Here is a 224,763-nt window from a genome sequence, read left to right on the forward strand (position 1 = left end):
TGCCCCAGGGTGTCCACGGCCATGTGAACCTTGCTGCCTCGCTTGCGCTTGTAGCCGTCGTAACCCGCACGCGGTCCGCTCTCGCAGCTCGACTGCAATGTCCGCCCATCCATCACCATGGCACTGGGTTGTCCCTGGCGCCCTTGCGCCACGCGGATGATCGAACGCAGATCCGACACCATCGCCTCGAAGCAGCCCGCTTCCAGCCAGCGTCGGGTTTGCTGGTAGACAGCCTCCCAAGGAGGTAGATCGTTGGGCAGCATCCGCCAAGGCGCGCCCGCGCGCACCAGCCAGCGCAGCGCGTTGAAGACTTCGCGCAGATCGTGCTCGCGCTGGGGCGCGCGCTGGTCCATCAGGCTCAAGTAGGGCGCAGCGAAGCTCCATTCTTCATCGCTGACATCCGTCAGGTACGGCTTGCGGGGCATCCGCAGACTCTACCTTTGACTTCCACTCCGAGGAGCAAAGTTCATAACACGCTCTAGTCATTCGACCACGGATCAGGTCATCCAGTACTGCTACGACGCGCTGGCCGGCGTATCGAAAAGCGGGATGCGTTCGGGCGCACGGCGGTTCTCCATGACGGGGATCTGTTGGTGGGCGGGTTGCGCGGCGGCAAGTTGTCGGAATATCTGTACGAGCCGGACAGCTTCGTGTCGCTGGCGAAGCTGGAGTCGCAGTGGAAAGTCGAGGCCGCAGAGAAGGAGGGGGTACGACCCAAGGACTTCGCGGCCTGCTGCGGATAAAATATGAAAACCCTTTAACGTGAAGGAGATTTTGGGATGCCGGCAAAAGAACTTCCGCCAGAGATAGGCCAGAAAGAGATAGAGTACGGGAGACTGTACCAGCAAGCAATAAAGTCAAATAATTACCAAGAGGCGGAGAAAATGTTGCTCTTGGTCTGGGGCCTATATCCAGAGCCTAAATATCTCTGGAGTTCTTCCATGAGCTTGATTAAAGGTATTTTCAAATTTTATCTTGCTCAGAATAATTATTTGCAAGCCGAATTCTGGGCAAGGGAGCTGTTTAAGTATAAACTACTTGAGAACGATCCTGAGCCTTATATTATGCTTGGAAAGGTTTATCTGGAATCTGGGCGAGAGCCGTTGGCTGCCGAAGAACTCATAAAAGCCTATGAAATGGGCGGCCGGAGGGGATACGTCGGCGAAGATCCAAAGTACCTGAAGTTCGCATTGGATCAAATGAGGAAGGCGAGTAAATAATGGAAGAAGACGATTTCGAGGACGACGACGGCCCACAGTTGCCCGACGACATCCATCAAAGAATCACGGTGCTTTCTGAAAAGGCCAATGAAGCGCTGGAGAGCGGCCGGCCTTCGGCAGCGATCGAGCCCTTGCACCAGGCGCTGGACATGCTGCCTGAGCCCCAGCCAGATTGGGAGGCCTGGACCTGGCTCAACGGTACGTTGGGTGAAGCCTATTTCGACCTCGGCGACTTCAAGATGGCAAGGATTTCCTTCCTCGACGCCATGAGCGGACCGGACGGCATCGGCAATCCCTATCTCCTGCTGCGAGCGGGGCAGTCGCTGTTTGAACTGGGGGAGTTGGCGCAAGCCAGGCACATGCTGGCCCAGGCCCACATGCAGGAAGGCGATCAGTTGTTTTCCGATGAAGACCCGAAGTACCTGACGTTCCTGCAATCGGATCGCTCGTCGGCATGACCTTGCCGGGAGTTTGCGGCATGCCTTCCCGATTCGACCCTCTGCCTGCATGCTATTGCTCAACCTGGGCCGCTACAGCCGTCAGGAGCCGCTGCATCGTGCCTTGCTGTCGCTTCAGTCCGCAGGCTCCAAGCTGCGCCAGAACCATGGTACGGATGCTATGACCTGCTTCCTCGTACCAGGTTCTGGTGTTTCTTCGCCTGCGACCTTCAGGGCCGAAGTGGTAGGTGCTGTGGGTCATGAGGCCGTGCTACAAGCCAGCCGGGATGGTCCCAGCAGACCATCCGATGTTTCACCAAGTTTTTTCCAGTGAGGGGCCACCATGCATCAATTTCGTCTGACCTTCGCGCATCTCGCCACCGTAGCGGTGCGCACCGGTACCTTTGCCGCTGCCATCGCAGCCCTGAGCACCGCCGCGCACTCGGCCGATACCGGCGCCAGCGCTGCCAAGGGTGCCGGTGCATCGCCGGCTCCCTCCATCCAGCCCATCGATCCCGACCGTGCCGCAAAATCGTTCAAGCGCGGCAAGTTCCTCTCCGAATCGACGGAAACGGGCCCGGACGGCAAGACCAGCCGTGAGACTGAGGCGATGTGCATGGACGAGGGCAACGCGTCCTTTCTGCCCATGGCAGCGTTGATGGGCGTGGCGGGCTGCGATCCGCAGGCCACGCGCGAAGACAAGCTGTCTTTCAGCGTGCAGGCGAGTTGCCCGCGCGATACGAAGTTCGGTCCCAACGCCTACGACGCCACGTTGCGCTGGTCGGCCGATGGCAAGCAGATCACGCTGCAGTCCACGCGCCGCGCGCTGGTGGACGGCAAGGCGTCGGACAAGGTGGTGCAGTCGCTGCGCTACCAGCTCACGTGGCAGGCGGCACGCTGCGATTGACGGAGGATGAGCTGTGGCTGGGGCCGCCGGGGTTGAAGCCAGGGCCTCACCCCCGCCTCGACGACACCACGATCCCCGCCACGATCAGCGCGAACGCCGCGCCGTGGTAGAGATGCGGCGTCTCGCCCAGCACGAGGGCGGAGAGCAGGGCGGCGAAGAGCGGCGTGAGGTTGATGAAGAACCCCGCCACGGCCGGGCCGGCGCGCTGCACGCCCACGCCCCAGCAGCGGTAGGCGAGCAGGGCGGGGCCGAGCGCGATGAAGGCGAGGGCGGCCACGAGCGGCCAGCCCCAGGTGGCGTGGGCATGGCCGAGGGTCCATTCGCCGGCCGCGAAGGCGCCGGACCAGGCGAGGCCGAACACCATCTGGGCCATGAGGAACGCGGCCCAGTCGGCCCGCAGGCCGGCGGGCTCGGTGGTGCGCGAGAGCAGCCAGCTGTAGAAGGCCCAGGAGATGGTGGCCAGCACCATGTAGAGATCGCCCGGCACGAGCCGCAGCGCCAGCAGCTGCGCCCATTCGCCGCGGCTGAGCACGACCAGCACCCCGGCCATGGACAGGATGGCGCCCGCCGCCTGTGCGCGTGCCACGCGCACGCCGAAGCAGAGCGAGCCGATGGCGAGCATCCAGACCGGCAGGCTCGAGCCGACGAGAGTGACGTTGAGCGGCGTGGAGGTCTGCAGCGCCATGTACTGCAGCGCGTTGTAGCAGCCGATGCCCAGCAGGCCGAGCATCGCGTAGCGGCGCCAGTGCGTCCACAGCGGGCTGCCGCGGCGCAGCACGCCATGGGCCAGGGGCAGCAGCACGAGGAAGGCCAGGGCCCAGCGGATGAAGTTGAGGGCGACGGGCGAGATGAGATCGTGCACGAGGCGGCCGGTGACCGCGTTGCCGGCCCAGAGCAGCGGCGCGGCCACCAGCAGGGCCGTGGTGCCGGGCGAGAGTCGTTGTGTCATGTCCGGGAAATGTACCGGCCTGCGGGCGTCGCCGATCCGTGGCAGGATGCACGGCGGCCGCCGCGTGGGGCCATTCCGCCTTCCGGGACCGCCCGGTCCGGTCGTCCCGTTTTTTTCGCTTTCCCGCCTTTTCTTCCATCGCAGGAGACACCGCATGAGCCTTGCCGTCCAGATCCGCCAGCACGGCGGTCCCGAAGAACTGCATTTGACCGACGTGACCGTGGGCGAGCCCGGCACCGGCGAGATCCGCATCCGCCACCATGCCGTGGGCCTGAATTTCATCGACGTGTACCACCGCACGGGGCTGTACCCGCTGCCGATGCCGGCCACCATCGGGATGGAAGGCGCTGGCATCGTCGAGGCCGTGGGTGCGGGGGTGACGCACCTGTCGGTGGGCGACCGCGCCGCGTATGCGAGCCAGCCGCCCGGCAGCTATGCCGAGGTGCGCGTGCTGCCGGCCAAGTGCGTGTGCCGGCTGCCCGACGCGATCGATTTCGAGACCGGCGCGGCCATGATGCTCAAGGGCCTGACGGCGCAGTACCTGCTGAAGAAAACGCTGCCGGCCGAGGGCCTGCAGCCGGGCGACCATGTGCTGTTCCACGCGGCCGCGGGCGGCGTGGGGCTGATCGCCTGCCAGTGGGCGAAGGCGCTGGGCCTGCAGCTCATCGGCACGGCCGGCAGCGACGAGAAATGCCAGCTGGCGCTCGCCAACGGCGCGGCGCATGCCATCAACTACCGCACGGAGGATTTCGCGGCGCGCGTGAAGGAAATCACCGGCGGCAAGGGCGTGAAGGTGGTGTACGACTCGGTGGGCAAGGACACATGGGAGAAGTCGCTGGAGTGCCTGCGCCCCTTCGGGCTGATGGCCACCTTCGGCAATGCCTCGGGCCCGGCGCCGGCGTTCGCGCCCGGCATGCTGGGGGCCAAGGGTTCGCTCTATGTGACGCGGCAGACGCTGTTCACGCACATCGCCACGCGCGAATCCACCCAGGCCATGGCGGACGACCTGTTCGCGGTGGTGCAGAGCGGCGACGTGACCATCCACATCGCGCAGCGCTACCCCCTGCGCGACGTACAGCAGGCGCACCGCGACCTGGAAGCGCGCAAGACCACCGGCTCCACCATCCTGACGCTGGAATGAGCGGGCATCGCGAGCCGCCGGTACCCGGCTGGGTGGCACCCGCGCGCGCTTGGGCGCAGCGCCCTCCGGCGGTGCCCCGGCTGCCGTTCGCCGTGGCCGGGCAGGCCGTGGGCTCGGTGGCGCCGGGCGTTCTGGAGGGCATCGTGCTGGACGCGGCCGCTGCCGGCACCACGCTCCTGAAGGAAACGCACGCGGGCTCTGCGCGCTGGCACCTGGCCTGCGCCCCCGCCGATGCCACGCAGGCACTGGCCGCGCTGGCGGATGCGCTGCGCCGCGCGGGGCGCTGCGGGGCCTGGCGCGACGAGCAGCTGGCGGTGTGCAACACGGCCGGCGAGCGCATCGGCACGCTGGAGCGCGGCGCCGTGCGTGCGCTGGGCATCGCCACGCGTGCGGTGCATCTGGTGGCCTGCGCGCCGGATGGCCGGCAATGGGTGCAGCAGCGTGCGTTCGACAAGCCCAGCCACCCGGGCCGCTGGGACACGCTGATGGGCGGCATGGTGAGCGCGCAGGACACGCTGGAATCCGCTCTGGCACGCGAGACCTGGGAAGAAGCCGGGCTGCGCATCGAAGCCCTGCAGTCCGTGGCCCATGGCGGCCATGTCGATTTCTCGCGCCCGAGCGACGAAGGCGAGGGGGCGGGCTACATGGTGGAGCGCATCGACTGGTTCCGCGCCACCGTTCCGGAGGGCCTCCTGCCCGTCAACCAGGACGGCGAGGTCGAGCGCTTCGAGTTGCTGGAAACCGACGAAGTGCAGTCGCGCCTGGCGCAGGACGCCTTCACGCCCGAGGCGGCGTTGGTGCTGGCCGGTTTCTACGGCTGGTGATGCTCCGGCAGGGCGGGCACTGCGCCGCCCGTCCTCCCTGCCCCTGTTCTTTCTTTTTCCCCAGGAGCGCGATACCCGCACGCGCCGGATAGCGGCTGCGCGCGCCGGATAGGGCGCGCGCGGGGCCTGCCCGCACCATGGAGCCCAAGCAGCGCACCGCTGCGAAACAGGCTGAAAGCGCACGCGAGACCGCGTGGTGCATCGGCCGGCTCCATGTGCAAGGGGATTGCTCCATGAAAGATCTGCAAGGCAAGGTCGCCATCGTCACCGGCGGCGCCACGATCATCGGTGCGGCCGTGGTCCGCGCGCTGCGCGGCCAGGGCGCGCGCGTCGCCCTGTTCGACATCGACGCCCAGGGCGGCGCCCGCGTCGCCGCCGAAGACGCCGACCACATCCACTTCCTGCCGGTGGACATCGCCGACGATGCGCAACTGGCGCGCGGCGTGGCGGATGTGGCCGCGCGTTTCGGGCGCATCGACGGGCTGGTGAACCTGGCCGCCACCTACCTGGACGACGGCGCGGCTTCGGAGCGCTCCGACTGGCTGCGCGCGCTGGACGTGAACCTGGTCAGCGCCGTGATGGCCGCGCGGGCCGTGCGCCCGCACATGGCGGCGGCGGGCGGCGGCGCGATCGTGAATTTCACCAGCATCTCGTCCCGTGTCGCGCAGACCGGGCGCTGGCTCTACCCCGTTTCCAAGGCGGCGCTGGTGCAGCTCACGCGCAGCCTGGCCATGGATTTCGCGTCGGATGGCATCCGCGTCAATTCCGTCTCGCCGGGCTGGACCTGGTCGCGCGTGATGGACGAACTCACCCACGGCGACCGCGCCAAGACCGACCGCGTGGCGGCCGACTACCACCTGCTGGGGCGCGTGGGCGATCCGGAGGAAGTGGCCGAAGTCGTGGCCTTCCTGCTGTCGGGCCGGGCCTCTTTCGTGACCGGCGCCGACTACGCGGTGGACGGCGGCTATTCGGCCATGGGGCCGGAGCAGGCGCGTCCGGCGATCCCGCGTCTGGCGGAGTGAGCGCCTTTTCTTTCCCGACACCTTCTTTCTTTCCCCCTCTTCTTTTTCCGATTCTTCCAAGGAGACTGCCATGCGTCGAGTTGCAATCGTGGGCGGAGGCCAGGCCGGCCTGCCGCTGGCTTTCGGTCTGCTGGACAAGGGTTACGAGGTCACCGTGGTGACCAACCGCACGCCCGACCAGATCCGCGCCGGCAAGGTCATGTCCAGCCAGTGCATGTTCGACCCCGCGCTGCAGGTGGAGCGCGACCTGGGCATCGACCACTGGGAGGCCGAAGGCCCCCCGGTGGAAGGCATCGGCTTCGCCGTGCCCAACCCCGAGCAGGCCGGCGCCAGGCTGATCGACTGGAGCGCCAGGCTGGACAAGTCCGCGCAGTCGGTGGACCAGCGCCTGAAGATGCCCGTGTGGCTGGAGAACGTGGAAAAGCGCGGCGGCAAGGTGCTGATCCAGGACGCCGGCATCGCCGAGCTGGAAGCGCTGTCGGACACGCACGACCTGGTGATCCTGGCCGCCGGCAAGGGCGAGGTGGTGCGCCTCTTCGAGCGCGATGCCGCCCGCTCGCCGTTCGACAAGCCGCAGCGCTCGCTGGCCCTGACCTACGTGCATGGCCTGAAGCCCACGCCGGACTACTCCCGCGTGTCGTTCAACCTGATCCCGGGCGTGGGTGAATACTTCGTGTTCCCCTCGCTCACGCTCAGCGGCCCCTGCGACATCATGGTGTTCGAAGGCGTGCCCGGCGGCCCGCTGGACTGCTGGCGCGACGTGAAGACGCCCGAAGACCACCTGGCGACCAGCAAGCGCTTCCTGCAGCAGTTCCTGCCCTGGGAGGCCGAGCGTGCCCGCGACGTGGAGCTGACCGACGCCAACGGCATCCTGGCCGGCGCCTTCGCGCCCACCGTGCGCAAGCCCGTGCTCACGCTGCCTTCGGGCCGGCTGGTGTTCGGCCTGGGCGATGCCGTGGCCACCAATGACCCGATCACCGGGCAGGGCTCGAACAACGCCACCAAGGCCGCCAAGGTGTACCTGGACGCCATCCTGGCGCACGGCGGGCAGCCCTACACGCGCGCCTGGATGGAGCAGACCTTCGAGCGCTTCTGGGACTACGCCCAGTGGGTGGTGCAGTGGACCAACTCCCTGCTCACGCCCCCGCCGCCGCACATCCTGAAGCTGCTGGGCACCGCCGCCGCCATGCCCACCCTGGCCCACACCATCGCCGACGGCTTCAACCATCCGCCCAGCTACTTCCCGTGGTGGGCCGATGCCGACGAGGCCGACCAGCTCATCGCCCGCCACCAGGCGCCCGAGGCCGTCGCGGCCTGAGCGCGGCAAGCGTGATGCATCCAACGAAGGAGACCGCCATGTCCGCCTGCCTCGCCCCCGAAGCCCTGGCCGTGCAAGCCGCCAGCCCCGCCGCCACCGACTGCGAAAGCGCCCCCTGGGGCTGCGTGGACCTGCAGCCGCGCACCCTGCGCAACCTGCTGGGCAGCTACCCCACCGGGGTGGCCATCGTGACCACGCGTGCGCCGGACGGCCGGCCCGTGGGCCTGACCATCAATTCGTTCGCTTCGCTGTCGCTGGACCCGCCGCTGGTGCTCTGGAGCCTGGTGAACCACTCGCCCAGCCTGGCGGCGTTCCGCGACTGCGCGCACTTCGCCATCCATATCCTGCCGCGCGAACACGAGGAACTGGCCAGGCGCTTCGCCAGCCCCGCGGTGCCCGACAAGTTCGCGGGCGTGGACCTGATCGATGCGCCCGAGGGCGTGCCCGTGCTGCAGGGCGCCGTCACCACCCTGGTGTGCGCGAGCGAAGCCGGCCACAGCCGCCATGCGGGCGACCACTTGCTGATGGTGGGGCGCGTGGTGCGCACGCACAGCGCGCCGGGCGCGCCGCTGGTGTTCCATGCGGGGCGCTTCACCGCGCTGGACGTGCCGCCACAGAGGCCGCCTGAGACGCCGCCGGCCGTGCGGGCATGCCCGTCCGCAGGCCGCATTCCGCCCCCTTCCTCTCCGATGGAGCCCGCCATGAGCACCCCTGCATCCGTTGCCACCGTCGCTACCGCAGCAGCGCCCGCCGCCACCGCCCCATCGTCCACCCTTGCCGTGCTGGCCGCGCAACTGGCTACCAAGGCCGTGCGCATCGTCGATCTCACGCAGACGCTCTCGCCCTCCTTCCCCACGCTGCAGCTGCCGCCGCAGTTCGGGCAGGTCAAGCCCTTCACCATCGAGCGCATCTCGCACTACGACGAAAGCGGCCCGGGCTGGTACTGGAACAACTTCTCGTGCGGCGAGCACACCGGCACCCACTTCGACGCGCCGGCCCACTGGATCACCGGGCGCGAGCACCCGTCCAACAGCGTGGACACCATCGCGCCGGAGAACTTCGTCGCCCCGGCCGTGGTGGTCGATGCCAGCGCCGAGGCGGCGGCCGATGCCGACTGGCTGCTCACGGTGCCCTTCCTCGAAGCCTGGGAGGCGCGCCACGGCCGCATCCCGGCCGGCGCCTGGGTGCTGCTGCGCACCGACTGGTCGCGCAAGGCCGACGATGCCGGCGCCTTCCTGAACCTGAAGGACGACGGCGCCCACACGCCCGGCCCCACGCAGGAGGCGGTGGAATGGCTGATCCACCAGCGCCAGGTGCATGGCTTCGGGGTGGAGACCATCAACACCGACGCCGGCCAGTCCTACGCCTGGCCAGTGCCGTATCCGTGCCACACGCTGATGCACGGCGCCAACCGCTACGGCCTGCAGTGCCTGAAGAACCTGGACCAGCTGCCACCGCAGGGCGCGTTGATCCTGTCGGCGCCTTTGAAAATCGAAGGCGGCTCGGGCAGCCCGCTGCGCGTGCTGGCGCTGGTGGAGTGACGGCCATGGCCGGCAACGCCCCCAACCCTCCCATTCCCCAGGTGATCTTCGTCGGCAGCGGCATCAACTCCCTGGTGGGGGCGGCGCTGCTGGCCGTGCGCGGCAAGCGCGTGCTGGTGCTGGAGCGCAACGACCGCTTCGGCGGCTGCATCCGCACCGAAGAACTGTTTCCCGGCTACCGGCACGAGGTGATGGCCTCGTGGTATCCGCTCTTTTGCGGCAGCCCGGGCTATGCCGAGCTGAAGCCCGCTCTGGAGCGGGCCGGGCTGCGCTTCGTGCAACCCGGGTACACCACCGGCTGGGTCGGGCCCGACGGCCGGGGCATCGCCCTGCGGCAGGACCTGGACGACGCCGCCCGCCGCATCGACGCCGTGGCGCCGGGCGACGGCGCGGCGCTGAAGGCCATGGCCGCCGACCTCTTCGGGCGCGATGCCGCGCTCACCTTCGGCCTGCTGGGCGGCGACCCGTACGGCTGGCCGCTCATCAAGCTGCTGTGGTCCGAATGGCGCAAGCGTGGCACCGACGGCCTGCTGGCCTATGCCGGCGGCGCCATGGAGAACTTCCGCCGCTGGTCGCAGCGCACGCTGCGCTCCGACATGGCGCGCGTGCTGATGGCGCCGTGGACCCTGCATTCGGGCCTGGGCCCGGACGACGCCACCTCGGCGCTGATCGGCAAGCTCACCTTCGCCGCCGTGGTCAGCGGTGGCATGCCGGTGGTCGAGGGCGGCGGCAGCCGGCTGGTGGAGGCGCTGGCCACCGTCATTCGCCAGCACGGCGGCGAGCTGGTCTGCAACGCCCAGGTGGACCGCATCGATACGCAAGGCACGGGCCGCGCGCGCCGCGCCACCGGCGTGCGCCTGGCCGACGGGCGCAGCCATGCGGCCAGCGAATCGGTGGTCTGCAGCGTCACGCCCGGCCAGCTCTACGGCCGGCTGCTGCCCGACGCGCCGCCCACCGTGCGCGAACGCGCAGAGGCCTTCCAGCACGGGCGCGGCGACATGCAGATCCACTTCGCGCTGAACGCGCCGCCCGCGTGGACGGAGCCGGAACTGCTCAAGGTGCCGCTGGTGCACCTGACGGAAAGCATGGAGCAGGTCTGCAGCTCGGTCACCGAGGCCAACAACGGCCTGCTGCCCGCGCGGCCCACGCTGGGCATCGGCCAGCCCACGGCGGCCGACCCGTCGCGCGCGCCCGAAGGCGGCTGGATCCTGTGGATCCAGATGCAGGAGCTGCCTTCGCGGCTGCGCGGCGATGCGGCCGGCGAGATCGCCGTGCCCGAGGACGGCCGCTGGACCGAGGCCGTGCGCGAGGCCTTCGCCGACCGCGTGCAGGCGCGGCTGGAGCAGGTGATGCCAGGCCTCGCCCAGCGCATCGTGGGCCGCCGCGCCTATTCGCCGGCCGACCTGGAAGGGCTCAACTGCAACCTGGTGGGCGGCGACCCCTACGGCGGCCTGTGCTCGCCCGACCAGTTCTTCTGGCTGCGGCCCTTCGCCGGCGCCGACGGCGCGCGCGGCCACCGCACGCCACTGGCCAACGTCTTCCACATCGGCGCCAGCACCCACCCCGGGCCGGGGCTGGGCGCGGGCTCGGGCTACCAGATCGCCCAGCGGCTGGCATCCGGCTGACGGCGCTGCGTGCCCGGGCGCCTTCTTTTCTCTCCCGCTTTCTGCATCGGGCTTTTTCATCCACCCAACGACGACGAAGGACGACACCATGCGCAAGACCGCATTCAAGAAGAGGGGCCTGGCAGGCCTGATGGGCGTGGCCGCCGGCCTGGCTGCCACGGGCGTGGCGCACGCCACGGAAAACGGCGGCCTGGGCGTCTATCCCGACGGCCTGGAGAATTACTTCGTCGGTGCTCTGCCACCCCCCGGCGTCCACGTGATGATGTACGGCGGCGGCTACCGCTACGACACGCTGCGCGGCAACGATGGCCAGTCGCTGGTGCCGGATTTCAAGGTGGACGTGAACCTGCTGGCCCCGCGCATCGTGTGGGTCACGCCCCAGACCGTCGCTGGCGGCCAGCTGGCCTTCCACACCGTGGTGCCGCTGCTGGACGTGAAGTTCCGCGCGGGCGGCGCCACGTTCAAGAGCTCGGGCCTGGGCGACATCACGGTCGGCGCGGCGCTGGGCTACCACCTCTCGCCGCAGCTGCACCAGGTGGTGGGGCTGGACATCGTTGCGCCCACAGGCAAGTACCGCGCCAACGATCCCTCCAGCCTGGGGCGCAACTACTGGACCTTCCAGCCCGTCTATGCCGTCACCTACATGCAGCCCTCCGGCTTCAACGCCGACGTGAAGCTCATGTACGACATCAACCGCCGCAACAGCGACACCGACACCCGCTCCGGCCAGGCCCTGCATGCCGACTACGCTGCCGGCTGGGGCCTGGGCAACGGCTGGGTGGTGGGCGTGGGCGGGCACGTGTTCCAGCAGGTCACCGACGACAGGGGGCCCGGCAGCGCCCAGGGCAAGGCGCGCGGCATCGGCTTCGGCCCCTCGATCCGCTATGCCAACGACAAGGGTTTCCTGGTCACGGTGAAGTGGCAGAAGGACTTCAGCGTGCGCAACCGGCCCGAAGGCGCCGGCCTGCTGGTGAAGGCGACGATTCCGTTCTGACGTGGGGCAGGGCGCCGAGGGGACGCGGCGGCGCCCCTCCCGGCGCCTGCAGGCGATCGGCGGCGCCGGTTCTTCACTGCCGGCGCAGGGTCTGGCTCGGCGATTCCCCGTAGCGCTGCTTGTACTCGTTGCTGAACCGGCCCAGGTGGGCGAAGCCCCAGCGCAGCGCGATGCCCGCGACGTTGCTCGCCTCGCCGCCGAGCAGCTCGGTCCGCACGTGCTCCATGCGCAGGTCGCGGAGGTACTGCATGGGGCTCACGCCCAGGAACTCCTTGAATCCCGCGTACAGGCTGCGCACGCTCACGCCCGCCACCTCGGCGAGCTGCTCCACGCAGACCGGCTCGTGGGCGTGGGCCTGCAGGTAATCCTGCGCGCGCCGCACATGGCGCGGCAGGATGGTGCTGCGCCGTGCGGGCGCCGTCTCGCTGTGGCTGTGCTGGTGCGAGGTGAGCAGGATGAGGCAGGCCAACTGCTCGATCTGCGCCACCACGAGCTTGTTCTGCGAGAGGTCGGGGTACTGCGTGGCGCAGTCCAGCAGGTAGGACAGCAGGCAGCGCCAGGGGGCGCAGTCTTGCCAGTGGAAGCCCAGCTCGAAGCGCAGGGGCTCGTCCAGCGGGCGGCCCAGGTGCCCGACCAGGGTGCGCTCCACCTGGGCGCGGGCGATGCGCAGCATGAGCTGGTCGGTGCCCGACGCCCACTGCATGCGGGTGTCGTCGTTCGGGCTGAGCACGGAGGCGGTGCCGGGTCCGGACTCCACCTGCCGGCCGCCGCTTTCGATGCGGGCATGGCCCGACAGCGGCATCTGCACCAGGAAGAAGCTCTCCAGCGGGCCGGGCTGGATCTCCACGGCCGCGCCGTAGCGCAGCCGGCTGACCGATACGTCGCCCAGGCTGACGTAGTGCATGCGCGCGTCCAGCCGTTCGCCCGGCGCTGCCTGCGCCAGCCGGTGCGGCTTCATCACGCGCCCCACCATGGAGCGCGTCTCGTCGATGTCCGCGGAGGCGAACAGCAGGTGCTCCGGCGCACCGGAAAAGCGTTCGATCGCCAGGGGCATGGCGGGCTGGCGCAGGGCCGAAGTGGCATTCATCGTGGAGAGCATGGGGCCTCCTTGGGTGATATCGGCGGTTGCTGGCGTTGTCGTGGGCCATCGCGGTGCACCGGGGGCGCCGCGATGGCTGCATTTCGCAAATTGCGTGCCCATGTGCATGAAATTTCATGTAACCGTTTGCGGGCCGGGTGCCGGCCGGGAGAGCCGTCGCGCGGGCGGGTAGGGCGGCTGCCGGCGCTTTTTCCGCTGTCCATTTGCCTTGGATCAAGATCGTAGGCCGCAGTGCTGGTGGACAAATCCAGGAAAACCCTCGTTTCCCGGCCGGCAGCGCACGGTTCCCGCTCAACGGCTTGCCCAGGCTGCTTCCCTATGTATGAAAAATCATGCAAATGCGTGGGCTGAAGCTGACCAGCACCCTGCCGGGCGGGCTTGTGGTGCGGCGCGCGCACCAGTCCGGGGCAGGGCGGGCATCCGCCGGCGCGGCGCCGGGGAGGGCGATGCACCGCCGGCCTATCCCGTTTCTGGCGCTCCCTGTCCTCCTGCTGCACAAACTGCAATCGCATGATTAATCATGGATTGACGGGCGCGCCATCGCGGCGGACATTCGCTTCCAGGGCCCGGTGCCCGAGTGAAACCGACCGCAGACCAGGGGATGCACGATGGCAGAACGTTCGTTTGTCGAAGAAGTGAAGAAGCTGCGCATGGGCGCGGGCGAGGTGTTCAGCGGCGAGGGCATCCTCGCCGTCACCAAGGCCCTGCTCGAATCCGGCGTGGCCTACGTGGCGGGCTACCAGGGCTCGCCGATCTCGCACCTGATGGATGTGCTCTCGGACGCGCAGGACATCCTGGCCGAATACGGCATCCGCTTCGAGAACAGCGCGAGCGAGGCCACGGCCGGCGCCACGCTGGCCGCATCGGTCAACTACCCGCTGCGCGGCGCCATCACCTTCAAGGCCACGGTGGGCACCAACGTGGCGTCCGACGCGCTGGCCAACCTGGCCTCGGGCGGCGTGACGGGCGGCGCGCTCATCATCGTGGGCGAGGACTACGGCGAGGGCTCTTCCATCATGCAGGAGCGCAGCCACGCCTTCGCGATGAAGTCGCAGATGTGGCTGCTGGACCCGCGCCCCAACCTGCCCTGCATCGTGCAGGCGGTGAAGGACGGGTTCGATCTCTCGGAAGCCAGCAACACGCCCGTGATGCTGCAGATGCGCATCCGCTCCTGCCACCTGCACGGCCAGTTCACCGCCGCCGACAACGTGCCGCCGGCCTTCACCGTGAAGGACGCGATGGAGAACCCGGTGCGCGACCTCGACCGCATCGTGCTGCCGCCCGCGAGCTTCCTGCACGAGCGCGAGAAGGTGCAGCAGCGCTGGCCCGCCGCCATCCGCTTCATCCAGGAACGCCAGCTCAACGAGTTCTTCGCCGAAGGTGCGTCCGACGTGGGCATCGCGCTGCAGGGCGGCAACTACAACACCGTGATCCGCGCGCTGCAGAAGCTCGGCCTGGCCGACGCCTACGGCGACACGCAGGTGCCGCTCTACGTGATGAACGTCACCTACCCGCTGGTGGACGACGAGTTCGAGCGCTTCTGCGAGGACAAGCGCGCCGTGCTGGTGGTGGAGGAGGGCCAGCCCAACTTCGTGGAGCAGAACGTGGCCGCCATCCTGCGCCAGCGCGGGCTGGACACCGCCCTGCACGGCAAGGACGTGCTGCCCCTGGCGGGCGACTACAACACCGCCGTGGTGCTGGCGGGCGTGCGCGCCTTCCTGGAGCGCTACGGCATCGTGCAGCCCGAGGTGAAGAAGCCGGTGCAGCGCCGCGTGATCCCGCTGGTGGCCGCCAAGGCCGCCGTGGCGGCTGCTGCGGCGCCCGCTCCCGCGCTGGCCCTGGCTGGAGGGGACGACGAGGAAGGTGGCGACACCGCGACCCTGGCGGACGATGGCGAAGGCAATGCCATACCTGCCGGCAGCCTCGCCCGCCAGAACGACTGGAGCGCAGGCGGTGACACCGCCGTGCCCGCCACGCAGCTCCAGCCCCTCGAAGAGATCGTGCATGCCCGTCCGCCGGGCCTGTGCACCGGCTGCCCGGAGCGGCCCATCTTCACCGCCGTCAAGCTCATCGAGCGCGAGCTGGGCCCCCACCACTACAGCGCCGACATCGGCTGCCACCTGTTCTCCATCCTGCCGCCCTTCAACCTGGGCAACACCACCATGGGCTACGGCCTGGGCGGCGCGGCGGCGGCGGCCTTCACCGTGGCGCCGGGCAGCGCCCCTGCGGGCAAGCGCGCCATCGCGGTGATGGGCGACGGCGGCTTCTGGCACAACGGGCTGACCAGCGGCGTCGCCAACGCGGTGTTCAACCGCAGCGACAACCTGACCATCATCGTGGACAACAACTACAGCTCGGCCACGGGCGGGCAGGACATTCCCTCCTCGCGCGCCGTGAACCCCACGCGCAGCACGGGCCACGAGATCGAGCGGGCCGTGCGCGGCGTGGGCGTGGAATGGGTGCGCACCATCCGCCGCACCTACGACCTGAAGGCCATGACCCAGGCGCTGCGCGAGGCGCTGACCACGCAGACCCCCGGCCCCAAGGTGCTGATCGCGCAGAGCGAATGCATGCTGAACAAGCAGCGCCGCGAGAAGAAGGAAGTGCGCCGCGCCCTGCAGGCCGGCGAGCGCGTGGTGCGCGAGCGCTTCGGCGTGGACCCGGACACCTGCACGGGCGACCACTCCTGCATCCGCCTCTCGGGCTGCCCGTCGCTGTCGGTACGCACCAACCCCGACCCGCTGCGGCAGGACCCGGTGGCCACCGTGATCGACAGCTGCGTGGGCTGCGGCAACTGCGGCGAGGTCTCGCATGCCGCCGTGCTCTGCCCCTCGTTCTACCGCGCGCAGATCGTGAGCCACCCCACGCGCCGCGATCGCCTGCTGCAGCGCGTGCGCTCCGCCGTCATCGGCTGGCTGCAGCGCGGCGAGGCCAAGCGCCGCGCACGCTACGCGTTCTGAGCCCGCCGCACAACCGCAGGAGCACCACGTCCATGGCCGCATCCGTCCCTGCCTCTGCATTCCTCACTGCTTTCTTCGGAGCCTTCCATGACCACTGAACCGATCAAGATCGCCATCCTCGCCATGGGCGGCGAGGGCGGCGGCGTGCTGGCCGACTGGATCGTCGATCTGGGCGAATCCAACGGGTATTTCGCGCAGACCACCTCGGTGCCCGGCGTGGCCCAGCGCACCGGCGCCACCATCTACTACGTGGAGCTGTTCCCCGGCGCCGACCAGCCCGGCGCCCGCGTGCCGGTGCTGGCCCAGGCCCCGATGCCGGGCGATGTGGACATCGTGCTCGCCTCCGAGCTGATGGAGGCCGGCCGCGCCGTGCAGCGCGGCCTGGTCACGCCCGACCGCACGGCCTTCGTCACCTCCACCCACCGCGTCTATTCCATCGCAGAGAAGTCCGCCATGGGCGACGGCCGGGTGGACGGCGACGCGCTGCTGGCCCAGGCCCGCCGCGCCGCGCAGCGCCTCGTCGCCTTCGACATGGCCGCAGCCGCCGAGCGCACCGGCAGCGTCATCAGCGCCGTGCTGTTCGGCGCGCTCTGCGGCGCGGGCGTGCTGCCCTTCAACCGCCAGCAGTTCGAGGCCACCATCGAGCGCGGCGGCGTGGGCGTCAAGCCCAGCCTGAAAGCCTTCGCCGTGGGCTACGAGCAGTCGCGCCAGGAAGCGCCCGAGCGCATCGCCTCCGACAAGCCCCAGCCGCGCCCCGCCGCCAGCGTGCAGCCCGCCCACCCCGAGGTGGCCCGGCTGGTGGCCCGCGCCCAGGCCTATCCGGCCGAGGCGGCGGACATCGCCGTGGAAGGCGTGCGCCGCCTGATCGACTACCAGGACATCGCCTACGCAGCGCTCTACCTGCAGCGCCTCGACGCGCTGGCCGCCGCGCGCGGCACCGACGCCGTGCTGCTGGCCGAGACGGCGCGCCACCTGGCGCTCTGGATGTCCTACGAAGACGTGATCCGCGTGGCCGACCTCAAGACCCGCGCCAGCCGCTTCGAGCGCGTGACCGACGAAGTGCATGCCAAGGCCGACCAGGTGCTGCACATCCAGGAATTCATGCACCCGCGCCTGGAAGAGATCTGCGAAACCCTGCCCGCCGGCCTGGGCCGCTGGCTGGCCCGCCCGCATGCCGTGCACCGCCTGGTGGGCCGCTTCACCCGCGAAGGGCGCATCGTGCGTACCAGCAGCCTGGGCGGCTTCCTCACGCTCTACCTGCTCGCGCGCTGGCGGCGCGGCCGGCGCAGCACGCTGCGCTACCAGCTGGAGACCGGGCGCATCGAAACCTGGCTGGCCCGCATCCAGCGCCTGGCCGCCATCGACCCGGCCCTGGCGCTGGAGGCCGCGCGCTGCCAGCGCCTCGTCAAGGGCTACAGCGACACGCATGCCCGGGGCCTGAAGAACTACGAAACCCTGATGGCCGTGGTGGACCGCCATGCCGCCACGCTGGCCCCCGCCACGCTGCGCAGCCTGCGCGACGCGGCCCTGGCCGACGAACACGGCGTGAAGCTCGACGAGAGCCTGCGCTGCCATGCCCTCATCCCTCAAGGAATTCCCGCATGAACCCGCGCCATTTCAGCCGCCCGCACCGCATCCGCTTCTCGGAGTGCGACCCCGCCGGCATCGTCTTCTACCCGCAGTACTTCGTGCTGTTCAACGACCTGCTGGAAGCCTGGGTGGACCAGCTGCTGCCGGGCACGGGCTTCGCCGGCTACATCGGCCGCCTGCGCTTCGGCATGCCCACCGTGCGGCTGGAGGCCGACTTCCGCGCCATCAGCCGCATGGGCGACGACGTGACGCTGACGCTGGACGTGGCGCAGTTGGGCGGCAAGTCCATCACGCTGGAGCTGGCCTGCGTGGGTGCCGACGGCGAACCCCGCATGCGCGTGCGGCAGGTGGTGGTGACCACGTCGCTGGAGACGCACCAGGCCATCGCCATTCCCGCGGTGCTGCGCGAGGCGCTCGCCCCCGAAACCCCCGACCCATCCCACTGAGACAAGGAGCCCTCCATGAAAATCGCCTGCATCGGCGGCGGCCCCGCCGGCCTGTACTTCGGCCTGCTGATGAAGCTGCAGGACCCGTCCAACGAGGTCGTGGTCATCGAGCGCAACCGGCCCTACGACACCTTCGGCTGGGGCGTGGTGTTCTCCGACGCCACGCTGGAGAACCTGCGCGAGGCTGACCCCGTCTCGGCCCGCACCATCGCGGCCGAATTCAGCCGCTGGGACGACATCGACGTCCACTTCCGCGACCGCATGATCCGCAGCGGCGGCCACGGCTTCATCGGCATCGGCCGCAAGAAGCTGCTCAACATCCTGCAGTCGCGCTGCGAGGAGCTGGGCGTGCAGCTCGTCTTCGAAACCCAGGTGCAGGACGACCAGGAAGTGGCGCGGCAATACGGCGCCGACCTGGTCATCGCCAGCGACGGCATCAACAGCCCCGTGCGCACGCGCTATGCCGATACCTTCCAGCCCGACATCGACCAGCGCAACTGCCGCTTCGTGTGGCTGGGTACGCGCAAGGTGTTCGAGGCCTTCACCTTCATCTTCGTGCCCACCGAGCACGGCTGGTTCCAGGCCCATGCCTACCAGTTCGAGAACGGCCTCTCCACCTTCATCGTGGAAACCACCGACGCCGCCTGGCAGGCCGCCGGCATCGACAAGATGTCGCAGGAAGAGGGCATCGCCTACTGCGAAAAGCTCTTCGCCCCCTGGCTGGACGGCGAGCCGCTGATCTGCAACGCCACCCACCTGCGCGGCTCGGCCGTGTGGATCCGCTTCCCGCGCGTGATCTGCCAGCACTGGGTGCAGTGGACGCAGCCCGATGGCGCCAACGGCCGCGAGGTGCCCGTGGTGCTGATGGGCGACGCCGCGCATTCGGCGCACTTCTCGATCGGCTCGGGCACCAAGCTGGCGCTGGAAGACGCCATCGAGCTGGCCGACACCCTGAGGGCCGGCGGCGACCTGCGCGAGCGGCTGCAGCACTACGAGGCAGTGCGCGGCGTGGAAGTGCTCAAGATCCAGAACGCCGCGCGCAACTCCACCGAATGGTTCGAGAACGTGGCGCGCTACGCGGGCCTGGAGCCCGAACAGTTCGCCTACTCGCTGCTCACGCGCAGCCAGCGCATCAGCCACGAGAACCTGCGCCTGCGCGACCCGGCCTGGCTCGAAGGCTACGAACGCTGGCTGGCCGAACGCTCCGGCGTCGAGACGCCTGCCAGCCAGCCGCCGCGCCCGCCGCTGCTCACGCCCTTCACCGTGCGCGGCGTCACGCTCGCCAACCGCATCGTGGTCTCGCCCACCATGCTCTATTCGAGCCAGGACGGCGTGCCCGGCAACTTCCACCTGGTGCACCTGGGCAGCCGCGCCCTGGGCGGCGCCGGCCTGCTGATCGCCGAGGCCACGGCCGTGGCGCCCGAGGCGCGCATCACCCCCGGTGACCCGGGCCTCTGGAACGACGAGCAAGTCGCCGGCTGGAAGAAGGTCACCGACTTCGTGCATGCCCAGAGCGGCGCGCGCATCGGCGTGCAGCTCAACCACGCGGGCCGGCGCGGCTCCACCCAGCTGGGCTGGGAAAAGCCCGACCACCCGCTCGCCGAAGGCAACTGGCCGCTGGTGTCGGCTAGCGCGCTGGCCTACCTGCCCGGCGTCTCCGCTGTGCCGCGCGAGGCCACGCAGCACGACCTGGAACGCATCCTGGGCGACTTCGTGGCGGCAGCGCGCCGTGCGGCCGAGGCCGGCTTCGACTGGCTGGAGCTGCAGGCCGGCCATGGCTTCCTGCTCTCGTCCTTCATCTCGCCGCTGACCAACCGCCGCACCGACGCCTACGGCGGCTCGCTGGAGAACCGCCTGCGCTTCCCGCTCGACGTGGTGGCGGCCGTGCGCGCCGTGTGGCCGCAGCACCTACCCCTGTCGGTGCGCATCTCGGCCACCGACTGGGCCGAAGGCGGCACCACCGTCGATGAGGCCGTGGAGATCGCCCGCCGCCTGAAGGAAGCCGGCGCCGATCTGGTCGATGCCTCGTCCGGCGAGGTCACGCCCGAGCAGAAGCCCGTCTATGGCCGCATGTTCCAGGCGCCCTTCGCCGACCGCATCCGCAACGAGGCGCAGGTGCCGACCATCGCCGTGGGCGCCATCACCGAGGCCGACCAGGTCAACGGCATCGTGGCCTCGGGCCGTGCCGACCTGTGCGCCCTCTCGCGCCCGCACCTGGCCCACCCCGCCTGGCTGCTGGACCAGAGCGCCCGCCACGGCTGGCGCGACGTGCAGTGGCCCGCCGCCTACGAGTGGGGGCGCGACCAGCTCGAACGCGGCTACGCCCGCGCCGGCCAGGCCTGAGAAGGTGTGAAAGAACCCGCCAGTTCATCGCACAGCTAAGCAAAGGAGCATCGTCATGGCACAAACGCAAGACGCTACGAAAGACGCAGGCAACTACGACCAGTACCGCGAAAGCATCGCGGGCCGCGCGGACGTGGAGGACACGCCCGAACTCGTCGCCTACTACCGCCAGCTCGAACAACTGAAGGCCGGCGCCCTCTGGACGGTGGCCAACAAGATCGAGCCCTGGCAGCCCAGGTCGGCCTCGGTGCCCGTGCTGTGGCGCTACCGCGAGCTGCGCGAGCACGTGCTGCGCTCGGTCGAACTCGTCACGCCCGAGAAGGCCGGCCGCCGCGTCATCTACCTGAACAACCCGGGCCGGCAGGACGTCTCCGCCGCCGTGGGCTGGCTCTACTCCGGCCTGCAGGTCATGCACCCGGGCGAGGCGGCTTCGGCCCACGCGCATTCCGCCTCGGCGCTGCGATTCATCATGGAAGGGCGGGGCGCCTACACCGTGGTGGACGGCCACAAGATGACGCTGGGCGCCAACGACTTCGTGCTCACGCCCAACGGCACCTGGCACGAGCACGGCGTGGAAGCGGGCGGCCTGCCCTGCATCTGGCAGGACGGGCTGGACATTCCCCTGGTCAACGCCATGGAGGCCGGCTTCTACGTGGTCCACCCCGACCTGCGCCAGGCCGTGGGCCATCCGGTGGACGATTCCACCGCGCTCTGGGGCGCGCCGGCACTGCGCCCGCACGGCCTGGGCTGGAACAAGCCCTATTCGCCGCTCTTCAAGTACGAATGGGCACCCACCTACGAGGCCCTGCTGCGCCATGCATCGGTATCGGACGGCAATCCGTTCGACGACACGCTGATGCACTACACCAACCCGGTCACGGGCGGCCACGTCATGCCCACCATCGGCGCCAGCATGCAGCGGCTGCGCCCGGGCTTCGCTGGCAAGGCGCACCGCCATACCGGCAGCTACATCTACCAGGTGGCCAAGGGCCGCGGCCATTCCATCATCGACGGCCAGCGCTTCGACTGGCAGGAGCGCGACATCTTCTGCGTGCCCTCCTGGGCCTGGCACGAGCATGCCAACGCCTCGCAGACCGAAGACGCGTGCCTCTTCTGCTTCAGCGACCTGCCGGTGATGGAAAAGCTGGACCTCTACCGCGAAGAGGCGCTGGCCGACAACGGCGGCCACCAGCCGGTGTCCACGCCTGCCTGATCACCACCGAAACCCTCGTTCATCCCCTTTCAACCGATTCACCCCACTGGAGACCCGCACCATGAAACTCGTCACCTACCGCGCCCACGTCGCCGCCGCCGCCCGCCTGGGCGCCCTCGTCGATGGCCTCGTCGTCGATCTGCAGCGCCTGGGCGAGCACACCGGCCACGACCTGCCGGATAACATGCTGGACTTCATCGACCTCGGCCCCGCCGCCGTGGCCGCCACCGCCGAACTGCTGGCCGCGCAGAACGGCCGCTGGCCGCTGGGCGTGGCCGTGCCGCTGGCCAACGTGAAGCTGCTCGCGCCCATTCCCCGTCCGCGCAAGAACATCTTCGGCATCGGCCTGAACTACGTGGAGCACGTGGCCGAATCCAGCCGCGCGCTGGACACGTCGAAAGACCTGCCCAAGCAGCCCGTGATCTTCTCCAAGCCGCCCACCACCGTCATCGGCCCCGGCGACGCCATCGAGCACGACGCCGCCATCACCCGCCAGCTGGACTGGGAAGTGGAGCTGGCCGTGATCATCGGCACCCGCGCCAAGCGCGTGGATGAAGCCTCGGCGCTCAACTACGTCTTCGGCTACAGCCTGATGATCGACATGAGCGCGCGCGACAACCGCCGCGCCGGCCAGTGGATCTATTCCAAGGGCCAGGACACCTACGCGCCCTTCGGCCCGGTGATCGTCACCGCCGACGAGATCCCCGACCCGCAGGTGCTTGACCTGAGCCTGCAGGTCAACGGCGTGACCAAGCAGAGTTCCAACACCCGCCACATGCTGTTCAAGGTGAACACGCTGATCGCCGACATCAGCGCCGGCATCACGCTGGAGCCCGGCGACATCATCGCCACCGGCACGCCCGAAGGCGTGGGCGCCGGCCGCAGCCCGCAGGAATGGGTCTGGCCCGGCGACGTGATCGACGCCACGGTCGAGAAGATCGGCAGCCTCCGCCACCCCGTGGTGGCCGTGGGCAACGACCCGCGCGCCGGCCGCGATTGAGGCTCCGCCACCGGCACCCGCGAGCCCTGGGACGCGAGCACCATGCGCACCGCACCGCCGGAACGCCTCGGGTTAACAGGCCAGGCCCTAGGCGTACATGCCTGCCGTCTGCGAGATCTCGCTGGCGCTGCGCTGCAGCAGGCCGAGCACTTCGGCCTCTGCATCGCCCTCCAGCAGGCGGCTGGGGCCCATGACCGTCAGGGCGGCGATGATCCCGCCCGACAGGTCGAAGATCGGCGCCGACAGCGAGGTGAAGTTGGGCAGCAGCGTGTCCTGGCAGCGGCTGAAGCCGCGGGAACGGATCTCCTCGCGCAGCCGCATCGCCTGCTCCCGGGTGCGGCAGGCGTCGCTGCGGGCGAGGCCCGAGGCCGACACGGGCACGCGCAGTTCGTCCTCGAGCAGGCCTGCCGTCATCTCCACCGGCAGGTGGGCGAAGAAGTTCAGCCCCAGCGCGGAGGAGAGCAGGGGCAGCACGCTGCCCAGCCGCAGCTCCAGCAGCGGCAGGCTCTTGCCGCCCTCGGCCCGGTACACGATGGCCGGGCCCTTGTTGCCCCAGACGCCCAGGAACACGGTCAGCCCCGTCTGCTCGCTGATGGCGGCCATGGCCGGGCGCGCCAGCTTGTACACGTCGAACTGCTCCAGCGCCGCCACGCCCAGCTTGAGCGCATAGGCACCCAGGCCGTAGTGGCCGGTGTCTCCGTCCTGCTGCACCAGGCCGATGTTCTGGAAGCTCACCAGGTAGTAGTGCGTGTTGGCGACCGTGAGCTGCGCTCCTTCGGCGATGCGGCTCAGCGCGATCGGGCCGCCGGCGCGCCGCATCACTTCCAGGATCGCGAAGCCGGTCTCGATGGACTGGATGCCCCGGCGCCCCGCCGCCTTGCTCCCCTCCTCGGCCCGCGGCCTGCGGGGCGCGCGCGGGGCCGCGGCGTCGTGGGGGTCTGCCGTTGCGGCGGCGGTCTGGGGCGGGGTAGGGCGATTGCGCTGCGGGGTAGTCATCGGCGTTCGTCGGCGAGCGGCAACCGCTCGGTGCAAGGGGATGGCCGCATTGTCGTCGGCCGCGCGGCCGGCGGTGGTGCGGGCAGGCAACCTCCGGAAAGTTCTTTGACAATGTATTTTGATTTTGAGATCATCAAAACAAATCAACCCGACAAGGAACTTCCATGAACACGGCAGTGGGCAAGGGCATCGCGGCATCCGGGCATCGGCCCATGAGCCGGAGCGAAGAACGGCAGGTGGTCATCGCCTCGACGATGGGCACGCTGTTCGAGTGGTACGACTTCTTCATCTACGGGACGCTGGCCGTGTTCATGAGCCAGGTGCTGTTTCCCCAGGGCAACCCCACCGTGTCCCTGCTCGCCGCCCTGGGCGCGCTGGCGGTGGGCTTCATCATTCGCCCGCTGGGGGCGGTGCTGTTCGGCTACCTGGGCGACAAGCTCGGCCGCAAGGTCACCTTCCTGGCCACCGTGGTCATGATGGGCGGGGCCACGGTGCTCATCGGCTGCCTGCCCACCTATGAGTCGGCAGGTCACCTCTCGTGGATCCTGCTGCTCACGCTGCGCGTGATCCAGGGCCTGGCGGTGGGGGGCGAGTACGGCGGCGCCGTGATCTATGTCGCAGAGCACTGCGAGCCCCGGCGCCGCGGCCTGCTCACCGGCTGGATCCAGATCACCTCGTCGGCCGGCCTCATCCTCTCGCTGCTGGTCATCCTGGCGACCCAGGCCAGCATGTCGCCGGAGGACTTCCGCCAGTGGGGCTGGCGCCTGCCGTTCATCCTGTCCATCGTGATGCTGGCCCTCTCGGTATACGTGCGCTCCAGGCTGCACGAGTCGCCGGTGTTCCTGCGCATGAAGCAGGAGAAGCGCCTGGCCGGCAACCCGGTCAAGGAGACCTTCGGGCGCTGGAGCAGCCTGCGCCTGGTGCTCATCGCCCTGGTGGGCGTCACGGCGGGCCAGGGCGCGACCTACTTCACCGGCCAGTTCTACGTGATGATCTTCCTGCAGCAGGCGGTGCAGCTCGGCCAGACCCTGGTGTACGAGCTGGTCGTCATCGGTTTCCTGATCGGCGCGCCCACCTTCGTGCTGTTCGGCTGGCTCTCCGACCGCATCGGCCGCAAGTGGATCATGGTGGCCGGCCTGTTCACGGCCGCCCTGAGCTACCACGCGCTGTTCGGCGCGCTGCTCGCCGCCGGCAATCCCGCGCTCGCGGAGGTCATGCGGACCACGCCGGTGCAGATCCATGCGGACCCGCAGGATGGCCGCTGCGACTTCGGCCTGCAGGCCGCCTTGGTGGGCGCCCACCCCGACCACAAGAAGCCCTGCGTGCAGGCGAAGAAGTTCTTCGTGTCCCAGGGCGTGACCTTCGAATACGCCCCGCCGCTGCCGGGCCGGGCACTGGCGATGGCCGTGGGCGGGCAGACCGTCGAGGGCTTCGATCCCAAGGCCTATGCCGAGGCCCTGGCGCAGGCCGGCTACCCCAGGGCCGCCGACCCGGCGCGCGTGGACCGCGTCCGCATCATCGCCCTGCTGGTGCTGATGACGGCCGTGGTGGCCATGGTCTACGGCCCGGTGGCCGCCTACCTGGTGGAGCTGTTCCCCCCGCGCATCCGCTACACGGCACTGTCCTTCCCGTACCACATCGGCGCCGGCATCGTCGGTGGCATCGTGCCCTTCACCGCCACCTACCTGGCCCAGGCCAGCGGAAACATCTTCGGCGGACTGATGTACCCGGTCGCGGTGACCGCGGTGGTCGGCGTGCTGGGCTGCCTGCTGCTGCCCAACGCGCCGGCACGCGCCATCGACGCGGAGACGGCGCCGTGACGTTCCCCTTCCACCACGCAAGAAAGGTCCCCTATGCTTGAACTTCCCTGCTTCAAGGCGGCGGCCGTGCAGGCCGCCCCGGTCTTCCTCGACACCGACGCCACGGTGGACAAGGTCTGCCGCCTGATCGCCGAAGCCGCCGGCAACGGCGCGCAGCTGGTCGCCTTCCCCGAGGTGTTCGTGGCCGGCTACCCGTACTGGAGCTGGATCGCCAACCCCATCGACGGCAGCCCCTGGTTCGAGCGCCTGGCGCGCTCGGCCATCGAGATCCCCGGCCCCGAGATCGGAAAAATAGCCCAGGCCGCCGCGCGCCACAGGACGCACGTCGTCATCGGCGTGAACGAGCGCAGCCGCCACGGCATCGGCACCATCTACAACACGCTCGTCACCATCGGCGACGACGGCCGCATCCTGGGCCGCCACCGCAAGCTGGTGCCCACCTGGGCCGAAAAGCTCACCTGGGCGCCCGGCGATGCGTCGGCGCTGCGCGTGCACCGCACCTCCATCGGCCCGCTGGGGTCGCTGGCCTGCGGCGAGAACACCAACACGCTGGCGCGCTTCGCGCTGCTGTCGCAGGGCGAGCTGGTGCACGTGGCCAGCTACATCTCGCTGCCCGTGGCGCCGCCCGACTACGACATGGCCGAGGCCATCAAGGTGCGCGCGGCGGCCCACTGCTTCGAGGGCAAGCTGTTCACCATCGTCTCGTGCTCCACCGTGTCGGAAGAGATCATCACCGCCATGGAGCCGCTCAACCCCAAGGCGCGCGAGCTGCTCACGCGCAAGAACAGCGCGTTCTCCGGCTTCCTCGGGCCCGACGGCCGCGTGATCGGCCAGCCGCTGATCGACGACGAGGGCATCGCGTATGCCGACATCGACCTCGCCCGCTGCATCCAGCCGCGCCAGATGCACGACATCACCGGCCACTACAACCGCTTCGACGTCTTCGACCTGCGCGTGAACCGCAAGCCGCTGCAGGCCGCGCGCTTCGACGACGAGCCGGCCGACACCGACGCCCTGCAGCCGCGCGACAGCTGCGGCGCCGACGCATTCCAGGAGACACCCCAATGACCACCACCACCGCCACCCCCCGCGCCTTCCGCATCGGGCAGATCGTGCCCAGCTCCAACACCACGATGGAGACCGAGATCCCCGCCATCCTGCGTGCCCGCGAGGCGCAGCACCCGGAGCGCTTCACCTTCCATTCCAGCCGCATGCGCATGAAGCACGTCACCAGGGAAGAGCTGGCCGCCATGGACGGCGACAGCGACCGCTGCGCGCTGGAGCTGTCGGACGCGCGCGTCGATGTGCTGGGCTATGCGTGCCTCGTCGCCATCATGAGCATGGGCCGCGGCTACCACCGCGTCTCCGAAGCGCGCCTGCACCAGCGCACGGTGGACAACGGCGGCGCCGCGCCCGTGGTCACCAGCGCCGGCGCCCTGGTCGATGGCCTGCACGCCATCGGCGCGAAGAAGGTGTCCATCCTCACGCCCTACATGAAGCCGCTCACGCAGCTGGTGATCGACTACATCGAGAGCGAAGGCATCGAGGTGGTGGACAGCATTTCGCTGGAGATCCCGGACAACCTCGACGTGGGCCGCCAGGACCCGCACGCGCCCATCGAGATCACGAAGAAGCTCAAGACCGCCGGCGTGGATGCGGTGGTGGCTTCGGCCTGCGTGCAGATGCCCTCGCTCGCCTCGGTGCAGCCCATCGAGGACCGCGTGGGCCTGCCGGTGCTGTCGTCGTCGGTGGCCACCACCTGGCAGATGCTCAGGAAGCTGGGCCTGCCGACGGCGGTACCGGGCTTCGGCGCGCTGCTGTCGGGCCGGTATTGATGCCCCTGCCGCAGGCTGCCTCCGCGCCGGGAGACGCGCATCCCGCGGGGGCGCCGACCCCCGCGGCGCCGGCCCCTGGCGAGGTAGCATGCGGAATGGCGAAAACCAAGGACTTTGTCGACAACTACCTGCCGGCCCTGCTGGGCCAGGCCTGGCACCTCGTCTCCACCGAATTCCATGCCACCGTCGAGCAGAGCGGCCTGTCCGTGCTCGAGTGGCGCGTGCTCTCCACCCTGGCCAGCCAGGGGGCGATGACGATCTCCGCGCTCGCGCAGACCACCGTGAGCAAGCAGCCCACCGTCACGCGGCTGCTGCTGCGCATGGAGGCCCAGGGGCACGTGGACCGCGCCACCAGCCTCGACGACCGGCGCTATACGCTGGTGCGCGTGACGCGCAGCGGCCGGCGCCTGGTGGCCGGCCTGATCGAGCAGGCCGAGCGGCACGAGCGCGCCATCCTGGCACCGCTCGATCCGCGCAAGGTCGAGGTGCTCAAGGAGTTGCTGCATGAGCTGATCGCCCGGCACCGGCCGGCGGTCTGATCGCGGCGCGCCCGCCGGGTCAATAATGCAGGGTTCTCCCGTACGCAGCACACCGCGCATCCGCCATGGCCCGTTCCCGTTTCCTGCCCGACAACTTCACCCTCGCGCTGATCGCCACCGTGGCGCTGGCCAGCGTGCTGCCCGCCGCCGGCCAGGCGGCGCGCGGCTTCGAGTACGCCACCACGGCGGCCGTGGCGCTGCTGTTCTTCCTGCACGGCGCCAAGCTGTCGCGGCAGGCCATCGTCGCGGGCCTGTCGCACTGGCGGCTGCACCTGCTGGTGATCGCCAGCACCTTCGTGCTGTTCCCGCTGATCGGCTGGGCGCTGCGGCCTGTGCTGGAGCCGCTGGTCACGCCCGAGCTCTACATGGGCGTGATCTTCCTGTGCGTGCTGCCCGCCACGGTGCAGTCCGCCATCGCCTTCACCGCCATGGCGCGGGGCAACATGCCGGCGGCGATCTGCTCGGCCTCCGGCTCCACGCTGCTGGGCATCGTGATCACGCCGCTGCTGGTCGGCCTGCTGCTCAAGGACGTTCCGGGCGCCCAGGGCGCTTCGGGCGCGGCCGGCGGCCACGACACCCTCGCGAGCATCGGCCGCATCACCGTGCAGCTGTTCGTGCCCTTCCTGGCCGGCCACCTGCTGCGGCCCTGGATCGGCGGCTTCGTGCAGCGGCGCGCGGCGGTGCTCAAATTCGTGGACCAGGGCTCGATCCTGCTCGTGGTCTATACCGCGTTCAGCGCCGCGGTGATCGAAGGCCTGTGGCGCGAGATCCCCCTGCACGCGCTCGCGGGCCTGGTGGCCGTGTGCGCCATCATCCTGGCCGTCGCGCTGGTCGCCACCACGTGGATCAGCCGGCGCATGGGCTTCTCGACGGAGGACGAGATCACCGTGGTGTTCTGCGGCTCCAAGAAGAGCCTCGCGAGCGGCGTGCCGATGGCCAAGGTGCTGTTCGCATCGCATGCCGTGGGCGCGCTGGTGCTGCCGCTGATGGTGTTCCACCAGATGCAGCTCATGGTGTGCGCGGTGATCGCGCAACGCTATGCGCGCCGGCCTGTGGAGGGCAGTCCGGGGGAGGGTGGGGCGGGCGCTTCCGGGGGCACGCCGCCCGCGGCGCGGCCCTGAAGGCGCGCAGCGGGGCCGGCCGGGGCCCGCTCAGGCGGCTTCGCGCAGCGTGTCCATGTCGATCACGAAGCGGTAGCGCACGTCGCTTTCGAGCATGCGCTCGTAAGCACCCTCGATCTCGTCCATGCGGATGGTCTCGATGTCCGCCACGATGCCGTGCTGCGCGCAGAAATCGAGCATCTCCTGCGTCTCGCGGATGCCGCCGATCAGCGAGCCCGCGAGGCGCCGGCGCTTCATGATGAGGCTGAACACGTTGGGCGAGGGATGGGGGCTGGCCGGCGCGCCCACCAGGGTCATGGTGCCATCGAGCTTCAGCAACGCGAGGAAGGCATCCAGGCCGTGCGGCGCGGCGACCGTGTTCACGATCAGGTCGAAGCTGTTCGCATGCGCAGCCATCTCCTCGGCGTTCTTCGACACCACGACCTCGTGCGCGCCGAGCCGCTTCGCATCCTCGCGCTTGGAGTCCGAGGTGGTGAACAGCACCACGTGCGCGCCCATGGCGGCCGCGATCTTCACGCCCATGTGGCCCAGGCCGCCCAGGCCGACGATGCCGACCTTCCTGCCCGGGCCCGCGTTCCACTGGCGCAGCGGAGAGTAGGTGGTGATGCCGGCGCACAGCAGCGGCGCCACCGCGGCGAGGGAATCCTCGCCGTGCGTGATGCGCAGCACGAAATTCTCGCGCACCACGATCTGCGCGGAATAGCCGCCGAAGGTGTTGGCGCCCGTGCCCTGCTCGGGGCCGTTGTAGGTACCGGTGAAACCGTTGTCGCAGTACTGCTCCAGGCCCTCGGCGCAGGGGGCGCAGTGCTGGCAGCTGTCCACCATGCAGCCCACGCCGACCAGGTCGCCCGCGCGGAACTTCGTCACCAGCGCGCCCACGGAGGTGACGCGGCCGACGATCTCGTGGCCGGGCACGCTGGGGAACCGGGTGCCCGCCCACTCGCCCCGCACGGTGTGCAGGTCGGAGTGGCAGACGCCGCAGTAGAGGATGTCGATGGCGACGTCGAGGTCGCCGGGCGTGCGCCGCTCGATGGTGAGCGGCGCGAGCGGGGTGGTGGCGGACTGTGCGCCGTAGGCGAGGACGGAGATGCTCATGGCGGGGCCGTTGTGCGGAAGTGGATAGGGCCGGCCACGATAGCGCAAGGGCGCGGCGCCTGCAGGCGCACCGGCATCGACCCCGTGCCGCGCGCGGGATGGCAGAATGGAACCGGCGGCCGCGTCCTGCTCTGCCCTACACGCCGCCTTACACGCCTGCCTGCTGGTGGCGCCATTCCTGCGTGCGCCCGCCATACCCGTAGGCCGCGGCGCGCGCGTCGATCAGGTGCACATAGCTCACCGGATGCAGGTTCGGCAACAGCGCCTCGAAGGCGGCATGCACCTCGCGCAGGTAGAGCGCCTTCTCGGCCTTGGTATTGGTCTCGTCGGTGATGCTGATGTCCAGGTGGAAGGCGCTCTGGCCCAGCTCCGCCAGCGATGCGCCGCCCACGAACCACTGGTCGGCCGGGATGAACTGCACGGTGGTGGCGATGACCGGCAACTGCTTGCTCAGAACGCGCTGCGTGATGCGGGCGACGGCATCGGCGGCGCTGCGGGCGAGCCGTGCGTCGGGTTCGCCGCTGAGGTGGATCACGGTGTGGGGCATGCGGGGCTCCTGGGGGTTGGAATGGCCCCGATTCTTCGGCTTTCCATGCCATCAGAAAAGCAGGATGATCTGCAGTCATCCATCGATAATTCCGCAGGATAGACATGCGCCCCTTCAACCTGGAGCAACTCAGGACGTTCGTCGCGGTGGCCGATGCCGGCAGTCTGGCCGCCGGTGCGCCGCAGGTCTTCCTGTCGCAGTCGGCCGTGAGCGAGCAACTGCGCAAGCTCGAGCAGCATGCCGGCCAGTCGCTGCTGGTGCGCTCCAGGGCCGGCGTGGTGCCCACCGCGGCCGGGCTGCGGCTGCTGGCGCACGCCCGGCAGCTGCTGGTGCTGAGCGAGTCGGCCTGGAACGACCTGCGCGGCGTGCAGTTGGAGGGAACGCTGCGGCTGGGTGTCACGGACTATTTCCGTCCCGCGGAGCTGGCGGGGCTGCTGGCGCGCGTGCAGGGCCGTCACCCTGGCGTGCGGCTGCAGGTCACGGTGCAAAAGAGCGGCGACGTCGAGGCCGGCTATGCCCAGGGCGCGTTCGATGTCGGCATCGCCATGCGCCTGCCGGCCCCTGCTGCAGGCCGTCCCGCCGGTGCGCCGGCGCCTGCCCGCGGCGGGCAGGTGCTGCGGCGCGAGCCCCTGCACTGGATGGGCGCCGAGCAGATTGCCGCCGCACCCCCCGGCCGGGAGGAGCCCCTGCGCCTGCTGGCACTGCCGGACACCTGTGCCCTCCACCAGTTCACGGCCGCCTTGCTGCGCCGGCGGCGCATTCCCTTCACGGTCGCGCTCATGGCCTCCGGGGTCGCCGGCCTGCAGTCCGCGCTGGCGGCCGGGCTCGGCATCGCCTGCCTGAACGCCGCCGCGCTGTGCGAGGGCGTGAAGGTCCTGCCCGCGGCCTGGGGGCTTCCGGCGCTGCCCCAGGCCCGGTTCATCGTGCTGCCGCCGCGCGCGGGCGAATCCGCCTTCGTCCGCAACGCCCGCGAGCAGCTGGCGGCCGACTTCGGCCAGGTGCTGGCGCGGGCTGCAAGCTAGCAGCGTTGCTCCGCAGCTCCGGTGGTTTCATTCACCGGCCAACACGGGGTCAGGCCAGCGGATCGGCACCCGCATCGCCGGGCGTGCTGCGCAGCCTGCTCGGTGCCAGTGCCCCCGCGGAGTCGAGTATCGGGTAGGCCAGCGAGCAGATGTGCGAATTGATGCGCTTGAGGTCGCTGATGAGGTCGATGTGCAGCGAGCTGGTTTCCATGCTCTGCACGGTCTTCTCGGACAGGCGTCCCAGGTGGGTCGCCGCATAGGCGCGTTCCAGTTCGCGGAAACGCGTCTTTTCCTCCAGCAGCCGTTGCGCATCGCGCACGTTGCCGTTGAGGAACACGCTCATCGCCAGGCGCAGGTTGCTCACCAGCCGGCCGTGCAGTTCGGTGATCTCGGCCATGCCGGCGTCGGAGAAGCGCCGGCCCTTGCTGATCTTCTTGTCCTCGATGTCCGTGATGACGCGCTCGATGATGTCGGCCACCTGCTCCATGTTGATGGTGAAGCTGATGATGTCCGTCCAGCGCCGGCTCTCCTCCTCGCCCAGCGCCCCGCGGGAGATCTGGGTGAGGTAGTACTTGATGGACGAGTACAGCCCGTCCACCTCGTCGTCCATCTTGCGCAGCTGCTGCGCCAGTTGCAGGTCGTCCCTGCGGATCACGTCGAGCACGCCCAGCAGCATGGTCTCCACCACGTCCGCCTGGTAGAGCGCCTCGCGCGCCGCGCAGGACATCGCCAGCGAAGGGGTGGAGAGCGCCGAAGGGTCCAGGTGCTGCGGCCGGCGATTGGGCGGCCCCTCGGGCGGGGGCAGCAGCTGCGTGACGGCCCGCGCCACCCACTGCGTGAACGCGATGAAGCCTACGCTGACCACCACGTTGAAAGCCAGGTGGAAGAGCACCACGCCCTGGGCCGCGCCCGGCATGTGCGGCTGCACGTGCCGCAGCCACAGCCCCGCGAACGGGGCGACCAGCAGCACGCCCATGAGCTTGAACATCAGGTTGCCCACGGTCACCTGCCGCACCTCCACGGCCGACTTGGCGGTGGTGATGACCGCCAGCAGGCCGCTGCCGAGATTGGCACCCAGCACCAGTCCCAGGGCCACGTCCAGCGGCACCACGCTGGAAGCCGCCATGGCCGAGATCAGCAGCACGATGGCGAGGCTCGAATAGGCGATCACGGCCAGTACCGCGCCCATCACCACCTCCAGCACCAAGTCGCTGTCGAGCGAGCCGAGCAGGGTCCGGATGATCGGCGAGGCCAGCATCGGGCCGCTGGCCTGCACCACCATCTCCAGTGCCTGCAGCATCAGGCCCAGCCCGATCAGCACGCGCCCCACGCGCCCGGCGGTGCTCGCCTGCCGGGTGATGAACAGCACCACGCCCACGAAGATGAACAGCGGCGACAGCCAGGACAGGTCGGTGGAGAACAGCACCGACATGAGCGCCGTGCCGATGTCCGCCCCGCGCATCACCGCCAGCGCGGCCGGCAGCGTGATGAGCCCCTGGCCGACGAAGGACGAGGTCATGAGCGAGGTGGCGGTGCTCGACTGCACCAGCGCCGTGACCCCGATGCCCGACAGCGCCGCCGAGAAGCGGTTGCCCATGCTGCGCGCCAGCAGCGTGCGCAGGTTGGCGCCGAACACGCGCAGCACCCCGGTGCGCACGAGGTGCGTACCCCAGACCAGCAGGGCCACGGCGGCCAGCAGATTCAACAGGTGCTTCATGGATCGGTGCTGTTTTCCAGAGGCCACAGCATACTCCTGAATCCATAGCAATCGGCCAGCAGCCACGGCCGCGCCGGGGGCATGGCATGGGCGGGCCGGAGCCGCGGCCGGCGACTTCGCGCGGGTCTGCCGGACTTCGCGGTCGAGGCCCCGCGGCGCCGCGGGCGGCCCTAGCCTCGCCGCATTCCTGATTCGAACGGATCACCACACCATGCATTTCAGCTTCAAGTCACTCTGCGGGGCCGCTGCCTCGCAACGCCGCTCCCACCCCGGGCAGCCGGCCGCAACCTCTCCGGCCCGCGAGTCCCGCCATGGCCGCAGGCTCGACGCCGCAGGCGGCCCGGGCCCGCGGGGCCACGCCTTCCAGACCGACCCGGCCCGTTCCGGGCCGCCGCCCCGGCGGCCGGCCCCTGCGCTGCCGCAGGCGCACCGCATGCAGTCGCAACCTGCCGCTGTGCAGACCCTGACGTTCGCGGCGCGCTTCCTGTCGAACGGGCCGGTGGAGGCCGTCGTTCGCACTCCTGAACAGGACGCGCAACTCCTGCGCGCCGACAGCGCCGCCACCCGGCTGGAGCGGCTGGTATCGCTCTCTCTGGGGCCTGCCGCCAGTGGCCGGCCTTCCGCCGCGGATCCGGAGCAGGTCGGCGCGCTGCAGCGCAAGCTGGGCGAACTCCGGGAGCTCCAGGCGCAGAAAGCACAGCTGGCCGAGGACGTGGCACAGCTCCGTGAAGCCTTCGACGCGGGGCCATCGCTGGGCATCGACTGGAACCGCCACAAGTCATGGGAAGGCATCCTGAAGGCCCGGCCGGAGCAGCGGATCGCCCAGGTCGATGCGGGCATCGCCAACCTGCAGTACCGCCTGGACGAGGCGCAGCACGCCATCGGCGAGCACCGCGAAGCGGCGCTGGGCAAGTACGTTTTCTGAGCGAAGGCCGGCACGGGCGCGGTGCCCGCGCCGGCCGTCAGTCGATGAGCCGCCCGCCGTCGTGGAACGGGTAGGGGCCCGGGTACTGTCCGCTGGCCGCCAGGTGGCTCACCAGGCGCCCGCCCGCGGGCAGCGCATGCACGGCGAAGCCCGGGGGCTCCAGCGTCCAGGCCGAAGCGGCGTCGGGCGCGAGGTCCAGGCACACCTGGTGCGCCGGCGAGGGTACCGTGGCCGCGATCGTGCCGCCGAAGCGCACCTGGATGCTGCGGTGCAGGTGGCCGCAGATCACGCGCTCGACGTTGGGATGGCGGGCCACCAGGGCCTCCAGCGCCTGCGCGCCTTCAAGCAGCCCGATCTCGTCCATGTGGCCGATCAGCGTACGGAAGGGCGGGTGGTGCATGGCGATGACCACCGGCCGGTCCCTGCTGGCATCGAGCTGCGCGGCCAGCCATTCCAGGCGTTCGGCGCACAGGCTGCCCTCGCTCGCGCCGGGCACCACGGTGTCCAGCGCGATGAGCTGCAGGCCGCCCACGGGCACGCTGAATTGCACGAAGCCGTGCGTGCCCAGGTAGGCGTGGCCCGGAAAGCTGGCGCGCAACTGCGCGCGGTCGTCGTGGTTGCCCGGCAGCAGGTAGAGCGGGATCGGGTCCAGCGGCGCGAGCAGTTCGCGCAGGTGGGCGTATTCCTCCGGCCGCCCGAAATCCGTGAGGTCGCCCGTGGCGACGATGGCCTCGGGGCGCTGCGGCATGCGCAGCACCGTCTCCACCGCCTGGCGCAGGTAGGGAGCGGTATCCAGCCGGCCGTAGGCCAGGCGGCCGGGCTCGCGGATGTGCAGGTCGGAGAGCTGCAGCAACAGGGTGGTGGGTGCGGTGAATGCGGTCATGGAGCGTGTCATGGAGGGGGCGCGTTTCAGGCGGCAATGTCTTCGGCCAGCGGCATGAGCCGCTGCGGCGCGATGCGCACGGCCACCGCGTCGCCCGCGCGGGCGGCGTGGTCGCGGGCCACGTCGGCGCGCAGCGGGGCCTGCCCGGGCACGTTCAGCGTGAGCTGCACGCGGTCGCCCAGGAAGCTGCGGTGCGTCACGTCGGCGTGGCCCCAGCCGGACTGGCCCAGCACGGTGGGCTCGACCTCCACGTCTTCCGGGCGCACCAGCCAGGCGCTGCAGGCCAGGCCTTGCGGCACGGGCAGTTCCAGCCCGCCCAGGTCGATGAAGCCCTGCCGCCCGCCGGCCGGCCGTTCCAGCCGGTTCACCCGGCCCAGGAAGGATGCCACGAAGGGATGGGCGGGCGTGCGGTAGAGCGTCTCGCCGTCGCCCACCTGCACGATGCGGCCGGCCTGCATCACGGCCAGGCGGTCGGCGATGGCCAGCGCTTCCTGCTGGTCGTGGGTGACGTGGATGGCGGTGATGTGCAGGCGGCGCAGCAGCTCGGCCAGCTCGTCCCGCAGCGATTCCTTGAGCTTGGCGTCCAGCGCCGTGAGGGGCTCGTCCAGCAGCAGCACGCGCGGGCGCACGGCCACGGCGCGGGCCAGGGCCACGCGCTGGCGCTGGCCGCCCGAGAGTTCCGCCGGGCGGCGCTCTTCCAGGCCGGAGAGGCGCACCAGGTCGATCAGCTCGCCCACCATGCGGCGGCGCTGGTCCTCGGGCGTGCCGCGGATCTTCAGGCCATAGCCGATGTTGCCCTCCACCGTCATCTGCGGAAACAGCGCGTAGTGCTGGAACACCATGCCCACGCCGCGCTGCTCGATGGGCAGCTGGGTGACGTCGGTGCCGCCGAAGGCGATGCGGCTGCCGGCGTCGGGCGCCTCCAGCCCGGCGATCAGGCGCAGCAGCGTGGTCTTGCCGCAGCCCGAGGGGCCCAGCAGGGCCAGCACCTCGCCGGGCTCCACGGTGAGGTCGGTGGGCTGCAGGCCGCGCGCGCCGCCGGCATAGGTCTTGGCGCACTGGACGATGTCCACGCGCGTGCGTTCGAGTTCAAGTGCCATGGTGTTTCTCGATGAAGGTGCCGACGGCCTGCAGGCCCCAGAGCACCGGCAGGATGACGATCAGGAAGACGAGGGTGTAGGCCGAGCCGACCTCGATGCGCATGGAGGCGTAGCTGTCGGCCAGGCCCACGGGCAGGGTGCGGGTGAGCGGGGTGTGCAGCATCCAGGTGAGGTTGAATTCGCCCACCGAGAGCGTGAACACCATCAGGCTGCCCGCCACGATGGCCGGCAGCACGGCCGGCACCAGCACGCCCAGGAAGCGCTGCGCGAAGCTCGCGCCCAGCGAGCGCGCGGCCTCCTCCAGCGAGCGCAGCTCGTCCTTCTGGAAGGCCGAGCCCACGGTGCGCACCATGAAGGGCAGGGTGAACACCATGTGTCCGACCAGGATGAAGGCGAAGCTCTGGCGGAAGCCTTGCAGCGTTCCGTAGGCCAGGATCAGCGCCAGCGCGCTGGCCAGGCCCGGCACCGCGACGGGCAGGGTCAGCAGTTCCTCGAAGAGCCGCGCCCAGCGCGAGCGGCTGCGGGCCAGCGCATAGGCGCAGGGCACACCGATCAGCAGGTTGCCTGCCACGCACATCAGCGCGAGGCCCAGCGACCAGCCCACGGTGCTGCCGTAGTTCTCCCACACCTCGCCCAGCCAGCGCAGCGTGAGGCCGCTTTGCAGGCCCGTGCCGTAGTTGTTGACCAGCCCGGCCATCACCGACAGGGCGATGGGAGCGGCCATGAAGAGCGCCACCAGCGCGGTGAGGGCCACCAGCGCCCAGGGCGCCTGTCTTGCGTTTCTCATCGTGGCTCTTTCTCAGAAGGCGGACGCGCCGGCCCAGCGGCGCGAGACCCAGAGCACCAGCCAGGTGATGAGCCCCAGCGCGATCGACAGGCTGGCCGCCAGCGCGAAGTTGGCGTAGTTGGTGAATTCGTCGTAGATGGTGATGGGCAGCACCTCGAACTTGGCCGACAGCGTGAAGGCCGTGCCGAAGGCGCCCATGGCGGTGGCGAACACGATGGCGCCGCAGGCCAGCGTGGTGGGCGCCAGCGCCGGCATCCACACGTCGCGCGCCACGCGCCAGCGCGATGCGCCGAGCGACCGGGCGGCTTCTTCCAGCTGCGCGTCCATGGCGCCGGCCGCCGCCGTGTAGGTGGCGATGGCGCGCGGCAGCGAGAAGTAGAGGTAGGCCAGGAACAGGCCCGGCAGGCCGTAGGCGAAGGTGATGCGGCCCCAACCCAGCGCGTCCGTGATGCCCGCCAGCGTGCCCTGGCGCCCGCCCAGCAGGATCATGAAGAAGCCCACGATCACGCCGGGAAAGGAGAGCGGCAGCGTCAGCAGCGACAGCAGCAGCTGCCGGCCGGGAAAGCGCTGGCGCGCCAGCGTGATACCCACCAGGGCGCCCAGCACCAGCGTGGCCAGCGTGACGGCCAGCGACAGGCCCAGCGTCTGCAGCAGGCTCTGCAGGTAGCGGCCGTTCGTCACCACCGCGAAGTAGGTCGCCCAGCCCTGGCGGGCCGGCAGGGCCAGCAGCAGGGCCGTGGGCAGCAGCCAGAAGGCCGCGAAGAACGCCACGGCCGGTGCGGCGCACGCGGCCAGCAGGGCGCGCGAGGGGGCGAAACCGCCGTGGCGCGAACTCATTTCACTTCCTGCAGGTAGCGGTCGGAGAACTCCTTCTGCACGGCGGCCATGCGGCCGTAGTCCACCGTTTTGGCGCGGGCGTATTCGCTGGCGGGCAGGAAGCGGGCCTGCACGTCGGCGGGCATGGCGGCGGCGCGCACCGGGCGCAGGTAGGCCTTGGCCCAGATGGCCTGGCCCTCGTCGGAGAGCACGAAGTCCAGCACCTTCTTGGCGTCGGCTGCGTGGGGCGCCTTTGCCACCATGCCCATCACGTAGGGCACGACCACCGTGCCTTCGGCGGGGATCACGAACTGCACGTTGGCGCCGTCCTTGTACCTGGCGCGGTAGGCGTTGAAGTCGTAGTCCAGCAGGATGGCGATCTCGCCCGACAGCACGCGGGCGTAGGCGGTCTGCTTGGGAACGATGGGTTCGTTCTTCTGCAGCGCCTTGAAGTAGTCGATGCCGGGGCCGAAGTTCTCCAGCGTGCCGCCCCGCGCCTGGTTGGCGGCCACGGCGCCCACGTAGCCCACGAAGGCCGAGGCCGGGTCCAGGTAGCCCACCAGGCCCTTGTATTCGGGCTTGAGCAGGTCCGCCCAGGATTTGGGCACCGGCTTGCCCTTGAGCGCATCGACATTGACCATGAAGCCCAGCGTGCCCGAGTGGATGGTGAACCAGTGGCCGGCCGGGTCCTTCAGGCCGTCGGGAATGTCCTTCCAGCCGGCGGGCTGGTAGGTGCCCAGCAGGCCGTCCTTTTGCGCCTGGATGGCGAAGGTCACGCCCAGGTAGGTCACGTCGGCGACGGGGCTGGCGCGCTCGGCGGACATCTGCGCCAGCGACTGGCCGGAGTTCTTGTTGTCGGGAGGCACGGTGACGCCGGTCCTGGCCTTGATGGCCTTGAGCTGCGTGCCCCAGTCGGCCCATTCGGGCGGGCAGTTGTAGCAGATGGCGGTCTGCGCGAAGGCGCCGCCGGTGGCGGCCAGGCCGAGGGCCAGCGCGGCGGCACGGGCGAATTGCTGGAGGGGGGATCGCATCGGAGAACTCCTGTGGGGCGAGGAACAAAGAAGGGAACGAAGGGAAACGGTTGTGGCAGGCCTGGGGTCAGTCGCCGCCTGGCGCCGCGGCGCAGGAGCCTCCGGCGCGGAAGTGGTGCGGCAGCGTCAGGCTGGCCTCCGGCGTGGGCGGCACGTGCGATGCCATGGCCTGGACCAGCAGCTCCACGCTGCAGCGGCCGATATCGGCGTTGGGCTGGGCCACCGTGCCCAGCACGGGCGTCAGGTCCCGGCCCAGCGCGATGCCGTCGAATCCCACCACGCTGAGATCGCGCGGCACCTCCAGGCCCGCCATGTGCGCCGCACGCAGGCAGCGGATCGCGATGAGGTCGTTGGAGCAGACCAGGGCGGTGGGGCGCTGCGGCCCGCGCAGCAGCTCGGCCACTTCCTGCACGGCGGTCTCGACGAAGGGCACTTCCACGACCCGCACCGGGGCCAGGCCTGCCTGCGCCATGCCGCGCACGAAGCCGCGGCAGCGTTGCTGCGCCCGGTCGGACGCGGCGAGCTGCCCGCTCACCATGGCGATGCGGCGGTGCCCCAGCGCGGCCAGTTGCGCGATCAGTTCCGCCACGGCGCCTTCGCCGTCCACCGAAACACAGGGATGGTCCGGATGCCGGTTGTAGGCCAGCACATACGGCAGCTGCACCGCGGCGAGCCGCTCCAGCGCCGCGGAGGACTGGGGCTGCGACACCACCAGGACCATGCCGTCCACATTGCCCGCCAGCAGCAGGTGCACCGCGCGTTCTTCCTGTGCCACCGCGTAGCTGGTGGTGAACGGCAGGATGGCGTAGCCCCCCCGTGCCGCAGCCTGCGCGATGCCGTCCAGGCATTCCGCGAACACCGGGTTGAGCAGCGTGGGCAGCACCACGCCGATGACATGGCTGCGCTGGGTGCGCAGCGTGCGCGCCGTGGCGTTGGGCACGTAGCCCAGCCGCTCGGCGGCACCGAGCACCGCGGCGCGCGTGGCGGGCATCACCTTGTCGGGCGTATTGAAAACCCGGGAGACGGTGGCGACCGATACCCCGGCTTCATGGGCGACGTGCTGGATGGTCATGGGAAAAGAAACGGCTGCAGACGGGTCATGTAATCGATTACATGCATTGGAGCCCGGCCGCATGACGGGGCGATGACAGCGGGGCCGCCCACCGGGACCGAGCCTTCGTTTGCCTGGCCGCCTGCTTCGCCCGGCAGGCCGCCGGATGGCATGGGAGCGTCCAGCATCTCGCCCATGGTTTCCCGCCTCACCTCGGCCAGCGCTCTGCCATCGCCCCGGGCCCGTTCCGCGCCTGCCGCATCCTCGTCGCATCTGCCCGGCGGATCCTCCACCGTCGTGGCCGGAGCCGGCGGGGAGCTGCGGTCCCGTGGAGTGCCCACAGGGCTGCCTGCGCCACGCCGCGATATGGCTGGCGATGCGCTTTTACGGCCCTATGTCATGGCGCGGGCGATCGACGGACGGCACGTGGAAGGTCCGGACCTGGCCCGATTGCGGCAGGCCCACGGCACGGTCGAGGCAACGCGCAGGCTCCTGTCCATCGGGCGGGGCAATGTGGCGCAGGACATCGAGCGCACCGGAGGCGAGAGCCTGCGCGGGATGATCGCCGCCAAGGCCGTGGCGGGACATCTGGTGGATGCCGGCTGGCCCCAGGTGGCCGCAAACGCCGCCGGGGCGATAGCCGCCAGGGCCGGCAACTGCGACGAGCATGCGGCGCTCGCAGCCCTGCTGCATGTGCCCCGGTTGCGACCGCAAGAGGCGCTCTGCCAGGTGATTTCCCACGAGATCCCGCACGTATGGACCGAAGTGCGCGGTGATGGCGGGCCGGAGGACGACCTCGTCATGGATGCCTGGCTGGAAGGGCCCGCCGTGTTCGCTCCCGATGGGCAGTGGTCCGACACGCCAGCGACCAAGGAGGAATACTTCGTGCAGGGCGGCCCGGAAAAAGCCTGCCTCGACGGGTTGCTCGCACACTCCGGCGCCGCCCTGCATGCATGGGTCGAGTACGAACGGAGCCAGGTTCCGGAAGGCTCCCTGCCTCCCCCCGGCTATGCCTATCCAGCCATGCCCGCCGTCAGCAGGGCCTTCGAGCGCAGGATCCAGCGGAAACTCTCCGGTGCCGGAGAGGCGGAGCGGGCCGCCAGTGCCGGGGTGCCCCGCGAGGCACTGGAGGCGCTACCCGCGATGCAGGATGCGCGGCGCGCGCTGCGCTATGGTGTGCTGGCCGTGGGCGTGGCCCGGCAGATGACCGCCGGGCTGGGCGTGCGCCAGGCCGTGGCGGAAGTGCCCGCCTTGCTGTACGGCGCCGCCTGCCGGCTCCGCCAGAGAACGTCCTGACGGCCCGGCGCGCCCCGGGCCGGTGGCATCCGGCATGCGGTCAGCTGCCCCGCCGCACCCGCATCAGCTCGTCGATGATCAGGCAGGCCGCGCCGACCGTGATCGCGGAGTCGGCCAGGTTGAAGGCGGGGAAGTGCCAGCCGCGTGCGTGGAAGTCCAGGAAGTCCACCACGTAGCCGTGCATCATGCGGTCCACCACGTTGCCGATGGCGCCGCCCAGGATGCTGGAGAGCGCGAAGCAGAACAGCTTCTGTCCCGGATGGGCGCGCAACTGCCAGACGATGAAGAGGGCCGCCGCCACGCCGATGCCGGTGAACACCCAGCGCTGCCAGCCACCCGCATTCGCCAGGAACGAGAACGCCGCGCCGGTGTTGTGCGCCCGCACGATGTTGAAGAAGCTGGTGACGTAGGTGGCGTCGCCCAGGCGGTAATAGCCCAGGATCAGCGTCTTGGTGAACTGGTCGGCCACCAGCAACAGCACGGCCCAGGCCAGCCAGGGCCACAGCGAGCCCTTGCCGGACGCGGAGGAGGAAGAAGCGTTGCCGCGGGCCATTTATGCGTGCTCCCGCGCTTCGCCGCTGCCGTGCAGGTTGCTCACGCACCGGCCGCAGATGGTCGGATGGGCCGGGTCCCGGCCCACGTCGGCGCGGTAGTGCCAGCAGCGCTCGCACTTGGCGTCCGGGCTGGCCGCCACGCGGATGGCGAGCGCATCGCCCGCCACCAGCTCGACGGCGGAGGTGATGAACACGAACTTCAGGTCTTCGCCCAGGCTGGACAGCAGCGCATGGTCCTCCGGGCCGGCCACCAGGGTGACGTTGGCCTGCAGCGACGATCCCACCTGGCCGGCGGCGCGCACCGCCTCGATCTCCTTGTTCACCGCGTCGCGGATGGCGCGGATGCGCGTCCACTTGGCGGCCAGGCCCTCGTCGGCACTGGCGATGGGCTGGTAGGTCTCCAGGAAGATGGAGTCGGAGTGGCCGAAGGTCTTCCAGGCCTCCTCGGCGGTGAAGGACAGGAAGGGCGCCATCCAGCGCAGCATGGCGTGCGTGATCTGGTGCAGCGCGGTCTGGGCGCTGCGGCGCGCCAGGCTCTTCGGCGCGGTGGTGTAGAGCCGGTCCTTGAGCACGTCGAGGTAGAAGCCGCCCAGGTCTTCCGAGCAGTAGAGCTGCAGCTTCGCCACCACCGGGTGGAACTCGTACACCTGGTAGTGCGCCAGCACCTCGGCCTGGAACTCCGCCGCGCGCGTGAGCGCATAGCGGTCGATCTCCAGCATCTGCGGGAAGGGCACGGCATCCGTGGCGGGATCGAAGTCGCTCACGTTGGCCAGCAGGAAGCGCAGCGTGTTGCGGATGCGGCGGTAGGCATCCACCACGCGCGCCAGGATCTTGTCGTCGCCCGCGATGTCGCCCGAATAGTCGCTCGCCGCCACCCACAGGCGGATGATCTCCGCGCCCAGCTTCTTGTTGATCTCCTGCGGGTCGATGCCGTTGCCCAGCGACTTGCTCATCTTGCGGCCCTGGCTGTCCACCGTAAAGCCGTGCGTGAGCAGGCCGCGGTAGGGCGCCCGGCCGTAGAGCGCGCTGGCCAGCAGCAGCGAGGAGTGGAACCAGCCGCGGTGCTGGTCGTGGCCCTCCAGGTACAGGTCGGCCTCAGGGCCGCTGTCGTGGTGCACTTCCGGATGGGTGCCGCGCAGCACGTGGAAGAAGGTGGAGCCGGAATCGAACCACACCTCCAGGATGTCCGTGCTCTTGGTGTAGTGCGGTGCGTCCTCCGCGCCCAGGATCTCTTCCACCGTCACGCGGCTCCAGGCCTCGATGCCGCCCGCCTCGACGATGGCGGCGGCCTGGTCCATGATCTCCATGGTGCGCGGATGCAGCTCGCCCGAATCCTTGTGCAGGAAGAACGGGATGGGCACGCCCCAGCTGCGCTGGCGCGAGATGCACCAGTCCGGCCGCCCGGCGATCATGTCGTGCAGGCGCGCCTTGCCGTTCTGGGGATAGAAGCTCGTGTGCTCGATGGCCTCGAGCGCGATCTGGCGCAGCGTCTTCGCGGGCTTTTCGCCGGGCTTGGTGAACACGCCCTCGCCCTCGTCCATGCGGACGAACCATTGCGCCGCGGCGCGGTAGATCACCGGCGTCTTGTGGCGCCAGCAGTGCGGATAGCTGTGGACGATGTCCTTGGTGGCCATCAGGCGGCCGGCGTTCCGCAATGCCTCGATGACGACCGGCACGGCCTTCCAGATGTGCAGGCCGCCGAAGAGGGGGAAGTCCGCCGCGTAGGTACCGTTGCCCTGCACGGGATTGAGGATGTCGTCCAGCGCCAGGCCGTGCGCCACGCAGGAGTTGAAATCCTCCAGGCCATAGGCGGGCGACGAATGCACGATACCCGTGCCGTCGTCGGCCGTGGCGTAGTCGGCCAGGTACACCGGCGAGAGGCGCCGGTAGCCGTAACTGCCGTCATCGCTCGCCACGTCGTAGAGCGGATGCTCGAATTCCAACCCGCCCAGCTGCCTGCCGAGGGTGGTGGCGATCACGCTGCCTGCGAGGCCGTAGCGTTCCAGGCACGATGCCACCAGCGGCTCGGCCACCAGCAGGATGCGCTCGCCCGTGTCCACCAGCGCGTAGCGGATCTCGGGGTTCAGGTTCAGCGCCTGGTTGGCGGGGATGGTCCAGGCCGTGGTGGTCCAGATGACGACGAAGGCGTCCTTGGGCAGGGCCGGCAGGCCGAAGGCGGCGGCCAGCGCGGCCGGGTCGTGCGCCTTGAAGGCCACGTCCAGCGTGGTGCTCTTCTTGTCCTGGTATTCGATCTCGAACTCGGCCAGCGACGAGCCGCAATCGAAGCACCAATAGACGGGCTTGAGGCCCCGGTACACGAAGCCGCGCTCCATCACGCGCTTGAACGCGCGGATTTCGCCGGCCTCGTTGGCGAAGTTCATCGTCTTGTAGGGGTTATCCCATTCGCCCAGCACCCCCAGGCGCTGGAAGTCGGCCATCTGCTGCGCGATCTGCTCGGTGGCGTAGGCGCGGCCCTTGGCCTGCATCTCGTCGCGCGGCAGGTTGCGGCCGTGTTTCTTCTCGATGGCGTTCTCGATCGGCAGGCCGTGGCAGTCCCAGCCCGGCACGTAGAGCGCATCGAAGCCTTCGAGCTGCCGCGCCTTGGTGATCATGTCCTTGAGGATCTTGTTCACCGCGTGGCCCATGTGGATCTGGCCGTTGGCGTAGGGCGGGCCGTCGTGCAGGATGAATTTCGGAGCCCCGCGCCGCGCATCGCGCAGGCGCTTGTAGATGCCTTTTTCGTCCCATTCCTTCACCCAGCCCGGCTCGCGCCTGGGCAGGTCGCCGCGCATGGGGAAGGGCGTGTCGGGCAGGTTCAGCGTCGCACGGTAGTCGGTTCCGGGCGTGGATTCGGAGGCGGTAGGCGTGGTGTCGGACATGGCTGGGCAGGATGTGCCTGGCTGCCGGCAGGTGCCGGGGCCGCCAGGGCGGAAGCAGGAAAGGGGGCGGGAGGGGAGCCGCACACCGGGGTGCGGCTCGGGGAGGAGCGGGCGCGGCCGCCGGGGCGGACCGCGCAGGCGTCAAATTCGGTCGCGCGTGGTCTGGCGACGGGTTTCCGTGTAGCTGGCCGCCGGGGTGGACGCGAAATACGCCCGCGCGTCCTCGCAGTCCCGGGCGATGCCGGCGGTGAGGGCGTCGAGGCTGTCGTACTTCAGCTCGTCGTGCAGTTTGTGCAGGAGTTCCACGCGCACGATTTTACCGTAGGCTCCTTCGGCCCCCAGGTGGGCGGGCCACTGCAGGCAGTGCGTCTCCAGCAGCACGCGCCCGCCGTTGACGTCCGCGGGGTCGAGCGAGGGGCGCACGCCCAGGTTGGCGACACCGGGCAGGGGGGCCTCCGAGAGGCCGTGCACCAGGACGGCGAAGATGCCGCCGGCCGCGGGCTTCCAGTGCGCGAAGCGCAGGTTCAGGGTGCGGAAGCCATCCCCGGCGCCCTCGGCGCTCGCGCCCAGCGCACGGCCGAGCTTGCGCCCATGCACCACGTGGCCGCTGATCGCATAGGGCCGGCCCAGCAGCGCCGCGGCGGCCTCCATGTCGCCGCGCGCCAGCGCATCGCGCACGGCCGAGCTGGACACGCGCAATCCATGCACTTCATAACTGTTCATGCGCGCCACGTCGAAGCCGCGCTCGCGTCCCGCGGCGTCCAGCATCGCGTAGTCGCCCGCGCGCTGCGCGCCGAACCGGAAGTCATCGCCCACCAGCACGTAGCGCGCACCCAGCCCGCGCACCAGTACGTCGTCGATGAAGGCCTGGGGCGCCTGGCGCGCCAGCCGCTCGTTGAAGGGCAGCACCACCGCCTGCTGCACGCCGCAGCGCGCCAGTTCCTCCAGCTTGTCGCGCAGCGTGCCGATGCGCGCGGGCGCCAGTTCGGGCCGTTGCAGGGCGCTGGCGAAATAGTCGCGGGGATGCGGCTCGAAGGTCAGCACGCAGCTCTCCACGCCGCGGTGCGCCGCTTCGCTGGCGAGCAGCGCGAGCATGGCCTGGTGCCCGCGGTGGACACCGTCGAAATTCCCGATGGTGACCGCGCAGGCAGGAGCGATGCCGGGGTGGTGGAGGCCGCGGAAGATCTTCATCGGAATGCTAGTTTTTTGATAGCGTGCCAGGCAGGTGCGCCAAGCGCTGGCCGCCAATCCGTCATGATTTGGGAGTATATTGTGCGGCACGGGCCCCTGCGGGCGGCCCGCGAGACATCAGCGTTCCGAATCTTGTCGTGTTGCAAGGAGGGTGTTGTGAAGGTCTTGAAGCTGTCGGCCCAGGGGCTGCCGCAATCGTGGATTTCGCTGGAACAGGCGGTCACGCACTATGCCGCGGGCGAGGTGCGCTGGGAATCGGGCGGGCCCATCGCGGTGTTCCGCGGCGGGCACAACGCACTCACGGGCGAGCAGTCCGTGATCGAGGTCAACAGCATCATCGGCACCAAGGGCGTGCCCGGCATCAACCCCTTCGGCCTCAGGCCCTCCCTCACCAACAGCAAGCTCTTCGCGCGCGACCGAAACATCTGCGCCTACTGCGGCGGCCACTTCCACGAGGAAGACCTCACGCGCGAGCACATCGTGCCCTTCGCGCGCAACGGCGCCGACCACTGGATGAACGTGGTCACCGCCTGCCGCGCCTGCAACCACCGCAAGGGCCCGCGCACGCCCGAGCAGGCCCACATGCCGCTGCTGTACGCTCCCTACGTGCCCAGCCTCTGGGAAGACTTCATCCTGCGCAACCGGCGCATCCTCGCCGACCAGATGGAGTTCCTCATGGCGCACGTGCCCAAGTCCTCGCGGCTGCTCAGCTGACGGGACAAGGCTGGCGCGAGGCGCCTGCCAGGGGGCTTTGCGGCCCCGGGTGGACATATTGCCGCAGGGGCAGGGCGGGCGCACCGCCCGCGGGACCGCGCACCCATAATGCGTCGCCATGCACGTCCTGCGCACATCGCCACGGCTGGTCCGCCTCGTCATGGCGTGGTTCGTCCTGGCGCTGGGCGTCGCCATCGCTTCACCGATGCTCCGGCCCGTGCCGTCGGAGATGGTCTGCAGCACCGGCGGCGCCATGAGGTGGGTGGAGCCCGGCGACGACGGTGCCGGGGAGGCGGCGCACGGCGCGCTGGATTGCCCGGCGTGTCTCGGCATCTCCCTGCCTCCGCCCCCCGCGCGCAGTGCGGGCATCGTGCCCCAGCCGCTCGCGCATGCCCTGCTGCCCGCCGTCCAGGCGCACATCGCGGGCATCGCCGGTGCGCCGCTGCCGCCACGCGGCCCTCCCGTTTTTTCCTGACACCCTCCCCGGGCCCGTGCGGGGCCGACGCTGTGCCAGCCGCGTCGGCCGTGCCGCGCGCGCCGCTCCACCCCATCGCCACCGCGACCACCCTGCAACAGCCGCGCTGCCACTGCACGCCGGCCGGGGCTCGCGCGTTCGCACGCACCAGGAAAGAACCCATCCACCATGCATCCCAGAGGTCTTCGCCGCCGCCTGCGCCTCGCATTCCACGCCACACCCGCCCTCTATGCCTGCCTGCTCCCCGGCGTCGCCGGCGCCGCGGAGGACGAAGCGCGGGAGCCCACGCTCGGCACCGTCACCGTCCAGGCCGCGGAATCCGCGGCGCCGGCTTCCGGCCTGGCCACGGGCAGCCCCGCCGCGCCGCTGGACACGCCCGCGTCCGTGACCTCCGTGCCCGCCGAGCTCATCCATGCCCAGGGGGCCACCACCCTGCAGGAGGCATTGCGCAACGTGCCCGGCGCGCAGGCCGACTCGGGCTTCAACGGCAGCCGCAGCCAGTTCTTCGTGCTCCGGGGCGCCATCGCCGACAGTGGCACCGGTGCCTCCCGCGTGATGCGCGACGGCGTGCGGCTGTCCAACTATCCCTTCACGCCCGCCTTCGTGGAGCGTGTCGATGTCCTGCGCGGCCCCGGTGCCGCCATCGGAGTGCGCAGCGAGCCGGGGGGCACCGTCGATATCGTGACGAAGCAGCCCGAACTGGGCGACTTCGGCTCGGCCGGCCTGGGCGGCGGATCGCATGGCGCGCTCGACACCCACCTGGACATCAACCGCGTGCTGTCCGCCGAGCAGGAACTGACGGCCCGCGTCATCGCCGTGCACTCGTCCGCGAGCGAGTGGCGCCACGTTCCGGACCGGCTGGACGGGCTCAAGGCGGGCATCGCCAAGAGCGACGCCGACCGCTACCACCTCCGCCTCGGCGTGGAGTACACCGACCAGACCTACCGCCCCGACTTCGGGCTGCCGGGCATCGGCGGCCGGCCTGCGGCGGTCCCGCCCGACCTGCAGCTCAGCGAGCCCTGGAGCGACTCGACGGCCCGCAACACCATCGTGGACCTGCATGGGGATGCGGCCCTTTCGGCAACGGCACGGCTGTTTTTCGACTACACCCGTCTCCGGGCGCACGGCACATCGGTGCGGCAATCCCTGGGCCCCGCCGTCGCGGGCGCGCCACCGGGAACCTTCAGCCGGCGGCTCGCCTACGAGCCGGGCACGGAGCGCAGCATCGACGCACTCGCCACCGGCATCACCAGCGTGCACGAATGGGCAGGCATGCGGCACCACCTCTTCGCCGGCGTGGACCGCTATACCGAAACCCTGGACCAGCGCAGCGCCGGCCTGGCCAGTCCGGCCATCAATGTCTACGCGCCGGTCCGCGGCCCGGCGGTCCCGCCGGCGTCCTTCAGCTTCACGACCACCACGCAGGATCTCCGCAGCACGGTGCTGTCGCTGCAGGACCGGGTGGAGTGGGGGGACTGGAGCGCCGTCGCGGGCCTGCGGACCACGCGGCAGGATTTTCTCTATGGTGCCGCCGGCACGGCAGGCATCCGGGAGTCCGATACCTCGCCCCGCCTCGCCCTGCTGCGCAAGCTCTCGGCCTCGGATTCCGTCTATGTCGCGTACAGCACCGGCATCGCGCCGAACCAGGCATCCTCGGCCTCCGGCCAGTCGCTGCCGTCACGCGCCTCCAGGCAGTACGAGGCGGGCTGGAAGTCCCTGTGGAACGGTGGGCGCCTGCAGTCCGACATCGCCGTTTACCGGCTGCAGCAGACCCACCTGCTGGCCGACGATCCCTCCACGCCGAACATCTACGACAAGACGATTGCCGGAACGGGACGGTCCCAAGGCATCGAAGCGAGTTTGAGCGGCGACCTGTCGCGCCGCGTCGGCGTGGCCGTCGCGTATGCCTACACCGATGCCCGGTACGGGGCGAACTCGGACTACCCGGGCCGCCGCATCCCCAACGTGGCCCGGCATGCCCTCAGCCTGTGGGGCCAGTTCCGCTGGAGCGCAGAGCACGCCACCGGCGTCGGCATCCAGGCGCAGGGCAGCCGCCCGGCCGACATCGCCAACACGACCACACTGCCGGGGTATGCCCGCATGGACCTGTCGCACACCTGGAAGCACCGGATGGACGGGGGCCTGCTCGAACTGCAGGTCGCGCTGCGCAACGTGTTCGACAAGGCCTACTTCGTCTCCAGCCACCTGCACGTCAGCAACTACCTCACGCCGGGCCCGCAGCGCAACATCTACGCGTCCGCGGGCTACCGCTTCTGACGGGTGCGTTCCGGCATGCGGTATGCGCCTCCGGCAGACTCCGCGCTCAGGGCATTCCCGCTTCCGGAGGCGGTGCCGGCATCGCGATAATCGCCGGCCGCCCCGTGCGGCACGCTTTCTTCGCCGCTGCCGGCCCTGCCAGGCTCTCCATGTTCACCGGACCCGTACCCATGCGCCACGCCGCCGATTCCGCTTTCGCCGTTTCCTCGTCCTCCGTCCTGCTGCCTGCCCGCCGTGTCCTGCGCCGCCAGGGCCTCGCCGCCGCGGTGGCTGCCATCGCCTGCCTGGCTGCGGGCACGGTCCACGCCCAGCAGGCCAAGGAGGTCAAGCTCGGCTATGCGCTGGCTGTCAATTCGCACTACGGCGCCGCGGCCCAGGCGTGGTCCGACACGGTCGAGAAGGCCACCAACGGCGCGATCAAGTTCAAGCAGTTCCCCTCCAGCGCCCTGGGCGGCGAGCGCGAGCTGATCGAAGGCCTGCAGCTGGGCACGGTCGAAGCCGTCATCGTCTCCACCGGCGCGCTCAGCAACTTCGTGCCCGACGTGGGCGTGGTGGACATCCCCTTCCTGTTCCGCGACACGGCCCATGCCCGCGCGGTGCTCGACGGCCCCTTCGGCCAGGAACTGCTGGGCAAGTTCCAGAAGCGCGGCCTCATCGCGCTGGCCTGGGGCGAGCAGGGATTCCGCCACCTGACCAACAACAAGCATCCGGTGAAGACGCCCGCCGACCTCAAGGGCCTGAAGATCCGCGTGACCGAGAACCCGGTCCACATCACCGCCTTCCGCACCCTGGGTGCCTCGCCCACGCCCATGTCCTGGCCCGAGGTGATCGGCGCGCTGCAGCAGGGCACGATCGACGGGCAGGAGAACCCCATGTCGGTGATCGTCTCGGCCAAGCTGCCGCAGGTGCAGAAGTACCTCACGCTCACCGGCCACGTCTATGCGCCCATGGCCCTGATCGTGTCGCCCGGCTTCTGGGGCGGCCTCTCCGATGCGCAGAAGGCCGCATTCACGCAGGGCGCCAAGGCCGGCGCGCTGGCCTCGCGCAAGTTCGTCGACGACGTGGAGCAGAAGGGCCTGGCCGAGGTCAAGGCCGCCGGCATGCAGGTGGTGGAGTCGGTGGACAAGGGCGCCTTCCAGAAGGCGCTGGAGCCCGCCTACAAGCAATACGCCACCAAGTTCGGCCAGAAGACGCTGGACCAGATCGCCAGCGTGAAGTGAACCGGGGCGGGCGGCACGGGCCGCCTGCCTTGCATGCCACTCGGCCTGTGCCCGGCACGTCCGGGCCTTGTCTTTTCCAGCCCCCACCCATTCCACCATGCTCCCTCGCTTCGAGCGCGCCCTGGTCGCCGGCAACCGCTGGCTGCTCATCTTCCTGCTGCTGGCCATGGCCTGCATCGTCTTCGCCAACGTGGTGCTGCGCTACACCACCGGCGACTCCATCGTCTGGGCCGAAGAGGTGGCGCGCCACCTGATGATCTGGTGCACTTTCCTGGGAGCCGGGTTGGTGCTGCGCTTCGGCGGCCACGTGGCCATCGACAACCTGCACCACGTGCTGGGCGAGCGCGGCGCGCGAGTGCTGCGCGGCTGCATCGTGGTGGCGCTGGGCGCGTTCTTCCTGGTGATGGCCTGGTTCTCGGTGCAGTACGTCTGGGCTACGCGCTTCCAGACCACGCCGGCCACCGACATCCCCTTCGCCTGGATCTACGCGGCCATGCCGGCAGGCTTCGTGCTGCTCTTCGTGCACCTGCTCTTCATGGCGCGCGGCTACATCCGGGATGGCCGCTATGTCGAATCCGACGAGATGGACGCCGAATCGGCGGCCTCGCTCTGATGCCCGCGAGGAACTGACGCCATGGCCATCACCCTTTTCGTTTCCGCCGTCCTGCTGATGGCGCTGGGCTTTCCCGTCGCGTTCGCGCTCGCCATGTCGGCCGCCATCGCGGTCTTCGTGGGCGGGCGCTATCCGCAACTGATCGTGTTCAAGGAGATGTTCACGGGCATCGACAGCTTCCCGCTGATGGCCGTGCCCTTCTTCATCCTCGCGGCCGAGATCATGTCCGGCGGCGCGCTCACCGTGGTGCTGCTGCGCTTCGCCGCACAGTTCGTGGGTCACCTGCGCGGCGGCCTGGGGCACGCCAACATCCTGTCGCTCACGCTGTTCTCGGGCATCTCCGGCTCGGCCCTGGCCGATGCCGCGGGCCCGGGCTCGATGATGGTCAAGATGATGGACAAGGCGGGCTACTCGCGCGCCTACGCCGCCGCGCTCACGGCCAGCACGGCCATCGTGGGGCCCATCATCCCGCCCTCGATCATCATGATCATCTACGCGCTGCAGGACGAGCAGGTCTCCGTCGGCGCGCTCTTCATCGCCGGCTTCGCGCCAGGCATCCTCATCGCGCTGGCGATGGCGGTGGTCAACTGGCGCGTCTGCGTCAGGCGCGACTACCGCTCGCGCGAGCCGCGCCCCACGGGCCGCGAAATGCTCGCCAACAGCATCCGCGCCATTCCGGCCCTGATGCTGGTGGTGCTGATCCTGGTGGGCATCCGTTTCGGCATCTTCACGCCGACCGAGGCCTCGGTGGTGGCCGTGTTCTACGCGCTCGTCTGCGGCAAGTGGATCTACCGCACGCTGGAGTGGAAGGCCCTGCCGCACATCGCCGCGCGCTCGGCGCTGCTCACCGCCTCGGTGCTGCTCGTGGTGGCGGCTTCGGCCGCCTTCGCCTGGGTGCTGACGGTGGAGGGCGTGCCCCAGCAACTGGCCGAGACGATCGTGGGCTGGAACCTCTCGCCCGTCACCTTCCTCATCGCGGTCAACATCCTGCTGCTGCTCTTCGGCATCTTCATGGAGCCGCTGCCCGGCGTGATGATCCTCGTGCCCATCCTCGCGCCCATCTCGGCGGCGCTGGGCATCGACCCGATCCACTTCGCGATGGTGGTGATCGTCAACCTCACCCTGGGCATGATCACGCCGCCGGTGGGCGGACTGCTGTTCGTCACCTCGGTGGCCACCAAGGTGCCGCTGGCAGCGCTCACGCGCGAGCTGCCGCCGTTCCTCGTGGCCCACCTGATCGTGCTGGGCCTGCTCACCTTCGTGCCCGCCATCTCCACCTGGCTGCCGCACGCACTGGGCTTCTGAGAGGGCGGTACCCGGCACGTTGTAGAAATACCGTCATCTTCGATGAACGTGTATTAATTCCTTACGTTTCTGGCACCATGGGACGGCCTGCACGGATGAGTTGCAGTTCGAGGGGTTCCCGTTCCATGCCGCTTTTCAAAAACATGACATTGGCGCAGAAGCTGGTCGCGCTGGTGGCGTTTTTCCTGGCCGTCCTCCTGCTCGTCGGGGCCACGGGCCTGGCCCAGCTGCGTGCGGTGAGCGCCGCCCAGCGCGAGATGTACACCGACACCGTCGTCCCGCTGCGCAAGGTGGTGGACGGGGGACGGCAGGCGGCGGTGCATTTCCGGCGCATGTACCCGTTCATCCTCAAGACCGACGCGAAATCCCGCGAGGAAACGCTGTCGCTCAACCAGCAGTCGGAGCAGTCCGTGCTCGACGCCATAGCCCTGCTGCGCCAGGAAGGGGCCAGCGCGGAACTGCGCGCCACGGGCCAGAAGCTCGCGGACACCTGGGCCCGCTACAAGGCGTCGGTGGCCAAACTGCAGGCGGCGGCGCAGGCGGGCGATGCGGAAGCGGCCATGGGCGAGCTCAACGCCTCCACCGACCGGCTGCACGTCGAAGTCCGCAACCTGCTGCTGGAAGCCGGCAAGCTGCAGGAGCAGCAGGCACGGAACGAGACCGAGCGCGTGGCCGCCTCCGTGGACCGCACCTTCCGCATCGTGTCCGCGCTCATCGCGGCGGGCGCGGTGCTCGGGGGGCTGCTGGGCTGGCGGATCATCCGCTCCGTCCTGCGCCAGCTGGGCGGCGACCCGGCCCAGGCGACTGCGATCGCCCGCCAGATCGCGGACGGTGACCTGCGCGAGAGCTTCGCGGCAGGCGCGGGCGACACCTCCAGCCTGGTCCACCATCTCTCGGCCATGCGCCTGCAACTGGCCCAGGTGATCGGGCAGGTCCGCCAGTCCGCGGACGCGGTTTCCCAGGCCTCCGTGGAGATCTCCTCCGGCACGAACGACCTCTCGGCCCGTACCGAGCAGCAGGCCGCCGCCCTGGAGCAGACGGCCGCATCGATGGAGCACCTGGGCTCCACCTCGCGCCAGAACGCCGACAGCGCCCGCCAGGCCAATGAACTCGCCGTGAACGCGAGCACCGTGGCCGTGCGGGGCGGGGAGGTCGTGGCCGAGGTCGTTCAGACCATGCGCGGCATCAACGATTCCAGCCGCAAGATCGCGGACATCATCGGCGTGATCGATTCCATCGCTTTCCAGACCAACATCCTGGCGCTCAATGCGGCGGTGGAGGCGGCCCGTGCCGGCGAACAGGGCCGCGGCTTCGCCGTCGTGGCCGGCGAGGTGCGGCTGCTGGCCCAGCGCAGCGCCCAGGCCGCGCGGGAGATCAAGGACCTGATCGGCGCCAGCGTCGAGCGCGTGGGCCAGGGCTCGCAGCTGGTGGACCGGGCAGGCACCACCATGGCCGAAGTGGTGTCCGCCATCCAGCGCGTCACCGGCCTGGTGAGCGAGATCAGCGCCGCCAGCGGGGCCCAGAGCGACGGCGTGGCCCAGGTCAGCGAAGCCATCACCGTCATGGACCAGGGCACCCAGCAGAACGCCGCGCTGGTGGAGCAGAGCGCCGCCGCAGCCCAGTCCATGCAGCAACAGGCCGCCCACCTCGTCCGCGCCGTGGACGCGTTCCGCATCTGACCCGGCCCGGGGTCGCCGCCCGGCGCTCCCGGGTTGCGGGGGGCCGAAATGCCTTCACGCCGCGCCTTTCCGAACAAGGCGCATCCCCGGGGCAAGCCAGGGACACTGCGTTGGGACAGGCGGTGCGCCACCCATCCGAAGGCCGCGGAGCAGGCCATGCCAGCAGACGCCGCAGAACCGGCTCCGCCGGGCTGCCAGCGTCGTCCCCCCGGGGGGAAGGCGCCGCAGGCGCCTCAGGGGGGGCCGTTACTTCCTTGCGGTCACCAGGAAGCCCTGCACGGGCTCATTGCCCTCGTAGCGCAGTACGAGGTCCTCGATCTCCACCGTCGTGAAGCCCGCCGCCCGGCACACGGCCTCGGCATGGCTGCGCTTGTGGGCATAGCGGCCGCTCGCCTGCAGCACCAGGTCCGGGCCGTCCTCGGGAGCGGCTTCGCACGAGAAGAGGAAATGGCCGTTCGGCACGATCAGGCGGAAGGCGTCGGGCACGGTGTCCGACAGGTCTCCCGTGTAGATGAAGACATCCAGCGCCGTCACCACGTCGTAGATGGACGAGGGTGTGTCGCGCAGCGCGTCCAGGAGGTTGACGGTGTGGAAGCGGTCGTACACGTTGTGCCGGGCGGCCTGCTCGATCATCTTGATGGAGATGTCCACGCCGATGAGGAAGCCGTCGAGGCGACCCAGGCACACGCCCAGCAGTCCCGTGCCGCAGCCCAGGTCCAGCACGTTGAGGCGCTTGTCGGGATAGCGTTCGAGGATCTTCCCGGCCGCGATCTTCGGCAGCTTGTACTTCAGGCCGGCGACCATGTGCTGGTCGTAGAGGCCCGCGAGCTCGTCGAACAGCGCGCGGTGCAGCTCCGGCGGCTGGTGCTGCGGCGTTACGCCGTGCGCGATGGCGGTGTAGTAGGCCACCACGGAGTCGCCGGGCGCGATTTCCATCAGCGCCGTGGTGTCGGCCACTGCCTGCGCCGGCGTGCCGGCCGCGATGCAGGTCTTCACACGGCCCAGGCGGGCTTCGGTGTCCTGCGGGTTTTCGTCGATGAGAGCGCCCCAGACCTGCAGCGCCTCGGCATGCTGGCCCTGGTCGCTCAGGTCGCGGGCGAGCAGGCGGCGCAGCTGCACGTCGCCGGGCACCATCTCCAGGCCGCGGCGCAGGTGGCGCACGGCCATGTCCAGGTGGCCTGCGCGGTGCGCGATGTCCACCACGCCGGCGAGCACCAGCAGGTTGCGCGGCTCGCGCGCAGCCAGCTTCTCGGCCAGCTCCACGGCTTCGCGCAGCTGGTTCTGGCGCGCGTGCAGCAGCGCCAGTTCCAGCTGGCCCGGACCCCAGTCGGGCGCCAGCGTCACGGCGCGGCGCAGCCCGTCGAAGGCCTTCGGGATATTGCCCGCCTTCTCGGCCATGAGGCCTGCCAGCATGAACACGCGCGGGTCGTTGGGCTGGGTGCGCTGGGCCTTGTTCAGCGTGAGCGCGGCCTGCTGCAGGTCGCCGCGGGCGATCTGTTCGCGCGCCGTTTCGAGGTGTTGGCGGTTCGGGTCGGTGGGGGTTGCAGTGGCGCTCATGTCTCGTGCTGAAAATAGAGAGCCGGGCGCTCGGCCCGGCTGCAGGGAATCACGGGATTATCCCGGATTCGCCTTCCACGGCGCGTCCCCCGGGTTTCAGCGGCCCGTGGACAGCTCCTCTCCGGCCGCGCGCACCAGCTCGCCGCCATCGCCCGACAGCTCCCAGAACATCATGCCGCGCAAGCCCGTGGCCCGCACGATGCGCGCCTTCTCGCGCACGACCTGCTCGTCGTCGAAGGTCCAGAACGTGCTGCCGTCGAAGAGCCAGGCCGCGCGGGACCACGCGTCCCGGTGCCGGGTGAAGCCGGGCTTGGCGCGCACGGTCTTGAAATCGTCCACGCCGGCCTCGTAGGTGCCCTGCGCGGGGCCCGTGGCCGGCTGGTAGAGGCCGTTGCCGGCCGGGTCCACGCCGCGCCAGCCTTGGGAGTACAGCGGCGCGCCGACCACGAGCTTGCTGCGCGGCACCCCGGCCTGCAGGTACCGGCCGGCGGCTTCCACCACCGAGAGATCCCGTGCCCGGTCCGGGTCGCGCGGGCTGGGTGCAAGTGCGGCCTGGTGGTTGGTGCGCCGCTCCGAGGAAACGTGCAGGTCGTAGGCCATCAGATTGATGAAATCCACTGTCTTCGCCACGGCCGCGAGCTCGATCTTCGCGCTGTTCTGCGGGCCCGCGGGTGCCGCGATGGTCAGGCGCAGCGCCGGGTCGATGGCATCGAGCTGCCGGCGGAATTCCTGCAGCAGCAGCGTGAAGTTCACCGTATCTTCCGGCCGCACGATGTTGCCGGGGGCGGCTTCTGCGGCGACATGCTCCCAGTCGATGTCGATGCCGTCGAACACGCCCGCCGCCGGGCCGTTTCCTTCGGTTTCCCCGCCGGTGCGGCCGCGGATGAAGAGATCGACGCACGACGTCACGAACGCGCTGCGCGATGCGGGCGTGAGGGCTGCGTCGGAGAACCATTTCGATCCGTTCCAGCCGCCCAGCGAAACCAGCACCTTCAGCCCGGGCTGCAGGCGCTTGAGCGCGCGCAGCTGCTGGAAGTTGCCGCGCAGCGGCTCGCTGCCGTCCACCGCCGTGCCGTCCACGCTTTCCTCGGCCGTCCACGGGCGCTCCACGTCGGCCCACGCATCGCCGAGCCCGCAGCCCACCGGGCCGCTGCCATCCGCGCTGGCGGGCGCCACGCTGCCGAACGCATAGTTCAGGGTGGTGATGCGGGGCAGGGCGCCCTGGGTGGCCAGGCTCTTCGCGGTGTAGCCGCGGGCATAGATGCCCCAGGAGGTGAAGTAGCCCACCACTTCGCGTGCGGGCGTTGCGGCGCTGCCCGGCGCGTGGGCGGACACGGCCGTGCCGCTCCAGGCAGGGGCGGCCAGGATGGCCAGGCAGGCGATGCCCAGGGTGCGGGTCCAGGGTGTCCTCATGTGCGGTGCTCCTCGTATGCAGGGCTCCGCACTCTCGGCCCGGGGAGGCGGCGCGTCAATGCAGCGCCATGCATGCAATGCTGAGGGTACCGCTTTGGGATGCCGCCGTGCCCGGGCACGGCGCCGGTCCGCGCCGCGTGGCACGTGCAGCCCGGCATCGCGCCGCGGCTGCACTTCCCGTCAGGAGGCCGGCGTGTTCAGCTCTTCGGTGCTGCAGGGCCGGAATCCGCCTGCTTCAGTCCGCCGGACACAGACGCCGCCGCCATAGATCTGGCGCGGGGATTTGTAGAAAACGATGTGCCCACCGGCATCGACTTCGAACTGGTAGTTGCTGTAGGTGCCCGTTTCCCCGGAGCCGTCGCACACGTAAGTTCCGGAAGGGCTGACGAGGCTCCGGCCGGCGAACCGGTAGCTGCCGGTGTAGGTGCAGCCCTGGGTACCGTCCCCGCCGTTTTGGACCATTTGGAACTGCCCGTCGCGGGTCTGGAACTTGAGCTGCAGGCGTGCCGCGAATCCCAACGTAGAGCCTGCGGCGAAACGGATGCGGTAGGTCTGGTTGAACCGCGCCGTGAGATCCTCGTACTGGAACCGCACGATGCGCCGGGGCGTGTCGCCGGGAAGGGTGACGGTGCCGGTGGTGGCCGAGTCGAAGGTGATGCGCATCGGGCCCAGGTCGGCGGCCTGCTCGCCGCTGCGGGTGCCGCCGCCCAGCACGGGCCCATTGCGGTATTCCTGCAGGTTGCCGGTGAAGGCCGTGTCGCCCTCGGCCCGGACGCCCCCGGCCTGCAGGAAGAGTGAGGAGCCGTCGGGCCGGTAACCCACATAGGTCACCACCATGGCACGTCCCTGCTGCGTGTCGATCTGCAGGCTGCGCCCGGGCCGGCCGCTCACCTCGCCCTCGAAACCCCAGATACCGGGTTCCGGCTGCGTCTGGAACCCTCGTGCCGTAGGGCAAAGCCCCGGCCAGTCCATGAAGACGGCACCCCCCATGCAGTAGCCAAACAGGTCGGTGGAAGCGCCGTCCTGCCACAGGGTCCCTCGGAATATGCCATCGGCCTGCATCATGAAATGCTCTGCACGGTAAGGGCCTGTCTCCTGCGTCCCATCGCTCCTGGTGCACAAGTAAGTTCCGTCGGAAGACACGCCCGAGCCTGCGGGCTGGATGTTGCCGGTGTAGATGCAGTTCCGTCGTTCCGCGCTGGTGTCGATCTTCATGGAGAACTGGCCATTCTCCAGCTTCACGCCAATCCAGTGCGGAGTTCTCGAGCTCTGCGTCACGCCGGAGAATGTGTCGGTGGCAATCGCGTCGCGCGTGAGCCGCACGCCAGGGTCCTCGTACTGGTAGCGCGAAATACGCCGCGGCACGTCGCCCGGCAGCGTGACGGTGCCCGTGGTGGGCGTGTCGAAGACGATCTTCACGGGGCCCGCGGTGGCTGCGGTCTCGCCCTGGCCGGTGCCGCCGCCGATCACGGGGCCGTTGCGGAACTCGCTCAGCGTGCCGTCGAAGGTGGAAGAGGTGTTGGGCCGGGTGCCCGCGGCCTGAAGGAAGAACGACGAGCCGTCGGCGCGGTACCCCAGGTAGGACACGGCCATGGTGCGGCCGGCCTGGGTGTCGATGTGCAGGCTGCGGCCCGGGCGGCCGTCCAGCTCGCCGTCGAAGCTCCACATGCCGGGCTCGGGCTCTGCCGTCTGGGCCCATGCGGGGGCGGCGCAGGCGGCGATGACGCCACCCAGCAGCAGGGCGGATGCGGATGGGCGGCGGGATGGTGATGGCGTGTAGTGCATGGAACTCCCTCGTGACAAGTGACGTGTCGGATGAACCGCGCACTTGACCACAGAGTGCCTGCTGTGCCTACCCCTCCGTCGCGGGGTTTGTGTTACCGCGCGCAGACGGTCGCGTTGCCGCTCCCGTCAGGCGAACACGCCCGCCGTGTCCTGCATGCGCGCCGACACCTCGCCCAGGTGGTGCAGCGTGTCGCCCCAGGTCATCTCCAGCTGCGTGAGCTTCTTGAAGTAGTGGCTGCCGATGTATTCGTCGGTCACGCCGATGCCGCCGTGCAACTGCACGGACTGCTGGCCCACGAAGCGCATCGACTGCCCGAGCTGCACCTTGGCGCGCGACAGGGCGCGGCGGCGCTCCTCGGCCGGCGCACCCAGCTTCAGGCTGGCGTAATAGCTCATCGAGCGCGCGAGTTCCAGCTGCATCTTCATGTCGGCCACGCGGTGCCGCAGTGCCTGGAAGCTCGCGATCGGCACGCCGAACTGCTTGCGCTGGTTCATGTAGTCCACGGTGAGGGCCACGGTCTGGTCCATCACGCCCACGGCCTCGGCGCACGCCGCGGCGATGCCGATGTCCACCGCGAGCTCGAGTGCCGCCAGCCCGTCTTCCGCGACCAGCGTGGCCGGCGCGTTGTCGAACTGGACCTCCGCCGCGCGGCTGCCGTCCTGCGTCACATAGCCGCGCGTGGCCACGCCCTGCGCGCTGCGCTCGACCAGGAAGAGGGCCATGCGGCCCTGTCGCTGTGCAGGCACCAGGAACGCATCGGCCTGGTCGCCCGCGGGCACGAGACTCTTGGTACCCGTCACCGTGGCGCCGTCGCCCGAACCGGTGGCCTGGGCTTCGCACACGTCCAGCCGGTAGCGTGCCTTGCGCTCCTGGTGCGCCAGCACCACCAGCGCTTCACCGCTCGCGATGCGCGGCAGCCACGCGGCCTGCACGGCCTCGGGCGCGCACTGCGCCAGCACCCCGCTGGCCACGAACGTCTGCGCCAGCGGCTCCAGCACGATGCCGCGGCCCAGTTCCTCCATCGCCACCATCGCATCCACCGCACCCTGGCCCAGCCCGTCGTGCGCCTCCGGCACCGTCAGCGCCGTCAGGCCCAGCTCCGCCAGCTCGCCATACGCCGCACGGTCGAACCCGCCCGCCGCCACGATGCCGCGGCGCCGCTCGAACGTATAGCCCTTGTCCACCCAGCGCCGCACCGCATCGCGCAACGATTGCTGGTCTTCAGAAAAATCGAAATCCATGGTTGTCTCCAAAAGCGGTTCAGGGCAGGGCGCTTGCACGCCCCTTCAAAGATCAGCGAAGCTCATGCTGGAACCCCCTCGCGGAGGGGGCCCGGGGGAGCCGTGCGTTACCGCGCCAGCGAAACATCGTCGCCCCCCGGAAGCAAATCAGCCCAGCACCGTCTGAGCGACGATGTTTCGCTGGACTTCGTTGCTCCCGCCATAAATCGTGGTCTTGCGCAGGTTGAAATAGGTGGACGCCAGCGGCGCATTCGCCACCGTGCCGCCCGGGAATCCCCCCAGAGCGCCCATCGCCGCATCGCCCTGCCAGCCCGCCTCCATGGCCTCCTCGATGAAGGGCAGGGCGTAGGGGCCGGCGGCCAGCATCATCAGTTCGGCATAGCGCTGCTGGATTTCGCTGCCCTTGATCTTGAGCAGGCCGGCGATGTCCAGCGAGTTCTTGCCCGATTTCTCGGCAGACAGCACGCGCAGCACCAGCATCTCCAGTGCGACGATGTCCACCTCCAGCAGCGCGATCTGGTCGCGGAAGCGCATGTCGTCCCACAGTCCTTCGGTCCTGGCGATGCGCTTGAGGCGCTCCAGCTCGCGCTTGCTGCGGTTCACGTCGGCGATGTTGGTGCGTTCGTGGCTGAGCAGGTGCTTGGCGTAGGTCCAGCCCTTGTTCTCCTCGCCGATCAGGTTCTCGGCCGGCACTTCGACGTTGTCGAAGAACACTTCGTTGACCTCGCACTCGCCGTCCAGCAGCTTGATCGGCCGCACCGTGACGCCGGGCGACTTCATGTCCAGCAGCAGGAAGCTGATGCCGGTCTGCGGCTTGCCTTCGGTGCTGGTGCGCACGAGGTTGAACATCCAGTCGCCGTACTGGCCCAGGGTGGTCCAGGTCTTCTGGCCGTTGACGATGTATTTGTCGCCGCGGCGCTCGGCACGGGTCTTGAGGCTGGCCAGGTCGGAGCCCGAGCCCGGTTCGCTGTAGCCCTGGCTCCACCAGACCTCGCCGCTCGCGATGCCGGGCAGGAAGCGCTGCTGCTGTTCGGGCGAGCCGAAGGCCATGATCACCGGTGCGACCATCACCGGGCCGAACGGCACGATGCGGGGCGCACCGGCCAGCGCGCACTCTTCCTCGAACAGGTGCTTTTGCACGGCCGTCCAGCCGGGGCCGCCGAACTGCTTCGGCCAGCCGAAGCCCAGCCAGCCCTTCTTGCCGAGGATCTTGGCCCAGCCCTGCAGGTCGTCGCGCGTCAGGCGCAGGGCGTTGTGCACCTTGTGCGCGGTTTCGGCCGGCAGGTGTTCGCGGACCCATGCGCGAATCTCTTCGCGGAAGGCCTGTTCTTCGGGGGTGAATGCAAGGTCCATGCGTTGTCTCCGTGTGGACGCCGGCGTGGCCGGCGCGATATCGCAATTTGTAGCACGGTCGTGCTTTTTATGGCTGTCCGGGGAGCGACACCCCGAGCTGTTCGCAGAGGGTCGCCAGCGATCCGCGCAGCGCCGCCACCTCGGCCTCCAGCGCCGCCACACGATCGGCCAGCGCCGGATCGGCCGCCCGCGGAGAGGCGGGAGCGGCGGCCTGGGCCGCCTGTGCGGCCATGTCGGCGGCGCTCAGGGGGCCGCAGAGCAGGTGCGTCCAGCGCGACTCGCGGGCGCCCGGTGCGCGTGGCAGCAGGGCCACCAGCGGGCCGCCTTTGTCCTCGCTGCGCGACTGCAGTTCGTCCAGGAAAGCCTCGACCGATGAGATGTCGGCAAAGCGGTGCCAGCGCTCGGCGTTGATGCGCAATTCGCCCGCCGTCTGCGGACCGCGCAGCATCAGCAGGCCGAGCAGGGCCGCGGACTGGTCGGGAACGCCCACCGCGCGCGTGAAGTTGTGCTCCCAGCGGGTGGCGCGCTGGCCGCCGATCTCCACCACCATCGCGCGGCGGCGCAGGCTGTCCAGTGCCTCCTGCACTTCTGCGTCGGAAAGCGTGGTCACCGGGTCGCGGCTCGACTTCTGGTTGCAGCCGGTCACCACCGCGTTCAGGGTGAGCGGATAGCTGTCGGGCACCGTGCGGGCCTTTTCCATCAGGGTACCGAGCACGCGGGCTTCGGCGGCGGTCAGGGGCTGGAGGCGGGGATCGAAGGGCATGGCAAAAAGGCGGGTGGCGCCGCGGCAAGCAAGGAGGAGGAACGGACGCGGCGATAATCCGCGCCCCATGAAGAACATCGTGATTTTGATCTCGGGCGGGGGCTCCAACATGGCGGCCATCGTGCGGACGGCCCGGATGCAGGACTGGGCAGGCCGCCACGGCGTGCGGGTGGCAGCCGTGCTGAGCAACAAGGCCGATGCGCCCGGCCTCGCCTGGGCGCGGGAGCAGGGCATCGCCACGGACGCCGTGGACCACCGGGCCCATGCCTCGCGGGAAGCCTTCGACGCAGCACTCGCGCAGCGGATCGACGCGCACGATCCCGCGCTGGTGGTGCTGGCCGGCTTCATGCGCATCCTCACACCCGGCTTCGTCGCGCACTATGCAGGGCGGTTGGTCAACATCCACCCTTCGCTCCTGCCGGCCTTCCCCGGCCTGCATACCCACCAGCGCGCCATCGACGCGGGCTGCAAGGTGGCCGGGGCGTCCGTGCACCTCGTCACCCCCGAACTGGATGCCGGGCCCATCCTGGCCCAGGGCGTCGTGCCGGTGCTGCCGGGCGACACGGCCGAGCGCCTGGCCGAGCGCGTGTTGGCGCAGGAGCATGCGATCTACGCGCCTGCAGTGCTGCAACGGCTGCTGTCCTGACGCTTTTCGCTGATGCGGTCAGCGGATGCGCCCGCGCATCAGAGCGTCGAAACGATTTTTCCGGGGTGGCTGCCGTCCAGCAGGTCCCTGGCCAGCTGTGCCTGGTGCGTGTCCGTGGGATGGACCACCACGGCCCAATGCCCGTCGCGCAGCGCGGAACGTACTTGGGTGATCAGCCGCACATGGTCCGGCCGCAGCGAAACCAGGCCGCCGAGCAGCAGGCCGAAGGCGGTGGCGAGGCCCACGAGGGTGATGAAGGCCTGCAGCGGACTGCCCGCCACCATGGCCTGGCCGCTGCGCAGCAGCCAGGCGTAGAACAGTACACCCGCCAGTGCGCCTGCCAGTCCGGACACGAGGTGCGAACGCAGCAGCGTGCGGAAGATACCTGCCTGTTCCGGTTCCAGGGCGCGGCCGAACAGTTCAGCCCGCGAAGCGCGAGCGTCCTGCGGTCCCAGCAGCCTGACCTGCTGCGGCTGCAGGCCATGCAGCCGCAGCAGGCGGCCGGCGAGCGCCTCGGCCGGCGGTTTGTCATCGTAGATTCCAGCGATCTTGGTCAGGGATCTTTCCCCGAACATGCCTTGCAACAAATGGTCCATGGGCACAACGTTATGCAGGCATGGACTGCCGGCCTGTAGGACGCCTGCCGTTGCCCACGACGGGCGTACGCCGCGGGCGGGCGCCGGCCGGCTTCCGACGGGCCTGCGGCAGCCTTCGCGTGGTCAGCCCGCCGTATCGGATGCGACGGGCTCGAACCGGTGCCGGACCCGCCCGTCGATGAGGACCGTTTCCGCGAACATGGCCGCGGGCCGGACCCACAGCCCATGGTCGCCGTAGAGCGCCCGGTACACCGTCATCGGCTCCAGCGTCTCGCTGTGGCGCGCGGTGCCGATCACTTCGTAGAGCATGCCTTTGTAATGCCGGTAGAGGCCGGGAGGCGTGGGCTGCAGCGGAGGCAGTTCGCCATCGGGGTGGGAGGGGCTGTGCATCGCCGGATTGTGCGTCGGCCCGGCAGCCGCCCGGGTATCCCGGGGCCCGGGTCAGCGTCGCGCCGCGGAGCTTTCGAGCTTGCCCGCTCCCGCACGGGCGGTGATGCGCGCCGCCAGTTCCGAGGTGTCCTCCAGCGCGTAATCGTAGAAGTCCGACGGCTTCCATGCGGGGGCAGTCACCAGCGCCGATGACCAGCGCACGGCGGCCGTCAGGTCCGCGGGCGCGCCATTGAGCACCGTGCCGCTGTCGTGGAACGTGGAGGCGCACTCGCTGGCGGAGAACAGCGCCGCGCAGTCCTGCGTCCGCGCCGCCGAGATCCGGGCGTTCGCCACGTCGGCAGGCCGCGCGGACCGGTCCTGGCTGGTGAGCGACACCACGTTGTTCTCCGCATGCACCTTGCCGCCCTGGCCCAGCGTCATGCCGGCGAACCAGGGATAGTCGGCCGAGGCGTCCCGCGTGTTCTCGTAGTAGTTGTTGTAGAGGTGCACCATCCCGTAGCGGACCCGGGCCTGGCGCTGCCGCAGGTTCTGGAAGTAGTTGCCGTGGAACGTCACCTTCAGCATGCGCGGATTGCCGCTGTCCGCGCCGGGCGCATCGGTGCCGCCGATCAGGAACGCCTTGTCGTGGTCGTGGAAATGGTTGTTAGACAGGGTGACGTAGTTGCCGTGCCGGGTCACGTCCACGAGGCCGTCATGGTGCTGCACCCTGAAATCGCTGCCGCTGTAGTCCGTGCCGTGCACCGTCTCGTGCCACACGGAGGGGAAGGTATGGTCGTGGCGGTCGCCGTCGCTGAAGGTGTCGTGGTCGATCCACACGTGGCTGGCATGGGCCACGGAAATGAGGTCGTACTGCGAGTTCCACCGGCCGCCGGAGGAGTCCGTCGGGTCCCATCGGGGGAAGTCGTCGAATGCGTCTTCGAAGGCGATGTTGCGGATCACGATGTTGGTGGCCGGCGCGTCCGGCACGCCCAGCATGAGGTTGCCGTGCAGGATCCGCGCGTCGGTGCCGATGCCCAGCAGGGACGTGTTGCCAGGCACGCTGATCGTGACGACGCGCCTTTGCAGTTCCGCCGCGCAGGCCCGCGCGTCTTCCGGCTTGCCGCTCACCGGTCGTGCATTGCCCCAGGCGCCCGGGCGGTAGGCCGCGAGGTAGTCCGACCACAGGCTGGCCTGGGATGCATAGCCGTGCACCGACGATGCGCAGGAGCCCGCCACGTAGCGGTCCGGCGTGTAAGGGCGCAGCTGGCCGTCCACGTTCAGGTCGATGGTGCCCTGGATGCGGATGACCTTGGGCGCCTTGTCCGGCGTCCCCTTCACCGAACCGTTCGGGGCGATCACGGCGGTGTGGCCGTAGAGCGCCTGGATGAGCTCGTTGCGGTTCGCCACCGTATAGGTCCTCCCTGCCGCGGCGCCCAGCCCCCCGGTGGTCGGCGTGCCATGGGAGGCCCAGCCCGTCGCTCCCAGTGAATCGATGCCGCCTGCGGGCACCACCGCAGCCTGAGCGGCCACACTTTCGCCGCCGCAGGCGCACACCAGCGCCGTGGTCGCCGCGGCGGTGGCCGCCAGGCGCAGCGCCCGTAGTGTCGGAGTCAACGGGGTCGCGTTCGGTCGTCGCAGGGGGGCATGGGGCATAGCCCGGCCAATCTAATCCCGGCAGCGCCCGGCACGCCGGAAAAACGCATAGGGTTTTCTTTTGCAGCGCATTGCATTCCGTAACAGCGGCGCTGCCGGCACGCATGGATGGGACAATCGGAGCATGCACCCGAAAGCCCTCCTGGATGCCTGCGCGGAACTCGTCAGGCTCACCCTTCAATTCGAACACCCCGCCGATGCCGTCGTGTCCCGCTATTTCCGGGACCACCGCTCCCTCGGTCCGCGCGAACGCGCCACCCTCGCCGAGACCGCCTACACCGTGCTGCGCAAGAAGCTGCTGTTCGAGCAGCTCGCGCGCTCCGGCTCCGGCCCGCGCGAGCGGCGCCTTGCCATCCTGGGCTTCCACGGCCCGCGCGACTTCCTCAAGAGCGCGCTCTCCGATGCCGAGAAGAGCTGGCTCGACCAGTGCGATGCCGTGCCGGTGGAGGACCTGCTGGAGCCGCATCGCCACAACCTGCCCGACTGGCTCGTGCAGCCGCTCCGGCGCCAGGTGGGCGAGGGCTTCTGGGCCCTTGCGGACAGCCTGGCCCAGCCGGCACCGCTCGACCTGCGCGTCAACGACCTGAACGCCAGGCGCGCCGACGTGCAGAAGGAGCTGGCCAAGGCCGGCATTCCCGCGGTGCCGACGCCATATTCCCCCTGGGGCCTGCGCGTGGAGGGCAAGCCGGCGCTCACCAAGCTCGATGCATTCGTTCGCGGCGCCGTCGAGGTGCAGGACGAAGGCTCGCAACTCCTCGCCCTGCTGCTGCAGCCCCGCCGCGGCGAGATGGTTGTGGATTTCTGCGCCGGCGCGGGCGGCAAGACGCTTGCCATCGGCGCGGCCATGCGCAGCACCGGGCGGCTCTACGCATTCGACGTTTCCGCCCACCGGCTCGACGCGCTCAAGCCGCGGCTGGCGCGCAGTGGCCTCTCCAACGTGCATCCCGCCGCGATCGCGCACGAGCGCGACGAGCGCATCAAGCGCCTGGCTGGCAAGATCGACCGCGTGCTGGTCGATGCACCGTGCTCCGGCCTGGGCACCCTGCGCCGCAACCCGGACCTGAAATGGCGGCAGTCGCCCCAGGCCGTCCAGGAACTGGTGGCCAAGCAGACCGCCATCCTGCAGAGCGCCGCGCGCCTGCTCAAGCCGGGCGGACGCCTGGTGTATGCCACCTGCAGCATCCTGCCCGAGGAAAACGAGGGTATCGCGGAAGCCTTCAGTGCGGCACATTCCGACTTCGTGGCGGAAGACGTGGGCGTGCTGCTCGAGCAGCTCAAGGTCGAGGGTGCGGCCGGACTGTGCAGCGGCGGCGCCAGCGGCACTGGCTATCTGCGCCTGTGGCCCCATCTGCACCAGACCGATGGCTTCTTCGCCGCGGTATGGACCAGAAAAGGCTGATTTTCCCAGCTGATCCGCCCATGGAAACACCGCGCATTGCGCGGTCTTGTGCAACTTCCCGGGCACATCGGCTTCTAAAATCCCTGAAGTGCCCTTCATCGGGCAATTTTCCCCGTCCGCTTTCTCAAAAAGGCTTCCCATGCACCTTCCCGACCGGGCCGTTTTCGATGCCATCCTCACCTGGATGGCCAATGGCCTGCTGGACCTGTCCTGGTGGGAGATCGTCCTCTACACGCTGGTGACCACCCACATCACGATCGCCGCCGTGACGATCTTCCTGCATCGCGCCCAGGCGCACCGCTCGGTGGACCTCGGCGCCGTGCCTTCGCACTTCTTCCGCTTCTGGCTGTGGGTGGGCACGGGCATGGTCACGAAGGAATGGGTGGCCGTCCACCGCAAGCACCACGCCAAGTGCGAGACTGCCGACGATCCTCACAGCCCCCAGACCCGCGGCCTGGACACCGTGATGTGGCGCGGCGCCGAGCTGTACCGCTCCGAAGCGGGCAACGCCGAGACCCTGGCCAAATTCGGCCACGGCACGCCCGACGACTGGATCGAGCGCAACCTCTACAGCCGTTTCGCATGGCAGGGCGTGGGCCTGATGCTGGTGATCAACCTGGTGCTCTTCGGCGCCATCGGCGCCACCGTCTGGGCCGTGCAGATGCTCTGGATCCCGTTCTGGGCCGCGGGCGTGGTCAACGGCATCGGCCACTTCTGGGGCTACCGCAACTTCGAGGCGCAGGACGCCAGCACCAACCTCGTGCCCTGGGGGCTCCTGATCGGCGGCGAGGAGCTGCACAACAACCACCACACCTATCCCACCTCGGCCAAGTTCTCGGTCAAGCCCTACGAGTTCGACGTGGGCTGGCTCTACATCAGCCTGATGCGCCGCGTGGGCTGGGCCACCGTCAGGAAGGTGCCGCCCAAGCTGCGCCTGGGCGCCGTCAGGCCGGTGGCCGACGAGAAGACCCTGGAGGCCCTTATCGCCAACCGCTACGAGGTCATGGCCGGCTATGCGCGCGGCGTGCGCCGCGCCTGTCGCCAGGAGATTGCCGCCCTCAAGGCCCGCAATGCGGACGTGTCGGTACTGCGCGCCGCGCGACGCTGGCTGCACCGCGATGCCGAAAAGGTGCCCGCGCGCGCCCAGGAGCAGCTCGCCCGCGCCCGTGCCGCCCACCCGGTGCTCGACACCATGGTCACCATGCGCGAGGAACTGCGCCAGCTCTGGATGAACACCTCGCATTCGCGCGAACAGTTGACGGCCGACCTGCAGGCCTGGTGCCGCCGCGCCGAGGAAAGCGGTGTTGCCGCGCTGCGCGAGTTTTCCCTGAGGCTGCGGGCCGCGCAGGCCTGACGCCAGGCCCGCCACGGCAGCTGCGGCGCTGGCTGGCGGGGTTTACCGTGCCGTAGTGGCGTGCGGGCCTGCCGCCCTGCGGCGCGATCCAGCCCATGCCGCCACGGCGGCCAGCTGCGCCCGCGCCGCCGTGGCGGCCCAGGCCAGGCCCGACACGCCGGCCCCGAGCATGGCCCCCAGCGGCGAAAGGGCCGGCGCGGGCTCCAGCAGCGCCGCATGCGCCGTGGCGTGCCCCGGATTCGACACTTCCATCCACTCGGGCGCGCAGTCCGGCGAACCCTCCCGGCACTGCCCGGCTTCCAGATGGCCCAGGTCCATCTGGGAGGCCACCACCTGGCCCCATACGACAGGGCCGGACCGCAGTGCGAGCCGGCCGCTCTCCACCAACAGCGATGCGCCGGGCGGCAGGCACACCAGCAGCTTCTGGCCGGGCTGCACGGACAGCGGCGAGGCCGCGGGGGTGGAACATCCTGCCGCAGGAGCGGCGACGGTGTGGCGGGTGGTGTGCGGCATGGTTTCTCCTTGGGGCGGAATGTAACGGGACAGGGCTTCATCCTAGGGAGAACCCTGATGTGGGGACAGGCACAGGCCGTCCGCTTGCTGAGGGGAACAGCGCGGGTTTTCCTGTCTCTGTTATGGTGCGGGCCTGGCCTGTCTGTATCTGTGCGGCCGCCCAGGTCCACGGCATGATGGCCGGATCGGCCCTCCAAGGCCATGTTCCCGTTTCGCTTCCGCCGAGGCGTCTTCGCCATGCACGATTCCGCTGCCGAACTTCCCCTGCCGCCCGCCGCGAAGGCCTCGGCCCAGCCGCGCTACCGGCAGATCGCCGGCCTGTACACGCAGGCCATCACGGCTGGCAGCCTGCAGCCCGGCCAGCGCCTGCCCTCCGTCCGGGAGCTGTGCCAGCGGCACGGCGTGAGCCTCACCACCGCCCTGCAGGTGCTGCGGCATCTCGAGGCCGAAGGCTTCGCCCAGGCGCGCGAGCGGGTGGGGTACTTCGCCTCCGTTCCCGGCCGCGTGTCCTCGCTGCCCGCCGCCCGCGAGCCGGAGCTGCACGAGCCGCTCGCGCCGGACCCGCATGTGTTCGCCGGCATCAACGAGCGCATCTCCACCTTCCTGGAAAAGGCCCGCCGGGCGCCCCTGGCACTGGACCTGGGCAGCGCCATGCCGGCGCCCGCGCTGTTCGATGCGGAGGCGCTCAACCGCCTCGCGATCCGGCTGCTGCGCGAGCAGCCCGACATCCTCGTGTACAGCCCGTCCGCGCCGTCCACGCATCCGGAGTTCCAGCGGGCCATGGCGCACCACGCACTGAGCTTCGGCCTCAGCCTCGCACCCGAGGGCATCGGTGCCACGCACGGCAACTCGGAGGCCGTCAACCTCGCCCTCGATGCAGTGGCCGAGCCCGGCGACGTGATCGCGGTCGAATCGCCCACCTTCTTCGGCATCCTGCAGGCCATCGAGGTGCGCGGCCTGCGTGCGCTCGAGATTCCCTGCAGCCCGCACACCGGCATATCGATCGAGGCCCTGGAGCTCGCGGCCCGCAACGAGCCCCGGCTCAGGGCGGTGGTGGTGGTGCCGCACCTGCAGATGCCCCAGGGCAGCGTCATGCCCGATGCCCACAAGGAGCGCCTCGTCGCGCTGTGCGTGGAGCACGGCCTCGCCCTCATCGAGGACGACATCTACCGCGAGTTCGTCGAGTCCGCCCAGCCGATGCGGCCCGCCAAGGCCTGGGACCGCCCGGGCGACGCGGGACAGGTGATCTACTGCGCCTCCCTCAGCAAGAGCTTCGCGCCCGGGCTGCGCCAGGGGTGGATGAGCGCGGGGCGCTGGAACGCGCGCGTGCAGATGCTGAAGTTCGCCCGCACGCGGAACATGCAGACCTGGTCGCAGCTGCTCGCCGCCCGCACCGTGGGTTCTCCCGCCTACGACCGGCACCTGCGCCGCATGCGTGCGTCGCTGAAAGAGCAGCGCGAGCAGTCGGCCCGCGCGGTGGCCCGGTACTTCCCTGCGGGAACGCGCCTGAGCCTGCCGCCCGGCGGCATCAGCCTGTGGCTGGAACTGCCCACGGGCCTGTCCTCCACGCGGCTCTACGACGACGCCCTGGCGCGCGGCATCCGCGTGGCGCCCGGGCCCATGTTCTCCAATACCGGCCGCTACGAGCGCTTTCTGCGGCTCAGCTGCGGCATGCCCTTCACACCGGCGGTGGAAGAGGGCTACCGGGTGCTGGGCGAGTTGCTGGCCGGCCAGTGCGATGCCTTGCTACAGAAGGCCGGCCGCGCGCCGCTGCGGGAAGAGGGCCGCCGGGCCGCTGCGGCCTGAGAGCAGGTTCCGAGGCGCGCAGGAAAAGAAAAGCCGCCCTCGGTGGGGCGGCTTTTCGGGAAAGCGCTGGAAGCGGCTCGCGCCTTACTTCAGCTTCATTTCCTTGTACTCGACGTGCTTGCGAGCCTTGGGGTCGAACTTGATGATCGACATCTTCTCGGGCATCGTCTTCTTGTTCTTGGTGGTGGTGTAGAAGTGGCCGGTTCCTGCGGTGGATTCCAGCTTGATCTTGTCGCGTCCGCCTTTGGTTGCCATGGTGCTACTCCTTAAGCCTGGCCACGTGCACGCAGGTCGGCGAGCACGGAATCGATGCCGTTCTTGTCGATCAGACGCAGGGCGGCGCTGGAGACACGCAGGCGCACCCAGCGGTTTTCGCTCTCGACCCAGAAACGGCGGTATTGCAGGTTCGGCAGGAACCGGCGCTTGGTTTTGTTGTTGGCGTGGGAAACGTTGTTCCCGACCATGGGCTTCTTGCCCGTGACGTCGCAGACGCGTGCCATGAGGACACTCCGATTTTTTCAAATACAGCCGCAGGACATGCACGCTCCGCTTGGGAATTGCAGAGCCTGTCCGTGCGGCCTCACCTCGCCAGATAGGGTGGCGGTAACCCGGTTGGTATCTGCTGTCGCAGGCGCCGTGCTTTAAAAAGCAGGTGCGCAAGATGCAGCAAAGCCGCGCATTATAGCGCGGCCTTCGGAAGGATGTCCAGCCCGCACGGCTTCAACCCGTGCGGACGGGCAGGGCGTGCGTCAGATCACGCCTTCCTGCTCCAGGAAACGCTGCGCGTCGAGTGCCGCCATGCAGCCCGTGCCGGCGCTGGTGATGGCCTGGCGATAGACGTGGTCCTGCACGTCGCCGGCCGCGAACACGCCGGGCACGCTGGTCTGCGTGGCGAAGCCCTTGAGCCCGCCCTGCGTGACGATGTAGCCGTTCTCCAGCGTCAGCTGGCCTTCGAAGATGCCGGTGTTGGGCGCGTGGCCGATCGCGATGAAGCAGCCCTGCAGCGCGATGTCCTGCGTGCTGCCGTCCTGCGTGCTCTTGATGCGGATGCCGGTCACGCCGCCGTCGTCGCCCAGCACCTCGTCGAGCGTGTGGAAAACCTTCAGTTCGATCTTTCCGGCCGCGACCTTCTCGTTGAGCTTGTCCACCAGGATCGGCTCGGCCTTGAACTTGTCGCGGCGGTGCACCAGCGTCACCTTGCGGGCGATGTTGGAGAGGTAGAGCGCCTCTTCCACGGCGGTGTTGCCGCCTCCCACCACGCACACGTCCTGCTCGCGGTAGAAGAAGCCGTCGCAGGTGGCGCAGCCGGACACGCCGCGGCCCATGAATGCCTCTTCGGAGGGCAGGCCCAGGTACTTGGCCGACGCACCCGTGGCGATGATGAGCGAATCGCAGGTGTAGGTGCCGCTGTCGCCGGTCAGGGTGAAGGGGCGCCTGGACAGGTCCACCTGGTTGATGTGGTCGAACACCACCTGCGTCTTGAAGCGCTCGGCATGCTCCAGGAAGCGCTGCATCAGTTCCGGACCCTGCACGCCGTTCACGTCGGCAGGCCAGTTGTCCACTTCCGTCGTCGTCATGAGCTGGCCGCCCTGTGCGATGCCGGTGATCAGCACCGGGTTCAGGTTGGCGCGGGCGGCGTACACGGCGGCCGTGTAGCCGGCGGGGCCGGAGCCCAGGATCATGACTTTGGCGTGTTGCGTAGTGGACATGGTGAAAGGTAAGAGTTTGTGCCGGGACTTTTCCGCAAGTGCGGCCGGCTGCCCGAGTATCCACCCGGGGCCGGCCCGCGCGGGGACGGGGTTTTCAATCGTCGCGATTGTAGGAAACAGTTGGAATCCCGGACGGCGCGAGGGGCGGGCAGGCCCTTCCCGCTCCTGACCGCAGAGCGGGGCATCGGGTAAGCTTGCCGCGCTCTTCGACCTATGACGTACTCCCTCAATACCCTCAATGCTTCTGCCGGGGGCAGATCGGCGCCGCGCAGCATGGCCGCGCGCTTCGGCCACGAGATCGGCCTGGTGGTCGGACTGCTGGCCCTGGTTTTCTGGCTGCTGGCCCTTGCCAGCTATTCGGCGCAGGACGCCGCATGGTCCACTTCCGGCGCGCACGACAGCCGGCTCATGGCGAACTGGGCCGGGCGCCTGGGCGCCTGGCTGGCCGACAGCAGTTATTTCGCGCTCGGCTTTTCCGTGTGGTGGTGCGTGGCCGCGGGCGTGCGCGCCTGGATCGCCTCGCTCGCGCGCTGGATGCGCGGCGGGGAATCCGCGACGCCCGGGCAGAGCCCGCTGGCACGGCGGCTGATGTTCTGGAGCGGCCTCGCGCTGCTGCTGTGCGCGAGCACGGCCCTGGAGTGGTCACGCCTGTACCGGCTGGAGCCGCTGCTGCCCGGGCATGCCGGCGGCGTGCTCGGCTACATCACCGGCCCCGCCGGCGTGAAGTGGCTGGGCTTCACCGGCTCGGGCCTGGTGGCCGTGATCGCGGTCGTGGCGGGCGCCGCGCTGGTGTTCCGCTTCTCCTGGGGCCAACTGGCCGAACGGCTGGGCGGCCGCATCGACGGACTGGTCCAGTTCGGCCGGGCGAGCCGCGAGAAGGCCCGCGATGTCGCCGCCGGCAAGCGCGCGGCCCGCGAGCGCGAGGAAGTGGTGCAGGAAGAGCGCCATGAGATCCAGGAACACCATCCGCAGCCCGTGCAGATCATCGAGCCCGTGCTCATGGCGGACGCTCCCCCGAGCGCGCGCGTGGTGAAGGAGCGGCAGAAGCCCCTGTTCACCGAAATGCCCGACAGCCGCCTGCCCCAGGTGGACTTGCTCGATGGCGCCCAGGCCCGGCAGGAAACCGTGGCCCCGGAGACGCTGGAGATGACCAGCCGGCTCATCGAGAAGAAGCTCAAGGACTTCGGCGTCGAGGTGCGCGTCGTGGCGGCCATGCCCGGGCCGGTGATCACCCGCTACGAGATCGAGCCCGCCACCGGCGTGAAGGGTTCGCAGATCGTGAACCTCGCCAAGGACCTGGCCCGCTCGCTGTCGCTGGTTTCCATCCGCGTGATCGAGACCATTCCCGGCAAGAATTTCATGGCGCTGGAACTACCCAACGCCAAGCGCCAGTCGATCCGCCTCTCCGAGATCCTGGGCTCGCAGGTCTACCACGACGCCAAGAGCCTGCTCACCATGGGCCTGGGCAAGGACATCGTGGGCAACCCGGTGGTGGCCGACCTCGCCAAGATGCCGCACGTGCTCGTGGCCGGCACCACGGGTTCGGGCAAGTCGGTGGGGATCAACGCCATGATCCTCTCGCTGCTCTACAAGGCCGAGGCGCGCGACGTGCGCCTGCTGATGATCGACCCCAAGATGCTGGAAATGTCGGTCTACGAGGGCATCCCGCACCTGCTCGCGCCCGTGGTCACCGACATGAAGCAGGCCGCGCACGGCCTGAACTGGTGCGTGGCCGAGATGGAGCGACGCTACAAGCTCATGTCCAAGCTGGGCGTGCGCAACCTCGCGGGCTACAACACCAAGATCGACGAGGCCAAGGCGCGCGAGGAGTTCATCTACAACCCCTTCAGCCTCACCCCCGAGGAGCCCGAACCGCTGGAGCGCCTGCCGCACATCGTGGTCATCATCGACGAACTGGCCGACCTCATGATGGTGGTGGGCAAGAAGATCGAGGAGCTGATCGCCCGGCTGGCGCAGAAGGCGCGGGCGGCCGGCATCCACCTCATCCTGGCCACGCAGCGGCCCAGCGTCGATGTGATCACCGGCCTCATCAAGGCCAACATCCCGACCCGGATCGCTTTCTCGGTGGGCTCGAAGATCGACAGCCGCACCATCCTGGACCAGATGGGCGCCGAGGCGCTGCTGGGCATGGGCGACATGCTCTACATGGCCAGCGGCACCGGGCTGCCCATCCGCGTGCACGGCGCCTTCGTGTCCGACGACGAGGTGCACCGCGTCGTCAGCTACCTCAAGAGCCAGGGCGAGCCCGACTACATCGAGGGCGTGCTCGAGGGCGGTACCGTGGATGGCGACGATGGCGCATTCGGCGAAGGCGGCGGTGGGGGTGAAGGCGGAGAAAAAGACCCCATGTACGACCAGGCGGTGGAAGTGGTCCTCAAGGACCGCAAGGCCAGCATTTCGTACGTGCAGCGCAAGCTGCGCATCGGCTACAACCGCTCCGCGCGCCTGCTGGAAGACATGGAAAAGGCCGGCCTCGTGAGCGCGCTCACCGCAAGCGGGCAGCGCGAGGTGCTGGTTCCCCACCGCGAGTGACCGCCGGCATGCCGGAGCCTGGACGACAAGGATTGGATCGAAGCATGATGAAAAAGTGGTTGGCGATCGCCGCGATCGCAGTTGGTGCCCAGGGCGCCTGGGCCGACGGCCTGGCGAGCCTGGAGTCGTTCATGAAGGGCGCCCAGGCCGGGCGCGCGGATTTCACGCAGACCGTGACGTCGCCTCCGAAGGACGGCCAGGCGCCCCGCACCCGGACCTCCTCCGGCACCTTCGAGTTCCAGCGGCCGGGGCGCTTCAAGTTCACCTATACCAAGCCTTTCGCCCAGACCATCGTGGCCGACGGAAAGTCGCTCTGGCTCTATGACGCCGACCTGAACCAGGTCACCCAGCGGGCGCAGGCACAGGCGCTGGGCACCACGCCTGCCGCGCTGCTGGCCTCTGCCCCCGACCTGCAGGCCCTGCGCAAGGATTTCACCCTCGAATCCGCGCCGGACCAGGACGGCCTGCAATGGGTGCTCGCCACGCCGAAGACCAGGGACGGCCAGCTCAAGAGCGTGCGCGTGGGCTTTCAGGGCGAGCAGCTCGCGGCCCTGGACATCCTCGACAGCTTCGGCCAGCGGTCGGTGATCCGTTTCGCGAACGTCCAGTCCAGCGCCTCCCTGCCAGCCTCCACCTTCGAGTTCAAGCCCCCGCAGGGCGCGGACGTGGTGCGCCAGTGATGCCCGGCAAGGCCGGGCGCCGCCGGCCTGCCTCCTAGATCCAGAGCAGTGCCAGGCCCAGTGCCGCGGGCACCGTCTGGATGTACAGGATCTTGCGGGCCACCGTGGCGGCGCCGTAGAGCCCGGCCACCAGAACGCACAGCAGGAAGAAGGTCAGCACGGCCCGCCCGTGCGGCCCGCCGAGCCACAGGCCCCAGAGCAGTCCGGCCGCCAGGAAGCCGTTGTAGAGCCCCTGGTTGGCTGCCATCACCTTCGTGTCCGCCGCGCGCTCCGGCGTGTTCCGGAACGCCCTGAGGCCTGCCGGCCTGTCCCAGAGGAACATCTCCAGAACGAGGATGTAGATGTGCAGCAGCGCGATCAGCGCGGCGACGGCATGGGCTACGAGATGCATGGATGTGTCTCCGGATATTGGGGGGCCTGCCCTCGGGCAAGCGCGCGACGCCGGATTGTGCGCGCGGTGCGGCGCCCGGCCTGGCACCTCGCGGACTCGGGCGCCCGGCAGTGGATGGTCGCTTCGCCTATCCGGGCATGGCTTCGCCTGCCATGCCCGGCGTTGCCGAAGCGGGTGGGCGCTGTGGCGCGATCAGTCCGCGAGCAACTCCGCCACCTGCCGGCGCAGGGCGGGCAGCAATTCGCTGGCGAACCACGGATGGCGCTTCAGCCAGCCGTTGTTGCGTGGACTGGGGTGAGGCAGCACCCACAGCCCCGGAGCGTCGCGGCGCCATTCCTGCACGGCGTCGGTCAGGGACGCAGGGGGCGGGGTGCGGCGCCCGTGCCAGGCGAGAGCGTGCGCGCCGAGCACGATGGTGAGGCGGATGCCGGGCAGGGCGTCCAGCAGCGGCTTGCGCCAGGTGGCGGCGCATTCCGGGCGCGGGGGCAGGTCGCCCGAGCGGCCCGTGCCGGGGTAGCAGAAACCCATGGGGACGATCGCGATGCGCCCGGGATCGTAGAACGTCTCCCGGTCCACCCCCATCCAGGCGCGCAGCCGTTCGCCGCTCGCGTCGTCGAAGGGAATGCCGCTGGCGTGCACCTTGCGGCCCGGTGCCTGTCCCGCGACCAGGATGCGCGCGCCGGTGGATGCCTGCAGCACGGGCCGCGGCCCGAGGGGCAGGCTGTCTGCGCACAGGGTGCAACTGCGCACGCTGTGCAGCAGCGGAGCGAGATCGGGCAGGGGGCGCGGCATGTCGTGGGAAGGTGCGGGGACGCCTTGCGGCGGCGGCCTGCAGCGTGGAGTCCCCGGATTGGTGCAGGATACCGCCTGAGGGAATAATGGGCGCGGCGGTCTGTCTTTCCCGTTCGCTCCTGCCGGTTTCCCTTCCCGACCCCACGTTCTTTCGCTGCATCGCATCCCACCGCCATGGCCGATCTGTTCTCCACGCCCCCTGCCGCTCCCCTGGCCGAAGCCCTGCGCCCGGCCAGCCTGGACGAGGTGATCGGGCAGTCGCACCTGCTGGGGGAGGGCAAGCCGCTGAGGCTCGCGTTCGAATCGGGCAAGCCGCACTCCATGATCTTCTGGGGGCCGCCAGGCGTGGGCAAGACGACCCTTGCCCGGCTCACGGCCACGGCGTTCCATTGCGAATTCATCGCCCTGTCTGCCGTGTTCTCCGGTGTCAAGGACATCCGTGCGGCGATGGAGCAGGCGCAGCACAACCTGGCGATGGGCAAGCACACGATCCTGTTCGTCGATGAAATCCACCGGTTCAACAAGTCCCAGCAGGACGCGCTGCTTCCCTATGCGGAAAGCGGCCTGGTCACCTTCATCGGGGCCACCACCGAGAACCCTTCCTTCGAGGTGAACTCGGCCCTGCTGTCGCGCGCCCAGGTCTATGTACTGAAGTCGCTGACGGACGAGGAACTGCGGCTGCTCTTGAAGCGTGCGCAGGAGATGACCCTCAGTCATCTGCAGTTCGACGACTTGGCAACGGACACCATCATCGGCTATGCGGACGGCGACGCGAGACGGTTCCTGAACCTGCTGGAGCAGACCAGTACGGCAGCGGGGGCTTCCGGGATCACGAGGATCACTGCCGATTTCCTGCAGAACGCATTGACGCTGAACAGCCGGCGTTTCGACAAGGGCGGGGACAATTTCTACGACCAGATTTCCGCCTTGCACAAGTCGGTGCGCGGCTCCCATCCGGACGCGGCCCTCTACTGGCTCACGCGCATGCTGGACGGCGGTGCGGACGCACGGTATCTGTCGCGGCGCATTGTCCGCATGGCGTGGGAAGACATCGGGCTGGCCGATCCGAGGGCCATGCAGATCGCCAACGACGCAGCGCTGACCTATGAGCGGCTGGGAAGCCCGGAGGGCGAGCTGGCCCTGGGGCAGGCCGTGATCTACCTGGCGGTGGCTGCCAAGAGCAACGCCGGTTACAACGCCTACAACGCGGCCCGGGCCTTCGTGAAGAAGGACAAGAGCCGCGAAGTGCCGGTCCACCTGCGCAACGCACCCACCAAGCTCATGAAGGAACTGGGCTACGGCCATGAGTACCGGTACGCGCATGATGAGCCCAACGCCTACGCTGCCGGGGAGACCTATCTTCCTGACGGCATGGACGAGCCGGGCTGGTACCAACCGGTGCCCAGAGGCCTCGAGGTGAAGATCGCGGAGAAGCTGGCCACCCTCAGAAGCTGGGACGAAGAAGCCGGCAGGAAATGAGGTGAAGTCCGGAGGACGGGGCGACGGATGGTCGCCTCGCGTTCGCACATGCGGACGCCCGGCCCCGCGTCCGTACCTGAATGGATCAGTGCGCCTAATGGCTTATGCGGGCTCCTGATGCCCTGTCCATCCCCGGGAAAACCCCGTCCAGCCGTGGTAAGGCGGCCGCAAGGCATCTGGCTACAATCCCGCACCAAACCCGCGTGGCACCTGTCCTGGCGGGTTTTTTGCTACATGGCAATCGGGCCCAAAAGGCTGAACCGATTCCCGGCCCAATAACGGGATGGGACGTTATCAACGAAGGACTTTTTCTATGGACATTTTGCTGCAGCAGATCATCAACGGTCTGGTCCTCGGCAGCATGTACGCCTTGATAGCCTTGGGCTACACAATGGTGTACGGCATCATTCAGTTGATCAACTTCGCCCACGGGGAAGTGCTCATGATCGGGGCGCTGACCAGTTGGAGCTGCATCGGGCTGATGCAGGAAGCCATGCCGGGCGCGCCGGGCTGGGTCATCCTCCTGCTGGCCACCATCATCGCCTGCGTGGTCGCCGCCGCGCTCAACTTCACCATCGAAAAGGTCGCCTACCGTCCGCTGCGCAGCAGCCCCCGGCTCGCTCCCCTGATCACCGCCATCGGCATGTCCATCCTGCTGCAGACGCTGGCGATGATCATCTGGAAGCCGAACTACAAGCCCTATCCCACGCTGCTGCCGACCACGCCGTTCCAGATCGGCGGTGCGGTGATCACCTCCACGCAGGTGCTGATCCTGGCCGTCACGGCCATCTCGCTCGCCTCGCTGGTCTACCTGGTCAACTACACCAAGCTCGGCCGCGCCATGCGCGCCACCGCAGAGAACCCGCGCGTCGCCGCCCTGATGGGCGTCAAGCCGGACATGGTGATCTCGGCCACCTTCATCATCGGCGCCGTGCTCGCCGCGATCGCCGGCATCATGTACGCCTCCAACTACGGCACCGCCCAGCACACCATGGGCTTCCTGCCGGGCCTGAAGGCCTTCACGGCGGCCGTGTTCGGCGGCATCGGCAACCTGGCCGGCGCGGTGGTGGGCGGCATCCTGCTGGGGCTCATCGAGGCCATCGGCTCGGGCTACATCGGCACCCTCACGGGCGGCCTGCTGGGCAGCAACTACACCGACATCTTCGCCTTCATCGTGCTGATCATCATCCTCACGCTGCGCCCCTCGGGCCTGCTGGGCGAGCGTGTGGCCGACCGTGCCTGAGGAGAGCATTCCCATGAAAAACAACAAAGCCCAGTGGATCATCGGCGCCATCGCGCTGCTCGTCCTGCCGCTCATCCTGCAGTCCTTCGGCAACGCCTGGGTCCGCATCGCCGACCTCGCGCTGCTCTACGTCATGCTCGCCCTGGGCCTGAACATCGTGGTCGGCTACGCCGGCCTGCTGGACCTCGGCTACGTGGCCTTCTATGCCGTGGGGGCCTACCTCTTCGGCCTCATGGCGTCCCCCCACCTGTCGGACACCTTCGCGAGCTTCGCGGCCATGTTCCCCAACGGGCTGCACACCTCCCTGTGGCTCGTGATACCGCTGGCCGCGCTGGTGGCCGCGCTCTTCGGGGCGCTGCTGGGGGCGCCCACGCTCAAGCTGCGCGGGGACTACCTCGCCATCGTGACGCTGGGCTTCGGCGAGATCATCCGCATCTTCCTGAACAACCTGGACCACCCCATCAACCTGACCAACGGCCCCAAGGGCATCGGCCAGATCGACTCGGTCAAGATCTTCGGCCTGGATCTCGGCCGGCGCCTGGAGCTGTTCGGCTACGACATCAACTCCGTCACGCTCTACTACTACCTGTTCCTGATCCTGGTGGTGTTCAGCGTCATCATCTGCTACCGGCTGCAGGACTCGCGCATCGGCCGCGCCTGGATGGCCATCCGCGAGGACGAGATCGCCGCCAAGGCCATGGGCATCAACACCCGCAACCTCAAGCTGCTGGCCTTCGGCATGGGCGCGTCCTTCGGCGGCGTGTCCGGCGCGATGTTCGGTGCCTTCCAGGGCTTCGTGTCGCCCGAGTCCTTCAGCCTGATGGAGTCGGTGATGATCGTCGCCATGGTGGTGCTGGGCGGCATCGGCCACATCCCGGGCGTGATCCTGGGTGCCGTGCTGCTGTCCGCGCTGCCCGAGGTGCTGCGCTACGTGGCCGGCCCGCTGCAGTCCATGACGGACGGCCGCCTCGACTCCGCCATCCTGCGGCAGTTGCTGATCGCGCTGGCCATGATCATCATCATGCTGCTGCGCCCGCGCGGCCTCTGGCCGTCGCCCGAGCACGGCAAGAGCCTCGTGCAGAAGTCCTGAGAACACCCTTCGAGAGCAATGAACATGGCAGAAACAACCAACGAAGTGGTGCTGCAGGTCGCCGGTATTTCCAAGCGCTTCGGCGGGCTGCAGGCCCTGTCCGACGTGGGCATCACCATCGGCCGCGGCCAGGTCTACGGCCTCATCGGCCCCAACGGCGCAGGCAAGACCACCTTCTTCAACGTCATCACGGGCCTCTACACGCCCGACAGCGGCACCTTCCAGCTGGCCGGCAAGCCCTATGAGCCCACGGCGGTGCACGAGGTCGCCAAGGCGGGCATCGCGCGCACGTTCCAGAACATCCGCCTCTTCGCCGAGATGACGGCGCTCGAGAACGTGATGGTGGGCCGGCACATCCGCACGCAGTCCGGCCTGATCGGCGCGGTCTTCCGCACCAGGGCCTTCAAGGAGGAAGAGGCCGCGATCGCCAGGCGCGCGCAGGAACTGCTCGACTACGTGGGCATCGGCAAGTACGCCGATTTCAAGGCACGCACCCTGTCCTACGGCGACCAGCGCCGCCTGGAGATCGCGCGCGCCCTGGCCACCGATCCCCAGCTGATCGCGCTCGACGAGCCCGCGGCCGGCATGAACGCCACCGAGAAGGTGCAGCTGCGCGAGCTGATCGACCGCATCCGCCGCGACAACCGCACCATCCTGCTCATCGAGCACGACGTGAAGCTGGTGATGGGCCTGTGCGACCGCGTGACCGTGCTCGACTACGGCAAGCAGATTGCCGAAGGAACCCCTGCCGACGTGCAGAAGAATGAAAAAGTGATTGAGGCCTACCTGGGCACCGGAGGACACTGAGCATGGCCGAGAAATCCAACAACGTACTGCTGTCCGTGAAGGGTCTGAAGGTGGCCTACGGCGGCATCCAGGCCGTCAAGGGCGTGGACTTCGAGGTGCGCGAGGGCGAGCTCGTCTCCCTCATCGGCTCCAACGGCGCCGGCAAGACCACGACGATGAAGGCCATCACCGGCACGCTGGCGATGAACGACGGCGACATCCACTACCTGGGCGAGAGCATCCGCGGCAAGGGCGCCTGGGACCTCGTGAAGAAGGGGCTGGTGATGGTGCCGGAGGGCCGCGGCGTGTTCGCCCGCATGACCATCACCGAGAACCTGCTGATGGGCGCCTACACGCGCAACGACAAGGCCGGCATCCAGGCCGACATCGAGAAGATGTTCAACATCTTCCCGCGCCTGCGCGAGCGCAAGGACCAGCTCGCGGGCACCATGTCCGGCGGCGAGCAGCAGATGCTCGCCATGGGCCGCGCGCTCATGAGCCAGCCCAAGGTGCTGCTGCTGGACGAACCCTCCATGGGCCTGTCCCCCATCATGGTGGACAAGATCTTCGAGGTGGTGCGCGATGTCTATGCCCTGGGCGTGACCATCGTGCTGGTCGAGCAGAACGCCAGCCGCGCGCTGGCCCTGGCCGACCGCGGCTACGTGATGGAATCCGGCCTGATCACCATGACCGGCCCGGGCCAGGACCTGCTGAGCGATCCGCGCGTGCGCGCCGCCTACCTGGGCGAGTGACGCGCGATGGCGCCCCGCGCCACGGACGAGAAAAAGGCCCTGCGAAGGGCCTTTTGCGTTTCCTGGCGGGCGACTCAGTACCGGTACTGCACGCCGAGCGTCGTCATGTCCACATCCGACTTGCCGTCGGCGAAGTGCAGGCGGTGGCGCTCCCACTCCAGCACGGCGGCCCACTGCGGATTGAAGGCCCAGCGCACGCCTGCGCCATAGGACAGCCCGAAGCCGCTGTCGTTGCCCGTGGCCACGCCGAAGCCGGGATCGCCGGAAGTCTTCGTGCGGCCGTAGGTCGTGCCGAGCTTGCCGAAGACGTCGAACTGGTCGCCGATCGGGGCACGGCCCACCAGGCTGAAATTCAGCCCCTGCGCCTTGGTGTCTCCGCCGAGGCGGCTGGCGGTGCCGAAGTTCAGGTAGCCGAACTCCACCCCGAAGTTGGGATGGAAGAATCCGCCCGTGTAGAGCTTCCAGCCGGTGTCGCTGTCGTCGAAGTTGAAGAGGCTGGTGCCGTTGCGCAGGTCGTATTTGGACTGGCCCGCGCTCAGGCCGATGTAGCCCTGCTGCGTGGCGGGTATGAAGGAGTTGCCGGTCGCGCGGCTGGCCTGCGCGTGGGCGGCCATGGTGCCGCAGGCGAGCGCGAGGGCGCAGGACAGCAGCCGGAAGGAGCGGTTCGGTGTGTGCATGGATGTTCCTTGTAGTGGGAGGGCGGCTGGACGGTGGCAGGGTGGGCTGCTGCACCTCGGCCCGCGCACGGGCCTTGGGCCATTGGAAGGGCCGTGGCACTGCAGGTTTGTGGGCACTCACGTGCCGCGGCTGTAGGAATGCGCTCACAAGTGGTGCATGCGCCGGCACAACGCTGCGCATCGGGCGGCATCTCTGCGTATCGGAGCGGGATCGCGGTCGCGGTTAAACTCGCGCCTTTCTTGAAATCGTCACCATTTCGTCACAATGCGGCAGCCGCCGGATGTGGCGCATGCCTGCCAGTCGTCCAGGAGTCCCCATGTTGTTTGGAAAGCTGTTGCCCCGCGAGGGCAATTTTTTCGAGATGTTCAACCAGCATGCGGACCGCATCGTCGAGGCGGCGAGGGCCTTTTCCCAGCTTGTCGCCAACTACAACGACCCGCACCTGCGCGACAAGTACAACCAGGATGTGGACAACGCCGAGCGTGCGGCCGACCGCGTGACGCACGAGGTCAACCGCACGCTGCACAAGACCTTCATCACGCCCATCGACCGCGAGCAGATCCATTCGCTCATCAACACGATGGACGACGTGGCCGACCTGATCCAGGATTCGGCGGAAACCATGGCGCTCTATGACGTGCGCCACATGACCGAAGAGATCACGCGCCTGACGGACCTGAGCCTGAAGTGCTGCGAGCGGCTGCGCGATGCCGTGAAGCTGCTGGAGAAGATCGCCGATCCGGGCGTGGCCGAGGCGGCGCTCAAGACCTGCGAGGAAATCGACCGCCTGGAAAGCGACGCCGACCGCGTCATGCGCAGCGCCATGAGCAAGCTCTTCCGCGAAGAACCCGACGTGCGCGAGGTGCTCAAGCTCAAGGCCATCTACGAGCTGCTGGAAACCATCACCGACAAGTGCGAGGACGTGGCCAACCACATCGAGGGCATCATCCTCGAGAACTCCTGACCCGCGGCGGACGCAAGCGCTCTCAAAGCATGGAAACCGTACAAACCGCCCTGTGGGTCGTCGCCCTCCTGGTCGCGCTGGCCATCCTGTTCGATTTCATGAACGGGTTCCACGACGCCGCCAACTCGATCGCCACGGTCGTCTCCACCGGCGTGCTCAAGCCCACGCAGGCCGTCGTCTTCGCCGCGTTCTTCAACTTCGTCGCGATCTTCGTCTTCCACCTGAGCGTGGCCGCCACCATCGGCAAGGGGATCGTGCAGCCCGGGGTGGTGGATACGCACGTCATCTTCGGCGCGCTGGTGGGGGCCATCACCTGGAACGTCATCACCTGGTACTACGGCATCCCGAGCAGTTCGTCGCACGCGCTGATCGGGGGCATCGTGGGGGCGGTGATCGCCAAGGGCGGCGTCGGATCGCTGATTTCCGGGGGTATTTTCAAGACCGTGGCGTTCATCTTCGTGTCGCCGCTGCTCGGCTTCCTGCTGGGCTCCCTGATGATGGTGGCCGTGGCGTGGATCTTCCGCCGCTCCCGGCCCAGCAAGGTGGACAAGTGGTTCCGCCGCCTGCAACTGCTCTCCGCCGGCGCCTACAGCCTGGGCCACGGGGGCAACGATGCGCAGAAGACCATCGGCATCATCTGGCTGCTGCTGATCGCCACCGGGCATGCCTCGGCCTCGGACAGCGCGCCCCCGACCTGGACCATCATCGCGTGCTACATGGCCATCGGCCTGGGCACCATGTTCGGCGGCTGGCGCATCGTGAAGACGATGGGCCAGAAGATCACCAAGCTCAAGCCCGTCGGCGGCTTTTGCGCCGAGACGGGCGGGGCGATGACCCTGTTCCTCGCCACGGCGCTCGGCATTCCGGTGTCCACCACCCACACCATCACCGGCGCCATCGTCGGCGTGGGCTCCACGCAGCGCGCCAGCGCCGTGCGCTGGGGCGTGGCCGGCAACATCGTCTGGGCGTGGATCCTGACGATTCCCGCCAGCGCCTTCGTCGCCGCCATCGCCTACTGGATCAGCCTGCAGATGTACTGACCGGGCCGCCCGGCGTTACTGCGAGATCTTGCGCGCTTCCTCGATCTGGTATTCGAAGTAGCGCTGGAAGCTGAATGCCAGGCTCGCCATCAGCACGGCCGTTCCGACCATCAGCGCCAGCGCGATCGCGAACACCGTCGCCCAGCGCGTGCGTCCCGCGGGCGCTTCCGGATCCCCGGCGGGATTGAACCGGGCATTCCAGCGCTCCGGCGGCATCAGCCCGTAGAGGATGGCCCGCAGGGCGCAGCCGGCGAGGGTGAAGCCGAGCAGCGGAACCAGCACCCAGCTCAGGTGGTCGTCCTGCCCCCATTGCTGCACGCGCTGGATGCCGTAGATGCCCAGCGCGGTGGGGATGGGCAGCATCCAGCCCATCATGTCGCCCATGCCGTGCAGGTAGAAGCGGTGCAGGCCCAGCGGGCCCCCCAGGAAGGCGAGCCACGCAGCGGCGGTCTTGCTCTTGACGCGGGCCATGCGTGTCGTCCGGCTCATTCGGGCGCCGTGGTATCCGCGGCGCCGAGGGGTTTTTCCATGAGCACCACATCGCGCCACGCGCCGAACTTCCAGCCGACCGAGCGCATCACGCCGATCTCGGTGAAGCCCGCGGCGCGGTGCACGCCGACCGAACCGGCATTGGCGGAGTCGCCGATCACCGCCAGCAGCTTGCGTACGCCCGCGGCCTCGGCGGCATCGCAGAGCGCATCCAGCAGCAGGCGGCCGACGCCGCGTCCGCGTGCTGCGTCCGCCACGTAGATCGAGTCTTCCGCGGAAAAGCGGTAGGCCGGGCGCGGCTTGAACCAGTTGGCATAGGCGAACCCGAGAATTTCTCCCTGTTCCTCTGCCACGAGGTAGGGCAGGCCGCGCGCCAGCACGTCGGCGCGCCGGGTCGCCATGTCGGCAGCGCTCGGCGGATCGGTCTCGAAGGTGCCCGTGCCGTGCAGCACATGGTGGACATAGATGGCGGTGATGGCGGGAAGATCTTCGTCGCGGCTCGGGCGGATGTTGGGCATACGTCGGGATGTGGATATAATCGCGGGCTTTGCAGCGTGTCGCTGGCCGGGTGGCCATGTCGCGTGTCTCAAACGCCGCAAAACCTCGACAGATTCTGCTGTCACCCACCCGAAGGATTCATTATGGTCGTGATTCGACTCTCCCGCGGCGGCTCCAAGGGCCGTCCGTTCTTCAACATCGTCGTTGCCGACAAGCGCGTGCGCCGCGATGGCCGCTTCATCGAGCGCCTGGGCTTCTACAACCCCACCGCCAAGGAAGGCGAAGAAGGCCTGCGCATCGCCCAGGACCGCCTGACGTACTGGAAGGGCGTGGGCGCCCAGACGTCCGACACCGTCGAGCGCCTGATCAAGCAGGCCGCCAAGAAGGCCGTCGCCGCCTGATCCTCGGTCATTCGAGCCGGGAGGTCCATCTTCCCGGAACGAGGCGGGCTCCGTTGCCACGGCAAACGGAGCCCGCTTTTTTCTTTTCATCCTCCTCTTTTGCCATGCCCTCCCTTCCGATCCTCGATCCCGCCGACCTGCCCGCCGATGCGGTGGAAGTAGGGCGCATCGCGGACGCCTGGGGCGTCAAGGGCTGGTTCAAGGTGCTTCCCTACAGCGCCGACCCCGAAGCGCTTTTCTCTTCCAAGCGGTGGTACCTGCAGCCCAGCGAGAAGGGCGCGAAAAGTTTTTTCACCGGAACCGTGCTGCTGCCCATCCGCCAGGCGCGCGAGCATTCCGATTCCGTCGTCGCGCAGGCCCAGGGCGTGGATGACCGGGATGCCGCCGAGGCGCTGCGGGGTGCCCGCATCTTCGTGCCCCGCTCGAGCTTTCCCACGGCGGCCGAGGACGAGTACTACTGGGTCGATCTCATCGGCCTGGAAGTGGTCAACCGCGAGGGCGTCGCATTGGGAACGGTGCGCGAACTGCTCGCCACGGGGCCGCAGACGACCCTGGTGCTGTCGTTCCCGCAGGAGGGCGGCAAGGAGGGCGAGCGCATGATTCCCTTCGTCTCCGCCTTTGTCGATCAGGTGGACATGGCCGGGCGCCGCATCGTGGTGGACTGGCAGCCGGATTACTGAGCCGCCATGCGTTTCGACGTCATCACGCTGTTCCCGGAGCTGTTCGCGCCGTTTCTCGCCAGCGGCGTGACGCGGCGGGCCTATGCCACCGGTCTCGTGGACGTGCGCTTCTGGAACCCGCGCGACTACGCGGAGGGCAACTACCGCCGCGTGGACGACCGCCCCTTCGGCGGAGGACCGGGCATGGTCATGATGGCCGAGCCGCTCGAGCGCTGCCTGCAGGCCATCCGCGCGGACCGCGGCGAGGCGCCCGAGGCCGCGGCACCGCTGGTGATGTTCTCGCCGATCGGACGCAGGCTGGACCACGAAGGCGTGGCCGGCTGGGCCGCCGGCAATGGCGCGGTGCTGCTGTGCGGCCGCTACGAGGGTGTGGACCAGCGGTTCGTCGATGCCCATGTGGACGTGCAGCTCAGCCTGGGCGATTTCGTCCTCTCCGGCGGCGAGATCCCCGCCATGGCGCTGCTCGACGCGGTGGCCCGGCTGCAGCCCGGCGTGCTGAACGACGCCGGCAGCCACCAGGAAGACAGCTTCAATGCGGCGCTGGACGGCCTGCTGGACTGCCCTCACTACACCCGCCCGGAATCGTGGCAGGGGCAGGCCGTGCCCGCTGCGCTGCTGTCCGGCCACCATGCGCAGATCGAGCGCTGGCGGCGCGACCAGCGGCTTGCCGTGACGGCGCGGCACCGGCCGGACCTCGTCGAGGCCGCGCGCGCGGCGGGCCGCCTCGACCGCGTGGATGAGGCGGTCTTGGCGAAACTGAACGGCTTGCTATAATGGCAGGCTTTTCGATCCTCTGCCCGGCCGCTGGCGGATGTTCCCGCTCTGCAATTGCAGGGCTTTAAGGGGCAGCCCTTCAGCACCATGCGTCAATCCCGACGCCTGCCAATCCTGGCGCGGCCATGATCGCAAGGAAACCAACAATGAATCTGATCCAGACCCTCGAGCAGGAAGAAATCGCCCGCTTGAACAAGACCATCCCCGAATTCGCGCCCGGCGACACCGTCATCGTGAGCGTGAACGTGGTGGAAGGCACCCGAAAGCGCGTGCAGGCCTACGAAGGCGTGGTGATCGCCAAGCGCAACCGTGGCCTCAACAGCGGCTTCACCGTGCGCAAGATCTCCAGCGGCGAAGGCGTGGAGCGTACGTTCCAGACCTATAGCCCGCTGATCGCCAGCATCGAAGTGAAGCGCCGCGGCGACGTCCGCCGCGCGAAGCTCTACTACCTGCGCGACCGTTCCGGCAAGTCCGCGCGCATCAAGGAAAAGCTGCCTTCGCGCGTCAACAAGGCTGCCGCTCCCGCCGCTTGAGGACGGGCTGCCGCTCTGGCATCCGAAGCCGCTACAGGGTCCTGTAGCGGCTTTTTTCATGGCCGCCGCGCCCCCGGGGCTCGCGCCTGTCTGCCCACGCCGTAGAACTCCCGACGCATGTCCTCTTCCCCATCCACCGCGGCTGCCACCGGGCCGCTGACAGCCCTGCCAGGATTCGATCCCCGGACGGTTCCGGTGCTGGGGACGGACGGCCACCTGCCCGCGGTGCCGGCCGCTGCGTGGACGCCCGAGGCGCTGCGCCGGCGCTTCGCTGCGCCACCGTCCTGGACGCCCGACGTGCTGCGCGAGCGGGCCATGACGGCCCGTGCGCCGCGCGATGCGGCCGTGCTGCTGGCGATCATGCAGCGCGATGAGCCGACCGTGCTGCTGACGGAGCGCACCGCGCATCTGTCCAACCATTCGGGGCAGGTGGCCTTCCCGGGCGGGCGCGTCGATCCGGGCGATGCGGACGCCTCTGCCGCCGCGCTGCGCGAGGCGCGCGAAGAAGTGGGTCTCGACAGCGGCAGGGCGGAGGTGCTGGGCACGCTGCCCGTCTATGCCACCGGCACGGCCTTCCTCGTCACGCCCGTGGTCGCACTGGTCCACCCAGAAGGCAGCTTCGAGCCCAATCCTTATGAAGTGGCCGATATCTTCGAGGTGCCGCTGGCCTTCCTGCTGGATCCGTCGAACCACCGGCGCCACGCCCTCGACATCGGCGGTGCCCGGCGCGAGTGGTTTTCCATGCCCTACACCGATCCTGCGACGGGCAAGACCCACTTCATCTGGGGTGCCACGGCGGGCATGCTGCGCAATTTCTACCGGTTCCTGCTGGCCTGAGCGGGCGGTGCGCCGCAAGAGGCCGAACCACGGTGTTTCCTGTGGTTACGGCCCAGTATGATTGCCGGCATGAGCTTCTTTGCCATCCTCATGGCGTTGCTGATCGAGCAGGCCCGCCCGCTGGCCCGCAGCAACCCGATCCATGCCGGCGTGCGCGCGTGGGCGCTGTCCGTGAGCCGCAATTTCGATGCGGGCAAGCCGCACCATGGCTGGGTGGCATGGTCCCTCGCGGTGTGCGTGCCGTCGCTGGCCGTGCTGGGGGTGCACTGGCTGCTGATGGTGGCCATCGGCTGGCCGGCCGCCGTGGTGTGGAGCATCGCCGTGCTCTATCTCACGCTGGGTTTCCGGCAGTTCAGCCACCATTTCACGAACATCCGGGATGCGCTGGAAGAGCGCGACGAGGACGCCGCCCGGGCCCGCCTGGCCGCCTGGCAGCAGGTGGACGTGGGCCTGCTGCCGCGCAGCGAGATCGTGCGGCACGTGATCGAGTATTCGGTGATCGCGGCGCACCGGCACGTCTTCGGGGTGCTGGCCTGGTTCTCCATCCTGGCGGCCCTGGGCCTGGGGCCCGCGGGCGCGGTGTTCTACCGGCTCGCGGAATTCGTGTCCCGCTACTGGAAGGCTGGCGGCCGCGGGGCCAGCCTGGTGCATCCCGGCAGCGAGCCGCTGCAGCGCGCCTCCGCCCAGGCCTGGACGGTGGTGGACTGGCTGCCTGCGCGCCTCACGGCCCTCAGCTTCGCCGTGGTGGGCAGCTTCGAGGAAGCCATCGACGGCTGGCGCTTCCATGCACAGCATTTTCCCAATGATAACGATGGCGTGATCCTGGCGGCCACCGCCGGTGCGATCAATGTCCGCCTCGGCGGCGAAGTCCTGCAGGCACGGCAGGATGCGCTGGGCGAGGGCATGCTGCCGCCCGAGCCCGGGCCGGCCGGTGGCGACAGCACACCGGGCAGGGAGCCCGAAGTGGCCCACCTGCGCGGTGTGGTGGGCCTGGTGTGGCGCTCGGTCGTGGTGTGGATGCTGCTGCTCGCCCTGCTCACCCTGGCCCGCCTGCTCGGCTGAGGCCGGGGCACTGCCCCCGGCGTCGGCCCTCCGCTGCACCGCTCACCAGTGGCGGTGCGTGCTCAACTCTTCGTACAGCTGCCGGTAGATCTGGTAGCGGTTCGCGCCGATGCGGCCCGAACCTGGTACCGGCGAGGCATCGGGCTCGTCCACGTGCGCCATGACGGCGCAACCGGGTTCGTGCAGATGGGTGCAGTTGTAGAAGCGGCACTCGCCCGCGTGCTGGCCGATGTCCGGCATGAGCCGGGCCAGGTCCGCAGCACCGATGTGGTGCAGCCCGAATTCCTGGAAGCCCGGAGAGTCGATCAGTGCGGTGGTGCGGTCCTGCGGGTCCACCCAGTACCACGTGGTCGTGGTGGTGGTGTGCCGGCCCGAATTGAGCGCCTGGGATATCTCGCCCGTCACCGCCGATGCGTGGGGAACCAGCAGGTTGATGAGCGTGCTCTTGCCCGATCCGGAGGGCCCCAGGACCAGCGTAGTCTTGCCCTGCAGTTGCTCGCGCAGCGCGGCATGGTCCACCTCCGCCGAGTGGGTGAGCGACAGCGGCAGCACCTGGTAGTGGTGCCGGCCGGCGCCGTCGCCGCACATGTGCCGGTAGGGCCAGAGCCGCGCCCAGGCCCGTTCGAAGGGCTCCACCAGGTCGCTCTTGTTGAGGGCGATGACCGGAGCGATGCGCTCGGCTTCCGCCGCGATCAGTGCCCGCGCGAGCTGGCTTTCGGAAAACACCGGCTCGGCGGCGATGAGGATCAGGACCTGGTCCAGGTTGGCTGCGAACGATTTGGTGCGGATCTCGTCCTGCCGGTAGAACAGGTTGCGGCGCTCCAGCACTTTCTCGATCGTGCCTTCGTCGCCCTGGCCGGGCGGAGGAGCCTGCCAGAGCACGCGGTCGCCGACGACCGCCTGGCTCTTCTTGCCGCGCGGATGGCAGATGCGCCGCGAACCGTCGGGGCTTTCGACCAGGCAGTGGCGGCCGTGGCTGGCCACCACCAGGCCGTCGAGGGGGCCCGAGCGCTCAGCCATGGCTTGCCGGTCGGGCCGTCATTCGGAGGCCGCCAGCAGCGCGTCGAAGCGCGCGGCGCATTCGAGGTCGGTGGTGGAGATGCCCTTCACGTCATGGGTGTTCAGGCGAACCACGCAGCGGTCGTAATGCACGGACAGGTCCGGGTGGTGGTCCTGCGCATTCGCGATGAAGGCGACGGCGTTCACGAACGAGATGGTCTCGTAGTAGTTCGCGAAGCGGTAGGTCTTCTCGATCGCGACCGCGGCACCGTCGCCGCTCAGGGCCCAGCCCTGCAGGTCCGCCAGGCGTGTGACGATCTCGGTGGGGCTGAGCGCACGGCGTGCGTGGGCGGACCAGTCTTTCTTGGTGAGCATGGAAGAAGAGGTCATGTCGATGGCTGGGGAAGGGGCATGCGGGCCAGCCGTTCGCTGGCCGGTGGGTGGGAGTAGTAGAACCCCGCGTACACCGGGTCCGGGGTGAGCGTGGAGGCGTTGTCTTCGTAGAGCTTGAGCAATGCGGAGGCGAGGGCGCTGCCTTCGGCCTGCGCCATGGCATAGGCATCGGCCTCGAATTCGTCGCGGCGCGAGAGCTGGGCGAAAACCGGCGAGACGAAGAAGGTCAGCACGGGCGTGGCCAGCAGGAACAGCAGCAGCGCCAGAGCATCGTTGGAGGCCGAGCCCGCAGGCTGGCCGGGAAGCAGTGCGGCGGGCTGCACGCCCAGGCCTTCGTAGAACCAGGTCTGCCCCGAGAGCCAGCCCAGCAGCGCGAACCCGAGCAGCGCCATTGCGAACACGCCCACCATGCGCTTGGTGATGTGCCGGTGCTTGAAGTGGCCGAGTTCGTGCGCGAGCACGGCCTCGACCTCGCCCGGCTGCAACTGGCGCAGCAGGGTATCGTAGAACACCACCCGCTTCGCGGCTCCGAAACCCGTGAAATACGCGTTGGCATGGGCGCTGCGGCGGCTGCCGTCCATCACGAACAGGCCCTTGGCCGCGAAGCCGCAGCGCTGCATGAGCGCCGTGACGCGGGCCTTGAGGGATTCGTCCTCCAGGGGCTGGAAGCGGTTGTAGAGGGGGGCGATGAAGAGCGGGTACACCACCATCAGCACCAGGCTGAATACCGTCCAGGCGCCCCAGGCCCAGAGCCACCAGAGCGTGCCTGCTTCCCCCATGAGCCAGAGGATCAGCGCGGCCAGCGGCAGCCCGATCGCAGCCCCCGTCAGCGTGGACCGTGCGAGGTCCTTGAGCCAGAGGCGTGGCGTGGTCTTGTTGAAGCCGAAGCGCTCTTCGAGCACAAAGGTCTGGTAGGCCGCGAGGGGCAGGTCGATGAGCCCGCTCACCAGCGCGAACGCTGCCAGCAAGGCGATCTGCTGCACCATGCCGCCGTCCAGCACGGACAGCAGCGCCTGGTTGAGGGCGTTCAACCCGCCCAGCAGCGTCCAGCCCAGCAGCACGGCGGCGCCCAGGGCGGCTTCCAGCAGGCCGAGGCGGGCCTTGGCGATGGTGTAGTCCGCGGCTTTCTGGTGGGCGGAGAGGGGGATGCGCCCGGCGAACGGCTCCGGGACGGCGCCACGGTGGCGCGCGACGTGCCGGATCTGCCGGGACGCCAGCCAGAAGCGCACCAGCAGGCCGGCGGCCAGCAGCAGGGCGAAGGCCGCGGTGAGGAGGCCGGCGGGCGTGGTGAAGTAGGAGGCAGTGTCGGGGGCGGGAGGCATGTACCGGGAGTTTAGGGCTTCGCGGGCCGGCATCGCGGCGCCAGGGGCGTTCGGCCTTGGGAGACAATCCGGGTCATGTCCGATATTGCCCCCGCCTCCGTCCCCCCCGTCCTTCCCAAATCCGACCTGAACTTCGTCTGGCTCGACTGCGAGATGACGGGGCTCGATCCCGAGAAGGATCGCCTGCTGGAGATCGCCGTCGTGGTGACCGGCCCGGAACTGGAGCCGCGGGTGGAGGGGCCGGTGTTCGCCATCCACCAGTCCGACGCCTTGCTCGACGGCATGGATGCCTGGAACAAGGGCACGCACGGGCGCAGCGGCCTCATCGAGAAGGTGCGGGCCTCCACGGTCACGGAAGCCGAAGCCGAGCAGGCCATCCTGGAGTTTCTTGCACGCTATGTGCGAAAGGGCGTGGCACCCATGTGCGGCAACAGTATCGGCCAGGACCGGCGCTTCCTCGTGCGCTACATGCCGAAGCTGGAGGCGTTCTTCCATTACCGCAACGTGGACGTGAGCACCCTCAAGGAGCTGTCCCGTCGCTGGAAGCCCGAGGTGTACGCCAGCTTCAAGAAGGCGCAGAAGCACACCGCGCTCGCCGATGTGCACGAGTCCATCGAGGAACTGGCGCACTACCGCAAGCACCTGCTGGTGCCCTGATCGCGGCCGGTTGCGGGAAAACCCGAATCGTGCGACAATAGCCAGCTTGCGCGGAAATGCCGGATGCAATTTCCGGTACGCGCATTTTGTGCATCTCCCCTTCACACCGGGCCGCGGACGGCTGCGATTCTCTCCCCTGAGGCGCAGCACGACCTTCCGCACCAATGCTCACCTGCCCCGACATCCGGGCGCTGGTTCCGTTGAATGGTTGATGTTTTTTAACCATTGACGGAGCCCGCGCAGGCCTATTTGCCTGCGTGCGTCTTCGTGTGAGAAACATAGACATGACCGACACTTTGCAAGTGCAGGGCGCTTCCGCGCCTGCAGATACCTCTTTCGTGGCCGCAACCGAGGCCCATGCCGTGCCCGTGGCCCTGGCCGCAGACACCACCGCCGTGGCTCCCGAGGCCGTCGCGGCCGACACCGTGGCAGTGCCCAACGGTTTCGTCGAGCTGGGCCTGGCCCCCGAACTCGTGCAGGCCGTCGCCGACCTGGGCTACACCCAGCCCACCGGCGTGCAGGAGCGTGCCATTCCCCTGGCCATGGGCGCCGGCGCCGATGCGGGCAAGTTCATCGACCTGATGGTGTCCAGCCAGACCGGCAGCGGCAAGACGGCGGCATTCCTGTTGCCCGTGCTGCACACGCTGATCGGCCAGCAGGCCGCTGCGCAGGCGGCCGCCCGCGCGGAATTCGAAGCCGCTGCGGCCGAAGCCCTCGCCCGCGGCGAGACAGCTCCGAAGCGCGCCAAGCGCAAGGACCCGACCAACCCGCGCCACTTCAAGGCCGCGACCCCCGGCGCGCTCATCCTGTGCCCCACCCGCGAACTCGCCCAGCAGGTGGCCCACGACGCGATCGAACTCGTGCGCCACTGCCGCGGCCTGCGCGTGGCCAACGTGGTGGGTGGCATCCCCTACCAGCTGCAGATCGCCAAGCTGCAGAACGCCGACCTCGTGGTGGCGACGCCCGGCCGCCTGCTGGACCTGCAGCGCTCGATGCAGATCAAGCTCGACCAGGTGCAGTTCCTGGTGGTGGACGAGGCCGACCGCATGCTGGACCTCGGCTTCTCCGACGACCTCGCCGAGATCAATGAACTCACCAGCCAGCGCAAGCAGACGATGATGTTCAGCGCGACCTTCGCGCCCCGCATCCAGCAGCTGGCGATGCGCGTCATGCACGACGGCGGCGCTTCGGTGAAGAAGGTGCAGATCGATTCCCCGCAGGAAAAGCACGCCAACATCAAGCAAACCCTGTTCTGGGCCGACAACGCCCAGCACAAGCGCAAGCTGCTGGACCACTGGCTGCGTGACACCACCATCAACCAGGCCATCGTGTTCGCCAGCACCCAGGTGGAATGCGACGGCCTCGCCAACGACCTGCAGCAGGAAGGCTTCTCGGCCGTGGCGCTGCACGGTGCACTGAGCCAGGGCCTGCGCAACCGCCGCCTGATGGCGCTGCGCAACGGCCAGGTGCAGATCCTGGTGGCCACCGACGTGGCGGCCCGCGGCATCGACGTGCCCACGATCACCCACGTCTTCAACTTCGGCCTGCCGATGAAGGCCGAGGATTACACGCACCGCATCGGCCGCACGGGCCGTGCCGGACGCGACGGTTTGGCCGTCACGTTCGCCGAGTTCCGTGACCGCCGCAAGATCTTCGACATCGAAGGCTACAGCCGCCAGCAGTTCAAGACCGACGTGATCGCCGGCCTGGAGCCGCAGCAGCGTGCGCCGCAAGCCCGTCCGGAATTCGGCGGCCGTGGCCGCGAAGGCGGTGGTGGTTTCCGTGATCGCCGTCCGAACGGTGGCGGCGGCCGCGGTGGTTTCGGCGATCGCCATGGCCGTGGCCGCGATGACAGCCGGGGCTTCGCTCCCCGGGACGATCAGCGCGGTTTCGCCTCCCGCGACGACCAGCGGGGCTTCGCTCCGCGCGATGACCAGCGCGGTTTCGCGCCCCGTGACGACCAGCGTGGCTTTGGTCCGCGCCGCGACGGCGATGGCTATGGCCGCAAGCAGGGCTTCGGCGAGCCCGCGCGTGGCGGCTTCGGCGGCGGCCGTGGCGAGGGCGGTGGCCGGGGCGGTGATTTCGCTCCCCGCAAGCCGGCTTTTGCCAAGCCCGGCGCGGGTGGCGGCAAGCCGTCGTTCGCACCGCACGATGCGCGCAAGCGCCCGGCACGTCCGGCCCGCTGAGGTCCGCATGTCCGCAGAGGCCAGCCCTGGAGGCTGGCTTTTTTTCGTCCATGCCACGGCATGGGGCTTGCCGGACGCGGGTGCGTCCGATAATCCATCTCCTCCAGGACCCACTGCACGGAGTGCTCCGAAAAATGACCTTTCCTCCCTCGTCGGACAACGATTTTGAACACATGTTCGACCTGGCCCCGGTGTCGCTGTGGCTGGAGGACTTCAGCGCGCTGAAGTCGCTGCTCGACGGCTGGCGAAGCGAGGGCGTGGTGGATGCCGAGGCTTATGTACGCGAGGACCCCGCACGGATGCAGCAGTACGGCGCGAGCCTGAAGGTGCTCCAGGTGAACCGGCGCACGCTGGAACTCTTCGCGGCCCCGGACCAGGCCACGCTGCTGGCTTCGCTGGACCAGGTATTCCGCGGCGACATGTTCGAGCAGGCGATCTCCGAGTTGCGGCAGCTGTGGTCCGGCTCGCTGGAGTTCTCCAACCAGACGGTCAATTACGCGCTCGACGGCCGTCGCCTCGATGTGCATATCCGCGGCCGCATCCTGCCCGGACATGAGGACCGCTGGGACCGCGTGCTGATTTCGCTCGAGGACAACACCGACCAGATCCGCTCCGGCGCGGCACTGCTGCGCAGCGAGCAGTATGCACGGGGCCTGTTCGAGCATTCGCCGGTATCGCTGTGGGTGGAGGACTTCAGCTGCGTCAAGCGCCTGCTCGACGACGTGCGTGCACAGGGCATCCGCGATTTCAAGACGTTCCTGAAGGTGCATCCGGAGTTCGTCACGCGCTGCATGCAGGAGATCCGCGTCATCGACGTGAACCAGCAGACGCTGGAGATGTTCGGCGCCGATAGCAAGGATCAGTTGCTCCAGCAGATCGGCAAGGTGTTCCGCGGAGAGATGGCCGAGTCGTTCGCCGAGCAGTTGCTCGACCTGTGGGACGGCAAGCTGGTGCAGCAGCGCGAGGTCGTGAACTACAGCCTCTCGGGCGAGCCGGTGTACATCCACATGCAGTTCGCGGTGCTGGACGAACGCAGGCACGACTGGTCCATGGTGCTGTTGTCGCTGGTGGACATCACGGCGCGCAAGAAGGCGGAGGCCTATCTGGAGTACCTGGGCAAGCACGATGTGCTGACCCAGTTGCGCAACCGCGCCTTCTACATGGAGGAACTGAACCGGCTCGTCCGCAAGGGCCCATGGCCGGTGGCGGTGGTGGTGTTGGACCTGAACGGGCTCAAGGTCATCAACGACGAGTACGGCCATGCGGCGGGCGATGCGTTGCTGCGCCGGGTGGGCGAGGTGCTTCTCAAGGCGGTGGATTCCCCGGACTGTGCCGCGCGCATCGGGGGCGACGAATTCGCCCTGCTGCTGCCGGCTTCCGACGAGCGCGGCGCGCAGGCCGTCACCGACCGGATCGCATCGCTGCTGGAGCTCAACAACCAGTTCTATCCCGGCAAGCCGCTGAGCCTGGCGATCGGGACGGCCATCGCGGCCACGGGCGACCAGGTCGAGGCGGCCGTGCACCGTGCCGACCAGGCCATGTACGCGGAGAAGCTGCGCTACTACGAGCAGGCGGGGCTGGAGCGCCGGCGCGGCTGACGCGGGGCGGCGGGCCGCGCCTGGCTTCAGGCGGCGGTGGCCACGCGGCCGATGTCCGGCCAGCGGTGGTGCAGATAGACCCAGGCCACCAGGCCCACGCACATCATCCCCAGCGATGCGCAGGCCAGCAGCAGGGTGGAGTGCATCACCAGCGGGGCCACCACGCCCGCCACCAGGCCGTTGGCGGTGGAGCCGACGAAGGCCTGCAGCGACGAGGCCATGCCGCGGCGCTCGGGGTACAAATCCAGCACGAGCAGGGTGACGACGGGCACCATCAGCGCCCACCCGAACGCGAAGACCGCGATGGGGAACAGCGCCCACGAGACGTGCGCCGTGAACAGCGCGTTGGCCGCCAGGTTCAGCAGGGACATGACGAACATGATGAGGAAGCCGTGCCGTATCTGGCGCTTGGGCGCGATGCGGCCGGCCAGGCGGCCGCTGAGCCAGGCGCCGCCCATGATGCCCGAGATGGTCAGTATGAAGAACCAGAAGAAGTGCGTGGGCGACAGGTGCAGGTGTTCGCCGAGGAAGGCGGGGGCCGCGAGCACATAGAGGAACATGCCGTTGAACGGCACGCCGCTGGCGAGTGCCAGCAGCAGGAATCGCGGGCTGGAGCCCAGCTGCCAGTACCCCTGGAGCAGGTGGCGGGCGTTGAAGGGCTGGCGGTGGTCCGCATGCAGCGTCTCGGGCAGCAGGCGGTAGTTGGCGACCCAGAGCAGCAGCCCCACGCCGGTGAGGAACCAGAACACGCTGTGCCAGCCCGCATGGACGAACAGCCAGCCGCCCACGATGGGCGCGATGGCCGGCGCCACGCCGAAATAGATGGTGACCTGGCTCATCACCTGCTGGGCCTGGGCGGGCGGGAACATGTCCCGGATCACCGCCCGCGACACCACGATGCCTGCGCCGGCCGACAGGCCCTGCATTGCGCGGAACAGCACCAACTGGCCGATGCTTTGCGACAGGGCGCAGCCTGCGGACGCCAGCGTGAACACGGCGATGCCCCAGAGGACCACCGGCCTGCGCCCGAAACTGTCGGACAGGGCACCGTGGAACAGCGTCATGAACGCGAAGCCGAACAGGTAGGCCGACAGCGTCTGCTGCATTTCCACCGGCGTGGCGCCCAGCGCTGCCGCGATGCCCGAGAACGCCGGTATGTAGGTATCGATCGAGAACGGCCCCAGCATGCCCAGCACGGCCAGCAGGACGGCGAGGGTCCAGCGCGGGGCGCGCCAGAGATGGTGGGCGTCTGGATTCATGGCGGAAGCAGGGCGGGGCTGGGGCAGGAAGGACCCGGCCCGCGCGGCGCGGGCACCGGCGGGCAGGCGATTTTCATTATCGGGGCGAGGCTGCAGGCCGGGGGGCCGGCCTGCGTCTCCCGGGCGTCAGTGCTGGTGCGCGCCGTGGCCCGCATGGGCAGGGGCGTCCTGCGCCGGGGCGTTGGCCCCGGTCGTGCCCAGGGCGCGCACGGATGCCTGCACGTCCACCGTCTGGCGCTGGCCGTCCGCGCCTTCCAGCACGAGCTGCAGCGGCACGGTATCGCCCGCCTTCACCGGCCTGGCCAGGTCCATGAGCATGACGTGGTAGCCGCCGGGCTTGAGCTCCACGGCCTGGCCTGCGGGAAGGTCAAGCTTCTCCACGGCCCGCATTTTCATGACGTTGTCCTGCAGCTGCATTTCGTGGATTTCCGCCACGGGGGCTGCGGGGGATTTCACGCCGACGAGCTTCATCGGCTTGGCCGCGGTGATCTTCATGAAGGCGCCAGTGGCTTTTTGCTGGGGCACGGTGGCCCGGACCCAGGCGTCCTGGACGGTGGCGGTCTGGCCGTGCGCTGCCAGGCTGGCCAGGGCGGCGATGGCGACCAGGGAAGAGGAGAGGATGCGTTTCATGGGTTGATGTCCGTTGGGGGGCGCGGTGCTGCGCCCGGATGGGGAAGCCCTGCAGGGCAGGGGGCTGGAGCGCGTCAGGCTCCGGAGCGCAGGCAGCCGGGCGGCCCCCTGGCCGGCAGATGTCCGGCGGCAGGGCATGCAGGATGCGGGTTCTGCCGGCCGCAGGGGCGTGCCGCGGGCAGCGGAGCGTGCGCGAACGCACCGGCCACCACCGTGGGCGGGGCCAGTCCCGTGGGCAGGCATGCAGGGCAGTCCAGCGCATGGGCATGCGGTTGCGGTGCCGGTTCGCTTTGGTCCGCCGGGGGCACCGTGGTCCACCGCGCGGTGCCTTCCGCCGAGCAGATGCGGTCCAGGGGAGCGGCGGATAGCACCAGCGGGGACGCGCCCGACGCTGCGATCGCCCACAGGAAGCAGGCGAGCACGAATCGGCGGACGGCGAGGGCGCTGCGGAAGAACGGCATGGTGCGCCGGTGATTATGGGCCGTCCCCGCTGCCGCGGGCCCCTTGCGGCCGCCGGGGCGCCTGCCATTTCAGGGGCGTGCGGCAGCACGCTGCTCGGCGGGCGGAATGCGCAGTTGCTGCCGGTACTTGGTCACGGTGCGGCGCGCGATGCGGATGCCCTGGCGCTCGAGCTGCCGTGCGATGTCCACGTCGGAAAGCGGCCGCTGGCCGTCGTCGGCCGCCAGGATCTCCTGCACGAGCCCGCGGATGGCGGTGGGCGAGCTGTCGCGCCCGGCGGGCGTGGTCATGGCGCGGGAGAAGAAGTACTTCAGCTCGAACAGGCCGAACGGCGTCTGCAGGTACTTGTTGTTCGTCACCCGCGATACGGTGGAGACATGCACGCCCACGTCTTGCGCGATGTCCTTGAGCGCCAGCGGGCGCATGCCGATGGGGCCGTATTCCAGGAAGTGGGGCTGCCGGCGCAGGATCGCCCGGGCAACGTCCAGCACGGTGGAAAAGCGCTGCTGCACATGGCGAACGGTCCAGCGCGCCTCGGCCAGCTGCGCGGCCAGATCGCGGTGCGCGTTGCGCGCTCCGGTGTCTTCCGTGGCGGGTGTGGGGCCGTCGGGCGCATCGGCCGGCGACTGCAGCAGTTGCTGGTACTGGCGGTGGACGCGCACGCGCGGCATGACGGCATCGTTCAGCGACACGGTCCACTGGCCACGGGCCTTGTGCGCGATGACGTCGGGCACGATGTACTGCACGGGCTGGTGCCCATGGCGCCATCCCGGGTGGGGGTCCAGGTGCCGCAACCGCTCGAGTGCCTCCCGCACGGCATGCGCAGGCACGTCCAGCCGCGCCGCGAGTTGCCGCATGGCCTGCGGCCCGGACCCTTCCGCCGCCCTGGCCAGGACCGCATCGCACAGCGCACGTTGCAGGGGGCATGCGATCGCAGGCAGCTGCAGGCGCAGGCACTCCTGCAGATCGCGCGCGCCCACGCCCGCGGGCTCCAGGGCCTGCACGGTGCGCAGCGCGGCGTCCAGTTCCCCGGCCGTGGCCTCGGGCTCCACGCCGTAATCCCTGCAGAGGGAATCGAGGGGCGCCAGGAGGTAGCCGTCTTCGGACAGCTCTTCGACCACCAGGCTGGCCAGGAGGAAGGCACGGTCGGGCAGGCGCAGCAGGCGCAACTGCGCGTGCAGGTGCTCCTGCAGCGTGGTGGTCGCCGGTTCCCGGTCCAGCATGGACAGGCCGTCGCCGTTGCCGGCCTGGGGCGACCGGGAGCTCGGGGCGGCTGTCCAGGCAGGTCCGTCTTCGGGGCCCGGGGCAGCAGGCACGGCCGACTCGTCTTCCTCCAGGAACGGGTTCTCGTCCACGGCGGCCATCACGCTCTGGATGAACTCCGCAGTCGGCATCTGCAGCAGTTGCACGGCCTTCTGCAGGCGGGGCGAAAGGTGCGGGGACTGGGTCTGTCGGGCTCCAAGAGCGAGTGTCGGCATCGGACGAAGGGTTCCTCGGGCAGGCCAGCCAAACGTGGCCTTCGAACACTTCGTGCAAACACCATGCCGCCCTTGTCCGACAGTGTACGTATGGATACCTTTGCAACAATCCGACTGCCCGCCAGGAGAAGCTCTGTAACAGAGCGCAGTGAACGGGGAGTGCGGATTGCCATGCGGATCCGCAGGCGCGGCGAATGGGCCGTCCGGGCCCGGGATGCTGCTGCCGGACGGTATTAATTGCGGAAACTATTGCATGGCCCAACACACCGAATCATCGCTCCCGCCATCCGGCCCCGACGAAGACAAGGACGTCCGGGAGGCACGGGGGGACTCCGGACGAACACAGGTGCTGCCCGGATGGTCCGAGCGTGCCTGGCCTTCGGCGTCGCTGCGAACCTACCTGGTGGCCATGATCCTGGCCGCGACGCTTCCCATTGCCCTGCTGCTGACGTACAAGGTCGCTGCGGAGCTCGTGCAGGCCCGCAGCCGCCTGCAGTCCGTGCTGGGCCACAGCGCTGCCGGGCTGGCACAGACCGTGGCGCTGGACACCGCGGCCACCGTCGATGCGCTGCTGGCGCTGGGGCGCACGGATGCGCTGCAGTCCGGCCAGGCCTCTGCGCTCGAGCGCTGGCTGCGCCAGCGGCCGCCGATCAAGCCCCAGTGGCACAGCGTGTTCCTCGCGGGTGCGGACGGGCGCCTCGTGTTCGACACCGCCCGGCCTGAGGGCGATCGTGCGCAGGACGCGACCATCGAAGCGCTGGCGCGCAGGGCGTCGTCGGAACGCCGCGCGGCGCTGTCGGAGGCCGTGGACATGGGCTCCGCCGGGGCCGAAGTGGCGCTGGCCGTGCCGGTGCGCCTTGCGGGCGTGGATGGCTATGTGCTCGGCGCCCGCATGGACGCGCAGGCCTGGCAGAGGCTGCTGTCCACGGCCACGCCGCCGGAAGGGGGCTTCATCGCGCTGGTGGACTCCCGCCAGAACGTGGTCGCCGCTGCAGGCCATCTGGCGCGCGGCCGGCAGCTCCTGCCGACGGGGGTGGAGCGTGTGCAGGCCCGCATGGGCGAGCACGGCATCGCCGAGCCCGCGGTGGCGACCTGGCGGCCGGTGGCGCATTACGGCTGGCAGGTGAGCGTGGGCGTGCCGGCGGCACCCATCGAGGCGGCCGAGCGCCGCACCGTGCTGTCCGCGATCGCCACCATGGGGGCCTGCCTGGTGCTGGGCGTGGCACTGGCCTTCCTGCTGGCGTGGCGCATCGCCCAGCCGCTGCAGATGCTGGCGCGGGCGCAGCGCCTGCCGCCTTCGCTGCGCATCCCCGTGCGGGAGATCGCACTGCTGCGCGACGCGCTCTGGACGGCGCAGCGGCGCGATGCCACCACGCGGCAGCGGCTGCAGGCCAAGGCCGCGGAATTCGAGGCCCTGTTCGAGAACACACCCATCGGGCTGGCATTCGCCGATGGGGCGCATTGCGGCCATGTGGTGCTCAATCCCGTGATGCGGGGCCTGCTGGGCGTGGCGGACGAAGAGGACGGCCGGGAGACGCCGGCCCGGATCTTCCGCGGCGGAAAGGAACTCGCGCCTGAGGAGCAGCCCCTGATGCTGGCATGCCGCCTGGCGCAACCCGTCGGCCCCATGGAGCTGGAGATCCGCGTGCCGGGGCGGGCGCCCATGTCGGTCGTGGCCAGCGCCGTGCCGCTGCTCGACGAGCAGGGAAGGCCGCGGGGTGCCCTCAGCGCGGTGACGGACATCACCGAACTGCTGCAGGTGATGGCCCTCTGGCTGGCCGCGGACCGCAAGCGGCAGGAAAAGCAGAGCCTGATCGACCTGGCCTGCGAAGCGGGCTACGTGGGTTTTTTCGAATACCGCTTCCGGCCATCGGAACTGGTGTGGACGGCGGGCCAGGAGGGGCTGTTCGGGCGCGACCCGGCGGCTTTGGCGGCGGAAGGCGGGGGGCCGCCCGGGCTGAGGGCCTGGAGCGCGCTCGTGCATGCGGACGACTGTGCCCGGCTGCGCCGTTCGCTGGCGCGGTCGCTGCGCACGCGAAGCGCCCGGGCCCAGCTGGAATACCGCATCGCCGCCGCCCCCGACGACGCGCCCCGCTGGCTGTCCAGCCGGCTGCTGCTGCGCTACGGCGTCCACGGCCGCCCCGAGCAGGTCGTGGGCATCACGGTGGATGTCACCGAGCAGAAGAACGCGGAGCGGCGGCGCGCGCTGCAGTCCGAGCAGGAGCAGGCGGCGCGGCGGCAGGCCGAGGCCGCCAGCCGGGCCAAGGACGAGTTCCTGACCATGCTGAGCCATGAGTTGCGCAATCCGCTGGCGGCCATCGCGGCCGCATCCGACGTGCTCTCCACCGGTGCGGGCGGGCCGGAGACGACGAGCCAGGCCCTGGGCATCATCCAGCGCCAGACCCAGCACCTGGCGAGCATGATGCGCGACCTGCTGGATGTCAGCCGCGTGCTGCGCGGCAGCGCCGTGCTCGCGCGCCGGCCCACCGACCTGGCCGAGCGGGTGCGGAGCGTGCGCGAGTCGCTGTCCGTCGGTGGCACGATGCGACGCCACACCTGGACGTTCGACCTGCAGCCGGCCTGGATCAACGGCGATGCCACGCGCATCGAGCAGGTGATCGTGAACCTGCTGCAGAACGCCATCAAGTACACGCCCGAGGGCCGCGGCATCGATGTGAGCGTGTCGTGCTCGGAGGACGAGGCCGTGCTGCGCGTGGCGGACGGGGGCGACGGCATCGACGAGGAACTGCTGCCGCACATCTTCGACCTGTTCCGCCAGGGAGAGCGTATGCTGGACCGGCAGGACGGCGGCCTGGGCGTGGGCCTGACGCTGGTGCAGCACCTGGTGGAGCAGCACGGCGGCGTGATCGACGTCGCCACCTCGGAGGACGGGACGGTGTTCACGGTGCGCTGGCCACGGGTGGCGCCTGCCAGCGCCGCCGCGCCCGCGGATGCCATGGCGGCGCGCCCGCACGGTCCTTCGCGGCGCATCGTTCTGGTGGAGGACAATGCGGACATGCTGCGCTCCGTGAGCGCCTACCTGCGCGGCAGGGGGCACACGGTGCATGCGGCCGAGGACGGGCTCGACGGGCTGGTCCTGATCATCGCCGAACGGCCGGACGTGGCCATCGTCGATATCGGGCTGCCGGGCGTGGACGGGTACGAGATCGCGCTGCGCGCACGCGCGGCGGGGTATGCCGGGCGGATGGTGGCCGTGTCGGGCTACGGCCAGGCGCAGGACATTTCCAAGGCGCGGAAAGCTGGATTTGATGAGTACCTCATCAAACCGATCACGATGGAACAATTACAAAACGCAATGGACCGCACGCCTTGACGGGTGCAGAGTCCACATGCATCTGTATTGGCGCGGTGTGCGGACGGCTGCACCGCGGCAAGCATCCTGGAGGACTCATGGGTTTGGCTCTGATCGTGGACGATGACGCCGATGCGGCGGACATGCTGGCGGCGCTGTGCAGCGCCGAGGGCTATCACGCTGCCACGGCGCACACGCTGGAGGCCGCGCGCAAGAAGATGGTGCTGCAGCCGCCGGACGTGGTGCTGCTCGACCTGCACCTGCCGGACGGCAATGGGCTGTCATTCATGAACGAGCAATCGCTGCGCTCGAACACGCAGGTGGTGCTGGTCACGGGGCATGCGACGCTGGAGACGTCGATCCAGGCGCTGCGCCTCGGCGCGGCCGACTACCTCGTGAAGCCCGTGAGCCTGCCGCAGCTGCGCGGGGTGCTGTCGCGCGTGATGCCCCCTGCGGCGATCGCCGCGGAGATCGAATCCTGGCGCAAGACGGTGGACGATACCGGCCGGTTCGGCCATCTGGTGGGGCGCTCGGCCTGCATGCGGCGGGTGTACGAGCAGATCGCGCGCGTGGCCGGCACTTCGGTCACGGTGTTCGTGACCGGCGACAGCGGGACCGGCAAGGAACTCGTGGCGCGCACGGTGCATGACCTCAGCCGGCGGCGCTCGCAGCCCTTCCTGGCCATCAACTGCGGAGCGATCTCGCCCCAGCTGATGGAAAGCGAGATATTCGGCCACGAGAAGGGCAGCTTCACGGGCGCGGAGCGCCAGCATCAGGGCTTTTTCGAGCGCGCGCACGGCGGCACGCTGTTCCTGGATGAAGTGACCGAAATGCCCATGGAATTGCAGGTCAAGCTGCTCCGGGTGCTGGAAACCGGCACCTTCATGCGCGTGGGCTCCACCGTGGAGCGCGCCACCGACGTGCGCATCGTGGCAGCGACCAATCGCGATCCCCTGTCCGCCGTGGCGGGCGGGGCCCTGCGCGAGGACCTGTTCTACCGGCTGAACGTATTCCCGATCGAGCTGCCGCCGCTGCGCGAGCGCGCCGAGGACATCGGGCTGCTGAGCAGCCATTTCCTGGCGGCGATCGGGCAGAAGGAAGGCCGGTCCAAGCGGCTGGAGCCCCAGGCCCTGGAGCGCCTGGAACGCTACCGCTGGCCCGGCAACGTGCGCGAGCTGCGCAACGTGATGCAGCGCGCCTACGTGATGGCGGAGGGCGATGCGATCACCGCGCAATGGCTTCCGACCAATGGTGCCGAAGCCGATGCAGCGCCCGTTTCCGGGGGCCGGGCGGCGCGCGTGCCCGTGGAGGACGACGGCGCCGAATCCGCGGGCCAGCTGCGCGTGGACGTGGGCACCTCGATCGCGGACGTGGAGCAGCAACTCATCCTGCGCACGCTGCGGCATTTCGACAACCACAAGGAGCGTGCCGCAGCGGCCCTCGGCGTGAGCCTCAAGACCCTCTACAACAAGCTCAAGGCTTACGAGAGCACGGCCGCGGACTCCTCTTCCACGCGCTGAGCGCGCAGGCCGGTCGGCCTCAGGCACGCCGTTTGCCCGCCCATTCATGCCTGGCTGCCCCGCCAGGCGCGCCCCTCTTGAGCCCGCCGACCAAGGCGGGCTCTTTTTTTGCGGGGTGCATGGCCAGTACCGCCGGGCACGCCGTTTGCCCTGAGTCATTGCGTAGGCCCGGCCGCTGCGGCGCCGGACTGCAATTTCCATCCATTTCCTATTTTTGTTGAGAGGAGCGGTACATGGCCAATGACCCAACGAACGAACGCGATACGGGCAAGCAAGCACAGGCGGAAGAGGCGCTGAAGCAGGGAGCCCGCCGTGCCGGTCCGGCCCGGCGGGGGTTCGCGGGCATGGACCCGGCCCGCCAGCGCGAGATCGCGTCCCTGGGGGGGCGCGCAGCCCACGCCAGCGGCAACGCCCACCAGTTCACGTCGGAAGAAGCCCGCGAGGCTGGCCGCAAGAGCCATCGCAAGTCCGCGGCTGCCAACGGGGCTGCCGCAGGTGGCGCCAGCGCTGGTGCCGCTTCGTCCTGATCGGCGGGGCAGGTGTTGCTTCCTGCCGCACCGACACTCGCCGACGGAATGAAAGAAAGCCCGCCTCCTGGCGGGCTTTTTTTTCGTCGGTACCTCGCCAGGGGGGGCGGATTTCTTCGGGCGCAGGCGCCGGGGATTTCTTGCAGTAAAAACGCCTTTCCGGGGCCCGCGCCGCCGTGGGGGCGGGCGGGGGAGGGGGTGCCCGCCGTGCCGGCATGCGGAAAGGCGCGATTCAATTCGCGCCGGCTCATGCATTCCTGCAGCGTTCGGGCCACTGGGCCACTGCATCGCCGGAAATCAGTGTTGCCGCATCACCCCTTTCTGAGAACGGAGCACTGACTTGAGGTCTTCCATCACGGCATCGACGCCGTGACCCATCTGCGCATGGACGATGGCGCCATCGACAGCCAGGGACAACGCGCTTCCCGCAAGTCCCGCGTCGCCAATGAACAGGTTCTCCAGGACGCAGGCCATCTCCTGCTTGTGGCGTCGAACGGTGGCCAGGATCTCCGGGTCGGACGAACCCAACTCGGCCGCTGCGTTGAGGAATGCACAACCCCGGAAGTCCGGCTGGCTGAACCAGTTTCCGAGGGTCGTGACAAGTGCATCCAATGCTGACGAGCCGGTAGCCGTGGCCTCCTTCAAGCTGTTTCTGAACCAAGCCATCCATTTTGCATGGCGGTAATCCAGGTACGCCCGGACCAGATCGTCCTTGCTCGCGTACTGCCGGTAGAAAGTCACTTTGCTGACCGAGGACCGCTCGATGATTTTGTCCACTCCAGTGGCTCGGATGCCTTCGCCGTAGAAGAGCGCATGGGCCGCCACCAGGATGCGTTCGCGGGGAGGGAGCGATTCCGGAACACGTTCAGGGGTTGTCATGCCTCCATTGTAGACAGATCGTTCCACCTGCTTTACGATCGGCCATGTAGACAAGTCGTTCTACATCATCTGAAAGGTCTCATCATGGAAACTCGCCCGCCCCTTCCTCCCTTCTCGCTGACAAGCGCAGTCCAGAAAGTCCGTCTGGCCGAAGATGGCTGGAACACGCGCGACGCGGCCAAGGTTGCACTGGCATACACGCTGGACACGCAATGGCGCAACCGGGCCGAGTTCGCCAATGGCCGGGCGGAGGCCCAGGCCTTCCTCGAGAGAAAGTGGAAGAAGGAGCTCGATTACCGGCTGATCAAAGAGCTCTGGCTGTACGGAGACACTCGCATCGCAGTCCGGTACGCCTACGAGTGGCACGATGACGCCGGCCACTGGTTCCGGTCCTATGGCAACGAAAACTGGGAATTCGCTGCCGACGGACTCATGCAGCGGCGTTTTGCCTGCATCAACGACATGCCGATCCAGGAGTCGGAGCGCAAGTTTCACTGGCCGCTGGGTCGCCGGCCCGATGACCATCCCGGACTGTCGGACCTTGGCCTGTGAACGGGGCGCTGGCCTGCGGCCTGTGATGGAGGTGGCAGGCCAGCCGAGCCTGGTGCGCATGCAACCGGTGAGGCCCCTGTCGGCGCTGCCGGGCGCTCGCGAACCGAAAAAGGAAACAGGGAATGAAAAAAGCCGGGGCTACCTTTCGATAGCACCGGCTTTAGTAGCCTTGCGGCTTTGTGGTGGTGGGTCCTGAGTGACTCGAACACTCGACCTACGGATTAAGAGTCCGCTGCTCTACCAACTGAGCTAAGAACCCACAGTAACCTTTGAAACTGTGTCTGCTGCGCTGCAGAGCCTCGAATTATGCACTACTTTTTGTGCGGCCTGCAAGAAGCCGCACAAAAAAGTTTTCGGCACCTCACATCAGCAGGTGTTCGCCCGCGTTGTCGCCGCCCAGGATCACGTAGTTCACCTTGCGGATGTCCATGAGCTTGCGGCCGCCGGAGTAGCTGATGGAGCTCTGCACGTCCTGTTCCATCTCCACCAGGGTGTCCGCGAGGCGGCCCTTGATGGGCTCGAGGATGCGCTTGCCTTCCACGTGCTTGTACTCGCCCTTGTTGAAGTCGCTGGCGGAGCCGTAGTATTCCTTGAACTGCTCGCCATCCACTTCCACGGTCTTGCCGGGGGATTCCTCGTGGCCCGCGAACAGCGAGCCGATCATGACCATGGTGGCGCCGAAGCGGATGCTCTTGGCGATGTCGCCGTGGCTGCGGATGCCGCCGTCGGCGATGATCGGCTTGGTGGCCACGCGGGCGCACCACTTGAGCGCCGAGAGCTGCCAGCCGCCGGTGCCGAAGCCGGTCTTGAGCTTGGTGATGCACACCTTGCCCGGGCCCACGCCCACCTTGGTCGCGTCCGCGCCCCAGTTCTCCAGGTCGATGATCGCCTCGGGCGTGGCCACGTTGCCGGCGATGATGAAGGCCTGCGGCAGGTGCTGCTTGAGGTAGGCGATCATGGCCTTCACCGTGTCGGCATGGCCGTGGGCGATGTCGATGGTGATGTATTCGGGGCAGAGGCCTTCCGCCACGAGCCGGTCCACCGTGTCGTAGTCGGGCTGCTTCACGCCCAGCGAGATGGAGGCGAAGCAGCCGGCCGCGTGCATGTCGCGCACGAACTGCACGTTGTCGAGGTCGAAGCGGTGCATGACGTAGAAGTAGCCGTTGCTGGCGAGCCAGCGGCAGATCTTCTCGTCCACCACCGTCTTCATGTTCGCCGGCACCACCGGAAGGCGGAAGCTGCGCTGCCCGAGGGTGACGCTGGCGTCGCACTCGGATCGGCTCTCCACGCGGCATTTGCGCGGCAGCAGCAGGACGTTGTCGTAGTCGAAGATTTCCATGAGATTTCCAAGCTCCTGTGAAAGGTCGCGGAGGACCGTTTTCCCCCGCGATGGGGCGCTTGGCTTGGAGGCCGGTCGTGCGGGCGGGCCGTGAAGGCCTCTGCCGAACCCTGCTGTGCGCAGGCACAAAAAAACCGGACGTCAAGAAACTTGGGCCCGGTGACTGATTCTACCCCTGCCGCCCGCAGGCCGGGCGCACCGGGCAGGTTGGCGGACGGGGCGCAGGGTTACTGCGGTTTTCCGGCATCGCGGGCGGGGCAATGGGCCCGCGCCGCCGCGACCACGGTGCCGCCTGCATCCTGCAGCCAGCCCACGGCGCCGAGCCGGTCCGGGTCGGCACCGTCGGGGATGCGCATGGGCCGCAGCTCCGACCATCCGGCGCGCGGCGCTGCCGTGCCGGCCTCCCAGGTGCCCTGCAGCGCGTTGCGCACGATGTGGCGCTCGGCGGCATTGCCTTCCGCTCCGGCGGCCACGGTTTCGACCAGCAGCAGTGTGAAGGCATAGCGGGTGCCGGCGCGGACATGCGGGGCAGGGGCCTTGCCCCCGGGCCGCGGCAGGGCGATGGTGGCGCCGACATAGCCGTTGACGGGCGGGCCCAGGGCCACGCGCAGCCGACCCGGCAAGGGGGCCGCGGGAGCGATGTCGGTGATGGCGGTGTCGGTGGCCGCGGGCGGGTCGCGGCGCAGCGCCTGCAGGCGCTCCAGCGCATCGCGCGTGGCGGCGGCGGACAGGGGAGCATCGTCGCCCTGGCGGCCCGGCACGATCCAGTCCAGTACCAGGGCCCGGCTGCCGGGGGCCGTGGCCGGCGCATCGGCCCAGCAGGCGGCGCAATCGGCGCTGAGGAAGCGCTCGTAGAGCACGTGTGGCGCGGCCTTGCCGTCGCTGCTGCACGCGGTCCACTGGGCCGCAGCGGACGAGGGGGCCGTGGCCATCCAGGCCGGGGCGAGGCAGAGGAGCAGGGCGGGGAGAGTGGTGCGCATCGGCGGGTCCTGGGGCTGTGCGGTAGGGTGCCGCGCATGTTCCCACAAGACGCGCCGCGGCGCAGGACCGCTTCGCTGCGCTGCGCCGTGCCAGCCGCTCCTATTCCGGCTTGATGTTGGCCTTGCGCACCACCTCGCCGTAGGAGGCGAGGCGGTCGGACATCATCTTCTCGAAGGCGGCGGGCGACATCTCTTCGGGCGGAATCACGCCGCGGGTCTTGAGGTTCTCGACCATGGCGGGCTCCGTCGCCGCCTTGCGGATGGCCTTGTGCAGCGTGGCGACGACGGCGGCGGGCGTGCCGGCCGGGGCGGCGATGCCGGTCCACGAGGGCTGGTTGAGGCCGGGGAAGCCCAGTTCCTTGAAGGTCGGTACGTCGGGCAACTGGGCCACGCGCGTGTCCGATGCCACGGCCAGGGCACGCAGCTTGCCGGCCTGGATGTGCTGCAGGAACACCACCAGGTTGTCGAGTGCGAACTGCACCTCGCCTGCCAGGATGGCCGTGACGTAGGGCGAGCCGCCGCGGTAGGGGATGTGGACGCCCTTGGCGCCCACGGCCAGAAGGAAGGCCTCTGCATTGATCTGGCCCATGCTGCCGGCGCCGGCCGTGGCGAAGTTGACCTGGCCGGGATGGGCCTTGAGGTAGGCCACGAACTCGGCGGAGGTCTTGGCCGGCACGCTGGGATGCACCACCAGCACGTTGGGCTGGCGGCCCAGGATGGCGATGTTCTCGAAGTCCTTGATCGGGTCGTAGCCCAGCTTGGGCTGCACCAGCGGGTTGGCCAGGTGGCTGCTCTGCGACGAGACGACCAGGGTGTAGCCGTCGGCTGGAGCGCGGGCGACCAGCTGCGTGCCGATGGAGCCGCCCGCGCCGGGCTTGTTGTCCACCACGATCGGCACGCCCAGGATCCGGCCCAGCGATTCGGTGTACTGGCGCGCCATCACGTCGACGGAGCCACCGGGCGGGAAGGGCACGACCAGCGTGATCGGGCGGCTGGGGTACTTGTCACCGGCCGCGAAGGCGGGCAGGGCGGCAGCGCTGGCGAGGCCCAGGCCGGTGGCGAGGATCTGGCGGCGGGTGGCAGGGGGGCGTTCGAAGGACATAGGTCTCGGAAAGGTCAGGAAAACAAAAAAGGTGGACGCCGGCTCAGCCCAGCGCCAGCAGCGTGAGCGCGAGCGCCTGGGCGCGGGGCACGAAGGTGGTGAGGTCGCAGAATTCGCGCTCGCTATGGGCGTAGCCGCCCACGGGGCCCAGTGCGCACAGGGAGGGGATGCCCATGTTCGACGTGATGCCGCTGTCGGCCGCGCCGCCGGTGGCCTCGCCCTCGACGGTGAAGCCGACCTGCTCCGCGCAGCGCTGGTAGGTCTGCAGCAGCGCGTCGGGCGTGCGGGCCATGGGCAGGGTGCCGGTCTTGGCGACGATGCGGCCGCTGGTGCGGGGCAGGGATTCTTCTTCGATGACGGCCTGGATGCGCGCGAGCACGCCTTCCAGGTCGTTGCCGGCGGTGTAGCGCAGGTCCACGTGTGCCGAGGCCAGCGGAGCCACCACGTTGGAGGCCATGCCGCCCTGGATGAAGCCCACGTTCACCGTGATGCCGGGCTCGCAGCCGTTCAGCGCATGCAGCGCCAGGATCTTGCGGGCCAGCGCGTCGATGGCGCTCGCGCCCTGTGCGGGGTTGATGCCGGCGTGCGCGGCGACGCCCTGCACCTCGAAATCGATGCGGTAGGAGCCCTTGCGCTCGTTGACCACGTTGCCGCTGATGCGGCCGGGTTCGGCGTTGAGCACGGCGCGGGCGCCCTGCACGTGCTCGCGGATGACGGTGCGGCAGGCGGGCGAGCCCACCTCTTCGTCGGCGGTGAACAGCAGGTGCACCGGGGTGGCGTTGCCGCCGAAGCGTGCCAGGGCCTCGGCCACGAAGACGTTCATCACCAGGCCCGATTTCATGTCGGCAACGCCGGGGCCGAAGGCCTTGCCGCCTTCCACCCGCCAGGGGCGCTGCGCGGCCGTGCCGAGCGGGAAGACCGTGTCCATGTGTCCCATGAGCTGGTAGTGGCCCGAGGCGGCGGCGTTGCTGCCCGGCACCCTGGCCAGGATGCACTCTCCCCAGCCCGGCTCGGGCAGGGTCTGCACGGCGATGCCGGCGGCCTCCAGGCGGCCGCGCAACACCGCGGCGACCCGGCGCACGCCCTCTTCATGGCCGCTGCCGCTGTCGATGTTCACGACCTGCGCCAGCAGGTCGGCCATGGCCTGCTCCTGCGAGGCGAGCCAGTCGAGCAGGGGCTGGGCGGAGGCGGGGACGGCAGGCGCGGAGGAGATGGCGATCATGGTCGGGCAGCGTTTCGGCAGCGGGGAATGATTGAAATGGAAATTTCATAAATCATATTGTTTTGCAATGGGTGTTGCAATGGCGGTGTGCATCCTGCGTGACGCGCCGTGCACAATCGGCGCCAACCGGCACGCTGCCCGCATCTCCTTCCCACCCATGCTCCTGACCGAACGGCTCGCCGCCCAGGCCGCCTCCCTGACCGCCAGCGAGCGAGCGCTGGCCGACGACCTGCTGCGCCACTACCCTGACGGGCTGCTGGATTCCGCCAGTGCGATCGCGGCGCGCACGGGCACGAGCGCTTCCACGGTAGTGCGGATGTTTTCCAAGCTGGGCTACGGCAGCCTGGCCGAGGTGCGGCGCGAGGCGCGGTCCGAGGTCACCTCGCGCCTGCAGACCGCCGCGCAGCGCGCACCCGCCACCCTGGGCGCCGGGCGCAGCCTGGCCGAGTGCGTGGACGATGCGCTGCTGCACGACCAGCACAACCTGGCCGCCACGCGGCAGGGCCTGGACATGTCCGCCTTCGACGCCGTGGTAAGGCAACTGGCACAGGCCCGGGGCCGTGTGTACCTGCTGGCCGAGAAGAACAGCGCGCCCGTCGCCAGCCACCTGGCCACGCACCTGAACATGTGCCGCCCGGGCGTGCAGGACCTGGGCGCGGGGGCGCCGTTCGCGGTGGACCGGATGCTGTGGGTGCAGCCGCAGGATGTGCTGCTGGTGTTCACCATCCGCCGCTATTCGCGTGGCGGCCTGCTGGCGGCGCAGCATTTCCGCGCGCAGGGCGCCACCGTGGTGGCGCTCACGGACAGCCCGGTGGCACCTGTCGTGCAGCATGCGCACCACACGCTGGTGGCGCGCACGGCCAATGCGTCGCCGTTCGACTCCTACACCGCGGCCTTCTTCCTGTGCAATGCCCTGGTGTCGGCGGTGGCGCAGCTGCGCCACGGCGCGGTGCAGGAGGCGCTGGAGCGGCGCGATGCGCTGTGGAAGCAGTTCGAGTCCGACGCGCTGGACGGCCTGCTGACGTAAGCACAGGCCCGAGGGCTTGACCCCGCTGGCCGGGCGGAGGCGGCCGGGTTCCTACAATGGCGGGATGCTCCCACACGACCTGTTTTCCGGCGCGCCAGCGCCTTTCGGCGCTGCCGAGCCGGGCCCCGCGGCCGCGCCGGCCGCCGCGTCGCCCCTGCTGCAGAACCTGAACGACGAGCAGCTTGCCGCCGTCACGCTGCCTGCGGGCCACGCCCTGATCCTGGCCGGTGCGGGCTCCGGCAAGACCCGCGTGCTCACCACGCGCATCGCCTGGCTGCTGCAGAACGGCTACGCCTCGCCCGGCGGTATCCTTGCCGTCACCTTCACCAACAAGGCTGCGAAGGAAATGACGGCGCGCCTCTCGGCCATGCTGCCGGTGAACGTGCGCGGCATGTGGATCGGCACCTTCCACGGCCTGTGCAACCGGTTGCTGCGCGCCCACCACAAGTCGGCAGGGCTGCCCGCCACCTTCCAGATCCTGGACACGCAGGACCAGCTCTCGGCCGTGAAGCGGCTGTGCAAGCAGTTCAACATCGACGAAGAGCGCTTTCCCCCGAAGCAGATGGCCTACTTCATCAGCGGCTGCAAGGAAGAGGGACTGCGGCCCGGCGACGTGGATGCGCGCGATGCGGACGGGCGCAAGAAGGTGGAGCTCTACCAGCTCTACGAAGAGCAGTGCCAGCGCGAGGGCGTGGTGGATTTCGGCGAGCTGATGCTGCGCAGCTATGAACTGCTGCGCGACAACGACCCGATCCGCGCGCACTACCAGCGGCGCTTCCAGCACATCCTGGTGGACGAGTTCCAGGACACGAACAAGCTGCAGTACGCCTGGCTCAAGCAGATCGCGGGCGACGTGGTGGACGGCCGCCTCGTCACGCACGGCAGCGTGCTGGCGGTGGGCGACGACGACCAGAGCATCTACGCCTTCCGGGGCGCGCGCGTGGGCAACATGCAGGATTTCGTGCGCGAATTCGACGTGCGCCACCAGATCAAGCTGGAGCAGAACTACCGCAGCTACAGCAACATCCTGGATTCGGCCAACGCCCTCATCAGCCACAACAGCCGCCGCCTGGGCAAGAACCTGCGCACCACGCAGGGGCCCGGCGAGCCCGTGCGCGTGTATGAAGCACCCACCGATCTGGCGGAGGCGCAATGGATGGTGGACGAGATCCGCCAGCTCGCGCGCAACGACGGTTTCGAACGGCGCGAGATCGCGGTGCTCTACCGCAGCAACGCGCAGAGCCGGGTGATCGAGTCGGCGCTGTTCAATGCCGCGGTGCCCTACCGCGTGTACGGCGGCCTGCGCTTCTTCGAGCGCGCGGAAATCAAGCATGCGCTGGCCTACCTGCGCCTGCTGGAGAACCCGCACGACGACACGAGCTTCATGCGCGTGGTGAACTTCCCGCCGCGCGGCATCGGTGCGCGCACGGTCGAGGTGCTGCAGGACGCGGCGCGGCAGGCCGGCTGTTCGCTGCACGATGCCGTGAGCGCCGTGCCCGGCAAGGCGGGCGCCAACCTGGGCGCGTTCGTCGCCATGGTGGATGTGATGCGCGAGCAGACCCAGGGCCAGACGCTGCGCGGCATCATCGGCCAGATGCTCGAATCGAGCGGCCTGGTGGAGCACTACCGCGCCGAGAAGGAGGGCGCGGACCGGTTGGAGAACCTGGACGAGTTGATCAATGCGGCCGAAAGCTTCGTCACGCAGGAGGGCTTCGGCCGCGACGCCGTCGCGCTGCCGGTGGACGAGCACGGCGCCAGCCTGCGCCAGAGCCCGGCGAGCCAGGGCATCGATCCCTCCCTGCCCGTGGTGGACGAGCCGCTGCCGGGCGGCGTGAATGCCGATACCGGCGAGACGCTCTCGCCCCTGGCCGCCTTCCTCACGCACGCGGCGCTGGAAGCCGGCGACAACCAGGCCCAGGCGGGGCAGGACGCCGTGCAGCTCATGACGGTGCATGCGTCCAAGGGGCTGGAGTTCGATGCCGTGTTCATCGGCGGCATGGAGGAGGGACTTTTCCCGCACGAGAACGCCATGAGCGACCGCGAGGGCCTGGAGGAAGAGCGCCGCCTGATGTACGTGGCGATCACCCGCGCGCGCAAGCGGCTCTACCTGAGCCACTCGCAGACGCGGCTGCTGCACGGGCAGACGCGCTACAACATCAAGAGCCGGTTCTTCGACGAACTGCCCGAGGCGGCGCTGAAATGGATCACGCCCAAGCAGCAGGGCTTCGGCAGCTTCGCGCCGCAGGCAGGCGGCCGGGGCGGGAGTGGTGGGGCGCCGTGGGGCGGCTTCGGGTCGGGGGGCAGATCAGAGACCTTCGCGAGCCCGCCCGTGCCGGCGCAGAAGGCGCCGCCCGCGCATGGGCTGCGCGTGGGCCTGGCGGTGTTCCACACCAGGTTCGGCGAGGGCAAGGTGCTGTCGCTCGAAGGCTCGGGCGACGATGCGCGTGCGCAGGTGAACTTCCCGCGGCATGGCACCAAGTGGCTGGCGCTGTCGGTGGCCAAGCTGACGGTGGTGGAGTGACGCGGAGGGTGATGCCTTCCGCGCCGGCCCGGCCGGTCAGTTGCGCGACGGGAATACGCCCTGCAGGGCGATGATGAAATTGAGGCAGAGGTAGGGCTGCATGTTCTCGTGGGGCATGCTGCTTCCGGCGACGTTGGTCGAGGCGCCAGCCAGGGTACCGTCGGGGCCCTGGTCGGTGTATTGGTCATTGCGCTGGTCGGACGCGGCGAGATAGCGGCCGTTGGGGGCCGCGGAGTTCCCAGGATTGCTGCTCACGGCGACCGAGGCGGTGTGCACATGCGCCGGCATCTGGCTGTTCTGCAATGTCACTGTCTCCTGCCCGCCTACCTGTCCCTGAACATAGTTCATCGACACTCCCGGGCTCTGTCCCGGGCCCAGCGGGACCCGTCCCCGCAGGTCGGGCAGCGCGAACGTCGTCACGCCGTTGCCTCCATAGGTCGTACCCAGCAGGGAAAAAAGCGCGCTGTTCTGCGAGATGGACAGGAGCTGCCCCTGGCAGAACGCCCAGCCTTTGGGGGGGAAGTTGCCGGCGAACATGCTGATTTCGCCGATGTACGGATCCATGGCCATGTCTTTTGTCCTTGATCAAGTCACGAGATAGGGGTTGGTCCAGCCGCTGCGCACGCGCTGGCGCGCGGCTGCGGGCAGGAATGCCGGTTCCTGGAGGGCTGCATGCAGCCGGGCCACGGCCGCCAGCGCTCCGTCAGGAACCGCAGCCTGCCACCGGGCCAGGCGATTCCCTGCATCGGTGCCCAATTGCAGGGCCGCTGCCGGGGACGATGCGGACAGAGCGCTTTCGAGCGAGACCGGGCTTCCCACCAGGGGCCGCTGGCGGTCCATGCCGAGGCGCTGCCATGCTGCGCCAAATCGCTCCGCCTGTCGGCCGGAGTACAGTGCCACCACGAAATCAGCGGGCGTGCCCTTCAGTGCGGCCCGCAGCCCGTCGAACTCTGGCCGTCCGTCCGGCAGGCCCGAGACGTGCGTGGCGGCCACCGTGCCCCCGGCGGCCTCGAACGCGGCACGGAACTCGTGCGGAAAGTCGTATCCGCTTTCGAGCAGGCCCATGCAGAGCACCGCACGGGTGCCCCAGCGCCGGGGCGCCTGCTGCCCCAGGCGGGCGCAGGACTGCCACAGCGCAAGCGTGTGCGGAACGAGCCAGGGAGCGTGTGCGGCAAGGTGGCTGGGAAGCCGGTCGGCTCCCGTATCGCTCGCGAGGAAGGGCACGCCGTGCTGCAGCAGCAGGGGCGCGAGCTCCATGGCGGTTTCCATGGGCAGCCATCCTGCCAGGGCGTCCACGGTGCCGGTTTCCACGGCGGCGCGTGCCTGCCGCAGCGCCGAACGCACGCTGCGGCCGTAGGGCAGCGGCAGCCAGCGCGGAGAGGGCAGGCCGGACGCGGCGGCCCCGGCTTCCAGGCCCGCGAGGAACTCCGAGGGCAGCGTGGGGTAGCGGGACGATTCCGGCAGCAGTACGCCCACCGTGCGGTGCGCCGCGGAGGCGCATGGCCCGCCGGTTCCCGCGGAGGCGGTCGCCAGGACAGCCGCCGGGGCGCCGGCCGTGGCGGCGGCTGCGGCAGTGGAGGCCGATGCCCCGAGGAAGCCGCGGCGGCCGAGCCGCGCGAGGGTGGAGGTCGGAAGGGTCATGGGAGTGTCGTTCCTTCGGCACGCAGCCGCTCCAGGGCATCGTAGTGCGGAGCGATCCATTCCCGGGCCAGCTCGCGCAGCCGCTGCGGTGCTTCGCTGTGCTTGCGCCCGGCGTCGGGCGTGAAGGGGTGTGAGGGATTCTTCGCGTGCACGCCGAAGGTGGCCTGCATGCGTTCGATGGCTTGCGCGCCAGGCTGCATGCCGAAATGCGGCGCGACGGCGCCGGGGATCGCCGCGGGCAGTTGCCGGTAGTCGAGCAGCAGCGTGCGTCCCGGCCGGAATTCCCGGACCATCGCCGCATAAATGCTGCCCAGGCTGCGCGCGCAATACGCCTCGGGGCCCATGCGCAGCGCTGCGTCGAAGGGGATCTCCGCGGGATTGACGCCGAGCGGTCCGCCGGGGATCAGGTAGGCCGCGCGTTGCTGCATCTGCGACACCAGCACTTCCAGCGGATCGCGGTAGAGGAAAAGCCATGGCGTATCGGGCCAGGCTTCGGCGATGCGGCCGGCCAGGGCCGTGGCCCAGCAATCGCACTTGATGACGAGGTGGTGTCGCCGGGTTTCATGTCCGGGCAGCGAAGGCTGGGCCCATGCACTCGCGAAGGCCCGCGCAGCGGCGAGCGTCTGGGCCGGGTCCAGGCCCGGCAGCCGGTGTTCCGCACGCAGCAGGTCATCCAGCGGCGGCGGCTCCGACAGGGTCACGTGGTCATCGAGCGCTGCGAAGGCCTGGGTGACGAGGGTCGAGCCGCAGCGCGAGACGTGGAAGACGATGCCCGACGGCTGCAGGCCCGGCGAGGCCAGCGCCCAGCCGATCAGGTCGGCCAGGGGGGTCTGCCGCCGGAATGCCTGGTGGAACGGCCACTGCATCGCGTTCTGCACGCCATCGGCGAAGAAGGGCATGCGCGTGACCTCCGGCGGCGCGCGCATCCAGTCCACGAGCAGTTCGCCGCCCGGTTCCCGGTAGATGCGGATGGGCGACCAGCCCTCGAAATTCAGACGATCCATTGCCGCATCCACGCATCGCGTCCGCAGGCCATGGCGGACAGGACCTCCGCTGCTGAGAAGTCCCGGCCCAGGGCACGGCCCTGCTGCACGCAGGCCTGCGCGAAATCCTCGCGCGAGCGGATGCCGATCAGGCGCTCCTGCAGCGCTGGATCGCCGAAGACCTCCTGGCGGAACCGTGCGAACTGCCATTGCGGATCGTGCGCTTCGGACAGCGGTGCGCCCGCATCTCCCGCGGCGATGGCCTTGTGCAGCGCGGGCGTGGCCGCGCAATCCACCACGAGGTGCAGGCGCTCGCGGGTTCCCCGGTTGGCCACGCGGTGGGGCAGGGAAAAATCGGCGTACCACCATTCCCCCGCGCGCATGGGAACGCGCTCGCCGCCTACGTAGAAGAACACCTCGTCGTGCGTGCGCAGCGGCAGGTGCAGGCGGGCTTCACCGTCCCGCAGGCCGACACCCGGATCGGTGTGTTCGAGGATGGTGCCCCCGGGCGCCAGCCGCAGCACCCGCACCGATTTCAGAGGCGCGTCGCCCGCGATGGCGGCCACCAGCGCACGCACGGAGGGGCACTGCGCCATCGCGGCGCCGTCCTGGTAGAGGTCGGCGGAGAACTCCCCCGGCGCGGCGGCCAGGGGCGAGCGGGGCGTGCCGCGCAGTGCGGCCACGTGCCAGCCGCCGTTGTGTTTGGCGAGGTTGAAATGCGGGCCCCACTGGGCGTCAGGCAATGCATCGATCTCCGCCAGCGCGGCAGCCATGTCGATGCCGCAGGCAATGCGCCGTGCATGCGGAAACTCTGGCGTGGCGGCGTCGTGCCCGGCCCGGGGTGTGTGCGTGGTCTCGGTCATCGTGGCAACCGGAGGGCTGGGCGCTACTGCGAGCAGATGGCGTAGGCGGAGCAACTCTGCAGGTTCGCGCGGTACGAGTTCAGTATCTTCACCGACCAGCCGAGGGTACCTGGGGTGCCTCCGCAGTTATTGACCGGGCGGCTCTCGCCGAGATAGACGGCCGCATCTTCGGGCGAGGCCCTGCCGGTGTCCGCGGCATGCCCGCCACCCAGCACCTTCTCGCCGGGATTGCAGCAGGACACGACTGTACAGTTGTCGCTGCCCACGTTGGGCAGCGTGAAAGTCCGGATCGCCACGGCCGCGCTCACGGAGCCCGTCGCGCCCGTGGGCCCGGCCGGACCGGCGTTGCCCTGGGTGCCTGTCGCTCCCGTCGCACCGGTGGGCCCGGTCGGGCCTGCGGGCCCGGCAGGGCCGGCCGCACCCGTGGGGCCGATGGTTCCAGTGGCACCGGATGCCCCCGTGGGCCCCGCAGCGCCTGTCGCTCCCGTGGGGCCCGCGCTGCCCGTGGGGCCGGTCGCCCCTGCCGGGCCGGTCGCACCCGTGGCTCCGGTCGCCCCGGTGGCCCCGACGACCCCGGCGCTGCAATCGCCGAGCACGCCGCCCGGACCATGGCACACGGGCGTGCCCTGCTGCGGCACCGAGGCCAGCCCGGGCATCGTGACAGTGCCCGAGGCCTCGTCCACGCGCAGCCGGATCTGCGTCTTGTCGCTGCTGGTCACCGAGAAGCCGCCGTTGGGCGGAGGGGCCAGCAGGATGTCCGCCGCCAGCACGGCATGGCAGTGCATGGCGCCCGCCCAGCAGAGCGCGGCGAAACGGATGCGATGGGGTGGAGAAAAAGGCATTGGCGACCTCGCAGAATCGCCGGAGTGTAAGTAAAACCTTAAGCAAAAGGTCGCCGTTGTAATGCCTTGTATAACTTTCCGTATGAGTGTCTCTGGATGTAGCTCGGCCGTGATTTATGGATCAGGCGGGGTACCAGTGGTTGTCCACCCGTGCATCCGCGAGCGACGGGCCGTGGGGGTGGTGCAGCGGCGCAGTGCCCTGCGCATTCTCCAGTGTCTGTTCCACTCCGGCCGCCCAAAGCGCTGAATCCTGCACCGCCAGCGCGCAGGCCTCGGGCAGCGGGATGAGCCGTTGCCACCGACCGCGGGCGTCGAAGACGGCGATGCCCTGGGCGCGGGGGCAGCTGACGGTCCAGCCTTCCGCCAGTCCGGCGATGCTGCCTCCGTACCCTCGCAGGCCACCGGGCAGCGCCTGCGGCGCCGGCTCTGCGGCCCGCAGCACCTTGCCATCGAAGAGCGCGAGCACCGGCGCCGCCGCGCGCGCGTCCTGCCCGTCGTGCTCGGCCTGCAGCGCGATGCCCAGTACGTCCGCTCGCGGATTCCAGGCGAGGTGGCGCAGGCTCAGGCGGCGGTCCTGCAGGCGCCATTGCCCCAGGGTTTCGCCCGTGCCCCCGTGCAGTCGCACGATGGACGAATCCATGGTCTCCAGCGCCCGCTTCACGCGGCCGGTCTCGGGGGCCGTCGGCACGCCGCCATTGGCCACGACCAGGGTGGGCGTGCCGTCCACCAGCGCCCGCCGGTCCCAGATCAGTTCGTGCGCATCGATGCCCTGGGTGGGCCATTCCGCGCGCACTTCCAGGGTGGCGGCATCGCGCAGCACGACGAGGCTGCTCCCCGTGTCCGCCTCGGTTTCCGTGGACAGCAGCACGCGCGCGTCCGGTGACGCGATCACGTGGCCATTGAACGATCGCTGGCCGTCGGACCATTGCCAGACGGGTTCGCGCGCCGTACCTGGCCACCAGCGCAGCAGCCAGTCGCCCGGGCGGCGCGATGCGGCCACGATGCTGCCGTCGGGCAGCGGGCACAGACCGTGCGCGCGCGTGGGGATCTCCAGCGCGTGCAGCGCGCGCAGTGCCGTGCCGGATCCGGGTCGTGCCTCCAGCAGGCCGATGCGGTAGCTGCCATCCTCCTGCTGCCAGGCGGCCGCGAGGCGCAGTGGCCTGCCCGACGCGCTCGCACCGTTCCAGGGACCGGACAAGGGCACGGCGAGGCCGATGCCGGCCAGCGTGCGCAGGGCCGAACGCCGCGAAGGCTCGCCCCGGAAGGCGTCACTGCTCGTGCTCGATGCGCCCACTGCGTCAGTCCCCGTCCGCATCCGAAAAACCGATGCTGACCTGCAGGGCCGGCGCCACCTCGGCCTCGGCGAGCCGTTTGAGGGCACTGAGTTCTTTCGCCGCCTGCAGCACCCGCGGGCCGTCGGCCGCAGCGGCATCCGGACCGGCAGCGGCCGCCATCGCCGCGTCGATGCGCAAAGCCGCTTCGCGCAGGCGGTCGGCAAGCGGGTTCAGCCCCCGCCCGCGCAGGTAGGTTTCCAGCGGCACCACGCCCTGGCCCGGCTGCACCGGCGGCGTGCCGTCCGCCTGCACCGTCAGGGCGCGCAGTGCGGCCCACTCGGCTTTCCAGGCCGCCCCGGCCTGGCCGCTGGCGGCGCGCGGGTAATCGGGCGCACGCGTGCCCTGTGCGGCGCGCAGGGGCTTTTCCATGTGCGCCCAGCGCAGGCGCTCGATGCCGCCCACCCACTGGTTGATGAATTCGCCCATGGCCTGGGCGGAGCGCTCCTGCTGGTCCTCGGCACCCCAGTCGGTTTGAGCGGCCTCGCGGAACGCGGCCTGCTGGGCCACGGCTTCGCGCTCCACGTCGAGAGCGACTTCCACCGCATAGCTGCAGGCGGGCGAGGCGGGCTGCGCCGGCCGGGTCCACAGCAGCCATTCGAGCGCGGGCAGGCCCCTGGCCGGCGTGCCCACGCGCTCGAAGGCCGTGGCGCCCTGCGGCTGCGCCTGGATCGCGCGCTCGATGAGCTGCGGGCGCGTGGGCATGAAGTCGATCTGGCGCTGTGCGCGGCGCGACACCACCGGGCCGATGGCCACCGCGGAGAGGCCTTCCCAGGCCAGCATGGCGCGCTGCCACGCCTGGCGCGCGCCGGCCAGCGCCGCGGACGAGCCGTCGGGCGCGGCCGCGCAAAGCGCGCGCAGCGCTGGAGGCAGGGCACCCGCTGCCTGGGCGAACTCCGTGGCGCGCGGCTGGCCCCAGTGGGTGTAGAGCCCCTGCAGCGCGTGTGTGGTGTCGTAGAACGGCACGGCGTCGCGGCGCCAGTCTGCCGGTGCCTGGGCCTGCGCGCCCGCCGCCAGCAGCGCGGCACCTGCGGCCACCAGGGCCGGCGCGCCGCGGCGGCACAGGGCGGAAAGGAGATCAACGGATGCGGTCATAGGGACTCCACGAATCGGACCAGCGCGTCGCGCCCGGCCTTGTCCATCTTCAGCACGTTCTGTTTCGCTTTTTCCGCCTCGCCGCCGTGCCAGAGGATGGCCTCCAGCACGCCGCGCGCGCGGCCGTCGTGCAGCAGCCGGGTGTGGCCGTTCACGTCCTTGATGAGCCCGATGCCCCACAGCGGCGGCGTCCGCCACTGCCGGCCGCTGGCCAGGAAGTCGGGCCGGCCGTCGGCCAGGCCCTCGCCCATGTCGTGCAGCAGCAGGTCGGTGTAGGGCCAGATGCGCTGGCCCGACAGGGCCTTGCTGGTCAGCCGGGGGAACGGGCCTTCCTTCGTGACGTAGCTCGGGCGGTGGCAGGCGGCGCACTGGGCCTGGGCGAACAGCGCCTGGCCGCGCAGCACGGTGGCGTCGTTCACGTCGCGGCGCGCGGGCGGGGCCAGCGTGGCCTGGTAGAAGACCACGTCGTCGAAGGTCTTGTCGTCGATCTCCACGCCTTCCTGGCCGCGCGCGCCCGCGCTGCGGCCGCTGGGGGCTGCGCCGCAGTCCACCTGCGTGGTGGTGCAGTGCTCGCTGGGAAAGTGCCGGGAGGTGATGCCCATGTCGCCGACGAAGGCTCCGCCCGTCTGGTGCGCGAGGGTGGCCACGTTGGCCTTCCAGCCGAAGCGGCCCAGCATCTTGCGGCCCGACGGCGCGTCCCAGACGTGGTTGGGCCGTCCCTTGACCGGACCGGGCGCAGCCGCCTGGTCGGCGGCGTTGGCGAGGATGTCGGCCTCGTCGATCGCCTCCAGCAGCCCCACGCCGATGACCTGCGGTGCGATGCGCGGGCTGAGCATGGTGCCGGCATGCAGCGGGCCGTAGCCCAGGTCGCGCACGCCGTAGTGGGGTTTCAGCAGGGTGTAGGGCGTGCCGTCGGCGAAGCTGCCCTTCACGGTCTCGTAGCGCAGCGTGACCGTGCCCTCGGGTTTCACGCCCTGCACGGCCGCCGTATTGAGCTGGTCGCCGTACACCGGCTCGGGGTTGGGGCCGCCGTGCGGATCGGTTCCCGGAATCGACAGGCGGATGAGCAGCGAGACGATCGGGTCGCGCGTTTCGCCGAGGCGGTTGAAGATCTCCGGCGGCTCGCCGCGGCCGTCCTGCACGTGGCAGCCGCCGCACGAGCGCGCGATGAAATGCGGGCCCAGGCCGTCGCGCGCCTTGGTCGAGGCGCCAGCTTCCACCCAGTTGCGCTTGAAGAACGAGTTGCCGATCACGAAGCGCGTGCGCTCCGAATCTTCCAGGTTGGCGGCGGGGAACGAGAAGGCATTGCGGCCGGTGGCATAGACCGTGGTGTCGCCGCCGGTCTTCTCCCCGAGCGGGTCGGGCGGATCGACGGCCGCGGCGCCGCCGGCCAGGAGCAGGGCGCCCGCGGCGGCCAGGCCGGTGCCTGCCAGGGTGGCGGGCGGCCAGAGCGTGCGCCGCCGCCCTGGCGCAGTCTGCGAAAGGGTCATGTCGCGCATCGCCTTCACGGTTGCACGAGGGTCAGCTTGGTGATGCCGATGGCGTTGGCGGCCTCCACGAGATCCTTGCTCTGTTGCGTGAGGCTGTCGATGGTCTTCTGGATGCGCAGGCGGCCCGGGGCGTCCTTGCCGCCGATGATCTCCCGGTCGAACGGCGCCTGGATGCCCTCGGCGGCCTTCACGGAGGCGTCGATCTGCTGCGTGGTCCGGTCGGCCAGCGCGGCGTCCTTCGCGGCGACCAGGTCGCGCAGCGAGGTACCTTTCACCAGGCTGCCGTCGGCGCGCCGGTACTCGCCGAGCCAGACGTTCCGGATGCCCAGGGCATTGGCGACGGCGTCGCGGTGGGTGTTGTCGGAGAAGCAGGAGTGCTCGTCCTCCTGGTCCTGGCTGTTGAGGGCCACTTCCAGCCGCTCGCCGGCCAGTTCGCCGCGGGATAGCGAGCCCAGGCCCACCAGCATCTTGCGCACCGATTCCTGGCCGCCCTTCACGAATTTCGCGCGGTAGTTGTTCGGCGTTTTCGGGTCCCAGGCCTTGACGAGCGAGGCCAGGTCGTCGATGAGCAGGTCCGTGACCACGTTCAGGTACTGGCGGCGGCGGTCGGCATTGCGCCCCTTGCCGTCCACGAAGTCCTCGAAATTGCGGTCCCCCGGGCCCGTCTCGGAGAGGTCCTGCCCCCACAGGAAGAACTCGATGGCGTGCCAGCCGGTCGCGACGTTCTCCTCGCCGCCGCGCTCGTTCTGCGCAGCGAGGTTCTTCTTGGTGATGGCGAATTTCCGGTCGTTCACCAGGCCGGAGTCGGGCTTGCCTTCCACGCTGTCCACATAGGACTCGTCCATGGGCCATGCGTTGAGCTGGCCTTCGGGGCCCTTGTCGTCGTCGATGGGGCCGCCGTAGAAGCGGAACGCCTCCGTCTGCCCGTAGAACTCGCGCGCGGCCAGCCAGGTCTTGCGCGCCTCGGCCAGGGTTTCCGCGGACGGCCTGGCGGTGAAGGCCTTGACGGCTGCCTGCATCGTCTTCGCGGCGGCGAGCGTGTCGGCGTAGTTGGCGTGCACCAGCACCGCGTAATGCGCGGCCACCGCGGAGGAGGTGGCGGAAGCGGCCTGCTTCCCGCCAGCCTGCGCCACATCCGTACCGGCGCCACCCGGGGCCTGGGCGCTGGCGGGCGCCGTGGCGCCGAGCGCGGCGATCGCCAGCAGGCTGGCGAGGGCGGTGGTGTGGAACGGGATGGTGGTCATGGCTTCTCCTCGGGAAGATCGTTGAAGGCGGGAGCGTGGCTCCCCGGTCCGTCCCGGGATGGCGGCGTGAAAAGCCGCGGCCGGGCCGGCCTGCGTCCGGGCCTGCGCGCAGCGGCGCCGGCTCCGGTGCCGGCCGTCGTGGACGGGCGGCGCGGCGCATTATAGGAATGATATTGATTATCATTGGTAATGACCGCGCGCTTCAACGGGATGAACCGACCTCCCGCGCCCCGGAGGCAAGTCGCCGCCGCAATGAAAAAAGCGAGGCGGATGCCTCGCTTTCGCAGGGTTGCACGGCCCGGTATCACGGGCGCGGGCCGCGCCGCCCGTCAGCCTTTCAGGCTCATCTGGGTGCTGGTGGCGGTCAGGTAGCCGACCGAGGCACCGAAGCGGTCCTTGTAGTTGGCGCGCACCAGCGGATCCAGCGTGGCCTTGACGTTGTCGTGCAGCGGGGTTTCCCAGTCGCCGGGATGCTGGAAGTTGCTCATGACGTAGGTCCAGCCGTTGATCTCGTCCACGGCCTGCAGGCCGGTCGACTCCGCGCCGGCGGGCACCGACAGCACGCGGCTGAGCTGCTTCGTGTCCACGTTGTAGGCCCACAGGAAGTTGTTCACGTGCATGCCGCTGTCCTCGCCGATGAACAGGGTGCGCAGCTTTTCCGCGAACTTGATGTTGTCGGGGTTGGCGATCTTGTCGGCGTTGGCTAGGTTGCCCAGCGCGTCGGCCTTGGCCAGGTCCTCGCCGATCAGCGCGGCCGGTGCTTCCATGTGCACGGACACCCATTCGCTGTTGATGGCGTTGCCCGACGTATCCTTCTGGCCGCCCGTGAGGGTGTGCTCGTACACGGCGCCCGCCTTGGGGCCCTCGACCTGGATGTCGCCCTGGTTGGCGGCATTGCCCTTGAGCATGCTGGTCTGCACGTAGGACATGGCGGAATAGGCCTTCTTGTCCTTGATGTTGACCGTCGTGCCTTCCATCTTGGTGAAACCCATCGAGGCGCCCTTGAAGGCGGCGTAGCGGTGGGTTTCCAGGAAGGCGGCGGCCTTTTCCATGCCGGGCTTGATCTTGATCCAGTTCTTCTTGCCGCTGAAGAAGATCTGCGTGTAGCTGCTGTCGGACGGGTCGCTGGTCTTCACGTCCATGATGTCGGAGGCCTTGATGCCGCCATCGACCAGGGCCTTGATCTCGGCGCTGGTCGCATGGCCGAGGTTGATCCAGCTGATGTCGCCGGCGCCGGGGCCCTTGCCGGAGGTCTGCTTCCACTTGCCCACGTACAGCGTGCCGGCGGAGAGGTCCTTTTCCTTGTCCGCCACGAACATGAACAGGCCGCCGTTGGTGGCGTCGTCGCCCATCAGGGCGGTGCGGTTGTCGGGCATGACCTGCACCAGCTCGTGCGAGATGCGGCCCATGCAATAGTGCTTCTTGATGCTGCCGGTGCCGTCGGGGTTGACGGTCACTTCGGGCATGTGACCGTAGTCGTAGGGATTGGCCTTGGCGGCGTCGCCGAACAGCGCCTTGCTGAAGCCCTGCAGCTGGGCGTTGGTGGCCAGCGTGGCGTCGGGCTCGTACTCTTCGCTCGACAGGTGGGTGTTCCAGGGAGAGAGGCTGGCGCCGCAGGTGATCCACAGGCCCTTCACGCCGGACGTGTCCACGTTGTGGTACTTGACCAGGGTCAGCTTGCCGGTGGCCGGGTCCTGGTCCAGCGTCAGCACGGCGATGGGCGAGGGCAGCAGGCCGTACATCGATGCCTGGGCCTGGTTGCGGGTGGTGTACTCGAACTGCACCACGGCGAACACCGGGTTGCCCTTGACACCCGACACGCTGGCGTTGTCCAGCTTCAACAGCGAGGTGCCATCGGGGCAGTCGGAGAAGAAGGGGCGCTCCTTGCCGGGCACCGACGCGTCGATGATCGGCTTGTTGTTGATGTCGAAGTAGCCGCCGGCCAGGATGGTGCCGCCGGCCGTGCTGGGCACCTGGTCGCCCGTCATGAAGAAGGGCTGGTAGGCCAGTTGGTAGCTGGCTGTGCTGCCGCTGGTGAACTTCACGCTCATCGTGGAGCCCACGGTGGTGGTGGCCATGGCGGCCGGTTGCGCCAGGGTGGGCGCGGCCATGGAACTGAAGCTGGTCGAAGCGTAGGAGGAGAGGGCTCCATCGCCGCCGCCGCCACCGCAGGCAGCCAGCATGGAAGCTGTGGATGCGCTGGCGCCCAGGGGCAGCAGGGGCATGCCGGCCAGGAATTGCAGGGCCTTGCGGCGGGAGGGCATCGGGGTGTGGGACATCTTGGATTCCGGATGGGTCGGTCTGCTGTATGGGCGCCGCCGGCGCATGAACGCGCAGCGGGCCTTTCGATGGGCAGGCCGGGCGCACCCGGGCCTGTCTCCGGACCGGGATGCTAGGAATCCGGGATGACGGGAATTTGACGCTTTCGTGACGAAAGCGTGACCGCAGGGGCTCAGGCGGCGGCAGGGCTCTCGGGCAGCGCGGCCGGGCGCTCCGGCGGCTCGAAGCAGTCGCGGAACGAGAACACCACGGAGGTGAAGAACATCGCCGCCAGCAGCATGGCCGTGCCGACCATGATGCCCGCCGCGAGCGCGCTGCCCAGGCCCATGAGGGCCAGCAGCGTCACGAACACGCTGGCGGCGATGCCCGCGCCCAGGAAGACTCCCGTCCATGCCAGGCCGTACACGGTGAACGCGCCGATGTTGCGCAGGCAGGCGACGATGCTGAAGAACAGCGCCTTCACCGGCGGCACGCCGTGCCAGTGCACCAGGCCGGGTGCGTGCCAGAAGAGCAGCGACAGCGGCACGTAGAGCGCCAGCGCGAGCCACATCGCCGCCTGGAACTGCGGCAGCTCGGCCATTTCGCGCGTGAGTTCCTCGCCGCCCAGGTACACGCGGGCGAACTGTCCGCCGTCCAGCAGCGCGGAGATGGCCATGACGGCAAGGAAGCCCACGGCGTAGAGCGCGCCGAGCAGGAGCATGGAGCGCAGGCGCTGCCGGCCGGTGCGGAAGGCCACCAGCAGCAGGGCCGGGGTGGGGAAGCGCCCCTGCGTGGCGTCGCCGGCGGCCACCATCATGGCCAGCGTGGCGGAAGGCAGCAGTGCCAGGGCCACGGCGGGCCCGACGAGCGGCAGCAGCGTGGCGATGGACATCGCCGCCATGGTCAGGAAGAACAGGGCCGCCAGCGCCATCGGCTGGCGCCAGAAGATGCGGATGCCGAGGCGGACCCATTCCAGGCCGGCGCGGGCAGGGACGATGTGCAGTTTCATGGCGGTGCAGTGTGCGTGTTACGCCCGTGGGCAGTGGCTGGGCGCTTCGCGGGAGGCGCGGTCGCGCCGGCGGGCATGGCTCCAGGGCATGCTGCGGCGCGTGGTTCAGGAGGATTGTCGCGCCGAAGGGACGAATGGGCCGGGGCGGCACGGGTTTCCGGACGCGCCGGCGGGTTTCATGTGGCCGCGCCGCCACGGTGGCCGGCGGCCGGGGCGCTCACTTCTCGAATCCGCCGCCCGCGCGTGCATGCAGGGGCTGCGCGATGCGGCCGCGCAGCACCCGCTCGAAGTGCGTGGGATCGTGCGGCGTGAGCAGGCTGGCCTCGCGCGGCAGGTGGAAATCCCACAGGCGGGAGATCCAGAAGCGCAGCGCACCCGCGCGCAGCATCGCGGGCAGCAGGGCCCGCTCGTCGGCCGAGAGCGGCCGCACCGCCTGGTAGGCGTCCAGCATGGCCGTGGCGCGCCCGGACGCATGGAGGCCGGTGGGCCAGTCGATGCACCAGTCGTTCAGGCACACCGCCAGGTCGAACAGCCAGGTGTCCACGCCCGCGAAATAGAAGTCGAAGAAGCCGGTCAGGGCCTCGCCGTCGAACATGGCGTTGTCGCGGAACAGGTCGGCATGGACCGGGCCGCGCGGCAGCGCCGCGTAGCCCGGGGATGCGGCGACGTGGTTCTGGTAGGCCAGCTCGGAGCGCAGCAGGGTGCGCTGGGCCTCGTCGATGTGGGGCAGCACCACGGGCACCGTCTCGTTCCACCAGGCCAGGCCGCGCAGGTTGGGCTGCCGGCGCTCGTAGTCCCGCCCGGCCAGGTGCATGCGGGCCAGCATGCCGCCCACCGCCGCGCAGTGCACCGGCTCGGGCGCGAGCTGGCTCCTGCCGGGCAGCTTGTTCACCACGGCGGCAGGCTTGCCCGCGACGGAATGCAGGATGTTCCCGTGGCGGTCGCCGCGCGGGTCCGGCACGGGAATCCCCGCCTGCGCGAGGTGCTTCATCAGGTGCAGGTAGAACGGCAGCTGCTCGGCGGTCAGGCGCTCGAACAGCGTGAGCACGTACTCGCCCTGGTCGCTGGTGAGGAAGTAGTTCGTGTTCTCGATGCCGCCTTCGATGCCGCGCAGCGACTCCAGGGTGCCCAGCTGCAAACGGCGCAGCAGGTCGCGCGCCTCTTTCTTGGAGACTTCGGTGAAAACGGCCATTGCTTGGCGGGGGAAAAGAGCGGGAAGACGGAAAAAAGGCGGGTGGGCAGAGCCGGGGCCGGGTGGCGCGCGGCAGGCCACTGCGGGGAGGATGCCGTGCCCGCAGCGGGCGGCAGGCGGAGCCGGGGCGGATGCGCCCGGGCCGGGTTCAGAACTTCATGACGTTCCAGACCCGCGGGCTGGTGATGGTTTCCGCGCCGTTGCGGCTGCCGGGCCGCGCGCGCACGCCATCGGGCGGCTGCACCTCGTATTCGGGCATGGTGGTGCCGGCCTTGGGCTGCACCGTGATGCTCTGCGTCTGCCCGCCCACGCGCAGTTCGTCCACGCGGCTGCCTTCGTCCTCGATGCGGATGCGTTCCACGCGCTGGTTGCGCCGGCCCGGCTCGGCATCCGCCGCGGCCCCGGGCTGCGCCTCGGCCCCGGGGGCGGCCTGCGGAGCGGGCGAAGGGGCGGGAGTCTGGGCAAGGGCCGGCCCGGAGGCCAGCGCCAGGAGGATGAGGGTGGTGGCGGCGCGCATGGGCGGATTGTAGGCCCGCGCGGGCGCGTGCACCCGCCCGCGGGCACAATCCCGGACCATGAGCAAACCCAAGACCCTGGTGCTGGTGGACGGCTCCAGCTACCTCTACCGCGCCTTCCACGCCATGCCGGACCTGCGTGCCGTGCCCGGCGACCCGGCCAGCCCTGCCACGGGGGCCATCCGCGGCATGATCAACATGCTGCAGGCGCTGCGCAGGGACTATCCCGCTGACTACGCCGCCTGCGTCTTCGATGCGAGCGGACCGACTTTCCGCGACACGCTCTATCCCGAATACAAGGCGCACCGCGCCCCCATGCCCGACGACCTGCGCGCGCAGATCGAGCCCATCCACCAGGTCGTGCGCCTGATGGGCTGGCCGGTCGTCTGCGTGCCCGGCGTGGAGGCCGACGACGTGATCGGCACCCTCGCGGCCTGCGCGGCGCGCCAGGGCATCGAGGTCATCGTCTCCAGCGGCGACAAGGACCTGTCGCAACTGGTGGACGAGCACATCACCATCATCGACACCATGAGCGGCAAGCGCCGCGACGTGGCGGGCGTCACGGCCGAGTTCGGTGTTCCGCCCACGCTCATGGTCGATTACCAGACGCTGGTGGGCGACGCGGTGGACAACGTGCCCGGCGTGCCCAAGGTAGGCCCCAAGACGGCCGCCAAGTGGCTGAACGAATACGGCTCGCTCGACGGGCTGCTGGCACGTGCGGGCGAGATCAAGGGCGTGGCCGGCGAGAACCTGCGCGGCGCGCTGGAATGGCTGCCCAAGGGGCGCGAGCTGGTCACCATCCGCACCGACTGCGACCTCGCGGGCCACGTGGAGGGATTGCCCGACCTGGCCGGGGTGGCCATGGGGGCGTCCGACAACGCGGCGCTGCGCGATTTCTACCAGGCCTACGGATTCAAGGGGCTGGCGCGCGCGCTGCAGGACGACCTGCCGGCGAACGCCACGGCCACGCTGCCCGGCGCGAGCGGCGACCTGTTCGCGAGCCCCGAAACCACCTTCGTGGCCGAGGCCGCCCAGGGGCGCGAGGTGGCCTACGACACCGTGCTCACCTGGGAGGATTTCGACCGCTGGCTGGAGCGCATCCAGGGCGCGGAACTGGTGGCGCTCGACACCGAGACCACCTCGCTCGACGAACTGCGCGCCGAGATCGTGGGCCTGAGCTTCAGCGTGGAGCCCGGAGCCGCCGCGTACATCCCGCTCGCGCATTCCGGCCCCGACGCGCCCGAGCAGTTGCCGCTGGACGCGGTGCTGGAGCGCCTCAAGCCCTGGCTGGAGGACGGCTCGCGGGCGAAGCTCGGCCAGCACGTCAAGTACGACCGCCACGTGTTCGCCAACCACGGCATCGGCGTGCAGGGCTACGTGCACGACACCATGCTGCAGAGCTACGTGCTGGAAGTGCACAAGCCGCACAACCTCGCGAGCCTGGCGGAACGCCACACGGGCCGCACCGGCATCAGCTACGAGGATCTTTGCGGCAAGGGTGCCAAGCAGATCCCGTTCGCCCAGGTGCCGGTCGAGCAGGCTGCCGCCTATTCGTGCGAGGACTCCGACCAGACGCTGGACGTGCACCGCGTGCTCTGGCCGCTGATCGAGGCCGACGGGAAGCTGCGCGCCATCTACGCCCTCGAGATGGAGAGCAGCGAGGTGCTGTTCCGCATCGAGCGCAACGGCGTGCTGATCGACCCGGCCACGCTGCAGCAGCAGAGCCATGACCTCGGGCAGCGCATCCTCAAGCTCGAGCAGGAGGCCTACGACATCGCCGGCCAGCCCTTCAACCTCGGCAGCCCCAAGCAGCTCGGCGAGATCTTCTTCGACAAGCTCGGCCTGCCCGTGGTGAAGAAGACCGCCACCGGCGCGCGCAGCACCGACGAGGAGGTGCTGGAAAAGCTCGCGGAGGACTACCCGCTGCCCGCCAAGATCCTGGAGCACCGCAGCCTCTCCAAGCTCAAGGGCACCTACACCGACAAGCTGGGCCAGCTGGCCGATCCGCGCACGGGCCGCGTGCATACGCACTACGCGCAGGCCGTGGCGGTGACGGGACGCCTGTCGAGCAACGAGCCCAACCTGCAGAACATCCCCATCCGCACGGCCGAGGGCCGGCGCGTGCGCGAGGCCTTCGTGGCCCCGCCGGGCCGCGTGATCGCCAGCGCCGACTACAGCCAGATCGAGCTGCGCATCATGGCCCACCTGAGCGGCGACGACGCGCTGCTGCGCGCCTTCACCGAAGGGCTGGACGTGCACCGCGCCACCGCGGCCGAGGTGTTCGGCGTGGCGGTGGACCAGGTGAGCAGCGAGCAGCGCCGCTATGCCAAGGTGATCAACTTCGGGCTCATCTACGGCATGAGCAGCTTCGGACTCGCGCGCAACCTGGGCATCGACAACAAGGCCGCCGCGGCCTACATCGACCGCTATTTCCAGCGCTACCCCGGCGTGAAGCAGTACATGGACGAGACCAAGGCCTCGGCCAAGGCGCGCGGCTACGTCGAGACGGTGTTCGGCCGGCGCCTCTACCTGCCCGAGATCAATTCGCCCAACGGCCCGCGGCGCGGCGCGGCCGAGCGTGCGGCCATCAACGCGCCCATGCAGGGCACGGCGGCCGACCTCATCAAGAAGGCGATGGTGGCGGTGCAGGCGGTGCTGGATGCGGACAAGCCGCAGGTGCTGATGATCATGCAGGTGCACGACGAACTGGTCTTCGAGTTGCCGGAGGAGGAGGCCGGGTGGCTGCGCACGGAGATCCCGCGGCTCATGGCGGGCGTGGCCGAGCTCAAGGTGCCGCTGCTGGCCGAGGTGGGCACGGGGCCGAACTGGGAGAAAGCGCACTGACCGGGCCATGGTAGTTAAAATGTAAGGTTTTGTAATCAAGGCCCTGGCGGCGCCGGGGCATCTGCCGCCGTGTCCCGTCCCGTCTTTCTTCCCCAGGAAATCCGCCCTGTCGACCAGGAGCAGCAATGCCTGACCGAGCGCCACCTGCTGGGCCGGCTGGCCGAGGTGGAGCACTACCTGTATGCGGTGCGCCGTGAAATCGACCAGGAGCTGCCAGGTCGCGTTCCCGCGTATCGCAAGCCCTATCCCTACGGCTGCTGCCTGGAGATTTCGGAGGCGTTCGAGAAGAAGCTGCGCGCGGCGGTGGCATCGGGCATCGCGCTGCCCGGCCTGGACGCCATCCGGGCCTTCATGGGCGAGGGCGGTTACGTGGGCTCCGTCTGGGGCGCCCTGCGGGAGCGCTACTTCCAGAACGCGTTCCAGTTCGGCAGCCTGTATGTGGATGTCTCCAACGACACGGTGGACGTGCGCAAGCCATCGATCGAAATCCTGCCGATGGCGGAGTCCGGGCTGGTGAACATTTCCAGCCTGGAGCATTTCGTGCGCATCGGCCAGGCGTACTGGGGTGCGGAGTTCTACGCCAACGACGTGTGGCCGGCGCTGGCGCCGATCGCCCCGCTCGTGATGCACCTTCCGGACAGGAAGGCCCTGCTGCTCTCGAACCGCTCGGCCTACATGGTGGCCTGGCAGCGGCGGGACCGCTACCAGGCGGCGGAGGCGTATCTGTCATCCGCGCCGTCCCTGCCGGCGGCGGCGCGGGAGTCCTTCCTGGCGTGCATCTCACCGCGCCGCAGGGCGGCGGATGCACGGCAGGGACGGACCTTGTCCATGGCGGCCTGCGCCTGCCTGCGCAAGGCCACGCCCCTGCAGGAGTCCATTTGGCTCAACCGGCAGTTGACGGAGTGGGGCGTTTCCGCAGGGTGGGCCTGAAAACGCGGTTTCAGGGGGCCTCGTCCACCGGGCAGTCCGGCTGGGCCGGCACCGCGAGCGGCAGGTAGTAGTAGGCGGCAGGCTGCCATTGGCCCGGGCCCGCGCTGTCGGCGACGCGCACATGCATGGCCTCCCCGGAAACGCAATGGTCCACACGCACCGACACCTTGCGGTCCGGCCATTGCAGGAACAGCCGCTGGTCGGAAGCCCGGGTGACCGTGGCCTTGCCCAGCAGCGCCAGCCCCATGAAGGGTTCGCCCGGCGCCTGCGTGAACTGGGCCGTGTGTTCGGCCGCCAGCTGCGAATTGTCGCCATCGAAGCGCAGGATGGCGACATCCCGGGGCGGCACGGCGGCCTGCGGCCGGACGCAGCATTCGGGGGCTTTCGCAGCGGGGGCCAGGGACAGGTAGTGCAGGCCCGCGGAAGGCGCCGCCATGGTGTCCGATGCCAGCGCGAGCCGCACGGCGCCGGGGGTGCTGGCGTCCACCACGCCGACGCGCGAGGACAGGGGATCGCCCTGCGAGGCCGCGGCAGGCGCCGGGGTGCGGGGCTTGGTGACCTTGCGGGCCTTGGCGGCAGCCCGCGGCTTGCTGGCGGCTTTGGGCTTCGCGGGCGCCTCGCCGCAGGCGATCGCCAGGGAGAAAGCCAGGAAGAAGAGTGTGCCGGTACGGAAGGGGGATCGGTGTCGTCGTTCAGTGGCCATCATCGGGAGAAAGGGAAAAAGCCGGGCGGTGCCATGTGCGCGCAGCGCGCACCGGAAGGCTGAGGGGCGAAGTATGGGCGGAGTTCCGGGGCGCGCCGGTAAAGATGTGCATACCGCAGCGGCTCACCGGTCCTGCGGGCAGTCCGGCTGCACATCGGTGGCCAGGGGAAGGTAGTAGTGGGCCGCGGGCTTCCAGCGGCCAGCGCCGTTGTCCTCGAAGATCTTCAGGTGCAGGCCCTCCGCCGACAGGCAATGGTCCACGCGCAGCGATCCCTTGCGGTCCGGCCACCGCAGCAGGATCCGGCGGCCCGGCATCCGCGCCACGGCAGGACGGCCCTCCAACGCCAGTCCGATGAAGCCCTCCCGCGGGGCATGGGTGAAGCGGGCTTCGCGTTCAGCGGCCGGCTGGGGAGACTCCCCCTCATAGCGCAGGGTGGACGATTCCTGCGGATCGACGGGGGCCAGGGGTTGCACGCAGCAATCCGTGGATGATCCCGTGGCCGGAGACAGGCGCAGGAAGCGCAGTTCCGGAAGGGGCGCGCCATCGCCGGGCGGGACGGCCGGATCCGGTGCGTCCATCATGGCGAGGCGGGCGGTTGCCGGTGAGCGTGCGTCCAGCATGGCGACCCGCGCGGCGAGGGAGGTGGCCGGGCTTGCGGTGGCTTTCCCGGAGCGAGGAGGTGCCGCATGCCCCGGGCCACAGGCCAGCGCTATGCAGCACAGAAGGGCAGGGCGCACGGCGCGGCGCAGTGCAGGCGGTGATTCGCTGGCCATCGTGGGACCGGTGCTTCCGGGCAAAAAGACAAGCGCGCCACTCTATAAGCTGTGGCGTACGGGCCGCGCAGGTTTGTTTCCAATTGCCGCCACGCTGCCGCCAGACCCGCCGTCGCGATACGTTTTGATGCAATATGCGCGCCTCGATCGCTCTTCGGCTCGCTCCCGCCTGTTCCCATCCCCATCCATGCGCCTGCGCCACATCGAAGTCTTCAACGCCGTCATGCTCACGGGCAGCGTGAGCGCCGCCGCGCGCCTCATCAACGTCACGCAGCCGGCGGTCAGCCGCATCCTCTCCCATGCAGAGCTGCAACTGGGCTTCGCGCTCTTCCACCGCCACAAGGGGCGGCTGGTGCCCACGCGGGAGGCGCAGACGCTTTTCCCGCACATCGAGCGCCTGTTCACCCAGCTCGACGAAGTGCAGCGACTGGCGGGCAGCCTGCGCGGGCGGCAGCGCGAGGGCGAGTTGCACATCCTCAGCGTGCTGGCGCTGAGCCACGAGGTGATGCCGCGCGCCCTGCGCGCCTTCCATGCCCTGCACCCCGGCGTGCAGGTGACGATCGAATCCCTGCATTCGCCGCAGATCGTCTCCGCCCTGGTGCTGCAGGAGGCGGACGTGGGCTTCGTGTTCTCGGCGCTGTCGCATCCCTCGCTGGAGCAGGAGACCCTGGCCGAGGGCTGCATGGTGTGCATCGCGCCGCGCGGCCTGCTCGATGCGGCGCTCGTGGCGCGGGGCTCGGTCCACCTGGCCGATCTGGCCGACGTGCCGGTGGTACGGCTGGGGCTGAACGACCCGCTGGGCACCATGGTGAACCACGCGTGCAGGGAGGCGGAAGTGGGGCTCGCTTCGGCCATCACGGTGCAGACCTACCATGCCGCGCTGGCGCTCGCGCACCATGGGCTGGGGGTGGCGCTGGTGGATGCCTGCACCGCTGCCTCCGCCGACCCGGGGCGGGTGGACGTGCTGGAGCTGCTGCCGCGCATCGCCGTGCCGGTCAAGGCGCTGCGCATGCCCCACCGCCCGGCGTCCCTGCTGGCCGAGGCCATGGTGCGCTGCATGCGCGATGCCGCCGTCGAAACGCTGCAGGGCGGCGCAGGAGGGCCGCCGGCCCCGGCGGCCGGCGCCTGACGGCTCAAGCGGTTCGTACGGCCTGTGCGGCCTGGCGCTCGCCGGCCATGGACTGCGCCAGCTGTTCCGCCGTGCCGAAGGACAGGGTGAAGCCCAGCGCCCCGTGCCCGGTGTGCAGCCACAGGTTGCGCGGGCCGCCCGGCTTGCGGCCCACGACGGGCAGGCCGGTGGGGGTGGCGGGCCGCATGCCGGTCCAGGGGCGCAGGCCGGCGCCGGTGCCGGGATCGTGGCCCAGCACCGCGGCCACGGCGGCGCGCAGGCGCTCGATGCGGTCCGCGGGAATGCTCCGGTCGTCGCCCACGAGTTCCGCCATGCCGGCCACGCGCAGGCGGTTGTCCAGCCGCGCGAACACCACCTTGCGGGCCGCATCGGTCACGTTCACCCGCGGCGCCCAGGCGGCATCCCCGGGCGCGTCCACCGTGATGCTGTAGCCCTTGAGCGGATAGACGGGCACGTGGATGCCGAGGCGGGCCGCCCAGTCCGCGCTCGCGCTGCCCAGGGCCAGCACGAACTGGTCGGCGGCCACCAGGGTTTCCCCGTCCGGTGCGCCGGAGCGCACATGCACTGCGGTGACTGCGCCGTCCGCGCCGCGCGTGAATCCCGCCACGCGCGCGCCCAGCAGGAAGCGCACGCCGCGCGCGGCCAGCAGCGTATGCAGGCCGTTGCAGACCTTCTGGCAGTCGGCAGCGCACTCGCTGGGCGTATGAATGGCGCCGGCGATGTGGTCCGCATCGTGCGCCAGGGCGGGTTCCAGCTCCACGCAGCGGGCGGCGGACACCGACTCCTGCTCGCAGCCCCAGGCGCGCTGCAGGGCCATCTGCCTTTCACCGCCGGCCAGCGCCTCGCGCGACCGGTACACCACGAGCTTGCCCGTGCGGCTGAAATCGCATTCCAGCCCCTCGCGTTCGCGCATGTGCTCGAAGGCCCGCCGGCTGCGCGCGGCCAGTTCCAGCAGCGTGCCGGTGGTGCGGCGGGACGTCGCGTCGTTGCAGGCCGCGAGGAACGCCGCGCCCCAGCGCCACTGGCGCAGGCTCCACTGCGGCCGCAGCTTGAGCGGTGAATCGGGCGAGAAGAGCAGCTTGGGCAGCTGGCCCCAGACCGATGCGTCGGCCAGGGGCTGCACGTAGCTGTAGCTCAGCTGCGCACCGTTGCCGCCGCTGGCACCGCCGCCCACCGGGCCCTGGTCGATCACCGTCACCCGCCACCCCTGCCGCTCCAGCGCATAGGCCGTGGCCAGGCCCACGATGCCGGCACCCATCACACATGCATGCATATCGATTCCGATCCGTTCCGTTCCATCCGCGGGCACTGTAGAAGCGCGCGCGCCGCTTGGACAATGCCGATCGGATCGCCGCCCATGCCGCCAGGTTATGCACCGCAGCGGGGCGTGGTGCGTGGCGCTGCCGGGCGTGGCTCTTGCTATTGGTAGGGGTTGACCCCTATGCAGGCATAACTTTTCGACATGGCATGCGGCGTGGAATGAATTGTTCAATCCTCCACCGTGTTCCTACAGTGCGGCTGCAGGCTCACCGCACGAGTCGCCGCGCGGCGCGGACTGCGTACCGCCGTTTCCCACCCCGATCATCCGACCCGACAAGGAGCTTCCATGAAAACCACCCTCTGCTCCGCCGCGCTGCTGGCCTGCGGCCTGATGGCCGGCGCCACCGCGCAGGCAGACACCCTGAAGAAGATCGCGGACAGCGGCAAGATCACGCTGGCCTACCGCGAGTCGTCGGTGCCCTTCAGCTACCTGGCCGGCGCCGGCGCACCCATCGGGTTCTCGGTGGACATCTCCAACGCGGTGGTGGACGCGGTGAAGAAGAAACTGAACAAGCCCGACCTCAAGGTCGAGCTGCAGGCCGTGACCTCGCAGAACCGCATCCCGCTGGTGACCAACGGCACGGTGGACCTGGAGTGCGGCTCCACCACCAACAACACCGCCCGCGCCAAGGACGTGCAGTTCGCCGTCAACTACTTCTACACGGGCACGCGGCTGCTGGTGAAGAAATCCTCGGGCATCAAGAACTACGCCGACCTCGCGAAGAAGACCGTGGCCAGCACCACCGGCACCACGAACGCGCAGGTGATCCGCAAGTACAACCGGGACAACAACCTCGACATGGACATCGTGCTGGGCAAGGACCACAACGACTCCATGCTGCTGGTGGACACGGGCCGCGCGCTGGCCTTCGCCATGGACGACATCCTGCTCTTCGGGCTGAAGGCCAACGCGACCAACCCGGCCGAATGGGACGTGGTCGGCGATGCGCTGCAGGTCGAGCCCTATGCCTGCATGCTGCGCAAGGACGACCCGCAGTTCCAGGCGCTGGTCAATGGCGTGATCGGCGGCATGATGAAGTCCGGCGAATTCGAGAAGCTCTACAACAAGTGGTTCCTCTCGCCCATCGCGCCGAAGGGCCAGGCGCTGGGCCTGCCGATGTCGAAGGAGTTGCGCGACAACCTCGCGGCGCAGAGCGACAAGCCCGCCGTATGACGCAGTCGGCAACGCAGGCGGCGGGCGTGGAGCCTCCGCGCACCGTCGGCATCCTGGGCGGCATGGGGCCAGCGGCCGGCGCGGACTTCGCGCGCCTGTTCGTCGAGGCCTGCACGGCGCGCATGCAGGCGCTGGGCATCGCCGTGCGCGACCAGGCCTACCCGGAGCACTGGCTGGCCCAGGTGCCGGTACCGGACCGCACGGCGGCGCTGGACGATCCCCGGCCCGGCGCCCACCAGCCGGGAGATGCCCTGCTGCAGGCCACCGGCCGCCTGGCTGCGCTGGGCGCCCGTGCGGTGGCGATCGCCTGCAACACCGCGCACGCCTGGCACGGCCTGCTGCAGGATCGGTTCCCGCAGCTCGCCGTGCTGCACATGCCGCGCGAAGTGGCGGCGCTGCTGCACGCCCGGGGACGCCGGCGCGTGGGCCTGCTGGCCACCCAGGGCACCTACCGCAGCGGCCTGTACCGGCAGGCGCTGGAGCAGGCCGGCATCGACTGCCTGGAGCCGGACGAGGCCGGCCGCGAGCGGCTCATGCAGGGCATCTACGAGGGCGTGAAGGCTGGCGACATGGCACTGGCGCGCCAGTGCTTCCGCGAGGTGGCGCAGGCGCTGCGCGACGCCGGCGGTGCCGAGGTGATCGTGATGGGCTGCACCGAAATCCCGCTGGCCCTGGACGAGGATGGCGCGGGCACCGCGTTGCTGGACCCGGCCCGCGCGCTGGCCGATGCACTGGCCCGCGAAGCGTATCCGCAGTCGATCGATGGCAGGAGTCCTTGAACCGTTCTCAGCGCCAGAGCGCCGGTTTGGCCACCATCATGTAGTAGATCGCGAGCATGGCGACGAAGGCCGGGTAGCCCAGCGCCTCCCACCAGCGCGCATGGCGGCGGTAGTCTTCCGGCAGCGCGGTGCCGCGCTCCACCGCGTCGCGCGCCATGGCGGCCATGCGCCATTGCAGCCACAGCACCGGCAGCCAGCACAGGCCGGCGACCACGTACAGCCCCAGCGAGGCGGCGATCCATGGCGTGGAGAGCGGCCAGCCGGCCATGTGGGCCAGTGCCACGCCGCTGACCGGCTGCACGATTCCCGCGGGCGTGGTGAACCAGGTGTCCGCGCGCACCACCAGCCGTGCCACCACGGCCTGGGCCTGCACGCTGCCGCTGCGGTTGGCGAAGAACAGGTAGAAAGCCGAGCCGAATCCCGTGCCCACGAGCAGCACGCTGGAGAGGATGTGCACCCACTTGAGGACCAGGTACGAGTTCATGGACGTCTTTCTTCCGTGTGCCAGAGCACGAGCAGGATGGCCGCGATGGGAATGTTCTTGAGCAGCCGGCCCAGCGGATCGAGCCACAGCCCGGGCAGCAGGAGGGTGGCGATCACGGTCATCGCGCCCATGAGCAGCAGGGCCGCGGCATAGGCGGGGCGGCCTGGCCGCCACCACAGCCATGCGCCGACGGCCAGGTCGGCCGCGATGCCGGCGGCGATGATGGCCTGCATGAGCAGGGTGTCCTGCATCCCGGCGGCCACCAGCAGGTCGCGGCTCTGGCCGTGGAACTCCGCCACGCTGGCGACCGCTGTCCCCAGCCAGACGGCCACGAGGCTCGCGCGCAGCCAGCCCCGTTCGCGCGGGCCCGCGGGCGATGCTTGCGCGCGCCCTGTCATGGCTGCCTCCAGGCGCGGGCGACCAGGTCCCGGTAATGCACGGCCTCGCGGCCCAGGAGGCTGCGCAGCGGCGCGGGATCGGCGGTGTTGTCGCTGCCCAGCATCGCCAGGCTCTCGCTGCACCAGGGCGAGGCCGGGATGCGGTCTCCGAGCCGTGCGCTCAGGCGGCTGAGCGCGTCGGGCAGCGTTGCCACATGGGCCGGCCCGTGTCCGCACTGGGACCGCAGGCTGGCGACCAGCCCGGCCATGGGAACGCCTTCCGGGCCCGCGCATTCGATGATGCCCTGGCGGTCCTGGGCCGGGCCCAGCAGCGCGGCCACGGCGTCGGCCAGATCGTGCACGGCCACGGGCTGCACGCGGGCCTGCAGCACGGGACGCGGCAAGACCACCACGGGCAGCCGCGCCAGGTTCATGAAGAGTGCGCTGCTCGCGCCGCCGCGGCCGAACACGATGCTGGGCCGCAGCACGCAGGCGGATGGGGCAGGCGCCGTGCCCTGCGCCAGGCCCAGCAGGAACGTGTCCGCGCCGCGCTTGGTGCGGGCATAGCGGGTCTCGCTGCGGTCCACGCCCAGCGCGGAGACCTGCACCACGCGCCGCACGCCGGCCTGGGCGCAGGCCTGGAACAGCGCGATCGGCGTATCGCGGTGCAGGGCGTCGATGGGGCGGCCGGGGCTGTCGCGCAGCACGCCCACGGCGTTGACCACCGCGTCGATGTCCGCGAGCCGGGGCAGCCAGGCACCCGGGTCGGTGTCGCGCGCGAAATCCATGGGCACCTGTCCGGCATCGCGCCGGCCGTGGCGCGGGGAAACGCCTTCGTGGACGGTGTGGCCGTCCGCACGCAGCCGGGCGGCGACGTGCCGGCCGATGAAACCGGTCGCGCCGGTGATGAGGACTTGCATGGTGGATCTCCTCAGAGGTCGCAGCGGTCGCCAGGGGCGCACCGCCGCAGGGCCGCGCGCCGGCTCGCGCGTTCGAACAGGCCGCCGACCAGCCAGCGCGGCAGGCGATAGCGGTTGCGCGCCAACACCGGATAGAGCCGGTCCGCGAGCGGCCCCAGCACGGGCAGGCGCGTGGCCGCCATGACCCAGCCCAGGCCCACGGCCTCGTAAGCGCGGCGGAACACCTCCACGCCGCGCAGCACCCGGCCATCCGCGGTGCGGGCATGGATCAGCGCCAGCAATTGCTCGTGCGTGGTACCCGGCGGGCCTTCGAAGCCGGGAGCCCACACGTCCGCGAACCGCAGCAGCCCGGCCCGGTCGCGCAGGCGCAGGTTGGTCATCTCCGCCTGGCAGAGCTGGCAGCGGGAATCGAAGTAGAGGGTCAGGGGGTAGAGGGCTTGCGGATCGGTGGTCATGGCGGGCTCCTTGGAAATGGTTGGCTGCCGTTGGGTTTTCTCTGCTTTTTAAATTTCTGTATGAAATGAAATAACGGGGCGCAAAAGGGAACGGGAACCGATGGCGTGGCGCATTCAGGTGGCGGGCTTGTTCGGAGGCTGCGGGCCGGCCGGGGAGCGCTTGCTTCGGGACGCGGCGTCATCGCCGCGCACGAACTTCTGCACGCTGGCACCCAGGCGCAGCACCTTCTCGAGGGTGGAAGGGGTGAGCCGGAGCATCTCTTCCGTCCAGAGGTCCAGCGATTCCATCAGGCGCAGGGTTTCCCGCACGCGGTCCTGCGCATCGGGGGCTTCGGCCGCCATCTCGGGACGGCTCGCCAGGTCGCGCAGCATGCGCACCGTCGGCTCGAACTCGCGCTCTTTGCGCTCGCGAACGATGGTGCGGAACAGCTCCCAGACGTCGGTGGAGGTCTCGAAATAGTCGCGCCGGTCGCCCAGGACGTGGGTGGCGCGGATCAGGTGCCAGTTGAGCAGTTCCTTCAGGCTGTTGCTCGCGTTGGACCGGGCGACGCCGAGGGTTTCGCAGATGTCTTCCGCATGCAATGGCCGGCCATGGAAGAAGAGCAGGGCGTGGATCTGGGCGACGGTGCGGTTGACGCCCCAGGCGGTGCCCATTTCGCCCCAGTGGACGATGAAGCGGCGGGCGGTATCGGTCAGTTGCATGGTTGGAAGTCTATTGCTTCGGTAATTTCTGTCAATACAGAAATTACAGGCGCGAATCCATCCCGTGCAATCGTCTGCGCCCTCACATAGACTGCCCAGTCTTCCGGACCCTGCGTTCCCATTTCCTCTTTTCACAGGAGCTTCCATGCTGCATGACGACCTCAGGAAAGATTTCGATGCCCTGCTGCCCGGCAAATCCAGCGAAGCCGGTGCCAGCCGCCGCACCGCCATGCGCGTGGCGCTGGGCGCGGGCTTCGGCGTGGGCTATGCCGCCGCGGCCATGCCGGTGATGGCGCAGACGGCCATCCACACGCCGTCCGACGGGCTGGTGGCAGGCAAGGTCGAGATCGACGTCAACGGCTTCAAGGTGCCGGCCTACCGCGCCGCACCCGCCGGCAAGACGGGCCTGCCCGTGGTGCTGGTGATCCAGGAGATCTTCGGCGTGCACGAGTACATCGCCGACACCTGCCGCCGCTTCGCGAAGGCGGGTTATCTCGCCATCGCCCCGGAAATGTTCGTGCGCCAGGGCGATCCCTCGCGGTACACCGAAATCTCCAGGCTCATGAGCGAGATCGTCTCCAAGGTGCCCGACGCCCAGGTGCTGGCCGACCTCGACGCGACCGTGAAGTGGGCAGGGGACCACGGCGGCGATCTCTCGAAGGTGGGCATCACGGGCTTCTGCTGGGGCGGGCGCATCACCTGGCTCTATGCGGCCCACGGCCCGGTCAAGGCCGGCGTGGCGTGGTACGGCCGGCTGGTGGGGCAGGAGAGCGAACTCACGCCCAAGCACCCGGTGGACATCGCCCCCATCCTCAAGGCGCCGGTGCTCGGACTCTATGGCGAAAAAGATACCGGAATCCCTCTTGACACGATTGATAAGATGAAAGCGGCCCTCAAGAACGGGTCCGCCGCCGCCAAGGCGTCGGAGTTCGTGGTGTACCCTGACGCGCCGCATGCGTTCCATGCCGACTACCGGCCCAGCTACCGCAAGGAAGCCGCCGAGGACGGATGGAAGCGCGCGCTGGCGTGGTTCAAGGCGCACGGCGTGGGCTGACGCGCCGCCCCGCCGGGCGCCGCGTTCCGCAGCAAAGCCCTTCGGGGCTTTTTTCGTTTTCGAGAATCGAGCGCGTACAGCTATGACTTTGATCGCAATCATCCTGGCCACCCTGGCCGCTGGCATCGGCAGTGTGTGGGTGGCCGCCCTGCTCATGCGGGCCGGCTGGGGGGACGGCCGCTCGGGCATCGGCCCGCGGCACCTGCTGAGCTTCGCGGCCGGCGCGCTGCTGGCCACGGCCTTCATGCACCTGCTGCCGGAAGCCTTCGAGAGCCAGGCCGGCGCGCACGAGCTCTTCGCCACGCTGCTGGTGGGGCTGGTCTTCTTCTTCCTGCTGGACAAGGCGGAACTCTGGCACCACGGCCACGAGCACGGCGTGGGGCCCGCCAACGACGAGCCGGGCGCCGGGGCAGGGCACGCACATGCCCATGGACACACCCACCATGGACATGACCACGGGCACCACGCCCATTCGCATTCCCACCGCGGCTCCGGCGGCTGGGCCCTGCTCACGGGCGACAGCGTGCACTGCTTCGGCGACGGCATCCTGATCGCCTCCGCCTTCCTGGCCGACCTGCGCCTGGGCGCCATCGCCGCGCTGGCCGTCCTGGCCCACGAAGTGCCGCACCACATGGGCGACCTGGTGGTGCTGCGCCAGTCGAGCGGCGACCGGCGCGCGGCCCTGGTCAAGGTGTCCCTGGCCGGCGCGGTCACCGCGCTCGGGGGCGTGGTGGGCTACTTCCTGGTGGGCGAGCTGCAGGAGTGGCTGCCGTATTTCCTGGCCATCGCGTCCAGCAGCTTCGTCTATGTGGCCCTGGCCGACCTCATCCCCCAGCTGCAGAAGCGCCTGACGGCCAAACAGACTCTGGCGCAGATCGCCTGGCTGCTGGCGGGCATGGTGGTGGTCACGCTGGTGAGCGGGATGGCGCACGCGCACTAGAGAACCCTCCCTGAGCGGCTTCGCCGCTTCCCTCCCCTCTCTCGCCATGCTGCGCATGGCGGGTGGGGGAGGGACGCAGCCCTCGCTGCGGGGCGGCCCTTGCTTGGCTGCTGCTGGCCTGGATGCCTTTTTTGAATGGAAGGGGCAACGTCAGCTTAACTCGGTACTGATCCCTGTTGTCCTCTTTCCGTCCCGGTTTTTCTGAAGGATTGGAAAACGCTACGTACACATCGCCCCGCTGCATTGACTGATCATTAGGGGCTTCCCACTAGATGTCTATGCTTGCGCATGAAAAGCTCAGCTGTACCATCCAGTCTTAAAGAAGGGAGGATGCTATGAAGCTATCTTTGCGTGCCGCCGGTGCATTGGCATTAGTCTCGCTTGCAGGCTGCTCTACACCCCCGTCAATTTGGGAACTGAAGTACGGTCCAGACAAGCCACAGTTTTCGTACGTTCGGCAATCTACCGGGGAAAAAACGGGGGACCTCTACATCTGGAATCCAAACACGACCGCGTCGTTCACAAGCCAGAACGGGACTACCTGCATCCAGAGTGCAGGGGTCTTTCGTGTCGGTTCAGCAGCTGCGTCTGGGAAGATCGCGGCTGATGCAGCGGGCTCCAGTGTCACCGGATTAGATGTAGGGTACTCGGCCCAGTCCGCGCAAGCTGCCATCTTGTTGGCAAGCCAAGACGCTAAAGCGACGTTCCTTTCTGTGGCGCTTTTCAACCTCTGCATGATGTCAATGAATGGGCAAATCCAGGGAACGGATGCTGCGGCAGCTTTCTCAAATGCTTTGGAGAAGGCGGCTAATCTCCAAAGTCCGACATTCCCCCCGGTGACAGTTATCACTTCAGGACCATTGGTTGCACCCCCAGCAACGCCAGCATCCTCCGCCAAGTAGGCCTCGCTAGCATCTTGATGAGACTGCGATTAAGTATTTTGCTAAACAGTGAAAATATAAATTTCAACCCCGATTTGTATGAAAAAAGAGTCCCTTCATAGTAATTATCAGATTCGTTGGAAAAATTATAGACGCTTCGAGGATACTGGCTGGATTACTATAAAGCCATTGACTATACTTCTGGGTGCAAATAACGGTGGAAAAACCAGTGTTTTGTCGCCGCTATTATTGCTGTCGCAAACAAATTCGTCTAATGATGCCGAGGTTCCATTGGTGCCTTTCGGTCCTCTTATTGATCTAGGTACATATAAAGACTTCATTCACCAACATGATACTAAAAGAGATTTATTCTTGGGATTTCGATTTCATTCTCATGGGGAAAAGAAAAATGTAAAATCGGTCGGAGCCTATCCGCCAGGAGGTGTGGAGCTAACCTTTTCCGCGGGCGAGAAGCCAGAAGAAACGCTGCTCAGAGAGGTAAGTGTCACTGATATTTATGATCGTCCATATTTTTCTCGGAAATATATAAATAATAGTTTCTCGCTGGAGGGAGTAATTCCATTGGCTGAGATGAGTGAAGAAGAGAGGGGTGCCATTGAGCGGGTTAAACCAGAAAATTTCTTATTTTCTCCAAACGACATATTCTTTGAACTACAGCGGAAGGAAGAGGATAAGGAGTCAAAGGCGAAGCCATTTTCCAGGCATTTTTCACATTATTTGCGTGCAACTGGTTTTACGCATTCCATATCTCGTGCTATTTTTGGTGACTTGAGTTACATAGGCCCTCTGCGTGCAAAGCTAAAGCGCTTCTACCGAGTGTCGCCAGAATTGCCTAACACAGTCGGCGCTCAAGGTGAGCATGCCGCTGTCCTATTTCGCCGAAGAGCAGGGGAACTAAAGCCCACTGTTGATAAATGGGTCCAGCGTTTTGAATTCGGAACAGAGCTTGGTTACAGTCAGCTAACAGATGATCTGTTTCAGCTCCAGTTTAAGAATGGAACTGAAGAAACTAATGTTGCCGATGCCGGTTTCGGTGCTTCTCAAGTTTTGCCTCTTATCGTGCAAGCTGCTGCAGCGCCTCACGATAGTCTCACCCTTGCCGAACAACCTGAAATCCATTTAAATCCTCGACTTCAGTGTGTCTTGGCTGACCTTTTCGCAGAGATGGCTACCTCTGGTCACAGAGTTCTGGTTGAGACACATAGTGAGCATCTAATTGTAAGGCTGCGTAGACTAATTGCTGAGGGTAAGATTAGTACCAAAGATGTGGCGCTTTACTTCGTAGAAAAAAAGCAAGGCATCTCCGAAATTCGAAAAATTCCGATTCAAGAAAATGGTGCAATTGATAGGGAGGAGTGGCCCCATGGGTTCTTCGATGACGGACTTCGAGAAGCCCTCGGACTCGCAACAGCCCAAGCACAAGCTTTAACTCCAGTTAGAAAAGCTAGAAAGAAAAAGAGCGATGCCCCTGCATGATGTAACGATAGACACAAATGTACTAATGCATGCATGCAATCCGATTGAAAATCGTCACACGGATTCAATCGAATTCATAAATGCACTTTTAAATTCTGCAACCATGCTCGCCATGGATGAGGGATTTTCAGTAGACCCTGGGCAAAACAGAAGTCTAATAGGTGCCGAATATTTGGCGAAGCTGGTGCCTGGTTCCATATCTTCAGTTGCTATTATCCAGCTCGCTTTATCCGGGCGCGTGGTCGTTGTGGAGTCCAGAATTTTGCCGCAGCTTTCTAAAAAGCTTAACCAAATGGTGGCAAATAGACGGGATCGTACTTTTGTCAAAGTTGCAGCAAATTCAAACGGTGCACATTTGGTTTCGCATGATTATGTTGATTTTGCTCAAGCTAAGCGGAAGAATATTCATAAAACATTTGGGGTTTCAATGATTGATGCGAGTGCCTGTAAAATTAAGCTATGATTAATTATCTGCCCCCTGTAGTCATACCAATCATTAGGAGAGAGGTACAGGGTTTTGCAGGTTAACTGATCCTGTATCGATCGTGGATGATTCGCGGTGTCTGGCTGCAAATGCGGCAGGTGGTATCCGGCCAATGTACCGCCAGGCCCTGCTCGCGGTAGAGGCGATACACCTTCTTGTGGTTGGTACCGGGAAACTCGCTGCGCAGCATGTCATGCACACGGCGATGCCCGAAGCGCCGCCGCTGCATGGCCACGGTGTGGATGCGCTCGCGCAGCCGGACCGTGCAGGCGCCCGACTGCGGCGGGTGGCGCCAGGCATCGCGGGAGAGCCCCGCAAGACGGCAGGCCCTGCGCTCGGAGATCCTGGCGTGCTCCAGCATCCGGGCAATGGCCTTGCGCTTGTACTGCGGGGCTAGCGCTTTACCCCGAAGCCGATCTTGAGGGCTTCGAGATGCAGGTGGGCCTCGGCCAGCAGCTTCTTGAGCCGGGCATTCTCGACCTCCAGCTCCTTCAGGCGCTGCGCTTCCTCGGCATCCATGCCGCCGTACCTGGCACGCCACTTGTAGAACGTGGGCTCGCTGAAGCCGCCCTGCCGGCAGACCTCCTTGACCGCCAGGCCCGCCTCAGCCTGCTTCAGGAAACCGATGATCTGCTGCTGCCGTGAATCGACTCTTCCTCATGTCCGTCATTCTCCAAGTTGACGGACCTCACTTCCATTCGGGTGGTACGGCCATCGGGGTGCACGTCATCCCCTTTGTCGCTTCGGACTGCTTCACGACCTGCAAGTCGATTCCGTTATCTTGCGCCGCCTTGGAGGCAGACTCATCCGTGAAGCCTTGGTCAGCCCAAGCCAGTTGCACCGTGTGGCCCGTAGTCTTCTGTACGCCCTCGCACAGTCTGTGCACCTGAGCACTCTCTAGCTTGTCGGTCGGCGTGAAACACATTACCAACAGGCGACCCACCATGTCCACCGCCATGTGCACCTAAGGCAGGGCTGACTGGGTCGGATGACGATGATGAGCATGGAAAGCAGTGACGTTCCGCTTTAGGTGCGCCATAGCCTATGCCGCAGGCTGCTCTTGGTGCTGCCGGCCGCGATGCTGCGGTCAGCGGGGCACTAGGCGGTCGAAGTCGCGGTCCAGGCGCGCGAGGCTGCCGCCGATGCGGGCGCGCTGTACGGCTATCCAGGCCGATTGCTGCTCGACGCGGCCCTGGGCGGCCTTGAGCATGCGGGCCATTTCCGCTGGCTGGGGACCGCCGGCCGTCGCGCGGTGGCGGACGATGGCCACCGGGTCCAGCGTGGCGCGGAACTCGGCCTCGTCCATGGGGAGCTGCGCGGGGAATTCCGAGCCGTGCACCGATTCCGCATAGATGCGGCGCGCCTCGGCGTAGGGGAAGTCCAGCGGCTTGATGTCCTTGGCCTTGGCGTACTCGACCACCTCCGATGCGAAGTGGTGGCCCACGCGGAAGGGCAGCCGGTACTTGCGCATCAGCACGTCGGCCAGTTCCTGCGAGGCGGTCCAGTCGCTGTTCAACTCCTCGAGCGCGCGCTGGGGGTCGATGACCAGCGCGCCCAGGATGCGGTCCCACTGGCGCAGCACGTCGATCGCGCTCTGCACCATGGCGGTGTTGTTGCGCGCTTCCTTGGGGTCCTGCATGCCGGGCGGGATGTTGTGCGCCTGGATGGCCGCGCCCATGCCCAGCGTCAGGGCCTGCGAGGCGTCGCGGCGCGTGGCGTTGAGCAGGCCGGGGTTGCGCTTTTGCGGCATCGCGCTCGACACGTAGGTGTTGCCGCCGCCTTCCTGCAGCAGGATCCACGGGCGGGGCTGCGCGTATTGCGTCATCACGTCCTCGATGAAGGTGCCGGCATGCAGGGCGATCGCCATGACGATGGCGCCGGCCTCCACCGGCTGGTCCACGGCCGAGACCTGGGCCGCGTCGTAGGCGTTGTCCACCGTGGCGGAAAAGCCCAGATAGTCCGCCATGCGCTGGCGGTCGAGCGGCCAGCTCGTGCCGTTGAGCACCGTGGTGCCCATGGGCGAGCGGTCGATGCGGGCATAGGCCTCGCGGATGCGCTGCGCATCGCGGTCCAGGCCGCTGGCCAGGCCCAGCAGGTAGTGGCCGTAGCTGTTGGGCTGCGCGGCCACGCCGTTCGTGTAGTTGGGCACGACGGTGGCCTGGTGCCTGTCGGCCAGCCGGACCATGGTGGCCGTCGTCTGGTTCAGCGCCTCGGCCAGCTGCAGCATCTGGTCGCGCAGCATGGCCGCGCGCACGGTGGAGAGCATGTCCTGGCTGGAACGGCCGGCGTGCAGCAGCGTGATCTGCGGGCCCGCGGCCTCGATGAGCAGGGGCTCGAAGGTGATCACCAGCCGGGGCCGCTTGCCGCCGGGCCGGTTGCCGTCGGCCAGCACCTTGCTGATGCCGCCGTGCACCAGCGGCGCCAGGGACTTGTCGAGCAGGCCCTGGTCGATGTTGATGACGGCCGATGCCTTGTTGATCTCGCCGAGCCAGAAGAACTCGTCGCGGGGCGGGGCCGCGGCCGGCCGGGCCGGGGCGGCAGACGCCGGGCTGGACTCCGGCGCCGGTGCAGGCGCTCCGGCCTGCGGCCCGTTGGCCTGCGCCGCCGCCGTGGCGCCCGTGCAGAGCGCGGCAGCGCAGGCGAGGGCGTGCAGCGCGGCGTGCAACCGCGGGTGTTTCCGGGGGCTTTCTCGTGGGATCGTCATGCCTGTCTCCTGGGTTGTTTCTCGTTGGACGGCGCCGCGGCGCATCCTGCGCGGCCGGTGGCCGCCAGCACCGGCTCAGCCCGCCAGCGCTTCGCGGACGGCGGACACCTGCCGGCGCGACACGGACAGCAGTTCCGGCAGGCCGTGCATGCGCACGGCCCAGCCTTCGCCTTCCACCGGGTCGTAGTGCTTCTCGATGGAGCGCAGCGCGCGCCGGGCGACCAGCGCGTTGCGGTGCACGCGCAGGAAGCGGGATGGGTAGCGCGCTTCCAGTTCGCTCAGCGCGCCGTCCAGGATGTAGCTGCGCGTGCCCGTGCGGACGGTGAGGTACTTGAGCTCGGCCTTGACATAGACCACCTCGTCCAGCGGCACGCGCTCGGTGCGGCCCCGGTCCTGGATCAGCAGCGCCTCCGTGTCCGCGGGGGCCGGGGAGGCAGCAGGGGGGCGGGCGGCGGCGCGCCGGGCCTTGGCCAGTGCCTGCTGCAGCCGTTCGGCACGCACGGGCTTGGTGAGGTAGTCCGCCGCATCCAGCTCGAAGGCGCTCACGGCGTGGTCGGCGTGCGCCGTCACGAAGACGATGGCGGGAGGGCTGGCCAGGGCGCGCAGCGCATGCGCCAGGGAGAGCCCGTCCTGTCCGGGCATGTGGATGTCGAGCAGCACGGCGTCGAAGGGCCGCCCGCCCGGCGCGCGCAGCAGCGTCAGCGCTTCGGCGGCATTCGCCGCCTCGGCCAGGATGTGCCCGCCACTGTCGGTCAGCAGCGTGCGCAGGCGGCTGCGGGCCAGGGCTTCGTCGTCCACGATGAGGATGTGCATGGGAGCCGCAAGGAGGTGGTGTCGGTCGCGGTGGCGGGCGTCAGGCATGCGCCGGCAGGGAGATGCGTACCCGGTAGAAGCCATTGTGCATGCCCGCCGAGAAATCGCACTGCACATCGTGCAGCAGGCGCAGCCGGTCGCGCACGTTGGCCAGGGCGATGCCGTGGCCGCGGCGCGCGCCGTCTTCCGCCCGGGCCCCGCCGGGCGGCACGGTGTTGGTGATGGTGACCACGGCGCGGCTGCCGCGCAGCTCGGTACTCACGCGCAGCTTGCCGCCCTGGGCGGAAGGCTCCACGCCGTGCTTGACGGCGTTTTCCACGAGCGGCTGCAGCAGCAGGGGCGGCAGCCGGGCGCCGTCGGTGCGCGGGTCGAGCAGCCATTGCACGCGCAGGCGGTCCCCGAAGCGCACTTCCTCGATGGCGAGGTAGCGCCGCGCGAGCACGATCTCCTCGCCCAGCGTCGCGGAGTCGCCCTGTTCCACCAGGGCATGGCGGAACAGGTCGCTCAGGTCTTCCAGCAGCGCCTCGGCCTTGGCCGGCTCGTCGCGCACCAGCGCGATGGCACTGTTGAGCGTATTGAAGAGGAAGTGCGGCCGGATGCGCGCCTGCAGCTCGCCGAGCCGCGCGGTGGTGGCGGCCGGCGTGCGTGCGCGGGCGCGCAGCACCAGCGCCGCCACGAGCAATGCCGACAGCAGCGCTCCGCTCGCGGCGCTGGCCAGCCACGGCGCTTCCATGGGCACGCCGACCAGCACCAGCATGCCGCAGGCGTAGAGGCCGGCCAGCGCCCCCAGGCCCACGCCGGCCACGGATTGCAGCGCCACGGGCAGGCGCTGCAGCAGGGTCTTGAGGCTGCAGGCCGTGACCAGCCAGGCCAGGGTGGCCGGCAGCGCGCCGCCGGTCAGCAGCGACAGCCGGGCCAGCCATGCGGCCGGGCCGTCGGCGGCGTACATCGCGCCCACGCCGAGCACGATCTCCACGAACAGCACGGCGCGCAGCACCACGCCCACGTGGCATGCATCGAAGACGAGCGCACGCCCGCCGAGTCCCTCCGGAGGGGACTCTGCCAGGGGCTGGGGCCGGGTCGATAAAATTTGGGTCTCTTGCATCGCGGCATCCGGGCGTTCCGGGTGGCCGAAACCTCCGGATTATTGCCCTCCATGTCCTCCAGCCCTTCCGCGCAACCTTCCCAAGACCAGCTCGCCACCAAGGCCCAGGCCTGGTCGGCCCTGTTTTCCGAACCCATGAGCGATCTGGTCAAGCGCTACACGTCGAGCGTGTTCTTCGACAAGCGCCTGTGGCAGGCCGACATCGCCGGCAGCCTGGCGCATGCCGAGATGCTGGCGGCCCAGGGCATCATCGGCGCCCAGGACCACGCAGCCATCCAGCGCGGCATGGCCACGATCGCCCAGGAGATCGAGTCCGGCGCCTTCGAGTGGAAGCTCGACCTCGAAGACGTGCACCTCAACATCGAGGCCCGCCTGACCCAGCTGGTGGGCGATGCCGGCAAGCGCCTGCACACCGGCCGCAGCCGCAACGACCAGGTCGCCACCGACGTGCGCCTCTGGCTGCGCGGCGAGATCGACCTGATCGCCGACCTGCTCACGGAACTGCAGCGCTCCCTGGTGGACGTGGCCGAACAGAACGTGGACGTGATCCTGCCCGGCTTCACCCACCTGCAGGTCGCCCAGCCCGTGAGCTTCGCCCACCACATGCTGGCCTATGTGGAAATGTTCGCCCGCGATGCCGAGCGCATGCAGGACGTGCGCCGCCGCACCAACGTGCTGCCGCTGGGCAGCGCCGCGCTGGCGGGCACCACCTATCCGCTGGACCGCGAGCGCGTGGCGCGCACGCTGGGCATGGAAGGTGTCTGCCAGAACAGCCTGGACGCCGTGAGCGACCGCGACTTCGCCATCGAATTCACGGCCGCCGCCAGCCTGTGCATGGTGCACGTGAGCCGCCTGTCCGAGGAGCTCATCATCTGGATGAGCCAGAACTTCGGCTTCATCCGGATCGCCGACCGGTTCACCACCGGCTCGTCCATCATGCCGCAGAAGAAGAACCCCGACGTGCCCGAGCTGGCGCGCGGCAAGACCGGCCGCGTGGTGGGCCACCTGATGGGCCTCATCACGCTGATGAAGGGCCAGCCCCTGGCCTACAACAAGGACAACCAGGAAGACAAGGAGCCGCTGTTCGACACCGTCGATACGCTCAAGGACACGCTGCGCATCTTCGCCGAGATGGTCGGCGGCCAGCCCGACCCGGCCACCGGCAGGAAGGAGGGCGGCATCACCGTCAACTCGCAGGCCATGGAGCAGGCCGCGCAGAAGGGCTACGCCACGGCCACCGACCTGGCCGACTACCTCGTCAAGAAGGGCCTGCCGTTCCGCGACGCCCATGAAACCGTGGCCCATGCGGTGAAGGCCGCCACGTCCCACGGCGTGGACCTGTCCGAGCTGCCGCTCACGGTGCTGCAGGGCTTCCACCCGGCCATCGAGAAGGACGTGTTCGACGCCCTGAGCCTGCGCGGATCGCTGAACGCCCGCAACACGCTGGGCGGCACGGCGCCCGCGCAGGTGCGCACCCAGCTGGCGCGCCACCGCGCGCGCCTGGGCTGAACACGTCGTTTTCTTCCTGACCGGAGCCCCGCCATGACCCTGTCACGCCGCCGCCTGCTCTCCCATGCCTCCCTTGCCGGCGCCGCGCTGGCAGCGGGCCTTCCCCTCGCGGCCCGGGCGCAGGCCGGCAAGACGCTGCGCATCCTGGTGGGCTTCCCGCCCGGCGGCGGCTCGGATGCGATCGCGCGGCTGCTGGCCGACAAGCTCAAGGACGTGCTCGGCGTACCGGTGGTGGTGGAGAACCGGCCCGGCGCCGGCGGCCAGATCGCCGCGCAGGTGCTCAAGACGTCCCCGCTCGACGGCAGCACCGTCTTCCTCACGCACGACCACACCATCTCCATCCTGCCGCAGGTGGTGAAGCACCCGGGTTTCGATCCCGTGCACGACTTCATCGGCGTGGGCGGCGTGGCCACCTTCGTCAACGCCTTCGCCGTATCGGGCGGCACGCCGGCCCGCAGCTTCGACGAGTACGTGGCCTGGGTGAAATCGCAGGGCGGCAAGAGCGCGGTGGGCATTCCCGCGCCGGCCTCCACGCCCGAGTTCCTGGTGAAGCTGCTCGGAGAGCGCTACCGGCTCGACCTGGTGTCCGCTCCCTACCGGGGCAGCGCTCCGATGATCGGCGACATGCTGGGCAACCAGATCGCGGCGGGCGTCGGATCGGTGCCGGACTTCCTGGAGAACCACAAGGCCGGCAAGATCCGCATCGTGGCGGTGCTGGGCGACCGGCGGCAGGCCGCGCTGCCCGATGTGCCCACCTTCGGTGAACTGGGCCTGAAAGGTTTCGAGGATCTTCCCTACTACGGGTTCTACGCGCCGGCCGGCACGCCCGCGAAGGCCGTGCAGCAGTTCTCGGAGGCCCTCGCCAAGGTGCTGGCCCGGGCCGACGTGCGGGAGCAACTGGTAGCCATGGGCCTCACGGTCACGCCGATGACCCCGCAGCAGCTCACGGCGCGCGAGCGCGCCTACACCCAGGCCTGGACGCGCATCATCCGCGAGAGCGGCTTCCAGCCGCAGTGAACGCGGCGCGGGGCAGGGCGCCTGCGCCTGCGTGCCTCACTCCGGCCGTCCCGGCCCTGCCGCCACGCGCCGGGCGATGGCCGCGAACTGCAGGGCCGGCTCCGGCGGCCGCGCGGCACGGTGCGCCACGGCCAGGCCCACGCGCGGCGCCGGAGCGCGGAGCGCGCGGAAGGCCACGCCGCGCACGCTGAGCTGGCGCATGCAGGCGGGCACCAGCGAGACCCCCACTTCCGCCGAGACCAGCGACAGGATGGAAGCGATCTGCGGGGCGGGCTGGCCCTGCGCGGGCTCGAAGCCGGCGGCGCGGCAGGCGTCCAGCACGGCGTCGTGCAGGCTGATGCCCACCGCGCGCGGGGTGAGGATGAACGGGTCGTCCCGCAATGCCTGCAGCGCCAGTCCGCCGCGCCCGCGGGCGCAGGCGTGGTCTGCAGGCAATGCGGCCACGAGCGGCTCTTCCACCAGCGGCTGCACCGCGAGCGCGACCGGGTCGGAGAGGGAAGGGCGCAGCACGGCGGCATCGAGGCGCCCCTCCAGCAATGCCGTGGCGAGCGCCACCGAATTCGCTTCCACCAGGCGCAGCTCCACCTGGGGGAAGGCATGGCGGAACGCCCGGATGCAGGCCGGGACCAGGGGATTGAATGCCGCGGTGCCGGTGAAGCCCAGTTGCAGTTGGCCGGTCTCGCCGCGGGCCGCCCGCCGGGCCGCCTGCAATGCCTGGGCGGCCTGCACCGGCAGGGGCTGCACCCTTTCCAGGAAGGCCCTGCCGGCCTCCGTCAGCTCGGCGCCATGGGGAACACGGTGGAAGAGCGGGGCACCGACCTCGGCTTCCAGGTCGCGGATCTGCAGGCTCAGCGGCGGCTGCCCGATGCCCAGGCGCGCGGCGGCCCGGGTGAAGTTGCCTTCCTCGGCCACGGCGAGAAAGTAGCGGATGTGTCGCAATTCCATGTTGTCATTTATAGGGCATATGGCTTGATGGGGTGCCATATATTGGACAGATGGAGTCGTGCGTCCTACATTGACCTGCGTCACCTTCCGCAGTCCATGGCTTCCTCCTCCGCTCCTCCCGCTTCGTCCTCCTCCATCCCGCCGGGCAGCGCGCCGGCATCCGACTGGGTGCGCCGCGGCACGCCGGAATACCGCCGCGCCGGCCTGGCGATGTTCCTGCTGGGCCTGGCCAGCTTTTCGCTGATCTATTCGGTGCAGCCCCTGTTGCCGGCGTTCGCGTCGGATTTCGGCGTCAGCCCGGCGGAGAGTTCGCTCGCGCTGTCGCTCACCACGGGCTGGCTGGCCTTCGCCATCGTGCTGGCCGGCGCGTTCTCGCAGGCCCTCGGCCGCCGCGGGCTGATGTGCGCATCCATGGCGCTCGCGGCGCTGCTGCAGATCGGCGCGGCCCTCGCGCCCACGTGGCACGGCCTGCTCGTGGCCCGGGCGCTGGAAGGGCTGGTGCTGGGCGGCGTGCCCGCGGTGGCCATGGCGTGGCTGGCCGAGGAGATCGAGCCCGCGGCCCTTGCGCGCACCATGGGCCTCTATGTGGGCGGCACGGCCTTCGGCGGCATGGTGGGCCGCGTGGGGATGGGGCTGGTCACCGAGTTCACTTCGTGGCGCCTGGCTCTCGGCGGGCTCGGCCTGCTGTGCCTGGTCGCGGCGGCAGGCTTCCTGCGGCTGCTTCCGCCGTCGCGCCGTTTCGAGCGCCGGCCGGGCATCAACGCGCGGTTCCACCTGCGCGCGTGGGCCGGGCACCTGCGCAATCCGGGGCTGCTGCGCATCTATGCCATCGGCTTCCTGCTCACCAGCGTCTTCGTCACGGTGTTCAACTACGCCACGTTCCGGGTGTCGGGCGCGCCCTACCACCTTGGCCAGACGCAGGCGAGCCTGATCTTCCTGGCCTTCGGTTTCGGCATCGTGTCCTCGTCGGTCGCCGGCGCCCTGGCCGAGCGTTTCGGCCGGCACCGGCTGCTGGCCGCCGGGTTCGCCCTCATGCTCGCCGGCGTGGGCCTGACGCTGTTCGCGCCTCTGGCTGCCGTCGTGGCCGGCATCGCGCTGGTCACCACCGGCTTTTTCATCGGCCATGCCGTGGCGAGCGGATCCGTAGGGCCGCAGGCAGGCGAGGCCAAGGGCCATGCGGCGTCGCTCTACCTGCTCTTCTATTACCTCGGCTCCAGCGTCACCGGGTCGGTGGGCGGCTGGTTCTGGCAGCACGGCGGATGGCCGGCCGTGGCGGGCCTGACGGGCGGCATCGCGCTGGCCGGCCTGGTGGCAGCGGTGGCGCTGGGCAGGGCGGCCCGGGTACGGCCGGCGGCATGGGCCCACGGATGAGCCGACGGGCCAACACGGCGGCGCCGTCTGGCACTCGGCCGGACCGCAATGCGGAAATGCTCCAGTAATTTGTAACGTATAAGGTTCAATTTGTAAAAATTGTGTTCTGCGGGGAATGCTGCGGCGGACAATCGATCACACGCTGCTGTTTTCTCGGAGTGACCCGTCCATGTCCCTGAGCCTTTCCCGCCGTTTCCGTCCTGGCCGTGTTGCCGCGGCCGTGCTGTGCGCAGCGCTCCTGCCGGCTGGTGCCGCCTGGGCCGCGCCCACGCCGGCACCTTCGGCAGCTGCCGCGCTCCCCGCGCCCTACGCGCGCTGGCAGTCGAGCATGGACGCCTTCGCGGCGGCGGACAAGGCGGGCCTGCCGAAGGCGGGCGGCGTGCTCTTCGTCGGCAGCTCGACCATTCGCCTGTGGACCGATCTGCGCGAGGATTTCCGGCAATTGCCCGTGGTCATCAACCGCGGGTTCGGCGGCTCGACCATGGCCGACTGCCAGTACTTCGTGAAGAACCTCGTGTTGCAGTACCAGCCCCGCCATGTGATGGTGTATGCGGGCGACAACGACCTGGCGGAAGGGCGCACGCCCGAGCAGGTGCTCGAGAGCTTCCAGTCCTTCGTGCGCTCGGTGCGCGAGGCGCTGCCCGAGACGCGCATCAGCTACATCTCCATCAAGCCCAGCCCGCTGCGGTTGTCGCTGCTGCCGCGCATGCGCGAAGCCAACGCCCTGCTGGCGCAGTACGTGCGCACGGTGCCCAACAGCGATTTCATCGACATCTTCACCCCCATGCTGGATGCGCAGGGCCTGCCGCGCACCGAATTGTTCGGGGCCGACCACCTGCACATGAACGACGCGGGCTACGATCTCTGGCGCACCATCATCGGCAGCTACATAGGCGACGGCGCAGCGCCCGCGGGCGGCGCCACGGCTGCCCAGCCGGGCTCGGACGGGCTCATCCGGGCCAGCGCCCGGCCCTGAGGCCTCCCCACGCTACAGCGCCGGGGGCAGGGGCCGCCGCAGGCGCAGCAGTTTGCGGCGGGTGCCCGGCGCATCTTCGTCCGGCCCCTCGTCCCACCACAGGCTGACCCGCGCTACGGCGTGCAGGGCCGCGAAGCAGACGGCCAGCAGGGCGATGTCCTGCCACCACGGCCGGTCGTAGCGTGCTCCCATCAGGCTGATGGCGAGCAGCACCACAACGAGGTGCGCGCAGAACACCGGCAGGGAGGCCGCGCCCAGGGTTTCCAGCCAGCGCGGCCGCGGCATGCGCGCCGCCAGGGACGGCCCGAACCGGATCGCCAGCACGAGCAGTGCGAACAGGTTCAGCACCCGCAGCGGTCCCAGCTGCCACTTGTCGAACACCAGGTTCCACTCGGGCAGGCCGTCGCCGAAGGGAACCTGGCCGATCGCATGGCGCCAGCAGAAACCCACCACCGCTATGGCGGCCGCCGCCCCTGTCGCCCAGCGCGGGAAGACGAAGGGTGGTGCGTCGGGATCGTTGCGCGACGCACCCATCCACAGGCCCAGCACCCAGAGGAACTGCCAGCCCCACATCGAGAAGGTGCCCGTCTCGTGGAAGGGGATGGGATTGCTGATCACCGTATTGATGGCGTCGTAGAACCACTTCGAGAGCCCGAACTGCGCCAGGAACCAGAGCGCGATGCTCACGGCCAGCACCGGCGCCCAGCCGCGCCGCAGCCCGACCGACATCACCCAGGGGCTCGCGAGCATGAAGAGGACGTAGATGGGCAGGATGTCGAGCAGCGGGGGCTCGTACACGAGCAGCAGCCCGCCCACGAGCGCCTCGATCGGCTTGGCCAGGTAGAAGGTGATCAGGCCCTTGATGGCCGGCTCGTCCACCCGGATGCCGATGAAGGTAATCACGGTGAACAGGAAGAGCAGGGTGGCTGCCTGGCAGGCGTAGATCTTGGTGGCCCGGCGGAGGAAGGCCTGCCGCATGGCCGGGATGCCGCGGCGCGCGGCGGTGCGGCCGTACACCATGCCCGCCATGTAGGCGGACAGCAGCACGAACCCCTCGGCCGCCGAGACGAAGCCGAAGGGCTGGCCGAGCGGCATCGTGAGCCGCGTGGGCAGATGGGTGACCGTCATGAGGACCAGCATGAGTCCCCGGACGGCATCGATCTCCCAGCGGCGGGAAGTGGACGTTTCGGGCATGGAGTGGAGGGCGCTTCGAGCGCCGCGCCATTGTGCGGGCATCCCGGGGACGGGGTGTGTAGGCCGTTTACAACTCAGCGGACGGCAGCGTGCCCCGTGACCCGGCGATGGGCTAACCTCCCGGGGTTTGCCGCTCCGGCAGCCGCCGTTCGGGGGCCGCTGCATTCCTGGGCGCGCGCCATTGCTCGCACATCCATGACAACAACGACGCATTTCGTCCGCGCGGCGCTGGCCGCGTTCCTGGGCCTGGCCTCGGCCGGGGCCGCACAGGCCCTGTCCGTCTCCAGCTTTTCGCCGCAGGGCGAGGTCGCCCGCGTGCGGCAGGTGGTGGTGAAGTTCGACGCCGCGGCCGTGAATTTCGGCGATCCGAAGGCGCCCGCGCCGTTCTCCGTGGATTGCGGCGGCGATGCGTCCAGGGGCACCGGCCGCTGGACCGGCGAGCGCGAGTGGGTGTACGACTTCGCGGCGGACCTGCCGCCCGGCACGCGCTGCACGGCCACGGCCCGCCCCGGCTTCAAGTCCGCAAGCGGTTCGGCCCTGTCGGGCACGGTGCGCTACCAGTTCAATACCGGCGGCCCGTTCGTGCAGAGCGTGCGTCCCGGCACCTACCAGCCCATCGACGAAGAACAGTTTTTCCTGCTGCAGCTGAGCGGCCCGGCCACCCCGGAGAGCGTGAAGGCCAACGTCTGGTGCGTGGCCGAGGACGTGGGCGAGCGCATCCCGGTGCGCCTCATCGAAGGCACTGAGCGCGCTGCACTGCTGAATTCGCTGGGAATGGAGAGCGCGGCCAAGCAGGCACCCCTGCGCTATGCCTCGCTGGCCTGCAACCGCCGGCTCACTTCGGGCTCCAAGGTCCAGCTGGTGTACGGCCAGGGCGTGGCCACCCCCAGCGGGGTACCCAACACCGTGGAGCGCCGCTACGGCTACACCGTGCGCGAGCCCTTCAGTGCCGAGTTCGGTTGCGAGCGCGAGAACGCGCAGGCGGCCTGCCTGCCGATCCGGCCGATGCGCCTGTCGTTCAACGCGCCCGTGCCGCGCAAGCTCGCCGAGGCGATCCGGCTGAAGTCCGACAAGGAAACCCTCAAGCCGCGCCTGGATGGCGAGGGCGATGGCGACACGGTGGTCAACAGCGTGCAGTTCATGCCGCCCTTCGCGCCGCAGACCGCCATGCGGCTGGAGCTGCCCAGGGATTTCAAGGACGCTTCGGGCCGGCCGCTGCGCAATGCGGACAGCTTCCCGCTGGCCGTGTCCACGGGCCCCATGCCGCCGCTGGCCAAGTTCGCGGCCTCGCCGTTCGGCGTGGTCGAGCGCTTCGCTGAAGGCGACAAGGGGCCGGCGCTGCTGCCCGTCACCCTGCGCAATGTCGAGGCGGACCTGCGCGTGCAGGGCCTGGCGGCCGGAGCCGCCCCTGGCGCCTCCGCACCCGCGGCGGCGGCACCGGCGCCGGCACCCGCGGGCAAGGTGAGCACCTTCCAGCCCACCGCCGATGCGGACATCATCGCGTGGTACCGCCGGGTGCGCCGGTACGACGACTACCTGGTGACGCGCAGGGAGGCCAGCCGTGACGTGCGCGGCCCGCTGCCCCAGGTGCTGCAGGACGAAGGCAAGGACACGGTGCAGTCGCGCATGGTGTCGCTGCTCGGCGGCCAGCCCCGTGCCAAGGTGCTGGATTTGCCGCGCCCGGCCAGCGGCGATCCCCGTCCGTTCGAGGTGGTCGGCATCCCGCTGCCGCCGGGCTTCCACGTGGTGGAGATCGCCTCGCCGATGCTGGGCCGCTCGCTGCTGGACGAGCGCCACGGCGCAGGGCGCACGATGTACGTGCGCACCTCCGCGCTCGTGACCAACCTGGGTGTGCACTTCAAGCTGGGGCGCGAAAATGCCGCGGCCTGGGTCACCACGCTCGACAAGGGGCAGGTGGTGCCGGGCGCGGTGGTGCGCGTGTCGGGCTGCGACGGCCGTGAACTGGCCACCGCGACGACCGATGCGCAGGGCATCGCGCGCTTCGAGGGTCTGTCGCCCCAGCCGCCCTCGTGCCCGGGCCGCGACGGCCTGGAGGGCATGAATGCCTACTTCGTGAGCGCCCGCGCCCAGGGCGCCGACGGCGTGCAGGACATGGCCTTCACCTGGAGCGACTGGCAGCGCGGCATCGAGCCGTGGCGCTTCAACGTGCCCACGAGCAGCCAACCCGAGCCGGACCAGATCGCGCACACCATCTTCGACCGGACGCTGCTGCGCGCGGGCGAGACGGTGTCGATGAAGCACATCCTGCGCACGCAGAACCGCCAGGGCTTCGGCCTGCCCGATGCCCAGCCGCACACGCTGGCGATCACCCACGTGGGCAGCGGCCAGCAATTCACCCAGCCGCTGCAGTGGCGCCGCACGCCCACGGGGGGCTTGAGCGCCGAGAGCACCTTCGCGCTGCCGCCCGCCGCCAAGCTGGGCGTGTACAGCGTGGAGCTGCGCGGCGATGACGACCGCCGGGGCCACAGCTTTACCTCCGGCGAGTTCCGCGTGGAGGAGTTCCGTCTGCCCGTGCTGGAAGGCCGCATTGCGCCGGCCGACAAGAAGCCGCTGGTGCGCCCGCGTTCGGTGCCCACGGACGTGCAGGTGAACTACGTGTCCGGCGGCGGCGCGGCCAACCTGCCCGTGCGCGTGTCGGCACTGGTGCGCGGCAAGCCGCTGCAGTTTCCCGATTTCGACGCCTTCAGCTTCGAGCCGCCGCGCCGCAGGGGCGCGCAGCCCCAGGGCGGAAACAGCGGCGACGACGAGGAGCCCGCCTCTGCCGACGACGCGCGCGTGATCGCCGACAAGCTGGCCGTGACGCTCGACCGCAATGGCGCGGGCAAGGTGGCGATCGACAACATTCCCAATTCCCGCCGCGCGCAGGACCTGGTGCTCGAAGCCACGTATTCCGACCCCAACGGCGAAGTGCAGACCCTGCGCAGCACGCAGACGGTCTGGCCGGCCGCGGTGGTGGCCGGCATCAAGACCGAGGGCTGGGTGTCCGCCGCGCAGAAGATCCGCTTCCAGGCCCTGGCGCTCGGCCTGGACGGCAAGGTGCAGGAGGGCGTGCCCGTGCAGGTGCAGGCCGTGGCCCGCATCACCACCACCAGCCGCAAGCGCATGGTGGGAGGCTTCTACAGCTACGACAACAAGACCGAGACCAAGGACCTGGGCACGGTGTGCACCGGCAAGAGCGACAGCCGCGGGCTGGTGCTGTGCGAGGCCAAGCTCGACGAGGCCGGCGAAGTCGAACTGGTGGCCACCGCACGCGACAAGGACGGCAACCAGTCCGAGGCGGCCGCCTCGGTCTGGGTGACGCGGCAGGGGGAATTGTGGTTCGGCGGCGAAGACCACGACCGCATCGACCTGCTGCCCGAGAAGAAGAGCTACCAGCCCGGGGAGACCGCCCGGCTGCAGGTGCGCATGCCGTTCCGCCAGGCCACGGCACTGGTGAGCGTGGAGCGCGAGGGCATCATCGACATGCGCGTGGTGCAGCTCAATGGCCAGGATCCGACGGTGCAGCTCAAGATCGAGGAGGGCTGGGGCCCGAACGTCTACGTGAGCGTGCTGGCGCTGCGCGGACGCCTGCGCGAGGTGCCCTGGTACAGCTTCTTCACCTGGGGCTTCAAGGCACCGCGCGAGTGGTGGACCGCCTTCTGGTACGAGGGCAAGGAATACGTCGCGCCCACGGCCATGGTGGACCTGTCCAAGCCCGCCTACCGGCTGGGGCTGGCCGAGATCAAGGTGGGCGCGAAAGCGCACCGCATCGAGCTGAAGGTGACGGCCGACAAGGAGAGCTACCCGGTGCGCGGCAAGGCCCAGGTCACCATCGCCGCCACGCTGCCCGACGGCAAGCCCGCGGCGAATGCCGAGGTGGCCGTGGCCGCGGTGGACCAGGCCCTGCTGGAGCTGATGCCCAACACCAGTTGGAACCTGCTGGACGCCATGCTGCAGCGGCGCGCCTGGGGCGTGGAAACCTCCACGGCACAAATGGAGATCATCGGCCGGCGCCACTACGGCAAGAAGGCCGTGCCGGCAGGCGGCGGCGGCGGACGCGCGCAGACGCGCGAGCTGCTCGACACCCTGCTGCTCTGGCAGCCCGCGGTGCGCCTGGACGCCAACGGACGCGCGCAGGTCACGGTGCCGCTGAACGACGCCCTCACCACGTTCAAGATCGTCGCGGTGGCGGATGCGGGCACGGGCCAGTTCGGCACCGGTTCCACCAGCATCCGGGCCACGCAGGACCTGCAGATCATCAGCGGCCTGCCGCCGCTGGTGCGCGAGGACGACCAGTTCCGCGCCCAGTTCACTCTGCGCAACACCACCAAGGCGGCCATGAAGGTCGAGGTCGCCCCGCGCGCCACGCTGCTCACGCTGGACAAGCAGACGGTGGACATCCCGGCCGGCGAATCCCGCGAAGTGGCCTGGAACGTGACCGCGCCCGCGCAGCTCGCCCGCACGCGGGCCGAGGCCATCCTCTGGGAGATCGAGGCGCGCGACACCACGCCTGGCGCCGCCGGAGCGCGCGATGCGCTCAAGGCCACGCAGCGGCTCGTGCCGGCCGTGCCGCTGACGGTGCAGCAGGCCACCCTCGTGCAGGTGGACGGCAGCTTCGGCATCGACGTGAAGCCGCCCGCCGACGCCATCCCCGGCCGCGGAGGGCTGAAGATGTCGGTGCAGCCCAAGCTCGCCGAGGGCCTGCCGGGCGTGCGCGACTGGTTCGCCAACTACCCGTTCCTCTGCCTGGAGCAGAAGACCAGCAAGGCCGTGGGCCTGCGCGACGGCAAGATGTGGCAGACCGTGGTGGGGCAGCTGCCCACCTACCTGGACGGCGACGGCCTGGCCAGCTACTTCCCGCCGCAGGCCGGCAGCGGCAACCGCGGCAGCGACACGCTCACCGCCTACCTGCTCGCGGCCACGCACGAAGCCTCGTCCATCGATCCGGCCTTCGCGCTTGCGCCGGAGGTGCGCGCGCCGATGGAGCGTGGCCTGATCGCCTTCGTAGAGGGCCGCATCCAGCGCGACTTCTGGAGCCCGCGCAAGGACCTGGACATGCGCAAGCTCGCCGCGATCGAGGCGCTGTCGCGCTACGGCAAGGCCACGGGCCGCATGCTCTCGTCCATCACCGTGGCGCCCAACCAGTGGCCCACGCACAGCGTGATCGACTGGCTGAACATACTGCGGCGCGTGACCGACGCACCGCAGCGCGAGCAGCGCATGGCGGAGGCCACCCAGATCCTCAAGTCCCGCCTGTCCTACCAGGGCACCAAGCTGATCTTCAGTTCCGAGCAGGACGACTACTGGTGGTGGCTCATGCAGAACGGCGACGTGAACACGGCGCGGCTCATGCTGGCCGTGATGGACGATCCGGCCTGGAAGGACGACATGGGGCGCCTGGCCAACGGCTTCATCGCGCGGCAGCAGGGCGGGGCCTGGCACACCACCACGGCCAACCTCTGGGGCGGCCTGGCGCTGGAGAAATTCAGCGCGAAGTTCGAGGCCACGCCGGTTACCGGATTCACCCGCGCCGCGATGGGCGGCAACACCGCCAGCGTGGACTGGAGCAAGGTGGGCCGCGTCTCCACCGCCGATGCCACGGGTGCTGCGCACCAGACCACGTGGTTCGGCGCCCCCGCGTCGCCCGGCAACCTGACCAACAACGGCATGTTCCTGCCATGGAGCGCCTCGGGCGGCAAGGAGACGCTCAACGTGACCCAGCAAGGCACCGGAAAGCCCTGGCTCACGCTGCAGTCGGTGGCCGCGGTCCAGCTCAAGGAGCCGTTCTCCGCCGGCTACACGGTCAAGAAGACCATCACGCCGGTGGAGCAGGCGGTGGCCGGCCGGTACACCCGTGGTGATGTGCTGCGCGTGAAACTCGAGGTGACCTCCACCGCCGACATGACCTGGGTGGTGCTCACCGACCCGGTGCCCGGCGGCGCCACCATCCTGGGCAACGGCCTGGGGCGCGACTCCGAGATCGCGACGCAGGGCGAGAAGCGTGGCAGCGGCGGCAGCGGCTGGCTGGCCTACGAGGAGCGCAGCTTCGAGGCCTGGCGCGGCTACTACGAGTACGTGTCCAAGGGCTCGATCACGGCCGAGTACACCGTGCGGCTGAACAACGTCGGCGAGTTCGCGCTTCCGCCGACGCGGGTGGAGGCGATGTATGCGCCCGAGATGTTCGGGGAAACGCCGAACCCCCGCATGAAGGTGGACGCCGCGCGCTGACCCCGGAGTACCGGCCCCGCTATTCGTGGTTGCCGGGCGATCGCCCCGGTGCCTGGTCCGGGCCCGGCGGGGCCTCGCCGGCCGGAGGCACGCCTGCAGGCGACCATGCGAGCCAATCCTCGCCGAACAACTCCGCGGGGTGCGGCGTGCGCTCCGAGCCATTGCCGCACGCCAGGGCCTCGGCCGGGCAGTAGCGGTCGCAGCCCCAGCAGATGCGTTCCGGGCGGGCGGGATGTTGGGGAAATTTCCGGGCCATGGTCGATGGGTGGGAACAGGGACAGTCTGCGCCCCTGGCCGCAACGTGGCTTGCGCTGCGTCAACCCGACACACCTGCTGACATGGCTTGCAGGCACCGACTTTCCGCCAGAAGGAATATTCCGTATAACCCGGCCGTTTCAACCCGACAGGAGATGAGATGACCGTGAAACTGCTGCTCTCCCGCGCCGTGCTGGCCTGCGCGGCCGCCGTGTGCCTTTCCGCCCATGCCCAGGTGCCCGTGGCGGAAGAACCGAACCACGACAAACTGCTGTGGTCCCACAACCCGGTCCTCGCGCACAACAAGCGGCTGGTGTACGACTTCTGGCGGGAAGTGTTCGAGTCCGGCCAGGTGGAACTGGCCGACCGCTACATGAGGGAGGACTACATCCAGCACAACCCGCTGGTGGCCACGGGCCGCGAGCCCTTCAAGCAATTCCTGGCGCAGGTCACGCCGCGCTCGCCCATACAGCCCCGTGTGAAGGCCCCGCTGGTGCGCATCCTCGCCGAGGGTGACATGGTCACCCTGGTGTTCGCCCGCCGCCTGCCGGATCCGCAGAACGCGGGGCAGACCTACACGACCACGTGGTTCGACATGTTCCGCATCCAGGACGGGCAGATCGCCGAACACTGGGACGCCGCCACGAAGAACTGAAGAAGGGCCATCGGCGTACGTCCTCTGTGCGTCCTAACGCGACAGTGACGTACGCCGAATGCCTACAAATCGCGTTAATTTGTAACTTTAGTATCCCGATCGTGCTCCCATGACGGATGTTGGCCACGGATGTCGCGTGGCGAGGGCCGGGGCCGGCCCTCCCTCATGGCGCGGCGTTCCTGCACGAAAGCGGTACTCCCATGAACATCTCACATTGGCCCCTGGGCCGACGGCTCGCCCTGGCATTCGGCGGCGTCATCGCAATCTTCCTGGTGGTGATCGGCGTGGCCATCCAGAGCCAGAACCACATCAAGACCGCCACCAGCATGAACATCCACACCTACAAGGTGCTGGAGGAGGCCCAGCGGATGCTGCTGGGCGTGGTCAACATGGAAACCGGCGCCCGCGGCTATCTGCTGTCGGGCAGCACTGCCTTCCTCGGCCCGTGGAACCAGGGGCGAGAGACTTTCGACTCCGCCTGGCAATCGCTGCGCACGCTCACCGCGGACAACCCGGAGCAACAGAAGCGGCTCGACGTGCTGCGTGCCCGCCAGGCGGACTTCGCCGCGGTGATGCAGTCGCTGCAGGACATGCGCCGCGACGTGGATGCCGGCAAGGTCCCGATGGAGGCTTTCGTCGGCGAATTCGGAAAGGCACGCGACAAGGCCGCGATGGACGGCTTCCGGAACATGCAGGCCGAGTTCTCCAAGGCCGAACGCGACCTGCTCGATGTACGCCAGGCCGAGGCGGAAGACGCCCGTGCCACGGCCCTGGCGGTGGAGGTCGGCGGCACCGCGCTGGCCGTGGTGGTGGCCGTGCTGCTCGGCCTGTGGGTGACCCGCTCCATCACCCGCCCCATCGCCCGGGCGGTGGACGTGGCCCGGGCCGTCGCCGCGGGAGACCTGACCCAGCGCATCGAGATCCATGCGCGGGACGAAGTCGGCCTGCTGCTGGAGAGCCTGCGCGACATGAATACGGCGCTGGCCACGGTCGTGTCCCGCGTGCGCCAGGGGAGCGAATCGGTCGCCTCGGCCAGCATGCAGATCGCGCAGGGCAATTCCGACCTGTCGTCCCGTACGGAGAGCCAGGCCAGCGCGCTGGAGGAAACCGCTGCCTCCATGGAGGAACTGGGCTCCACGGTGGCGCAGAACGCGGACAACGCGCGCCAGGCCAACCAGCTGGCGCAGGCCTCGAGCGGCGTGGCGGAGCAGGGCGGCACCGTGGTGGCGCAGGTCGTGGACACCATGAAAGGCATTTCGGAGAGCTCGCGGCGCATCTCCGACATCATCAACGTCATCGACGGCATTGCCTTCCAGACCAACATCCTGGCCCTGAATGCCGCGGTGGAGGCCGCGCGTGCCGGTGAGCAGGGCCGTGGTTTCGCCGTGGTGGCGGGCGAGGTGCGCAGCCTGGCGCAGCGCAGCGCCGGCGCGGCCAAGGAAATCAAGGAGCTCATCACCGCCAGCGTCGAGCGGGTGGAAAGCGGCGCGCAACTGGCCGACCGGGCCGGCAGCACCATGACCGAGGTGGTGGGCAGCATCCGCCGCGTGACCGACATCATGGGCGAGATCAGCGCGGCGAGCAGCGAGCAGAGCGCAGGCGTCGCACAGGTGGGCGAGGCCGTCACCCAGATGGACCAGACCACGCAGCAGAACGCTGCACTGGTCGAGGAGATGGCCGCCGCCGCCTCCAGCCTGCGTTCCCAGGCGCAGGACCTCGTGCAGGCCGTCAGCGTGTTCCGGCTGGCATCGGATGCCCCGCAGGCGGCGGTGGCCGTGGCACCTTCCGTGGCGGCGGCGCCCGCGGTGCCTGTCGCGGCGGCGGCCCGCCCCGCCGTGCCTGCCCGCAAGCCGTCTCCGGCGAAGGTGCGCGCGCCCGCCCGCACGCCCGCGCTGCGACCCGCAGCCGCCACGGCAGGCCTCATGGCGGCCCCCGCCATGGCAGTCCATGGCGCGCCAGGCGACTGGGAGTCGTTCTGACCGGCTTCCCGCGGCGGTGGTCCGCCGCTGCGCCAGAATCGGGGTCTTCCAGCCCTCTTCGCGCCGCCGTGGTGCTTCCCCCGGCGGCTTTCCCATGCCTTTCCTCGCTTTCCTGCGCCACCGGGCGCGCCGTCCCGGCACTGAAGCACTGACCGTCCTGCCGCTGTGCCTCGCGCTCTGGGCGCCGCTGTCCGCAAGCGCGCTGCCGGCCTACGCCGAGGTGCGCGCGGACTACCGCTCGTCCGAAACCCTGGTGCTCTCGCGCGAAGGCGAGGTGGTGCAGCGGCTGCGGACCGACGCCACCGTGCGGCGCGGCCAGTGGACGGGGCTGGACGACATATCGCCCGCGCTGCGGGAGGCGCTGGTGCTCAGCGAGGACCGGCGTTTCTACGAACACAGCGGCGTGGACTGGCGTGCCGTGTCGGCCGCTGCCTGGGGCAATCTTTGGAACCAGCGCACGCGCGGCGCCTCCACCCTGACCATGCAGCTCGCGGGCCTGCTGGACGGCGACTGGCGGCAGGGGCCCGGCGGCCGGTCGGTGGCCCAGAAACTCGGGCAGACCGTGGCCGCGCAGGTGCTGGAACGGCGCTGGCGCAAGGACCAGATCCTGGAGGCCTACCTCAACCTCGTGCCGTTCCGGGGCGAACTGGTGGGCATTGATGCACTGTCCCGCACGCTGTTCGGCAAGGCGCCGCATGGGCTGGACGACCGCGAAGCGGCGGTCGCCGCGGCGCTGGTGCGGGCCCCGAACGCCCGGCCCGCCCTCGTGGCGCAGCGTGCCTGCGGCGTGCTGCGCGCCATGGCCGCGCCCCCTGCGGGTGGCGGTGGGTCTGCTGGTCCGGCCGCCGACTGCGATGCGCTGGACCTGTTCACCACGGCCGCACTGCAGCGCCGGGACTACGCGGCCAGCGAAGGCCTGGCGCCGCATTTCGCGCGCCAGCTGCTCGCCCGCATGCCGGGGCCGGCCCCGGTGTCCGTGGTGTCCAGCCTCAGCGCGCCGCTGCAGCGCGTGGCCGTGCAGTCGCTGCACCAGCATCTGCGCGAACTGCACGGCCGCAACGTGGAGGACGGCGCCGTGGTCGTGCTCGACAACGCCACCGGCGAGGTACTGGCGTGGGTGGGGTCGTCCGGCCTGCTGAGCCAGGCGGGCGAAGTGGACGGGGTGCTGGCCGCGCGCCAGCCGGGATCCACGCTCAAGCCCTTCCTCTACGCCCAGGCGATCGCGCAGCGCCGCGTCACCGCCGCGTCGCTGATCGAGGATTCGCCCGCCTACATCCCCACCGCTTCGGGGCTCTACATCCCGCAGAACTACGACCGGCAGTTCAAGGGCTGGGTGTCCGTGCGCACTGCCCTGGCTGCCTCGCTCAACGTGCCGGCGGTGCGGACCATCGCGATGGTCACCCCGGATGCGTTCTTCCGCCAGTTGCTGGCGCTGGGCCTGCCGCTGCGGGAGACGGGCGACTACTACGGCTACAGCCTTGCGCTGGGCAGCGCCGAAATGCCCCTGCTCCACCTGGCCAATGCCTACCGCGCGCTCGCCAACGGCGGGCGGACCGGTCCCGTCGTGTTCCGTCCTGCTCCTGCAGCCGCCCGGCGCACCGGCGCTCGGCAGGCCCCGGCCGCAGCGGCGGAAGCACCGCCTGCGGTCGATCCGCGCGCGGCCTTCATCGTGGGCGACATCCTCTCGGACGGCAATGCGCGCGCGCGCACCTTCGGCACCGACAGCGTGCTGGCCACGCGGTTCTGGACCGCCGTGAAGACCGGCACCAGCAAGGACATGCGCGACAACTGGGCGCTGGGGTGGTCGCAGCGCTACACGGTGGGTGTCTGGGTGGGGAATGCCGGCGGCGCGCCCATGCACGACGTGAGCGGCACCAGCGGCGCGGCGCCCGTGTGGGCCGAGATCATGGGCTGGCTGCACGGGCGGGGCGTGCGCAGCCGTGCGCCCGAGCCGCCGCCCGGGCTGGTCCGCGCCGCCGTGCGCTTCGGCCCCGAGCCGGGCGGCACGCGCCTGCTGGAAAGCGCGCGCCAGGAATGGTTCCTCGCCGGCACGCAGCAACCGCTCTTCGCCGTGGATGCCGGCTCCGGCGCCATCCAGCGGGGCCGCGGGGCTCCGGAACGGGCGGCCGGCGAAGGCGGTGCACCGGACGGCCTGCAGGCCCCGCGGCCGCGCATCGTGTCGCCCGCCCCGGGCACCATCGTGGCGCTGGATCCCGACATCCCTCCCGCCCATCAGCGCCTGCAGTTCGCGGCGGCGGGCGGTGGCGTGCCGGCGAATCTGCGTTGGCGCATCGATGGCCAGGTGCAGGGCCGGGGGGCGGAATGGGCCTGGTTGCCCTGGCCCGGGCGCCACCGGGTGGAGCTGGTGGAGGCGGGGGGGCAGGTGGTGGACGAGATCCGCATCGAGGTGCGCGGAGCGGGCGTGGTGAAAGGGCCCCGCCCCTGAAGTGAATCTTGCGGTGGTGGCCCGCGCGTGGCGAGTGGGCGGGCCCGCCCGGCCCCGGTTCCAGGGATACTGCTTGCCCTTGAGGAAGGACCCGGCATGCATGCCATCGCTCCGCTGCTTTTCGTCGTGATCTGGTCCACCGGTTTCCTGGTGGGGCGGGGGGTGTCCGCGCATGCCGATCCGTTCTGGTTCCTGGCCGCGCGGTTCGTGGGCGTGGCCATCCTGTTCGGCGCCGCGGCCTGGTGGGCGCGCGTCGAGTGGCCGCGCGGGCCGCGCCGCATCGCCCTGCATCTCGCCGCGGGGGCGCTCATGAACGGCCTCTACGTGGGACCCAGCTGGTGGGCCATGTCGCGCGGCCTGCCGGCCGGGGTGATGGCGCTCATCGGCGCGCTGCAGCCGCTGTTCACGGCCCTCATCGCGGTGGCCGTGCTGCATCGCCGGCTGGGGCCGTCCACCTGGGCGGGGCTGGCGCTGGGTTTCGGTGGAGTGGCCATGGTGCTGTGGCCGCGGCTGTCGGCCAGCGCCGGGGTGGCCGCGCTCCCGCTGCCGGTGCTGCTGGCCGCCGCGGGCAGCATCCTCGCGCTCACCGTGGGGTCCATGGTGCAGAAATCGCCGCTCGCGGCAGGTGACCTGCGCAGCGCCAGCGCGGTGCAGAACTTGGGTTCCATCGCGGTGCTGACCCTGATGGCGTCGATTCTGGGGCAGCCGCGCTGGGACGGCTCGCCGCTGCTGTGGGGCTATCTCGCCTACTCGGTGCTGGTGCTGTCGATCGGCGGGGCCACGCTGCTGATCTGGCTCATGCGCCATGGCGAGGCGACGCGCACGGCGGCACTGGTGCTCGCGGTGCCGCCGCTCTCGGCACTGCAGGCGTGGGCCATCTTCGGGGAAACGCTCACGGCACTGCAAGTGGTCGGCTTTGCCATCGCCATCGCGGGCGTGGCACTGGCGCGAAGGTAGGGCGTCAGGGGTTGTCCTGGCAGTCCACGCCTGCGAGGATGGCAAGGCCGGTGAGGGTGGTGAGCGTCTTTTTCGCTCAATGGATGGGTTTCATGTCGTGATGGCTGTGTGTGGACGGGGCGGTGGCGTGAAAAGCCCGGGTACCCCTCGTGGCCCTCCACAAAGACAATCTAAGGCCGGACGCCCCGCGTCCCCGTATGCGATACGAAGTCCCGGCCGGTGATGCGAAGCGTGCAAACGCTTCAAGTCCGGGAAAGGCTTCAGGCCCTTTTGGCAGGCACCGCCGGTACGATGCCCCTGCGCACGTGCCTTCCCGGGCCGGAGCCGGCCGCATGGCAGAACAATGACCAGGAGCACCCACCGTGACCCCACTGTCCCGCATCACCTGCATCGAAGACTTGCGCACCGTCGCCCGCCGGCGCGTGCCGCGCATGTTCTACGACTACGCCGACTCAGGCTCTTACACCGAAAGCACCTACCGCGCCAATTCCGAGGATTTCCAGAAGATCAAGCTGCGCCAGCGCGTGGCCGTGAACATGGAGAACCGCACCACCCGCACGACGATGGCGGGCCAGGACGTGGCCATGCCCGTGGCGATCGCGCCCACGGGGCTGACCGGCATGCAGCATGCGGACGGCGAAATCCTCGGCGCACGCGCGGCGCGGGCTTTCGGCGTGCCGTTCACGCTGTCCACGATGAGCATCTGCTCCATCGAGGATGTGGCGGAACACGCCGGGCCGGGCTTCTGGTTCCAGGTTTATGTGATGCGCGACCGCGATTTCGTCGAACGCCTCATCGACCGCGCCAGGGCCGCCGGCGTGTCGGCGCTGCAGGTAACGCTCGACCTGCAGATCCTCGGACAGCGCCACAAGGACATCAGGAACGGGCTGTCCACGCCGCCGCGTCCCACCCTGGCCAACCTGCTCGACCTGGCGACCAAGCCGCGCTGGTGCCTGGGCATGCTGGGCACGAAGCGGCGCAGCTTCGGCAACATCGTGGGCCATGCCAAGGGGGTGGGCGATCTTTCGTCGCTGTCGTCGTGGACGGCCGAGCAGTTCGATCCCCGGCTCAACTGGCGCGACATCGAGTGGATCAAGAAGCGCTGGGGCGGCAAGCTCATCCTCAAGGGCATCATGGATGCGGACGACGCGCGTCTCGCGGTGGAGACGGGCGCGGACGCGATCGTGGTCAGCAACCACGGTGGAAGGCAGCTCGACGGAGCCCCGTCGTCCATCCATGCGCTGCCTCCCATCGTCGATGCCGTGGGGCGGGACATCGAGGTGTGGATGGATGGAGGCATCCGCGGCGGGCAGGACGTGCTCAAGGCCTGGGCACTGGGTGCACGCGGGACGCTGATCGGGCGCAGCTTCCTGTATGGGCTCGGCGCCTTCGGCGAGGCCGGCGTCACCCGGGCGCTGCAGATCATCCACAAGGAACTGGACATCACCATGGCCTTCTGCGGCCATACCGACATCCACCGGGTGGACCGGTCCATCCTGCTGCCGGGCACGCTGCCCGGCTGAATGGAAGGGATTGGCGTTGCCAATGGAGATTGGAGTAGTTGAAAAAATAATTAATAAGAAACAATTTGTATCTTGTTAATTTCCGCATTTTTGGGTCGAGTTGTTGGCCTACAGCATTTTTTTGAGGAAAACGCTTAAAATTGGTGCATAAGCGCTCCGTTATGGGCGCTTTTCACTTTTCTGGGGAGTTCGATTCCACGTTCCCCCATTTTTGCCGCCTATGGCAAAAGTGCAGTCAATTACCAAAAGTTTCAAAAATGAACCACTGGATCGGCAATCTGAAGTTCTCGCGCAAGTTCGTGCTGATCGGCTGCATCGCCTTCGCGATGTTCCTGCTGCCCACTGCCTTGCTGATGCGCGGCACCCTCGCCGATATCCAGACGGCCCTGCAGGAACGCAGGGGCCTCGCCCCTGCACGGGAACTGCTCAAGCTGCTGCAGCTGACGCAGCAGCACCGGGGGCTGTCCGCCTCCATGCTCGGAGGGACCGAATCGGCGGCCGCGCCGCGGCAGGCCAAGCAGGCGGAGGTGGAGGCTTCCTTCGGCCGCGCGAAGCAGGCGCTCGCGGGGCTGGGCGACAGCACCCTGGGCCAGCGGCTCGACAGCATCCAGGGCGACTGGAACACGCTGGCTTCCGGCGTGGCGGGCAAGACCTTGCGCGGCGCGGACAGCAACCGGCTGCACGTGGCGCTCATCGAGCGGATGCTCGGTCTCATCGACGACGTGGCCAACAGCTCCGGACTCGCCCGCGACACCGACATCCGCACCCACTACCTGCAGAAGGCTGTGCTCGGGCAGCTGCCACAGCTGACGGAGTCGCTGGGCCAGATGCGGGCGCGCGGCGCGCTGGTGCTGGCGCGTGGCGAAGTGGCCCCCGAAGAGCGGGCACGCATCGAGTCCCTCTCCGACCGCGTGCGCAAGTACTACGGCGATGCCCGCAAGGCGCTCGAACTGGCGGCCGGCGGCAGCCTGCCCCCTGCCGTGGAAAAGGCCCGGGACGCCGCGCTGGCCGCGGCCCAGGAAGGGTTCAAGCTGGCCGACGACAACATCGTGAAGGCCGACGTGCTGAGCATGCCGTCCACCGACTGGGTCGCGCGCATGACCCGCATCATCGACACCCAGTTCGAGCTGGTGGGCGCGTCCTTCGACGTGCTGGAGCAATCGCTGGACAACCAGATCGCGCAGATGCGCCAGGGCATGCTGGTGCTGGGGCTCGTGCTGGCGGCACTGGCGGCGGCGGCCCTCTGCATCATGGCCATGGTCACCCGCGCCACCACGCGTTCCATCGGCGAGGCCGTGCGGATCGCCGAGGCCGTGGCGGACGGCGACCTGACCGCGCAGGTCGAGCCCCAGGGCCGCGACGAGGTGGCCCGGTTGCTGCACGCGCTCGCCGCCATGACCCGCAAGCTCGGCACCGTGGTGGGCACGGTGCGGCTCAATGCCGAGAACGTGGCCAGCGCCAGCGTGCAGATCGCGCAGGGCAACTCCGACCTGAGCCAGCGCACCGAAAGCCAGGCCAGCTCACTGGAGGAGACGGCCGCGTCCATGGAAGAGCTGGGTTCCACCGTCCGGCAGAACGCGGACAACGCGCGGCAGGCGGACCAGCTCGCGCGCAGCGCGGCCGGCGTGGCCGCGCAGGGCGGTACCGTGGTCCAGCAGGTGGTGGAAACGATGCGCGGCATCCATACCAGCTCGGCGCGCATCGGCGACATCATCGGCGTGATCGACGGCATCGCGTTCCAGACCAACATCCTGGCGCTGAACGCGGCCGTGGAGGCGGCCCGTGCGGGTGAGCAGGGCCGGGGTTTCGCGGTGGTCGCGGGCGAGGTGCGCAGCCTTGCGCAACGCAGCGCCAGCGCCGCCAAGGAGATCAAGGAACTGATCACTGCCAGCGTCGCCCAGGTGCAGAGCGGCACTGCGCTGGTGGACCAGGCCGGCACCACCATGACCGAGATCGTGGATTCGATCCGCAAGGTGAGCGACATCGTGGGCGAGATCACTTCCGCCACCGTAGAGCAGAGCGAGGGCGTGGCCCAGGTGGGCGAGGCCGTGAGCCAGATGGACAACGCCACCCAGCAGAACGCGGCGCTGGTGGAGGAAAGTGCCGCGGCCGCCAGCAGCCTCAAGTCGCAGGCTCAGCAGCTGGTCGATACCGTGGCCATGTTCCGGCTCTGAACGCCGGCGCCTGATCCTCCGTGCGTCAAAAGGCCCCGGTGCCGCGAGGCCCGGGGCCTTTCTGCATCCGGCCGCACCGGGCCGGTGCGCTTCAGGCGGCGCGCCAGAAGATGTAGTCGGCCTGGTACTTCACGATCTGCTTCTGCCCGGCATTGCCCGCCGCGCAAGGCATGGCCGGCGCCACGCCGCCCTGGGTGGCCACGCGCTGGATGTAGGCCACGCCCTGCATCGCCCCCATGCCCGTGGCGGGGTTCGCCTTCACCAACTGCAGCGGGATGTTGCCCGTGCCGGCGGGCGCCACGGCCACCTGCGTGGCGGTCACCTTGGAACCGTCGCTGCTTTCCCAGGTGGCGGGCGGGCCCCAGTAGCGCCCCACCGTCGCGCCCTTGCGATCATGAAGCTTCGCGTCCGGGCCGACGAACGCCCATTCGAAGTCGCCCGGCATGTCCTTCTTTGCGCGGCATTCGTACGTGATTTCTCCCTTGCCCACGGTTTCCAGGGCCACCTTGTGGCCGGCGGGCACCTGCACCGCTGCGGGCAGGGAGGCCTGGGAGAACGCGGCCATGGGGGCGCTGCCCATGTGGCTGCAGGCCGCCAGGCCCAGGGTGGCGACGATCGCGAGGGGAAGATGGATTCGCATGGGAACACTCCTTGGTGGTGATGGGAAAGGGCAGGGGCGCGGCGGGATGCGCGCACTGGAAGGGCCTGCGGGCCGGACGGCTTTCCCGGGCTGGAGTTCTGGTTTTTGGAAAGCTGCCTTCTTTACGTCGGGCCCGTGCGAATGGATTCACTACCTCGGGATTCCCCGTAGTGCCCAGTGACGGCAAGGGCGGATCCGGGGTACCGCGCCAGCGGGGGCGCTGGCATACTGCGGCTCCAGGAGGTGGGTCCCATGAGGTTTCGTCGCAGGCTTGCGATACGGACATTCCGCGCGCCCGTGCTGGCCATGCTCGGCATGGCGTTGTCCGCCCCCGGCGGTGCGGAAACAGGCAAGCTGCCGCTCACCGGCGGCGTGAGCTCCATCTCCGGGGCCGCGGGCGGAGGGCTCACGCCCTGGGCCGTGATCGGCACCAACGCGACGGAAGGCGAGATCGGCGTGAGTGCCTTCGCCACGCGGCTGCGCACGCGGGACTACGGCCTGACCAGCTCGGGGCTCGCACTCGGCCTGTACGACCGGGTGGAGCTGTCCGTGGCGCGCCAGGATTTCGGCGCGGCGCCCGCCTCCGCGCTCAACGCGGTTGCGCCGTTCGGCGTGGAGCCCGACCTGCACCTCAAGATGGACATCATCGGCGCCAAGGTGCGGCTGGTGGGCGACGCCATCCTCGACACCGATTCACCCATGCCGCAGATTTCCGTGGGGGTGGAGCACAAGCGGCTGCATCCGGCATCGGCCGGCAGCGTGATCCAGTTCCTGGGTGCCGACACCGAGGGCACGGATGTCTATGTGAGCGCCACCAAGCTGCTGCTCGACCGCAACCTGCTGGTGCACGCCACGCTGCGCTCCACCAACGCCAACCAGAACGGCCTGCTGGGCTTCGGGGGGCGCGGGCCAGGCAAGTCGGGGCGCTCGCTGCAGCCGGAGTTCTCCGTGGCGTACCTGCTGCGCCGCGACCTGGCGGTGGGCGCGGAATGGCGCTTCAAGCCCGACAACCTGCGGGCGCTGGGCCGCGCCGCGGGGCTGGGCGATGCGTTGCGCGAGGACGACTGGCGCGACATCTTCGTGGTCTGGGCGCCCGGCAAGCATCTCTCGATCACGCTGGCCTATGTCGATCTGGGCCGCGTCGTGCCCGGCGTGACCGCCTACCGGCGCCAGCGCGGCGCCTACCTGTCGCTGCAGGCGGCCTACTGAGATGCGCGGCAGGAGCCACCCCATGATCCTCCTCCGGTACGCCCTGGCCGCTGGCTCGGCCCTCCTCGCCTGCGGCGGCCTGCCGGGCACGATGGCGCCGGCCCATGCGCAGGACGCGCCGCCCACCCAGGCTCCCCTGATCCCGCCGCCGGTCCCGCGCCAGCCGGTCGATACCTCGGTATTGCCGGCACCCCCCGGCCTCTACGAAGCGCTGGGCGGGCGCGAGCGCATCGCCCGCGTGGTGGACCGGCTCATCGACGCCGCCATCGTCCATCCGCAGATCGGCCCGGTCTTCAAGGGGGTCCGCCCGCGCGCGCTCAAGGACAGCATCGCCGCGCAGCTGTGCGTGGTGACCGGCGGCCCCTGCGAATACGAAGGCGTCAGCATGAAGGATGCCCATGCCGACCTGCGCATCCGCAGGAGCGATTTCAACGTGCTGGTCGAACTGCTGCAGGCCGCCATGGATGCCGAGGGCATTCCCTTCACGCAGCAGAGCCGGTTGCTGGCGCTCCTGGCGCCGATGCACCGCGACATCATCACCGTCCGTTGAACGAATGCCCGGGCCGCGGCGGGGCACCCCGCGGTGTGCAGCAGGTGCCGGGCAGGCGCGGCACAATGCGTTCCGTGAGCGCTTCCCCTGACACGTCCGCGCAGCCGCAGGCCGCGGCCCCTTCCGCCGGCGCGGCGGCGGCGCCCCTGCCGCGCCGCATCGCGCACCTGGACATGGATGCCTTCTATGCCTCGGTCGAACTGCTGCGCTATCCGCAGCTCAAGGGCCTGCCCGCTGTCATCGGCGGCGGCCGCCGGAACGAGGACGAGGCACTCGCGAGGGCTTATGCCGGCCGCGAATCCGAGATCCCCGTGGAGGCCTTCCCGCTGCTGCGCGACTACGTGGGCCGGGGCGTCATCACCACCGCCACTTACCCGGCCCGGCAGTTCGGCGTGGGCTCGGCCATGGGCCTGATGAAGGCGGCGCGGCTGTGTCCGCAGGCCATCCTGCTGCCGGTGGATTTCGCGTCCTACCGGCGCTTTTCGCGGATGTTCAAGGACGTGATCCTCTCCATCGCCCCCGTCATGGAAGACCGCGGTGTGGACGAGGTGTACATCGACTTCACCGCGGTGCCCGGCGGCCAGCGCGAGGGCGGGCGGGTGCTCGCGCGGCTCATCCAGAAGAGCATCCTCGACGCCACGGGCCTGACCTGCTCGATCGGCGTCGCGCCCAACAAGCTCATCGCCAAGATGGCGAGCGAATTCAACAAGCCCAACGGCATCTCGATCGTGCACGAAGGCGACCTGCAGGATGCGATCTGGCCGCTGGCCTGCCGCAAGATCAACGGCATCGGGCCGAAGGCGGACGCGAAGCTGCAGTCGTACGGCATCCACACCATCGGCGACCTCGCGGCGCGCCCGCGCGACTGGCTGGTGCGCACTTTCGGCAAGGCGTACGGCGCCTGGCTGCACGAGGCCGCCTGGGGCCGCGACGACCGGGCCGTGGTGACCGAAAGCGAGCCCGTCTCCATGAGCCGCGAGACCACGTTCGACCGCGACCTGCACGCCGTGCGCGACCGCGTGGAACTCGGCCGCATCTTCACCGACCTGTGCGAGCGCGTGGCCGATGACCTGCGCCGCAAGGGCTATGTCGGCAAGACCATCGGCATCAAGCTGCGCTACGACGACTTCAAGATCGCCACGCGCGACCAGACCATCGCCACCTATACGCAGGACGCCGCCGCCATCCGGCGCGCGGCGGGCGAATGCCTCAAGCGCGTGCCGCTGGACAAGCGGCTGCGGCTGCTGGGTGTGCGCGTGGGCAATCTGCTGACGGATGAGGAAGCACGCGAGGCCGAGGCGGCGGCCCGCGTGCCCGAGACGGGGCGTCTCTTCGACGATTGACGCTATTTCGTGGTTCGCCGAGGCTTTGCCGCAGTCCGTTGTCTCCCGGCTTCCTCCAGGCGCCTCCTGGCCTCTGCCAGTTCCGTGTCGCCCATGAGCTTGTCGCCCGGAACCAGGAACCATCCTTTGATGCAGGCCAGATCCTGTACGGCAATCTGGATATGGGTGTCCGCGCAAATCGAACTGCCCGCGGAAACCAGTCCACCTTGCTCGAAAGCACCCCGGGCTGCCTGGTACGGCGCGGAAGCGACGATGGCGGTCGTGTCCTGGTTTCGAAGGGCCTGGTCGTGCAGCATTTTGCGAAACGCATGCACCATATCGCAGGCGGCTTTGTCGAACGCGCGGTGCAGGAGATCCTCGTCACCGTCAAATGCCGCCTTGTTGACCGGCGGTGGCGTACCTTTTGCGGCACTCCCGCTGACAACGGCCTGGGCGGCGTGCGTGAAATCTTCAATGCCGGCCTGGGTCGTCAGGTCGAGCCAGCGGTCGACCTCCAGGACTGCGCCGACCACGGCAGGTGTCGCAATCGGTTTGCGTGTGAGCAGCAGGTGGGGATGGTCGTGGGAGAACTTTGCCAGTTTCAAGGCGCGCGTCCAGTCGCCTTCGAAAAAATACAGTCCGTCGCCCAGCCAGTCGTAGAGGTTGCTGGAGATTCTCGGCCTGATTTCGCCACGGACGAACCCGTCGCGGGTCGTGATGTCGCATCCATGGTAGGCCAGGACGATCCGACCCATCAGCGGTACTTTTTCGCGAGCTTTCCGTCCTCGTTCACGATGCCGGCAGCCTGCATGAGCGCAGCCGCTTCAGCTCCCGAAAGGGCGGGAAACCTGAAGTCGGAGCCGCCAGCTCTCAGAACGCGCTTGACGGCCGTACCTATCTTGGGCTGGAGGTCGGCATCCACCGACGGCGTGTGCTTGCGTACACGGCGTTCTGCGGAGGGGTTGACAGCGCTTGTCATCCGGAAAGTGTGCCACAGCTGAATGAATTGCGCTGCAGATGCCAGGCCGCTCCCGCGTGGACAGGGCACGGCCCGGCCAACGCAAGATCTGTTGCGCCGGTGAAGGTGACGAAACCCGGCACCCACCGCAGGAAGCCTTGTGGGTGTCCAGGGCGCAGCGGCGCGCTCAGGCGCGCGCCGCCCCGGACGGCGTGCCGCCCCGCCCGAACCGATGCCATGCCCGGCGCAGCTGGGTGTCGGAGCTGAAGCCCGCCATGGCCGCCGCCTGCGTGACCGTGTGGCCCGTGTTGAGCGCCGCCTCGGCCGTGGCCAGCCGGATGGTGCGCAGCCAGGCCAGCGGGGCGATGCCCGCATGGTCGATGAACAGGCGGGTGAGATGGCGGGGCGAGGCATGTGCGACCTCGGCCATGGCTGGAACGCTCCAGTCGCCGGCCGGGTGCTGCGACACCGCGTCCTGCACGCGGTGGAGCGCCGGGTGCAGGTGGTCGCGGTGCGCTAGGAACGGCGAGAACTCCGGATCGTGGGGACCGCGCCGCAGCGCCACCACCATGGTCTGCGCCACCTGCGCAGCAATGGCCGGCCCACATTCGTCCGCGATGCGGTGCAGCACGAGATCGATGCCGGTGGTGACGCCTGCGCTGCTGTAGAGCGGGGCATCCGGCACGAAGACCCGGTTGGCCACGACGTCGCAGCGCGGCTCCACCTGCTGCAGTTCCGCGAGGTGCTGGTGGTGCGTGGTGGCGCGCCGGCCCGCGAGCAGCCCGGCATGGGCCGCGAGCACCGAACCCGCGCAGATGGTCAGCAGTTCGAGCCGTCCGCGTTCCGGCCGCAGGCCGCGCAGCCAGTGCAGGAGCGCACGGGCCTCTTCGGTCGCCACGTCGATCGCCGCGCCCGGCAGGCCGATCAGCACCACCCATGCAGCGGCAGGCCATGCCGTGGGCAGGGGCTCCAGATGGCTGAGCACGGCGCCGACCGAGGTCACCGATTGCGGCGTGGGGCTCGCGAAGCGCAGCACGAAACGCTCGGGCAGCCCCCGTGCACGCAGGCACTGGTTGGCGATGCGCAGCGCCTCTGCCGGGCCGGCCCAGTCCAGCACCAGGCTGTGGGGGAGCAAGGCGAAGACGACGTGGATCGGGTCGGGCCTGTCGCCGTTCATGCGTGCGATATCCCTTGCGGGTCGGGATGCCAGGGCGTGTCCATCTGGCGGGCCGTGCGTTCAGCCAGCGCGCGCCCGGCAAGGCGTTCCACGAGGTGCAGCGACAGGTCGATGCCGGCGCTGATGCCCGCCGAGGTGAAAAGCCGGCCGGCACCGCCATGCTGAACCCAGCGCACGCCCGTGCGCACGTCGAGCTGCGGGAACTGGGTGCGCAGGTCGTCCACATCTTCCCAGTGCGTGGTGACCGCGCCATCGCGCACCACGCCCGCCGCCGCGAGCAGGAAGGCGCCGGTGCAGACCGATGCCGTCACCCTGGCGGCTGCGGCGGTGCGCGTGATCCAGGCGAGGGTGTCGGGGCAGCGCATCGCGCCGTCCACCACGCCGCCCGGAACGATCAGCACATCCGGCGGAACGGCGTCGCTGAAATCGCCATCCGGCACGATGCGCAGGCCCGCGCGCGCCCGCACCGCGGCCCCGCCTGCGGCCGGGCGGGCCACGCAGCGCACGTCGAACAGCGTCGGCGTGCCGGGCTGCTGGCGCGCATGCATGCGCGCGGCGGTGGTGAAGACTTCGTAGGGGCCGGCCAGGTCCAGCGCCTCCACGTCGTCGAACGCCAGGATGGCCACGCGGAAGGCCGCGGCACTCATGCGGCCTCCAGGGGCCGCGCCGTGGCCGCGGCCGCGGTGGCGCGGGACAGTGCCCCGGCGGCCGTGCACAGGGTGGCGAAGCGGCCTGCGAGCACCGTCTCCGTGCGGGCCAGGATGTCCGCCGCCGCCAGCAGCCGGCCGTCGGGATGGCGCATGTCCCAGGTCAGCGTGGCTTCGCCCACATAGTCCACTTCCCAACCCAGGTCGCTGGCGTGGCGCGTGGTGGTCTCGCAGCATTGCTCGGTGCGGATGCCGCTCACGATCAGCCGGCCGATGCCCTGGCGCGTGAGCCAGACATCCAGGCCGGTGCCCACCAGCGCGCTGTGGCGGTGCTTGGTGAACTCCGCCGCAGGCGTGAATGCGGCCAGTCCGGCCAGGGGACGCACATGCCCGGATGCGAGCGCGAAGGGGTTCGATGCCTCTGCGGGGCCGTCGCTGTGCAGTATGCGCACGACGGGAATGCCGCGCGCCTCGCAACCCTCGATGAGCGCGTTCTGCGCCGCCAGGTAGGCGGGCAGGCCTGCTTCCGAGAAAAAGGGGCGGTGGCGGAACGACTCCTGCACGTCGATCACTAACAGACAGGTTTTCATGGCAATCTCCCGTAGGCGGGTGGTGGTGGATTGCCTTGATGGTGCCGTGAACGTGAAGGAAAGTCCGGCCGTGCGCGGACCTGCATCGATCAATTCCGGACAAGCGTCCTGGATGCGGCCGTCACACCAGCCGAACGGCTTCCAGCTCTTTCTTGAGGTAGGCGTAGAAAAGCGGCGCCGCCACCAGGCCCGCGGGGCCGAACACCGCCTCGGCCACGAACATCACCGACAGCAGCTCCCAGACGCCCATGTGCGTGCGCTGGCCCACTACCTTGGCATTGATGACGTATTCGGCCTTGTGGATCAGCACCAGGAAGGCCAGGCAGGCGATGGCCGCGGTCGGCGAAACCGACAGGCCCACGATGGTGATGACCGCATTGCACAGCAGGTTGCCCACGATGGGCACCAGGCCGGCGAGGAAGGTCAGCGTGATGAGGGCGGGGGTGTAGGGCAGGCGCAGGTCCCACAGCGGCAGGATGGCCAGCAGGAACAGCGCGGTGAGCAGGGTGTTGAACGTGGCGATCCAGAACTGTGCCGCCACGATCTGGCGGAACGCCTCGCCCAGGTAGGTGATGCGGTCGGCCAGCGCCACGGCCAGCGGCCCACGCGGCCCGCCGGTCGCCCGCACGGCGGCCAGCGTGCCGATGAGCAGGCCCACGTAGGCGTGCAGCAGCCCGCCGAGCCATGCCCGGCCGGCCATGGCCAGCGCTCCGGCCTTGGCGCCCAGGTAGCCGGCGATGGTGCGCTGGATCTCCGCCGCGCCCTCGGGCAGGTGCGCGCCGATGTCCGGCGGCAGCTTGAGCCGCAGCTCCAGCACCGTCCGGGCCAGGAAGTCGAGCAGCTCGCGGTACTGTTGCGGTGCTTCCACCACGTAGGTGCGCGAATGCGTGGCCGCCAGCGCCAGCAGCACCAGCGGCGCGATGCCCACCAGCGTGGCCGCCACCACCTGGCCCGTGTGCATGGCACGTCCACCGGCCTGCCAGCCGCGTGGCAGCGTGCCGGCCAGCCGCGGCGCGAGCCAGCGCGTGAGCAGGAAGCCGAGGCAGGCGCAGATCAGGCCGGGCAGCAGGCCCTGCCACATCACGAGCAGCAGGGCGCCGCCCATCAGCAGGTAGCTGGCCGTGCGCACGCCGCGCGTCGGCGCTGCAGGCGGCAGTTCGGCCGTTGGAAGCGGCTCCATGGGTGGCGCGAGCGCGTCGTGGAACTTGCTGGCGGATCAGGCCACCACGACCGGGGCGCCCGTGCCGCGCTCGGCGATCACGCCGATGGTGTGCACGGATTCGCCCTGCGCGCGCAGCGTGGCGGCGACGGCCTCTGCCTGGGCGGCGGACACCACCACCACCATGCCGATGCCGTTGTTGAAGGTGCGGTTCATCTCGATGTCGTCGATGCCGGCCGTCTTCTGCAGCCAGGCGAAGAGTTCGGTCTGCGGCCAGCTGCCGGCCTTGAGGTGGGCGGCGAGGCCCTCGGGCAGCACGCGCGGGATGTTCTCCAGCAGGCCGCCGCCCGTGATGTGGGCCAGGGCCTTGATGCCGCCCGCGTCGGCGGGGTGCTGTGCCAGCGCGGCCAGCACGTTCTTCACGTACAGGCGCGTGGGTTCCATGATGGCCTGCCTGAAGGGCTTGCCGTCCAGCGTGGCGGGGGCGGAATCGCCTGCGCGCTCGATGCACTTGCGCACCAGGCTGAAGCCGTTGGAATGCACGCCGGCGGAGGCCAGGCCCAGCACCACGTCGCCGGCGGCCACTTCGCGGCCGGTGAGGATCTTCGACTTCTCGACCGCGCCCACCGCGAAGCCCGCGAGGTCGTATTCGCCGTCCGGGTACATGCCGGGCATCTCTGCGGTCTCGCCGCCGATCAGCGCGCAGCCCGACAGTTCGCAGCCGCGGGCGATGCCGCCCACCACCGCGGCGGCGGTGTCCACATGGAGCTTGCCGCAGGCGAAGTAATCCAGGAAGAAGAGCGGCTCGGCGCCCTGCACCAGCACGTCGTTCACGCTCATGGCCACGAGGTCGATGCCGACCGTGTCGTGCATGTTCCACTCGAAGGCCAGCTTGAGCTTGGTGCCCACGCCGTCGGTGCCGGAGACCAGCACCGGCTCCTTGTAGCGCTTGGGCACCTCGAACAGGGCGCCGAAGCCGCCGATCCCGGCCAGCACGCCTTCGCGCATCGTCTTCTTCGCCAGAGGCTTGATGCGCTCGACCAGCGCGTCGCCCGCGTCGATGTCGACGCCGGCGTCTTTGTACGAAATGGGGGTGGAGGAAGCGGAGGAACTCATGGGCTCGATGGTGTGGTGCGGGGGCCGCGGGCGGGCCGGATCGCGCGGATTCTAAGGCCGCGCCGGCATCGCGGCCCAATGCCCCCTCGGCCGTGCACGCCGCGGATGGGCGGTACGTGGCGGCGCCGGCCTCTGCAGCAGACTAAAATCACGGGTTGCCTGGGCTGCCCGGGCCTCGCCGCTTTCCCCGGTGCGCGTCGCCGGTACGTCCTTTGGCGTGCGCACGGCCGGTGGCCATGCCCCCTGCTGCCCCCTGATCCTCGTCCGTCTTCCATCCATGCCGCTGCCGCTTTCCCCGTTCCGCGCCACTGCCGAGCACGCACCCGTGCTGCCGGCCCGTCGCGCGCCGGTGGCCGCGCCGGGTGGCCTGCAAGGGCTTCCATGAAGCAGCTCGCGCTCGACATCGGCCTGTCCACCGGACCCACGCTGGCGCGGTTCTTTCCGGGTGCCAACGCCCAGGCATTGCAGCATCTGCGCATCGCGGTGGGGGAGGGGGACGCCGCCTCGGGCGCGGCGCCGGTGCGCTCGCCGGTTCCCACCTACCTCTGGGGCGAGTCGGGCAGCGGCAAGACGCACCTGCTCGAAGCCGTGCGCGAGGCGCTGCGCGAGCAGGGTTGCACGGTGGGCTGGCTCGACGCGTCGGTGATGCTGCCCACGGCCTTCGACGAGCGCTGGTCCGCCGTGCTGCTCGACGAAGTGCACCTGTATTCCACCGCCCAGCAGGCCGCGGCGTTCAACTGGTTCATCAACGCCATCAGCCCGGCCGTCGGTGCGCCGCGCTGGGTGCTGGCTGCCGGCGAACTGCCGCCTGCGGACCTGCCGCTGCGCGACGACCTGCGCACGCGCCTGGGCTGGGGCCACATATTCCAGCTGCACCTGCTGGACGAGACCGAGCGCCGCGCGGTGCTGCGGCAGGAGGCCGATGCCCGCGGCATCGCCCTGGGCGACGACGTCATGAACTACATGCTGGGCCGCTTCTCGCGCGACCTGGGCAGCCTCATGCAACTGCTCGACCAACTCGACAGCTTCGCGCTGCGCACGCAGCGGGCCATCACGATTCCCTTGCTCAAGACCATGCTGGAGTCCGAATAGCGGGGTTGCCGCTGCCGACCCGCCCCTTCCGAACCGCACGCACATCCGCATGACTTCCGACCTTCCGGCCACTCGCCCACGGCTCGCGCTCTTCGACCTGGACCACACGCTGCTGCCGCTCGACTCCGACTACGAGTGGGGCGAGTTCACCATCCGCATCGGCTGGAACGACCGCACCGAATTCGGGCGCCGCAACAAGGAGTTCTACGACCACTACGTGGCCGGCACGCTGAATGTGCACGACTACGTGCGCTTCGCGGTGGATGCGGCGCGCCAGCGCGGGCCCGAGGCGGCTGCGGCGGCGCACGCGCAGTTCATGAGCGAGGTCATCGGCCCGGCCATCCTGCCGCAGGCGCTCGACCTGCTGCGCACCCACCAGGGCGCAGGCGACGAGGTCGTCATCATCACGGCCACCAACGAGTTCGTCACCGCACCGATCGCGCGGGCCCTGGGCGTGGAACAGCTGCTGGCCGTGGAGCTCGAGCGCGATGAAAGCGGGTGGATCACCGGCGGCATCCGCGGCGTGCCCTCCATGCGCGAAGGCAAGGTGCAGCGCATGGAACAATGGCTGTCTGCCCGCGGCTGGACCTGGAGCGATGTGGAAAGCACTTTCTACAGCGATTCCATGAACGACGTGCCATTGCTCGAAAAAGTCGACCACCCCGTCGCCACCAACCCCGACCCCCGCCTGCGCGCACTCGCGCAGCAGCGCGGCTGGCGCATCCTGGACCTGTTTTCTACGCCATCACCATGATCAAGAAGTTCATCGACAAGCTGCTCGGCAAGGCCGCACCGGGCGCGGGCCGTGGAAAGAACCGCTTCGGCAAGCGCGAGGATGTGCCCGCCTCCGAGCACGGCATCGACCCGGAACTCGTGGACCGCCGCGCCACCGAGGTGGTGCGTACGCTCCAGCAGGCGGGCTACGAGGCCTACATCGTCGGCGGCGCCGTGCGCGACCTGCTGCTGGGCCTCAAGCCCAAGGACTTCGACGTGGCCACCAACGCCACGCCGGAGCAGGTCAAGGGACTGTTCCGCCGGGCCTTCATCATCGGCAAGCGCTTCCGCATCGTGCACGTGGTGCACGGCCGCGGCCGCGAGCACGAGGTGATCGAGGTCTCCACCTTCCGCGCCTACCTCGACAACACCGCCGCCGAACAGCAGGTGAGCGGCAACGAGAAGACTTCCCGGGCCGCGCTGGCCGGCATGCAGCACGCCGTGGACGCCAGCGGCCGCGTGCTGCGCGACAACGTCTGGGGCCCGCAGGACGAGGACGCCACGCGCCGCGACTTCACCATCAATGCGATGTACTACGACCCGGCCACGCAGGTGGTGGTGGACTACCACAAGGGCATCCAGGATGCGCGCAAGAAGGTGATCCGCATGATCGGCGACCCGGCCACGCGCTACCGCGAAGACCCGGTGCGCATCATCCGCGCCGTGCGCTTCGCGGCCAAGCTCGCCGGCGTCGGCTTCACCATCGAGCCCAAGACCGCCGCGCCGCTCGTGCAGTCGCAGGCCCTGCTGGCCGACGTGCCGCAGAGCCGCATGTTCGACGAGATGCTCAAGCTGCTGCAGACGGGCCACGCGATCGCCACGATCGAGCAGCTCAGGAAGCTGGGCCTTTCCACCGGCATCTACCCGCTGCTGGACGTGGTGGTGGAGCGGGCCGGCACCTCCTTCGTGAGCGCCGCGCTGGCCGACACCGACCGCCGCGTGGGCGAGGGCAAGCCGGTGGCGCCGAGCTTCCTGCTCGCTTGCGTGCTCTGGCAGGACGTGAAGACGCAGTGGGACCGCCGCCTCGCGCAGCGCGAGCATCCGTTCCCGGCGCTGCAGGGCGCGATCGACGACGTGTTCGACCAGCGCATCGGCGATGTGTCCGGCCGCGGCAAGCTGGCCGCCGACATGCGCGAGATCTGGGTCATGCAGCCGCGCTTCGAGAAGCGCGTGGGCACCACGCCGTTCAGCATGGTCACGCACCTGCGCTTCCGCGCAGGCTTCGACTTCCTGCGGCTGCGCGCCGACGTGGGCGAGGTGGACGAGGCCCTGGCCGACTGGTGGCAGGAGTTCCAGCTGGCCGATGAAGCCCGCCGGGAAGACATGATCGACCAGGTGCGCGAGGAGCAGAAGCAGCGCCAGCGCAAGAACCAGCCCGTGGTGCGCCGCGTGCCCAAGCCGGCGCCGCAGGAAGGCGCGGCTGCCGATGATGATGCACCGCAGGCACTCGCCGATGCCGATGGCGCCGAAGGCAATTCCGGCGATGGCGGTGCCGTGAAGAAGCGCCGCCGGCGCCGCCGCAAGCCGTCGGGCGGAGGCGAAGGCGCGCCGCAGGGCGCATCCGACGCCTGATGTCCGGGGCGGCCATGGGGGCGCCGCGTGAGCAGGTCCTGGCCGGCATCGGCCTGGGTGCCAACCTCGGGGATGCCCGGGCCGCGCTGGCCGGGGCCGTGGCTGCGCTGGGCGGGCTGCCGTCCACGCGATTGCAGGCGGTATCGTCCCTGTACGCCAGCGCTCCGGTGGACGCGAAGGGCCCCGATTACCTGAATGCCGTGGTGCTGGTGTCCACCGGCCTGACCGCCCCGGCGTTGCTGGATGCGTTGCTGGCCATAGAGGCCGATGCGGGGCGCGAGCGCCCCTACCGCAACGCGCCGCGTACGCTGGATCTCGACCTGCTCTTCTATGGCGCCGCGCGCATCGCGTCACTGCGCCTGCTGGTGCCGCATCCGCGCGCGGACGAGCGGGCCTTCGTGCTGCGGCCCCTGGCAGAGGTGGCGCCGCAACGGGTGCCGGCTACCGCCCTCGAGCGCGTGGCAGGCCAGCGCGTGGAAGTGGCCGCCGGCCCCGGCTGGAGCGCTGTCTAGTCCACCTTCGCGCCGGACGCCTTGACCACCTGCTGGTACTTGGCGCGCTCGGATGCCATGAAGGCGTCGAACTGCTCGGGCGTGGAGGACACCGGCTCGGCCATGAGGTTGGTGAAGCGCGCCCTGGTCTCGGGTGAGTTCAGCGCCGCCACGAAGGCCTTGTTGAGCTTGGCGATCACGGGCTTGGGCGTGCCGGCCGGAGCGACGAGCCCCCACCAGGTGTCCACGGAAAAACCCTTGAACGTATCCGAAAGCGGCGGCACGCCGGGCAGCATCGGCGACGCCTGCAGCGAGGTCACGGCCAGCGCTTTCACCTTGCCGGCACGGATGTTGGGTGCGGCGGCGGCGAGGTTGTCGATGTTGAAATCCACCTCGCCGGCCAGCAGCGCGAGCTGGGCTGGGCTGGCGCCTCGGTACGGGATGTGCAGCGCGTAGATGCCCGCGCGCTGCTTGAACATCTCGCCGGCCAGGTGGCCCGCGCTGCCGTTGCCGCCGCTGCCGTAGTTCAGCTTGGCCGGGTTGGCCTTGGCGTAGGCGATGAGGTCGGCCACGGTGTGGATCTTGAGCTGCTCGGCCTTGGCCGCGTTCATCACCAGCACGTTGGGCACGCGCACCATCTGCGTGATGCCCGCGAAATCCTTCGCGGCGTCATACGGCATGCGGCTGTAGAGCCACGGGTTCACGGCATGGGTGGCGGTGGCTGCCAGGCCGATGGTCAGGCCGTCCGGCGCCGCCTTGGCCACGGCGTCCGCGCCGATGTTGCCGCCTGCGCCGGCCTTGTTGTCGACGATGACCGTGCCCAGCGCATCGCGCACGCGTTCGGCCAGCACGCGGGAGGTCACGTCCAGGGGGCCTCCGGGAGCGTAGGGGACGATGAGCCGGATGGTGCCGTCCTGGGCCTGTGCCAGGGGCGAAATACAGGCCGTTGCGGCCGCGGCCGCCGAAAGGAGGAAATGTCTGCGATGCGTCATGTCCGACATTGTGCAAAAAAAACATGGCAACGCATCGGCCAGGCTTCGCTGTGATGTCCTACAGCGTCATGGAGCGGCGATTTCTATAAACAAAACCATATCCGCGGCGCTTTGCAAAGCCCGCTCCGGCCGGAGCCCGCCCGCTTCTTCAAGGACCTTCCCATGCAGACCTCCCAGGACACGCTTCCCCCTTCCCGCTATGCGGATTGCATCAGCGCCTGCAACGACTGCGCGGATGCGTGCAACTACTGCGCCGCCGCCTGCCTGCGCGAGCCGGACCCGCGGCACATGGTGCGCTGCATCGCGCTCGACATGGACTGCGCGGACATCTGCCGCACGGCCGCGGCGGCGATGGCGCGCGAGAGCGCACATGCCTACGAGATCTGCGCGCTCTGCGCCCGCCTGTGCGACGCCTGTGCGAATGAATGCAGCCGGCATGACATGGCGCACTGCCAGGCCTGCGCGGCCATGTGCCGCCGCTGCGCGGAGCTGTGCCGGGCGATGGCCTGACGGCCCCGGCGCCGCCGGCGGCAGGGCGGCCGGGTTACGCGGCGACGGTATCGCCGTGCTTGTCCGCTTCCGATGTGAAGGCATCCGCGTAGAACTCTTCCGGCGGCAGGCCGCGCTCGGCGCTGTAGGCCTTGCGTGCCGACTCCACCACCACCGGCGCTCCGCAGGCATACACCTGGTGGCCCGACAGATCGGCGTGGTCGTCCATCACCGCCTGGTGCACGAAGCCCGTGCGGCCCGTCCACCCGTCTTCCGGCAGCGCGTTCGACACCACCGGTACGTAGCGCAGCCAGGGCATGTCCGCCAGGCGCTCCCGCACCCAGGCGTCCATGTACAGGTCCGCCGGACGGCGGCCGCCCCAGTAGAGCGTGGCAGGCCGGTCGATGCCCTTGAAGCGCAGGTGCTCGATGAGGGCCTTCACCGGCGCGAAGCCCGTGCCCGACGCGAGCAGGATGATCGGCTTGGCGCTGTCCTCGCGCAGGAAGAAGCTGCCGAAGGGGCCCTCCACGCGGAGGATCTCCTTTTCCTTCATGGCCCCGAACACGTGGTCGGTAAAGCGGCCGCCCGGCATGTGGCGGATGTGCAGCTCGATGCCCGGGCTGCCCTCCTGCGTGTGCGGTGCATTGGCCATCGAATAGGCGCGCCGGGCGCCGTCCTTGAGGATGAACTCCACGTACTGGCCTGCGTGGTAGCGGAACGTGTCGGCCGCGGGCAGCTGCAGGCGGACCACCATCACGTCGTGCGAGGCCCGGGTGAGGGCGGAGACGCGCACCGGCATCTTCTTGATGGGATAGGCGCTTTCGTCGGTGACCTGGCGCGATTCCAGCACCACGTCGGTGAGCGGCTGCGCGCAGCAGGTGAGCACGAAGCCCGCGTCGGCCTCCTCGGGCGTCAGGGCCTTGGACTGGTGTTCTCCGTGCACGACCGAACCGCTCAGCTTGCGGCACTTGCAGGAGCCGCAGGCGCCGTCCTTGCAGCCGTAAGGCAGCCCCACGCCGCTGCGGATGGCGGCGCCCAGCAGGGTTTCGCTGGCCTGGGCGGTGAAGGCGCGGCCGCTGGGCTGCACGGTGATCTGGTGGGAGGCTGCGGCCGTCGCTGCGGTGTTCATGGGGTCGTTATCCTTGCGTGTCTCTTCGTTGCCGGACCTGGATTTTGCCCTCAAACCTGAACCCCCTCGGCGCGCTGCCAGCGCGTTTCCGCCGTGAACGTGTGCTGGTCGTCGGCTGCGGCGACGTGGGCCTGCGCGCAGTGGGCGCCCTGCGCGCCGCGCAAGGATCGCCGCGACCGCGCGTGCTGGCACTTACGTCGAGTCCCGGGCGCTTCGCGGCCTTGCGTGCGGCCGGCATCGTGCCGCTGCCGGGCAACCTGGACGACGCACGCACGCTGCGGCGCCTCGCGGGCCTGGCCACGCGCGTCCTGCACCTGGCCCCGCCCCCCGGGGAGCGCGACGCCGGCGCTGCATGGTGGGCCGATCCGCGCACGGCGGCCCTGGTGCGCGTGCTGAGGTTGCGCAGCCTGCCGCGCGCGCTGGTGTACGGCTCGACCAGCGGGGTCTATGGGGACTGCGCAGGTGCCCTCGTGCCGGAAACCCGACCAGTCGCGCCGGCCACGCCGCGCGCCCGCAGGCGCGTGGATGCCGAACGCTCCGTGCGCCGCCTGGGCCGGGCCGGCGTGCGCGCGAGCGTGCTGCGCATTCCCGGCATCTATGCGCCCGACCGCGAAGGCGGCACGCCGGAGGCCCGGCTGCGCCGCGGCACGCCCGCGCTGGTGCACGAGGACGACGTGCACACCAACCACATCCACGCCGACGACCTCGCCCGCGCCTGCGTTGCAGCCCTCTGGGGGGGGCAGCCCCAGCGCATTTATCACGTGAGCGACGCGAGCGGCCTGAAGATGGGCGACTACTTCGACCTCGCCGCCGACCTGTACGGACTGCCACGCCCGCGCAGGATCACGCGGGTGCAGGCCCGCGAAGAGCTATCGCCGATGCTGCTGAGCTTCATGGGCGAATCGCGCCGGCTCGATGCCACCCGGCTCGCGGAGGAGTTGCGCGTTCGGCTGCGTTATCCGACGGTGGCCGAAGGGCTGCGCAGCGCCTGAGAGGCCTCGCGGGCCGTTACCGCGGATAGATGTTCCCGTTGCCGTCATAGCACCGGAACACGTTGCACTGCGTGCCCGGAGGCTTCGGTACCGGTACGGCCGGCTGCACCACCACGGGATGCCGCGGCACGACAACCACCGGCGGCACATAGACGTCCTGTGTCCCGTAGGTGGCACCGCCGCTGCCCCGCGACCTCTCGGCCTGCGCGTAGCCCGCGGAGCCCAGGCAGTCGAGTTCCATCTGCCGTTGCGCCGTCGAAAGCCGGGCCTGGGCGTCGTAGCTGCCCTGGCCGGCCTCGGCGGCCATACGGTCGCGCTGGCGGCGGGACCGCGCGCACTCGGGCGAACGCGCCGGATCGGTGGAGATTTCCCGGCCCCTGGCGCGTGATTCCAGCGCCTCCCGCCGCGCCTGCTGCTGTTCCGCCAATGCCTCGGCCTGCTGGCGCTGGCGCTTTGCTTCCAGCGCCTCGCGCGCCTGCTCGCGTTCCTGCGCGATCTCCTCCGGCGTCCTGCGAGGTTCGACCTCCCGCACGGAGGCTCCCCGGTCGCAGCGTCCGTCCGTATAGGTCACCTGGCCGGTCGAGGGGTCCGTGCAGCGCACCACCTGGGCGTGGGCGAACGTGCCCGCCAGGCACAGCACGGCTACGCCGGCGGCGCTGCGCAGGAGCCCTGCCCGCAGGCCTTCCGGTGCGCGTGCGCGGGATGCAGAACCGGTCATGGAGCAGGGCCCTTTCATGTCGGCCGGCTCAGGGCCTCTGGAAGAGGCGACCGGGGCCCTCTTGCGGAGGCAGGCGGCCCTGGGACCGCATTTCGTCCCGCCAGCGCTGCTCGTCGGCCTTGCGGCGGGATTCCTGCTGCAGCGTGCCGCTCAGCGATGGGCCGGGCGGCTGGGCGCGGTCCCGGTCGCGTTCACGCTGCCGTTCGCGCTCGCGTGCCTCCCAGGCCTCGCGGTCGCGGCGCTCGCGCCATGCGCGGTCCCGGTCGTCGCGGTCGCGGCGCTCGCGCCAGCCGTCGTCCCACGGGTTGGGCCGCACGGCATAGCCGGGAGCCGGAACGACCACGGGATAGCCGGGCCGGGGCACCACGTAGGTGGGTTGTTCGTACACCGTGACCGAGCCGCCGTAAGGGTAGGACGGGCCGGTGGGATAGGCATTGCCGTAGGTCGGGCCGGAAGCGTAGCCGTAGTCGTAATACGGGTCGCCCGGCACGGCACAACCCGCGGCCATGGCGCACACGGCGGTGGCGGCCAGGGATTTGAGGAGGAGGGCGGGTGGGCGCATGGGCTCTCGCTGGAGGTGCGGCTCCGGAGCCCGGGGGGCAGACCGGTCCGCGGTGAAAGGGCGCCTGGCCGGCAGACCGCCGGCCGGGCGAAGGGTGACGGCAATGTGACGCGTCAGCCTGCATTTTGGTTGACCTGCTGCCGTGCTGTCTGTCGGCGCGGGCCCCGATTCCGCAGGATGCGCGTGCCGACACCACCCGCCCAGGTTACACCACGCCCGCGCCCCGCAACCGTGCCACGGCCGCCGCGTCCAGCCCCAGGTCCGCCAGGATCTCTTCGGTGTGCTGCCCGAGGGCGGGCGGCGCGTTGCGCAGTACCGGCGGCGTGGCCGACAGCCGCAACGGGCTGGCCACGCCGCGCACGGTGGCGATGCCATCGGCACCCGCGCTGCCGTCCGTCCGGCGCGGAAGCTCCACGGCGAGCCCGCGAGCGCGCACCTGCGGATCGTCGAAAGCCTGGGCGATGCTGTTGATGGGACCGCACGGCACGGCCTTGTCCTCCAGCAGGGCAACCCACTGCGCGGTGGTGCGCGTGCGGGTCACGGCCTCCATGAGCGGCACCAGCTCGGCGCGGTGCCGCACGCGCAGCGTATTCGTGCTGAACCGTGGGTCCGATGCCCACGCGGCCTGCCCGGCAGCCGTGCAGAAGCGCGCGAACTGGCCGTCATTGCCGATGGCCAGCAGCATGGCGCCGTCGGCCGTGGGAAAGTCCTGGTAGGGCACCAGGCTGGGGTGGCTGTTGCCCTGCCGCCGGGGCGATTCCCCGGTGGCCAGCAAACCGGCCGCCTGGTTGGCCAGCACGGCCATGCCCACGTCCAGCAGCGCCATGTCGATATGCTGGCCCTGGCCGGTACCCGTGGCGGCGTTGTCGCGGGCATGCAGCGCTGCCAGGATGGCATTGCTGGCATACAGGCCCGTGAACAGGTCGATCACCGCCACGCCGACCCGCAGCGGGCCGCCGCCCGGCTCGCCATCGGCCCGGCCCGTGATGTCCATCAGGCCGGTCATGGCCTGCACCATCAGGTCGTAGCCGGCGCGGGGGGCATAGGGTCCATCCTGCCCGAAACCCGTCACGGAGCAATAGATGAGCCGCGGGTTCAGCGCCCGCAGGCTTGCGTGGTCCAGGCCGTATTGCTTCAGCCCGCCCACCTTGAAGTTCTCCACCACCACGTCCGCCCGCAGTGCCATGTCCCGGAGCAGCGCCTGGCCTTCCGGGTGGGCCATGTCGATGGTGATGGAGCGCTTGTTGCGGTTGCAGGCCGTGAAATAGGCCGCCTGGTCCGTCTCGCGGCCCTCGGCATCCTTCAGGAACGGCGGGCCCCACTGGCGCGTGTCATCGCCCAGGCCGGGGCGCTCGACCTTGACCACGTCCGCGCCCAGGTCGGCCAGCACCTGGGTGCACCACGGCCCGGCGAGCACGCGCGAGAGGTCGAGCACCCGGATCCCGGCGAGCGCGCCGCCCCCGGGGGCAGGGGAGGGCGAAGAGACGGGTGGGAGAGCCGCGTCCATGGCGCCTCAGTTCGCGAACGCGGCGATGCCCGTCTGGGCGCGGCCCAGGATGAGCGCGTGCACATCGTGCGTGCCCTCGTAGGTGTTGACCACCTCCAGGTTCACCAGGTGCCGCGCCACGCCGAACTCGTCGCTGATGCCGTTGCCGCCCATCATGTCGCGCGCCAAGCGGGCGATGTCCAGCGCCTTGCCGCAGCTGTTGCGCTTGATGATGGAGGTGGCTTCCACGGCGGCCGTGCCCTCGTCCTTCATGCGTCCCAGGCGCAGGCAGGCCTGCAGGCCGATGGCGATTTCGGTCTGCATGTCGGCCAGTTTCTTCTGGATGAGCTGGTTGGCGGCGAGCGGCCTGCCGAACTGCTTGCGGTCCAGCGTGTACTGGCGCGCGGTGTGCCAGCAGAACTCGGCCGCGCCCAGTGCGCCCCAGGCGATGCCGTAGCGCGCGCTGTTCAGGCAGGTGAACGGGCCCTTCAGACCCTGCACCTCGGGGAAGGCGTTCTCCTCGGGCACGAACACGTCGTCCATCACGATCTCGCCGGTGATGGAGGCACGCAGGCCCACCTTGCCGTGGATGGCCGGCGCCGTGAGGCCCTGCATGCCCTTTTCCAGCACGAAGCCGCGGATGGGGCCCACTGCGCCGGCCTCGCTCACCTCCTTCGCCCAGACGACGAACACGTCGGCGATGGGGCTGTTGGTGATCCACATCTTGCTGCCCTTGAGCTTGTAGCCGCCGGCGGTCTTGTAGGCGCGCGTGGCCATGCTGCCGGGGTCGGAACCGTGGTCGGGCTCGGTCAGGCCGAAGCAGCCGATCCACTCGCCGCTCGCCAGCTTCGGCAGGTACTTCTGCTTCTGCGCCTCGGTGCCGAACTCGAAGATCGGCACCATCACCAGCGAACTCTGCACGCTGGCCATGGAGCGATAGCCCGAATCGATGCGCTCGATCTCGCGCGCGATCAGCCCGTAGGCCACGTAGTTCAGCCCGGGGCCGCCGTACTGCTCGGGAATGGTGGGGCCCAGCAGGCCCAGCTCGCCCATCTCGCGGAAGATGGCCGTGTCGGTCTTCTCGTGGCGGAACTGCTCCAGCACGCGGGTCGCCAGCCGGTCGCGGCAGTAGGCCGCTGCGGCATCGCGCACCATGCGCTCGTCGTCGCTGAGCTGCTGGTCGAGCAGGAAGGGGTCTTCCCAGTGGAAGGCGGCAGGGCGGGCCATGGTGTGTCTCCTGAAAATCGGGCGAAAGATGTGACTTGCCGGTTCGGCATGTCACTCGGAATGCGTGGATGCTATGCCTTGCGGACGGGCTGCGGCAAGCGATGAAGTCGCATCCAGAAATGAGGTTATGGAATACCTGTGTAGCATCCCCCCATGCGCCGCACCCTGCCGTCCACCCAGGCCCTGGCCTGCTTCGAAGCCGCCGCCCGCCACGAAAGCTACACACGCGCCGCCCAGGAGCTGTTCCTCACGCAAAGCGCCGTGTCGCGGCAGATCATGGCGCTGGAGGAGTTCCTGGGCGTCGCCCTGTTCCGCCGCACCCGCCACGGGGTCGCCCTGACGCCTGCCGGCACCCACTATGCGGCCCAGGTCGGGCGCTGGCTCGAAGGCCTGGAGCGCGACACGCTCGACGTCATGGCCCACCAGGGGCAGGGCGGCTCCATCCGCCTCGCCGCCGTGCCCACGTTCGCCACCCGCTGGCTGGTGCCCCGCCTGCCCCGGCTGGCCGAGCGGCATCCCGACATCGTCGTCCACATCGAGACCCAGGTGCGCCCCTTCCTCTTCGCGGACGCGGGCTTCGATGCGGCCCTCTACGCCGGCACGCCCGAGCAGGTGGCCAACTGGCCCGGCACCCAGGCCCTGCGGTTGATGCAGGAGGACGTGGCGCCGGTCTGCAGCCCCGCGCTGCTGCCGGAGGGCCGGCCCCTGCCGCCGGAAGCCCTGGCTGAACTGCCGCTGCTGCAGCAGACGACACGGCCGCTGGCCTGGCGCCAGTGGTTCGAGTCCATGGGGGTGCATGCCCCCCAGCATGCCCTGGACGGCCCGCGCTATGAACTCTTTTCCATGTCCGCCGTGGCGGCCGCCCACGGTCTGGGCGTGGCGCTGGTGCCGCTGATGCTGATCGAGCCCGAGCGCGCGCGGGGCGAACTGGTGCCGGCCTGCGACCACCCGCCGCGGGGAGGGCGGGGCTACTACTTCGTCACCCCCGCGCAGTCCCAGCCGCCCGTCGTCGCGGCCTTCTCTGCCTGGCTGCAGGACATGGCCGCGTCTTGACCGTGACAGCGCCCTGTCCGGTTGCATCGGCCGCCACCCCGGGCTAGGCTGTGCCTGCCTGCTGTAGAGCAGGCGCTTGCAGGCTCTGTTTCCCTGCCTATCGTCACAACAAGGAGTACCGGCACATGCAAAACCACACGAGCGGCACCTACCACGCCCCCCACTTCGATCCCACGGTCGATGAACTCGAAGCCCTCAAGCAACTGGAAATCGGCCGCGCCATCAGCGTGCCGGAGGCCCTGCGCCACCACCTGTCGGGCCGCCTCTACGAGCGTGGCTACATCGCGAAGAACGCCACCGGCGACCTGGTCATCACCGACAGCGGCCGGGCCGTCATCCGCCGCCAGGAAAGCTGATCCGCCGCCGCGCGCCAGGCCGGGGTCGCACCCCGGCTTTCTCTTTTCCGCCGCCCGACCGTCCGACACCGGACCGGCATTCGTCCTACACCGCGGAATTCGGGGATTTCATACAGTAGCGGCTGTGCCTGCAGGAGACGGGAATTGTTCCCCTCCTCCGGCAGGTGCCCAAGGATTGACAACAAGTGGCCAGGCCCGGTGACGGATCGTCCCGCGGCGGGCTCTCGTGAAGGTGGTCCGGGCGGCGTGGCCCCCGGCTGTTTTCCAGGAATTCCGCGCCGGCCATGGCGCCATTTTTCGATGCGTTGCGCATCGACCCCGGCCGGGCAATGTTCCCCATTGAAGGACGAACATGAAAGAAATGCTGACTGTCGTGGCCGGATTCGTGCTTTTTTCCAGCCTGGGTATTGCCTACTTCGCGGCATCCGTCATGAGTGGATTCTGAGCAGGCCCTTGCGCCCTCGCTCTCCCTCGCTCCCATTCCCCCATGCCTTCCCTGCACCGCTCCCCTGCCGACAAGGGCGACCAGCCCGTCGAGCCCGATGTCCCGGCGCCTCCGCCGGAGCCGGCCGATATGCCTCCCCATTGCGGGTGGCTGCCGGGCCCCATGGCCGTAGCACGGGCCCGGCCCTGACGGCCCCGAACCCTTCCGCCACTCCTCCAAGGAACTCCGCCATGCTGTCCCGCACCACCCCGTCTCCCGCCACGCAGCAACAGGTGGATGCCGCAGAGAAGCGGGTGGGCGAGGTGCTGGAGGATCTGGAGGCAGACACCCAGGCCGAGGTGAGCAAGATCACGCTGGAGGACGTGGTGGACACCAATCCCCGTACCGGCCGGCCGGAAGTGCAGAAGCACGTGGACATCACCGTGGAGCCGAAGGCCGAGCGGAAGTGGTCCCGGTAAGCGGCTGCCGGCGCGCTTTGCCCGGCAAGCCGCTCCACGCTTGTGCTTCAGCGACGGCGGCGCATCGTGCCAACGGCGAACAGGCCGAGCAGACCCGCCATGAGCACCAGGCCCCACTGGGAAAGGGTCGGGATCGGGGCGGGGGTGGCCACTGCATCTGCATAGGTCAGAGCGATCGATCCGTTACCGCCTGCGGCGTTCGCCGCACCCGCATTGCTGGCCACGCTGATGACAGCGCCGTTCGGTCCGACGCTGCCACCGCCGCCTCCGCCGGCATCGGCACCGGCCGCGCCGCCTGCCCCGCCGCCGCCATAGCCCCCGCCGCCCCCGCCACTGGCGCAGTTGGTGCCCGTTGCTCCGGTGCCTCCCGTACCGGTGCCCGAGCCTGATCCGCCGACCGCACCCGCCGTCGCGTTCTGATCGAAGCCACCGGTGCCGCCGGCACCGCCATTGCCACTGCCGCCTGCGCCCACAGGACAGGTCCGGCTGACAGCATTTGCTCCGGCGGCTCCGCCGATGCCGTTGCTGCCACCACTTCCGCCCGTCGCCCCGCCATTGCCGCCGGCACTTCCGTTGCCGTTGCCTCCATTGCCGCCGGAGCCGCCCCCGCCGCCGCCGCCGCCAGCAATGATCTGGTTGGCCGTGCCCGGATCGATTTGGGAGGATCCGCCGCCGGCGCCGCCCTGGGAGGCCCTGCGTGCACCGCCGCCGCCCACGAACATGTTCAGCGTCTGGCCAGGGGTGACCTGCAGGGATACGGTCACGACGCCGCCGTTACCACCGGCTGCTCCATATCCGCCACCTCCGCCGCCGCCCGTGGCGACAACATTCACGCTGGTCACACCGGCAGGCACGGTCCAGGTCGCGGCCCCAGGAGTGGAAAAGGTCGTGGTCGCGGCGAAGGCGGTTCCGGCGAGCAACAGGCTGGCGGCGATCGCTTGGCAGAGAGGCGCGGCGGCCGCAAAGGGTTTGCGGAGAACGGCGGTAGTCATGGATGAGCTTTGATGGAGTGGTGGTCGATACGTTTTGATGCAAAGGCATTATCTTGATTTCTACGCGTGCTCTGAGAGGAATGCGCGTACGGCTTGCCGGATTCCGGAATCGCCGAGACCGTCAACCGCGCCGCGTTCTACGACCGGCTTGTGGCAAAGGGCACAGCCACGCAGAAGCCTCCTTCATGGTCCGCGACCTGATCGACTTCAGCATGGTCCGGCAGCCACGCTGTGGCGCGCTTCCTCACCCAGTCTGTGCCGTTCCTGAACGGCGTTCAACAACGTCAGCGAGCGGATGGCCGCCCTCGACCAGCGCTCCAAGGCGATCACTGCCGACCCGAGCGAGATCGGCGGAGACAAGCGCCAGCGCCTGAACACGATCGAGCGACTGCGGGCAGAGATCGGGCATCGGATCAGCGTGCTGTCGATCGCTCCCTGAGCACGTATGTTGAGAGATTGGCCGCGAGCACCGTGGCCGAAGCGTCGAAGCTACTGCGGTTTGCTCCAGTAGAGGTGTACGACGCCGGGTCGACCCCAAAGTTAAAGTGACTGAAGGTCTATTACAGAGTGTGCGCCCGCAATCACTGTAGTTACTGGTGTTGGGATCACGTCAACCGCGATCGCTTCCCGGCGTATTTCTTCGATGTTCTCTATGAGGGCCTCGCGCTGCTTTTCCCCAAAGACTGCAGAATCCTCAGGGGGGACAGCAAAAACTAAGGCAGATTTTCTTATTCCGCCAAGCTCTTGAGCTCTTTGCAGTTCAAAAATTTTGCTTCTCGCAGTGCTAACACTGCCGGGCTGTCGAACAGGGTGAAGGACGGAGAACTGAACAATGAGGTTTTTGGAATAAAAGCCAAATCTAACAGGAACACCATTATCCACAACTGGTGTTTTAATATTTAGAAATTCTTTCAAGTCGGGACGAAGAGCCGCGATCGTAGACCTAACTTCTGATCCGAATTGTCTGTTTCCATCTTCAACCTTGGAATTGGCATCCTCATCCGGATCGTCAATTGCGTCCAGGTTTGTGAGACTACTGTAGAGTAGAGCAGCCTGCTTTAAAACTTCGGTGAAATCATGGGCAGCGGTTTGGCGTAGCGCTCCTGGAGATAATCCCATCAATGGATCTTTCAGCGCTTCGAGGCCTGCTCGTTTTGCAACCAACAAAGCGGTAGCAAGAGCATGGTCGATGAGTTTTATCGCGCCCGCTGCTTTGTCGCCATAGAGGCTTTCAAGGACATCATTTCGTAGAGCTCTTCTCGCTTGCCACGTTTCCCCGTGACGCCCCACAACCCCGGCCATGAGGCGCTCTCCTGACCCAGCGACCGGCTCCCAGTAAACGGGACGCCAGTCAGCGAGTACGGTCGGCTTCTGATCGAGGTTGCTGGTCATCGTGTAGGAGGCGGAGAAAGAAGATCCTCGGGCTGAGGGAAACGATGGAGCACCTTTTGGCTCAACAGTTCAAGCCCCTCGGCAAGGGTTGTTGCGAACTCTATACCATTGCTGCCAGCAGGTGGCAACCCTTCCGGAAAGCTGGCAGGCGGAGCGGTCGCAATCAACGCCGCGGCCTTCATTGCTTTGTCCCGGACGCTTTCGTAACCGCCTTGTAGACACACCAACCTCACAAGACGATTCTGGTCTGGCTCAACGCTGTTTCCCAGGGCCCCTTCATGGTCGATCCATGCAACCTCGGTTCCATCCCACAATATGTTTTCTAGGTGGCGGTCACGATTTTTTATAGCTTCGTCGGCAGCTATGGCGAGAGGCGTTTGACTGAATCCTGAAATTAGCTCCCCAGCGCGCACTCTTAGTTCGTGTCGAACGTCTGGCGGGAGTTCATCATCAAAGCCAAGGTTTTGCTTGAAATCTGGAAACCCGTTGTCTGCAGACGCAAATGCAAGGGTGCCAGTCTTGTCGCGCACAAGTATGGGCTGAGGTACATGCAATCCCCAATTCCTGAGCACCAAGGAGCAGAAAATCTCTATGGATAAAGAGGGCTGAGATAGTCTTTTTAGCACCGCGGCTTGTATGGAGCCATCCTCCATTTTTATGACGCAGCGTACCGGTCGGTTGTTGCCGTGTCCTACCGGTGTTTCCGTGCCTTCGCATAAGGTTGCGTGGGAAATTCTTGCAAATATCCTGTTATTTTCCTGCGGCATTATATTTCCTCCCAGTATTGCCGGTTTATTATTTTTGCCGTGCGATAGACATTAGAAGCATCGACTACCCCGCTGCTTCATCGGAATGATCTTTTTGAAAGTCTATGCCAGTTCGTTGGACGGCTTCGTTCAAGTGCAGAGGACGTTCCACTATAGCGGCTGGGCTGTTCTCCTGCCAGTGGGGCCAGCTCTTCCGCGTCGTGGGGTCGTAAACCAGCCTGAAGAGGTGAGATGGCACTGCAACGCCGTGGCTGATCCGGGGCGGCTTGGCATCAAGCGCACGGGAGCCGGTAGGGGAAACCTTGCCAGACGGGGCGGGATACATACGCTTCACTGGCGCGGCGCGAAGCCGGCTGCGGAACATGCGCGGAACTTGATGCGGAACAAGCTACCAAAACCATAGCGTCAGAGCCATGGTGCCCGGGGCCGGAATCGAACCGGCACGCCTTGCGGCGGGGGATTTTGAGTCCCCTGCGTCTACCAATTTCACCACCCGGGCGACGCGAAGAAGGAAGCCCGGGATTATGGCACAGTAGGGGGCTATGGCTACCACCCCTTCCCCCACGTACCCCACCATCGAAGACGCGATCGGCCGCACGCCGCTGGTCGCCCTGCAGCGCATCGGCGCGCGGGAGAACGCCGAGCGCGGCACGGTCGTGCTGGGCAAGCTGGAGGGCAACAACCCGGCGGGTTCCGTGAAGGACCGCCCGGCGTTGTCCATGATCCGGCGCGCGGAGGAGCGTGGGGAGATCAAGCCGGGTGACACGCTCATCGAAGCCACGTCGGGCAATACGGGCATCGCGCTCGCGATGGCGGCGGCGATCAAGGGCTACCGGATGGTGCTGGTGATGCCGGAAGACCTGTCGGTGGAGCGGGCGCAGACGATGAAGGCCTTCGGCGCGGAGCTGATCCTCACGCCCAAGAGCGGCGGCATGGAGTACGCGCGCGACCTGGCCGATACCATGGTGCGGCAGGGCAAGGGCGTGGTGCTCGACCAGTTCGCCAATCCGGACAATCCGCGCATCCATTACGAGACCACCGGGCCCGAACTGTGGGAGCAGACGGGCGGGCGCATCACGCATTTCGTGAGCGCCATGGGCACGACCGGCACGATCACGGGCGTGTCGCGCTTCCTGAAGGAAAAGAACCCTGCCATCCAGATCATCGGTGCGCAGCCCAAGGAAGGGTCGCGCATTCCGGGCATCCGCAAGTGGCCGCAGGAGTACCTGCCGAAGATCTACGATCCGCGTGCGGTGGACGAGACGATCAATGTCGGCCAGGACGATGCCGAGGACATGTGCCGCCGCCTCGCGCGGGAGGAGGGCATCTTCGCGGGCATCTCCGCGGCGGGTGCCTGCTGGGCGGCGCAGGAGATCGCGCGGCGCGAGCGGGATGCGACCATCGTCTTCGTCGTGTGCGACCGGGGCGATCGCTACCTGTCCACCGGGGTGTTTCCCGCCTGAGCGGTCCGGCCGGCAACTGCACCATGCACTCCGAACCGCGTTTTTGCACCCAGTGCGCCACGCCGCTCGCGTGGGTCACGGCCCTGGAGGACGGCGGCGAGCGTCAGCGCCTGCGTTGCCCCGCCTGCGGCTGGACGCACTGGAACAATCCCACGCCGGTGCTGGCCGCGGTCGTCGAGCTGGATGGACGCGTGCTGCTGGCGCGCAATGCGGCGTGGGAGCACAAGGCCTTCGCGCTGATCACCGGCTTCATGGAGGTGGGCGAGACGCCGCAGGAAGGTATCGTTCGCGAGGTGAAGGAAGAGACGAACCTCGACGTGAGCGCACTGTCGCTGATCGGGGTGTACGACTTCCAGCGCATGAACCAGGTCATCGTGGCCTACCATGCGATGGCGAACGGCACGGTGCGGCTGTCGCCCGAGCTGGTGGACTACCGGCTGATCGCGCCGGAGAAGCTGCGGTGCTGGCCTGCCGGTACCGGCCAGGCGCTGGCTGACTGGCTGCGCGGCCGCGGCATCGAGCCCACGTTCATGGAGTGGCCGGGCCAGCGCAGCGAGGCGCCTGCACCGGCTGTCCCGGTGCAGACGGGCGCCGTTGCAGATCCGGCGGCAGGGCTGGCGCAGCCGCAGCCCGGGCCGCTCTAGAATTCTTTCTCTCTTCGCCAGGAAGCCGACGACGATGCACATCCACAAGGAAATCGACACCCGCGGGCTGAACTGCCCGCTGCCCATCCTGAAGGCCAAGAAGGCGCTCGCCTCCATGGCCAGCGGCGAGGTGCTCAAGGTGGTGTCCACCGACAACGGCTCGCTGCGCGACTTCCAGGCGTTCGCGAAGCAGACCGGCAACGAACTGCTGGACCAGAGCACGGCGGGCGAGGAATACACCCACGTGCTGCGGCGGCGCTGAGCCCGGGCTCTCCGGAGATGCCGTGCCCCGCGAAAGGGGCACGGCCAGTAAAAAAGGCGCTCCCGGTGAGCGCCTTTTTACGATGGCAGCGCGTGCTTGCCTGGTCCGCGGCTCAGATTTCCACGGTCTTGAGGTATTCGCGGAAGGCGGCGCCCACCTGGGGATGCTGCAGGGCCAGTTCCACGGTGGCTTCCAGGAAGCCTTCCTTGCTGCCGCAGTCGTAGCGCTTGCCTTCGTAGCGGAAGGCATAGACGGCTTCGCGGCTCATGAGGCGGGCGATGGCGTCGGTGAGCTGGATCTCGCCGCCCACGCCCTGGGGCTGGTTGCGGATCTCGTCGAACACGCCCGGCGTGAGGATGTAGCGGCCGGCCACGCCCATGCGCGAAGGCGCGTCTTCGGGTGCGGGCTTCTCGACGATGCGCTCGATGCGGATCAGCGGACCGCCGGCGGGTTCGCCGGCCACGATGCCGTAGCGGCGGACCTGGTCCTGCGGCACTTCCTGCACGGCCAGCAGCGAGCGGCCCTGCTTGCGGAAGGCGGCCGCCATCTGGGCCATGACGGGCTGGCCACCGGGGGGGCCGACCATGAGGTCGTCTGCGAGCAGCACGGCGAAGGGTTCGCGGCCCACGAGCGGCTCGGCGCAGAGCACGGCATGGCCCAGGCCCAGGGAGCGCGGCTGGCGCACGAAGGCGCAGTCCATGTCGTTGGGTGCGACCGAGCGCACGAGCTGCAGCAGTTCGTTCTTGCCGGCGGCTTCCAGTTCGTTTTCCAGCTCGTAGGCGGTGTCGAAGTGGTCCTCGATGGCGCGCTTGCTGCGGCCGGTGACGAAGATCATGTGGCGGATGCCGGCCGCGTAGGCCTCTTCGACGGCGTACTGGATCAGCGGCTTGTCCACCACCGGCAGCATCTCCTTGGGGGATGCCTTCGTGGCGGGCAGGAAGCGGGTTCCCAGCCCGGCCACGGGGAAGACGGCTTTGCGGATCGCGGAGTTGTCGCTCATGGAAGATTCCTCGTTTTGAAGTTGGATCATTGTCGAAGGAGGGTGGGGACGCCACCGTAGGCCTTCAACTGAAACTGCACCTGGTTACACCCGCAGGGCCCGCCATTGCGGAGCGCCACGAGGTGCGGTTTCCCGGCTCACCCCAGCCGAGCGAGTTGGTCGCGCAGGCGTTCGAGCGTGGCGCCGAAGTCCGCGACGCGCTTTTGCTCCTGCTCGATGACGGCCGGCGGCGCCTTGGCGACGAAGGCCTCGTTCGCGAGCTTGCCGCGCGCCTTGGCGATCTCGCCATCGATGCGGGCGATCTCCTTGGAAAGGCGTGCCTTCTCGGCGGCCACGTCGATTTCCATGTGCAGGCACAGGCGGGCCTCGCCGACCACGGCCACGGGCGCGGCCTGCGCGGCGGCGGCCCAGGTGGCTTCATCGTCGAACACCTTGACTTCGCTGAGCTTGGCCAGGGCCTGCAGTGCCGGGGCGGCCGCGCGCATGAAGTCGGCGTCGCCGACGGCGTAGAGCGGCAGCCGGGTGGCGGGAGAGACGTTCATCTCGCCGCGCAGCGTGCGGCAGGCATCGACCAGGGCCTTGAGGCGGCCGACGTGGGCGATGGCGGCCTCGTCGATGCGCTCGGGCTGGACCTGCGGATACGGGGCGACGCTGACCGACGCGCCTTCTCGGCCGGCCACCGGGGCGACCTTCTGCCAGAGCTCTTCGGTGATGAACGGGATCAGCGGGTGCGCGAGGCGCAGGATGGTTTCCAGCGTGCGGATCAGCGTGCGGCGCGTGGCGCGCTGCTGCGCTTCGTTGCCGGTCTGGATCTGCACCTTGGCGATTTCCAGGTACCAGTCGCAGAATTCGTTCCAGACGAATTCGTAGATGGCCTGGGCGACGTGGTCGAGCCGGTAGTCCTCGAAGCCCTTGGCGACTTCCGCCTCCACCTTCTGCAGGGCGGAGACGATCCAGCGGTCGGGCTGGCTGAACTGCAGGTAGCCGCCGTCGCAGTCGGCCTGGGTGTGGTCCGAGAGGCCGCAGTCGTGGCCTTCGCAGTTCATCAGCACGAAGCGGCTGGCGTTCCAGAGCTTGTTGCAGAAATTGCGGTAGCCCTCGCAGCGCTTGCTGTCGAAGTTGATGCTGCGGCCCAGGCTGGCGAGCGCGGCGAAGGTGAAGCGCAGCGCGTCGGCACCGTAGGCAGGAATGCCTTCGGGGAATTCCTTCTGCGTGTTCTTGCGCACCTGGGGCGCGGTCTCGGGGCGGCGCAGGCCGGTGGTGCGCTTTTCCAGCAGGGGGTCGAGCGCGATGCCGTCGATCAGGTCCACCGGGTCGAGCACGTTGCCTTCGGACTTGGACATCTTCTTGCCCTGGGCGTCGCGCACGAGGCCGTGCATGTACACGTGTTTGAACGGCACGCGGCCTGTGAAGTGCGTGCTCATCATGATCATCCGGGCGACCCAGAAGAAGATGATGTCGTAGCCCGTGACCAGCACGGAGGAGGGCAGGTAGAGGTCGTAGTCTTTCGTCGCGGACGTGTCGTCCAGCGCTTCGGGCCAGCCGAGCGACGAGAAGGGCACGAGCGCGGAGGAATACCAGGTGTCCAGCACGTCGGCGTCGCGCGTGAGCTTCACGCCCGCGCCGGCCTGGGCCTGCGCCTCGGCCTCGTCGCGGGCGACGTACACGTTGCCGGCCTCGTCGTACCAGGCCGGGATCTGGTGGCCCCACCAGAGCTGGCGGCTGATGCACCAGTCCTGGATGTTGTTCATCCACTGGTTGTAGGTGTTGACCCAGTTCTCGGGCACGAACTGCACCTGGCCGGAGGCCACGGCATCGATGGCCTTCTGCGCGATCGACTTGCCCGTCGGGTCGCCCTTGCCCACCTCGCTCATGGCGACGAACCATTGGTCGGTCAGCATGGGCTCGACCACCTGGCCCGTGCGGGTGCAGATGGGGACCATGAGCTTGTGCTTCCTGGTCTCGACCAGGGCGCCGGCGGCCTCCAGGTCGGCCACGATGGCCTTGCGGGCCGCGAAGCGGTCCATGCCGCGGTACTTCTCGGGAGCGTTCTCGTTGATGGTGGCCTGCAGGGTCAGCACCACGATCATGGGCAGTCCGTGGCGCTGGCCCACCTGGTAGTCGTTGGGGTCGTGCGCGGGCGTGACCTTGACGACGCCGGTGCCGAATTCCTTGTCGACGTAGGCGTCGGCGATGATGGGGATCTCGCGGCCCACCAGGGGCAGGATGACGGTCTTGCCGACCAGGGCCGTGTAGCGCTCGTCCTCGGGGTGGACCATCAGCGCCACGTCGCCCAGCATGGTTTCGGGCCGCGTGGTGGCCACCGTGAGGCTGCCGGAGCCGTCCGTGAGCGGGTAGGCGATGTGCCAGAGCGAGCCGTCCTTCTCCTCGCTTTCCACTTCCAGGTCGGACACGGCGGACTGCAGCACCGGGTCCCAGTTCACGAGGCGCTTGCCGCGGTAGATCAGGCCCTGCTCGTAGAGGCGCACGAAGGTGTCGGTGACGACCTTCGAGAGCTTGTCGTCCATGGTGAAGTATTCGCGGCTCCAGTCCACGCTGTCGCCCAGGCGGCGCATCTGCGTGGTGATGGTGTTGCCGCTCTTTTCCTTCCATTCCCAGACCTTGTGGGTGAAGGCCTCGCGGCCCAGGTCGTGGCGGCTCACGCCCTGTTCCTGCAGCTGGCGTTCCACCACGATCTGCGTGGCGATGCCGGCGTGGTCGGTGCCCGGCACCCACAGCGTGTTGTGGCCGCGCATGCGGTGGTAGCGCGCCAGGCTGTCCATGATGGTCTGGTTGAACGCATGGCCCATGTGCAGCGTGCCGGTCACGTTGGGCGGCGGCAGCTGGATGGCGAAGTTCTCGCCGCGGGCCGCGGCGCCGGCATCCGGTGCGCCGGTGCCCCGGCAGCCCGCCGCGCCGTAGCCTCGGCGCTCCCACTCGGGGCCCCAGTGGGCTTCCAGGGCGGAGGGTTCGAAGGACTTGGACAGGCTTTCAAGGCCGGGCTGGTGCAGGGGCGAGCTCATGGGCGTGGAAACGGGCAGGTGCGGCGCCTCTGCAAAGAGGCGCTGTCGCGTGGGAAATGGGCTGAACAGGGGATTCTACGGGCCCGGCTCCGGGGGCCGCGCCGCGGGCGGTGTCTCGTTTTGTTACGTACCGGCAGTGGACCGCGCCGCGCCGGCTGCGAATAATTCGCGGCTCCGCCACCGGCGGCGGCCCGGAGGGGGCCGCCCGCTGCCGGTGATGAAAACCATTCCTACAAAGCGCAGTACCCATGAATCCGTCTTCCGCATTCCGCAAGGGCCTCCTGAAAGTGGCCCTGCTCACCCTGCTGTCCCTCTTCCTGGTGCCCGCCGCGACCCTGCTTTTCGTGCGCCACGTGCAGGGCACGGAAGATGCACGCTTCCTGGCGGATATCGAGCGCCGCATCGATGCCGAGGTGTCGATGCCCGCGGCCGAGAAAGAGGCCCAGCGCGCGTTCTTCCGCAGCCATCCGCCGTCCGGCGCCTGCCATGACACGCATCCGCGCGTCGCCGCGGTGCGCGAGGGCCTGTGTGGCCGTTTCTCGCCCGGATGGCAATTCGACCTGGCCCGCCGGCTGTCGGCCGCGACGCTCCTGGCCGGTGCCGCGCTGCTGCTCGCCGTGCTGGGGCTGGGGGCGCTGGCGTTCGTGAACCGGCCGCTGCAGCATGCGAGCTTCGTGGCGGGATGGCGGATCACCACCTGGGCGAGCGCGATCTCGCTGGTCGTGCAGGGCGCCATGCTGACGTGGCTCGCGTTCTGGGTGCCCGCATTCTTCTTCCACCGGTATTCGCCCAAGCTCATCCTCGTGGTGGCGCTGGGCATGGCCGTGGCCGTGGTCATGGCGGTGGCGGCGATCTTCCGCAGGCTGCCGCGGGACAACGCGGTGACGGGCGAGACCATCGCCGAAGCCGATGCGCCGCAGCTCTGGCAGCGGGTGCGCGCCCTGGCCGCGCGCCTGGGCACGGAGCCTCCGCGCCATATCGTGGGCGGCATCGATGCCAATTTCTTCGTGACCGAGGCGCCGCTGACCGTGCAGGGGCGCGCACTCACGGGCCGCACGCTGTTCGTCAGCCTTCCGCTGCTGCGGGTGCTGGACCAGCACGAGGCCGATGCGGTGCTGGCGCACGAACTGGCCCACCTGGGCGGCGGCGATACGCGCAGCAGCGCGCGCCTGGGCCCGAAGCTGGTGCAGTTCGACCACTACCTGCATGCCGTGCGCGAGGGGGGGCTGTCGGCGCTGGCGTCGCCGCTGCTCACCCTCTATCGCACCATCTTCGAGATCGCCCTTGCGCGGGACAGCCGCGAGCGCGAATTCCGGGCCGACCGCACGGCCGCGGAGGCGGTGTCGCCCGAGGGCATCGCCCGGTCGCTCGTGAAGATCGCCGCCTACGCGCAGTACCGGCACCGCATCGAGGAAGACCTGTTCGGCCGTGACCAGCGCCACGGCCAGGCGCTGGGCATCGCGGGCTTCATCGCGCAGGGGCTCGGGCCCTATGCGGAGTCGCCCGGTTTTGCCGAGGCCATGCGCTCGGCCCGCGTGCCGCATCCCTTCGATTCGCATCCGCCCATGCCCGAGCGCATCGGGCGCGTGGGGGTGTCGCTGGCCGAAGCCGACTATGGCGCCATCGTGCGGCGTGCGCCCGCATCCACCTGGGCGCAGGACATCCTCACGGCCGAGGCGATCGAATCGCGGCTGTGGTCGGAGTACGAGGCGGCTTTCGCGGAAAACCACGAGCGCAGCCTGGCCTACCGCTACGAGCCCGCGAACGATGCGGAGCGGGCGATCGTGCTGCAGTACTTTCCACCCCAGTCGTTCGAGGTCAAGGGCGGCAATACGGTGGAGGTCAGCATCGACGGCATCCGTGCCACGCGGGGCGACCAGCACGTGCCCTGGGACGCCGTGAAGGCACTGCAGTTCAGCGAGAGCGCGTTCACGAACGCGCTGGTGGTCACGCACCCTGAAAAGCGCCTGCTGCGGCACCGCACGACGAGTATCGCGCTGGCGGGCATGCGGTCCGAGAAGGACCGGTTCAAGGCCGTGGTGAACGCCTACTGGCAACGCCACCAGGTGATGCGCATGCACCAGGCCGAAGGCTGAGCCGGGGCAGGGCGGAAGGCCGGCGGCGGGGCCGCCCTGGCGTCTGTTTCAGGCGGATGTGCCCGGCACGTACTCCGGCCGGTCGTTGGACTGGGGCTTGAGCGGGGCCGCCGACCTGCCTTCGGCGCGCTCGCGGCGCCATTGCTCCTTGCGGGCTGTCCATTCGGCGAGGCGCTGGTGGGCCACCTTGCTGTCCTTGGCCATGTGTTCCTCGTCGGCCAGCTGGGCGGCCAGCTCGAGCCGGATGCCGTTGGGGTCGAAGAAATAGATGCTCTTGAAGATGTGGTGGTCGGTGACGCCGAGCACCTCGATGCCGTGCGCCTGCAGGCGGGCCTTGGTGTTCTCCAGTTCCTCGACCGTATCGACGCGGAAGGCGATGTGGTTGACCCAGGCGGGCGTGTTGGGGGAGGGCTCGGGCTTCACGTCGTCGCCCAGGTCGAAGAAGGCGATGAAGGAGCCGTCCCGCAGGCGGAAAAAGAAGTGCGTGTAGGGGCAGTATTCGCCCGTGCTGGGTACGTAGTCGCTCTGGATGATGTGGTAGAGCGGCAGGCCGAGGATGTCTTCGTAGAAGTGCCGCGTTTCTTCCGCGTCGCGTGCGCGGTAGGCGTAGTGGTGCAGTTGCTGCACGGCGGCGGGCGCGGGCAGGGTGGCCAGGTCGGGGCGGGGCAGTGCGCTCATGGCTGTCTCCTTGGGATGGATTGATGGATTGTACTATTCGTAATTGATTTCATATAGAGCAACTTGCGCAAGGCCCCGCAGCGGACATATAGTCGGCAGCCGAGGTGTTTTCTCTTTCTCTTTCTCTTTCGAGGTATCCGCCGATGCGCCTGTGAGCCCCCTCCCATCCGTTCCATCCCTTTTTGTTGCGGGGTGGCCGATCACGATGGCTTGGAGTGCCCGGCATGGCGACCTTCAGTACGGACGACCGTCCGCTTTCTTCCCGCAGCGCACTGCGCGCTGCCTCTTCTTTTCCCAACCAGACTTTGTCCTCCCATGGCGCGGAGGCGGCCTCGAGGCTTCACCTGCGGCAAGTGCAGTGGTGCCCGCCCGGCGCCGAGCCGCTGTGGGGCGAGCCGCTGGCGTTGAGCCTGCCGCCCGGCGTCACCGGCCTGGTAGGCGACAACGGCGTGGGCAAGAGCGTGCTGCTGTCGATCGCGGCCGGCGCGCTGCTGCCGTCTTCCGGCAATGTGCTGTGCACGGGGACATGGCGGGCCGTGGGCCAGCATCCGCCGGGCACGACCCTGGCTGCGCTGGCAGGCCTCGACCGCGAACTGGAGGCATTGCAGAGGCTGGAGTGCGGCCAGGGCACCGCCGAAGACCTGCTTCTGGCGGACGGCCGCTGGGACTGGCCTGCGCGCTGGCGGCAGGCGCTGGAGGGGGCCGGGCTCGGTCACCTGCAGGGCGATGCCGATGCCGACCGCCTCAGCGGCGGAGAGCGTGTGCGCGTGGCGCTGGCCGGGGCCTTTTTTTCGCAGGCCGAGGTGCTGCTGCTGGACGAGCCGACCAACCACCTGGATGGCGACGCACGGCGCTGGCTGCAGCAGGCGCTGGACAGCGGGCGTGGCGGGCCGCGCGCCGTGCTTCTGGCGAGCCACGACCGGGCGCTGCTGGAGTGCGCGGACCGCATCGTGGAACTGTCACCGCGCGGCCTGCGGCTGTACGGTGGCGGCTGGAGCGCGTATGCCGCCCAGAAGGCGGCCGAAACCCAGGCCGCACATGAAGCGCTGCGGCAGGCGCGAGTACAGCGCGATGGCGCGGTGCGGGACCTGCGCCGCCAGCAGGAGGCCCAGGCGCGGCGCAGCGCGCGGGGGGCCGCGGCACGACGGGTGGCGAACCAATCGCCCCTGGTGCTTGACCGCATGAAGGACCAGGCCGAAGCGCATGCGGGGCGGGAGGATGTGCGCCGGCAGCAGGTGAGCGAACGGCTGCAGGAGACCGTGCGCGAGGCATTCGCCCGGGTGGGGGTGGAAGCGGCCGTGGCGCTGCCGCTGCCTGCCAGCGCCGTCCCGGCAGGCAAGCCGGTGCTGCGGCTGGAAGGGGCGGTGCCGCCGTTGGGGCCACAGGTGCCGCTCGACGGGGTCTGGAGCGGGCCGGTGCGCATCGCCGTGACCGGGCCCAATGGCTGCGGCAAGAGCACCCTGCTGCGCATGCTGGCCGGGCACGTGCCGCCCGCGGCGGGCCGCGCTGGCTGCCTGGTGCACGCGGCCTGGCTGGACCAGGATGCCAGGGGCCTGTTGCCGCCGGAGCTCAGCGTGATGGAGGCACTTGCGCTGGCGGAATCGCCGCTGCCCGCGGCGGAACTGCGCACGCGCCTGGCGCAGCTCGGCCTGGATGCGGGCCGCGTGCTGCGCCCGTCCGGCAGCCTCAGCGGCGGTGAGCGCGTGCGGGCTGCGCTGGCCTGTGCCCTGTGGGGTGGTGCGCCCGCGCAGCTGCTGCTGTTGGACGAACCCTCCAATCACCTGGATGCCCGGGCGGTGCAGGCGCTGCAGGAGGCGCTGTCAACGTTCACCGGGGCGATGGTCGTGGTGTCGCACGACCGGCATTTCCTGCAGGCACTGGCGCCGCAGGTGGCTTGGGCCTGGGAGGACGGGCGCTGGAACCTCGATGGAGCGCTGCAGCCGGAGGGCTGAGGGGCGGGGCGGCTCAGGACGCCAGCGCGGCGTGCTTCCAGGCCGTGGCGGCGGCTTGCGTGTCGCCGCGCTGTTCCGCGAGTTCGGCGAGGTGGCGCCAGGCGCGGCAGCGCAGCGGGCCTTCGCCGAGCTGCTGGGCGGCCTGGGTGAACAGCTGCTGGGCCTTGCCCCAGAGCTGGCGGCGCAGGCAGGCCATGCCGGACAAATACTGCAGGCGCGCATCGCGCGGATTGGCCTGCTGGGCGGTTTCGATGCGCGCCAGCCAGGCCGCGTCGAGCGCGTCGAGGTTGCTTTCCAGCACGCGCACGAGCTTGAGCGCATGCGCGTCGGGCAGCGGATCGGTGGCGTCCACCATGCGTTCCCACGCGGGCAGCAGCCAGGTGCGCACTTGGCCGTGGTCGCCACCGAGTTCGGTGAGGCGCTGTGCGGCATGGATGGCCAGTTCGGGCATGGCGCGCTCCGCCGCCTCGAACGCCATCCAGGTCTGCTGCAGCTGGGCGGGGTCGTGCGCGCCGTTGAGCAGTTCGATGGCGAGCCCGCGCACGATGCTCTGCGCCGCAGCGGGTGAGAAGGCGCGGTGCTTGCCGAGCAGGCGGGCGGTTTCCAGCGCCTCCTGGGTCTGGTGCGAGAGGCGCGTCGCCTTGAGGCGCGCCCGCAGGGCCAGTGTGCGCCGTGCCGCGCCCTGGGGCAGGGCGGCGAGGTGTTCGAGTGCGGTGGCCGCGTCGCGTTCGTCGAGCGACCAGCGTGCGGCGCGCAGCTGGGCGCCCTCGCGCAGTTCCAGCTCGCTCACGGGGGCGCGTGCCGGGATGTTGTCCAGGGCATTGCGCAGGTGGGCCTCGCGGGTGGCGCGGTCCTGCAGGGCGTGGGAGCTTTCGGCAGCGACGAGGTGCGCCAGCGTGCGCAGCTGGCGCCCGTGCGGCACGGCTTCTCCGGCGGCTTCCAGGGCGTTTTCCTGGGCGAGGGCGGCCATGGCGGCCTTGCGCGAGCGCAGGAAGCGCCCGGCCAGCAGCTGCGAGAGCGCGTCGAGCAGGGCCGCGTGCATGGAGCGCTCCTTCTGCTGCACGCGCCAGCGCCGTGCCTGGCCCGGCAGTTCGAGCAGCGCGGACAGTGCGCGCAGCGCGGCATAGAGGATCGCGAAGCCGCCGAAGAACAGCAGCAGCACGAAGTTGAGCGACAGGTCGACGCGGTAGGGTGGCCAGAACAGGGTCACGGTGCCCTGGTTGTTGCCCGCGAACAGGGCGGCAGCCACGGCCGTGCCGAAAAGTACCAGGAACCAGAGTGCTGCGCGCATGGGTGGGTGGTCTCCTGCGCGGTTCAGCGGCCGGCGGCGGCGGTGGCCAGCGTGGCGAAGGTTTCGTCCAGCGTGGGCAGGGCCGCGCCCTTGAGGTGGACCTGTGCCTGCTGAAGCACCGTGGCCGCCGTCTGCGTGCGACGCGATGCGGGATCGAAGTACCGGCCCAGGGCGTTGTTCGCGGCGGAGAGGTCGGCGCGCGCCGATTCGTACTGCCGTGCGAGCAGCGCGAGGCGGGCGTTCATCAGCTGGAGCTTGAGGTTCTCGCGCAGGAAGAAGGCCTGGTCGGGGGCGATGAGGATGGCCTCCGGGCGGTCGATGCGGGTGACGCGCAGCAACTGGCGGGCCTCGTCGCGCACGACTTCCCAGCTGCGCTGCAGCGTGGCCTGCCACCAGGGAAGGGTGCCGTCGGCGCCGGCCGGTGCAGTGCCCTCGGACGGGCGGGCGGCGGCATTCATGCGCCGCGTGGCCGCGGCCTGCGCGACGGCGTTCTGCAGGGGCAGATCGTCCACCTGGCGCATGAGGTCGTCCAGGCGGGCCAGCAGGCCGGCCGTGTCGGTGACCTGGGCCGAGCCCACGCGGTCGAGGTCGCGGCCGATGGCGCGCGCCACGGGGGCCAGGCGCGGCTGGGCGGCCCGCTCGATGCGCTGGCTGGCACTCTTGAGCGCGGCCATGACGGGCTCCAGGCTGCCGGTGAGCTGGGCCTGCTGCTGCGCGAGGCGCAGCGCGGATTCGATGTCCACCACGAGGTTCTCGTCGCGCGAGCGCGAGAGGCTCTGCATGAGTTCCTCGAGCTGGCTGCGCTGCAGGGCGACTTCGCTCACGCGGGTTTCGTTCACGGCGATGCGCGCAGAGACGTCGCGCGCCATGTCCAGCGCCTGGTTGGCGAGGGTGCGGGCCTCGATGGACTGCGCGCCCGCATCGGCCGACTGGCGGGCGAGCTGTTCCTGGATGCTGCCGAGGCGCTGCCACAGCATGACGCTGGTCGCGAGGCCGGCGACGGCCACGACGCCGAGCAGCGCCAGCACGGCGCGCTGCACGCCGGAGGCCTGGGGCGCCGAGGTTGCGGGAGGCGCGGGAGGTGCGTTGTGGGGCTCGGAACTCATGGGTGGGATTCTATCGATGCGACCACGTCGTTCAGGGCAGGGCGGCACTGGCGCACGGCCCCGAAGCCGGCGTCCTGCGCGGCCTGCGCGATGCGGGGATGGGTGGCGAGCGCGCGCGCTCCGGACCAGTCCTGCCCGGGCAGCGCTGCCCCCAGGTGGGCCACGGCCTCGGAACTGCTGAAAAGCCAGAGCGAGCCGTCCGTGGCCGCGGTGCGGGCGAGGGCCAGTTGCTCTGCGCTGAAGTCGGGGGCGCCCCGTTCGTAGGCCGCGACGAATTCGGCGTGCCCGCCAGCCGCGGCGATCTGCTGCGCGAGCCATTCGCGGCCCGTGCCTGCGACGGTGTCCGTGCCGTCGCTGTCGGCCTGCGCGCCGCGCACGATGAGGATGCGGTCGCCCTGCCGCACCTGCGGCGCCACCTGCGCCCAGAGGGATTCGGAGTCGAACTGCGCGGCATCGGGCGCGGGCCGGTCGATGGCTTCCGCAGGCACGCCGGCCTGCCGCAGCGCCTGGGCGGTGCCGGGGCCGGGCGCCCAGATCCGCGGCAGCGCGGCCGGATCGCCAGCGAACAGCGCGGCACCCGTGCCTGGCGGATCAAAGAAATGGTGGGCCGCGTTGCTGCTCACGAACATGACCGCGCGCCAGCGGGGCCAGGCCTCGCGGGCTGCCTGCAGTGCCGCGCGGGCTTCGGGATGGGCGCATCCCCGGATGGCGATGAGGGGCAGGGCCACGGCATCGATGCCGCGCGCATGCAGGTGCACGACCCACTGCGTGGCGTCGCGCTCCGGGCGGGTGACGATGGCGCGGCGCGGGGCCGGAGGAGGGGGGGCGCGGTGCACGGGTGGATGCGGGCTCGGTGGGCGGGCGTGCCGGTCAGGCCGGGATCTGCGCGCCGTCCGCACGCAGCCGCGCCGCGACGGCGGAGCCGAGTGCCTCTGCTTCGGGCAGGGAGGCGACCGGCGCGGACACCTGCACGCGCACCAGGGGGCGGATGCATTCGGGGTCGCCCCAGGCGCCGTCCAGGCGCAGCGTGCCGGCGTCCGTCCACCGGCCGTGGGCCGCGAGCGGCACGGAGCAGCTGCCGCCCAGTGCACGGCTCACGGCGCGCTCGGCGGCCACGCAGAGCCAGGTGGCCTGGTGGGCGAGCGGTGCCACCGCCTGCAGCAGGTCGTGGCGTTCGGAGCGCACCTCCAGGCCCAGCGCGCCCTGGCCGGCGGCCGGCAGCATCTCGTCGGGCTCGAACAGGGCACGGATGCGGCCTTCCAGGCCCAGGCGCTTGAGGCCCGCGGCCGCGAGCACGATGGCGTCGTACTGGCCTTCGTCGAGCTTGCGCAGGCGGGTGTCCAGGTTGCCGCGCAGCGGCTGGATGTCGAGGTCGGGACGCAGCGCCTGCAGCAGCACCTGCCGGCGCAGGCTGGAGGTGCCGACCACGGCACCCAGGGGCAGGTCGGCGAGGCAGGCGTGGCGGGGAGAGACGAAGGCGTCGCGCGGATCCTCGCGCTCCATCACGCAGGCCAGCTCGAAGCCCTCGGGCAGCTCCATGGGCACGTCCTTGAGCGAATGCACGGCCACGTGGGCGCGGCCTTCTTCCAGCGCGACTTCCAGCTCCTTCACGAAGAGGCCCTTGCCGCCCACCTTGGACAGGGTGCGGTCGAGGATCTGGTCGCCCTTGGTGGTCATTCCGAGCAGTTCGACGGCGTGGCCACGCGCACGCAGCAGGGCCTGCACGTGCTCGGCCTGCCAGAGCGCGAGGCGGCTTTCGCGCGTGGCGATGACGATGGGGGGAAGGCCGGAGGAGGCGGAGGTCGTGGAGGAGAAGGGATGCATCGCGGTGTTCCAGGCCGGGCGGGCGGAAGGCTCGGCAGGCCTGGCGGGGATGCTAGCATGCTGCGCCGCAGCACCCGCCGTTCCGCCGGGGCGCCTCCAGGAGACCTTTCCGCATGAATGCGACGCCTTCCCGCAAGACCGATCCCGTGTCCGAGCCGCAGGCCGCCCCGTCGCCCGGACGCCGCGCCGACAAGGACCAGCCGCTGATCCAGGACATCCGCCTGCTCGGGCGCATCCTGGGTGATGTGATCCGCGAGCAGGAGGGCGTGGCGGCCTACGACCTGGTGGAGCAGGTGCGCAAGCTGTCGGTGGCGTTCCGCCGCGATGCGGACCAGGAGGCGGACAAGGCGCTCAAGAAGCTGCTCAAGGGCCTGTCGGGTGACCAGACGGTGAGCGTGATCCGCGCCTTCACGTATTTCAGCCACCTGGCCAACCTCGCCGAGGACCGGCACCACATCCGCCGCCGCACCGTGCACGAGCGGGCCGGCAGCACGCAGGAAGGCAGCATCGAGGTGGCCCTGGCCCGGCTGCGCTGGGCGGGCATCGCGCCGCGCGCCGTGGCGCAGACGCTGGCGCGCAGCTACGTGTCGCCGGTGCTGACCGCGCACCCGACGGAGGTGCAGCGCAAGAGCATCCTGGACGCGGAGCGCGACATCGCCGAACTGCTGGCCGAGCGCGACGAGATCCAGGCGCGGGGGCTGTTCTACAAGTCCGCGCGCGATGCGCTCACGCCGCGCGAACTGGCGGCCAACGAGGCGCGGCTGCGCGCCCGCGTCGCGCAGCTCTGGCAGACCCGGCTGCTGCGTTACACCAAGCTCACGGTGGCCGACGAGATCGAGAACGCGCTTTCCTACTACGAATCGACCTTCCTGCGCGAGATCCCGCGCCTGTACGAGGACCTGGAGCGGGCGCTGGGCAGCCAGCCGGTGGCGAGCTTCCTGCGCATGGGCCAGTGGATCGGCGGCGACCGCGACGGCAACCCCAACGTGAGCGCCGAAACGCTGGAGCTGGCGCTGCGCCGCCAGGCCGAGGTGGCCCTGCGCCACTACCTGACCGAGGTGCACTACCTGGGGGGCGAGTTGTCGCTGTCGGCCCGGCTGGTGCAGGTCTCCCCCGAGATGCAGCAGCTCGCCGAACGATCGCCCGACACCAGCGAGCACCGGCAGGACGAGCCCTACCGCCGCGCGCTCACCGGCATCTATGCGCGGCTGGCGGCGACGCTGCGCGAATTGACGGGCGGCGAGGCTGCGCGCCATGCCGTGGCGCCCCAGAACCCGTACGGCGACGCCTCGGAATTCCTCGCGGACCTGCGCGTCATCGAGGCTTCGCTGCGGTCGCACCGCGGGGCGCCTCTGGCGGCGCAGCGGCTGCATCCGCTGGTGCGGGCCGTGGAGGTGTTCGGCTTCCACCTGGCCACGGTGGACCTGCGGCAGAGCTCCGACCAGCACGAGCGCGTGGTGGCGGAGCTGCTGGCCACGGCGCGGATCGAGGCCGATTACGCGGCCCTGCCGGAGGACGCGCGCCAGGCGCTGCTGGTGCGCCTGCTGTGCGATGCCCGTCCGCTGCGCGTGGTGGGTGCGGAGTATTCGGAGCACACGCGCGGCGAGATCGCCATCTTCGAGACGGCGCGGCGCATGCGCGACCGCTACGGCGCCCAGGCCATCCGGCACTACATCATCAGCCACACCGAGACGGTGAGCGACCTGCTGGAAGTGCTGTTGCTGCAGAAAGAGGTGGGCCTGATGCATGGCACGCTGGACGGCGCCGATGCGCGCGCCGACCTGATCGTGGTGCCGCTCTTCGAGACCATCGGCGACCTGCGCAACGCGCAGCCCATCATGCGGGCGCTGTACGAGGTGCCGGGCTTCGCGGCCATGGTGCAGCGCGGCGGGGCCGAGCAGGACATCATGCTGGGCTACTCCGACAGCAACAAGGACGGCGGCATCTTCACCAGCAACTGGGAGCTGTACCGCGCCGAGATCGCGCTGGTGGAGCTGTTCGACACGCTGGAGGCGCGCCACCGCATCCGCCTGCGGCTTTTCCACGGCCGCGGCGGCACGGTGGGGCGCGGCGGCGGCCCGAGCTACCAGGCCATCCTGGCACAGCCGCCCGGCACGGTGCGCGGGCAGATCCGCCTGACGGAGCAGGGCGAGGTGATCGCCTCCAAGTATGCCAACCCGGAGATCGGCCGGCGCAACCTGGAGACGCTGGTGGCCGCCACGCTGGAGGCCACGCTGCTGCAGCCCACCAAGCCCGCCACCAAGGCCTTCCACGAGGCCGCGGCCGAACTCTCGCAGGCGAGCATGGCGGCCTACCGGGCGCTGGTGTACGACACCCCGGGCTTCGCCGACTATTTCTTCAACTCCACGCCGATCCGGGAGATCGCCGAGCTCAACATCGGCTCGCGCCCGGCCTCGCGCAAGCCCAGCCAGAAGATCGAGGACCTGCGCGCCATTCCCTGGGGGTTCAGCTGGGGCCAGTGCCGGCTCACCCTGCCGGGCTGGTACGGTTTCGGATCGGCCGTGGAGGCCTTCGTGAAGGCGGCGGGCGAGGACCCGAAGGCCCGCATGGCGCTGCTGCAGAAGATGTACCGGCAGTGGCCTTTCTTCCGCACGCTGCTGTCCAACATGGACATGGTGCTGGCCAAGAGCGACCTGGCGCTGGCGTCGCGCTACAGCGAACTGGTGGCGGATGCGCGCCTGCGGCGCAAGGTGTTCGGCTCCATCGAGGCCGAATGGCAGCGCACGGTGGATGCGCTGGCGCGCATCACCGGCGACCGGCAGCGGCTGGCGCACAACACGGCGCTGGCGCGCTCGATCCGCCACCGCTTCCCCTACATCGATCCGCTGCACCACCTGCAGGTGGAATTGGTGCGGCGCTGGCGCGCGGGCGAGGGCAGCGAGCGCGTGCAGACTGGTATCCACATCTGCATCAACGGCATTGCGGCGGGCCTGCGCAATACCGGCTGAAGGCCCGGGCCTGCTTCTTGCTCACGAGCGTGCAGGCGCGCGATGGCGCCGTGCATGGACACCGGCGAAGGCAGCGTGAATGGAACCGAGAACAACGACAACCACGATGGCCGCGTCCGCGGGCCCGGCGGCGGAGCGCGGGCGTGTCGGCTGGCTGCGCCGGCTGTGGGCGCAGGATGCCTTCGTCTACAGCCTGCGCGTTTTCATCGCGCTGAGCGGCGTGATGGCGCTGTGCTGGTGGCGCGACCAGGTGGCGCTGGTGACGCCGCTCTTCCTGGGCATCATCGCCGGCGCGATCGCCGAGACCGACGACAGCTGGCGCGGGCGCCTGCGCGCGGTGCTGGTCATGCTCGCGTGCTTCGCGCTCGCGGCGTTCTCCGTGGAGCTGCTGCTGCCGCATCCGGCCTGGTTCGTGGCGGGCCTGGCATGTTCCACCTTCGGCTTCACGATGCTGGGGGCCATCGGCGAGCGCTACCGGGCCATCGCGTCGGCGACCGTGATCCTGGCGCTCTACGCGGCCATCAGCGCATCCCCGGGGACGGTGGCCGGGCACGCGCCTGCCGGCGGTCCCTGGCATGTGCCGCTGCTGCTGCTGTCCGGCGCGGCGTGGTATGCGCTGCTGTCGCTGCTGTGGTGCGCGGCGTTCCCGCACCAGAAGGTGCGGCAGAACCTGGCGGGGCTCTACGACCAGCTGGGCGCCTACCTGCGGCTCAAGGCCAGCCTGTTCGAGCCGGTGCGCGGCGTGGACGTGGAGCGGCGGCGCCTGGCGCTGGCACAGACGAATGGCCGCCTGGTGGCGGCCCTCAATGCCACCAAGGAAAGCATCTTCAGCCGCTGGGGCGCCGGCGCGCGCGACCTGCCGACGGGGCGGATGCTGCGGCACCTGAATCTCTATTTCATCGCCCAGGACATCCACGAGCGCGCCAGCTCCTCGCACCACCACTACAACGAGTGGGCGGACGTGCTGTTCCACAGCGACGTGCTCTACCGCTGCCAGCGCGTGCTGCAGCTGCAGGGCGTGGAATGCGCGCGCATCGCCCAGGCGCTGCAGATGCACCAGCCCTTCGAGCGGGACGGCGCCGTGGCGCGTGCCATGGCCGACCTGCGCGACGCGATCGCCTACCTGGAGGCCCAGGGCCGGGCCGAATGGCAGCGCCCCCTGCGCAGCCTGCGCGCGCTGGCTCGCAACCTCGCCACGCTGGACGCGCAGCTCGACGCCGCCACCCACCCCGACGGCGGGGAGCGGGCGGGAGACAGCAGCCTGCTCGACCGCTCCCCGCGTTCGCTGGCCGACGCCTGGGGCCGGGTGCAGGCGCAGCTGCACGGCGGCTCGCCGCTGTTCCGGCACGCTGCGCGGCTGTCCCTGGCGCTGGCGGCGGGCCACGGCGTGATGCAGCTGATCGATCCCGTGCACGGCTACTGGATTCCACTGGCCACGCTGTTCGTGTGCCAGCCCACGTATGGCGCGACGCTGGCGCGCGTGGCGCAGCGCATCGCCGGCACGGCCGTCGGCCTGGTCGTGGGCTGGGCGCTGCTGCGGCTGTTCCCGAGCCTGCCGCTGCAGGCGCTCTTCGCCGTGGCGGCGGGGGTGCTGTTCTTCGTCACCCGCACCACGCACTACCTCACGGCCACGGCCGCCATCACGCTGCTGGTGCTCATGTGCTTCAACCAGGCCACCGGCGCTGCGCACGGGCTGATCCTGCCGCGCCTGCTGGACACGATGATCGGCAGCGCCATCGCCGCGGTGGCGATGCTGTGGGTGCTGCCGGACTGGCAGGGGCGCCGCCTGGCGGCCGTGGCGGCCCAGGCCCTGGCCGCGCATGCCCACTATCTGCGCGAGATCCTCTCGCAGTACGCCACCGGCAAGGCCGACGACCTGGACTACCGGCTCGCGCGGCGCAATGCGCACAACGCGGATGCGGCGTTCTCCACCACGCTCTCGCACCTGCTGCAGGAGCCGCGGCACGTGCGCTCGCATTCGCTGGCCGGCATGCGCATGCTGGTGGCCTCGCACACCCTGCTGAGCTATCTCTCCGCCCTGGGCGCGCACCGGGCAGGGCCTGCGGGCCCTGCCGCGGACCTGGCCCAGGAGGCCGGGGCGCACGCGGCCGGGCGGCTGGAGGCGCTGGCGGCGGCGCTGCGCCGCCAGGAAGGCGCGGCGCTGGAGGATGCCGGACGCGCACAGGCGCTGGCAGGCGCGCTGGAACAGGCGGCGGATGCCATGGCGCTGGGAGGGGATGGTGGTGCGGGAGAGGTGTCGGCGGAGACGTTGCGGATTCTGCAGACGCAGGTGGCGCTGGTGTGCCGGCAGATCGGGGTGATCGAGGGGGCTGTGGGGGAGTTGTTGGGGTGAGTTTTTGCCGGGGGCCGGGATGTGCGCCCGGCGGCGCACCTACTTTCTTTTGCTTCGCCAAAAGAAAGTAGGCAAAGAAAAGGCGAGCCCTGGTGTCTGCGTCCCCCTTCGCCCCGAAAGGGGCGAAGGGGGCAGCCTGTGGTGCTCGGAGGCAAGGCGCGGCTGCGGAACTCGCTGCGCGCTGGCGCGCTCCGCTCGGACAACCGCAGCCAGTCAGATGACGAAGCAGGCGTGTCCTTCGGCACGCCTGCGCGCCTTGCCTCCTGCGCTCCTCGGCGCAGCCACGAGGGCGGGGTGCCGCATACGGGCCATTGCTTCGCTCGGCCCTTGGTGCGCGAGTGCGTTGCACCGCGCACGGTGTTTCTTGGGACGGAACGTTGGGGTTTTTGCCGAGCGCAGCGACGGCCTGGAGGCCGAGCAACGCGAAGGCCCGGGTCACCCCTTCTGGATGCGCCTGGGGCGCGCAGGGGGGTGGGGTGGCGGGCGTGCCGAAGGGGGCCTGTCAGGAATTTCGTGTTCAGGGCATAGGGGCCTGTCAGGAATTTCGTGTTCAGGGCATAGCATGACGAACAGGAACACGTATGCCAAGCAAACTGAACCGACCGAAGAAGGCTGCGCCCGCGCTGCCAGCCATTCCTAAAGAGCTTCTTGACCAGTTTGGCCAGGGAGCCATGACGGCCGAGGCCATCAATGCGGCGTCAATGGCGTTCAAGAAGGCCTTGATCGAACGGGCGCTGGGTGCTGAGCTCAGCCACCACCTGGGCTACCCGCCAGGCACTGCCAAGCCCGAGGAGATGGCCAATCAGCGCAACGGCAAGAGCGGCAAGACCGTCCTGACCCAGGACGGGCCGCTGCAAGTCGACGTCCCCCGCGACCGAGATGCCTCGTTCGATCCCATTCTCATCCCCAAGCACGAGCGGCGTTTCACGGGCTTTGACGACAAGATCGTGGCCATGTATGCCCGGGGTATGACCGTGCGCGAGATCCAAGGCTTCCTCACAGAGCAGTACGGTGTGGATGTCTCGCCGGAGTTCATCAGTTCGGTCACCGACGCGGTGATGGCCGAAGTCACTGCCTGGCAGAGCCGACCTCTGGAGCCTATGTACCCGGTGGTGTTCTTCGACGCGCTGCGGGTCAAGATCCGCGAGGACGCGGTCGTGCGCAACAAGGCGATCTATCTGGCCCTTGGGGTGTTGGCCGACGGCTCACGTGACATCCTGGGACTGTGGATCGAAGGCACCGAGGGCGCCAAGTTCTGGATGAAGGTCTTCAACGATCTCAAGACGCGTGGCGTCAATGACATCCTGATCGCTGTCACGGATGGCCTCAAGGGCATGCCCGAAGCACTGGGGGCGGTGTTCCCGGCCACGACGCTTCAGACGTGCATCGTGCACCTGATCCGCGCCAGCCTGGACTTCGCCAGTTGGAAGGACCGCCGGGGGCTGGCTGCGGCGCTCAAGCCGGTTTACGCGGCCCCGACGATGGAGGCGGCCCTGGCCGAACTGGACGCCTTCGAGGCCGGCCCGTGGGGCCAGAAGTTTCCCACCGTCGTGGCGGCCTGGCGCAGAGCCTGGGATCGGGTCATCCCCTTCTTCGCCTTCCCGCCCGCCATCCGCAAGGTGATCTACACGACCAACGCCATCGAGAGCATCAACGCTCAACTGCGCAAGATCATCAAGACGCGGGGGCACTTTCCCAGCGACGACGCGGCCACCAAGCTGATCTGGCTGGCACTGCGCAACATCACGGCCGAGTGGGGACGGGCCGCCCAGGACTGGAAGAATGCGATGAATCAGTTTGCGATCCTCTACGCAGATCGATTCATCAAACCCGCTGCGTAAGCAGCTTCATCGCCCTGAACACAAAAAATCTGACACTCCCGTTCCACGGCACACCCCACCCCCGAGCACCCCAGGTTGCCCCGTTCGCCCTGCGGGCGAACGGGGTCGCATCCAGCAGGGTCGCCCTTTCTTTGGTTACTTTCTTTCGGCGAAGCGAAAGAAAGTGACTCGCCCGCCGGGGCGA

General features: G+C 69.2%; 197 protein-coding genes, 2 tRNA genes and 2 pseudogenes. 101 read left to right on the top strand and 100 right to left on the bottom strand.

Translation table 11 applies throughout. From position 1 onward, the window contains the following. A partial coding sequence (locus T336_RS0122440; protein ID WP_026434389.1) for a transposase occupies positions 1-425 on the bottom strand: 425 nt, incomplete at its 3' end. 354 nt (positions 426-779) lie between these two features. Here T336_RS0122440 and T336_RS26970 point away from each other — a divergent pair. From T336_RS26970 to T336_RS0122455, 3 genes are all read left to right on the top strand, one after another. Continuing rightward, a complete protein-coding gene (locus tag T336_RS26970) occupies positions 780-1,220 on the top strand; it encodes a hypothetical protein (RefSeq protein WP_156957944.1) in 441 nt (146 codons plus the stop codon). Beyond that, complete coding sequence (locus T336_RS0122450) at positions 1,220-1,678, top strand: tetratricopeptide repeat protein (protein WP_019703411.1); 459 nt, start codon at positions 1,220-1,222, stop codon at positions 1,676-1,678. The genes T336_RS26970 and T336_RS0122450 overlap by 1 nt, the downstream gene beginning before the upstream one ends. 322 nt (positions 1,679-2,000) lie before the next feature. After that, complete coding sequence (locus tag T336_RS0122455; protein ID WP_026434193.1) at positions 2,001-2,564, top strand: hypothetical protein; 564 nt, start codon at positions 2,001-2,003, stop codon at positions 2,562-2,564. A 46-nt stretch (positions 2,565-2,610) separates the two neighbouring features. On the opposite strand, the gene T336_RS0122460 is transcribed toward T336_RS0122455, so the two are convergent. Then, a complete protein-coding gene (locus T336_RS0122460) occupies positions 2,611-3,513 on the bottom strand; it encodes a DMT family transporter (protein WP_026434194.1) in 903 nt (300 codons plus the stop codon). Between the two features lie 154 nt (positions 3,514-3,667). Here T336_RS0122460 and T336_RS0122465 point away from each other — a divergent pair, with 154 nt between their 5' ends. The 8 genes and pseudogenes from T336_RS0122465 (at position 3,668) to T336_RS0122495 (ending at position 11,978) form a co-directional block, all read left to right on the top strand. Continuing rightward, positions 3,668-4,654, top strand: a complete 987-nt coding sequence (locus T336_RS0122465) for a quinone oxidoreductase family protein (RefSeq protein WP_026434195.1) — start codon at positions 3,668-3,670, stop codon at positions 4,652-4,654. Next, entirely contained in the window at positions 4,651-5,478 is an 828-nt protein-coding gene (locus T336_RS0122470) for an NUDIX hydrolase (protein WP_026434196.1), read from the top strand. The genes T336_RS0122465 and T336_RS0122470 overlap by 4 nt, the downstream gene beginning before the upstream one ends. 233 nt (positions 5,479-5,711) lie before the next feature. Next, positions 5,712-6,500 carry an SDR family oxidoreductase gene (locus T336_RS0122475; protein WP_026434197.1) on the top strand — a complete coding sequence of 263 codons (789 nt, stop codon included), beginning with the start codon at positions 5,712-5,714 and terminating at the stop codon, positions 6,498-6,500. 70 nt (positions 6,501-6,570) lie between these two features. After that, positions 6,571-7,818: a styrene monooxygenase/indole monooxygenase family protein gene (locus T336_RS0122480; protein ID WP_026434198.1), complete on the top strand. Its 1,248-nt coding sequence runs from the start codon at positions 6,571-6,573 to the stop codon at positions 7,816-7,818. A gap of 38 nt (positions 7,819-7,856) precedes the next feature. Next, positions 7,857-8,420: pseudogene (locus T336_RS26400) on the top strand (flavin reductase family protein); the annotation flags it as partial. A gap of 99 nt (positions 8,421-8,519) precedes the next feature. After that, positions 8,520-9,359 carry a cyclase family protein gene (locus T336_RS0122485; protein WP_209436003.1) on the top strand — a complete coding sequence of 280 codons (840 nt, stop codon included), beginning with the start codon at positions 8,520-8,522 and terminating at the stop codon, positions 9,357-9,359. Positions 9,360-9,364: 5 nt separating this feature from the next. Next, the gene (locus tag T336_RS0122490; RefSeq protein ID WP_026434200.1) at positions 9,365-10,984 is read left to right on the top strand and encodes a phytoene desaturase family protein; all 1,620 of its coding nucleotides are present in this window, start codon (positions 9,365-9,367) and stop codon (positions 10,982-10,984) included. Between the two features lie 88 nt (positions 10,985-11,072). Continuing rightward, positions 11,073-11,978, top strand: a complete 906-nt coding sequence (locus tag T336_RS0122495; RefSeq protein WP_026434201.1) for a SphA family protein — start codon at positions 11,073-11,075, stop codon at positions 11,976-11,978. 73 nt (positions 11,979-12,051) lie between these two features. On the opposite strand, the gene T336_RS0122500 is transcribed toward T336_RS0122495, so the two are convergent. Then, positions 12,052-13,077 carry an AraC family transcriptional regulator gene (locus tag T336_RS0122500; RefSeq protein ID WP_020425066.1) on the bottom strand — a complete coding sequence of 342 codons (1,026 nt, stop codon included), beginning with the start codon at positions 13,075-13,077 and terminating at the stop codon, positions 12,052-12,054. Between the two features lie 608 nt (positions 13,078-13,685). On the opposite strand from T336_RS0122500, the gene T336_RS0122510 reads away from it, so the two are divergent. From T336_RS0122510 to T336_RS0122535, 6 genes are all read left to right on the top strand, one after another. Continuing rightward, positions 13,686-16,037: a thiamine pyrophosphate-dependent enzyme gene (locus tag T336_RS0122510; RefSeq protein ID WP_026434203.1), complete on the top strand. Its 2,352-nt coding sequence runs from the start codon at positions 13,686-13,688 to the stop codon at positions 16,035-16,037. An 87-nt stretch (positions 16,038-16,124) separates the two neighbouring features. Continuing rightward, complete coding sequence (locus T336_RS0122515) at positions 16,125-17,642, top strand: indolepyruvate oxidoreductase subunit beta family protein (RefSeq protein ID WP_026434204.1); 1,518 nt, start codon at positions 16,125-16,127, stop codon at positions 17,640-17,642. Continuing rightward, positions 17,639-18,073, top strand: a complete 435-nt coding sequence (locus T336_RS0122520) for an acyl-CoA thioesterase (protein WP_026434205.1) — start codon at positions 17,639-17,641, stop codon at positions 18,071-18,073. Before T336_RS0122515 ends, T336_RS0122520 begins: the two co-directional genes overlap by 4 nt. A 15-nt stretch (positions 18,074-18,088) precedes the next feature. Beyond that, entirely contained in the window at positions 18,089-20,416 is a 2,328-nt protein-coding gene (locus T336_RS0122525) for a bifunctional salicylyl-CoA 5-hydroxylase/oxidoreductase (RefSeq protein WP_026434206.1), read from the top strand. A gap of 55 nt (positions 20,417-20,471) precedes the next feature. Beyond that, the gene (locus T336_RS0122530) at positions 20,472-21,629 is read left to right on the top strand and encodes a cupin domain-containing protein (protein WP_026434207.1); all 1,158 of its coding nucleotides are present in this window, start codon (positions 20,472-20,474) and stop codon (positions 21,627-21,629) included. A gap of 61 nt (positions 21,630-21,690) precedes the next feature. Next, on the top strand, positions 21,691-22,629 hold the full coding sequence (locus tag T336_RS0122535; RefSeq protein ID WP_026434208.1) for a fumarylacetoacetate hydrolase family protein: 939 nt from the start codon (positions 21,691-21,693) through the stop codon (positions 22,627-22,629). Positions 22,630-22,716: 87 nt separating this feature from the next. Here T336_RS0122535 and T336_RS25620 read toward each other — a convergent pair whose 3' ends face one another. Further along, positions 22,717-23,625 (bottom strand): IclR family transcriptional regulator, encoded by a 909-nt coding sequence (locus T336_RS25620; RefSeq protein ID WP_084151509.1) that lies wholly within the window; start codon positions 23,623-23,625, stop codon positions 22,717-22,719. Between the two features lie 164 nt (positions 23,626-23,789). On the opposite strand from T336_RS25620, the gene T336_RS0122545 reads away from it, so the two are divergent. The 5 genes from T336_RS0122545 to T336_RS0122565 all read left to right on the top strand — a co-directional run bounded on the left by T336_RS0122545 (position 23,790) and on the right by T336_RS0122565 (position 28,940). Then, positions 23,790-25,445 (top strand): MFS transporter, encoded by a 1,656-nt coding sequence (locus tag T336_RS0122545; RefSeq protein WP_026434209.1) that lies wholly within the window; start codon positions 23,790-23,792, stop codon positions 25,443-25,445. Positions 25,446-25,478: 33 nt separating this feature from the next. After that, complete coding sequence (locus T336_RS0122550) at positions 25,479-26,513, top strand: carbon-nitrogen hydrolase family protein (RefSeq protein ID WP_026434210.1); 1,035 nt, start codon at positions 25,479-25,481, stop codon at positions 26,511-26,513. Then, complete coding sequence (locus T336_RS0122555) at positions 26,510-27,280, top strand: maleate cis-trans isomerase family protein (RefSeq protein WP_026434211.1); 771 nt, start codon at positions 26,510-26,512, stop codon at positions 27,278-27,280. The genes T336_RS0122550 and T336_RS0122555 overlap by 4 nt, the downstream gene beginning before the upstream one ends. Positions 27,281-27,375: 95 nt before the next feature. Next, positions 27,376-27,819, top strand: a complete 444-nt coding sequence (locus tag T336_RS0122560; protein WP_026434212.1) for a MarR family winged helix-turn-helix transcriptional regulator — start codon at positions 27,376-27,378, stop codon at positions 27,817-27,819. A gap of 65 nt (positions 27,820-27,884) precedes the next feature. Next, a complete protein-coding gene (locus T336_RS0122565; RefSeq protein ID WP_019703386.1) occupies positions 27,885-28,940 on the top strand; it encodes a bile acid:sodium symporter family protein in 1,056 nt (351 codons plus the stop codon). A gap of 30 nt (positions 28,941-28,970) precedes the next feature. Here T336_RS0122565 and T336_RS0122570 read toward each other — a convergent pair whose 3' ends face one another. Continuing rightward, positions 28,971-30,035, bottom strand: a complete 1,065-nt coding sequence (locus T336_RS0122570) for an NAD(P)-dependent alcohol dehydrogenase (RefSeq protein ID WP_019703385.1) — start codon at positions 30,033-30,035, stop codon at positions 28,971-28,973. A gap of 148 nt (positions 30,036-30,183) precedes the next feature. Beyond that, a complete protein-coding gene (locus tag T336_RS0122575) occupies positions 30,184-30,582 on the bottom strand; it encodes a tautomerase family protein (RefSeq protein WP_026434213.1) in 399 nt (132 codons plus the stop codon). A gap of 104 nt (positions 30,583-30,686) precedes the next feature. Here T336_RS0122575 and T336_RS0122580 point away from each other — a divergent pair, with 104 nt between their 5' ends. Next, positions 30,687-31,604, top strand: coding sequence for a LysR family transcriptional regulator (locus T336_RS0122580; RefSeq protein ID WP_026434214.1), 918 nt, complete (start codon positions 30,687-30,689; stop codon positions 31,602-31,604). 49 nt (positions 31,605-31,653) lie between these two features. On the opposite strand, the gene T336_RS0122585 is transcribed toward T336_RS0122580, so the two are convergent. Continuing rightward, positions 31,654-33,321 carry a Na/Pi cotransporter family protein gene (locus T336_RS0122585; protein ID WP_026434215.1) on the bottom strand — a complete coding sequence of 556 codons (1,668 nt, stop codon included), beginning with the start codon at positions 33,319-33,321 and terminating at the stop codon, positions 31,654-31,656. Between the two features lie 211 nt (positions 33,322-33,532). Here T336_RS0122585 and T336_RS0122590 point away from each other — a divergent pair, with 211 nt between their 5' ends. Beyond that, a complete protein-coding gene (locus T336_RS0122590; RefSeq protein WP_026434216.1) occupies positions 33,533-34,246 on the top strand; it encodes a hypothetical protein in 714 nt (237 codons plus the stop codon). A 37-nt stretch (positions 34,247-34,283) separates the two neighbouring features. Here T336_RS0122590 and T336_RS0122595 read toward each other — a convergent pair whose 3' ends face one another. The 6 genes from T336_RS0122595 to T336_RS0122620 all read right to left on the bottom strand — a co-directional run bounded on the left by T336_RS0122595 (position 34,284) and on the right by T336_RS0122620 (position 39,935). Further along, positions 34,284-35,141, bottom strand: a complete 858-nt coding sequence (locus T336_RS0122595) for a phosphodiesterase (protein ID WP_026434217.1) — start codon at positions 35,139-35,141, stop codon at positions 34,284-34,286. Positions 35,142-35,155: 14 nt separating this feature from the next. After that, positions 35,156-36,229, bottom strand: coding sequence for an ABC transporter ATP-binding protein (locus T336_RS0122600; protein ID WP_026434218.1), 1,074 nt, complete (start codon positions 36,227-36,229; stop codon positions 35,156-35,158). Further along, the gene (locus T336_RS0122605) at positions 36,219-37,016 is read right to left on the bottom strand and encodes an ABC transporter permease (RefSeq protein ID WP_026434219.1); all 798 of its coding nucleotides are present in this window, start codon (positions 37,014-37,016) and stop codon (positions 36,219-36,221) included. Before T336_RS0122605 ends, T336_RS0122600 begins: the two co-directional genes overlap by 11 nt. 12 nt (positions 37,017-37,028) lie before the next feature. Continuing rightward, on the bottom strand, positions 37,029-37,853 hold the full coding sequence (locus tag T336_RS0122610) for an ABC transporter permease (protein ID WP_026434220.1): 825 nt from the start codon (positions 37,851-37,853) through the stop codon (positions 37,029-37,031). Then, positions 37,850-38,863, bottom strand: coding sequence for an ABC transporter substrate-binding protein (locus T336_RS0122615; RefSeq protein WP_026434221.1), 1,014 nt, complete (start codon positions 38,861-38,863; stop codon positions 37,850-37,852). Before T336_RS0122615 ends, T336_RS0122610 begins: the two co-directional genes overlap by 4 nt. A 67-nt stretch (positions 38,864-38,930) precedes the next feature. Continuing rightward, complete coding sequence (locus T336_RS0122620) at positions 38,931-39,935, bottom strand: LacI family DNA-binding transcriptional regulator (protein ID WP_026434222.1); 1,005 nt, start codon at positions 39,933-39,935, stop codon at positions 38,931-38,933. 378 nt (positions 39,936-40,313) lie between these two features. Here T336_RS0122620 and T336_RS0122625 point away from each other — a divergent pair, with 378 nt between their 5' ends. Then, the gene (locus tag T336_RS0122625; RefSeq protein WP_244884015.1) at positions 40,314-41,210 is read left to right on the top strand and encodes a hypothetical protein; all 897 of its coding nucleotides are present in this window, start codon (positions 40,314-40,316) and stop codon (positions 41,208-41,210) included. A gap of 40 nt (positions 41,211-41,250) precedes the next feature. On the opposite strand, the gene lspA is transcribed toward T336_RS0122625, so the two are convergent. The 3 genes from lspA to T336_RS0122640 form a co-directional block, all read right to left on the bottom strand. Beyond that, complete coding sequence (gene lspA / locus T336_RS0122630; RefSeq protein WP_019703371.1) at positions 41,251-41,763, bottom strand: signal peptidase II; 513 nt, start codon at positions 41,761-41,763, stop codon at positions 41,251-41,253. After that, a complete protein-coding gene (gene ileS / locus T336_RS0122635) occupies positions 41,764-44,643 on the bottom strand; it encodes an isoleucine--tRNA ligase (protein WP_026434224.1) in 2,880 nt (959 codons plus the stop codon). It lies immediately after the preceding gene. 141 nt (positions 44,644-44,784) lie between these two features. Then, positions 44,785-45,834 carry a bifunctional riboflavin kinase/FAD synthetase gene (locus T336_RS0122640; RefSeq protein ID WP_026434225.1) on the bottom strand — a complete coding sequence of 350 codons (1,050 nt, stop codon included), beginning with the start codon at positions 45,832-45,834 and terminating at the stop codon, positions 44,785-44,787. Between the two features lie 156 nt (positions 45,835-45,990). Here T336_RS0122640 and T336_RS0122645 point away from each other — a divergent pair, with 156 nt between their 5' ends. The 7 genes from T336_RS0122645 to T336_RS0122675 all read left to right on the top strand — a co-directional run bounded on the left by T336_RS0122645 (position 45,991) and on the right by T336_RS0122675 (position 54,117). Next, positions 45,991-46,548: an HNH endonuclease gene (locus T336_RS0122645; RefSeq protein ID WP_019703368.1), complete on the top strand. Its 558-nt coding sequence runs from the start codon at positions 45,991-45,993 to the stop codon at positions 46,546-46,548. Positions 46,549-46,666: 118 nt separating this feature from the next. Beyond that, on the top strand, positions 46,667-47,023 hold the full coding sequence (locus T336_RS0122650) for a DUF2946 family protein (protein ID WP_026434226.1): 357 nt from the start codon (positions 46,667-46,669) through the stop codon (positions 47,021-47,023). A 168-nt stretch (positions 47,024-47,191) separates the two neighbouring features. Beyond that, positions 47,192-49,300, top strand: a complete 2,109-nt coding sequence (locus T336_RS0122655; protein ID WP_051647415.1) for a TonB-dependent receptor — start codon at positions 47,192-47,194, stop codon at positions 49,298-49,300. Positions 49,301-49,539: 239 nt separating this feature from the next. After that, on the top strand, positions 49,540-50,520 hold the full coding sequence (locus T336_RS0122660; protein WP_026434228.1) for a TRAP transporter substrate-binding protein: 981 nt from the start codon (positions 49,540-49,542) through the stop codon (positions 50,518-50,520). 97 nt (positions 50,521-50,617) lie between these two features. After that, positions 50,618-51,133 (top strand): TRAP transporter small permease, encoded by a 516-nt coding sequence (locus T336_RS0122665; protein WP_019703365.1) that lies wholly within the window; start codon positions 50,618-50,620, stop codon positions 51,131-51,133. A gap of 21 nt (positions 51,134-51,154) precedes the next feature. Beyond that, positions 51,155-52,438 carry a TRAP transporter large permease gene (locus T336_RS0122670; RefSeq protein ID WP_026434229.1) on the top strand — a complete coding sequence of 428 codons (1,284 nt, stop codon included), beginning with the start codon at positions 51,155-51,157 and terminating at the stop codon, positions 52,436-52,438. Positions 52,439-52,563: 125 nt separating this feature from the next. Beyond that, complete coding sequence (locus T336_RS0122675; RefSeq protein WP_026434230.1) at positions 52,564-54,117, top strand: methyl-accepting chemotaxis protein; 1,554 nt, start codon at positions 52,564-52,566, stop codon at positions 54,115-54,117. Between the two features lie 246 nt (positions 54,118-54,363). On the opposite strand, the gene T336_RS0122680 is transcribed toward T336_RS0122675, so the two are convergent. The 6 genes from T336_RS0122680 to T336_RS0122705 form a co-directional block, all read right to left on the bottom strand. After that, complete coding sequence (locus T336_RS0122680; protein ID WP_026434231.1) at positions 54,364-55,674, bottom strand: tetratricopeptide repeat protein; 1,311 nt, start codon at positions 55,672-55,674, stop codon at positions 54,364-54,366. 96 nt (positions 55,675-55,770) lie between these two features. Further along, positions 55,771-57,087, bottom strand: coding sequence for a glycoside hydrolase family 18 protein (locus T336_RS0122685; RefSeq protein WP_026434232.1), 1,317 nt, complete (start codon positions 57,085-57,087; stop codon positions 55,771-55,773). Between the two features lie 180 nt (positions 57,088-57,267). Further along, complete coding sequence (locus tag T336_RS0122690) at positions 57,268-58,872, bottom strand: hypothetical protein (RefSeq protein WP_026434233.1); 1,605 nt, start codon at positions 58,870-58,872, stop codon at positions 57,268-57,270. Between the two features lie 126 nt (positions 58,873-58,998). Beyond that, the gene (locus tag T336_RS0122695) at positions 58,999-60,114 is read right to left on the bottom strand and encodes an acyl-CoA dehydrogenase family protein (protein WP_026434234.1); all 1,116 of its coding nucleotides are present in this window, start codon (positions 60,112-60,114) and stop codon (positions 58,999-59,001) included. A gap of 147 nt (positions 60,115-60,261) precedes the next feature. Further along, positions 60,262-61,467 (bottom strand): acyl-CoA dehydrogenase family protein, encoded by a 1,206-nt coding sequence (locus T336_RS0122700; protein WP_026434235.1) that lies wholly within the window; start codon positions 61,465-61,467, stop codon positions 60,262-60,264. A 67-nt stretch (positions 61,468-61,534) separates the two neighbouring features. Beyond that, the gene (locus T336_RS0122705) at positions 61,535-62,230 is read right to left on the bottom strand and encodes a YceH family protein (protein WP_019703357.1); all 696 of its coding nucleotides are present in this window, start codon (positions 62,228-62,230) and stop codon (positions 61,535-61,537) included. A 67-nt stretch (positions 62,231-62,297) separates the two neighbouring features. Between T336_RS0122705 and purN the strand changes: the two genes are divergently transcribed. After that, positions 62,298-62,876, top strand: coding sequence for a phosphoribosylglycinamide formyltransferase (gene purN / locus T336_RS0122710; RefSeq protein WP_026434236.1), 579 nt, complete (start codon positions 62,298-62,300; stop codon positions 62,874-62,876). 38 nt (positions 62,877-62,914) lie between these two features. On the opposite strand, the gene T336_RS0122715 is transcribed toward purN, so the two are convergent. The 3 genes from T336_RS0122715 to T336_RS0122725 form a co-directional block, all read right to left on the bottom strand. After that, positions 62,915-63,472, bottom strand: a complete 558-nt coding sequence (locus T336_RS0122715) for a hypothetical protein (protein WP_035227086.1) — start codon at positions 63,470-63,472, stop codon at positions 62,915-62,917. Between the two features lie 123 nt (positions 63,473-63,595). Then, positions 63,596-63,862: a DUF1653 domain-containing protein gene (locus T336_RS0122720; RefSeq protein WP_026434238.1), complete on the bottom strand. Its 267-nt coding sequence runs from the start codon at positions 63,860-63,862 to the stop codon at positions 63,596-63,598. A 51-nt stretch (positions 63,863-63,913) separates the two neighbouring features. Then, positions 63,914-65,455, bottom strand: coding sequence for a pectate lyase family protein (locus T336_RS0122725; RefSeq protein ID WP_035227090.1), 1,542 nt, complete (start codon positions 65,453-65,455; stop codon positions 63,914-63,916). Between the two features lie 163 nt (positions 65,456-65,618). Here T336_RS0122725 and T336_RS0122730 point away from each other — a divergent pair, with 163 nt between their 5' ends. After that, on the top strand, positions 65,619-66,893 hold the full coding sequence (locus tag T336_RS0122730) for an RsmB/NOP family class I SAM-dependent RNA methyltransferase (protein ID WP_026434240.1): 1,275 nt from the start codon (positions 65,619-65,621) through the stop codon (positions 66,891-66,893). A gap of 139 nt (positions 66,894-67,032) precedes the next feature. Beyond that, positions 67,033-68,247 carry a DesA family fatty acid desaturase gene (locus T336_RS0122735; protein WP_019701447.1) on the top strand — a complete coding sequence of 405 codons (1,215 nt, stop codon included), beginning with the start codon at positions 67,033-67,035 and terminating at the stop codon, positions 68,245-68,247. A gap of 42 nt (positions 68,248-68,289) precedes the next feature. On the opposite strand, the gene T336_RS0122740 is transcribed toward T336_RS0122735, so the two are convergent. Next, positions 68,290-68,760, bottom strand: coding sequence for a hypothetical protein (locus T336_RS0122740; protein ID WP_026434241.1), 471 nt, complete (start codon positions 68,758-68,760; stop codon positions 68,290-68,292). A gap of 237 nt (positions 68,761-68,997) precedes the next feature. Between T336_RS0122740 and T336_RS0122745 the strand changes: the two genes are divergently transcribed. After that, positions 68,998-70,566: an aminotransferase-like domain-containing protein gene (locus tag T336_RS0122745; protein WP_051647417.1), complete on the top strand. Its 1,569-nt coding sequence runs from the start codon at positions 68,998-69,000 to the stop codon at positions 70,564-70,566. Between the two features lie 84 nt (positions 70,567-70,650). Here T336_RS0122745 and rpmG read toward each other — a convergent pair whose 3' ends face one another. The 3 genes from rpmG to trxB form a co-directional block, all read right to left on the bottom strand. Continuing rightward, the gene (rpmG, locus tag T336_RS0122750) at positions 70,651-70,821 is read right to left on the bottom strand and encodes a 50S ribosomal protein L33 (protein WP_011796484.1); all 171 of its coding nucleotides are present in this window, start codon (positions 70,819-70,821) and stop codon (positions 70,651-70,653) included. 11 nt (positions 70,822-70,832) lie between these two features. Continuing rightward, positions 70,833-71,066 carry a 50S ribosomal protein L28 gene (gene rpmB, locus T336_RS0122755; RefSeq protein ID WP_005797187.1) on the bottom strand — a complete coding sequence of 78 codons (234 nt, stop codon included), beginning with the start codon at positions 71,064-71,066 and terminating at the stop codon, positions 70,833-70,835. Between the two features lie 249 nt (positions 71,067-71,315). After that, positions 71,316-72,275: a thioredoxin-disulfide reductase gene (gene trxB / locus T336_RS0122760; RefSeq protein WP_026434243.1), complete on the bottom strand. Its 960-nt coding sequence runs from the start codon at positions 72,273-72,275 to the stop codon at positions 71,316-71,318. 213 nt (positions 72,276-72,488) lie between these two features. Between trxB and T336_RS0122765 the strand changes: the two genes are divergently transcribed. Both T336_RS0122765 and lolA read left to right on the top strand, forming a co-directional pair. Continuing rightward, a complete protein-coding gene (locus T336_RS0122765; RefSeq protein ID WP_026434244.1) occupies positions 72,489-74,828 on the top strand; it encodes a DNA translocase FtsK in 2,340 nt (779 codons plus the stop codon). Positions 74,829-74,872: 44 nt separating this feature from the next. Beyond that, positions 74,873-75,508 carry an outer membrane lipoprotein periplasmic chaperone LolA gene (gene lolA / locus T336_RS0122770; protein WP_019701442.1) on the top strand — a complete coding sequence of 212 codons (636 nt, stop codon included), beginning with the start codon at positions 74,873-74,875 and terminating at the stop codon, positions 75,506-75,508. Between the two features lie 34 nt (positions 75,509-75,542). Here the strand turns inward: lolA and T336_RS0122775 are convergent, their stop codons facing one another. Both T336_RS0122775 and T336_RS0122780 read right to left on the bottom strand, forming a co-directional pair. Next, entirely contained in the window at positions 75,543-75,899 is a 357-nt protein-coding gene (locus T336_RS0122775; protein WP_026434246.1) for a DUF1304 domain-containing protein, read from the bottom strand. Positions 75,900-76,091: 192 nt separating this feature from the next. Further along, the gene (locus T336_RS0122780) at positions 76,092-76,691 is read right to left on the bottom strand and encodes a uracil-DNA glycosylase family protein (protein WP_019701440.1); all 600 of its coding nucleotides are present in this window, start codon (positions 76,689-76,691) and stop codon (positions 76,092-76,094) included. Between the two features lie 174 nt (positions 76,692-76,865). On the opposite strand from T336_RS0122780, the gene T336_RS0122785 reads away from it, so the two are divergent. From T336_RS0122785 to T336_RS0122805, 5 genes are all read left to right on the top strand, one after another. After that, complete coding sequence (locus tag T336_RS0122785; RefSeq protein ID WP_026434247.1) at positions 76,866-78,170, top strand: replication-associated recombination protein A; 1,305 nt, start codon at positions 76,866-76,868, stop codon at positions 78,168-78,170. Positions 78,171-78,483: 313 nt separating this feature from the next. Continuing rightward, entirely contained in the window at positions 78,484-79,413 is a 930-nt protein-coding gene (locus tag T336_RS0122790) for a branched-chain amino acid ABC transporter permease (protein ID WP_013595675.1), read from the top strand. Positions 79,414-79,426: 13 nt separating this feature from the next. Next, the gene (locus T336_RS0122795; protein ID WP_026434248.1) at positions 79,427-80,503 is read left to right on the top strand and encodes an ABC transporter permease subunit; all 1,077 of its coding nucleotides are present in this window, start codon (positions 79,427-79,429) and stop codon (positions 80,501-80,503) included. Positions 80,504-80,527: 24 nt separating this feature from the next. Further along, positions 80,528-81,310 (top strand): ABC transporter ATP-binding protein, encoded by a 783-nt coding sequence (locus T336_RS0122800; RefSeq protein WP_026434249.1) that lies wholly within the window; start codon positions 80,528-80,530, stop codon positions 81,308-81,310. Positions 81,311-81,312: 2 nt separating this feature from the next. Then, entirely contained in the window at positions 81,313-82,041 is a 729-nt protein-coding gene (locus T336_RS0122805) for an ABC transporter ATP-binding protein (protein ID WP_013595672.1), read from the top strand. Positions 82,042-82,115: 74 nt separating this feature from the next. Here the strand turns inward: T336_RS0122805 and T336_RS0122810 are convergent, their stop codons facing one another. Then, a complete protein-coding gene (locus tag T336_RS0122810; RefSeq protein WP_019701435.1) occupies positions 82,116-82,718 on the bottom strand; it encodes an outer membrane beta-barrel protein in 603 nt (200 codons plus the stop codon). A gap of 317 nt (positions 82,719-83,035) precedes the next feature. Between T336_RS0122810 and T336_RS0122815 the strand changes: the two genes are divergently transcribed. Together T336_RS0122815 and T336_RS0122820 are read left to right on the top strand one after the other, a co-directional pair. Continuing rightward, a complete protein-coding gene (locus T336_RS0122815) occupies positions 83,036-83,683 on the top strand; it encodes a DUF47 domain-containing protein (RefSeq protein WP_013595670.1) in 648 nt (215 codons plus the stop codon). Between the two features lie 29 nt (positions 83,684-83,712). After that, complete coding sequence (locus T336_RS0122820) at positions 83,713-84,723, top strand: inorganic phosphate transporter (RefSeq protein WP_019701434.1); 1,011 nt, start codon at positions 83,713-83,715, stop codon at positions 84,721-84,723. Positions 84,724-84,738: 15 nt separating this feature from the next. Here the strand turns inward: T336_RS0122820 and T336_RS0122825 are convergent, their stop codons facing one another. Both T336_RS0122825 and T336_RS0122830 read right to left on the bottom strand, forming a co-directional pair. Further along, positions 84,739-85,212 (bottom strand): TM2 domain-containing protein, encoded by a 474-nt coding sequence (locus T336_RS0122825; RefSeq protein ID WP_026434250.1) that lies wholly within the window; start codon positions 85,210-85,212, stop codon positions 84,739-84,741. Continuing rightward, positions 85,209-85,730, bottom strand: a complete 522-nt coding sequence (locus T336_RS0122830) for a GNAT family N-acetyltransferase (RefSeq protein WP_026434251.1) — start codon at positions 85,728-85,730, stop codon at positions 85,209-85,211. The genes T336_RS0122825 and T336_RS0122830 overlap by 4 nt, the downstream gene beginning before the upstream one ends. Before the next feature lie 123 nt (positions 85,731-85,853). On the opposite strand from T336_RS0122830, the gene rpsP reads away from it, so the two are divergent. The 6 genes from rpsP to T336_RS0122860 all read left to right on the top strand — a co-directional run bounded on the left by rpsP (position 85,854) and on the right by T336_RS0122860 (position 89,997). Beyond that, the gene (rpsP, locus tag T336_RS0122835; protein WP_013595666.1) at positions 85,854-86,111 is read left to right on the top strand and encodes a 30S ribosomal protein S16; all 258 of its coding nucleotides are present in this window, start codon (positions 85,854-85,856) and stop codon (positions 86,109-86,111) included. Positions 86,112-86,215: 104 nt separating this feature from the next. After that, positions 86,216-86,791 (top strand): ribosome maturation factor RimM, encoded by a 576-nt coding sequence (gene rimM / locus T336_RS0122840; protein WP_019701431.1) that lies wholly within the window; start codon positions 86,216-86,218, stop codon positions 86,789-86,791. Positions 86,792-86,797: 6 nt separating this feature from the next. Next, positions 86,798-87,565 (top strand): tRNA (guanosine(37)-N1)-methyltransferase TrmD, encoded by a 768-nt coding sequence (gene trmD, locus T336_RS0122845; protein WP_026434252.1) that lies wholly within the window; start codon positions 86,798-86,800, stop codon positions 87,563-87,565. A gap of 146 nt (positions 87,566-87,711) precedes the next feature. Next, positions 87,712-88,098: a 50S ribosomal protein L19 gene (rplS, locus tag T336_RS0122850; protein ID WP_013595663.1), complete on the top strand. Its 387-nt coding sequence runs from the start codon at positions 87,712-87,714 to the stop codon at positions 88,096-88,098. Between the two features lie 117 nt (positions 88,099-88,215). After that, on the top strand, positions 88,216-88,935 hold the full coding sequence (locus T336_RS0122855) for a CoA pyrophosphatase (protein WP_026434253.1): 720 nt from the start codon (positions 88,216-88,218) through the stop codon (positions 88,933-88,935). A 69-nt stretch (positions 88,936-89,004) separates the two neighbouring features. Beyond that, the gene (locus T336_RS0122860) at positions 89,005-89,997 is read left to right on the top strand and encodes a CobD/CbiB family protein (protein ID WP_026434254.1); all 993 of its coding nucleotides are present in this window, start codon (positions 89,005-89,007) and stop codon (positions 89,995-89,997) included. Between the two features lie 42 nt (positions 89,998-90,039). Here T336_RS0122860 and rsgA read toward each other — a convergent pair whose 3' ends face one another. The 3 genes from rsgA to T336_RS0122875 are packed head-to-tail and all read right to left on the bottom strand — an operon-like array spanning position 90,040 to position 92,711. Next, on the bottom strand, positions 90,040-91,017 hold the full coding sequence (gene rsgA / locus T336_RS0122865) for a ribosome small subunit-dependent GTPase A (RefSeq protein ID WP_026434255.1): 978 nt from the start codon (positions 91,015-91,017) through the stop codon (positions 90,040-90,042). A gap of 18 nt (positions 91,018-91,035) precedes the next feature. Then, on the bottom strand, positions 91,036-91,386 hold the full coding sequence (locus tag T336_RS0122870) for a 4a-hydroxytetrahydrobiopterin dehydratase (RefSeq protein WP_011795020.1): 351 nt from the start codon (positions 91,384-91,386) through the stop codon (positions 91,036-91,038). Next, entirely contained in the window at positions 91,383-92,711 is a 1,329-nt protein-coding gene (locus T336_RS0122875; protein ID WP_050858861.1) for a M48 family metallopeptidase, read from the bottom strand. The genes T336_RS0122870 and T336_RS0122875 overlap by 4 nt, the downstream gene beginning before the upstream one ends. Before the next feature lie 75 nt (positions 92,712-92,786). Between T336_RS0122875 and orn the strand changes: the two genes are divergently transcribed. The 3 genes from orn to T336_RS0122890 all read left to right on the top strand — a co-directional run bounded on the left by orn (position 92,787) and on the right by T336_RS0122890 (position 97,152). Next, the gene (gene orn, locus T336_RS0122880) at positions 92,787-93,368 is read left to right on the top strand and encodes an oligoribonuclease (protein WP_013595657.1); all 582 of its coding nucleotides are present in this window, start codon (positions 92,787-92,789) and stop codon (positions 93,366-93,368) included. Between the two features lie 284 nt (positions 93,369-93,652). After that, a complete protein-coding gene (locus T336_RS0122885; protein WP_026434256.1) occupies positions 93,653-95,554 on the top strand; it encodes a DEAD/DEAH box helicase in 1,902 nt (633 codons plus the stop codon). A 134-nt stretch (positions 95,555-95,688) separates the two neighbouring features. After that, entirely contained in the window at positions 95,689-97,152 is a 1,464-nt protein-coding gene (locus T336_RS0122890; protein ID WP_026434257.1) for a sensor domain-containing diguanylate cyclase, read from the top strand. 26 nt (positions 97,153-97,178) lie between these two features. Here the strand turns inward: T336_RS0122890 and T336_RS0122895 are convergent, their stop codons facing one another. The 4 genes from T336_RS0122895 to rpoN all read right to left on the bottom strand — a co-directional run bounded on the left by T336_RS0122895 (position 97,179) and on the right by rpoN (position 100,978). Further along, on the bottom strand, positions 97,179-98,411 hold the full coding sequence (locus T336_RS0122895; protein WP_026434258.1) for a multidrug effflux MFS transporter: 1,233 nt from the start codon (positions 98,409-98,411) through the stop codon (positions 97,179-97,181). A gap of 126 nt (positions 98,412-98,537) precedes the next feature. Beyond that, positions 98,538-99,041, bottom strand: coding sequence for a copper chaperone PCu(A)C (locus T336_RS0122900; protein ID WP_026434259.1), 504 nt, complete (start codon positions 99,039-99,041; stop codon positions 98,538-98,540). Positions 99,042-99,115: 74 nt separating this feature from the next. Further along, complete coding sequence (locus T336_RS0122905) at positions 99,116-99,502, bottom strand: hypothetical protein (protein WP_026434260.1); 387 nt, start codon at positions 99,500-99,502, stop codon at positions 99,116-99,118. A 69-nt stretch (positions 99,503-99,571) separates the two neighbouring features. Then, a complete protein-coding gene (gene rpoN / locus T336_RS0122910; RefSeq protein WP_026434261.1) occupies positions 99,572-100,978 on the bottom strand; it encodes an RNA polymerase factor sigma-54 in 1,407 nt (468 codons plus the stop codon). Positions 100,979-101,231: 253 nt separating this feature from the next. On the opposite strand from rpoN, the gene T336_RS0122915 reads away from it, so the two are divergent. From T336_RS0122915 to T336_RS0122925, 3 genes are all read left to right on the top strand, one after another. After that, positions 101,232-104,312, top strand: coding sequence for an ATP-binding protein (locus T336_RS0122915; protein ID WP_051647419.1), 3,081 nt, complete (start codon positions 101,232-101,234; stop codon positions 104,310-104,312). Between the two features lie 77 nt (positions 104,313-104,389). Further along, positions 104,390-105,811 carry a sigma-54-dependent transcriptional regulator gene (locus T336_RS0122920; protein WP_026434263.1) on the top strand — a complete coding sequence of 474 codons (1,422 nt, stop codon included), beginning with the start codon at positions 104,390-104,392 and terminating at the stop codon, positions 105,809-105,811. Between the two features lie 233 nt (positions 105,812-106,044). Continuing rightward, positions 106,045-106,338 carry a KGG domain-containing protein gene (locus T336_RS0122925; RefSeq protein ID WP_026434264.1) on the top strand — a complete coding sequence of 98 codons (294 nt, stop codon included), beginning with the start codon at positions 106,045-106,047 and terminating at the stop codon, positions 106,336-106,338. A gap of 297 nt (positions 106,339-106,635) precedes the next feature. Here T336_RS0122925 and T336_RS0122930 read toward each other — a convergent pair whose 3' ends face one another. Next, complete coding sequence (locus tag T336_RS0122930; protein WP_026434265.1) at positions 106,636-107,217, bottom strand: TetR/AcrR family transcriptional regulator; 582 nt, start codon at positions 107,215-107,217, stop codon at positions 106,636-106,638. Between the two features lie 84 nt (positions 107,218-107,301). Here T336_RS0122930 and T336_RS0122935 point away from each other — a divergent pair, with 84 nt between their 5' ends. Next, positions 107,302-107,769: a nuclear transport factor 2 family protein gene (locus T336_RS0122935; RefSeq protein WP_026434266.1), complete on the top strand. Its 468-nt coding sequence runs from the start codon at positions 107,302-107,304 to the stop codon at positions 107,767-107,769. 183 nt (positions 107,770-107,952) lie between these two features. Here the strand turns inward: T336_RS0122935 and T336_RS0122940 are convergent. The 5 genes from T336_RS0122940 to T336_RS0122960 all read right to left on the bottom strand — a co-directional run bounded on the left by T336_RS0122940 (position 107,953) and on the right by T336_RS0122960 (position 112,412). Continuing rightward, positions 107,953-108,028: transfer RNA gene (locus tag T336_RS0122940), tRNA-Lys, on the bottom strand. Positions 108,029-108,130: 102 nt separating this feature from the next. Then, a complete protein-coding gene (locus tag T336_RS0122945) occupies positions 108,131-109,108 on the bottom strand; it encodes a GMP reductase (RefSeq protein WP_019701414.1) in 978 nt (325 codons plus the stop codon). Positions 109,109-109,335: 227 nt separating this feature from the next. Further along, complete coding sequence (locus T336_RS0122950; protein ID WP_026434267.1) at positions 109,336-110,088, bottom strand: hypothetical protein; 753 nt, start codon at positions 110,086-110,088, stop codon at positions 109,336-109,338. Between the two features lie 100 nt (positions 110,089-110,188). Continuing rightward, positions 110,189-111,190, bottom strand: coding sequence for a tripartite tricarboxylate transporter substrate binding protein BugE (locus T336_RS0122955; protein ID WP_026434268.1), 1,002 nt, complete (start codon positions 111,188-111,190; stop codon positions 110,189-110,191). 43 nt (positions 111,191-111,233) lie between these two features. Beyond that, on the bottom strand, positions 111,234-112,412 hold the full coding sequence (locus T336_RS0122960) for a M20 family metallopeptidase (RefSeq protein ID WP_035227103.1): 1,179 nt from the start codon (positions 112,410-112,412) through the stop codon (positions 111,234-111,236). 157 nt (positions 112,413-112,569) lie between these two features. On the opposite strand from T336_RS0122960, the gene T336_RS0122965 reads away from it, so the two are divergent. Both T336_RS0122965 and T336_RS0122970 read left to right on the top strand, forming a co-directional pair. Beyond that, a complete protein-coding gene (locus T336_RS0122965; RefSeq protein WP_026434270.1) occupies positions 112,570-113,439 on the top strand; it encodes a MurR/RpiR family transcriptional regulator in 870 nt (289 codons plus the stop codon). Between the two features lie 64 nt (positions 113,440-113,503). Then, entirely contained in the window at positions 113,504-115,960 is a 2,457-nt protein-coding gene (locus T336_RS0122970; protein ID WP_026434271.1) for a UvrD-helicase domain-containing protein, read from the top strand. A gap of 36 nt (positions 115,961-115,996) precedes the next feature. On the opposite strand, the gene T336_RS0122975 is transcribed toward T336_RS0122970, so the two are convergent. The 13 genes from T336_RS0122975 to T336_RS0123035 form a co-directional block, all read right to left on the bottom strand. Next, positions 115,997-116,530 (bottom strand): phage tail protein, encoded by a 534-nt coding sequence (locus tag T336_RS0122975; protein ID WP_019701408.1) that lies wholly within the window; start codon positions 116,528-116,530, stop codon positions 115,997-115,999. Between the two features lie 15 nt (positions 116,531-116,545). Further along, positions 116,546-117,601 carry an ABC transporter substrate-binding protein gene (locus T336_RS0122980; RefSeq protein ID WP_026434272.1) on the bottom strand — a complete coding sequence of 352 codons (1,056 nt, stop codon included), beginning with the start codon at positions 117,599-117,601 and terminating at the stop codon, positions 116,546-116,548. Beyond that, positions 117,598-118,605: a hypothetical protein gene (locus tag T336_RS0122985; RefSeq protein ID WP_026434273.1), complete on the bottom strand. Its 1,008-nt coding sequence runs from the start codon at positions 118,603-118,605 to the stop codon at positions 117,598-117,600. The genes T336_RS0122980 and T336_RS0122985 overlap by 4 nt, the downstream gene beginning before the upstream one ends. After that, positions 118,593-119,447 (bottom strand): aspartyl/asparaginyl beta-hydroxylase domain-containing protein, encoded by an 855-nt coding sequence (locus T336_RS0122990; RefSeq protein ID WP_019702472.1) that lies wholly within the window; start codon positions 119,445-119,447, stop codon positions 118,593-118,595. Before T336_RS0122990 ends, T336_RS0122985 begins: the two co-directional genes overlap by 13 nt. Positions 119,448-119,470: 23 nt before the next feature. Next, on the bottom strand, positions 119,471-120,289 hold the full coding sequence (locus T336_RS0122995; protein WP_026434274.1) for a hypothetical protein: 819 nt from the start codon (positions 120,287-120,289) through the stop codon (positions 119,471-119,473). Between the two features lie 121 nt (positions 120,290-120,410). Next, positions 120,411-121,604 (bottom strand): DUF1513 domain-containing protein, encoded by a 1,194-nt coding sequence (locus tag T336_RS0123000; RefSeq protein ID WP_026434275.1) that lies wholly within the window; start codon positions 121,602-121,604, stop codon positions 120,411-120,413. Then, the gene (locus T336_RS0123005) at positions 121,588-122,715 is read right to left on the bottom strand and encodes an imelysin family protein (protein WP_035227107.1); all 1,128 of its coding nucleotides are present in this window, start codon (positions 122,713-122,715) and stop codon (positions 121,588-121,590) included. Before T336_RS0123005 ends, T336_RS0123000 begins: the two co-directional genes overlap by 17 nt. Further along, positions 122,712-124,205, bottom strand: a complete 1,494-nt coding sequence (locus T336_RS0123010) for a di-heme oxidoreductase family protein (RefSeq protein ID WP_084151515.1) — start codon at positions 124,203-124,205, stop codon at positions 122,712-122,714. The genes T336_RS0123005 and T336_RS0123010 overlap by 4 nt, the downstream gene beginning before the upstream one ends. A 14-nt stretch (positions 124,206-124,219) precedes the next feature. Next, entirely contained in the window at positions 124,220-125,449 is a 1,230-nt protein-coding gene (locus T336_RS0123015; protein ID WP_026434278.1) for an imelysin family protein, read from the bottom strand. Positions 125,450-125,778: 329 nt separating this feature from the next. Next, positions 125,779-127,728, bottom strand: coding sequence for a PhoX family protein (locus T336_RS0123020; RefSeq protein WP_019702465.1), 1,950 nt, complete (start codon positions 127,726-127,728; stop codon positions 125,779-125,781). Positions 127,729-127,901: 173 nt separating this feature from the next. After that, entirely contained in the window at positions 127,902-128,717 is an 816-nt protein-coding gene (locus T336_RS0123025; protein ID WP_019702464.1) for a BPSS1780 family membrane protein, read from the bottom strand. A gap of 217 nt (positions 128,718-128,934) precedes the next feature. Then, positions 128,935-129,909: a homoserine kinase gene (locus tag T336_RS0123030; RefSeq protein WP_026434279.1), complete on the bottom strand. Its 975-nt coding sequence runs from the start codon at positions 129,907-129,909 to the stop codon at positions 128,935-128,937. Between the two features lie 148 nt (positions 129,910-130,057). Next, positions 130,058-130,426, bottom strand: a complete 369-nt coding sequence (locus T336_RS0123035; protein ID WP_019702462.1) for a hypothetical protein — start codon at positions 130,424-130,426, stop codon at positions 130,058-130,060. A gap of 58 nt (positions 130,427-130,484) precedes the next feature. On the opposite strand from T336_RS0123035, the gene polA reads away from it, so the two are divergent. Then, positions 130,485-133,268, top strand: a complete 2,784-nt coding sequence (polA, locus tag T336_RS0123040) for a DNA polymerase I (RefSeq protein ID WP_019702461.1) — start codon at positions 130,485-130,487, stop codon at positions 133,266-133,268. Between the two features lie 69 nt (positions 133,269-133,337). Next, positions 133,338-134,198, top strand: coding sequence for a hypothetical protein (locus T336_RS0123045; protein ID WP_019702460.1), 861 nt, complete (start codon positions 133,338-133,340; stop codon positions 134,196-134,198). Positions 134,199-134,208: 10 nt separating this feature from the next. On the opposite strand, the gene T336_RS0123050 is transcribed toward T336_RS0123045, so the two are convergent. Beyond that, positions 134,209-134,904 (bottom strand): hypothetical protein, encoded by a 696-nt coding sequence (locus T336_RS0123050; RefSeq protein ID WP_026434280.1) that lies wholly within the window; start codon positions 134,902-134,904, stop codon positions 134,209-134,211. A 120-nt stretch (positions 134,905-135,024) separates the two neighbouring features. Next, positions 135,025-135,483 (bottom strand): hypothetical protein, encoded by a 459-nt coding sequence (locus T336_RS0123055; RefSeq protein WP_244884016.1) that lies wholly within the window; start codon positions 135,481-135,483, stop codon positions 135,025-135,027. 379 nt (positions 135,484-135,862) lie between these two features. Between T336_RS0123055 and T336_RS0123060 the strand changes: the two genes are divergently transcribed. Then, positions 135,863-136,804, top strand: coding sequence for a LysR substrate-binding domain-containing protein (locus T336_RS0123060; RefSeq protein WP_019702457.1), 942 nt, complete (start codon positions 135,863-135,865; stop codon positions 136,802-136,804). A gap of 4 nt (positions 136,805-136,808) precedes the next feature. On the opposite strand, the gene T336_RS0123065 is transcribed toward T336_RS0123060, so the two are convergent. Next, positions 136,809-138,077, bottom strand: a complete 1,269-nt coding sequence (locus T336_RS0123065) for a D-amino acid dehydrogenase (RefSeq protein ID WP_026434282.1) — start codon at positions 138,075-138,077, stop codon at positions 136,809-136,811. A 333-nt stretch (positions 138,078-138,410) separates the two neighbouring features. Between T336_RS0123065 and T336_RS0123070 the strand changes: the two genes are divergently transcribed. After that, positions 138,411-139,298 carry an amino acid ABC transporter substrate-binding protein gene (locus tag T336_RS0123070; protein WP_019702455.1) on the top strand — a complete coding sequence of 296 codons (888 nt, stop codon included), beginning with the start codon at positions 138,411-138,413 and terminating at the stop codon, positions 139,296-139,298. Then, positions 139,295-140,077 carry an aspartate/glutamate racemase family protein gene (locus T336_RS0123075; protein ID WP_026434283.1) on the top strand — a complete coding sequence of 261 codons (783 nt, stop codon included), beginning with the start codon at positions 139,295-139,297 and terminating at the stop codon, positions 140,075-140,077. Before T336_RS0123070 ends, T336_RS0123075 begins: the two co-directional genes overlap by 4 nt. Positions 140,078-140,084: 7 nt before the next feature. Here T336_RS0123075 and T336_RS0123080 read toward each other — a convergent pair whose 3' ends face one another. The 5 genes from T336_RS0123080 to T336_RS0123100 form a co-directional block, all read right to left on the bottom strand. Further along, complete coding sequence (locus T336_RS0123080; protein WP_026434284.1) at positions 140,085-140,561, bottom strand: DUF2269 family protein; 477 nt, start codon at positions 140,559-140,561, stop codon at positions 140,085-140,087. After that, positions 140,558-140,959: a DoxX-like family protein gene (locus T336_RS0123085; protein ID WP_019702451.1), complete on the bottom strand. Its 402-nt coding sequence runs from the start codon at positions 140,957-140,959 to the stop codon at positions 140,558-140,560. Before T336_RS0123085 ends, T336_RS0123080 begins: the two co-directional genes overlap by 4 nt. Continuing rightward, positions 140,956-141,858, bottom strand: a complete 903-nt coding sequence (locus tag T336_RS0123090; RefSeq protein WP_026434285.1) for an NAD-dependent epimerase/dehydratase family protein — start codon at positions 141,856-141,858, stop codon at positions 140,956-140,958. The genes T336_RS0123085 and T336_RS0123090 overlap by 4 nt, the downstream gene beginning before the upstream one ends. A gap of 11 nt (positions 141,859-141,869) precedes the next feature. Further along, positions 141,870-142,313 (bottom strand): thiol-disulfide oxidoreductase DCC family protein, encoded by a 444-nt coding sequence (locus T336_RS0123095; protein WP_026434286.1) that lies wholly within the window; start codon positions 142,311-142,313, stop codon positions 141,870-141,872. 114 nt (positions 142,314-142,427) lie between these two features. Beyond that, positions 142,428-143,015 (bottom strand): GbsR/MarR family transcriptional regulator, encoded by a 588-nt coding sequence (locus T336_RS0123100; RefSeq protein WP_026434287.1) that lies wholly within the window; start codon positions 143,013-143,015, stop codon positions 142,428-142,430. A 145-nt stretch (positions 143,016-143,160) separates the two neighbouring features. On the opposite strand from T336_RS0123100, the gene T336_RS0123105 reads away from it, so the two are divergent. The 4 genes from T336_RS0123105 (at position 143,161) to T336_RS26975 (ending at position 147,850) form a co-directional block, all read left to right on the top strand. Continuing rightward, the gene (locus tag T336_RS0123105; protein ID WP_019702447.1) at positions 143,161-144,069 is read left to right on the top strand and encodes a dienelactone hydrolase family protein; all 909 of its coding nucleotides are present in this window, start codon (positions 143,161-143,163) and stop codon (positions 144,067-144,069) included. A gap of 82 nt (positions 144,070-144,151) precedes the next feature. Continuing rightward, a complete protein-coding gene (locus tag T336_RS0123110) occupies positions 144,152-145,009 on the top strand; it encodes a ZIP family metal transporter (RefSeq protein WP_026434288.1) in 858 nt (285 codons plus the stop codon). A 980-nt stretch (positions 145,010-145,989) separates the two neighbouring features. After that, on the top strand, positions 145,990-147,387 hold the full coding sequence (locus tag T336_RS26405) for a DUF3696 domain-containing protein (protein ID WP_156957946.1): 1,398 nt from the start codon (positions 145,990-145,992) through the stop codon (positions 147,385-147,387). Continuing rightward, positions 147,374-147,850, top strand: a complete 477-nt coding sequence (locus T336_RS26975; RefSeq protein WP_156957947.1) for a hypothetical protein — start codon at positions 147,374-147,376, stop codon at positions 147,848-147,850. Before T336_RS26405 ends, T336_RS26975 begins: the two co-directional genes overlap by 14 nt. A gap of 136 nt (positions 147,851-147,986) precedes the next feature. Here T336_RS26975 and T336_RS27470 read toward each other — a convergent pair. The 4 genes and pseudogenes from T336_RS27470 to T336_RS0123145 form a co-directional block, all read right to left on the bottom strand. After that, positions 147,987-148,532: pseudogene (locus T336_RS27470) on the bottom strand (transposase); the annotation flags it as partial. A gap of 426 nt (positions 148,533-148,958) precedes the next feature. Beyond that, complete coding sequence (locus tag T336_RS0123135) at positions 148,959-150,575, bottom strand: lyase family protein (RefSeq protein WP_026434290.1); 1,617 nt, start codon at positions 150,573-150,575, stop codon at positions 148,959-148,961. Between the two features lie 75 nt (positions 150,576-150,650). Beyond that, positions 150,651-151,388 carry a LytR/AlgR family response regulator transcription factor gene (locus T336_RS0123140; RefSeq protein WP_026434291.1) on the bottom strand — a complete coding sequence of 246 codons (738 nt, stop codon included), beginning with the start codon at positions 151,386-151,388 and terminating at the stop codon, positions 150,651-150,653. Between the two features lie 40 nt (positions 151,389-151,428). After that, positions 151,429-152,493 carry a sensor histidine kinase gene (locus T336_RS0123145; protein WP_026434292.1) on the bottom strand — a complete coding sequence of 355 codons (1,065 nt, stop codon included), beginning with the start codon at positions 152,491-152,493 and terminating at the stop codon, positions 151,429-151,431. Between the two features lie 51 nt (positions 152,494-152,544). On the opposite strand from T336_RS0123145, the gene argH reads away from it, so the two are divergent. Together argH and T336_RS0123155 are read left to right on the top strand one after the other, a co-directional pair. Next, entirely contained in the window at positions 152,545-154,002 is a 1,458-nt protein-coding gene (gene argH / locus T336_RS0123150) for an argininosuccinate lyase (RefSeq protein ID WP_026434293.1), read from the top strand. A 33-nt stretch (positions 154,003-154,035) separates the two neighbouring features. Further along, entirely contained in the window at positions 154,036-155,019 is a 984-nt protein-coding gene (locus T336_RS0123155) for a Bug family tripartite tricarboxylate transporter substrate binding protein (RefSeq protein ID WP_019702723.1), read from the top strand. Between the two features lie 36 nt (positions 155,020-155,055). Here the strand turns inward: T336_RS0123155 and T336_RS0123160 are convergent, their stop codons facing one another. Then, on the bottom strand, positions 155,056-155,964 hold the full coding sequence (locus T336_RS0123160; protein ID WP_019702722.1) for a LysR family transcriptional regulator: 909 nt from the start codon (positions 155,962-155,964) through the stop codon (positions 155,056-155,058). 96 nt (positions 155,965-156,060) lie between these two features. Here T336_RS0123160 and T336_RS25635 point away from each other — a divergent pair, with 96 nt between their 5' ends. Both T336_RS25635 and T336_RS0123170 read left to right on the top strand, forming a co-directional pair. Next, entirely contained in the window at positions 156,061-157,335 is a 1,275-nt protein-coding gene (locus T336_RS25635; protein WP_035227118.1) for an MFS transporter, read from the top strand. Between the two features lie 169 nt (positions 157,336-157,504). After that, on the top strand, positions 157,505-158,311 hold the full coding sequence (locus tag T336_RS0123170) for an SGNH/GDSL hydrolase family protein (protein ID WP_019702719.1): 807 nt from the start codon (positions 157,505-157,507) through the stop codon (positions 158,309-158,311). A 12-nt stretch (positions 158,312-158,323) separates the two neighbouring features. Here T336_RS0123170 and T336_RS0123175 read toward each other — a convergent pair whose 3' ends face one another. Then, on the bottom strand, positions 158,324-159,505 hold the full coding sequence (locus T336_RS0123175) for an OpgC domain-containing protein (protein WP_019702718.1): 1,182 nt from the start codon (positions 159,503-159,505) through the stop codon (positions 158,324-158,326). A gap of 195 nt (positions 159,506-159,700) precedes the next feature. Here T336_RS0123175 and T336_RS0123180 point away from each other — a divergent pair, with 195 nt between their 5' ends. Beyond that, positions 159,701-165,733, top strand: a complete 6,033-nt coding sequence (locus tag T336_RS0123180; protein WP_026434294.1) for an Ig-like domain-containing alpha-2-macroglobulin family protein — start codon at positions 159,701-159,703, stop codon at positions 165,731-165,733. A gap of 19 nt (positions 165,734-165,752) precedes the next feature. On the opposite strand, the gene T336_RS0123185 is transcribed toward T336_RS0123180, so the two are convergent. Next, on the bottom strand, positions 165,753-165,989 hold the full coding sequence (locus T336_RS0123185) for a DUF3079 domain-containing protein (protein WP_026434295.1): 237 nt from the start codon (positions 165,987-165,989) through the stop codon (positions 165,753-165,755). A gap of 159 nt (positions 165,990-166,148) precedes the next feature. Here T336_RS0123185 and T336_RS0123190 point away from each other — a divergent pair, with 159 nt between their 5' ends. The 6 genes from T336_RS0123190 (at position 166,149) to T336_RS0123215 (ending at position 175,722) form a co-directional block, all read left to right on the top strand. Then, positions 166,149-166,643 carry a nuclear transport factor 2 family protein gene (locus tag T336_RS0123190; RefSeq protein WP_035227121.1) on the top strand — a complete coding sequence of 165 codons (495 nt, stop codon included), beginning with the start codon at positions 166,149-166,151 and terminating at the stop codon, positions 166,641-166,643. A gap of 200 nt (positions 166,644-166,843) precedes the next feature. Next, a complete protein-coding gene (locus T336_RS25640) occupies positions 166,844-168,622 on the top strand; it encodes a methyl-accepting chemotaxis protein (RefSeq protein ID WP_035227124.1) in 1,779 nt (592 codons plus the stop codon). A 94-nt stretch (positions 168,623-168,716) separates the two neighbouring features. Continuing rightward, entirely contained in the window at positions 168,717-171,068 is a 2,352-nt protein-coding gene (gene pbpC, locus T336_RS0123200; protein ID WP_209436001.1) for a penicillin-binding protein 1C, read from the top strand. 96 nt (positions 171,069-171,164) lie between these two features. Next, entirely contained in the window at positions 171,165-172,025 is an 861-nt protein-coding gene (locus T336_RS0123205) for a DMT family transporter (RefSeq protein ID WP_026434298.1), read from the top strand. Positions 172,026-172,387: 362 nt separating this feature from the next. Then, a complete protein-coding gene (locus T336_RS0123210; protein WP_026434299.1) occupies positions 172,388-173,548 on the top strand; it encodes an alpha-hydroxy acid oxidase in 1,161 nt (386 codons plus the stop codon). 257 nt (positions 173,549-173,805) lie between these two features. Then, positions 173,806-175,722, top strand: a complete 1,917-nt coding sequence (locus tag T336_RS0123215) for a methyl-accepting chemotaxis protein (RefSeq protein WP_035227127.1) — start codon at positions 173,806-173,808, stop codon at positions 175,720-175,722. Between the two features lie 91 nt (positions 175,723-175,813). On the opposite strand, the gene T336_RS0123220 is transcribed toward T336_RS0123215, so the two are convergent. Beyond that, complete coding sequence (locus tag T336_RS0123220; RefSeq protein ID WP_026434301.1) at positions 175,814-176,362, bottom strand: DUF3455 domain-containing protein; 549 nt, start codon at positions 176,360-176,362, stop codon at positions 175,814-175,816. A gap of 252 nt (positions 176,363-176,614) precedes the next feature. On the opposite strand from T336_RS0123220, the gene T336_RS0123225 reads away from it, so the two are divergent. The 3 genes from T336_RS0123225 to T336_RS0123235 all read left to right on the top strand — a co-directional run bounded on the left by T336_RS0123225 (position 176,615) and on the right by T336_RS0123235 (position 179,464). After that, positions 176,615-177,571 carry a DUF3034 family protein gene (locus tag T336_RS0123225; protein ID WP_019701145.1) on the top strand — a complete coding sequence of 319 codons (957 nt, stop codon included), beginning with the start codon at positions 176,615-176,617 and terminating at the stop codon, positions 177,569-177,571. A gap of 22 nt (positions 177,572-177,593) precedes the next feature. After that, positions 177,594-178,121: a group I truncated hemoglobin gene (locus T336_RS0123230; RefSeq protein WP_026434302.1), complete on the top strand. Its 528-nt coding sequence runs from the start codon at positions 177,594-177,596 to the stop codon at positions 178,119-178,121. A 65-nt stretch (positions 178,122-178,186) separates the two neighbouring features. After that, positions 178,187-179,464: a DNA polymerase Y family protein gene (locus tag T336_RS0123235; RefSeq protein WP_026434303.1), complete on the top strand. Its 1,278-nt coding sequence runs from the start codon at positions 178,187-178,189 to the stop codon at positions 179,462-179,464. A gap of 2 nt (positions 179,465-179,466) precedes the next feature. Here the strand turns inward: T336_RS0123235 and T336_RS0123240 are convergent, their stop codons facing one another. The 7 genes from T336_RS0123240 to purM all read right to left on the bottom strand — a co-directional run bounded on the left by T336_RS0123240 (position 179,467) and on the right by purM (position 185,090). Further along, positions 179,467-180,198 (bottom strand): hypothetical protein, encoded by a 732-nt coding sequence (locus T336_RS0123240; RefSeq protein WP_019701142.1) that lies wholly within the window; start codon positions 180,196-180,198, stop codon positions 179,467-179,469. Further along, complete coding sequence (locus T336_RS25645; RefSeq protein ID WP_019701141.1) at positions 180,198-180,422, bottom strand: hypothetical protein; 225 nt, start codon at positions 180,420-180,422, stop codon at positions 180,198-180,200. The genes T336_RS0123240 and T336_RS25645 overlap by 1 nt, the downstream gene beginning before the upstream one ends. A gap of 166 nt (positions 180,423-180,588) precedes the next feature. Next, a complete protein-coding gene (locus T336_RS0123250) occupies positions 180,589-181,578 on the bottom strand; it encodes a GlxA family transcriptional regulator (protein WP_026434304.1) in 990 nt (329 codons plus the stop codon). Continuing rightward, on the bottom strand, positions 181,575-182,225 hold the full coding sequence (locus T336_RS0123255; RefSeq protein ID WP_026434305.1) for a DJ-1/PfpI family protein: 651 nt from the start codon (positions 182,223-182,225) through the stop codon (positions 181,575-181,577). The genes T336_RS0123250 and T336_RS0123255 overlap by 4 nt, the downstream gene beginning before the upstream one ends. Then, positions 182,222-182,815 carry a cysteine hydrolase family protein gene (locus T336_RS0123260; RefSeq protein WP_019701138.1) on the bottom strand — a complete coding sequence of 198 codons (594 nt, stop codon included), beginning with the start codon at positions 182,813-182,815 and terminating at the stop codon, positions 182,222-182,224. The genes T336_RS0123255 and T336_RS0123260 overlap by 4 nt, the downstream gene beginning before the upstream one ends. Positions 182,816-182,936: 121 nt before the next feature. After that, the gene (locus T336_RS0123265; protein ID WP_026434306.1) at positions 182,937-183,995 is read right to left on the bottom strand and encodes an AI-2E family transporter; all 1,059 of its coding nucleotides are present in this window, start codon (positions 183,993-183,995) and stop codon (positions 182,937-182,939) included. Positions 183,996-184,031: 36 nt separating this feature from the next. After that, positions 184,032-185,090: a phosphoribosylformylglycinamidine cyclo-ligase gene (gene purM, locus T336_RS0123270; protein ID WP_019701135.1), complete on the bottom strand. Its 1,059-nt coding sequence runs from the start codon at positions 185,088-185,090 to the stop codon at positions 184,032-184,034. Positions 185,091-185,471: 381 nt separating this feature from the next. Here purM and hda point away from each other — a divergent pair, with 381 nt between their 5' ends. The 4 genes from hda to folK are packed head-to-tail and all read left to right on the top strand — an operon-like array spanning position 185,472 to position 189,040. Then, positions 185,472-186,182 (top strand): DnaA regulatory inactivator Hda, encoded by a 711-nt coding sequence (gene hda / locus T336_RS0123275; protein WP_019701134.1) that lies wholly within the window; start codon positions 185,472-185,474, stop codon positions 186,180-186,182. A 49-nt stretch (positions 186,183-186,231) separates the two neighbouring features. Then, positions 186,232-186,936: a histidinol-phosphatase gene (locus T336_RS0123280; protein ID WP_019701133.1), complete on the top strand. Its 705-nt coding sequence runs from the start codon at positions 186,232-186,234 to the stop codon at positions 186,934-186,936. Further along, positions 186,933-188,528: a polynucleotide adenylyltransferase PcnB gene (gene pcnB, locus T336_RS0123285; RefSeq protein ID WP_026434307.1), complete on the top strand. Its 1,596-nt coding sequence runs from the start codon at positions 186,933-186,935 to the stop codon at positions 188,526-188,528. The genes T336_RS0123280 and pcnB overlap by 4 nt, the downstream gene beginning before the upstream one ends. Continuing rightward, on the top strand, positions 188,528-189,040 hold the full coding sequence (gene folK, locus T336_RS0123290; RefSeq protein WP_019701131.1) for a 2-amino-4-hydroxy-6-hydroxymethyldihydropteridine diphosphokinase: 513 nt from the start codon (positions 188,528-188,530) through the stop codon (positions 189,038-189,040). Before pcnB ends, folK begins: the two co-directional genes overlap by 1 nt. On the opposite strand, the gene T336_RS0123295 is transcribed toward folK, so the two are convergent. Beyond that, positions 189,037-190,020, bottom strand: a complete 984-nt coding sequence (locus tag T336_RS0123295) for a Bug family tripartite tricarboxylate transporter substrate binding protein (RefSeq protein ID WP_019701130.1) — start codon at positions 190,018-190,020, stop codon at positions 189,037-189,039. The two genes, folK and T336_RS0123295, sit on opposite strands and share 4 nt — an antisense overlap. 153 nt (positions 190,021-190,173) lie before the next feature. Here T336_RS0123295 and T336_RS0123300 point away from each other — a divergent pair, with 153 nt between their 5' ends. After that, on the top strand, positions 190,174-190,521 hold the full coding sequence (locus T336_RS0123300) for a four-helix bundle copper-binding protein (RefSeq protein ID WP_013595577.1): 348 nt from the start codon (positions 190,174-190,176) through the stop codon (positions 190,519-190,521). Between the two features lie 34 nt (positions 190,522-190,555). On the opposite strand, the gene T336_RS0123305 is transcribed toward T336_RS0123300, so the two are convergent. Then, positions 190,556-191,629 (bottom strand): CDP-6-deoxy-delta-3,4-glucoseen reductase, encoded by a 1,074-nt coding sequence (locus tag T336_RS0123305; protein WP_026434309.1) that lies wholly within the window; start codon positions 191,627-191,629, stop codon positions 190,556-190,558. Positions 191,630-191,673: 44 nt separating this feature from the next. Between T336_RS0123305 and T336_RS0123310 the strand changes: the two genes are divergently transcribed. Then, positions 191,674-192,621 carry an NAD-dependent epimerase/dehydratase family protein gene (locus T336_RS0123310; protein ID WP_026434310.1) on the top strand — a complete coding sequence of 316 codons (948 nt, stop codon included), beginning with the start codon at positions 191,674-191,676 and terminating at the stop codon, positions 192,619-192,621. A gap of 16 nt (positions 192,622-192,637) precedes the next feature. Here T336_RS0123310 and T336_RS0123315 read toward each other — a convergent pair whose 3' ends face one another. The 4 genes from T336_RS0123315 to T336_RS0123330 all read right to left on the bottom strand — a co-directional run bounded on the left by T336_RS0123315 (position 192,638) and on the right by T336_RS0123330 (position 196,614). Next, complete coding sequence (locus T336_RS0123315; protein ID WP_026434311.1) at positions 192,638-193,339, bottom strand: DUF4124 domain-containing protein; 702 nt, start codon at positions 193,337-193,339, stop codon at positions 192,638-192,640. A gap of 28 nt (positions 193,340-193,367) precedes the next feature. Next, positions 193,368-193,901, bottom strand: a complete 534-nt coding sequence (locus T336_RS0123320; RefSeq protein WP_019701125.1) for a hypothetical protein — start codon at positions 193,899-193,901, stop codon at positions 193,368-193,370. 205 nt (positions 193,902-194,106) lie between these two features. Next, entirely contained in the window at positions 194,107-195,408 is a 1,302-nt protein-coding gene (locus T336_RS0123325; RefSeq protein WP_026434312.1) for a CaiB/BaiF CoA transferase family protein, read from the bottom strand. A 6-nt stretch (positions 195,409-195,414) separates the two neighbouring features. Continuing rightward, the gene (locus T336_RS0123330; RefSeq protein ID WP_026434313.1) at positions 195,415-196,614 is read right to left on the bottom strand and encodes an acyl-CoA dehydrogenase; all 1,200 of its coding nucleotides are present in this window, start codon (positions 196,612-196,614) and stop codon (positions 195,415-195,417) included. Positions 196,615-196,767: 153 nt separating this feature from the next. On the opposite strand from T336_RS0123330, the gene T336_RS0123335 reads away from it, so the two are divergent. From T336_RS0123335 to T336_RS0123350, 3 genes are all read left to right on the top strand, one after another. Further along, positions 196,768-197,667 (top strand): LysR substrate-binding domain-containing protein, encoded by a 900-nt coding sequence (locus T336_RS0123335; RefSeq protein WP_026434314.1) that lies wholly within the window; start codon positions 196,768-196,770, stop codon positions 197,665-197,667. Positions 197,668-197,792: 125 nt separating this feature from the next. After that, positions 197,793-198,023 (top strand): hypothetical protein, encoded by a 231-nt coding sequence (locus T336_RS0123340; protein WP_026434315.1) that lies wholly within the window; start codon positions 197,793-197,795, stop codon positions 198,021-198,023. 675 nt (positions 198,024-198,698) lie between these two features. After that, on the top strand, positions 198,699-198,926 hold the full coding sequence (locus T336_RS0123350) for a hypothetical protein (RefSeq protein WP_011795111.1): 228 nt from the start codon (positions 198,699-198,701) through the stop codon (positions 198,924-198,926). A 47-nt stretch (positions 198,927-198,973) separates the two neighbouring features. Here T336_RS0123350 and T336_RS27540 read toward each other — a convergent pair whose 3' ends face one another. After that, positions 198,974-199,918 carry an IPTL-CTERM sorting domain-containing protein gene (locus T336_RS27540; protein WP_026434316.1) on the bottom strand — a complete coding sequence of 315 codons (945 nt, stop codon included), beginning with the start codon at positions 199,916-199,918 and terminating at the stop codon, positions 198,974-198,976. A 295-nt stretch (positions 199,919-200,213) separates the two neighbouring features. Here T336_RS27540 and T336_RS26980 point away from each other — a divergent pair, with 295 nt between their 5' ends. Beyond that, on the top strand, positions 200,214-200,357 hold the full coding sequence (locus T336_RS26980; protein WP_156957948.1) for a hypothetical protein: 144 nt from the start codon (positions 200,214-200,216) through the stop codon (positions 200,355-200,357). A 101-nt stretch (positions 200,358-200,458) separates the two neighbouring features. Here the strand turns inward: T336_RS26980 and T336_RS26985 are convergent, their stop codons facing one another. From T336_RS26985 to T336_RS0123370, 3 genes are all read right to left on the bottom strand, one after another. Beyond that, the gene (locus T336_RS26985) at positions 200,459-201,310 is read right to left on the bottom strand and encodes a hypothetical protein (RefSeq protein ID WP_156957949.1); all 852 of its coding nucleotides are present in this window, start codon (positions 201,308-201,310) and stop codon (positions 200,459-200,461) included. Continuing rightward, positions 201,307-202,077 carry a hypothetical protein gene (locus T336_RS26990; RefSeq protein ID WP_156957950.1) on the bottom strand — a complete coding sequence of 257 codons (771 nt, stop codon included), beginning with the start codon at positions 202,075-202,077 and terminating at the stop codon, positions 201,307-201,309. Before T336_RS26990 ends, T336_RS26985 begins: the two co-directional genes overlap by 4 nt. A 414-nt stretch (positions 202,078-202,491) precedes the next feature. Continuing rightward, positions 202,492-202,576 (bottom strand) — tRNA-Leu (locus T336_RS0123370). A gap of 43 nt (positions 202,577-202,619) precedes the next feature. Here T336_RS0123370 and cysM point away from each other — a divergent pair. From cysM to T336_RS0123385, 3 genes are read left to right on the top strand one after another with little or no spacing between them, the layout of a single operon-like run. Continuing rightward, positions 202,620-203,540 carry a cysteine synthase CysM gene (gene cysM / locus T336_RS0123375; RefSeq protein WP_026434317.1) on the top strand — a complete coding sequence of 307 codons (921 nt, stop codon included), beginning with the start codon at positions 202,620-202,622 and terminating at the stop codon, positions 203,538-203,540. A gap of 23 nt (positions 203,541-203,563) precedes the next feature. Beyond that, positions 203,564-204,184 carry an NUDIX hydrolase gene (locus T336_RS0123380; protein WP_026434318.1) on the top strand — a complete coding sequence of 207 codons (621 nt, stop codon included), beginning with the start codon at positions 203,564-203,566 and terminating at the stop codon, positions 204,182-204,184. A gap of 34 nt (positions 204,185-204,218) precedes the next feature. Further along, positions 204,219-204,446, top strand: coding sequence for a sulfurtransferase TusA family protein (locus T336_RS0123385; RefSeq protein WP_011795115.1), 228 nt, complete (start codon positions 204,219-204,221; stop codon positions 204,444-204,446). Positions 204,447-204,558: 112 nt separating this feature from the next. Here the strand turns inward: T336_RS0123385 and galU are convergent, their stop codons facing one another. Together galU and T336_RS0123395 are read right to left on the bottom strand one after the other, a co-directional pair. Then, the gene (gene galU / locus T336_RS0123390; protein WP_019701117.1) at positions 204,559-205,446 is read right to left on the bottom strand and encodes a UTP--glucose-1-phosphate uridylyltransferase GalU; all 888 of its coding nucleotides are present in this window, start codon (positions 205,444-205,446) and stop codon (positions 204,559-204,561) included. A 137-nt stretch (positions 205,447-205,583) separates the two neighbouring features. Beyond that, the gene (locus T336_RS0123395; protein ID WP_026434319.1) at positions 205,584-208,469 is read right to left on the bottom strand and encodes a valine--tRNA ligase; all 2,886 of its coding nucleotides are present in this window, start codon (positions 208,467-208,469) and stop codon (positions 205,584-205,586) included. A gap of 248 nt (positions 208,470-208,717) precedes the next feature. On the opposite strand from T336_RS0123395, the gene T336_RS0123400 reads away from it, so the two are divergent. Next, complete coding sequence (locus tag T336_RS0123400; protein ID WP_026434320.1) at positions 208,718-210,565, top strand: M48 family metallopeptidase; 1,848 nt, start codon at positions 208,718-208,720, stop codon at positions 210,563-210,565. Between the two features lie 48 nt (positions 210,566-210,613). Here T336_RS0123400 and T336_RS0123405 read toward each other — a convergent pair whose 3' ends face one another. Beyond that, positions 210,614-211,243, bottom strand: coding sequence for a VOC family protein (locus tag T336_RS0123405; RefSeq protein WP_026434321.1), 630 nt, complete (start codon positions 211,241-211,243; stop codon positions 210,614-210,616). A gap of 224 nt (positions 211,244-211,467) precedes the next feature. Here T336_RS0123405 and T336_RS0123410 point away from each other — a divergent pair, with 224 nt between their 5' ends. After that, a complete protein-coding gene (locus T336_RS0123410) occupies positions 211,468-213,195 on the top strand; it encodes an ABC-F family ATP-binding cassette domain-containing protein (protein ID WP_026434322.1) in 1,728 nt (575 codons plus the stop codon). Between the two features lie 13 nt (positions 213,196-213,208). Here T336_RS0123410 and T336_RS0123415 read toward each other — a convergent pair whose 3' ends face one another. The 4 genes from T336_RS0123415 to hemC are packed head-to-tail and all read right to left on the bottom strand — an operon-like array spanning position 213,209 to position 217,416. Next, positions 213,209-214,486 (bottom strand): heme biosynthesis protein HemY, encoded by a 1,278-nt coding sequence (locus T336_RS0123415; RefSeq protein WP_026434323.1) that lies wholly within the window; start codon positions 214,484-214,486, stop codon positions 213,209-213,211. A gap of 23 nt (positions 214,487-214,509) precedes the next feature. Then, complete coding sequence (locus tag T336_RS0123420) at positions 214,510-215,592, bottom strand: uroporphyrinogen-III C-methyltransferase (protein WP_026434324.1); 1,083 nt, start codon at positions 215,590-215,592, stop codon at positions 214,510-214,512. Further along, positions 215,589-216,428 carry a uroporphyrinogen-III synthase gene (locus T336_RS0123425; protein ID WP_026434325.1) on the bottom strand — a complete coding sequence of 280 codons (840 nt, stop codon included), beginning with the start codon at positions 216,426-216,428 and terminating at the stop codon, positions 215,589-215,591. The genes T336_RS0123420 and T336_RS0123425 overlap by 4 nt, the downstream gene beginning before the upstream one ends. Positions 216,429-216,462: 34 nt before the next feature. Continuing rightward, a complete protein-coding gene (hemC, locus tag T336_RS0123430; RefSeq protein ID WP_026434326.1) occupies positions 216,463-217,416 on the bottom strand; it encodes a hydroxymethylbilane synthase in 954 nt (317 codons plus the stop codon). 113 nt (positions 217,417-217,529) lie between these two features. On the opposite strand from hemC, the gene ppc reads away from it, so the two are divergent. The 3 genes from ppc (at position 217,530) to T336_RS0123445 (ending at position 224,579) form a co-directional block, all read left to right on the top strand. Further along, positions 217,530-220,385, top strand: a complete 2,856-nt coding sequence (ppc, locus tag T336_RS0123435) for a phosphoenolpyruvate carboxylase (RefSeq protein WP_051647422.1) — start codon at positions 217,530-217,532, stop codon at positions 220,383-220,385. A 106-nt stretch (positions 220,386-220,491) separates the two neighbouring features. Further along, positions 220,492-222,738, top strand: coding sequence for a YccS family putative transporter (gene yccS, locus T336_RS0123440; protein ID WP_051647423.1), 2,247 nt, complete (start codon positions 220,492-220,494; stop codon positions 222,736-222,738). Positions 222,739-223,319: 581 nt separating this feature from the next. Next, a complete protein-coding gene (locus T336_RS0123445) occupies positions 223,320-224,579 on the top strand; it encodes an IS256 family transposase (protein WP_084151511.1) in 1,260 nt (419 codons plus the stop codon). Positions 224,580-224,763 lie beyond the last annotated feature (184 nt).

This window comes from Paracidovorax oryzae ATCC 19882 (genome assembly GCF_000687165.1).
In the GTDB taxonomy this organism is placed as follows: Bacteria; Pseudomonadota; Gammaproteobacteria; order Burkholderiales; family Burkholderiaceae_C; genus Paracidovorax; species Paracidovorax oryzae.

Coding starts and splice junctions, on each gene's coding strand:
- T336_RS26970 (WP_156957944.1), top strand. CDS start 780: ATGCCGGCAAAAGAACTTCCGCCAGAGATAGGCCAGAAAGAGATAGAG.
- T336_RS0122450 (WP_019703411.1), top strand. CDS start 1,220: ATGGAAGAAGACGATTTCGAGGACGACGACGGCCCACAGTTGCCCGAC.
- T336_RS0122455 (WP_026434193.1), top strand. CDS start 2,001: ATGCATCAATTTCGTCTGACCTTCGCGCATCTCGCCACCGTAGCGGTG.
- T336_RS0122460 (WP_026434194.1), bottom strand. CDS start 3,513: ATGACACAACGACTCTCGCCCGGCACCACGGCCCTGCTGGTGGCCGCG.
- T336_RS0122465 (WP_026434195.1), top strand. CDS start 3,668: ATGAGCCTTGCCGTCCAGATCCGCCAGCACGGCGGTCCCGAAGAACTG.
- T336_RS0122470 (WP_026434196.1), top strand. CDS start 4,651: ATGAGCGGGCATCGCGAGCCGCCGGTACCCGGCTGGGTGGCACCCGCG.
- T336_RS0122475 (WP_026434197.1), top strand. CDS start 5,712: ATGAAAGATCTGCAAGGCAAGGTCGCCATCGTCACCGGCGGCGCCACG.
- T336_RS0122480 (WP_026434198.1), top strand. CDS start 6,571: ATGCGTCGAGTTGCAATCGTGGGCGGAGGCCAGGCCGGCCTGCCGCTG.
- T336_RS0122485 (WP_209436003.1), top strand. CDS start 8,520: ATGAGCACCCCTGCATCCGTTGCCACCGTCGCTACCGCAGCAGCGCCC.
- T336_RS0122490 (WP_026434200.1), top strand. CDS start 9,365: ATGGCCGGCAACGCCCCCAACCCTCCCATTCCCCAGGTGATCTTCGTC.
- T336_RS0122495 (WP_026434201.1), top strand. CDS start 11,073: ATGCGCAAGACCGCATTCAAGAAGAGGGGCCTGGCAGGCCTGATGGGC.
- T336_RS0122500 (WP_020425066.1), bottom strand. CDS start 13,077: ATGCTCTCCACGATGAATGCCACTTCGGCCCTGCGCCAGCCCGCCATG.
- T336_RS0122510 (WP_026434203.1), top strand. CDS start 13,686: ATGGCAGAACGTTCGTTTGTCGAAGAAGTGAAGAAGCTGCGCATGGGC.
- T336_RS0122515 (WP_026434204.1), top strand. CDS start 16,125: ATGACCACTGAACCGATCAAGATCGCCATCCTCGCCATGGGCGGCGAG.
- T336_RS0122520 (WP_026434205.1), top strand. CDS start 17,639: ATGAACCCGCGCCATTTCAGCCGCCCGCACCGCATCCGCTTCTCGGAG.
- T336_RS0122525 (WP_026434206.1), top strand. CDS start 18,089: ATGAAAATCGCCTGCATCGGCGGCGGCCCCGCCGGCCTGTACTTCGGC.
- T336_RS0122530 (WP_026434207.1), top strand. CDS start 20,472: ATGGCACAAACGCAAGACGCTACGAAAGACGCAGGCAACTACGACCAG.
- T336_RS0122535 (WP_026434208.1), top strand. CDS start 21,691: ATGAAACTCGTCACCTACCGCGCCCACGTCGCCGCCGCCGCCCGCCTG.
- T336_RS25620 (WP_084151509.1), bottom strand. CDS start 23,625: ATGACTACCCCGCAGCGCAATCGCCCTACCCCGCCCCAGACCGCCGCC.
- T336_RS0122545 (WP_026434209.1), top strand. CDS start 23,790: ATGAACACGGCAGTGGGCAAGGGCATCGCGGCATCCGGGCATCGGCCC.
- T336_RS0122550 (WP_026434210.1), top strand. CDS start 25,479: ATGCTTGAACTTCCCTGCTTCAAGGCGGCGGCCGTGCAGGCCGCCCCG.
- T336_RS0122555 (WP_026434211.1), top strand. CDS start 26,510: ATGACCACCACCACCGCCACCCCCCGCGCCTTCCGCATCGGGCAGATC.
- T336_RS0122560 (WP_026434212.1), top strand. CDS start 27,376: ATGGCGAAAACCAAGGACTTTGTCGACAACTACCTGCCGGCCCTGCTG.
- T336_RS0122565 (WP_019703386.1), top strand. CDS start 27,885: ATGGCCCGTTCCCGTTTCCTGCCCGACAACTTCACCCTCGCGCTGATC.
- T336_RS0122570 (WP_019703385.1), bottom strand. CDS start 30,035: ATGAGCATCTCCGTCCTCGCCTACGGCGCACAGTCCGCCACCACCCCG.
- T336_RS0122575 (WP_026434213.1), bottom strand. CDS start 30,582: ATGCCCCACACCGTGATCCACCTCAGCGGCGAACCCGACGCACGGCTC.
- T336_RS0122580 (WP_026434214.1), top strand. CDS start 30,687: ATGCGCCCCTTCAACCTGGAGCAACTCAGGACGTTCGTCGCGGTGGCC.
- T336_RS0122585 (WP_026434215.1), bottom strand. CDS start 33,321: ATGAAGCACCTGTTGAATCTGCTGGCCGCCGTGGCCCTGCTGGTCTGG.
- T336_RS0122590 (WP_026434216.1), top strand. CDS start 33,533: ATGCATTTCAGCTTCAAGTCACTCTGCGGGGCCGCTGCCTCGCAACGC.
- T336_RS0122595 (WP_026434217.1), bottom strand. CDS start 35,141: ATGACACGCTCCATGACCGCATTCACCGCACCCACCACCCTGTTGCTG.
- T336_RS0122600 (WP_026434218.1), bottom strand. CDS start 36,229: ATGGCACTTGAACTCGAACGCACGCGCGTGGACATCGTCCAGTGCGCC.
- T336_RS0122605 (WP_026434219.1), bottom strand. CDS start 37,016: ATGAGAAACGCAAGACAGGCGCCCTGGGCGCTGGTGGCCCTCACCGCG.
- T336_RS0122610 (WP_026434220.1), bottom strand. CDS start 37,853: ATGAGTTCGCGCCACGGCGGTTTCGCCCCCTCGCGCGCCCTGCTGGCC.
- T336_RS0122615 (WP_026434221.1), bottom strand. CDS start 38,863: ATGCGATCCCCCCTCCAGCAATTCGCCCGTGCCGCCGCGCTGGCCCTC.
- T336_RS0122620 (WP_026434222.1), bottom strand. CDS start 39,935: ATGACCATCCAGCACGTCGCCCATGAAGCCGGGGTATCGGTCGCCACC.
- T336_RS0122625 (WP_244884015.1), top strand. CDS start 40,314: ATGGCGCGGGCGATCGACGGACGGCACGTGGAAGGTCCGGACCTGGCC.
- lspA (WP_019703371.1), bottom strand. CDS start 41,763: ATGGCCCGCGGCAACGCTTCTTCCTCCTCCGCGTCCGGCAAGGGCTCG.
- ileS (WP_026434224.1), bottom strand. CDS start 44,643: ATGTCCGACACCACGCCTACCGCCTCCGAATCCACGCCCGGAACCGAC.
- T336_RS0122640 (WP_026434225.1), bottom strand. CDS start 45,834: ATGAAGATCTTCCGCGGCCTCCACCACCCCGGCATCGCTCCTGCCTGC.
- T336_RS0122650 (WP_026434226.1), top strand. CDS start 46,667: ATGCACGTCCTGCGCACATCGCCACGGCTGGTCCGCCTCGTCATGGCG.
- T336_RS0122655 (WP_051647415.1), top strand. CDS start 47,192: ATGCATCCCAGAGGTCTTCGCCGCCGCCTGCGCCTCGCATTCCACGCC.
- T336_RS0122665 (WP_019703365.1), top strand. CDS start 50,618: ATGCTCCCTCGCTTCGAGCGCGCCCTGGTCGCCGGCAACCGCTGGCTG.
- T336_RS0122670 (WP_026434229.1), top strand. CDS start 51,155: ATGGCCATCACCCTTTTCGTTTCCGCCGTCCTGCTGATGGCGCTGGGC.
- T336_RS0122675 (WP_026434230.1), top strand. CDS start 52,564: ATGCCGCTTTTCAAAAACATGACATTGGCGCAGAAGCTGGTCGCGCTG.
- T336_RS0122680 (WP_026434231.1), bottom strand. CDS start 55,674: ATGAGCGCCACTGCAACCCCCACCGACCCGAACCGCCAACACCTCGAA.
- T336_RS0122685 (WP_026434232.1), bottom strand. CDS start 57,087: ATGAGGACACCCTGGACCCGCACCCTGGGCATCGCCTGCCTGGCCATC.
- T336_RS0122690 (WP_026434233.1), bottom strand. CDS start 58,872: ATGCACTACACGCCATCACCATCCCGCCGCCCATCCGCATCCGCCCTG.
- T336_RS0122695 (WP_026434234.1), bottom strand. CDS start 60,114: ATGGATTTCGATTTTTCTGAAGACCAGCAATCGTTGCGCGATGCGGTG.
- T336_RS0122700 (WP_026434235.1), bottom strand. CDS start 61,467: ATGGACCTTGCATTCACCCCCGAAGAACAGGCCTTCCGCGAAGAGATT.
- T336_RS0122705 (WP_019703357.1), bottom strand. CDS start 62,230: ATGCCCTTCGATCCCCGCCTCCAGCCCCTGACCGCCGCCGAAGCCCGC.
- purN (WP_026434236.1), top strand. CDS start 62,298: ATGAAGAACATCGTGATTTTGATCTCGGGCGGGGGCTCCAACATGGCG.
- T336_RS0122715 (WP_035227086.1), bottom strand. CDS start 63,472: ATGGACCATTTGTTGCAAGGCATGTTCGGGGAAAGATCCCTGACCAAG.
- T336_RS0122720 (WP_026434238.1), bottom strand. CDS start 63,862: ATGCACAGCCCCTCCCACCCCGATGGCGAACTGCCTCCGCTGCAGCCC.
- T336_RS0122730 (WP_026434240.1), top strand. CDS start 65,619: ATGCACCCGAAAGCCCTCCTGGATGCCTGCGCGGAACTCGTCAGGCTC.
- T336_RS0122735 (WP_019701447.1), top strand. CDS start 67,033: ATGCACCTTCCCGACCGGGCCGTTTTCGATGCCATCCTCACCTGGATG.
- T336_RS0122740 (WP_026434241.1), bottom strand. CDS start 68,760: ATGCCGCACACCACCCGCCACACCGTCGCCGCTCCTGCGGCAGGATGT.
- T336_RS0122745 (WP_051647417.1), top strand. CDS start 68,998: ATGCACGATTCCGCTGCCGAACTTCCCCTGCCGCCCGCCGCGAAGGCC.
- rpmG (WP_011796484.1), bottom strand. CDS start 70,821: ATGGCAACCAAAGGCGGACGCGACAAGATCAAGCTGGAATCCACCGCA.
- rpmB (WP_005797187.1), bottom strand. CDS start 71,066: ATGGCACGCGTCTGCGACGTCACGGGCAAGAAGCCCATGGTCGGGAAC.
- trxB (WP_026434243.1), bottom strand. CDS start 72,275: ATGTCCACTACGCAACACGCCAAAGTCATGATCCTGGGCTCCGGCCCC.
- T336_RS0122765 (WP_026434244.1), top strand. CDS start 72,489: ATGACGTACTCCCTCAATACCCTCAATGCTTCTGCCGGGGGCAGATCG.
- lolA (WP_019701442.1), top strand. CDS start 74,873: ATGATGAAAAAGTGGTTGGCGATCGCCGCGATCGCAGTTGGTGCCCAG.
- T336_RS0122775 (WP_026434246.1), bottom strand. CDS start 75,899: ATGCATCTCGTAGCCCATGCCGTCGCCGCGCTGATCGCGCTGCTGCAC.
- T336_RS0122780 (WP_019701440.1), bottom strand. CDS start 76,691: ATGCCGCGCCCCCTGCCCGATCTCGCTCCGCTGCTGCACAGCGTGCGC.
- T336_RS0122785 (WP_026434247.1), top strand. CDS start 76,866: ATGGCCGATCTGTTCTCCACGCCCCCTGCCGCTCCCCTGGCCGAAGCC.
- T336_RS0122790 (WP_013595675.1), top strand. CDS start 78,484: ATGGACATTTTGCTGCAGCAGATCATCAACGGTCTGGTCCTCGGCAGC.
- T336_RS0122795 (WP_026434248.1), top strand. CDS start 79,427: ATGAAAAACAACAAAGCCCAGTGGATCATCGGCGCCATCGCGCTGCTC.
- T336_RS0122800 (WP_026434249.1), top strand. CDS start 80,528: ATGGCAGAAACAACCAACGAAGTGGTGCTGCAGGTCGCCGGTATTTCC.
- T336_RS0122805 (WP_013595672.1), top strand. CDS start 81,313: ATGGCCGAGAAATCCAACAACGTACTGCTGTCCGTGAAGGGTCTGAAG.
- T336_RS0122810 (WP_019701435.1), bottom strand. CDS start 82,718: ATGCACACACCGAACCGCTCCTTCCGGCTGCTGTCCTGCGCCCTCGCG.
- T336_RS0122815 (WP_013595670.1), top strand. CDS start 83,036: ATGTTGTTTGGAAAGCTGTTGCCCCGCGAGGGCAATTTTTTCGAGATG.
- T336_RS0122820 (WP_019701434.1), top strand. CDS start 83,713: ATGGAAACCGTACAAACCGCCCTGTGGGTCGTCGCCCTCCTGGTCGCG.
- T336_RS0122825 (WP_026434250.1), bottom strand. CDS start 85,212: ATGAGCCGGACGACACGCATGGCCCGCGTCAAGAGCAAGACCGCCGCT.
- T336_RS0122830 (WP_026434251.1), bottom strand. CDS start 85,730: ATGCCCAACATCCGCCCGAGCCGCGACGAAGATCTTCCCGCCATCACC.
- rpsP (WP_013595666.1), top strand. CDS start 85,854: ATGGTCGTGATTCGACTCTCCCGCGGCGGCTCCAAGGGCCGTCCGTTC.
- rimM (WP_019701431.1), top strand. CDS start 86,216: ATGCCCTCCCTTCCGATCCTCGATCCCGCCGACCTGCCCGCCGATGCG.
- trmD (WP_026434252.1), top strand. CDS start 86,798: ATGCGTTTCGACGTCATCACGCTGTTCCCGGAGCTGTTCGCGCCGTTT.
- rplS (WP_013595663.1), top strand. CDS start 87,712: ATGAATCTGATCCAGACCCTCGAGCAGGAAGAAATCGCCCGCTTGAAC.
- T336_RS0122855 (WP_026434253.1), top strand. CDS start 88,216: ATGTCCTCTTCCCCATCCACCGCGGCTGCCACCGGGCCGCTGACAGCC.
- T336_RS0122860 (WP_026434254.1), top strand. CDS start 89,005: ATGAGCTTCTTTGCCATCCTCATGGCGTTGCTGATCGAGCAGGCCCGC.
- rsgA (WP_026434255.1), bottom strand. CDS start 91,017: ATGGCTGAGCGCTCGGGCCCCCTCGACGGCCTGGTGGTGGCCAGCCAC.
- T336_RS0122870 (WP_011795020.1), bottom strand. CDS start 91,386: ATGACCTCTTCTTCCATGCTCACCAAGAAAGACTGGTCCGCCCACGCA.
- T336_RS0122875 (WP_050858861.1), bottom strand. CDS start 92,711: ATGCCTCCCGCCCCCGACACTGCCTCCTACTTCACCACGCCCGCCGGC.
- orn (WP_013595657.1), top strand. CDS start 92,787: ATGTCCGATATTGCCCCCGCCTCCGTCCCCCCCGTCCTTCCCAAATCC.
- T336_RS0122885 (WP_026434256.1), top strand. CDS start 93,653: ATGACCGACACTTTGCAAGTGCAGGGCGCTTCCGCGCCTGCAGATACC.
- T336_RS0122890 (WP_026434257.1), top strand. CDS start 95,689: ATGACCTTTCCTCCCTCGTCGGACAACGATTTTGAACACATGTTCGAC.
- T336_RS0122895 (WP_026434258.1), bottom strand. CDS start 98,411: ATGAATCCAGACGCCCACCATCTCTGGCGCGCCCCGCGCTGGACCCTC.
- T336_RS0122900 (WP_026434259.1), bottom strand. CDS start 99,041: ATGAAACGCATCCTCTCCTCTTCCCTGGTCGCCATCGCCGCCCTGGCC.
- T336_RS0122905 (WP_026434260.1), bottom strand. CDS start 99,502: ATGCCGTTCTTCCGCAGCGCCCTCGCCGTCCGCCGATTCGTGCTCGCC.
- rpoN (WP_026434261.1), bottom strand. CDS start 100,978: ATGCCGACACTCGCTCTTGGAGCCCGACAGACCCAGTCCCCGCACCTT.
- T336_RS0122915 (WP_051647419.1), top strand. CDS start 101,232: ATGGCCCAACACACCGAATCATCGCTCCCGCCATCCGGCCCCGACGAA.
- T336_RS0122920 (WP_026434263.1), top strand. CDS start 104,390: ATGGGTTTGGCTCTGATCGTGGACGATGACGCCGATGCGGCGGACATG.
- T336_RS0122925 (WP_026434264.1), top strand. CDS start 106,045: ATGGCCAATGACCCAACGAACGAACGCGATACGGGCAAGCAAGCACAG.
- T336_RS0122930 (WP_026434265.1), bottom strand. CDS start 107,217: ATGACAACCCCTGAACGTGTTCCGGAATCGCTCCCTCCCCGCGAACGC.
- T336_RS0122935 (WP_026434266.1), top strand. CDS start 107,302: ATGGAAACTCGCCCGCCCCTTCCTCCCTTCTCGCTGACAAGCGCAGTC.
- T336_RS0122945 (WP_019701414.1), bottom strand. CDS start 109,108: ATGGAAATCTTCGACTACGACAACGTCCTGCTGCTGCCGCGCAAATGC.
- T336_RS0122950 (WP_026434267.1), bottom strand. CDS start 110,088: ATGCGCACCACTCTCCCCGCCCTGCTCCTCTGCCTCGCCCCGGCCTGG.
- T336_RS0122955 (WP_026434268.1), bottom strand. CDS start 111,190: ATGTCCTTCGAACGCCCCCCTGCCACCCGCCGCCAGATCCTCGCCACC.
- T336_RS0122960 (WP_035227103.1), bottom strand. CDS start 112,412: ATGATCGCCATCTCCTCCGCGCCTGCCGTCCCCGCCTCCGCCCAGCCC.
- T336_RS0122965 (WP_026434270.1), top strand. CDS start 112,570: ATGCTCCTGACCGAACGGCTCGCCGCCCAGGCCGCCTCCCTGACCGCC.
- T336_RS0122970 (WP_026434271.1), top strand. CDS start 113,504: ATGCTCCCACACGACCTGTTTTCCGGCGCGCCAGCGCCTTTCGGCGCT.
- T336_RS0122975 (WP_019701408.1), bottom strand. CDS start 116,530: ATGGCCATGGATCCGTACATCGGCGAAATCAGCATGTTCGCCGGCAAC.
- T336_RS0122980 (WP_026434272.1), bottom strand. CDS start 117,601: ATGACCCTTCCGACCTCCACCCTCGCGCGGCTCGGCCGCCGCGGCTTC.
- T336_RS0122985 (WP_026434273.1), bottom strand. CDS start 118,605: ATGGATCGTCTGAATTTCGAGGGCTGGTCGCCCATCCGCATCTACCGG.
- T336_RS0122990 (WP_019702472.1), bottom strand. CDS start 119,447: ATGACCGAGACCACGCACACACCCCGGGCCGGGCACGACGCCGCCACG.
- T336_RS0122995 (WP_026434274.1), bottom strand. CDS start 120,289: ATGCCTTTTTCTCCACCCCATCGCATCCGTTTCGCCGCGCTCTGCTGG.
- T336_RS0123000 (WP_026434275.1), bottom strand. CDS start 121,604: ATGCGGACGGGGACTGACGCAGTGGGCGCATCGAGCACGAGCAGTGAC.
- T336_RS0123005 (WP_035227107.1), bottom strand. CDS start 122,715: ATGACCGCATCCGTTGATCTCCTTTCCGCCCTGTGCCGCCGCGGCGCG.
- T336_RS0123010 (WP_084151515.1), bottom strand. CDS start 124,205: ATGACCCTTTCGCAGACTGCGCCAGGGCGGCGGCGCACGCTCTGGCCG.
- T336_RS0123015 (WP_026434278.1), bottom strand. CDS start 125,449: ATGACCACCATCCCGTTCCACACCACCGCCCTCGCCAGCCTGCTGGCG.
- T336_RS0123020 (WP_019702465.1), bottom strand. CDS start 127,728: ATGTCCCACACCCCGATGCCCTCCCGCCGCAAGGCCCTGCAATTCCTG.
- T336_RS0123025 (WP_019702464.1), bottom strand. CDS start 128,717: ATGAAACTGCACATCGTCCCTGCCCGCGCCGGCCTGGAATGGGTCCGC.
- T336_RS0123030 (WP_026434279.1), bottom strand. CDS start 129,909: ATGGCCGTTTTCACCGAAGTCTCCAAGAAAGAGGCGCGCGACCTGCTG.
- T336_RS0123035 (WP_019702462.1), bottom strand. CDS start 130,426: ATGCGCGCCGCCACCACCCTCATCCTCCTGGCGCTGGCCTCCGGGCCG.
- polA (WP_019702461.1), top strand. CDS start 130,485: ATGAGCAAACCCAAGACCCTGGTGCTGGTGGACGGCTCCAGCTACCTC.
- T336_RS0123050 (WP_026434280.1), bottom strand. CDS start 134,904: ATGATGGCCACTGAACGACGACACCGATCCCCCTTCCGTACCGGCACA.
- T336_RS0123055 (WP_244884016.1), bottom strand. CDS start 135,483: ATGATGGACGCACCGGATCCGGCCGTCCCGCCCGGCGATGGCGCGCCC.
- T336_RS0123060 (WP_019702457.1), top strand. CDS start 135,863: ATGCGCCTGCGCCACATCGAAGTCTTCAACGCCGTCATGCTCACGGGC.
- T336_RS0123065 (WP_026434282.1), bottom strand. CDS start 138,077: ATGCATGCATGTGTGATGGGTGCCGGCATCGTGGGCCTGGCCACGGCC.
- T336_RS0123070 (WP_019702455.1), top strand. CDS start 138,411: ATGAAAACCACCCTCTGCTCCGCCGCGCTGCTGGCCTGCGGCCTGATG.
- T336_RS0123075 (WP_026434283.1), top strand. CDS start 139,295: ATGACGCAGTCGGCAACGCAGGCGGCGGGCGTGGAGCCTCCGCGCACC.
- T336_RS0123080 (WP_026434284.1), bottom strand. CDS start 140,561: ATGAACTCGTACCTGGTCCTCAAGTGGGTGCACATCCTCTCCAGCGTG.
- T336_RS0123085 (WP_019702451.1), bottom strand. CDS start 140,959: ATGACAGGGCGCGCGCAAGCATCGCCCGCGGGCCCGCGCGAACGGGGC.
- T336_RS0123090 (WP_026434285.1), bottom strand. CDS start 141,858: ATGCAAGTCCTCATCACCGGCGCGACCGGTTTCATCGGCCGGCACGTC.
- T336_RS0123095 (WP_026434286.1), bottom strand. CDS start 142,313: ATGACCACCGATCCGCAAGCCCTCTACCCCCTGACCCTCTACTTCGAT.
- T336_RS0123100 (WP_026434287.1), bottom strand. CDS start 143,015: ATGCAACTGACCGATACCGCCCGCCGCTTCATCGTCCACTGGGGCGAA.
- T336_RS0123105 (WP_019702447.1), top strand. CDS start 143,161: ATGCTGCATGACGACCTCAGGAAAGATTTCGATGCCCTGCTGCCCGGC.
- T336_RS0123110 (WP_026434288.1), top strand. CDS start 144,152: ATGACTTTGATCGCAATCATCCTGGCCACCCTGGCCGCTGGCATCGGC.
- T336_RS26405 (WP_156957946.1), top strand. CDS start 145,990: ATGAAAAAAGAGTCCCTTCATAGTAATTATCAGATTCGTTGGAAAAAT.
- T336_RS26975 (WP_156957947.1), top strand. CDS start 147,374: ATGCCCCTGCATGATGTAACGATAGACACAAATGTACTAATGCATGCA.
- T336_RS0123135 (WP_026434290.1), bottom strand. CDS start 150,575: ATGACGATCCCACGAGAAAGCCCCCGGAAACACCCGCGGTTGCACGCC.
- T336_RS0123140 (WP_026434291.1), bottom strand. CDS start 151,388: ATGCACATCCTCATCGTGGACGACGAAGCCCTGGCCCGCAGCCGCCTG.
- T336_RS0123145 (WP_026434292.1), bottom strand. CDS start 152,493: ATGCAAGAGACCCAAATTTTATCGACCCGGCCCCAGCCCCTGGCAGAG.
- argH (WP_026434293.1), top strand. CDS start 152,545: ATGTCCTCCAGCCCTTCCGCGCAACCTTCCCAAGACCAGCTCGCCACC.
- T336_RS0123155 (WP_019702723.1), top strand. CDS start 154,036: ATGACCCTGTCACGCCGCCGCCTGCTCTCCCATGCCTCCCTTGCCGGC.
- T336_RS0123160 (WP_019702722.1), bottom strand. CDS start 155,964: ATGGAATTGCGACACATCCGCTACTTTCTCGCCGTGGCCGAGGAAGGC.
- T336_RS25635 (WP_035227118.1), top strand. CDS start 156,061: ATGGCTTCCTCCTCCGCTCCTCCCGCTTCGTCCTCCTCCATCCCGCCG.
- T336_RS0123170 (WP_019702719.1), top strand. CDS start 157,505: ATGTCCCTGAGCCTTTCCCGCCGTTTCCGTCCTGGCCGTGTTGCCGCG.
- T336_RS0123175 (WP_019702718.1), bottom strand. CDS start 159,505: ATGCCCGAAACGTCCACTTCCCGCCGCTGGGAGATCGATGCCGTCCGG.
- T336_RS0123180 (WP_026434294.1), top strand. CDS start 159,701: ATGACAACAACGACGCATTTCGTCCGCGCGGCGCTGGCCGCGTTCCTG.
- T336_RS0123185 (WP_026434295.1), bottom strand. CDS start 165,989: ATGGCCCGGAAATTTCCCCAACATCCCGCCCGCCCGGAACGCATCTGC.
- T336_RS0123190 (WP_035227121.1), top strand. CDS start 166,149: ATGACCGTGAAACTGCTGCTCTCCCGCGCCGTGCTGGCCTGCGCGGCC.
- T336_RS25640 (WP_035227124.1), top strand. CDS start 166,844: ATGAACATCTCACATTGGCCCCTGGGCCGACGGCTCGCCCTGGCATTC.
- pbpC (WP_209436001.1), top strand. CDS start 168,717: ATGCCTTTCCTCGCTTTCCTGCGCCACCGGGCGCGCCGTCCCGGCACT.
- T336_RS0123205 (WP_026434298.1), top strand. CDS start 171,165: ATGCATGCCATCGCTCCGCTGCTTTTCGTCGTGATCTGGTCCACCGGT.
- T336_RS0123215 (WP_035227127.1), top strand. CDS start 173,806: ATGAACCACTGGATCGGCAATCTGAAGTTCTCGCGCAAGTTCGTGCTG.
- T336_RS0123220 (WP_026434301.1), bottom strand. CDS start 176,362: ATGCGAATCCATCTTCCCCTCGCGATCGTCGCCACCCTGGGCCTGGCG.
- T336_RS0123225 (WP_019701145.1), top strand. CDS start 176,615: ATGAGGTTTCGTCGCAGGCTTGCGATACGGACATTCCGCGCGCCCGTG.
- T336_RS0123230 (WP_026434302.1), top strand. CDS start 177,594: ATGATCCTCCTCCGGTACGCCCTGGCCGCTGGCTCGGCCCTCCTCGCC.
- T336_RS0123235 (WP_026434303.1), top strand. CDS start 178,187: ATGCGTTCCGTGAGCGCTTCCCCTGACACGTCCGCGCAGCCGCAGGCC.
- T336_RS0123240 (WP_019701142.1), bottom strand. CDS start 180,198: ATGGGTCGGATCGTCCTGGCCTACCATGGATGCGACATCACGACCCGC.
- T336_RS25645 (WP_019701141.1), bottom strand. CDS start 180,422: ATGACAAGCGCTGTCAACCCCTCCGCAGAACGCCGTGTACGCAAGCAC.
- T336_RS0123250 (WP_026434304.1), bottom strand. CDS start 181,578: ATGAACGGCGACAGGCCCGACCCGATCCACGTCGTCTTCGCCTTGCTC.
- T336_RS0123255 (WP_026434305.1), bottom strand. CDS start 182,225: ATGAGTGCCGCGGCCTTCCGCGTGGCCATCCTGGCGTTCGACGACGTG.
- T336_RS0123260 (WP_019701138.1), bottom strand. CDS start 182,815: ATGAAAACCTGTCTGTTAGTGATCGACGTGCAGGAGTCGTTCCGCCAC.
- T336_RS0123265 (WP_026434306.1), bottom strand. CDS start 183,995: ATGGAGCCGCTTCCAACGGCCGAACTGCCGCCTGCAGCGCCGACGCGC.
- purM (WP_019701135.1), bottom strand. CDS start 185,090: ATGAGTTCCTCCGCTTCCTCCACCCCCATTTCGTACAAAGACGCCGGC.
- hda (WP_019701134.1), top strand. CDS start 185,472: ATGAAGCAGCTCGCGCTCGACATCGGCCTGTCCACCGGACCCACGCTG.
- T336_RS0123280 (WP_019701133.1), top strand. CDS start 186,232: ATGACTTCCGACCTTCCGGCCACTCGCCCACGGCTCGCGCTCTTCGAC.
- pcnB (WP_026434307.1), top strand. CDS start 186,933: ATGATCAAGAAGTTCATCGACAAGCTGCTCGGCAAGGCCGCACCGGGC.
- folK (WP_019701131.1), top strand. CDS start 188,528: ATGTCCGGGGCGGCCATGGGGGCGCCGCGTGAGCAGGTCCTGGCCGGC.
- T336_RS0123295 (WP_019701130.1), bottom strand. CDS start 190,020: ATGTCGGACATGACGCATCGCAGACATTTCCTCCTTTCGGCGGCCGCG.
- T336_RS0123300 (WP_013595577.1), top strand. CDS start 190,174: ATGCAGACCTCCCAGGACACGCTTCCCCCTTCCCGCTATGCGGATTGC.
- T336_RS0123305 (WP_026434309.1), bottom strand. CDS start 191,629: ATGAACACCGCAGCGACGGCCGCAGCCTCCCACCAGATCACCGTGCAG.
- T336_RS0123315 (WP_026434311.1), bottom strand. CDS start 193,339: ATGACCGGTTCTGCATCCCGCGCACGCGCACCGGAAGGCCTGCGGGCA.
- T336_RS0123320 (WP_019701125.1), bottom strand. CDS start 193,901: ATGCGCCCACCCGCCCTCCTCCTCAAATCCCTGGCCGCCACCGCCGTG.
- T336_RS0123325 (WP_026434312.1), bottom strand. CDS start 195,408: ATGGACGCGGCTCTCCCACCCGTCTCTTCGCCCTCCCCTGCCCCCGGG.
- T336_RS0123330 (WP_026434313.1), bottom strand. CDS start 196,614: ATGGCCCGCCCTGCCGCCTTCCACTGGGAAGACCCCTTCCTGCTCGAC.
- T336_RS0123335 (WP_026434314.1), top strand. CDS start 196,768: ATGCGCCGCACCCTGCCGTCCACCCAGGCCCTGGCCTGCTTCGAAGCC.
- T336_RS0123340 (WP_026434315.1), top strand. CDS start 197,793: ATGCAAAACCACACGAGCGGCACCTACCACGCCCCCCACTTCGATCCC.
- T336_RS0123350 (WP_011795111.1), top strand. CDS start 198,699: ATGCTGTCCCGCACCACCCCGTCTCCCGCCACGCAGCAACAGGTGGAT.
- T336_RS27540 (WP_026434316.1), bottom strand. CDS start 199,918: ATGACTACCGCCGTTCTCCGCAAACCCTTTGCGGCCGCCGCGCCTCTC.
- T336_RS26980 (WP_156957948.1), top strand. CDS start 200,214: ATGGCCGCCCTCGACCAGCGCTCCAAGGCGATCACTGCCGACCCGAGC.
- T336_RS26985 (WP_156957949.1), bottom strand. CDS start 201,310: ATGACCAGCAACCTCGATCAGAAGCCGACCGTACTCGCTGACTGGCGT.
- T336_RS26990 (WP_156957950.1), bottom strand. CDS start 202,077: ATGCCGCAGGAAAATAACAGGATATTTGCAAGAATTTCCCACGCAACC.
- cysM (WP_026434317.1), top strand. CDS start 202,620: ATGGCTACCACCCCTTCCCCCACGTACCCCACCATCGAAGACGCGATC.
- T336_RS0123380 (WP_026434318.1), top strand. CDS start 203,564: ATGCACTCCGAACCGCGTTTTTGCACCCAGTGCGCCACGCCGCTCGCG.
- T336_RS0123385 (WP_011795115.1), top strand. CDS start 204,219: ATGCACATCCACAAGGAAATCGACACCCGCGGGCTGAACTGCCCGCTG.
- galU (WP_019701117.1), bottom strand. CDS start 205,446: ATGAGCGACAACTCCGCGATCCGCAAAGCCGTCTTCCCCGTGGCCGGG.
- T336_RS0123395 (WP_026434319.1), bottom strand. CDS start 208,469: ATGAGCTCGCCCCTGCACCAGCCCGGCCTTGAAAGCCTGTCCAAGTCC.
- T336_RS0123400 (WP_026434320.1), top strand. CDS start 208,718: ATGAATCCGTCTTCCGCATTCCGCAAGGGCCTCCTGAAAGTGGCCCTG.
- T336_RS0123405 (WP_026434321.1), bottom strand. CDS start 211,243: ATGAGCGCACTGCCCCGCCCCGACCTGGCCACCCTGCCCGCGCCCGCC.
- T336_RS0123410 (WP_026434322.1), top strand. CDS start 211,468: ATGGCGACCTTCAGTACGGACGACCGTCCGCTTTCTTCCCGCAGCGCA.
- T336_RS0123415 (WP_026434323.1), bottom strand. CDS start 214,486: ATGCGCGCAGCACTCTGGTTCCTGGTACTTTTCGGCACGGCCGTGGCT.
- T336_RS0123420 (WP_026434324.1), bottom strand. CDS start 215,592: ATGAGTTCCGAGCCCCACAACGCACCTCCCGCGCCTCCCGCAACCTCG.
- hemC (WP_026434326.1), bottom strand. CDS start 217,416: ATGCATCCCTTCTCCTCCACGACCTCCGCCTCCTCCGGCCTTCCCCCC.
- ppc (WP_051647422.1), top strand. CDS start 217,530: ATGAATGCGACGCCTTCCCGCAAGACCGATCCCGTGTCCGAGCCGCAG.
- yccS (WP_051647423.1), top strand. CDS start 220,492: ATGGCCGCGTCCGCGGGCCCGGCGGCGGAGCGCGGGCGTGTCGGCTGG.
- T336_RS0123445 (WP_084151511.1), top strand. CDS start 223,320: ATGCCAAGCAAACTGAACCGACCGAAGAAGGCTGCGCCCGCGCTGCCA.